152 protein-coding genes (1 of these 152 running past the window's edge) are annotated in these 184556 nt (G+C 45.2%); 77 read left to right on the top strand and 75 right to left on the bottom strand.

Going from position 1 to position 184556, the window contains the following annotated elements; translation table 11 throughout:
• Window positions 1-1198: 1198 nt before the first annotated feature.
• Window positions 1199-2209 (bottom strand): sugar-binding protein, encoded by a 1011-nt coding sequence (locus tag HG547_RS05190; RefSeq protein WP_169547199.1) that lies wholly within the window; start codon window positions 2207-2209, stop codon window positions 1199-1201.
• Window positions 2210-2627: 418 nt separating this feature from the next.
• Between HG547_RS05190 and HG547_RS05185 the strand changes: the two genes are divergently transcribed.
• From HG547_RS05185 to HG547_RS05175, 3 genes are all read left to right on the top strand, one after another.
• Window positions 2628-3281, top strand: a complete 654-nt coding sequence (locus HG547_RS05185) for an oxygen-insensitive NAD(P)H-dependent nitroreductase NfsB (RefSeq protein ID WP_047535396.1) — start codon at window positions 2628-2630, stop codon at window positions 3279-3281.
• A 308-nt stretch (window positions 3282-3589) separates the two neighbouring features.
• Window positions 3590-4234 carry a DNA-J related domain-containing protein gene (locus HG547_RS05180; protein ID WP_069454357.1) on the top strand — a complete coding sequence of 215 codons (645 nt, stop codon included), beginning with the start codon at window positions 3590-3592 and terminating at the stop codon, window positions 4232-4234.
• Window positions 4235-4490: 256 nt separating this feature from the next.
• Window positions 4491-5243 carry a thiol:disulfide interchange protein DsbA/DsbL gene (locus tag HG547_RS05175; protein ID WP_169547198.1) on the top strand — a complete coding sequence of 251 codons (753 nt, stop codon included), beginning with the start codon at window positions 4491-4493 and terminating at the stop codon, window positions 5241-5243.
• A 72-nt stretch (window positions 5244-5315) separates the two neighbouring features.
• On the opposite strand, the gene HG547_RS05170 is transcribed toward HG547_RS05175, so the two are convergent.
• From HG547_RS05170 to hemG, 3 genes are all read right to left on the bottom strand, one after another.
• On the bottom strand, window positions 5316-6323 hold the full coding sequence (locus tag HG547_RS05170) for a DUF4382 domain-containing protein (RefSeq protein WP_169547197.1): 1008 nt from the start codon (window positions 6321-6323) through the stop codon (window positions 5316-5318).
• 236 nt (window positions 6324-6559) lie between these two features.
• A complete protein-coding gene (locus tag HG547_RS05165) occupies window positions 6560-7087 on the bottom strand; it encodes a cytochrome b/b6 domain-containing protein (RefSeq protein WP_037426111.1) in 528 nt (175 codons plus the stop codon).
• A gap of 43 nt (window positions 7088-7130) precedes the next feature.
• On the bottom strand, window positions 7131-7652 hold the full coding sequence (gene hemG / locus HG547_RS05160) for a menaquinone-dependent protoporphyrinogen IX dehydrogenase (protein WP_037421655.1): 522 nt from the start codon (window positions 7650-7652) through the stop codon (window positions 7131-7133).
• A 511-nt stretch (window positions 7653-8163) separates the two neighbouring features.
• On the opposite strand from hemG, the gene HG547_RS05155 reads away from it, so the two are divergent.
• Entirely contained in the window at window positions 8164-9003 is an 840-nt protein-coding gene (locus HG547_RS05155) for a TIGR03899 family protein (protein ID WP_037426109.1), read from the top strand.
• 20 nt (window positions 9004-9023) lie between these two features.
• Here the strand turns inward: HG547_RS05155 and cysC are convergent, their stop codons facing one another.
• From cysC to cobA, 5 genes are all read right to left on the bottom strand, one after another.
• A complete protein-coding gene (gene cysC / locus HG547_RS05150) occupies window positions 9024-9641 on the bottom strand; it encodes an adenylyl-sulfate kinase (RefSeq protein WP_037421649.1) in 618 nt (205 codons plus the stop codon).
• 43 nt (window positions 9642-9684) lie between these two features.
• Window positions 9685-11409 (bottom strand): SLC13 family permease, encoded by a 1725-nt coding sequence (locus HG547_RS05145; RefSeq protein WP_069454355.1) that lies wholly within the window; start codon window positions 11407-11409, stop codon window positions 9685-9687.
• Window positions 11410-11412: 3 nt separating this feature from the next.
• Window positions 11413-12855: a sulfate adenylyltransferase subunit CysN gene (gene cysN, locus HG547_RS05140; protein ID WP_169547196.1), complete on the bottom strand. Its 1443-nt coding sequence runs from the start codon at window positions 12853-12855 to the stop codon at window positions 11413-11415.
• Window positions 12856-12986: 131 nt separating this feature from the next.
• Window positions 12987-13895, bottom strand: a complete 909-nt coding sequence (cysD, locus tag HG547_RS05135; protein ID WP_169547195.1) for a sulfate adenylyltransferase subunit CysD — start codon at window positions 13893-13895, stop codon at window positions 12987-12989.
• Between the two features lie 81 nt (window positions 13896-13976).
• Window positions 13977-14807 carry a uroporphyrinogen-III C-methyltransferase gene (gene cobA / locus HG547_RS05130; protein WP_169547194.1) on the bottom strand — a complete coding sequence of 277 codons (831 nt, stop codon included), beginning with the start codon at window positions 14805-14807 and terminating at the stop codon, window positions 13977-13979.
• Window positions 14808-15229: 422 nt separating this feature from the next.
• On the opposite strand from cobA, the gene HG547_RS05125 reads away from it, so the two are divergent.
• Window positions 15230-16114 carry a phospholipase A gene (locus tag HG547_RS05125; protein ID WP_169547193.1) on the top strand — a complete coding sequence of 295 codons (885 nt, stop codon included), beginning with the start codon at window positions 15230-15232 and terminating at the stop codon, window positions 16112-16114.
• Window positions 16115-16289: 175 nt separating this feature from the next.
• Window positions 16290-17837, top strand: coding sequence for a S41 family peptidase (locus HG547_RS05120; RefSeq protein ID WP_047532775.1), 1548 nt, complete (start codon window positions 16290-16292; stop codon window positions 17835-17837).
• Between the two features lie 329 nt (window positions 17838-18166).
• Here the strand turns inward: HG547_RS05120 and HG547_RS05115 are convergent, their stop codons facing one another.
• From HG547_RS05115 to HG547_RS05090, 6 genes are all read right to left on the bottom strand, one after another.
• The gene (locus HG547_RS05115; protein ID WP_169547192.1) at window positions 18167-19903 is read right to left on the bottom strand and encodes a hypothetical protein; all 1737 of its coding nucleotides are present in this window, start codon (window positions 19901-19903) and stop codon (window positions 18167-18169) included.
• 257 nt (window positions 19904-20160) lie between these two features.
• Window positions 20161-20877 (bottom strand): 2OG-Fe(II) oxygenase family protein, encoded by a 717-nt coding sequence (locus HG547_RS05110; protein WP_169547206.1) that lies wholly within the window; start codon window positions 20875-20877, stop codon window positions 20161-20163.
• 84 nt (window positions 20878-20961) lie between these two features.
• A complete protein-coding gene (gene mtgA / locus HG547_RS05105) occupies window positions 20962-21738 on the bottom strand; it encodes a monofunctional biosynthetic peptidoglycan transglycosylase (RefSeq protein ID WP_169547191.1) in 777 nt (258 codons plus the stop codon).
• A gap of 674 nt (window positions 21739-22412) precedes the next feature.
• Window positions 22413-23210 (bottom strand): phosphoadenylyl-sulfate reductase, encoded by a 798-nt coding sequence (locus tag HG547_RS05100; RefSeq protein ID WP_169547190.1) that lies wholly within the window; start codon window positions 23208-23210, stop codon window positions 22413-22415.
• Window positions 23203-24900, bottom strand: a complete 1698-nt coding sequence (cysI, locus tag HG547_RS05095) for an assimilatory sulfite reductase (NADPH) hemoprotein subunit (protein WP_169547189.1) — start codon at window positions 24898-24900, stop codon at window positions 23203-23205. Before cysI ends, HG547_RS05100 begins: the two co-directional genes overlap by 8 nt.
• A gap of 74 nt (window positions 24901-24974) precedes the next feature.
• Window positions 24975-26795: an assimilatory sulfite reductase (NADPH) flavoprotein subunit gene (locus tag HG547_RS05090; RefSeq protein ID WP_169547188.1), complete on the bottom strand. Its 1821-nt coding sequence runs from the start codon at window positions 26793-26795 to the stop codon at window positions 24975-24977.
• A gap of 416 nt (window positions 26796-27211) precedes the next feature.
• Between HG547_RS05090 and HG547_RS05085 the strand changes: the two genes are divergently transcribed.
• From HG547_RS05085 to HG547_RS05075, 3 genes are all read left to right on the top strand, one after another.
• Window positions 27212-28738: a Re/Si-specific NAD(P)(+) transhydrogenase subunit alpha gene (locus HG547_RS05085; RefSeq protein ID WP_169547187.1), complete on the top strand. Its 1527-nt coding sequence runs from the start codon at window positions 27212-27214 to the stop codon at window positions 28736-28738.
• Window positions 28739-28749: 11 nt separating this feature from the next.
• Window positions 28750-30234, top strand: coding sequence for a Re/Si-specific NAD(P)(+) transhydrogenase subunit beta (gene pntB, locus HG547_RS05080; protein ID WP_037421695.1), 1485 nt, complete (start codon window positions 28750-28752; stop codon window positions 30232-30234).
• Window positions 30235-30389: 155 nt separating this feature from the next.
• The gene (locus HG547_RS05075; protein WP_169547186.1) at window positions 30390-30785 is read left to right on the top strand and encodes a hypothetical protein; all 396 of its coding nucleotides are present in this window, start codon (window positions 30390-30392) and stop codon (window positions 30783-30785) included.
• Window positions 30786-30863: 78 nt separating this feature from the next.
• Here HG547_RS05075 and HG547_RS05070 read toward each other — a convergent pair whose 3' ends face one another.
• From HG547_RS05070 to hldE, 3 genes are all read right to left on the bottom strand, one after another.
• Window positions 30864-31343, bottom strand: a complete 480-nt coding sequence (locus HG547_RS05070; RefSeq protein WP_037421701.1) for a TetR family transcriptional regulator — start codon at window positions 31341-31343, stop codon at window positions 30864-30866.
• Between the two features lie 153 nt (window positions 31344-31496).
• Window positions 31497-32324, bottom strand: coding sequence for a hypothetical protein (locus HG547_RS05065; RefSeq protein ID WP_169547185.1), 828 nt, complete (start codon window positions 32322-32324; stop codon window positions 31497-31499).
• On the bottom strand, window positions 32321-33751 hold the full coding sequence (gene hldE, locus HG547_RS05060; protein ID WP_069454345.1) for a bifunctional D-glycero-beta-D-manno-heptose-7-phosphate kinase/D-glycero-beta-D-manno-heptose 1-phosphate adenylyltransferase HldE: 1431 nt from the start codon (window positions 33749-33751) through the stop codon (window positions 32321-32323). Before hldE ends, HG547_RS05065 begins: the two co-directional genes overlap by 4 nt.
• Window positions 33752-33853: 102 nt before the next feature.
• On the opposite strand from hldE, the gene HG547_RS05055 reads away from it, so the two are divergent.
• Complete coding sequence (locus HG547_RS05055; RefSeq protein ID WP_037421862.1) at window positions 33854-34780, top strand: LpxL/LpxP family Kdo(2)-lipid IV(A) lauroyl/palmitoleoyl acyltransferase; 927 nt, start codon at window positions 33854-33856, stop codon at window positions 34778-34780.
• Between the two features lie 152 nt (window positions 34781-34932).
• Here the strand turns inward: HG547_RS05055 and HG547_RS05050 are convergent, their stop codons facing one another.
• The gene (locus tag HG547_RS05050; protein WP_037421709.1) at window positions 34933-36657 is read right to left on the bottom strand and encodes a potassium/proton antiporter; all 1725 of its coding nucleotides are present in this window, start codon (window positions 36655-36657) and stop codon (window positions 34933-34935) included.
• Window positions 36658-37277: 620 nt separating this feature from the next.
• On the opposite strand from HG547_RS05050, the gene HG547_RS05045 reads away from it, so the two are divergent.
• The 3 genes from HG547_RS05045 to HG547_RS05035 all read left to right on the top strand — a co-directional run bounded on the left by HG547_RS05045 (window position 37278) and on the right by HG547_RS05035 (window position 42394).
• Entirely contained in the window at window positions 37278-39563 is a 2286-nt protein-coding gene (locus HG547_RS05045; protein ID WP_169547184.1) for a nitric-oxide reductase large subunit, read from the top strand.
• Window positions 39564-39751: 188 nt separating this feature from the next.
• Window positions 39752-41308 carry a nitric oxide reductase transcriptional regulator NorR gene (norR, locus tag HG547_RS05040; RefSeq protein WP_169547183.1) on the top strand — a complete coding sequence of 519 codons (1557 nt, stop codon included), beginning with the start codon at window positions 39752-39754 and terminating at the stop codon, window positions 41306-41308.
• Window positions 41309-41479: 171 nt separating this feature from the next.
• A complete protein-coding gene (locus HG547_RS05035; RefSeq protein WP_037421718.1) occupies window positions 41480-42394 on the top strand; it encodes a L,D-transpeptidase family protein in 915 nt (304 codons plus the stop codon).
• Window positions 42395-42486: 92 nt separating this feature from the next.
• On the opposite strand, the gene HG547_RS05030 is transcribed toward HG547_RS05035, so the two are convergent.
• On the bottom strand, window positions 42487-43314 hold the full coding sequence (locus HG547_RS05030; RefSeq protein ID WP_037421721.1) for a M14 family metallocarboxypeptidase: 828 nt from the start codon (window positions 43312-43314) through the stop codon (window positions 42487-42489).
• Window positions 43315-43473: 159 nt separating this feature from the next.
• Here HG547_RS05030 and HG547_RS05025 point away from each other — a divergent pair, with 159 nt between their 5' ends.
• On the top strand, window positions 43474-44889 hold the full coding sequence (locus tag HG547_RS05025; RefSeq protein WP_169547182.1) for a pitrilysin family protein: 1416 nt from the start codon (window positions 43474-43476) through the stop codon (window positions 44887-44889).
• Between the two features lie 26 nt (window positions 44890-44915).
• The gene (locus HG547_RS05020) at window positions 44916-46394 is read left to right on the top strand and encodes an insulinase family protein (RefSeq protein WP_169547205.1); all 1479 of its coding nucleotides are present in this window, start codon (window positions 44916-44918) and stop codon (window positions 46392-46394) included.
• Between the two features lie 5 nt (window positions 46395-46399).
• Here the strand turns inward: HG547_RS05020 and HG547_RS05015 are convergent, their stop codons facing one another.
• On the bottom strand, window positions 46400-47251 hold the full coding sequence (locus tag HG547_RS05015) for a polymer-forming cytoskeletal protein (RefSeq protein WP_169547181.1): 852 nt from the start codon (window positions 47249-47251) through the stop codon (window positions 46400-46402).
• 205 nt (window positions 47252-47456) lie between these two features.
• Between HG547_RS05015 and zapE the strand changes: the two genes are divergently transcribed.
• Window positions 47457-48662, top strand: coding sequence for a cell division protein ZapE (gene zapE, locus HG547_RS05010; RefSeq protein WP_169547180.1), 1206 nt, complete (start codon window positions 47457-47459; stop codon window positions 48660-48662).
• 51 nt (window positions 48663-48713) lie between these two features.
• Here the strand turns inward: zapE and HG547_RS05005 are convergent, their stop codons facing one another.
• Window positions 48714-49706 carry a LysR family transcriptional regulator gene (locus HG547_RS05005; protein ID WP_169547179.1) on the bottom strand — a complete coding sequence of 331 codons (993 nt, stop codon included), beginning with the start codon at window positions 49704-49706 and terminating at the stop codon, window positions 48714-48716.
• A gap of 136 nt (window positions 49707-49842) precedes the next feature.
• Here HG547_RS05005 and HG547_RS05000 point away from each other — a divergent pair, with 136 nt between their 5' ends.
• Window positions 49843-50802 (top strand): sodium-dependent bicarbonate transport family permease, encoded by a 960-nt coding sequence (locus tag HG547_RS05000; protein WP_169547178.1) that lies wholly within the window; start codon window positions 49843-49845, stop codon window positions 50800-50802.
• Window positions 50803-50848: 46 nt separating this feature from the next.
• On the opposite strand, the gene HG547_RS04995 is transcribed toward HG547_RS05000, so the two are convergent.
• Both HG547_RS04995 and glnE read right to left on the bottom strand, forming a co-directional pair.
• Entirely contained in the window at window positions 50849-51820 is a 972-nt protein-coding gene (locus HG547_RS04995; RefSeq protein ID WP_169547177.1) for a sensor domain-containing diguanylate cyclase, read from the bottom strand.
• 57 nt (window positions 51821-51877) lie between these two features.
• The gene (glnE, locus tag HG547_RS04990; protein ID WP_169547176.1) at window positions 51878-54742 is read right to left on the bottom strand and encodes a bifunctional [glutamate--ammonia ligase]-adenylyl-L-tyrosine phosphorylase/[glutamate--ammonia-ligase] adenylyltransferase; all 2865 of its coding nucleotides are present in this window, start codon (window positions 54740-54742) and stop codon (window positions 51878-51880) included.
• Window positions 54743-54996: 254 nt separating this feature from the next.
• On the opposite strand from glnE, the gene HG547_RS04985 reads away from it, so the two are divergent.
• The 8 genes from HG547_RS04985 to HG547_RS04950 all read left to right on the top strand — a co-directional run bounded on the left by HG547_RS04985 (window position 54997) and on the right by HG547_RS04950 (window position 62031).
• A complete protein-coding gene (locus HG547_RS04985; protein WP_169547175.1) occupies window positions 54997-55986 on the top strand; it encodes a hypothetical protein in 990 nt (329 codons plus the stop codon).
• A gap of 15 nt (window positions 55987-56001) precedes the next feature.
• Window positions 56002-56901: a DUF350 domain-containing protein gene (locus HG547_RS04980; RefSeq protein ID WP_169547174.1), complete on the top strand. Its 900-nt coding sequence runs from the start codon at window positions 56002-56004 to the stop codon at window positions 56899-56901.
• 4 nt (window positions 56902-56905) lie between these two features.
• On the top strand, window positions 56906-58630 hold the full coding sequence (locus HG547_RS04975) for a polyamine aminopropyltransferase (protein WP_169547173.1): 1725 nt from the start codon (window positions 56906-56908) through the stop codon (window positions 58628-58630).
• A 78-nt stretch (window positions 58631-58708) separates the two neighbouring features.
• Entirely contained in the window at window positions 58709-59122 is a 414-nt protein-coding gene (locus HG547_RS04970) for a DUF2170 family protein (protein WP_007645549.1), read from the top strand.
• A gap of 11 nt (window positions 59123-59133) precedes the next feature.
• Window positions 59134-59823 carry a PspA/IM30 family protein gene (locus HG547_RS04965; RefSeq protein WP_037421761.1) on the top strand — a complete coding sequence of 230 codons (690 nt, stop codon included), beginning with the start codon at window positions 59134-59136 and terminating at the stop codon, window positions 59821-59823.
• Between the two features lie 146 nt (window positions 59824-59969).
• Window positions 59970-60623, top strand: a complete 654-nt coding sequence (locus tag HG547_RS04960; protein WP_037421764.1) for a hypothetical protein — start codon at window positions 59970-59972, stop codon at window positions 60621-60623.
• A gap of 107 nt (window positions 60624-60730) precedes the next feature.
• Window positions 60731-61060, top strand: a complete 330-nt coding sequence (locus HG547_RS04955; protein WP_037421772.1) for a hypothetical protein — start codon at window positions 60731-60733, stop codon at window positions 61058-61060.
• Window positions 61061-61206: 146 nt separating this feature from the next.
• Window positions 61207-62031, top strand: coding sequence for an ion transporter (locus HG547_RS04950; protein WP_169547172.1), 825 nt, complete (start codon window positions 61207-61209; stop codon window positions 62029-62031).
• 52 nt (window positions 62032-62083) lie between these two features.
• On the opposite strand, the gene HG547_RS04945 is transcribed toward HG547_RS04950, so the two are convergent.
• Window positions 62084-63595, bottom strand: coding sequence for a CYTH and CHAD domain-containing protein (locus HG547_RS04945; protein WP_169547171.1), 1512 nt, complete (start codon window positions 63593-63595; stop codon window positions 62084-62086).
• Between the two features lie 231 nt (window positions 63596-63826).
• Between HG547_RS04945 and HG547_RS04940 the strand changes: the two genes are divergently transcribed.
• From HG547_RS04940 to HG547_RS04915, 6 genes are all read left to right on the top strand, one after another.
• Window positions 63827-64507 carry a TIGR00153 family protein gene (locus HG547_RS04940; RefSeq protein WP_037421779.1) on the top strand — a complete coding sequence of 227 codons (681 nt, stop codon included), beginning with the start codon at window positions 63827-63829 and terminating at the stop codon, window positions 64505-64507.
• A 25-nt stretch (window positions 64508-64532) separates the two neighbouring features.
• Entirely contained in the window at window positions 64533-65822 is a 1290-nt protein-coding gene (locus tag HG547_RS04935) for an inorganic phosphate transporter (RefSeq protein ID WP_080612413.1), read from the top strand.
• Between the two features lie 195 nt (window positions 65823-66017).
• Entirely contained in the window at window positions 66018-66566 is a 549-nt protein-coding gene (locus HG547_RS04930) for a TIGR04211 family SH3 domain-containing protein (protein WP_037431483.1), read from the top strand.
• 257 nt (window positions 66567-66823) lie between these two features.
• Window positions 66824-70018 carry a bifunctional proline dehydrogenase/L-glutamate gamma-semialdehyde dehydrogenase PutA gene (gene putA / locus HG547_RS04925; RefSeq protein WP_211164546.1) on the top strand — a complete coding sequence of 1065 codons (3195 nt, stop codon included), beginning with the start codon at window positions 66824-66826 and terminating at the stop codon, window positions 70016-70018.
• A 249-nt stretch (window positions 70019-70267) separates the two neighbouring features.
• Complete coding sequence (locus HG547_RS04920; protein ID WP_037421785.1) at window positions 70268-71002, top strand: DUF599 domain-containing protein; 735 nt, start codon at window positions 70268-70270, stop codon at window positions 71000-71002.
• Window positions 71003-71096: 94 nt separating this feature from the next.
• Window positions 71097-71276, top strand: a complete 180-nt coding sequence (locus HG547_RS04915; RefSeq protein ID WP_011623867.1) for a helix-turn-helix domain-containing protein — start codon at window positions 71097-71099, stop codon at window positions 71274-71276.
• Between the two features lie 51 nt (window positions 71277-71327).
• Here HG547_RS04915 and cyaB read toward each other — a convergent pair whose 3' ends face one another.
• The 3 genes from cyaB to cydD are packed head-to-tail and all read right to left on the bottom strand — an operon-like array spanning window position 71328 to window position 75668.
• A complete protein-coding gene (gene cyaB / locus HG547_RS04910; RefSeq protein WP_169547169.1) occupies window positions 71328-71927 on the bottom strand; it encodes a class IV adenylate cyclase in 600 nt (199 codons plus the stop codon).
• Window positions 71928-71979: 52 nt separating this feature from the next.
• Window positions 71980-73731: a cysteine/glutathione ABC transporter ATP-binding protein/permease CydC gene (cydC, locus tag HG547_RS04905; RefSeq protein ID WP_169547168.1), complete on the bottom strand. Its 1752-nt coding sequence runs from the start codon at window positions 73729-73731 to the stop codon at window positions 71980-71982.
• The gene (gene cydD, locus HG547_RS04900) at window positions 73728-75668 is read right to left on the bottom strand and encodes a cysteine/glutathione ABC transporter permease/ATP-binding protein CydD (protein WP_169547167.1); all 1941 of its coding nucleotides are present in this window, start codon (window positions 75666-75668) and stop codon (window positions 73728-73730) included. The genes cydC and cydD overlap by 4 nt, the downstream gene beginning before the upstream one ends.
• A 400-nt stretch (window positions 75669-76068) precedes the next feature.
• Between cydD and HG547_RS04895 the strand changes: the two genes are divergently transcribed.
• The gene (locus HG547_RS04895) at window positions 76069-76587 is read left to right on the top strand and encodes a type II secretion system protein (protein ID WP_047533654.1); all 519 of its coding nucleotides are present in this window, start codon (window positions 76069-76071) and stop codon (window positions 76585-76587) included.
• An 83-nt stretch (window positions 76588-76670) separates the two neighbouring features.
• On the opposite strand, the gene HG547_RS04890 is transcribed toward HG547_RS04895, so the two are convergent.
• The gene (locus HG547_RS04890; protein ID WP_037421804.1) at window positions 76671-77720 is read right to left on the bottom strand and encodes a DUF3626 domain-containing protein; all 1050 of its coding nucleotides are present in this window, start codon (window positions 77718-77720) and stop codon (window positions 76671-76673) included.
• Between the two features lie 407 nt (window positions 77721-78127).
• On the opposite strand from HG547_RS04890, the gene HG547_RS04885 reads away from it, so the two are divergent.
• Window positions 78128-79744, top strand: a complete 1617-nt coding sequence (locus tag HG547_RS04885) for a DEAD/DEAH box helicase (RefSeq protein ID WP_037427805.1) — start codon at window positions 78128-78130, stop codon at window positions 79742-79744.
• Between the two features lie 127 nt (window positions 79745-79871).
• On the opposite strand, the gene HG547_RS04880 is transcribed toward HG547_RS04885, so the two are convergent.
• Window positions 79872-81572 (bottom strand): methyl-accepting chemotaxis protein, encoded by a 1701-nt coding sequence (locus tag HG547_RS04880; RefSeq protein ID WP_169547166.1) that lies wholly within the window; start codon window positions 81570-81572, stop codon window positions 79872-79874.
• A gap of 300 nt (window positions 81573-81872) precedes the next feature.
• Here HG547_RS04880 and HG547_RS04875 point away from each other — a divergent pair, with 300 nt between their 5' ends.
• The 4 genes from HG547_RS04875 (at window position 81873) to HG547_RS04860 (ending at window position 86171) form a co-directional block, all read left to right on the top strand.
• A complete protein-coding gene (locus tag HG547_RS04875; protein WP_169547165.1) occupies window positions 81873-83120 on the top strand; it encodes a cysteine desulfurase in 1248 nt (415 codons plus the stop codon).
• A gap of 51 nt (window positions 83121-83171) precedes the next feature.
• Window positions 83172-83615: a SufE family protein gene (locus HG547_RS04870; protein ID WP_169547164.1), complete on the top strand. Its 444-nt coding sequence runs from the start codon at window positions 83172-83174 to the stop codon at window positions 83613-83615.
• Window positions 83616-83725: 110 nt separating this feature from the next.
• The gene (locus HG547_RS04865; RefSeq protein WP_169547163.1) at window positions 83726-84916 is read left to right on the top strand and encodes a membrane dipeptidase; all 1191 of its coding nucleotides are present in this window, start codon (window positions 83726-83728) and stop codon (window positions 84914-84916) included.
• Window positions 84917-84998: 82 nt separating this feature from the next.
• Window positions 84999-86171 (top strand): AAA family ATPase, encoded by a 1173-nt coding sequence (locus HG547_RS04860; protein ID WP_169547162.1) that lies wholly within the window; start codon window positions 84999-85001, stop codon window positions 86169-86171.
• A gap of 3 nt (window positions 86172-86174) precedes the next feature.
• Here the strand turns inward: HG547_RS04860 and HG547_RS04855 are convergent, their stop codons facing one another.
• Window positions 86175-86495 (bottom strand): cupin domain-containing protein, encoded by a 321-nt coding sequence (locus HG547_RS04855; RefSeq protein WP_055647738.1) that lies wholly within the window; start codon window positions 86493-86495, stop codon window positions 86175-86177.
• Between the two features lie 137 nt (window positions 86496-86632).
• Here HG547_RS04855 and HG547_RS04850 point away from each other — a divergent pair, with 137 nt between their 5' ends.
• Entirely contained in the window at window positions 86633-88918 is a 2286-nt protein-coding gene (locus HG547_RS04850; RefSeq protein WP_169547161.1) for a toxin-antitoxin system YwqK family antitoxin, read from the top strand.
• A gap of 65 nt (window positions 88919-88983) precedes the next feature.
• Here HG547_RS04850 and HG547_RS04845 read toward each other — a convergent pair whose 3' ends face one another.
• Together HG547_RS04845 and HG547_RS04840 are read right to left on the bottom strand one after the other, a co-directional pair.
• Entirely contained in the window at window positions 88984-89358 is a 375-nt protein-coding gene (locus HG547_RS04845) for a PH domain-containing protein (RefSeq protein WP_037421824.1), read from the bottom strand.
• A 143-nt stretch (window positions 89359-89501) separates the two neighbouring features.
• The gene (locus HG547_RS04840) at window positions 89502-91418 is read right to left on the bottom strand and encodes a U32 family peptidase (RefSeq protein ID WP_169547160.1); all 1917 of its coding nucleotides are present in this window, start codon (window positions 91416-91418) and stop codon (window positions 89502-89504) included.
• 187 nt (window positions 91419-91605) lie between these two features.
• Here HG547_RS04840 and rluA point away from each other — a divergent pair, with 187 nt between their 5' ends.
• Both rluA and asnC read left to right on the top strand, forming a co-directional pair.
• Window positions 91606-92283: a bifunctional tRNA pseudouridine(32) synthase/23S rRNA pseudouridine(746) synthase RluA gene (gene rluA, locus HG547_RS04835; RefSeq protein WP_169547159.1), complete on the top strand. Its 678-nt coding sequence runs from the start codon at window positions 91606-91608 to the stop codon at window positions 92281-92283.
• A gap of 95 nt (window positions 92284-92378) precedes the next feature.
• The gene (gene asnC / locus HG547_RS04830; RefSeq protein ID WP_011073571.1) at window positions 92379-92840 is read left to right on the top strand and encodes a transcriptional regulator AsnC; all 462 of its coding nucleotides are present in this window, start codon (window positions 92379-92381) and stop codon (window positions 92838-92840) included.
• 84 nt (window positions 92841-92924) lie between these two features.
• Here asnC and HG547_RS04825 read toward each other — a convergent pair whose 3' ends face one another.
• From HG547_RS04825 to HG547_RS04780, 10 genes are all read right to left on the bottom strand, one after another.
• On the bottom strand, window positions 92925-96701 hold the full coding sequence (locus HG547_RS04825) for a S8 family serine peptidase (protein WP_169547158.1): 3777 nt from the start codon (window positions 96699-96701) through the stop codon (window positions 92925-92927).
• A gap of 835 nt (window positions 96702-97536) precedes the next feature.
• The gene (locus HG547_RS04820; protein WP_011715945.1) at window positions 97537-98307 is read right to left on the bottom strand and encodes an ABC transporter permease; all 771 of its coding nucleotides are present in this window, start codon (window positions 98305-98307) and stop codon (window positions 97537-97539) included.
• Window positions 98304-99242 (bottom strand): ABC transporter ATP-binding protein, encoded by a 939-nt coding sequence (locus HG547_RS04815; protein ID WP_169547157.1) that lies wholly within the window; start codon window positions 99240-99242, stop codon window positions 98304-98306. Before HG547_RS04815 ends, HG547_RS04820 begins: the two co-directional genes overlap by 4 nt.
• Window positions 99243-99495: 253 nt before the next feature.
• Complete coding sequence (hpt, locus tag HG547_RS04810; protein ID WP_037421839.1) at window positions 99496-100026, bottom strand: hypoxanthine phosphoribosyltransferase; 531 nt, start codon at window positions 100024-100026, stop codon at window positions 99496-99498.
• Window positions 100027-100033: 7 nt separating this feature from the next.
• On the bottom strand, window positions 100034-100693 hold the full coding sequence (locus HG547_RS04805; RefSeq protein WP_047539467.1) for a flavin prenyltransferase UbiX: 660 nt from the start codon (window positions 100691-100693) through the stop codon (window positions 100034-100036).
• 1 nt (window position 100694) lies between these two features.
• Window positions 100695-102092 carry a UDP-N-acetylmuramate:L-alanyl-gamma-D-glutamyl-meso-diaminopimelate ligase gene (mpl, locus tag HG547_RS04800; protein ID WP_169547156.1) on the bottom strand — a complete coding sequence of 466 codons (1398 nt, stop codon included), beginning with the start codon at window positions 102090-102092 and terminating at the stop codon, window positions 100695-100697.
• 168 nt (window positions 102093-102260) lie between these two features.
• Complete coding sequence (locus tag HG547_RS04795; protein WP_088586728.1) at window positions 102261-102896, bottom strand: hypothetical protein; 636 nt, start codon at window positions 102894-102896, stop codon at window positions 102261-102263.
• A gap of 176 nt (window positions 102897-103072) precedes the next feature.
• Window positions 103073-103936, bottom strand: a complete 864-nt coding sequence (locus HG547_RS04790; RefSeq protein ID WP_169547155.1) for a sterol desaturase family protein — start codon at window positions 103934-103936, stop codon at window positions 103073-103075.
• A 52-nt stretch (window positions 103937-103988) separates the two neighbouring features.
• Complete coding sequence (locus HG547_RS04785; RefSeq protein WP_169547154.1) at window positions 103989-105020, bottom strand: DUF2804 domain-containing protein; 1032 nt, start codon at window positions 105018-105020, stop codon at window positions 103989-103991.
• A 242-nt stretch (window positions 105021-105262) separates the two neighbouring features.
• Window positions 105263-105823, bottom strand: a complete 561-nt coding sequence (locus HG547_RS04780) for a porin family protein (protein ID WP_169547153.1) — start codon at window positions 105821-105823, stop codon at window positions 105263-105265.
• Window positions 105824-105960: 137 nt separating this feature from the next.
• Between HG547_RS04780 and HG547_RS04775 the strand changes: the two genes are divergently transcribed.
• The 4 genes from HG547_RS04775 (at window position 105961) to HG547_RS04760 (ending at window position 109082) form a co-directional block, all read left to right on the top strand.
• Window positions 105961-106527, top strand: coding sequence for a YajG family lipoprotein (locus HG547_RS04775; RefSeq protein WP_037421857.1), 567 nt, complete (start codon window positions 105961-105963; stop codon window positions 106525-106527).
• Between the two features lie 33 nt (window positions 106528-106560).
• Window positions 106561-107148, top strand: a complete 588-nt coding sequence (locus HG547_RS04770) for a peptidylprolyl isomerase (protein ID WP_011073582.1) — start codon at window positions 106561-106563, stop codon at window positions 107146-107148.
• A gap of 70 nt (window positions 107149-107218) precedes the next feature.
• Window positions 107219-107539 carry a hypothetical protein gene (locus HG547_RS04765; RefSeq protein WP_037421860.1) on the top strand — a complete coding sequence of 107 codons (321 nt, stop codon included), beginning with the start codon at window positions 107219-107221 and terminating at the stop codon, window positions 107537-107539.
• Between the two features lie 157 nt (window positions 107540-107696).
• A complete protein-coding gene (locus HG547_RS04760; RefSeq protein WP_169547152.1) occupies window positions 107697-109082 on the top strand; it encodes an MFS transporter in 1386 nt (461 codons plus the stop codon).
• A 96-nt stretch (window positions 109083-109178) separates the two neighbouring features.
• On the opposite strand, the gene HG547_RS04755 is transcribed toward HG547_RS04760, so the two are convergent.
• A complete protein-coding gene (locus HG547_RS04755) occupies window positions 109179-109664 on the bottom strand; it encodes a YajQ family cyclic di-GMP-binding protein (protein ID WP_011073585.1) in 486 nt (161 codons plus the stop codon).
• Between the two features lie 162 nt (window positions 109665-109826).
• Between HG547_RS04755 and HG547_RS04750 the strand changes: the two genes are divergently transcribed.
• The 4 genes from HG547_RS04750 (at window position 109827) to HG547_RS04735 (ending at window position 113118) form a co-directional block, all read left to right on the top strand.
• Window positions 109827-110189: a VanZ family protein gene (locus tag HG547_RS04750; RefSeq protein WP_037422291.1), complete on the top strand. Its 363-nt coding sequence runs from the start codon at window positions 109827-109829 to the stop codon at window positions 110187-110189.
• Complete coding sequence (locus HG547_RS04745) at window positions 110189-111172, top strand: 2-dehydropantoate 2-reductase (protein ID WP_169547151.1); 984 nt, start codon at window positions 110189-110191, stop codon at window positions 111170-111172. Before HG547_RS04750 ends, HG547_RS04745 begins: the two co-directional genes overlap by 1 nt.
• 294 nt (window positions 111173-111466) lie before the next feature.
• Entirely contained in the window at window positions 111467-111805 is a 339-nt protein-coding gene (locus tag HG547_RS04740) for a P-II family nitrogen regulator (RefSeq protein WP_037422289.1), read from the top strand.
• Entirely contained in the window at window positions 111802-113118 is a 1317-nt protein-coding gene (locus HG547_RS04735) for an ammonium transporter (protein WP_169547150.1), read from the top strand. The genes HG547_RS04740 and HG547_RS04735 overlap by 4 nt, the downstream gene beginning before the upstream one ends.
• 59 nt (window positions 113119-113177) lie before the next feature.
• On the opposite strand, the gene HG547_RS04730 is transcribed toward HG547_RS04735, so the two are convergent.
• From HG547_RS04730 to HG547_RS04710, 5 genes are all read right to left on the bottom strand, one after another.
• A complete protein-coding gene (locus tag HG547_RS04730; RefSeq protein WP_169547149.1) occupies window positions 113178-114722 on the bottom strand; it encodes an EAL domain-containing protein in 1545 nt (514 codons plus the stop codon).
• An 87-nt stretch (window positions 114723-114809) separates the two neighbouring features.
• Window positions 114810-115682, bottom strand: a complete 873-nt coding sequence (locus tag HG547_RS04725) for a DMT family transporter (RefSeq protein WP_169547148.1) — start codon at window positions 115680-115682, stop codon at window positions 114810-114812.
• A gap of 192 nt (window positions 115683-115874) precedes the next feature.
• A complete protein-coding gene (locus HG547_RS04720; RefSeq protein WP_169547147.1) occupies window positions 115875-117098 on the bottom strand; it encodes a DUF819 family protein in 1224 nt (407 codons plus the stop codon).
• A 16-nt stretch (window positions 117099-117114) separates the two neighbouring features.
• Window positions 117115-117999, bottom strand: coding sequence for a LysR family transcriptional regulator (locus HG547_RS04715; protein ID WP_099457515.1), 885 nt, complete (start codon window positions 117997-117999; stop codon window positions 117115-117117).
• 114 nt (window positions 118000-118113) lie between these two features.
• On the bottom strand, window positions 118114-119142 hold the full coding sequence (locus tag HG547_RS04710) for a porin (protein WP_248278693.1): 1029 nt from the start codon (window positions 119140-119142) through the stop codon (window positions 118114-118116).
• Window positions 119143-119370: 228 nt separating this feature from the next.
• Here HG547_RS04710 and HG547_RS04705 point away from each other — a divergent pair, with 228 nt between their 5' ends.
• Complete coding sequence (locus HG547_RS04705; protein WP_047539441.1) at window positions 119371-121140, top strand: flavocytochrome c; 1770 nt, start codon at window positions 119371-119373, stop codon at window positions 121138-121140.
• A 157-nt stretch (window positions 121141-121297) separates the two neighbouring features.
• Here the strand turns inward: HG547_RS04705 and kdsA are convergent, their stop codons facing one another.
• The 4 genes from kdsA to HG547_RS04685 form a co-directional block, all read right to left on the bottom strand.
• The gene (gene kdsA / locus HG547_RS04700) at window positions 121298-122146 is read right to left on the bottom strand and encodes a 3-deoxy-8-phosphooctulonate synthase (protein ID WP_037422272.1); all 849 of its coding nucleotides are present in this window, start codon (window positions 122144-122146) and stop codon (window positions 121298-121300) included.
• Between the two features lie 64 nt (window positions 122147-122210).
• Complete coding sequence (locus tag HG547_RS04695) at window positions 122211-123458, bottom strand: DUF819 family protein (protein WP_169547145.1); 1248 nt, start codon at window positions 123456-123458, stop codon at window positions 122211-122213.
• Window positions 123459-123600: 142 nt separating this feature from the next.
• The gene (locus tag HG547_RS04690) at window positions 123601-124389 is read right to left on the bottom strand and encodes a tetratricopeptide repeat protein (protein WP_169547144.1); all 789 of its coding nucleotides are present in this window, start codon (window positions 124387-124389) and stop codon (window positions 123601-123603) included.
• Window positions 124389-124784 carry a SirB2 family protein gene (locus tag HG547_RS04685; protein ID WP_037422264.1) on the bottom strand — a complete coding sequence of 132 codons (396 nt, stop codon included), beginning with the start codon at window positions 124782-124784 and terminating at the stop codon, window positions 124389-124391. The genes HG547_RS04690 and HG547_RS04685 overlap by 1 nt, the downstream gene beginning before the upstream one ends.
• A gap of 117 nt (window positions 124785-124901) precedes the next feature.
• On the opposite strand from HG547_RS04685, the gene HG547_RS04680 reads away from it, so the two are divergent.
• Entirely contained in the window at window positions 124902-125315 is a 414-nt protein-coding gene (locus HG547_RS04680) for a GNAT family N-acetyltransferase (protein WP_169547143.1), read from the top strand.
• A gap of 141 nt (window positions 125316-125456) precedes the next feature.
• Here HG547_RS04680 and prmC read toward each other — a convergent pair whose 3' ends face one another.
• Genes prmC through hemA form a run of 3 tightly spaced genes read right to left on the bottom strand, consistent with a single transcriptional unit; the run spans window position 125457 to window position 128676 of the window.
• Complete coding sequence (gene prmC / locus HG547_RS04675) at window positions 125457-126317, bottom strand: peptide chain release factor N(5)-glutamine methyltransferase (RefSeq protein ID WP_037427846.1); 861 nt, start codon at window positions 126315-126317, stop codon at window positions 125457-125459.
• A gap of 2 nt (window positions 126318-126319) precedes the next feature.
• A complete protein-coding gene (gene prfA, locus HG547_RS04670; protein ID WP_037422256.1) occupies window positions 126320-127411 on the bottom strand; it encodes a peptide chain release factor 1 in 1092 nt (363 codons plus the stop codon).
• 14 nt (window positions 127412-127425) lie between these two features.
• Window positions 127426-128676, bottom strand: coding sequence for a glutamyl-tRNA reductase (gene hemA / locus HG547_RS04665; protein WP_037422253.1), 1251 nt, complete (start codon window positions 128674-128676; stop codon window positions 127426-127428).
• A 254-nt stretch (window positions 128677-128930) separates the two neighbouring features.
• On the opposite strand from hemA, the gene lolB reads away from it, so the two are divergent.
• The 3 genes from lolB to HG547_RS04650 all read left to right on the top strand — a co-directional run bounded on the left by lolB (window position 128931) and on the right by HG547_RS04650 (window position 131492).
• Window positions 128931-129575, top strand: coding sequence for a lipoprotein insertase outer membrane protein LolB (lolB, locus tag HG547_RS04660; RefSeq protein WP_037422250.1), 645 nt, complete (start codon window positions 128931-128933; stop codon window positions 129573-129575).
• A 1-nt stretch (window position 129576) separates the two neighbouring features.
• A complete protein-coding gene (ispE, locus tag HG547_RS04655) occupies window positions 129577-130431 on the top strand; it encodes a 4-(cytidine 5'-diphospho)-2-C-methyl-D-erythritol kinase (protein ID WP_169547142.1) in 855 nt (284 codons plus the stop codon).
• A gap of 113 nt (window positions 130432-130544) precedes the next feature.
• The gene (locus HG547_RS04650; RefSeq protein WP_037422243.1) at window positions 130545-131492 is read left to right on the top strand and encodes a ribose-phosphate pyrophosphokinase; all 948 of its coding nucleotides are present in this window, start codon (window positions 130545-130547) and stop codon (window positions 131490-131492) included.
• Between the two features lie 173 nt (window positions 131493-131665).
• Here HG547_RS04650 and HG547_RS04645 read toward each other — a convergent pair whose 3' ends face one another.
• On the bottom strand, window positions 131666-133528 hold the full coding sequence (locus HG547_RS04645) for a methyl-accepting chemotaxis protein (protein WP_169547141.1): 1863 nt from the start codon (window positions 133526-133528) through the stop codon (window positions 131666-131668).
• Window positions 133529-133931: 403 nt separating this feature from the next.
• On the opposite strand from HG547_RS04645, the gene HG547_RS04640 reads away from it, so the two are divergent.
• Genes HG547_RS04640 through HG547_RS04630 form a run of 3 tightly spaced genes read left to right on the top strand, consistent with a single transcriptional unit; the run spans window position 133932 to window position 135996 of the window.
• Window positions 133932-134465, top strand: coding sequence for an RNA polymerase sigma factor (locus HG547_RS04640; RefSeq protein ID WP_169547140.1), 534 nt, complete (start codon window positions 133932-133934; stop codon window positions 134463-134465).
• The gene (locus HG547_RS04635) at window positions 134465-135043 is read left to right on the top strand and encodes an anti-sigma factor (protein ID WP_169547139.1); all 579 of its coding nucleotides are present in this window, start codon (window positions 134465-134467) and stop codon (window positions 135041-135043) included. Before HG547_RS04640 ends, HG547_RS04635 begins: the two co-directional genes overlap by 1 nt.
• Window positions 135040-135996 (top strand): DUF4097 family beta strand repeat-containing protein, encoded by a 957-nt coding sequence (locus HG547_RS04630; RefSeq protein ID WP_037422234.1) that lies wholly within the window; start codon window positions 135040-135042, stop codon window positions 135994-135996. Before HG547_RS04635 ends, HG547_RS04630 begins: the two co-directional genes overlap by 4 nt.
• 84 nt (window positions 135997-136080) lie before the next feature.
• On the opposite strand, the gene rsuA is transcribed toward HG547_RS04630, so the two are convergent.
• Window positions 136081-136770, bottom strand: a complete 690-nt coding sequence (gene rsuA / locus HG547_RS04625) for a 16S rRNA pseudouridine(516) synthase RsuA (protein WP_099457505.1) — start codon at window positions 136768-136770, stop codon at window positions 136081-136083.
• 345 nt (window positions 136771-137115) lie between these two features.
• Between rsuA and HG547_RS04620 the strand changes: the two genes are divergently transcribed.
• From HG547_RS04620 to HG547_RS04605, 4 genes are all read left to right on the top strand, one after another.
• A complete protein-coding gene (locus HG547_RS04620) occupies window positions 137116-139200 on the top strand; it encodes a M13-type metalloendopeptidase (protein ID WP_169547137.1) in 2085 nt (694 codons plus the stop codon).
• 212 nt (window positions 139201-139412) lie between these two features.
• Window positions 139413-140198, top strand: coding sequence for a RelA/SpoT domain-containing protein (locus tag HG547_RS04615; protein ID WP_169547136.1), 786 nt, complete (start codon window positions 139413-139415; stop codon window positions 140196-140198).
• A gap of 234 nt (window positions 140199-140432) precedes the next feature.
• Entirely contained in the window at window positions 140433-140840 is a 408-nt protein-coding gene (locus tag HG547_RS04610; protein WP_011623923.1) for an SMI1/KNR4 family protein, read from the top strand.
• A gap of 41 nt (window positions 140841-140881) precedes the next feature.
• Complete coding sequence (locus HG547_RS04605) at window positions 140882-141382, top strand: DUF4447 family protein (RefSeq protein WP_169547135.1); 501 nt, start codon at window positions 140882-140884, stop codon at window positions 141380-141382.
• A 70-nt stretch (window positions 141383-141452) separates the two neighbouring features.
• Here HG547_RS04605 and HG547_RS04600 read toward each other — a convergent pair whose 3' ends face one another.
• Both HG547_RS04600 and HG547_RS04595 read right to left on the bottom strand, forming a co-directional pair.
• On the bottom strand, window positions 141453-142082 hold the full coding sequence (locus tag HG547_RS04600) for a glutathione S-transferase family protein (protein WP_169547134.1): 630 nt from the start codon (window positions 142080-142082) through the stop codon (window positions 141453-141455).
• A 117-nt stretch (window positions 142083-142199) separates the two neighbouring features.
• Complete coding sequence (locus tag HG547_RS04595; protein WP_037422221.1) at window positions 142200-144785, bottom strand: TonB-dependent receptor; 2586 nt, start codon at window positions 144783-144785, stop codon at window positions 142200-142202.
• A gap of 203 nt (window positions 144786-144988) precedes the next feature.
• Between HG547_RS04595 and HG547_RS04590 the strand changes: the two genes are divergently transcribed.
• The 3 genes from HG547_RS04590 to HG547_RS04580 all read left to right on the top strand — a co-directional run bounded on the left by HG547_RS04590 (window position 144989) and on the right by HG547_RS04580 (window position 147493).
• Window positions 144989-145531 carry a PH domain-containing protein gene (locus tag HG547_RS04590; RefSeq protein ID WP_169547133.1) on the top strand — a complete coding sequence of 181 codons (543 nt, stop codon included), beginning with the start codon at window positions 144989-144991 and terminating at the stop codon, window positions 145529-145531.
• 83 nt (window positions 145532-145614) lie between these two features.
• Window positions 145615-146898: an Nramp family divalent metal transporter gene (locus HG547_RS04585; RefSeq protein ID WP_169547132.1), complete on the top strand. Its 1284-nt coding sequence runs from the start codon at window positions 145615-145617 to the stop codon at window positions 146896-146898.
• Window positions 146899-147028: 130 nt separating this feature from the next.
• Window positions 147029-147493 carry a DUF1456 family protein gene (locus HG547_RS04580; protein ID WP_037422212.1) on the top strand — a complete coding sequence of 155 codons (465 nt, stop codon included), beginning with the start codon at window positions 147029-147031 and terminating at the stop codon, window positions 147491-147493.
• A 125-nt stretch (window positions 147494-147618) separates the two neighbouring features.
• Here HG547_RS04580 and iadA read toward each other — a convergent pair whose 3' ends face one another.
• The 3 genes from iadA to HG547_RS04565 form a co-directional block, all read right to left on the bottom strand.
• The gene (gene iadA, locus HG547_RS04575; RefSeq protein WP_169547131.1) at window positions 147619-148788 is read right to left on the bottom strand and encodes a beta-aspartyl-peptidase; all 1170 of its coding nucleotides are present in this window, start codon (window positions 148786-148788) and stop codon (window positions 147619-147621) included.
• Window positions 148788-150233, bottom strand: a complete 1446-nt coding sequence (gene yfcC, locus HG547_RS04570) for a putative basic amino acid antiporter YfcC (protein WP_080612336.1) — start codon at window positions 150231-150233, stop codon at window positions 148788-148790. The genes iadA and yfcC overlap by 1 nt, the downstream gene beginning before the upstream one ends.
• A gap of 70 nt (window positions 150234-150303) precedes the next feature.
• On the bottom strand, window positions 150304-152910 hold the full coding sequence (locus HG547_RS04565) for a TonB-dependent receptor (RefSeq protein WP_169547130.1): 2607 nt from the start codon (window positions 152908-152910) through the stop codon (window positions 150304-150306).
• A 538-nt stretch (window positions 152911-153448) separates the two neighbouring features.
• On the opposite strand from HG547_RS04565, the gene HG547_RS04560 reads away from it, so the two are divergent.
• Entirely contained in the window at window positions 153449-155005 is a 1557-nt protein-coding gene (locus tag HG547_RS04560; protein ID WP_169547129.1) for a cyanophycinase, read from the top strand.
• A 250-nt stretch (window positions 155006-155255) separates the two neighbouring features.
• Window positions 155256-156944 carry an NAD-dependent malic enzyme gene (locus HG547_RS04555; protein ID WP_169547128.1) on the top strand — a complete coding sequence of 563 codons (1689 nt, stop codon included), beginning with the start codon at window positions 155256-155258 and terminating at the stop codon, window positions 156942-156944.
• A 66-nt stretch (window positions 156945-157010) separates the two neighbouring features.
• Here the strand turns inward: HG547_RS04555 and HG547_RS04550 are convergent, their stop codons facing one another.
• Both HG547_RS04550 and HG547_RS04545 read right to left on the bottom strand, forming a co-directional pair.
• Window positions 157011-157445, bottom strand: a complete 435-nt coding sequence (locus tag HG547_RS04550) for a DUF3069 domain-containing protein (protein WP_037422197.1) — start codon at window positions 157443-157445, stop codon at window positions 157011-157013.
• 23 nt (window positions 157446-157468) lie between these two features.
• Complete coding sequence (locus HG547_RS04545; protein ID WP_055647711.1) at window positions 157469-157996, bottom strand: phosphatase PAP2 family protein; 528 nt, start codon at window positions 157994-157996, stop codon at window positions 157469-157471.
• 114 nt (window positions 157997-158110) lie between these two features.
• On the opposite strand from HG547_RS04545, the gene HG547_RS04540 reads away from it, so the two are divergent.
• Window positions 158111-160051, top strand: coding sequence for a GGDEF domain-containing protein (locus HG547_RS04540; protein ID WP_169547204.1), 1941 nt, complete (start codon window positions 158111-158113; stop codon window positions 160049-160051).
• Here the strand turns inward: HG547_RS04540 and HG547_RS04535 are convergent.
• On the bottom strand, window positions 160041-160850 hold the full coding sequence (locus tag HG547_RS04535; protein WP_080612369.1) for a transporter substrate-binding domain-containing protein: 810 nt from the start codon (window positions 160848-160850) through the stop codon (window positions 160041-160043). The genes HG547_RS04540 and HG547_RS04535 overlap by 11 nt on opposite strands.
• 162 nt (window positions 160851-161012) lie before the next feature.
• On the opposite strand from HG547_RS04535, the gene queG reads away from it, so the two are divergent.
• On the top strand, window positions 161013-162194 hold the full coding sequence (gene queG, locus HG547_RS04530; protein ID WP_169547127.1) for a tRNA epoxyqueuosine(34) reductase QueG: 1182 nt from the start codon (window positions 161013-161015) through the stop codon (window positions 162192-162194).
• A gap of 17 nt (window positions 162195-162211) precedes the next feature.
• Here queG and HG547_RS04525 read toward each other — a convergent pair whose 3' ends face one another.
• Entirely contained in the window at window positions 162212-162991 is a 780-nt protein-coding gene (locus HG547_RS04525) for a TOBE domain-containing protein (RefSeq protein ID WP_169547126.1), read from the bottom strand.
• Window positions 162992-163193: 202 nt separating this feature from the next.
• On the opposite strand from HG547_RS04525, the gene modA reads away from it, so the two are divergent.
• The 10 genes from modA to HG547_RS04475 all read left to right on the top strand — a co-directional run bounded on the left by modA (window position 163194) and on the right by HG547_RS04475 (window position 177936).
• The gene (gene modA / locus HG547_RS04520) at window positions 163194-163979 is read left to right on the top strand and encodes a molybdate ABC transporter substrate-binding protein (protein ID WP_099457494.1); all 786 of its coding nucleotides are present in this window, start codon (window positions 163194-163196) and stop codon (window positions 163977-163979) included.
• Window positions 163979-164716 carry a molybdate ABC transporter permease subunit gene (gene modB / locus HG547_RS04515; RefSeq protein WP_099457493.1) on the top strand — a complete coding sequence of 246 codons (738 nt, stop codon included), beginning with the start codon at window positions 163979-163981 and terminating at the stop codon, window positions 164714-164716. The genes modA and modB overlap by 1 nt, the downstream gene beginning before the upstream one ends.
• Window positions 164710-165795 (top strand): molybdenum ABC transporter ATP-binding protein ModC, encoded by a 1086-nt coding sequence (modC, locus tag HG547_RS04510; protein ID WP_169547125.1) that lies wholly within the window; start codon window positions 164710-164712, stop codon window positions 165793-165795. Before modB ends, modC begins: the two co-directional genes overlap by 7 nt.
• Before the next feature lie 254 nt (window positions 165796-166049).
• Entirely contained in the window at window positions 166050-167387 is a 1338-nt protein-coding gene (locus HG547_RS04505) for a site-specific integrase (protein WP_169547124.1), read from the top strand.
• A 974-nt stretch (window positions 167388-168361) separates the two neighbouring features.
• Window positions 168362-169537, top strand: a complete 1176-nt coding sequence (locus tag HG547_RS04500; protein WP_169547123.1) for a hypothetical protein — start codon at window positions 168362-168364, stop codon at window positions 169535-169537.
• Between the two features lie 99 nt (window positions 169538-169636).
• Complete coding sequence (locus tag HG547_RS04495; protein ID WP_169547122.1) at window positions 169637-173425, top strand: RHS repeat protein; 3789 nt, start codon at window positions 169637-169639, stop codon at window positions 173423-173425.
• Between the two features lie 152 nt (window positions 173426-173577).
• Complete coding sequence (locus HG547_RS04490; protein ID WP_248278691.1) at window positions 173578-174756, top strand: RHS repeat-associated core domain-containing protein; 1179 nt, start codon at window positions 173578-173580, stop codon at window positions 174754-174756.
• Between the two features lie 516 nt (window positions 174757-175272).
• Window positions 175273-176103: a hypothetical protein gene (locus HG547_RS04485; RefSeq protein ID WP_169547120.1), complete on the top strand. Its 831-nt coding sequence runs from the start codon at window positions 175273-175275 to the stop codon at window positions 176101-176103.
• A gap of 14 nt (window positions 176104-176117) precedes the next feature.
• Window positions 176118-176435, top strand: a complete 318-nt coding sequence (locus tag HG547_RS04480) for a hypothetical protein (RefSeq protein WP_169547119.1) — start codon at window positions 176118-176120, stop codon at window positions 176433-176435.
• A 973-nt stretch (window positions 176436-177408) separates the two neighbouring features.
• Complete coding sequence (locus HG547_RS04475; RefSeq protein ID WP_169547118.1) at window positions 177409-177936, top strand: hypothetical protein; 528 nt, start codon at window positions 177409-177411, stop codon at window positions 177934-177936.
• 258 nt (window positions 177937-178194) lie between these two features.
• Here the strand turns inward: HG547_RS04475 and HG547_RS04470 are convergent, their stop codons facing one another.
• From HG547_RS04470 to HG547_RS04435, 8 genes are all read right to left on the bottom strand, one after another.
• Window positions 178195-178518 (bottom strand): hypothetical protein, encoded by a 324-nt coding sequence (locus HG547_RS04470; RefSeq protein ID WP_169547117.1) that lies wholly within the window; start codon window positions 178516-178518, stop codon window positions 178195-178197.
• 109 nt (window positions 178519-178627) lie between these two features.
• Window positions 178628-178963 (bottom strand): hypothetical protein, encoded by a 336-nt coding sequence (locus tag HG547_RS04465; RefSeq protein ID WP_169547116.1) that lies wholly within the window; start codon window positions 178961-178963, stop codon window positions 178628-178630.
• A gap of 52 nt (window positions 178964-179015) precedes the next feature.
• Window positions 179016-179333: a hypothetical protein gene (locus HG547_RS04460; RefSeq protein ID WP_169547115.1), complete on the bottom strand. Its 318-nt coding sequence runs from the start codon at window positions 179331-179333 to the stop codon at window positions 179016-179018.
• Between the two features lie 169 nt (window positions 179334-179502).
• Complete coding sequence (locus HG547_RS04455; protein WP_169547114.1) at window positions 179503-179841, bottom strand: hypothetical protein; 339 nt, start codon at window positions 179839-179841, stop codon at window positions 179503-179505.
• Window positions 179842-179886: 45 nt separating this feature from the next.
• Window positions 179887-180228: a hypothetical protein gene (locus HG547_RS04450; protein ID WP_169547113.1), complete on the bottom strand. Its 342-nt coding sequence runs from the start codon at window positions 180226-180228 to the stop codon at window positions 179887-179889.
• 412 nt (window positions 180229-180640) lie between these two features.
• On the bottom strand, window positions 180641-181033 hold the full coding sequence (locus tag HG547_RS04445) for a hypothetical protein (protein ID WP_248278690.1): 393 nt from the start codon (window positions 181031-181033) through the stop codon (window positions 180641-180643).
• Between the two features lie 464 nt (window positions 181034-181497).
• Window positions 181498-182502, bottom strand: a complete 1005-nt coding sequence (locus HG547_RS04440) for a hypothetical protein (protein ID WP_169547112.1) — start codon at window positions 182500-182502, stop codon at window positions 181498-181500.
• A gap of 13 nt (window positions 182503-182515) precedes the next feature.
• Window positions 182516-184556, bottom strand: the 3' portion of a protein-coding gene (locus HG547_RS04435; protein ID WP_169547111.1) for a DUF637 domain-containing protein. It continues 1601 nt past the right edge of the window; the window shows 2041 of its 3642 coding nt (coding positions 1602-3642); its start codon lies beyond the right edge, outside the window; the stop codon is at window positions 182516-182518.

Raw genomic sequence — 184556 nt, 5'->3', positions numbered from 1 at the left:
AGAGGGATCCCTCAATAACAGGCCGGATATATGGGTGCAATGAACTCTTCTCAAAATCGTTATCGAATGTCTTGCAAACCGGATGGGTCCATATATGCCAAAGAGCGGCCATGGGGCGGACGGTCGTCTCGCTAATCACCATGACTCACCCTTTTAGCATCCGTGTAGCTTGCAGGTTTTAAAGAAACACACAGCATGCTTTGGGACAAAAGCGAGCTAGATTCCAAGCTCTAATTCATGAGTTTCAGATTAAAATTTGTAATGAACTCATTGAAATCATTAATTGCCACCGAGCCAAACATCAACAAGTACGTATAAGGCACTAACCTGTGTGGCCAAACAAAATCGAAAATCTGGTAAAAAGACGGAAGATACAATCGTAAATTCCATCCTAACGCAACCACCCTCATGATAAAAGTTACCCAGCCCTCCAATGAAAACTGATCTCTTTGGGCTAAGCAACTCAAGAATCGTCTGAGGTTTAGAAAGGTTTAGATAACCCGATTTTAGTCTTATATTAATCAGCCAAACTTACCTATTAAGATTGGCATCATGAATGCAAATACGGCTAATGTAGTACCTATAATCAACAGTATTCGACATGAGGAAGCAATTTTATTTAAATCTCCATCATTTAGTTGATGATATTCCTCTTTTAATAAGAACATAATTACTTTATTTGAATTACTAAGGCTATTGTTGTAAATATAGCCAACTTTACCTAACGCTTCCCACTTTTCAGGATATTTACTTTCCAATAGTAACGACATTTTTTAAAGGAAATAAAATACCAAACAGTAATAGGAAAAAGGCATATAATACAAACTGTCCAAAGATATTGCATTGTAGTAGATCCGACCACCCATTTTAAATCAACAACATAATGCACTTTCAGTTTGCCTACAACTTGTAAAAGTTAACATTGTGAAAAAAGAACCATCAGCAGTCGCAAGGACAGCATCAGGGCAATAAATTACGCTAATCCCTTTAAAAAAGGGTGTATTTCAGACGAGGTATATTGTCCCTTAGTGTTTTGGAGAGGTTCGGCAATGATTGCTGTCGAAGTAATATACATTGTTGTCAGTTGCACTAAAAATGCTGGCAGCTTGCCGCAAAGTGCCGTCGTCGCTTTTCGAGATGTTCGCAGTAATCGCTCAGTTCTTGCAGAGTCCCCCTAAGTAATAGAGGCTCATTGACATTACATTCCTGCACGCTTTTCACAGGTATTGAAGTTCTGTGGAGAGCAAAATGTCACCGGTGTATAAATTATTTCTTGATACTTTTGTTTGGTGACAATTTTATATAAGGTCAAAATGGCCTGTCTGCCCATTTCATAGGGACTTTGACCAATGTTGATATGGGCAAGGCGGTCTTTCAACATAGTTAATTGCTCTGGAGAGGTATCAGTAATAATAACGACGACCTCCTTGTTGCTAATTTTTCCTTGGTATGGGGCAATCATCTCACGGTAAAGCGCTGCATCATTTTGAGCCCAACCACCAACAGCAATAAATGAGTCTGCTTTCACTGGCTTGCCTTTCATAACAGACTCCATTTGTTTAACCGCTTGACTAAGTTGGTCGAAATTAAACAAAGGTTCTCTCACTTCTGTCCAGCCCTGCTCGTTATTAAGTAATTTCCCAGGAGGAATATCGTATTTTTTTCCCGACAACGCAGAGCGAACCCCCATCAGTCTTAAATTCAAATTGGGAGAATCAGGGCGCCCAGATTGCATAATAAGCGTCCCTCCATTGGGCCGTAATTTTTTTAATTGTTCACCTAATGATTTACCCAATTCGAAATTGTCTGTACCGATATAGGCTGAGCGAAAATTCTTGGGGTCTTGGTTGATGGAAGCATCAAAATCTGAATCATAGGTGACAATTGGAATACCGGCTTCTTTAGCTCTTTTTAAGCTATTTTCGAAAAGATACTTAGATTGCGTAACCGCGACAGCAATCCCATCGATACCTTCATCAATCAGTTGGTTTATGACCTCGTCTTGCAATCTAACACTGCTTGATTCTGGCCCTCGATATACACATTCCACACCTTTTATTTCAGCGGCGGCATCTATACAGCCCGTTTTACTTTGATCAAAAAAAACACTATAAAATTTCGGCACAACAGCAAATTTCAGATCTTTTCCATAGCCAGAGGATGCGGGTAATAAACTGAAGGTAATAAACAACATAAGTAATCTTGTCACACGTCCTCCCAACAAATGAAACCGTCACTAAAGCTTCATAACAAAATGTAGCAAAGGAATAGCGTTAGCGACATGAGAGACAACGTTGTTATTAAGTATCATTGATCTACATCATGCATTCACAATGCTATTGTGCACAGCTAACTGCCAGAAAAAGATTAAAAGCACATATAAACAATAAAATAGAAACACATCACATTAGGTTCGATCGCGAATAGATTGTTTATTTTGACCGCTAAATATCCTCACTTAATACCTAGGGCGTATTGCGGCCCTAAGCATTTGCAGTGGCTGAACCAACCATCAGTTTCAAAAATATTTTGAAACTGATAGCCGTTTTGATCACATTGTTTTTTGCCTAAACCTGCTTAAAATGCTGAGGTTGATTTTGTATTCCTAGATGATTTGGAGCCGTTACATGAGTGATTTAAGTTTTCTCGCTAAAAAGCGTTACACCACTAAGGCCTTTGATCCAACCAAGACAATTCCTGCCGACAAGATTGCCGACATCAAGACCTTATTACAGTTCAGCCCATCATCAACCAACTCACAGCCTTGGCACTTTGTGCTTGCCGGTACGGCAGAAGGCAAAGCGTTGATCGCCCAAGCGACTGAGAACTACGCCTTTAATACCCAAAAAATTCTCAATGCTTCCCATGTGGTAGTACTGTGTACCCGTACTCAACTCGATGAAGCCCATTTACTGCAAGTGCTAGAGCAAGAGGCCAAAGATGGCCGTTTTGCCAATGAAGAAGCCAAACAAGGCCAACATAATGGTCGCTCTTTCTTTGCCAATATGCATAAATTTGAGCTAAAAGACGCCCAGCATTGGATGGAAAAACAAGTCTATTTAGCACTCGGCACCCTAATGTTAGGTGCCAGTGTGCTCGATATTGATGCTTGCCCGATCGAAGGTTTCGATGCGACTAAACTTAATCAAGTCTTAGGCTTACGAGAAAAAGGTCTGTGCGCTTCTGTGATTGTAGCCCTTGGTTATCGCTCTGAAGAAGACTTTAATGCTAAATTACCTAAGTCACGTTTAGCACAAGAAGTTATCTTTACTGAAATCTAAATCCTGACGCCGAAGCTAACCGTAAGTACCCTTGTTTTGCATAAGTGAACAAGGGTATTTTCGACCTCGTCCCATCACTCATCGTAAAAAAATTAACACCATTCCCGCCAGCAAAGCCTAAGCGCCCTTGAGGCAAATTGCTCTAAAATCCATCTTTGCCTACACTTTGCACTGTGGCATAGTGTACATCTAGCACGCTGTAATTAGCGGCCAATTTAAGGTAAAAACCTTAAAAATCTTATGGATAGATGTACACTCAGCTGAATCGCCACACTCGCTTGATAACAACTTAGGATGGGACTGTCAGTATGCTACTCGCAAAACCTTCACTCAGTGCAGAAGCTCAATCGGCAAAGCTTTCGACCACTAAGGGGGATAATCCGTTAATCTGGCCAGTGCTATCAGTGTTACAAGCTTCCAATCAAAGTTGGAAAATCCATCACCTCGCCACCGAATTACAGAGCAGAGGGCTTATCCATCCTTTAGATGAAAACCCGGGTAATGATTTATTTAAGCGTAACTTTCTACTGATGAATGCCCTGTTCGAACTGCAAGAAATGCTTCTTCCTAAGCAATGGTTACAAGTTAAAGCAATGGAAATCCAGATTTTCCGCCTCGTGCCATCAAATGTTAACTTATTGATAATGGAAGAGACTTCCCTGCGAGAATATTATCTTGACTGGAATAACTACGACACCAGCGAAAACGTGGTGAGAGAATTATTAGAGGCTTTCTGGAGCAGTTATAAGAGCTACATTGGCCTCAATGTAAATTTAATGCACAAAGGACATGCCCTAAGAGTTTTTGAGTTAGATGAAAGTGCAACCCCAAGAGATATCCGCAAACAATGGCGTCGTTTAGCCCTCAAATGGCATCCTGATAGACCCGAGGGTGATGCAGCCCGCTTTCGCGAAGTCTGCGAGGCTTGGCAATCCCTGCGGGATATTGCTTAGCGAATGTTGATATATCTGTGATCCCCTTTGCAGTCTTGCAAACTTCTAGGTCTAAACTCCCACGGGATCACAGATTTAGTTCAATATCGGCGCACTAATTCAGCGATAATTAAGCATTTCAAACTAACCTAAAACCATCTTCACGCTGGTATAACACAAGCGTAATTTCAAGATTGAATCAGCTTATCCATTACCATTAGGCACAACGCATAGCACTTAATGTACTGGATTCAATCTAACCGACTTTGAGGGTTCTATGATCAAACCAATCGCCTTGGCTGTCGCCTTAATCGTTGCACCATTCAGCAGCTTTGCAGCAAATTTTGTGGAAGGCACTCACTACACTCAAATTTCTGATAAAGCGCCGAGTAGTGAGCCTAAACTTACCGAGTTTTTCTCCTTCTATTGCCATAATTGCTTCAATATGGAAACCAATTATCTGCCTGATATCAAAGCTAACTTAAACAAGGGCATTGCATTTGATACTAAGCATGTCGACTTTATGAATAGTGCTTTAGGGACTGAAGTCATGCGTTCGCTGGCCGTCATCCAAGAACTGGATAATAAAGACGCTCTAACCCATGCCATGTTCGCCGCGATCCAAGGAGAAGAAGGCGCTAATGGTCACGACCACAGCGCCCCTGGACATAAGCACGAATCGCAAATCAATAGCCGTGACGACATAAAACAAGTCTTTGCTAAGTTCGGTATAGACGCGGCAAAGTACGACAAACTTGCCGACAGTAAAAGCACAGATGAAAAGCTAGCCCTTTGGCGTGCCCAGCAAAACCAATTCCGCGTTGAAAGCGTGCCAGCCTTTATTGTTAATGACAAATATGCAGTTAACTTAAGCAACATCAGAACCTTAGACGAACTGATTGGCTTAATTAACTATCTTGCCGTCGAAAAAGATGCACAGGCACCTAAAAGTTCTGGTGGTAGCCTAAACTGGTTATTCTTAGCCTTTGCCGCTGCCGTCGCTCTTGGCCGTCAAAAGCGCTTGAGTTAACGTTAAGCGTCCGTATAAATCGCTCAATAAAAAACCAGCATTTCTGCTGGTTTTTTTTATGTCTTTCATAGCCTACGGAAAGTTACGCTCAGCAACACCTTTAGCCGTTACACTCACCCCGAGTTCTGCTGCATGAATAAAGAAAGGGGCTTCCACATCATCGGCATTATTACTGACATCAGGATCATCATTTTGCGCTAAACAGGTATACCCTAAGTTGTAATCACCTGCGACCACAAAACCAAATTCATAATCGTGACCAATGACTTGACCATTTGTATCTGTGATTTCATTCACCCTAGCCGCAGCGATTGGTGCAACTTCAGTGGCAGTATCTGCATCAGTTCTGAAATCCTGCATTTGCTCAAGCGTGGTATTAGCTGGATACAGATAGACCGCTGGTGAAAACACCGAACCACCCGCTGCCACTTCACAACCTTGCATCACGGTGGTACCAATGGTGCCTTTAATCGCCCCCACTTCGGACTGATTAAATAATTGCACCGAGGTAGGCTTCAGAGTCCAGTAATCTTTATTTCCGTGGGGATCCTGTAAGCCTTTACTGAGATCAAATTCGGCGACAAAGCTATTTACGCCCGCCGCAATCGTAAATGCTTTATTGAAAAATAATCGTCCAGTATCACTCTCTTCAGCGCCGACACCACCGCAAGAACCATTGCTGTTCGTCGTTAAACCATACAGGGTGTCATTGAAGGTTTGCACATGGGAGCTTTCACTATTCGCTACAGTGCTGTTTTTCATGTAAAGGCACATTTGGTATTCGCCGACAGGGATCGATTGACCACTCACCAATGTTTCTACCGCACTGCCTTGAAAAGCTAATAAATCGACAAATTTGACGGCACCGTTAGGTGCGACATTGAATGAATAGCTACCCGTATCGTTCTTTAACACGACTTGTCTAAATGCAATAGTGACAGATTTTGCATCAGCGGGATTATCCGATACACCAAGGTTAAATGTCGCCATTTGTGGAACCGAGTCCTCGGAATCCGAGCCACCACAACCAAACAGTAAACCTGTCAACGCTATCGCTAGTGCACTTTTTTGAATATTCATAGGATACCTTCATTTAGCTTCCAAAAATTATTCTCAAAATCCTCATCCTCCCCAATCGCTTAAGTACACTGCTATCTGATATTGAAAACAGTGACTCAAACGTGTTTGGATGGACATGGAGAATTAAGTCTAGGAGTTGAGTGTGCAGTTTGTCGATGAACGTACGCTGAACATTTAAAACCAGCGATGATAACTAAAATAGAAAATGTATTCGTAGCAAACAATAGGAAACAAAGTTATTGCCTAATAAATTCAATAATATGTGTTGCGGCCAATATGATATGCAGTACTAAAAAGCCAATAAAAGCATCGGCACAAATTTGATGATAACCACGCCAAGTCATTGCCAGTGGTGTTCCTTGGTAAATAAACCATACAACGCCAGTTAATCCTGTCGCGACCAGCAGTATCATGCCAATCCCTTCGATACAACTAAACAAGCCTTTGCCACCGGCTACGGGGAGCTTGCCTTTAAAAAGGCCTTTAATATCCTGCACCAATTGTTCCCAATCGCCCACCAGCCAGGCAAAATACTGGTGCCATTTGCCTTGGAGGCTATTACGCAACAAAAATAAAATCCCTAACGCAGCACACACAAATCCTAGGTAAACATGCAGATAATCCCAAATGCTAGCATTAGCACGCAGGCTTCGACCGATAAAAATCCACGGACTGGTGCAGATGAGTAGACTTGCGGACAACACCAGCCAAACATGCAAACGCGCCAACAAAAAATCGAATATCAAGGTTAATTTGTTCGACATATAGGTTTACCCTCGACAATCAACGTGAGCCTCAACCGCTCGCTTAGGCTTGGTGGATTTGTAATCCAAACTCATGCACTTTTTGCCAGTCAGTGTATTCAACATTAGTAACAGGATCCGTGGGCCCCTTAGTTAACCACATGATAAAACGTATGATATTCCTATCAAATGCATTATATCCCTGATAATTCAAATTACCGCCAAACACTTGCAACAACTGAGGACGCCAAGTCGTTTTAGTTAAAAACGCCTGCATATAGGGATTAGTCTCAGGGGTATTTTTTTCAGGTTTACGGGCAACTAAACTCACAGAGAAAAATCCACCGACTTTTTGTGTCAGGATTTGCTGATGTTTCTGAATAAATTCATACAGCGCAGGATTATGTTTTCCGTGACGAATACTAGCGCCAATGATGATCTTATCGAAGGACTCCATCGCGGGGACGGCTTTTATATCAGCAATCACCACCGAATTACCTAACTCTTTGAGTTGCTGGGCTAACTGATTCGTGATCTTACGAGTTTGACCATGAACACTGGAGAAGATGATCAGAATTTTTTTCACTTAAGCCTCTATTATCTCAACAAAAATAAGAAAAAGCGGCCAGAAGAAAAACAAGTACGGCGGCCTTATGTTGACCTAAATATACCAATCAATATGATACTCAATGCCTCGCAATCCAGAAGGTAACCACAAGATAAACAATGCGCTTCTATGGATAGCGAGTCCGCTAGCGATATTTAGGTTTTCCACGCAAAAAGCAAACTGCCTATTACGATATTGCATACTAGGTGATTTAGTCATCTATTTACATGAAATAGATCACGGGCTTAGCGCCAAACCATCCCTCGATATTCGGTAATTCTAGCTTGCTCACAAAAATAAAAATCACCACTCTGAGGATCAAAATGTTACAAAATCAGCAATTCCAGCCCTAGTCTAGCAGGCGTGAATAAAAGCAAACCAACTCGGAGACTTAAAGCTAACAATCGACTAAGCTGGACACTTTTGGCAGAGCGGGTATTCTCCCTAATTTGCAATGTAAATTAGCAGACAAGTGATACAGGATTAAGGCATGAAGGATTCGGATATTTTAATGCTTGCGGATGAAGCCGCTCCCGCTGCGGAGGTCTCTGCCCGTAAAAAAGCCCTTTTACTTGGCCGTCAACTCGGCCTCGCCAGTGAGGAAGAATATCGCCCAGCCAATGCCTCGATTGCCGAACGCGCCCAGCATCGGCAGCGTAAACTCGCCAGCCAGTATCAGGCAAATGTTGAAACCATTTTCGCCCTCGCCTTAAGTTATACCTCTTCCGACATGACGGGGGTGGATCTCGATCCCGACTGGAGTCATCAATTTTTTCTGATGGCGGAGCAAATCCATAATCGAAAAATGCAGGACCTATGGGCACGTATTCTCTCTAGTGAAATCATCAACCCAGGAAACTTTAGCCTGCGCACCTTAGCGCTACTTAAGCAATTAACGCACAGAGAAGCGCAAATCCTCGAAAAAGCCCTAGGCATGGCAGCAAAAGTGAATAATGAGCAGCGCTTAAAACTCATTAGCGGCTATCGGCTCACGGGCGGGATTGGCCAATATTTTCGCAAGCATACCAACATCACCCTAGGTCTCTCGCAATTTGGTCTGCCCTACTCCAGTATTCTTACCCTAGTTGATGCGGGGATACTCCACAGCAGTGAGTTTGAAACGGGTTTACTCAATAGTAAAACCCCCATCCAACTCACTATGCCCGGTATTCAAATGAAGCTAACCCCTAAGAGCGGTAATTTGCTCTTTAGTTATTATCGATTAACACCTATTGGCGATGAACTAGCGCAGCTTGTGCTTCCTAAACAGGACCAAGAATACCTTAAAGCCCTTCAAGCCCTATTTGCCAAGGACTTTAAGATTGAATAACAAGCTGTTATAGACTGCTTCTATGCCAGCGCAGTGAGGCGATTTGGGCTAATAACATCGATTGCGGTTAAATAATCAATCAAAGCCCGAACTTGAGATGCTAAATCCCCTTTGCTGGTATCAATCGTCAACTCAGCGGAGAGCGGGGCCTCATAGGGTGATGAAATCCCAGTAAAATGTGCGATTTCGCCCTTGCGTGCTTTAACGTACAATCCCTTGGGATCACGCGCTTCACACACGCTAAGTGGCGTCGATACATGCACTTCGATAAATTGTCCAGCGGGGAATCTTGCACGTATGCTATCGCGCTCTTCTCGGGTGGGAGAGATAAAAGCTGATAACACCACCAAGCCCGCATCCACCATAAGTTTTGCTACCTCGCCAACACGGCGTAGGTTTTCATCCCTGTCGGCCACGCTAAAACCCAAATCTTTACATAGACCGTGGCGCACATTATCGCCATCGAGCAGATAGGTGTGAAAGCCCGCTTCAAATAATGCACGCTCAAGCGCACCTGCTAGGGTCGACTTACCTGCACCAGAAAGCCCAGTAAACCAAAGCAATACCGGATTCTGCCCCTTAAGTTTGGCTCTGGCTGCTTGGTCGACACTATGTTGATGCCACACTATATTGCTCATAAAAACTCCTCAAACCTTAATAAACCAACGACTAAAGGCATCGTTAAAACGGAAAGATGATCGGCACCATAAAAATCACAATCAGCGAATACAGTAGGGATAAGGGCAGCCCTAACCGTACAAAATCACTAAAACGATAGTTACCCGCATTAAACACCATCAAGTTGGTTTGATAACCATAGGGCGAAATAAAGCTAGCGCTAGCCCCAAACACCACAGCCATAATAAAGGGCCTTGGATCGACGCCATAATTCAGCGCCACCGCATAGGCGATAGGAAAAGCCAAGGCCGCGGCGGCGTTATTGGTGACCAGTTCAGTCAACAACAAGGTAACTAAATAAACCCCCACAAACGCCCCAAACACCCCGTAACCATTGATTGCGCCGAGTAAGCCTTGAGCGAGTCCCTCAGCAAGGCCTGTGCTCATCATCAGGTTCGCCAAACCCAAAGCGCTGCCCACAATCACGACTAACTCGAGCGGGAAACGGCGCTTAAGTTCAGATAAGGTTACGGCGCCAATGGCAAAGTAGCTGAGCAGCAATAGCACCAATCCTTTTGCCAAGGGTAAAATCCCCGCCAGACTCAGGCCAATCGTCAACACAAATCCGGCTAACACGATACGACTGCGTTTAGTGTCTAAACGCACATTCAAATCGAGTCCGCTGACGGCGGCAAATTCGGTACTTAGCTTAGCATTGGTGCTAAAACCATCCCCCGGCGTCAGCAGTAACACATCGCCCGGCTGCAATACGATATCGCCCAAGCCGCCCTTTAACGGATGATGGCCACGGCGAATCGCCATAACCGCCGCATCAAACTGCTCGCGAAAACGAGATTCCTTTAAGCTGCTGCCCACTAGGCTCGACGAAGGGGCCAATACCGCTTCGACTAGGTTTTGTCCCTTGGCCTGATGCTTACCAAACCAATCGAGGCCATCGAATTGATGCAACAGCTCCACCGACTCCACCGCGCCACTGAACCGCAGCACATCGTCCGCTTGCAATACTAACTGTGGCGGAACCGGACAAATACAAATACCGCTACGCTCAAGCTCGACTAAATAAAGCTTTTTTAGGGCTCTGAGCTTGTTGTCCACCACACTGCGACCGACTAAAGACGAGCCTTTAGCGACATGAGCCTCAAGTAAATAGGGCAGTGCTTCTTCGGTCGTTTCATCCCGTCTGTCGGGCAAGGTATTAGCCAGCATGATCAGTAGCGGAATGCCTAACAGTACAATCAACGCTGCAACAGGGGTAAACTCAAAGAAACCCAGCGCAGGTAAGCCCGCATTTTCCACAAACGAATTAACGATAAGGTTAGTGGAGGTACCAATCAGTGTGAGCGTTCCCCCAAGAATCGTCGCATAGTTAAGCGGCAGTAATAACTTAGCGGGCGCATGGGCCTGATTACGGCGCACTACCCCAATCAAAGATGCCACAACCGCAGTGTTATTGGTAAATGATGACAGCAGAGCCGTGGAAAATCCCAACTTTGCCATTGTCATCGCCAACGAGCTATTACCAATCACTTGGCTTAACTTTCCCAGCAATGAAGTCTTTTCCAGCGCTGTCGCCGCAAGCACCAATAACACTAATGTGACTAATCCCGTATTAGTAAAGCTAGTGAGCGCTGCGTCGAGCGTTACCATACCTAGGAGGTAACATATTAAAAAAGCAAATAAAAACAACACCGCAGGGTTTATGCGGCCAGCAATTAAGCCAGCCAACAACCCAAACAACACTATCGCCAATAGCCACAAGTCACTCACAAATTAGGCTCCAAGCTTTGAAATATCAATCGCTTGCCAGTGCGGGAAGTGTTTACGTACTAGCGCATTAAACTCCAGCTCAAAGGCACTAAATTGTGAAGACACTTGCTTGCTCACATGTTGACCTGATACCACCATCACCGCCGCCACAGTGGCATTGGATAAACGGTCAATCAGGATCATGCCGCCAGTATCACGTACCAGAGAATAGGCATCGAAAACGATATCTTCGGTCAGCTCTAAGGTCACGCGAGCGATGGCATTGAGCCCTAGTGTGTCGGCGCTGCTGCGCGCAAGTGTGTTCACATCAACCACATATTCTATGGTCGAGACTGAGGCTTGAGTCTTTTTACCCGCAACCTTGATGTCATATAACTGGCCGAGTTGTAGTGGTTTTTCATCCATCCACACGAGGTCAGCCACGATTTGGTTGGCAACCTGTGGCGCACTCTCTGGCAGAGCCAGTAAATCACCACGGGAAATATCGATTTCATCTTCTAAGGTGAGAGTGACGGCTTGCCCCGCCGTTGCCTCGGCCAAATCGCCATCGAAGGTCACGATACGCTCAACCTTGCTGCGTTTACCCGAAGGCAGCGCTACCACTTCATCACCCACCTTGATGACACCAGAGGCTAAAGTACCGGCAAAACCACGAAAATCCAGATTTGGACGCGACACATATTGCACCGGGAAGCGCACGGGTAAGGCACTCAGTTCACGTTGGGTATCAATGGTTTCTAACAATTCCAGTAATGTACCGCCCTGATACCAAGGGGTATGTAAACTTGGCTCGACCACGTTGTCGCCATTGAGTGCGGATAAGGGCACAAAGTGGATATCTAACTCACCAAAGCCTTTAACGAACTCACTGAAATCATTACGGATACGATTGAACACTTGCTCATCAAACCCGAGTAAATCCATCTTATTGACCGCGACCACAAAGTGGCGAATACCCAGCAAAGAGGCAATAAAGGCATGACGCTTGGTTTGGGTCTGCACGCCGTAACGCGTATCCACTAAGATCACCGCTAAGTCACAGGTTGAGGCGCCAGTCGCCATATTACGGGTGTACTGCTCATGACCTGGGGTGTCGGCGATAATGAACTTACGCTTATCACTTGAAAAATAACGATAAGCCACATCGATAGTGATGCCCTGCTCACGCTCAGCTTGCAGACCATCCACCAGCAAAGCTAAGTCGATTGCTTCGCCCGTTGTGCCCATCTTAGCGCTATCATTTTTTAAGCTAGCTAATTGATCTTCATAGATCTGCGCGCTGTCATGCAATAAACGGCCAATCAAGGTGCTCTTGCCATCGTCTACGCTGCCGCAGGTTAAAAAGCGCAACAAACCTTTATGTTGCTGCTGGGCTAGATATTCTTTTACCCCATGCTGGCTGATTTCTGCCGCCATACGATTAGTTTTCTTGACCGCTTTATCCATCTTTATCTCACTCTTATCTTGCTCAACTGTTCGTGAAGTCTGCTGGTACTTGGTTGATCTAAAAGCCTTCATCGGGACATTCACGAAATAGGTTTAATCTGTCTCTGAACCTTCGCTCGAAATGCCTTAGTTTAGAAATAACCTTGGCGTTTCTTCTGCTCCATCGATGCACTCTGGTCCGAGTCAATCAACCGCCCTTGGCGTTCGCTCGAGCGAGTTAGCAGCATTTCTTCGATGATTTTTTCGAGATTGTCCGCCTGCGAATGCATTGCCGCCGTTAATGGATAGCAACCTAAGGTTCTAAAACGCACCACCTCATGCTTAATGGTTTCACCTTCTTCGAGCTTCATGCGCTCATCGTCGGCCATAATCAACTGACCACCACGCTCAACCACAGGGCGCTCAGCCGCAAAATACAGGGGCACTAACTCAATGTTTTCTTGATAGATATATTGCCAAATATCGAGTTCAGTCCAATTCGATAATGGGAAGACACGAATACTTTCGCCCTTGTTCACAGCGCCGTTATAGGTGCGCCACAGTTCAGGGCGCTGATTCTTAGGATCCCATCTATGGTGACGGTCGCGGAACGAATACACTCGCTCCTTCGCGCGGGATTTTTCCTCATCACGACGCGCACCACCAAAAGCGGCATCAAAACCATATTGGTTTAATGCTTGCTTTAAGCCCTGGGTTTTCATGATGTCAGTATGTTTTGCACTGCCATGGTCGAAGGGGTTAATCCCTTGGGCAACGCCCTCTGGGTTAGTATGAGTTAATAATTCAAAGTCAAATTTTTTCGCCTGCGCATCACGAAAGGCGATCATCTCTTTGAATTTCCAGCCCGTATCCACATGCAGCAAGGGGAATGGGATCTTGCCGGGATAAAAAGCTTTACGCGCAAGATGTAACATCACCGAAGAATCTTTTCCGATGGAATACAACATGACTGGATTATCGAATTCGGCTGCGACTTCCCGAATGATCTGAATGCTTTCGGCTTCCAGTTGTTGTAAGTGGCTTAATTCACGCCCGGCCATACTCTTCTCCGTTTACCTAAAATGGGCTGCGACAGGCAGCTGGATTTAACTTAACTATTTCTAAAAAATGTTCTGATTTAACTAAATTTTTGCTGCAACTTTGGTCGTATTTAAAGCGTCAAGCGGCAGCAGGCCTTCGCCCTTGGGCTGAAACCAATTTAAGGTTTCGGACAACCCCACCACTTCGCCAATAATCATTAATGCGGGCATTTGCAACTGCGGATCAGCAGCAAGTTGTTCGAGTGAATCTAATTGCCCAATAAAACGTTGCTGCGACTGAGTGGTCGCCTTCGAGACGATGGCCACTGGTGTCTCTGGGCTACGACCTGCGTTGATTAACCCTTGACGGATAATGCCCGCGTTTAAAATCCCCATATATACAACTAAGGTATTGTTGGGATTAGCATAACCCTGCCAATCCATCGGACGGCTTTCTAACTGGCAATGGCCAGTAATAAACGTTACCCCTTGGGCATAATCCCTGTGGGTTAATGGAATACCCGCATATGCCGAAGTGCCGCTGGCGGCGGTAATCCCGGGAACCACTTCAAATTCGACGCCCGCTTCGACTAAGGTTTGTAACTCTTCACCACCGCGACCAAAAATAAACGGATCGCCGCCCTTCAGGCGTACCACGTTTTTACGGGTATAGGCTTTCGTCACCAGTAACTGATTAATTTCATCTTGCGCCGCGCTATGCTTGCCTGCACGCTTACCGACGGCAATTTTTTCAGCATCTTTAGGAATCAAATCGAGGACATCTTGGCTGACGAGCGCATCGTATAACACCGCATCGGCTGACTTTAGAATGCGCCACGCTTTAAGGGTTAATAACTCCACATCGCCGGGGCCCGCACCAACCAGCCAGACTTTGCCCTTAGCGCTTTGGCCTGGTAAAGATAAAACTTCCATCACATTCCCCGATATGAGATCAATGTGTAGCAATATAGCGCCAGTTATATTCCATAATAAATATAAAATCATTAATTGTTATATCAAAAAGAAATAACAAAAGAATTTGAATTAAGCCAGTTAACTATAAACGAGGTTGGCAAAAGCACCATACTGACTAAAATAAGTTAATTATCTGAAATAACTAAATAAAACATGATAACAGGACAAATATGAATGCAACCTAAACTTGCATCACCTCACATAACAGCACTATGTTATTGCTAAAAAATCTACTCAGTCAGCGCGTTAACGCATAAGAAGAAATGCAGTTTCACTCAAGTTAAGTAGTACAAGTGACAGTATTTCTCACAAAAGATCCACAGACTAATGTTAAGCTCGGTAAATAAAGATAAAGCAAACAGACACATCAAGGAGAGTCGATGTCCCCATTTTATCAAGGTATCGCATTAATCGGACTGCTAACTTGTGCAGGGTTACAGGCAGAGGAATCTTTAATCAAAGATCGCGTTAAGGATGAATTAGCGACTTCAGAGCGTCCATTTGTAATAACGCCGCATAAAGTCAATTACATTTTACCCGCGACCTATAATCCCGAGCCGAATATGAAACCCTATGCAGGGGAGGCCACCGGAACAAACTATGAACTCGATGAAATGGAAGCTAAGTTTCAGATAAGCTTTAAGTTTCCAATTTGGTACAATGTCTTTGGTGATAATGGTCACCTATTTTTTGCCTATACTAATCAATCCTATTGGCAGGTATACAATAAGGAAATATCTTCACCCTTTCGTGAAACAAACCACGAACCCGAAATCTTTATGCTATTCAATAATGATTGGAAAATTGGCGGTGTGACAAACTCGTTTTGGGGATTGGGCGCTGTCCACCAATCTAATGGTAAAGCAGGTTTATTATCCCGTAGTTGGAACCGCATCTATGGCACGATGATCTTTGATGCTGGCCCACTGGCGTTTTCAACTAAGGTGTGGTGGCGCATTCCTGAGGATGAAAAAACAGACATCCACCAAGCCCGTGGCGATGATAATCCCAATATTGATGAGTATATTGGCAATGCCGAATTTGTTGGCGTGTATGGGATTGATGAACATAGATTCACTCTCACCGTTAAAACTAACTTTAAAGATATTGACCGAGGTTCAGCAGAGATCACTTGGAGCTATCCCATCATAGGTAACTTACGCCTTTATACTCAATACTTTAATGGCTACGGTGAAAGCCTGATCGACTATAACCATCATAATCAACGTATTGGGATCGGTGTATCGCTCAACGATATTCTCTAGGACGTGACACAGCACAAAAAACAGCCATAATTCTACGCTGACACAAACAAACTGCTGCTAAATTGCTCAAGTGCGAGCAACCTAAGGGAGCTTAATGATGATTTTTATTGCCAACAGCGGCATTTACATCGATAGTCGCACACCTTTTTAGCAGTAAGGGTCATCATGGAGGAATATGAGTTTTAGCTATCGAACGGTAATAACTTTGCTGAGCATGATTATTTGCGCGAGCCTTATCAGGCTCGCGTTTTTTGCTATTCCTGAAAAAGAACAACCCACGTTAACGACAAAAGATATTCGCCAAGATCTCTATATTCTGCTCAATCAAATTGAACAACACTCCGCATTTTATGCGTTGGATCCACAACATAATGACAACCAACTCGAACGACTTGCTGGACTGATGACTGAGCAATACCAAGATCTTGTTCCTACAGAACGGTTCGCAGCGGAGCTTACAAAACTGCTTAACGCCTTAAAAGATCCTGGTGCTCAAGTTGCGAAGGTTGACAATAGTAGCGCCGACTTACCCTTAACACTGAGACCCGTCAACGAACAATGGCTTGCCTTAGACCATAAAAATAATCCTATTAGTGCCGAGTATCCTTTTATCACCCATATTGATGGCATCCCCTTAAGTAAGTGGATTTCAGCCAGCCAAGCCTATCTGTCAGAGCCTGCAAAAAATAGCCAAGAAATGCAGCTGATTTGGCTTAAACGACTCAACCTACTGCGGGAAGACTTAGGCTTAAGCATCAAACCTTATGTGATTATTAGTTTGATAAATGATGATTTGCAGACAACGCAGGTCACTATTGCTCTGCCTCCCCCTTCTAAAACGATAGTTAAACCGATTGAAGACGACACAGAGATAAGCTTTGAACGCCTACTCACTCAACTTGATGACTTAGGGCCGACTACGGTCTCAAAACCTGACTATTCACTAGAACAGATAAATCCAACCACGGCTCGACTCAAAATAGATGACCTCTATGCTTTTGAACTCGATAAAATACAACAAGAAGAATTACGTAAAGGTATGGAGCAGCCATTACTGATTGTCGATCTCAGGCAAGCGAAGGGATTTAGTCCTAAGTTACTGACCATGCTCTCGCGTTATCAGGATATGCCCGCCATGGACATACCACCTCATTCAGCGGTCGAAAAAATCATGGGGTTTGCCCATTATCGACGCTCGCCAGAACTTAGAAACGATTATTTAAAACCGTTGAATTTTAAACCGCTTGATGAACTTGAACTAAGCCCTGCGCGACTTAACGTGTTGACACGGCGGCTACCAACTATCGATAAAAGCCGGTTTAGTCCTTGGTTTGTTCGCACCAAACCTGAAGTCCTCACCGAAGGCAATAATCGTCTTGCACTACTTGTCAGTCCCTTGTGTAAGCAAGAATGCGAGTGGATCGCCTACCGGACTAAAGCATGGTCGAGAGTGAATTTAATCGGCGAAAAAACCTCTGGGGATTTTGCCAGACAATATCAATTTACCTTGCCAAATAGTGACTTAGAGATTCGATTTAGTAGCTCTCTCACCTATGATGCTAAAGGCGAGTTGCTGTCGGGAAAAGGCACTGAGCCCGATATTTGGTTACCACAAAACAATGATATTGAATGGCAAGGACTCGTGAGTTTAGTTAAATCAGCCAAACCCAAAGCCGTAGATCCAACTAACGGTCGACAAACCAAATTAGCCCAATCTCATTAGGGCGTGTTGACGTTTCGAGATTAAATTTTGTTCGTTCTGGTAAGTTCGTGCTCGCGAAACGAGGAATGATGTGTAGTTATTCTACTCAAATGACGAGCGGCTCTTATGACAGAAAGTAAGAGCAAGGACTTGCCAGACGAACCCTTCGGGCAGCATTTGGCTGGCTTTTCTGCCGCGTTATCGTCCGTTTATGTAGAATAACTACACAGTACGGACTTTGCCTTGCATAAAAGCTAGCCTAATTGCTGCAAAAATAACCATGAGACGTCAACACGCCCTAGTAAAAAGCCAGCAATTTGCTGGCTTTAAAATGCGGTGGAGTGATAAGTTTATTTCTTATCGCTTGCCTTTGAGTTCATCACAGAGCCAAAAACCAGACCTTGTTTATTCACATCAAAGCTCATTTGCACGCGCATATTATAGTCTTTCAATGCTTGCAGCTCTTCAGGCACTGGTTCACCAGTCATTTCTAACAGCGTCAGCACTGGGGTAAACATCTTACCGTAGTCGGCTGACATGCTGTAAAGGCCATTGGCTGATGGTTTTTCGCTCGCCAGTTTATTGGCTAACGCTAAACCTTTATCGCCAGAGTAAACCACTAAGTGTTGTCCCTTAATCGCCAACATCGGTTTGATATTAAGTTCTGGCGGCAACATTAATAGTGGAGATAAATCAGTGGGTTCACCATTATCCGCGACTTGCAGTTCAGCCAACATAGGGGCAAAAGGCTTAACCATGTTGAATAACATTGAAGGATTATCAGCGGTTAAACTGATTAAGGCATCTAAACTTTCGAGTTTAGGCTCTTGATCCTGTGAACTCATCTTATAGTCGAGTAATGACACACTCAGGCCTTTAACACCATTAGCCATGCCGGTAAACATACCCAACATCGCAGGGCTTTGCTGGCTTAATTCAGCCTGTAGCTCGGCTAGAGGCGCGCAGGTCAACTGTGGCTTTTGCAGATCATCCCAAATCGCGGTGAGCGAAGGCGCTACTTCATTAACATCAATCCCAAGGCCCATCGAGAAAATAGTGCTGTTAATATCCGCTAAATGGATTGGAATAAAGCCGCGCATTTTTTGTAATGCCGTTAAAATTGCTTGGTTTTTGCTTTCAATCACAAAAGAAGCCGCCATATGGCTTTCTTTTTCAGTCGACGTGAATGCGGTTAAACCTCCCACTGTGCGCGGCCAGTTAGCCGCAATCGCGGTTAACTCAGTGCGACATTCTGGTGTACGGATTTGCGCTAACGGATCTTCACCTTGGCTTTCTTCTGCTAAGAACTTGGTGAGCTGTTTAGCTAACATATTGCCATCTTGAGAGGTTATCGCTTTAACAATCTCAACATGGTTGATAAAGCTGATGCTATCGTCCATAAAACCATGGGTTTTAATGATCTCTTGCAACATGCCAGATGCGGCTAAAGATTGGGCGGGTTTCTTCAATCCTAAAGCCATTTCCAATACTTCAGGCTCGATAGAGGAAGCCGAGAATGTGACCGTTAAAATGCCATCTTTATGGGCAAATAATAGGTCAGCTTTATCAGTTGAACCTTCTTCGGCAAACGAATAAGCACGGTAGTCAATCCCTGCTAAAGTACGCTTTTCGTGGGTATAACCACTTTCTTGTTCGGCTTTATCCAGTACAGCCCAGAATGCATCAATTTGATTAATATCTGTTTTAAGAACAGGCACTACACCTAAGGTATAAAAATAAGGCTTGATCTCATTCGGTAAACCGAAAGTCTTAAGCAATGCGGTAGGATCTTTCATTCCATCCATATATTGCTTGTAAATACTCACAAAAAACTTAGCCATTGGGCTATCCAAATCGCCTAACTGAGCTAAGGAATCAGTTGAATATTGCTGGTAATTGCTAGAAATCGATTGCAGGTAGTTTTTCAGTGGAAACGGCTTTAACTGGCCAGTAAACACAGGGGTATCGGCTGGAATATAATCTAGCAAAGGATTGGCTGAAGCACTCGAGCTACTTCCGTGTTGAGTGTACCAATAAGCACCCGCCCCCGCTGCAATAATTGCCGCAGCAATAACAATCTTTTTCATCTAAAACTCCATTTAATTACCGTCAAAGTGACAAAAATAATACCGAAAGCACTTACCTTCGGCATTTAAATACTGACCTATTGTCATTCCTTATTACATCAACATTGCAAAATCAAAAGCTTATTATAACTAATCTTGAGAACGGATAAGCTAAGAAATAACGAATAGCAAATAAGAACTCATTAATATGCAAAAATCCGCGATAATCTACCATTAAAACGTCTTTGACGCTAATCGCGGCATGTGTCAGAAGCTTCCTATTTACTGGGCGCAATCGTTCGAAACCATCCTGTTACAGAAAAGCGTGGTCGTTTTGCAAACGGCGCGACAAATGAAACAGAGTGAGGATGGTGGACATCGAATAATGCCAAATTATTAAAGGTTGGCACCCAGGTATCAGTCAGCACACCTTTAGGAGTATAAAACTGCAGCAGACCACCCCAATCAGGATGCCATTCTGGAGTAAAGCCAAAAACAAAAGCAACTTTACGACCCTCACTTTCCACAACATCATTATGTCTTGTTAAGAAATTCCCCTGAATATAACGACTCGCCTGCAGTGAGGCATAACAAATACCTTCAATACCCGTAATCGTTTGAATAAATTTAAACATGTCAGGGCTGTTAATAAAACGATGTAGCGATGTAAGTAATTCAGGTGAAGGCTTTCCATCTAAGCCTCCTACGAGATGACTTCCATATAAAAAACCAATCCCATTTGCAGCATTGTGTAATATTTTTTGCTGTAAATCTTTTTGAGCTTCAATCGGTAATTGGCGTATTTGTTGATCCGACACTCTCATTGGCTTATTGTCGACAAACATTGCATTATCAAAACTCACTTCACTATCAAGTGTGTTAGCAATGACAGCTGCGGTTTCATTCTGCCAGACGTGTTGAATATTGATTTTTGCATCTCTAGCATATTCTTCACGCAGTGAAGCCATATCTCGCTCAAAATTAAACTCAAACATCATTTATTCCTTGGCTCATTCGAACGCCTAATACTCATCAAAGATGCATAATTACAATTTAACAACAAAACCACAATCGTAAATTTATTGTGCCTCGTTAACTTTTTTGAGCGTTACATTACCTAACTGACGCATTTGCTTGCGGATCCATGCGGAACGTTGCTCAACATAGGAGGAAGGTGGTGAGACTTTATAACGCCAAGGATTAGGTAAAACTGCAGCCAATAATGAAGCCTCATAGCGGGTTAATTTCGCTGCACTCTTGCCAAAATAATGTTTAGATGCCGCTTCAGCGCCATATATCCCCGGGCCAAATTCAACAATATTAAGGTACACCTCCAAAATTCGTGCCTTATCCCAAATCAGTTCCATTAACAGGGTAAACCAAGCTTCAATTCCCTTACGAATAAAACTACGGCTCGACCACATAAAAAGGTTTTTTGCCGTTTGTTGACTTAAGGTACTGGCTCCGCGAACCTTTTTTCCCTTTTGATTGTATTCGATGGCCGAACTAATCGCGTCTAAATCAAAACCACTGTGACCAGCAAACTTTTGATCTTCTGCGGCAATCACTGCTAATTGTAGCTCAGGGGAAACTTGCTCAAGCGAGCGCCATTGATGCCTAACCTCAGTAATCGGTGCAGGCGGAAACAACGCACGCTCTATTCGCCAACTCCACATAGGAGGATCAATAAAACGAAGTAGCACAACACTTAAAATAGAGGCGAAAAATAAGCCCAAAACCAATTTGGCTAACCAAGTAAATACACGCTTAACACCAGACATCTTAGGCTTTGGAGTTGGAAGATTAACTTGGGGACGATTGACATGATCGCGCATGGCATACAAGGGGGCGGTCATTTAATTATCCTCATCAATCGCACCATTCAGACTTACTGATAGTCTAAGGGATTTACTACTTACAAGAGAATAGTAAAGTGTAAACCGATGATAGTAAGTCATAAACAACACAAAACCGAACTGAATTAATGAAGTAAAACAATTAATGGTGTGAAAAACTGGATTCAACCTCGGCAGCTTTGACTACAGCTGACCGAGGTGAAAATGACTGATTAACAAGCGCTAGCAAGCCAATCAAACTGCTGGATACTCGCGGCAGCGAGTAAGGTCTCTTGGAATATCTACCGTTTTCCGTCTCGTTATATCGCTACACAGCAAACTAAGCCCATAAATAGCGATATTCAACAACTTAACTTGGCAAAATACCGACTAATCCGTATCTGCGCAGTAAACTCCCTCAAAACCATCTACGGGAACTTTGAAATATAGCTCAGAACATTCTAATGTGCATAACTCTGTGAGTAAAAATGTACAATTTTTTTGACTATCACAAAGTCACATTAGCTAACCATATGAAAATAAACTTTATCTCATTTTGATGACGCCACAATGACAGGCAAAATATTCTAATGGCTAAACCACTTTAAAAATAAGCAAAAAGCAATAGTCGGAACATAACATAAAAAATGCCACAGGAAATACTGTGGCATTTTTCTATAGAATCAAACAATTGGCTATATTTCGTAATGCAAACCGCACTCACGTTTTAAGCCATTAAAGCGCGTTTCTTCCTCTGTCATCCCTAATTCTAAGGGTTTGCTCGAATGAGTATCCCCAACAGAAACATAACCTTGTTCCCATAAAGGATGATAAGGCAAGTCAAATTGCGTCAGATACAGATGCACATCTTTATTCGACCATTCGATAATCGGCAGCAACTTGAAGCGAGAACCATGGATAGCCAATATCGGTAACTCTTCGCGAGTGCTCGACTGGCTGCGGCGTAGTCCAGCAAACCAAGTTCCAACTTCAAGCTCGGCCAAGGCGCGCTGCATTGGCTCCACCTTATTCAGCCGATTATAACGTTCAAGACCCTCTACCCCTTGTTCCCACAATTGGCCAAAGCGCGCCTCCTGCCATGCCGAGGTAATAGGTGCTTGGTAAACCTTAAGATTTAAGGATAAACGCTCGGTAAGCTGGTCAATAAACTGATACGTCTCGGGAAATAAATAGCCAGTATCCGTTAAGATCACCGGAATATCCGATTGCACCTGACTCACCATATGCAGCATCACCGCCGCTTGGATCCCAAAACTGGATGACAGCGCGTGATTACCGGGCAAATAGGCTAAGCCCCAGAGCACTCGCTCTTGAGCCGTCAAGCCAGCTAAGAAACGATTAATGCGTTCAAGTTCTGCTTGCTGAACGCTCTTAGGCGCCGTTAGCAGCGCCGTCAATTCGCTGCTACTTACCACACTCTGCAACGCGTTCGGTAAGCCGGAACCCGTCACCCCAGAATCAAGATCAACCATGAAAATCCTTAGCGGCATCAATAACCGCCTTCACCACGCCCACGCGGACAGTGAAGTTACCAAAGGTTTCACCTGCATTTCGCTCAATCGCGTAGCGGGCAAATAATCCATCCAATTCAGCAAGAATTTCAGCCTCTTGGATATTCTCTCTGTACATCTTATTCAGTCGAGTGCCTTCAAAATTCGCCCCGAGATACAGGTTGTAGCGACCCGGCGCCTTACCCACTAAGCCAATTTCGGCGGCAAATGGGCGGGCGCAACCGTTTGGACAGCCGGTCATGCGCACCACAATGGCTTGATCGCTAATGCCATTTTTAGCCTGCAGCGCATCGATATGGTCGATAAACTCAGGGAAATAACGCTCAGCTTCCGCCATCGCCAATGGGCAGGTTGGCAAGGCCACACAGGCAATCGAATGACCGCGTGTTTGAGTCAGCACTTGGCCGAGTAAACCATATTTACGGGCAAGCCCTTCGATGGTCGCTTTATCCTCAGGCGCCACACCCGCGATAATCATATTCTGGTTTGAGGTCATACGGAAATCACCCTTGTGGATCTTAGCGATTTCACGCATGCCGGTTTGCAAACTTTTGCCAGGCATATCTTTAATACGGCCGCTTTCGATAAACAGGGTTAAATGCCATTTACCATCCACACCTTCGACCCAGCCGTAACGATCGCCGCGATCGCCAATCACTACATCGCGCTTAGGCTCAAATTTAACGCCGGCACGGGCTTCCACTTCGGCTTTAAACTTCTCATAGCCATGGTCAACGATGGTGTATTTCAGGCGTGAACGCTTACGGTTGGTACGATTACCCCAGTCACGCTGCACCGTCATCACAGCTTCGGCAAACTTCATCACATCTTCGGTTTTAATAAAACCAAAGTCATCGGCTAAGCGTGGGAAGGTTTCTACCTCTCCGTGGGTCGAGCCCATGCCGCCACCGGCGGTCAGGTTAAAACCGACTAATTCGCCATTTTCAGCCACGGCAATAAAGCCTAAATCGTTAGTGTATACATCAACATCGTTATCCGGCGGTACGGCAACGGCCATTTTAAATTTACGTGGCAAGTAGGTTTTGCCGTATACAGGTTCAACGGTTTCGTCTTCTGTGGTCAGTAACTTCTCTTCATCTAACCAAATCTCGGCGTAGGCACGAGTGTGCGGCAGCAGGTGATCAGACAGCTTTTTCGCGACTTCATAGGCCTGCGCATGCAGTTTAGATTCGACCGGATTCGGGTTACACATCACGTTACGGTTAACGTCACCACAGGCGGCGATAGAGTCGAGTGCCTCACGGTCCAAACCTTGAATAATGGTCTTAAGATTACGCTTTGGAATACCGTGGTATTGGAAGGTTTGACGGGTCGTCAAACGAATACTGTTCGAGCTGGTGAGCGTCGAAGCAATTTTGTCTACGCCTAACCATTGCTGCGGAGAACAAATACCGCCGGGTACACGGGCGCGCAACATAAAACTATATAAAGGTTCGAGTTTTTGCTCTTTACGTTCGTTACGTAAATCGCGGTCATCCTGCTGGTAGAAGCCATGAAATTTGATCAGCTGCTGATCGCCGTCACTGAAACTGCCAGTCACAGAAGAATCTAAACCTTCTTTGATGGTCCCTCGCAGGTAATCACTGTCGGTCTTTAGGTATTCGTTTAACGCTAATTTTTGCTCACTCATGGCAACTGCCTCTTAAAATTCGGTCGGCGGCAGTATCTCCGTGGATACTGCTCTCTATCTTTGGGATCGATTAATTAGTACACGTCTTTTTGGTAACGTTTATGACTGCGCAGGGTCTCGAAATATTCTTCCGCCGCCTCGCTCGACAGTCCGCCAAACTCCACCGCAACCGCTAATAAGGCTTGGTGTACGTCTTTAGCCATACGCTCGGCATCACCACAAATATAAAGATGCGCGCCGTTTTGCAGCCATTGCCACAGGGCTTGCCCCTGCTCTTTAATGCGGTGCTGCACGTAAATCTTATGGGCTTGATCCCGTGAAAATGCCACATCGATACGGGTTAAATCGCCGTTTTTCAGATACTGTTGCCACTCAGTTTGATACAGGAAGTCCTGCTCAAAATGCGGGTTGCCGAAGAATAACCAGTTATCGCCCTCAGCGCCTTGTGCCACGCGCTCCTGCATAAAGGCGCGAAACGGCGCAACCCCGGTGCCAGGACCAATCATGATGACCGGCGTTTGTGGATCTTCAGGTAAACGGAAATGCTTATTCGGTTCAACATACACTTTTACTTCGGCGCCTTCCTGCGCCGAGGCTAAGAAGTGAGAAGCACCGCCAAAACGCGTTTGCCCTTGATGTTCATCTTCCACCAATGCCACGGTTAAATGCACTTCCGTATCAACCTCACTCTGGCTCGAGGCGATGGAGTAGAGTCTTGGCGTTAATGGGCGTAATAATTCCACTAACTTGTTTGCATCGAGATTAGCGTCAGGCTTGAGCTTGTAATTAGCCACTAAGTCTGCAAACTGATGATGTAAGATAAACTGACGAACCTGCTCTTTATCTTCGCTAATAGCAAGTAGCTCAGGACTTGCGGACAACTCGGCCCAAGTTTTGACTAAACCAGGATACAACTGCGTCAGTTCTTTCTTCTCGATCAAGGCTTGCTTGAGGCTGATTGACTCATTAGCGACAGTCACCTTGGCATCGGCCGCTAACCCTAAGCCCGCCAAAATCTCATCGACTAAAGTTTCGCTATTGCTAAACCACACCCCAAGCGCATCACCGACTTCATAGCGTAAGCCTGATTCACCTAAATCAATTTCAACGTGGCGCACATCTCTGTCTGAACCGCGTCCGGTGATCTTTTGGCTCACCAACACTTCGGCACTGTAAGGGTTTTGCTTAGTAAATTCGCCCTCGCTGGCAACTTGCGCCGAAGTTGAATTAATTTCATTCAGTGCCACCACATTAGCCGTGGTTTGAATGAGTGGCTTAACCGCAGTAAGCACATCGGCGTGCCACTGTCCGGCCGCAGCCTCATAGTCCACATCACACTCAACCAACGGCAATAAGGCTTTAGCGCCTAATGCCGAAAGCCGCGCATCAAAGTCTTTACCAGTTTGGCAGAAGAACTCATAGCTCGAATCACCCAAAGCCAACACTGAGTAATGTAAGTTGTTTAATTGAGGTGCGCGTTTTGATGCTAAAAACTTATGTAATTCAATCGCATCATCCGGCGCTTCACCTTCACCATGGGTACTAACCACCAGCAATAACAAAGTTTCTTGCTTGAGCTGGCGCACATTGTATTCACCCATGGAGGCTAAATTCACGCTATAGCCCTGTGCTTTAGCCTTTTCGGCCAAGGCTTTGGCAATGCCACGACCATTGCCTGTTTGGCTGCCATAGAGAATGGTTACAGTCTGCGCTGCCTGTGTATCAGACACTGGCACTAGCTGGGCTTGATTCCCTCCCGCATTGGCTGTTGCGGCTAAATAACCACTCACCCAAGCAAGTTGCACGGCATTTAATTCCGCGGTGAGTTGTTTCAGCTTATCGACCTGTGATTGCGACAGGGGTGAAGCCAGTGATGAAAGTTCTTTTAACAACATGAAACGGCCCTATGACAGTGTAATGCTCAGCAGAGTAACGTGGTTTTAGAAAAGCAAAAAAGAATAATATTTGATTTTTAATTCCATTTTGGAATATACAAAGTGCAAAAATTAAGCTACAAAAGTGTGCACTGGTTAAAACTTTTTGATACGACCAGTGCAGAAACCACTAGCTTGAGCAATATGCGCTTGTGTCAAACCAAAGTATTGCCACAATGGTGAGGAGCCTGCTGTACAGTGACCTTTGTTGCTCGCTAAGAAGTTTGTTTTAATGCACAAATTTCATACCAAGATTGAATGCGCTAACTGCCAAAATTGAATACACGAGTTCATTCTTACGCGACCTAGCCCTACCTAGGTTTAGCTCAGAGGAAGCACTCAGGCGGAACGATTATATAAACCACCAGGGAGTAATCATGCAGATTGGAATACCGAGAGAGAGTCTCGTCGGTGAGACTCGGGTCGCCGCGACCCCTGCCACCGTCGAACAGCTTAAAAAGCTCGGCTTTGAAGTTGTTGTTGAGGCCAATGCTGGCTTACTGTCTAGCTTTGACGATGCCGCTTTTGAAGCCGCAGGCGCGAAGATCACGATAGAGGTTTGGCAAGCGGATCTGATTTTTAAAGTCAATGCACCGACCGATGCTGAAATTGCGCAAATTAAAGAAGGCGCGACCTTAATCAGCTTTATCTGGCCCGCTCAAAATGCTGAGTTGGTCGAGAAACTGTCTAAACGCAACATCAATGTGATGGCGATGGACATGGTGCCACGTATTTCCCGTGCCCAATCCCTCGATGCTCTCTCCTCTATGGCCAATATCGGCGGTTATCGCGCCGTTGTTGAAGCAGCGCACCACTTTGGCCGTTTCTTTACTGGGCAAATTACCGCAGCGGGCAAAGTGCCACCTGCCAAAGTGCTAGTGATTGGTGCCGGTGTAGCCGGTCTTGCGGCCATTGGTACCGCAGGTTCTTTAGGTGCCATCGTTCGCGCCTTCGACACGCGCTTAGAAGTGGCCGAGCAAATCGAATCCATGGGTGGCCAGTTCCTTAAGCTGGACTTCACCAATGAAGATGGCAGCTCATCGGACGGTTACGCAAAAACCATGTCAGATGAGTTTATCGCCGCTGAAATGGCATTGTTTGCCGAACAAGCCAAAGAAGTCGATATCATCATCACCACCGCGCTGATCCCAGGGCGACCAGCGCCTAAGCTCATCACCAAAGCCATGGTCGATAGCATGAAAAGCGGCTCTGTGATTGTCGATATGGCAGCACAAGCGGGCGGTAACTGTGAGTACACCCAGCCAGGCGAGCTATTCGTTACCGAGAATGGCGTAAAAGTCATCGGCTTTACCGATCTTCCCGGCCGCTTGCCCGCGCAATCGTCTCAACTTTACGGCACTAACTTAGTCAACCTGATGAAGTTAATGTGTAAAGAGAAAAACGGTATTGCCAGCATCAACTTCGATGATGTGGTCATGCGCAATATGACTGTGGTGAAAGAAGGCCAAGTCACCTTCCCGCCGCCACCCATTTCGGTGTCAGCAGCCCCAGCGAAACCTACCGCTAAGGTGGAAGTGAAATCCGCTCAAGCCAAAGCGCCTTCAAAACTCAAGTATATTCTCGCCGCCCTTGGCGCTGCCGGCTTTGCCGCCGTAGCCTCAGTCGCACCAGCCGAGTTTTTATCCCACTTTACGGTATTTATCCTGTCCTGCGTGGTGGGCTATTACGTGGTGTGGAACGTGTCCCACTCACTGCATACGCCTTTGATGTCTGTGACTAACGCAATTTCAGGCATTATCGTGGTCGGCGCTTTGCTGCAAATTGGTCAAGGCTCAACCTTGGTCACTGTGCTGGCGTTTATCGCCGTGCTGATCGCCAGTATTAACATCTTCGGCGGTTTTACCGTCACTCAGCGCATGCTGAAGATGTTCCGTAAGGATTAAGGGGGTATAACGTGTCTCAAGGACTGGTAACAGCAGCTTACATCATTGCCGCCGTGCTTTTTATCTTCAGTCTCGCTGGATTGTCGAAACAAGAAACGGCCAAACACGGCAATTTATTTGGTATTACAGGTATGGCCATCGCCCTACTGGCGACCATTTTTAATCCAGACACCAGCGGTGTCGCCTGGATTATTGTCGCCATGGTGATTGGTGGTGCCATCGGCGTGCGTTTAGCACTGAAAGTCGAAATGACGGAAATGCCTGAGCTCGTCGCGGTGCTCCACAGTTTTGTGGGTATGGCCGCGGTGTTAGTGGGCTTTAACAGCTTTATCGACTTACACCCAGAACAAGTATCACAAGTGGTTGTGGCCGTGGGCGGGGATATGAACTCCACTCTCGCAGCCGTGCAGAATGCGCTGAGCGAAGCGGCAAAAGCGGCTGAAAACGCGCATATGACTGGCGCTATGCTCAACATTCACTTAGTGGAAGTCTTCCTCGGGATCTTTATCGGCGCGGTAACCTTTACCGGTTCTATCGTCGCATTTGGTAAATTACGCGGATTAATTTCATCTAAACCGTTGATGTTGCCACATCGCCATAAGCTAAACCTCGCTGCGGTATTGGTATCACTTGGCCTGTTAGTGTACTTCGTGCAAACCGGTGGCACTATGCCAGCCCTACTGTTGATGACACTTATTGCCTTCGCCTTTGGCTGGCACTTAGTGGCTTCTATCGGTGGTGCGGATATGCCGGTTGTGGTTTCAATGCTGAACTCCTACTCAGGTTGGGCAGCGGCAGCAGCGGGCTTTATGTTGTCAAACGATCTGCTGATCGTGACAGGTGCGCTCGTGGGCTCATCGGGTGCGATTCTGTCTTACATCATGTGTAAGGCGATGAACCGCTCGTTTATTTCGGTTATCGCAGGTGGATTTGGTACCGATGGTGTGGCCTCCTCTGGTGATGAAGAAATGGGCGAATACCGCGAAACCAACGCCGAAGATGTGGCGGATATGCTGAAAAATGCCTCTTCCGTTATCATCACCCCTGGCTATGGTATGGCAGTGGCACAGGCGCAATATCCTGTGGCTGAAATCACCCAAAAACTGCGTGACCGCGGCGTAAAAGTGCGCTTTGGTATTCATCCGGTAGCAGGTCGTTTACCTGGCCATATGAACGTACTCTTGGCCGAAGCTAAAGTTCCCTACGATATCGTGCTTGAAATGGACGAAATCAACGAAGACTTTAGCGATACAGACGTAGTGCTGGTGATTGGCGCGAACGACACAGTCAACCCTGCGGCGATGGAAGACCCGGGCAGCCCAATTGCGGGCATGCCAGTGCTCGAAGTATGGAAAGCGCAAAACGTGATTGGCTTTAAACGCTCAATGAACACGGGTTATGCGGGTGTACAAAACCCTCTGTTCTTCAAAGACAATACCCAAATGTTGTTCGGCGATGCTAAGGCCAGTGTTGAAGCGATTTTAAAAGCGCTGTAATCCGTTTAAGCACTGAATCACTCGATACAAAACTCAAAGGGAGCCGTTGGCTCCCTTTGCTTTTTAGAGGGTTTTATTGCGCTAGGCTTCACATACTTTTAAGCCTGCTCAGCTAGTCTCTGCGCAGTTTATCGCTTCAGGTAAAAGGAGATATCATGCTGCTTGGATTATTTATGCTGTCGGCAATATTAATCAAAACGTCGTTATTAGGGCTGGGTTGGATATCAATTGGTATCGGCGTTGGGGGTTATCTTTTTTGCCGTTTTTACCACATTAATCTTGCGGACCTACTGGTCAAAAAATTTAGACGGCTTTTTATCAGTGGGGCGATATTACATCTGCTGCTGTATCTAGGCCTTATTGTAAAACTCTTCCTGATCGATAGCCTAGAGGATATTCCGGCCTTTTTAATCAGTCATTTGGTATTCCACCATGCACTCTGCGCACTCATTGCAGCCGCCCTTACCTTTATGGCGATTGGCGTTTACCTTAGCCAGCAAAAGCTAAAGCTAAAGCTAGCGGATACTGCTCCACCTTCACTCCTTAACTGACACCTTAAAAGCTAAAAGTCTCGCCCCTAAAAGCCAAAAGGAGCCACAAGGCTCCTTTTGATAGCAATTCATTTTTGATTATGCCGCTTTAGCAATATCAAAATTAGATAACAACATCACAGCTGTACGGCCGAGTAAATGATTGATGGTACGATCGCCCACTAATCCTAATTCTGCAATGGCTTGCTGACGTGCAGTGCTTACCGCTCTAAACAGAGTGATTTCATTATTGGTGCCGCCGCAAAGGCTGAAGAATAATCTTAACACTGCGCGGTAATGCTCTTCTTGCATCGCTTGCATCCAAGAGGTTTCTAGCGCTTCTTGGCTAGAGAAGTCGAGCGCAGCAACAAAAAGATTGCCAATACGGCTGTCTAAGCGAATTAAAAAGTCGTTCTTCCGCGGAAAGTGGTGACTAATACCTGTGCGGCTAATCCCCGTTGCTTCAGATAACGTGGTATAAGACATAGTCTCAAAGCCAATAGTCAAAATTTGTCTTAACGCTTCATCCATAATCTGATTGATGGTTTGCTCAGTCTGTACTCGCGAGCGCTTAGCCATAATAAAGTCTCCCACTGTTCTTTTTGTGGGATAGAGCTTACCAAAGCCTTTCAGGGATTACTGCTGTTTAAAAACGTGAAACAAGTGTATTTCACTTTTGTTCAGCTAGGGTTCAGTTTTAAACGGAGGATTTCATCGCTTTTATTTACATATTTATAACATTGAATTTTGTACTAACCAGTCGTGTGCTTTTTGTTCCCCCATTAACAATGTTAGGGTAGGCGTTAAATAACGCCCAAGATCGGATTTACGCCAAAACAGGTATTCTGGCAGGGGTTGTAGCACGGTATCACTAAAAGTTCGTTGTATTAAACTCGAATATTCACGCAAAACCTGCGGTTCAATTTGTACCATTTGAGGATAAAAATCGGCTACAAAATCACGATAGTGAGTATATTGAACGATTTGAGTGACCTGATATTTATTTAACACCTGTATCATCATTGGTGTCGTCCAGTGTGACATATATTGCGAACTTGTAAGCGCCGCTAGGTTGCGCCGATGATACTGCTGCCAAGCTAAATCAAAATTGCCTTTAGCATTGGCAATACACCAGATGAGATACAGATCCGCTAACCATTCATGCTGATAAGGTGTTAATTCCTTAGGTAATAAACTCCCCTGCAACGCCAAGTTTTCAAGGTGGCCTAGTTCATGCCAAAGGGTTAATTGTGCTTGTTCTTTTAGATCTAATTGGTAGGTAATACCATCAATATTGGCCAGTTGGATCTCTGGTGTTTCTTGCTCATTGACGAGTATTAGGCCGGAGAAATGACTATCTTCAACAGGTAATACCATGGCACTGCGAAGCCCAAGCTCTGTTTTAAACTGAGCCTCGCTGTGGGGGAGCTGTTCACGAACCTGAGGTGGAAATGTTGCCAGACACAGACTCAATTGCGCTAAAGGACAAAGTAACGCCTGCTTATCGGCAATAGGCACCCAAGTTAAGCTTGATATCAGAGTCAGTGCAATTAAACTCACTGTTTTGCCATGATATTTTGGATAATCGCCGTAGTAGAGATGCCGTCTTCAAATCCCAACACTTGCACTTGGCCGCCCGCAGCAATGACCTCGGCGCCACCCGCAATATCTTCAACCTTATAATCACCACCTTTCACTAAAAGATCCGGTAGTAATCTGGCGATGATCCGTTGTGGTGTATCTTCACTAAAAGGCACCACCCAATCGACGGCTGCTAATCCTGCCAACACCGCCATACGTCTATCCACTTGATTAACTGGGCGACCTTCGCCTTTTAAGCGTTTGACTGAGGCATCGTCATTCACTGCCACGATCAATCTGTCGCCTAAGGCTTTGGCTTGCTTGAGGTAACTGACGTGCCCCGCGTGCAGAATATCGAAGCAACCGTTGGTCATCACCACTCTCTCGCCACGTAATTTGGCTTGTTCTAGAGCGTAAGCAAGTTGATCTTCACTCACCACCCCAAAACCAGACTCACCGTGATGCAGTGCTAGGGCCTCAATCAACTCAATACGAGAAACCGTAGAAGTACCCAGTTTACCCACTACAACGCCAGCGGCAGTATTGGCAATCGCACAGGCTTGCGGTAACTCAGCACCCGCGGCTAAAGACGTTGCTAAAGCTGAAATCACAGTATCACCAGCGCCTGTTACGTCATACACCTCACGGGCGACTGTTGGGATGTGTAATTCAGGGGCATTGGCCGTCACTAAAGTCATGCCCTTTTCAGAGCGGGTGACTAAGATAGCGTCGAACTGGTACTTGTTCAGTAATCCGCGAGCCTTTTCGAGTAGATCTGCTTCAGAGGTTACCGCGCCAACCACGGCCTCAAATTCACTCATATTCGGTGTGATGAGCGAGGCGCCATGGTAACGGCTAAAATCGGAACCCTTAGGGTCAACCAGTACTTTTACGCCTTTGGAACGAGCCAGCGCGATAAAATCCTGCGGCTTATCGATAGCACCCTTCGCATAATCTGATAGCACGACCACATCGACCGAATCGAGTAAGGCCTCAGACTGCTTAAGTAAGCGCGCACTGTCCTGCTTATCGAAGGACTCTTCAAAGTCGAGGCGAATAAGCTGTTGATTGCGCGATAACACCCTAAGCTTGGTAATGGTCGGTTTATCGGCAATTTTCAACCATTGTGGTTCAACCCCAAGTGCTTGTACGCCAAGCGTTAACGCTTTAGCCGTATCATCCTCACCGACTAAGCCCGCCAATTGCACTTGGCCACCTAAGGTCGCAATATTTAGCGCCACGTTAGCCGCCCCGCCCGGTCTATCTTCGACTTGGTTAATCTTCACCACGGGCACTGGCGCCTCGGGGGAAATACGTCCCGTAGGCCCAACCCAGTAGCGATCTAACATCACATCGCCGACGACTAACACTTTGGCTTTTTCAAATGCTGGCAGAGAAACCTTCATAGCGCTCTTATCAGTTGCAGAAATTAAACCGTGATTGTACCTAATTTTCAGCAAAAGATGAGTTAGAATAAGCAGTAATTTTCAAAAGTAGTGAGTATTTTTGTGGTCGAGAAAGCTGAATTTTCATCATCTTTATATCATCCGAAACACTGGCCCATGTGGTTTGGGGTGTTAGTGATGCGGATTACCCAAGTGTTGCCTCTATCATGGCAGATGAAATTAGGCAAAGGCATGGGTCGATTAGTCAAGGCACTTGCGGCCAGTCGAACCCATACCGCGCGCCGAAATTTAACCCTCTGCTTCCCGGATATGCCAGAGGCCGAGCGAGAAGCGCTCCTCACCCGTAACTTTGAAGAAACGGGTAAAGCGATTTTCGATACCATCAATGCCTGGTGGTGGTCCGATGAAAAAATCCAACAACATATGCAGATCACTGGCAAAGAGTACGTTCAAGACACCTTAAATGCTGGTCATGGCGTCATCCTGTTTGCAGTACATTGCCTACCGCTGGAAATGGGCGCGCGTATTTTTGGTCAATTCCAACCCGGTGTTGGGGTGTACCGCCCACATAACAATCCCGTGATGGAATACCTGCAAGTGAAAGGTCGATTACGTTCGAATAAAGCCTTAGTGCCGAAACGCGATCTACGCCAGATGGTGCGTTGTTTACGTAACCCCGATGTGATTTGGTATACCGCTGACCAAGACTTTGGCCGCTCCAGTGCTGTGTTTATTCCCTTCTATGCCGTGCCCGATGCCGCCACTATTACTGGCGCAACCACGCTGGCAAAGTTAGGTAAGGCCAAGGTATTACCCTTCTTTGTTGAGCGCACAGAAGGAGATACGGGCTACCGGATTGAAATCATGCCTCCATTAGATAATTTCCCAGGTGAAGACGAAGTCGCCGATGCCATCCGTGGTAACAAAATTATTGAACAGATTATCGATAAAAATCGTGCTCAATATATGTGGCTCCATCGCCGCTTTAAGACGCGCCCGGATCCAACGGATAAGTCCTTATATAAGTAAGCTTTTGGTTAATCACATCGAGATAATCGCTTAAAAGAGAATACAAAATGCCAAGCAATCGCTTGGCATTTTGTTTATATCTTTCTGCCTAAGGCATCTTGTAGGGCTCTAAGCGCTTAAACATGGTAGTTAAGCACAACACTTAAACCAGATTAAGCCTCCGCCGGTAAGCGAATACCCACATTGGTGACTTTGCCTTCATAGAGTCCCGCAACGACCCAATGGAGTGATTGCCATTGAAACTGGTCCCCAAGTACTGGATGCGCACCTAGCTCTAAAGCAACTAAATCAGCTACAGTCATGCCGCCGGTTTCATCGTCTAATGTTAAGCCATAGATAGGTGCAAGATCCGCCAATTTAACCTCGGTATCGATAAAGAAGTCACCAAAGAAACGTGGAACCTCCTTGGTTTCAGGGGCTTGGCTAAAGAGGTTACTCAATGCTTCAAGGCTCTTTTCCTGCCCGAGTACGCACAGAATATCACCCGCCTCTAAGCACGTACTTCCCGAAGGATGCAATAACCTATTATTGCGAAATACTGCCGCAATACGAGTACCATCGGGCATTGCTAAGCGTTTTAGCGGTTCACCAATACACCACTTACTTTCACTCAAACGATAGACAAACACTTCCCATTCGCTGCTCGGGTAAATTTCAACCCCCGAACGCGAAACGGGCAAAGGCTTTGGGGGCAATTCTACCTTTGCTAAGCGTGCAGCCGTAGTGAGTGACGCCCCTTGGACTAGCAGAGAGACTAACACCACAAAAAAGGCCAAGTTAAAATACAATTGTGCCCCAGGAAGCCCAGCCATCATTGGGAATACCGCTAAAATAATCGGCACGGCACCACGAAGCCCGACCCAAGAGATAAACCAGCGGTCACGGCTGCTAAAACTCTTAAAGGGCAGCAAACTTAGCCATACCGCTAAAGGTCTGGCAAACAGGATCATCCCAAAGGCCAGTGCTAAGCCCGGCAGCCAAATATCTAATAGATCCGAGGGGGTTAGGAGTAGTCCCAAGACGAGAAACATGCCGATTTGACTCACCCAAGTCATTCCATCCAATACGTTTAATATCGCATGACGTCCACGAGTTGGCTTATTACCGAGGAATAGGCCAACTAAGTAAATCGACAGAATGCCACTGCCACCTAGCTTGTTCGATGCAGCGTAAATAATAAGGCCGCCACTGAGCACGAGAATCGAATATAGACCTTCAGCGAGTTGACTTAAGTTCACCAATTTCCATAGCAGCCAGCCACCACCCAAGCCTAATAAAATTCCCAGCCCAAATTGTTTAATAAAGCTAATCAGCATAAAGCTTGCAGAGAGCTCGGCATCGACATTGCCGAGAATGGCAATCAAGGTGACAGTTAAAAATACCGCCATAGGGTCGTTACTACCCGATTCGATTTCCAGCGTTGCTCCAACCCGCTCATTAAGGCTGCGTCCCTTTAACAGTGAGAATACCGCCGCCGCATCGGTAGAGCCGACAATCGCTCCCACAAGCAAACCTTGTAGCCAATGTAAGTCAAATAGCCACGCAGCCATAATGCCTGTGATACTGGTGGTGATCGCCACCCCAAAGGTTGCCAAGGATAACGCAGGCCACAGTGCGACCCTGAAGCTCGCGACCCGAGTGCGCATACCGCCATCGAGCAAAATAATGGCTAAGGCTAAGTTACTGACAAGATAAGCGGTTGAATAATCATCGAAGAGAATACCGCCGGGACCATCTTCACCAGCAAGAATACCTACGGCGAGGAAAATTAATAAGATAGGAATCCCAAGACGGGATGACATGGGACTAAGCAAAACACTCACGGCAGTAAGTAAGGCACCGATCAGAAAAAAACTATTGATGGAATCTGCATCCACACATGCCTCCTTAAATGCTGCTGGCTCAGCTAAACGATAGCAAAAACACCTAGATTAAAAATGACTCAATTAAAAATTTCAGTGTTTCTATACTAGCATAAAAAATGCAGATTATTGGAGTTTTAAATATTAAATTTCAATCATCTACACTAAAATAATCATCAACAGCAACTTTAGGCTAATTTTCAGATAAAAACACATAAAAAGACAAATACAACCAGAACATCAAACCATAAGCATAAATAAAATAAAGCTTATATTTATCAAGTTCTTTAAAAAATAAATCCGACACAAACTTTCCATTTTTAATCAAAAAAATATCGGTAACCATCTAAAAAGACACTATATCGATAAAAACACACACCTAACTATATTTATCGCCGCAATACCTTGAAAGACCACATTAAATTGAATAGTTCATTGTGTTATCAACATTGGCCCACCAATGACTGTCATAAAGACAATTAATGTCATTGTGACAAACTTTATTGCTATCAAAAAGACACTGCTAAGAATTTAAATTAATTTTTTTTCCTTTATTTTCAATAACAAAAATACTTGGCACATATTGCGCAATAGCAAATTACAGGTATCAAAATGACGTTGGATTAAGGGGATTTATGAGCAAACAAAAACTCACCGCTATCGCACTATTATTAGTGTTGATTGCCTCATTTACTGTACTACTGAGCGTAGGCAGTGAAATTTATCGAGAAAAACCACCCATTCCCAGTGCATTTGTCGATGTGAATGGCCAAGTTATCTTTAGTGAAAATGATATAGAACAAGGTCAATTAGTATGGCGATCAATGGGCGGCCATCAACTCGGTTCGATTTGGGGACATGGCTCCTATGTCGCCCCCGATTGGACCGCAGACTGGTTACACATAGAAGCCCAAGCTTGGCTCGACCTGCGCGCCAAGCAACAATATCAAACGCCTTTCGAGCAACTAGGTTCCCAAGAAAAAGCGGGGCTTGAACAAGCATTAAGGGATGATTTACGCCATAACAGTGTTGAACAACAGATCGATGGCACTCAGCTTATTAGGCTATCGACCACACGAGTAGAAGCAATTCGCACGGTTAATCAACACTATTTATCCTTGTTTGGTGATGACCCTAAACTCAGTTCACTACGCGAACAATACGCCATGAAAGAGGGCACAGTGCCCGATGTTACACGCCGTGAACAACTTAATGCGTTCCTGTTTTGGGGGGCTTGGGCTGCCATCACTGAACGCCCAGATGCACCCTATACATACACTAATAACTGGCCGTTCGATCCTCAATTAGGCAATACTCCCACCTCGGATAATATTGTCTGGTCGATACTCAGTATCGTGACCCTGATAGCGGGTATTGGTGGATTGCTATGGCACCATGCCAGCGGTAAGCACGAAAGTCTGCCTAAGCCGTCGGAACAAGACCCGCTGTTTTTCACTAAACCAACCGCTTCACAAAAAGCCGTCGGCAAATACTTCATTACGGCGATAGGTCTCTTTTTACTGCAAATTTTACTCGGAGGTATTACCGCTCACTATGCGGTAGAAGGCCAAGAGTTTTATGGTTTACCTATTGCGGAAATACTCCCCTATTCAGTAACGCGTACTTGGCACACCCAATTAGCCGTATTTTGGATCGCCACGGCTTGGTTAGGTACAGGACTGTATATTGCTCCTGCATTATCGGGCCATGAACCCAAATATCAACGAATAGGCGTTAACGTACTCTGGGTAGCCTTAGTGGTGGTTGTGCTCGGTTCAATGGCGGGCGAATGGATTGGGGTACAGCAGTATTTTGATCTCGATATGAACTTTCTCTTTGGCCATCAAGGATATGAATACATAGATCTGGGTCGAGTATGGCAAATCTTACTCCTCGTTGGATTATTGATTTGGCTCGCCCTAGTCACCGCCGCCATCAAACCCGCCCTCAAAGTTCAAGGCGAGATGCGCCCTGTTATTTGGGTACTCTATGCCTCCTGCGTCGCAATTGGTTTGTTCTATGGCGCCGGCCTCTTTATGGGCAAACACTCCAACTTAGCGATTGCAGAATACTGGCGTTGGTGGGTAGTACATCTGTGGGTTGAGGGCTTCTTCGAAACCTTTGCGACTGCCGTTATCGCCTTAATGCTGGTACGTTTGGGCTTAATCCGTGGCCGTAGCGCCAACGGTGCGGTCTTGTTTACAACAGTAATCTTCTTAACCGGTGGTTTAATCGGCACTTTACACCACCTCTATTTTACTGGCACACCAACCTCGGTTATCGCCTGGGGCGCAATTTTCTCGGCCTTAGAAGTGGTGCCTTTAGCCATCATAGGTTTTGAAGCAATGGAAACCTACCGCTTGCGTAAAGCCAGTCCATGGATGCAGCGTTATCACTGGGCGATTATGTTCTTTGTGGCTACCGCGTTTTGGAACTTGGTCGGTGCCGGTATGCTGGGCTTCTTAATCAATCCACCAATCTCGCTCTATTACATTCAAGGGTTAAATACCACTGCCACCCACGGTCACGCTGCCTTTATGGGGGTTTATGGCATGCTCGGCATGGGACTAATGCTTTTCTGTCTGCGCGGTCTAACTGGCAATATGCAGTGGAATGACAAAATGCTCAAAGGCGCCTTCTGGAGCCTCAATATTGGCCTAGCGGCTATGGTGTTTATGTCACTATTACCTGTAGGGATTACGCAGTTTTTTGCGGTCATCGACCATGGCTATTGGTATGCGCGCTCACCAGAGGTCATTCATAGTCCGCTGGTTGAAAGACTGGTATGGATGCGTATGTTTGGGGATATCATCTTCAGTATCGGCGGATTATTGATGGGCACCTTCTTATTTGACTTAATTAGAAAGGCCCTGAATAAACCTGCAAAGTTACAAGGGGAGCAATTACTACCAGACCACTAACACGAGACTAAATAACGGTTAGTCCCATACCAAGGTGCCATTGCTGGCACCTTGGTTGCCTAATCTCTAGCAGCTACGTTACGGAGAGTCATTCCTGCATGCATTTTGCTGTTAGTCGTGTTTAAACTACATGTGTCAATATAACAATCAATGGTATAAATCAGGGTAATCTAGCTGCTGGAGTTTTTATGGCCCTTAGTCAAACCGATCTTACCCGTATCGCCCTCGATATCACCTCAGGTTTAGCCCATAGAGACCGATTCTCACGGCTGCTCAACACCGTTAGAGAAAACTTACACTGTGATGCCGCTGCGCTACTCACGTTTCATGGTCAGTATTTTACCCCACTCGCCATCGATGGTTTGAATGATGACGTACTAGGCAGACGTTTTATCCTTAATGAGCACCCAAGGCTTGAGGCTATTGCCCGTGCGGGGGATATAGTGCGCTTCCCAGCTGACAGCGAACTTGCAGACCCTTACGATGGTTTAATCCCCAATCAAACAGGCGCATTAAAAGTGCATGCCTGTATTGGACTACCGTTATTTGCCGATGAACAGCTTATCGGGGCCGTAACTATCGATGCCTTTAATCCTCTGCAATTTGATCAATTCAGCAATGCCGAGCTACGCAGTTTAAGTGCCATTGCCGCAGCATCTTTAAGCAATGCTTTACTGGTTGAAAAACTTGAACGTATGGCCCTAAACAGCCATTCAACCCATGCACAAGAAAATAGCCCTAACCTGAGTCAGAATGCCGAAATCATTGGCCATTCGCCCTTAATGCAAAGTTTAAACCGAGAGATTGAAGTCGTAGCCCATAGCGATCTGAATGTGCTGATCTTGGGCGAGACTGGTACAGGCAAGGAGTTAGTCGCCCAGGCGATACATCAAAAATCTGCAAGATCCAGTAAACCATTGGTCTATCTAAATTGTGCAGCACTCCCCGAATCGGTTGCCGAAAGCGAACTCTTTGGTCATATCAAAGGTGCGTTTACAGGTGCAATTAGCCATCGCAGTGGCAAATTTGAAATGGCCGACAAAGGGACACTCTTTCTAGACGAGATTGGCGAACTGCCCCTCACACTCCAGGCCAAGTTATTGCGGGTCTTACAATATGGCGACATACAAAAGGTAGGTGATGATCGCAGCCTAAAAGTCGATGTCCGCATCATAGCCGCAACCAATAAAGATCTTAAAACAGAAGTGCTTGCAGGTCGTTTTAGGGCAGACCTTTACCATAGGTTAAGTGTATTTCCGATACTGGTTCCGCCCTTACGGGAGCGCGAACAGGACATCACACTTCTGAGTGGATTCTTTGCTGAACGCTACAGGCAAAAACTCGGGATGAAACAACTTAATTTCAGCAACAGTAGCCTACTCTTGCTCAATCAATATACTTGGCCGGGTAATGTACGCGAACTAGAACACGCTATCCATAGGGCGACGGTTCTAGCACGCGTAACCGCACGGGACGGCTGCTGCACCATTGCGCCACAACATTTCGATTTACCTGTTACACTTAACACCTCAAAAATGAGTTCATTGGCAATTACGCCGTTGAGCAATGCAACGCAAATCCAGCAAGAGTTTGTTAGCTTATCCCTAGCAACCGACACATTTCAGCGCAACTACATCAAACAAGTCTTTACCACACATACTGGCAATTGGGCTGCCACGGCAAGGACATTAGGAGTTGACCCAGGTAATCTGCATCGGCTCGCAAAACGTTTAAAGCTAAAATAAGCAATAAATACGCTTTATGAACCATATTTCAGTTGAAATAATATCCAAAATAAGGAAGGATGCGAGCTTCGCGCGCCAGTGCATTGTGTATTACAATTTGCCGCCCGATTTTGGGAAGAAACTGCCGCGTAAAACAGGTTATTTTATTAACAGGAATCGTAGTATCCGCTTATGAGTATGCTTCGCACCACAGCTTTATTATTGACTTTGGTTTTTCCAAGTCTCTCCGCTTTAGCAACGGAATACCCTTTACCGTCTTCTAAGAGCCGGTTAGTTGGCGAGAACCTGTATTACACAGTGCCAGAGGGTAAACATACCCTCGAAGATATTGCCGCTCAGTTCCAACTCGGCCTAAGCAACTTGCTGGAAGCAAACCCTGGTGTTGATCCGTTTCTTCCAAAGCCAGGCAGTAAATTGTTAATTCCTAAACAATTAATTCTGCCCAATGCGCCACGTGAAGGCATAGTTATCAACGTTGCTGAAATGCGTCTGTATTACTATCCAAAAGGCAAAAATACCGTGGAAGTTCTACCTATCGGTATTGGCCAAATTGGTAAAGACACGCCAGAAAACTGGGTAACCAGCGTGCAACGTAAACGTGCTAACCCGACATGGACACCAACGCCACGCATTCGTAAAGAATATGCGGCAAGGGGCGAAATTCTGCCAGCGGTATGGCCAGCAGGTCCAGATAACCCAATGGGGCTCTATGCACTCTACATTGGTAACTTGTATGCCATCCATGGTACCAACGCAAGCTTCGGTATTGGTTTACGTGTTAGCCAAGGCTGCGTGCGTTTACGTCACGATGACATTGAACATCTGTTCAAAACCGTGCCAGTTGGAACACGTGTACAATTTGTTAACCAACCGATTAAAGCGACCGAAGAGCCAGATGGAAAGCGTTATTTAGCCGTGCATCAGCCGCTATCACGCACTATTGCTGAGTTTGAGTCAAACGAACCTGTGGCAATTGCTTTACCAAAAGACATCGCTAAGTTTATTGCCAAAGCTGATACCGACTCCAGCGTGATCAAAAAGCTACTGGACGAGCGCACAGGCGTACCGACAATTATTAATCAATAGTTGTATGGCTAGTACGCAGTTAACGCTGCTTACTCTATAAAAATACCCGCCTTGGCGGGTATTTTTATATTGGTTGCAATCAAGCTTTATAATCAATCACATAAAGGCGCGCATAGCGCTAAGAAGTGGGTCATTGCCGCGCTATTTGCTAACACCCGTTGATCAAAGTTTTGCAACGCTGGCGTTTCGGTACAGGCGCCAACACGCGCGCCACTGCGCACTAAACATGCCTCAAACGAGGTATCGAAATGGTTGAAAATCAAGCCATCTTTAACCGGGCAACCATCAATCTCACCATCAACAGCAATGGGGAAATATCCTGCCAGCGTATCGCGTAAATCGAGACTAAAACGCCCTGGCACTTGGCTTGGCTCAAAAGAATAAACATAAGCTTCATGACTTAAGACGTCTTCATGGCAGGTTAAAATACCATCACGACTCGCCGCAATCAGTAATTGTGCGTGTTCTAACAGTAATTTACCTTCAACTGAGGTGCTCTCATTTGCCTTAGGTTTTCCGTTTTCAAATACAAAGCCTCGGTTAGGGTTTTCACCAAATTTGTTAAATCGGTGGCCGCGTTTAAACCCCGTTGGATTCACCAAGGGCAAAATACTTAAGTTTACCCGTTCGAATAATTCGACTGATGCTTCACTTAAAAAGTGCAGTAATCCCCAAGGACCTGCTGACTCTTCACCGTGAAATCCAGCGCTGATCAATAATGAAGGTAAGCCAGATTTCGCGGCAGGTGACTGATACAGACTGACACTGTATTTACCCACGTCACCGAGTTTTTTCTCAACCATCCCCAAACGGGACATTTCCTGCTCAAGCTGTAGATAAAAATTATCGATATCAGTGCTTTCACAGTTAAAAATATCGCTTTTCCACTGAAAGGATTCGAACGGAGATCTGCTTACCATATCTTGTACTTATGCCAGAAAAAGAACTGTGCCATCATAGCAGCTCTTTACAAAAACTGAATGCTATTCAACTGATTTAGATGAAATCCGACGAGTGTCTGACGCGCCAACACCACCACTGCGTTATGCCATCAATCGGAAATTGAGATGGGATGCCAAATGAACACACACACCCGCCTTGGACTTGCTATATTGGTGATGCTGCTTAGTCCAGCGCTCAAGGCACAATGTCAAATCGAAGGCGCTGCAACGCTATATCAATTAGAATCACGCATCGAAACTTACTCCCTCGCCAATGGCCTTACCGTACACTTATTGCCCCTTGAGGATAAACACACCCTCACCATTGCCAGCCAATTTACTGTGGGGGCGCGCAACGAGACTAAGGGGCAAACGGGATACGCGCATTTGTTCGAGCATATGTTATTCAAGGGCAGTGAACAGGCACCCGGCGACACCTATGCACAACAGCTAAGTGCCTTAGGCGCCCGCTTTAATGCCAGCACCCACTTCGATTACACCAATTACTATGTCACTCTGCCGAGCCAAGCCCTCGCCTTGGGCTTGTTCCTCGAGGCCGATCGTTTTATTCGCCCCAATTTGACCGAAACCACAGTGAAAAATCAGCAAGAAACCGTGCTCCAAGAGATGGCGCAGACCATAGATAATCAACCCTATGTGCGTAGTGCGATGGAATTTCTGCTAGCACAGGTTAAAGATACGCCCTATGGCCACGGTATTATCGGTAGCCGTGAGGATATTACTCAGGCAAGTCCCGAGCGGTTAATCGCCTTTCATAGCGCCCATTATCGTCCCGATGCGATGCAGCTATCTCTGGTCGGTAAACTTCCCTCCGACGTCAAGTCGCTTATAGCACAACACTTTAGTGCTTGGCCCACGCCTAATCAGCCGATTGCAAAATTTGACGAGCTAAAAATCAACCCTAAGCCCGTGCATGCGGAGCTCATCGATGAACGTGGCCCTTGGCCCGGCTTACTGCTTGCGTGGCATACGGTAGGTAAAAATCATCCCGATGCTGCCGCTATACGCCTGCTCGAAGGCTATTTATTTCAAAATACTCGCAGCGCCCTCGCACAAATCAGCCTGCACGATCCGGCACAAATGCTGAGTTATTCACTGCCCTTTGAGCTAGAAAATCATGGCATAACCAATCTGGTATTAGTGCCAAGGGCAAAAACCTCCCTTAATGCGCTAACCGACATGGTCTTAGCGTTAATTAAGCAAACCCAACAAACTCGCATAAGTGATGCAACGCTTTGTCAGCTCAAGCAAACCTGGTTAAACCAGCGTTTAGGGCAGCTCGACAACACTCAATCCCTAGCCACCTTACTATCCGCCACCGACAAACAGGATCAAGCCCATCCCTTAACGGCGCAATGGGAAAGGATTAACGCAGTAACCACAGCGGATATCCAGCGCGTTGCCCTGCAATACTTTACTCCCAATATGGTCAGGGTTGATCTGTTACCGCCTTGGTATATCCGCTTTGGAAAAACCTTACTCGAATGGTTACCCACAGGTGTTAGCGATGATTTAGAGGATGCAGTGCTATGATGAAAACATTCAGATACAACTGCTTAATGCCAACATCAAGATTATCTAACGCGCTGCAAACCATGAGTATTGGGCTTATTGCAGTCATACTTGGCGCCTGTCAGCAGATGCCGCTTAGCTTTACCCCAACTCAAGCGCCCAGTTTGGCAAACTTTGATACCCAACCCAACCTACCTCAAGTCGGGAATATTTATCTTCCCAATGAGCAACCTTTTATTGATGTCACCCCCAATGGCGTCACCCTACCTTACCAGTTACAGCGTACGACTAGCGCGACTCAAAACCTTAGTAACAGAATGAGCCTAGTAGCAATTAGCCCCACTATACCCTTTGATAATCCTGATATTTTACAAGTCGCCTTTCAGGAAAAAGCTCGTAGCCTAGCGCTGACCCAAGCCGATGCTTGCCTTGAAACCTTCGAAACTCGAGTCACGCTGCATAGCATTAATATCAGCTTAACGTGCCCCGCATCAGCTAATCATCTCTACCAGTTACTGATACAGTTTTGGCAGCCCGATGCATTTAGTGAAACGGCGGCAATCGATATCGATAATATTCGCCGTCAATTGAAGCTTAATAAGCATTTAAATGCCTTTAGTGGCGCCGAAATCGATAAAGTCTGGCGGGACAAACTCCTAGGGACAGCACATCCCTACAACAAGAACATCAACAATCAGGCCTTGTTTGACTCACTTAGCCTAAGCGAACTGTCGCGGCTACAGCAGAACACCTTTGCTCAGGCAAACTGGCAGTTATTTTTACCTAATCATGCGCAAACCGAGTTTGATATTAAGCAGAGCCTCAGCCAGTGGCCAACTCGCATAAATACGGACTCTCCATCACACCTCATCAACACTCAACAGCCACCACAATCCCGCACGCTGTATTTGATTGATGCACCGGGTAGTGTGCAAACACAAGTGCGAATAGGGTATGCCCTCGACGATAAGCATTTATCATCGCAGGATATGCCGTTAGCTTGCCGCAGCTTAGCCGCACTCTTAGGACGCAGTTTTTCCGGACGACTCTATTACGATTTGCGAGAAAAGCGCGGTTTGACCTACGGGATCTATGGTCAGTGCGCCAATGCACCACTCTCCACTAGCATCAAGTTTTATGGCAGCACGGCAATAGAACATACGGGCGCCTTTGTGGTGGGGATCTTAGATCATTTGAAACTGCTGGCTTCAACGCCTGCAAGCGAAGGGGAATTAGCCGCCCTAAAAACCTATCTGATTGGCGAAGCCTTGTTAACGCAAGATAATCCTAACCTGAGCGAAAGCCAATTTATTCATCAACAGGTGCTTGGATTAGCTCCACAATCAATACAAGCCATAAACCTTAAACTGCAGGCGCTATCGCCCAATCAGTTGATGCAATTAGCACAACAAACGTTTTATGGTGAACCTCTAATCATTTTACGGGGAGATGTCGCCAAGATCTCGGCGGATCTCTCAGCTAAGCTGCCGGGATGGCAACTAGAGGAGGTCAAGGTGAATGATTGATATCGTTATAATTTATCCTTAGGAACATCACTCGCGTTGCCTTGCTGTAACATTTGGGCATGGCCTTGTTCCATTTGCGCTAAGTCTTCCATGGCAGCGCCCGAGTCGATATTCGTATGGGCTTGATGATGTTCAGCACTGCTGGTCTCGACCTTATCCGAGGTTATCAATGCAGCATTTTGCGACTCGTTATCGGTAGCGGCCATAACGCTATTTGGCGCTAAAGAGTCATCTTTTACTGGCGATAACAACATAGACTCAGTTGTCACTGACGGACTCGGCTCAGTACTCACTGACGTTGAAGCCGCTTGACCAAGGGTTGTGAACCATGAAGTCAACGGTGTTGGTGCCATCATTCCAGCAACCGCGATGAGCGCAACTGCGGCAGCGCCATAGGACAACCATTTATGTACTCCCTGCCGAGGATCTTTAGGCTCGCTGGCATATAAGGCGTTAACGTGAGCGGTTTTCGCATTGGAAGCAATAACGTCTGGCGCTAAGGTCTGAAGTAAATCGGGCAAATGATCCAATTCAGTATTTTTTAGGCGCTGACCGATAAATTGTCCGCCCTCATAAATCTCTAATTGATGGCTCAACACTTCGCCTTCAACGACACCAGAACTCATAATCACTAACTTATTACAACGCACTTTGCCACGAAAAACCCCGCAAACTCTCAGTTCATCACAACTCACGTCACCCGTGATCTCACCGCCAAACTCGATTTTAATCAGTCCAGCACCGCGGATCTTACCTGTTAATGCCCCCGAAACGAATGCCGTGCCCGCCAGTTGCATCTCACCTTCAATTGCGGTTGAGGCACTGATAAATGTGGCACTATGGCCTTTGCTACCCATAGGTTTAGTTCCAGATCATTATTTTTGTGAAAAAGATGTTAAGTTAAAAATTCTCAATAATAAAGCATTGGATTCCTTTGATATTTAACTAGGCTGTGTTTTAGACAAGATTTTAGCCCTGCAACAATCTATGTTAGGCTGAAGACGATTGGGCTGATATCCCACCCCATATTGGTCCTAGCACCGCCTAAAATTGACTCAATTTATGACAAATTCCATGACCTTCAACCCGTTGTCACCGTCAACCCAAAACCAAACACCATTAGCCATTTATCAAGCTAAAATCGGGTTCGAGTTGATTGAAGATCCCGCGCAGGCGCAGGCAGTACTCGCCTTAGATAAGTTGTATCAGCAGATTATTGGTAGAACAGACGCTCAGCCACTCAAAGGATTATATCTATGGGGCGATGTCGGGCGCGGTAAAACCTTTCTGATGGATTTGTTCTTTGATGCCCTGCCACAGCAAGGAAAACTGAGATTGCACTTTCACCGCTTTATGGCGCGAGTGCACCAGGCCTTAAAGGAACATGCAGGGCAGCGCGATCCCCTAAAACTGATCGCAAAAAATTTAGCAAAGGAGTGTAAGGTACTCTGCTTCGATGAGTTTTTTGTCTCAGATATTGGCGATGCCATGATCCTCGCCGGATTGTTTGAAACCTTGTTTGCCCAAGGAGTCGTACTGGTTGCCACATCCAACATACCCATCGAACGCTTATATGAAAATGGCCTCGCAAGGCACAGATTTTTACCCTGCATCGCTCTGCTTCAAACCCATACCCAAATGCTGCATCTGAATGGCGAGCAAGACCACAGGTTGCACGCCTTGAATCACGAACCGTCGGCAGAGGCCATTGCCGCCACTTCAAAGCATATTGGGCTGACTGGCACACTGGATTTTGATGGTATTTTTACCACACTCACTCAAGGCGCAAACACTGTTCAAGCGAATACGCTACGAGTCTGTCAGCGTGATATCCCCGTCGTGCGCGCCACTGCTGAAGACCAACTCCCCTCCGTTGCTTGGTTCGACTTTTATGCCCTGTGTGATGGCCCGCGCTCACAACTCGATTACATCGAAATTGCCTGTCGATTTAAGATCGTAATGCTGAGCGGTGTTCCCAAACTGGGCGGCGAAGTAAAAAGCTGGATCCGCGCCCGTGGCACTGAGGATGGCACTGGTGCAAACCAAGCGGCCACTACGGGAGAGCGGCAACTCTCTTACGCCGCCAACGATGATCCTGCTCGGCGTTTTATCAGCCTTATCGATGAGTTATATGATCAAGATGTCAGTTTATATTTAAGCTGTGACGTCCCACTGATGGACCTCTACCAAGGCGGCGCCCTCAGTTTTGAGTTTCGACGCACCTATAGTCGGCTAATCGAAATGAGCCACAGCACAAAACAATCCTGAACCCTCAACACGCCCGAAGAAGCGGCAGCGGTCAACCTCTGCCGTAACCCTTTACCGAGACAAACTTTCAGGCGCAAAGATAGCACTTAACTGCTGGATATCCGCCGCAACCCACTCTGGTTCGATACACTCGGCAAGATGGGTCGCCATAAACGCCACAAGCTGCATTGCGGCATAGGGCAAACGCTTGTCCCGACGGCCAACAAGATACCAATTACTCTGCAGCGGAAATCCGTTCACTGACAAGATTGCGGGTTTTTCGCGCCCTTCCTGCAAAGTGTGCGCTGAAATTACCGATAAGCCTAAGCCTGATGCCACGCTCAAGCGGATCGCTTCGTTACTCTCAATTTGCATCGTTTCACTCAAGGCGATCCCTTGAGCGCTACACCAAGATTCAAACATCAGCCGAGTTGCCGAGCCGGGCTCGCGGATAATAAAACGCTCTTGCTTCAACTCACTAAAGCGAACTTGTTGACGGCCAACCGCCCAATGATCCTTAGGCGCAATAAGCTGCAGCGGATTTTTAATGATCCTCGCCGATAACACTTGCTCACCACTGGGTGGATGACTGAAGAGATATAAATCATCTTCTTGGCGCTCAAATCGTCCCAAAATATGCGCGCGGTTACCGATATTTAAGGTCACTTTGACCTGCGGGAATTGCCGATAAAACGCCCCCAAAATCCGTGGTACCACATATTTTGCCGTAGTCACTAAACCGATATTGATATGGCCAATGCTGCCACCTCTGGCTTGCTGGATAAAGGCATCGAAATCTTCAAAGCGGCTCAATGTGTCGCAGGCGGCTCGGTAAAGCTCTTGCCCTATTAAGGTTGGCGACATACGGCCATCAATACTGTTCAGCAAAGGTTCGCCCAAAATATCCGCTAACTTTTTAAGTTGCAGTGACACTGTGGGCTGAGTAAGGTGCAGGGTGCGAGCCGCCGCCGAAATATTGCCCAATCGAACCACCTGCACATAAACCTCAAGTAACCGAAAACTCAAATGCCGTAGTTTTAATTGACCTTGAGAAGATTTATCCATAGATAATTATCTATACCTAATTAGCAAATAATTTATTTTTCAATATATCGAATTAGGTTCAGAATCTCCAGCGTTCAATGGTTTTCAAATAAAATGATAGCCTTAAAATATTAATGCCTTTATTAATGAGATACTTATGCCAGATATTGTCATTGCATTTTTCGCCTTAGGTTTGCTCGCAGGCTTAGTCAAATCAGACCTTAAAGTACCACCCGCCATTTACGAAACCCTGTCCATTTTGTTAATGCTGACCTTAGGGTTAAAGGGCGGAATGGCACTGCATGGTCATACTCAACACTTAGTGATCACTGAACTCGTTGCTGTTGTTGCACTGGGTTTGATCATCCCATTAGTACTTTACCCTGTGCTCACGCGCTTAGTTCGGCTCGGACGCACGGATGCTATCAGTATCGCAGCCCATTATGGATCGGTCAGCGCAGGCACATTTGCCGTTGTTATCGCCATGGTGGAAAAATCAGGGATGATATTAAGACCGGAAACCACCTTATATTTGGTGTTACTCGAACTCCCAGCGATTGTGGTTATGCTCTGGTTACACCGATATTTAAGCGCTAAACAGCCGCGAGAAGCTACAGCGCCTAATACTCAGCAATCGAGCATACTGCATGAGGCCTTGACCAGCCGCGGCGTAATACTCCTAGTGGGTGGAGTCGTCATCGGTTGGCTTTATGGTCCGACAGGGCTTGCACCCATTAGTCCTGTATTACTAGGTGGTTTTAAAACGCTACTGGCCTTGTTTTTACTGGAGATGGGATTAGTCACAGCGAAAGTCTGTTTACCACTCCCATTGCAGCAGTGGCGCTTATTAGTGTTTGCCGCCGTCACACCTTTTGTCTTGGCATGGTGTGGGATTGGAGTGGGGTTATGGCTCGAGTTACCTGCCGGAAGCATCTTAGTGCTTGCAGGTTTAAGTGCCAGTGCCTCTTATATTGCCGCACCCGCCGCCATACGAGCCGCCATTCCCGAAGCGAATATCGGACTCGCTATGTTAGCATCCCTCGGGATTACCTTTCCGGTGAACGTGTTAATCGGTTTACCCTTGTACCAACACTGGATAATGCAAATTACCGGATAACAATTTGTCATAAGGGAGACTCAGGTCTCCCTTTTTATATCCGCCATTAAGGGTTATTTGAATGATGTTCGGCTTTATCTTGATACATTGCCCTATCGGCAGCATCGAGTAAATCCTCAAGATTGATATCCGAATCAGGCGACCAATGGGCGATACCTATACTGGTTTTTAAGGAGTTTTGCTGTGGATGTTGTTGATTATATTGGTCAAGTAATAATTGAAATCGTTTAATGGCAAAGCCAACGGTATCGGGCTGCACTAAACTTAATAGCACCACAAACTCATCACCACCTAATCTCGCGATTACATCGGATTCCCGAAATGCCGCCATTAAAATATGGGCAAAATCATAAAGTACCTGATCGCCCTTGCGATGGCCAAAACGGTCATTGACCTCTTTAAAAAAATCCAGATCAAAAAAGACTAACGCTGCCTGAGAATCCATGCGTCGACAACTAGCAAGAGATTGATAAGCAAGGAGTTCAAATCCTCTCCGATTAGAAATCATCGTTAAAGGATCTAAAGTATTCTGTGCAATAGACAACAACTCAGCCTCAACCATCTGCCCCAAATCCGTTAAGGTTTCGATATCATCTTCGCTAAATTCCCTCGGCTCATTATCAATTAAGCACAACGTCCCCACCCGATATTCGCTATGAATAGTCAAAGGATAACCAGCATAAAAACGAATATGGGGAGACTGAGTGACTAAAGGATTATCGTGAAAACGGGGATCCGTTAAGGCATCGTTAACGATAAAAATACCATCGTGATTAATGGCGTGGGCGCAAAACGACACATCCCTTGATGTCTCCGTCACCGCTAATCCTTGCCGGGATTTAAACCATTGACGATTTGCATCAACTAAGGTCACCACGCAAATCGGCAGAGCAAAGATCCGCCGAGTCAGCCGAGTGATCCTGTCAAATCTTTCCTCGGCATCGGTATCGAGTATATTCAATGCCCTTAAGGTGGCTAAACGTTGCAACTCATTCTCAGGGATAGGAGGTAATTGCATAGCTCGCTCCAACTCTATATCAAGCATCGACTCACTACTTGATTCACTTGTTTTTACTTACTCAAGTATCGTCTGATAAATGGCGAGTATCCGCTCCGCATGAGCAGCTACATCGGCGTAAGCCAACTTCCCTGATTTTTGCTGTAGAGTTAGGCGATGATTTTCATCCCTTAACCAACAATAACTTTGGGTTAAATGTTGAGCGCTCATCAGTGGCAAGAGCTCAAGCTCAGCCAACACACCGAAGATACGCACATTATCTGACCAAATTGACAACTCAGGGTACTCATGGGCATTGGCGAGCACTAAGTATTGTGCAATAAACTCAATATCCGCAATCCCGCCAGGACTCTGTTTTAAATCAAACTCACCTTCGGCAACCTTAAGCAAATGGTCGCGCATCTTCTGCCGCATCTCACGAACCGCTTTTTTAAGCTCGTCTTTGTCCCTTGGCTGCTCTAAGACTGAAGCGCGGATTTGGCTAAACTTGACAGCCAAGCTATTATCACCAAACACAAAACGTGAACGCACTAACGCTTGATGTTCCCATGTCCACGCCTCTTGGGTTTGATATTCACTAAAGCGGGCGATCTCACTCACCATAAGACCCGATGCTCCCGAAGGACGCAGGCGCATATCAACTTCATACAGCTCACCCGAGGTCGTTCGAGTCGAAAATAAGTGCAGAATACGTTGAGCAAGTTTAAGGTAAAAATGACCGACTTCAATCGGTCTATCACCATTGGTTAGGCTATTGCTCATATTTTCCGGCGCTTCATACAGAAAAACCAAATCCAAATCTGAGCCATAACCCAGCTCAATACCACCTAACTTGCCGTAACCAATCACCGCAAAGCCCGTGTCGCTGCTTTCCGCTAGATAACTCGGCACGCCATGGCGCACCGCTATCTGCTGCCATGCCTGCATCACCACTTGTTCGATAATAGCTTCAGCCAAAAAAGTCAAATGGTCACTCACCTGCATCACAGGCAATACACCGGTGACATCCGCAGCGGCAATTTTAAGTTGTTGCGACAGCTTAAACTGGCGCAGCGCCTCCATTTGCTGCTCCATATCATCCTCTGGTACCCGCAGCAAATACTGGCGCAGTTCACTCGGATAATCATCCAGCGAAGTTGTATCGTATAGATGCGCTGGGTCGATAAGCTCATCAAGCAGCATAGGAAACTTTGCAAGTTGCACCGCAATCCAAGGACTTGCGCAGCACAGACTCACCAGTTGCTGACGGGCGCCGGGGTTTTCGCACAGTAACTCAAGGTAGGTAGTACGCGTTAAAATTTGCTCAAGCACTTTAGACACGGGCTCAAAAGCCGCTGAAGGGCTAGGTTGATTAAGCAGCTCGTCGAGCAACCTTGGCATTAATTTATCAAGAGTTTCACGTCCACGCGGGCCAATCGAGCGTTTCGTCACGGTTTCACGCCAACGACTCAGTAAAGGCCAGAGTTTTTCGTCATCAACCTGCTGCTCGGCTAACAAGTTGATTGCGTGATCATCCTGCTGCACGTTCCACAACTGCGCCGTCCAATGCTCGGCTTTTTCTTCGCCTTCTTCGCCGCCAACGGTAGCCTTAAAGTGACGATGAATTTTCGCCATCGCCGCCTCGATATGGGTACGAAGATCCGTTTCATTAGCTATCTCGAGCACATAACAAAGCCTCTCCCAATCGAGAGGATTATTCGGCAAGGTTTGCGTTTGTTTATCATCAATCGCTTGCAAAAGATTCTCGACACGGCGCAGCAATAAATAACTGTGTTTTAGCTCATCGACCGCCAGATATTCAAACTGCCCAAGGCTATAAAGGGTGTCCATAGCGCCAAACAGACTTTGCTGACGCAGCGAGGGTTCACGACCACCACGGATCAACTGGAAGCTTTGTACAACGAACTCCACCTCACGAATCCCTCCCGCACCGAGCTTAATATTGTCGGTTAACTGACGACGGCGGACTTCTTGAGCGATAAGTTGTTTCATTTTGCGCAGGGATTCAATCGCCGAAAAATCGATATAACGGCGATAAACAAAAGGGCGCAACAAACTGTGTAGCTCGTCGGAAAAATGATTCCAAGGCCCGAGCGAGCGGGCTTTAACCATGGCATAGCGCTCCCAATCACGCCCTTGCTCTTGGTAATAATCCTCAAGACCACTAAAGCTCACGACTAAAGGCCCGCTCTCGCCATAAGGGCGCAGGCGCATATCGACGCGGAATACAAAACCATCAACGGTAATTTGGTCGAGTAAATTAACGAGCCTCTGTCCCATTCGGATGAAAAACTGTTGATTATCAAGACTACGACGACCACCAACTGTTTCACCATGTTCTGGGAAAGTAAAAATCAGATCGATATCAGAAGAGAAGTTCAGCTCTCGGCCACCGAGTTTTCCCATACCCAAAATTAACAGCGGTTGAGGATTACCCACCTTATCCATTGGTGTCCCATATTGCGCGCACATCTCTTTATAAAGCCAATCCCTTGCGCCAATAACTAACGCCTCTGCGAGCGCAGAAAGATCGAGCAAAGACTCCTCTAAGCTGGCGTAATCTAAAAAGTCTCGCCATGCTAACCGCACCATTTGATAATTACGGAATCGACGCAATAGGCGTTTTGCCATGTCTTCGGTAGTGGCGCTAGTTAATAGCTCGCGTAACTGGGCATCAAACAATTTTCGTTCGACTTGCTGCAAATCATCGGCAAACAGGGTGTTGATCCATTCAGGAGAACGAGTTAACTGCACCGCGATATAATCGCTTAATCCTAAAACGTTTTTTAGTTCCTGCTGCTGCGCAGGCGTTAAATTTGCCAGTCCTTCTGACCATACTTCAGCGAGACGTGCCCAATGGCGCTCTGCGGCTTGAGTGATGAGGGGAGACAATGACTTATTACTGTCTTTTTGTACGGCCATAATAATCCCTAACAAATTTAAACATCGACATATTATGTCACAAATGATATAGAATGAAATCGCATCAGGTTTAACAAAGTTGCTATGCCTTAACGCGTGTTTCTATAAATGGCAAAACTTAAGTTCCCTCAAGAGAGCAACCCCTCTTTCTTGGCTGTTTAGGGTACTATAACCTGTGAGGCAAACATATTGGGCAAGTTGATTATTATTGTCCGCCCATATTTGAGTTTTATTTCAGCACTTTTGGAGAAAACATGGCAGGAATGCTAATGCGTGTTCTCACGTCGATGCTCATTTTGGCCGCGACCTTATCGCTAACGGGTTGTGGCGATGATCGGCCGGAGAAAATAGAGAAGTATCAACAACTCACAGAGCAGCGTCTCACAACCCTCAATACCATGCTTGATGACAGTCAGGTGCGTAATGCTAATCTGCTCAAGCAATATAGCAGCTTGCTAAAACAGCAAAAGCCCGATTTGGCGCCATTAGTGGATGAATTAGCCAAGGATGCAACCGCCGAAGGGCCCATGTATGCCTCGCTCAAACGCCGCTTAGCTGATGCCAAAAATTCGGCCAACTTTACCGATCTCGATCAACAATTAGCCGAGGTTGAGAATCTCTATCAAGCAGCCGATCCTAGCCTGTATAACGACATGCTATCCGATCCGGTGAACGTGATCGCAGATATGTCAGAGGGTAAGCTTGCCCGTGTCAATGCCATCAGCCGTGAAGCGGCGGCCCTTGCCAATAATGCCGAGGACTATGGCCCTGGTAGTCAACTAGTGGGTAACCCAGCTTATGGAAGTTGGCAGACTGACTCTAGTGGCATGTCTTTCTGGGCTTGGTACGGCATGTATTCCATGTTCTCCAACATTTTTCAGCGTCCAATCTACTACGACCGCTGGTCAGGTAACCGTGGATATAGTTATTACAACGACGTTGGCAGATATCGCTACACCTCGCCAAAACAGGTAGAAGCTCAAGCTAGAGTCTTTGCAGAAACGAAAAAACGTTTCGATTCTCAAGGAAAGCGCTTCGATAGCCCCTATGCAAAATCACGTACAGGCTCAACCGCGCTCTCCCGCGAGAGCACTAGCGCCCCCAAAGCAAATACTGCTGGTTCGAGCTCAGCAAATAAGTCGAGCGCGCAATCGGGCAGTAAATTCCGCTCAAATTATTCTAAAGACAGCAGTTTCCGTAATTCCAGCAACCGCACGACCCGCAGTGTGCGCCGAGGCAAGTAACGTAAAGGATCTCCCATGACACTATTTCAGGATTTCGGTATCACACCAGAGCTAGTCACCATACTCGCAATCGACCTCACGATTGCGGTTATCCTATTAACGTTAATGCGTTATTTACAAGGATGGAGCGTAAGAGTAAATAGCAGTAAAGAACTGGCTGAACGCGATAACTTTGCCTTTGGGATCAGCACTGCTGGCGCAGTTGCTGCGTTAGGCATAGTGCTCACAGGCGCCATCACAGGTGCCGCAGCGCCCTCCTATTTAACCGAAGCGATAGGCATGAGTGCCTATGGTTTATTTGGCCTAATACTGATTAAATTCGGTCGCTTTCTACACGATAAAATCGCGTTAAACGAACTCGATAAAAACCAGCAAATTGTTAAAGGTAACGTTTCTGTCGCCATTGTGGATGCCAGTGTTGCTATCGCCACCGCAATCATTATTCGCGCGGTGCTGTTATGGGCTGAAGATTTAACAATCGACACTTTTATTGCCATCTTTAGCGCATTTGCGATTTCACAACTCATGCTGGTGCTTCTCACCCGCTTACGTGAAAAACGTTTCGCAAGTCGTAACCAAGATTCATCAATGCAACAGGCACTCGCTCAAGGTCATACCGCTGTTGCTATTCGCCACGCCGGATTTATGATCGCCATGGCACTCAGCTTTAATGCCGCGAGTCATTTTATCCTTTTCAATCCAAAGGCCTACGTCACTAACATCATTGGTTGGTTGGTGTTTTCAATCATTATGTTAGTCGTGCTGACACTGTTGTTGTTTGTAATTAAAAAGCTGGTTTTAGCACGGATCAATTTAGCGGATGAAGTCGAAAGACAGCACAATATTGGTATCGCTGCCGTGGAAATGGCCATCAGTATTGCAATCGCACTTATCCTCACGGCCCTAATGGCGTAAACGCATGCTCGAGTCACAATTAACCACTTCGGCGGCTAAACCTAGCCGCCTAGGCTGGTTCGATGATGTCCTATTACTGGGCATAATGGCCGTGCTCGCTGGGTGCGGTCTTATCTACGAATATCTATTATCCCACTATGCAGGCCGGATCTTAGGCGCACTTGAGGCTGCTATCTATACCATGATCGGTCTGATGATCGTCTCAATGGGGCTTGGTGCCTTTGCCGCACGTAAAATTAAGGATGCGTTTACCGGCTTTGTGGTGCTCGAACTCACCGTCGCGCTGTGTGGCTCACTCGCGATTTTGATCACCGCTGCAGTGATAGGTTTTGGCCAACAATTGCCGATGCTCATCGCCAGCACATTGGGCTTGCCGCCGGATCAACTGCCCGAAGGTGGGATGATAGGCACGCTACAAAAGCTTAGCGAATATCTACCTTATTTTTGGGGCGTGCTACTGGGCTTGATGATCGGGATGGAAATCCCACTGATCGCCAGGGTAAGACAATCCCTTTCAGATGAACACCTACTCCACAATGCGGGCACAATTTACGGCGCAGATTATATTGGCGCAGGAGTTGGCGCAGCTATTTGGGTCGGCTTTATGCTGGCTATCGATATTCAGCTAGCAGCAGCACTCACCGCCAGCTTTAACTTGCTAGCAGGGTTTGTGTTTATCTGGCGCTTTTGGCCGAAAATCCAAAGACCTAAATTACTGTTAGCGGGCCACTTAGTCGTCACTGGCGTATTGCTGCTACTCGCCATTCAAGGGCCAAGCTGGGAGCAACAGTTCAACAATCTGCTTTACAAAGATAAGGTGGTCTATGCCAAGGCAACGCGTTTTCAACAGTTGACCTTTACAGAGCGCCTACGCGGCAATGGTCTTCCCCCCGTATATGCCTTGTATATCAATGGTCGTTTACAGTTTTCGAGTAGCGATGAACACATTTACCATGCGTTTTTAGTTCATCCAACCCTTGCGGCTAGCGCTCGTCATAACAAGGTATTAATCATTGGCGGCGGTGATGGGCTGGGCCTAAAACAAGTATTGCGCTGGGAACCTGAACAAGTAACCCTACTCGACCTTGATGCGGCATTGGTGCAACTGTTTAAATCCCCCGATTCTGATATGCCTGCGCGTTTAAGCCAAGCCCTGCTATCACTCAATGGCAATGCGTTTAACGATCCTCGAGTAACGGTCATCCACGATGATGCTTTTAATGGAGTAGATAAACTGATTGCGAAAGGGGATAAATATGATGCGATTATTGTGGATTTACCCGATCCCAGCCATCCAGATCTGAATAAGCTTTACTCGGATTATTTCTATCGAAAACTTAAGGAACTAATGAGCAGTGATGGCGCTCTGACAGTACAGTCAACGTCACCCTATCATGCGCAAAAAGCCTTTATTTCAGTAGCAAAAACCTTGGCATTAGCGGGATTTGATGTAAAACAATATCACCACAATGTCCCTAGTTTTGGCGAATGGGGTTGGAGTATTGCCACCTTAAATGGCAAAGATGCTCAACATCGTTTGGCACAGCTGACAGAGCTGCCTATTGTGGATGACTGGCTAACCTTAGGTTTAATTAAAGGCGCGTTTGAATTTCCTGCCAATTTTTATCAGGATGCGACCAATATTAAGCCCAATGAACTGGGGTCATTACAGTTGTACCATTATCATCAACAGGCTTGGTCCGAAACCCAAGGACTGGATCTTTTTTAACGGATGAAGATAGTGCTTGACATATTATGTCTCAGTGCTATCTTTGAACACAGACATAATATGTCAATAAGGACAAATATGAATATCCATACTCTTGCTAATCACCTCAACAGCCTTGGCAATAATAGCCAGACCGGCTTCCAATTCGATTGCTATCCAATTGATGGTGAAGTCGAAGTGTTGCAAGTGAATGTGGTCGGCCGTGAAGAAATCCCGGTATTCGTATCGGTTACGGATAACCAAATTCTCTGCATCAGTTACCTGTGGGGCGAAAATGAAGTAAACCAAGAACGTCGCAGTGAAATGTTTGAAACCATGCTCGAATTGAACATTCCAATGCCACTGTCAGCTTTTGCCAAGATTGATGACAAATACGTGGTTTACGGTGCACTGTCTCTGCAATCTAGCATGCTCGAAATCGAGCAAGAGCTAGCAGTATTATCCGATAACTGTTTAGAAGTTATCGATGAAATGGTCGACTATCTGAAATAAGGAGCCACAACATGGGCATTCTGAATAAAATTTTAACAGCGTTTCGCGGTGGTGCCACCGAAGTTGGCCAAAGCATCGTAGACGCAAACTCGACACGAATTTTCGAACAGGAAATCCGCGATGCCGAGAAACATTTAACCAACGCCAAGCGCGAACTGACCGATGTCATGGCCAAAGAAATGCAAGCCAGCCGCGAAGTTGACCGCTTAAAGCGTTCGATTGCTGAGCACGAAGGCTATGTCGCCCAAGCGTTAGACAAAGGCAATGAAGCCTTAGCGATTGAAGTGGCGGAAAAAATTGCCCAATTGGAGCAAGAACTATCTGAGCAGCAGACCGCCAATGACAGCTTCAGCGCCCATGCGGTACGCTTAAAAGATTTGGTGAAGAAAACCGAGCGTCAACTGTCTGATTATCAACGTCAGTTAAGCATGGTAAAAACCACCGAAAGCGTGCAAAAAGCCACAGCAACGATTACCGACTCTTTCGCATCAAGCAACTCTAAATTACTGAATGCAAAAGACTCTTTAGAACGTATCAAAGCGCGTCAGCAGCAGTTTGATGACAGATTAAAAGCAGCTGAAGCCTTAGCCGAAGAAGGCAGTGATAAATCATTGCAGGCTAAGTTAGCTGAAGCGGGCATTGGTGAGCAAAAATCCAATGCTAACGCTGTGCTCGAACGTATCAAGGCACGTAAAAGCTAATTAAGATTGACCAAACGCCGAGCACTGATGGGACCATCACCCCCTATTGTGCTCGGCTTTTTTGTTTTAGGTATACCAACATTCACCCAAGTCTAAGCTAACTCATGGGTTAGTTCAGAACATTGGCGCACAGCTTAGGAGCGAATATGGGATTTTTTAACAGTATTTTTGGTAAAAAGGCGCCACCAGCGCGCGAACTCAATCATCCCTCCGCGCTCAAGATCGGTGACATGATCTCCATCGACAATAGTTTTGCACTGCCACCACAATTGCGCGGCCAACAACTCAAAGTCGAAGCCGTTAATACCTACGAATTTGAACGTAAACAACAAACCGAATGGGTACTCAAAGGGCATGGTAGTGACACCTTGTTTTTAAGCATCGAAGAAGACGATGAAACTTACCTTGCTTTTTCCCTTAAAATTACCCGCTCCCAGGTTGAGCAAATATTCGACCTAGAGCAATTTAGCACCCTGTTCGATGAGCCTGGACACGCCGAGCTCACCACCCAAGAGTTATCGCCAGATGTAGCAGAACAACTCGAACAATGGTTGGGCAAGCAATACCACCAAGTGAGTTTTGCACTCTTTGGCTACTTTCACCGTGAAGATTATCGAGGACTTAAACCGCCGCAGGATGCCAATGGCGCCAGCGGTGAACCCTTCGAATATTATTTGCTGCTCGATGATGACGAAAGCCGCGCAGTAGAAGTTGAAGTGTATGAGGGTGGCGATACCGATGTGGTACTGACCTTATACCGCCCCTTGTCAGATATTCGCGACTACTGGCCCGGTCAGTAAAATTTGGCAAAAGATAAAGTGCGTGACTCGCACTTTATCGCTTAAGCCATTACAATCCCCATTGAATTGGCTCGTAATATACGGTTGATAGCAACAGGTAAAACCCAATGAGTAAAATGAAACACCCTCTTCCAGAGCAATGGCAGAAGAACCAAGATGCTGCAAAGGCAACTCAAGTGGCTTTCGACCTCGATGAAAAGTTTCAATATTCTATTCGTAAAGCGGCGCTCGATGCGGGCGTTAGCCCTTCCGATCAGATCAGAACGATTTTGGGCTTAAGTGTTTCAAAACGTCCGACTCGCCCCCGTTTAACCGTGTCACTTAACGCCGACGATTATGTACAACTTGCTGAAAAATACGGCCTAAGTGCTGATGCCCAGCTTGAAATTAAACGTAGAGTACTCGAAGATCTCGTGCGCTTTGTCGCAAAGGACTAATAATTTCAGCGTTAATCCTGCACAAAAATCGGCGTCAAATGGCCTGACTGGACTAACTCGGGCGATTTATCACAAAGTTAATTTACTCATAGCGTAAACTCTTTTACCTTAAACATTCGCCTTAAAACACAGGGATCATGTTAGGCATGACAGATAAAACCTCTTGGTCACTCCGCGCCGTTGGTAATCCCTCACCCATCGAAGTTGCAATGATGCTGCTATCGCTGCTATCGGTGATCATAGTGCTAGTGATGACCTTTGGCCGTCTCGATACAGAAACCTATCGATTACTCTTTTTCATCGATACCACGATTTGCATGATTTTTATGGTCAACTTTTTTGCTGGCCTATTACGCTCGCGGAATAAACTCTTTTACCTACGCCATCATTGGATCGATTTCATCGCCAGTATTCCTGCTATTGAGACGCTACGCATTGCACGGGTCTTCCAAATCCTGCGGGTGATCCGTTTAATCCGTATGAGCCGCTCCTTCCTTATCCCATTGATAAAACAACGTAAACAAGCCACCCTTGCCAGTTTACTGGTGGCGATGGTGACCATTTTAACCTTCGCTTCAATTATCATTTTGATTGTCGAAAGCGGCACTGAAGGCGCGAATATCCAAACCGCCGAGCAGGCTATTTGGTGGGCATTAGTGACCATTTCGACCGTAGGTTACGGCGACTTTTATCCCGTCAGCACCGCGGGGCATATTGTGGGTGGCATAGTGATCGTTAGTGGTGTGAGTTTTTTCGGGGTAATTTCGGGGTATATGGCTTCTGTGTTTGTTGCACCAGATGAAAGCGAACGACAGGAGCGCCAAGATGCCCATAAGGCAGAAATCAAGTCAGAACTTGAACTAGCGCTTGCTAGAATGGAAGAAACCCAGCGGCAAATGGAGCAAAATCAGGCACAGATGCTGGCCAAAATTGCTGAGTTAAAACAAGCATTAGAAGCCCAAAAAAATTAGGAAGGCACTGCCTTCCTAAGCTTAGTTTAATATGGCTATTCCAACAGGCCGTTTACCAATAGGTCGTTTGCTCAATCGCGTTTTGTCTCGATGCCTCCATCGCAAAAAGTAAGCTTTGCTGCTTGTCCTCAAGCCAATCGGTTAAATCGACACTAAGTGATTTGGCCGCAAGTGTTAATTGTCGATAACAGGCTAAGGTTCTAATCCCTAACACTAAATCCTGCCATGGCGCCCTAAAGGCATCACGGGATTTTGCCTCATATAAAAGCCCATACGCTTGCCCTATTTGAATACTCTCATCCAGTAACGCGGCACACTGCAAATAATCCTCGGCGGTCATTGTCTTATCGCTAGGCATGGCAGCTAAAATCGCCTGCCATGAAGCTTCCTGAGCATGATCAGCATGGTGGGATAATCCAAGCTCTGCGGGCAGTTCGATATTCCCCGCGCTGAGAGCCAATAGGATCTCGACAATCGCTAACTGCAATTGACCGTATTCAACTCTTTGCCAGAGTAAATTTAACCGCTCTGAGATATCCATGGCTTCAAATTGCAGCTGTAGTTGTTGCATCAAAGCTTGACGGGCGTCGTGCCGAGTTAATAAGCCTTTTTGACTACCGAGCAAGGCTGCTAAGGCCTGTGCCTCTTCAATAAACGTTAGTTGTGATTCAATAAGATTAAATTGCTGCATCAAAGTAGCATTAGCGAGACCAAACTGGCTCAGAGTCATCCGTAATAAACGAATACAAGCACGCATCCGCCACCATAGGGCTATCTGAGCTTCGTTATCTTGTTCATCAGCTATCATCGCCTCAAGCAATTGCCAACGTTCAAGTGCCGTTTCAAGTAACACTTGGCAGGTCGCCGTTAAATCCTGTTGATGGGGTTGATGTAGATTCAAATCTTCAGGCACAGGCAGAGGCAAAAACTCCAGCGCACTTAAGGCTAACGGCTTAGATTGCCCCGCGAGTCGATAGCCCCGCTGCGCCTTACTGGCTTTGCCTAAACGTACTGGAACAGTATCAGCCACTTCCGTTGCTAATACTAATAGTGCATTAGCATCTCCACTTAACAGCTCAAATTCCAGTTCACAGAGCGCCTCGTGCTTGCCATTGGCGGTAATTTCGCCAGTGTCTAAGGCGACCTCCACTAGGCTAGTTCCCACAGTTACATGCCAAGCTCGGCGATAAAAATCGGTATGGAACACGCAACCAAGCTCAGTTTGTACAGCGGTTAGATTGGCATTTAAGGGCCAAATGTTTGCCGGAAATAGGCTTAAATCAGGGCTATCAGCTTGAATAGTGACATTATATTCGGGGCGTGAATGGATCCCTCCAATCACTTGCCCTGCTGTTTTGATGGTTTGTTCTTTGTGTCCATCATAGCCACGAACCCGCAATCCCATGTCCCATTGACGCAATTGCAATGTGGGTGTGTCAAAGTAACCGTTGGTTAAACGACGTGTGCCTTGCGGAGCAGCATTTTCTAAGCTATCTAGCTTATTTATCAGGGTTTCTAGAAATTTAGGTAGGAAAAACAGTTTTAATTCAATCTCAGCATTCATTACTGCACCGCTCATTTTGTCATCAAATATTCATTCACGCGTCATTTTTAGTTCATAATGTCACAAATGTGTCATAAAAATCCCGTAGGATTTGGTTTTGAAGTTGGTATATAACCCGTTAGAATAAAGCTGTGATTTTTTCTCAAAAAACACAGTTTCAATACGCGGACGCATAGGGTAACATGCGCCCGCTTTTTCCAATCATGGAACAATCTAAATAGGTAAACGGCAATGCCAGTAAACTCTATTTTGGGCGTGTTTGCAAAATCGCCAATTAAGCCTCTTCAAGAGCACATGGACAAAGTCTACGATTGCGCATCGTTACTGGTCCCCTTTTTCGAAGCCACCATCACAGGTAACTGGGATGCAGCAGTTCAACTACGTAAACAAATTAGTTTAGCGGAAAAGCAAGGGGACTCACTCAAACGTGAAATTCGCCTCACTCTGCCAAGCGGTTTGTTTATGCCTGTTGAGCGTACAGATCTATTGGAACTACTGACACAACAAGACAAAATCGCTAACAAAGCAAAAGATATCTCTGGTCGTGTAATCGGCCGTCAATTGCTTATCCCTCAGGTCATGCAAGTCCCCTTTATCGCATACTTACAACGTTGTATCGACGCTGTTGGTCTTGCAAAAGAAGTCATTAACGAACTCGAAGATTTGCTCGAAGCAGGTTTCCGTGGTCGTGAAGTCGACTTAGTGGCCAAAATGATCAACGAACTCGATATCATCGAAGAAGATACTGACGATTTACAAATTCAACTTCGCCGTCAATTATTCGCTTTGGAATCAGAATTGAATCCTGTCGATGTGATGTTCCTCTATAAAACGATTGAATGGGTCGGCGGTCTTGCAGATCTGGCCGAACGCGTCGGTTCGCGTCTTGAGCTTATGCTTGCTCGCGTTTAATAAATAAGGTTATCAAGGTATCAATATGGTTGATGCAGGTATGGAGGTGGCTAACGTATTAGCCACTAATGGGCCGTGGCTTATTGCCATTGCGGCTGCGTTTGGTTTTCTAATGGCGTGGGGCATTGGTGCAAACGATGTGGCCAATGCGATGGGAACCTCTGTTGGTTCTAACGCCATTACGATTAAACAAGCGATTATTATCGCTATGATCTTCGAATTTGCAGGTGCTTTTTTGGCCGGCGGCGAAGTGACCAGTACAATCCGTAACGGTATTATTGATTCAAGTTATTTTACCCAAACCCCTGAATTGCTGGTATATGGCATGATTGGCTCATTGTTAGCTGCGGGGATTTGGTTAGTCGTGGCATCGGCATTAGGCTGGCCAGTATCAACGACTCACTCAATTGTAGGCGCGATTATCGGCTTCGCGGCTGTAGGCGTTGGCACTGAGTCTGTCGCTTGGGAAAAAGTAGGCGGTATTGTTGGTTCTTGGGTTATTACACCAGCAATCTCTGGCTTTATGGCGTTCATTCTGTTCCAAAGCACTCAAAAACTGATTTTCAACACCGATAACCCACTTGCTAATGCTAAACGCTATGTACCTTTCTACATGGCGTTCGCAGGCTTTATGATGTCATTAGTCACGATCCTCAAAGGATTGTCACACGTTGGCATTCATTTAAAAGGTGCCGAAGCTTATATCCTGGCGGGCGTAATAGCATTGGTCGTTGGTATCATAGGTAAAGTGTTTATTTCTCGTCTAAAAATGGATGAGAAAGCAAGCCACAAAACCATGTACGCTAACGTCGAAAAAGTGTTTGCGATCCTGATGGTTTTAACCGCTTGTTGTATGGCATTCGCCCACGGTTCAAACGATGTTGCAAATGCGATTGGTCCTTTAGCTGCGGTGGTATCTGTAGTTAATAGTGGTGGCCAAATTGCATCTAAATCACCGTTAGTATGGTGGATCCTACCTTTAGGTGCTGTCGGTATCGTTATGGGTTTGGCGATTTTCGGTCAGCGCGTAATGCAAACCATTGGTAAAAATATTACTCACTTAACCCCAAGTCGCGGTTTTGCTGCCGAATTAGCCGCAGCCTCTACCGTAGTGATTGCTTCTGGTACTGGTTTACCTATCTCTACCACACAAACGTTAGTCGGTGCGGTATTAGGTGTGGGTATGGCCCGTGGTATTGCGGCAATCAATATTGGTGTGGTGCGTAACATTGTTGTGTCTTGGGTGGTTACTTTACCTGCGGGTGCAGGTCTATCGATCATCTTCTTCTATATGATTAAAGGCATCTTTAACTAAGAAGCACATGACGACTATGGCAAGCTCGCCGTAGAAATGCACTAAACACAGAGGAATTGCTAGCATGGATGCGGCAAAGTTGAGGGAAGTCTATGACTTCCCTCTTGCATTGCAGGCCTCAAATCCCTAGCATGTGGTCACTATTTCGTTGATGAGAATACAAAAGTGTTAAGAATGCTGACTCTGGTGGGAATGATGTTACTCTCCCCTAACCTGCTGGCCGAAGGCCAACCCCGCTATATCTCGGATAACGTGTTTCTTTATATTCTCAACGGCCCAGGTACTGATTATCGTATTTTGGGTTCGATTGAAGCGGGACAACCCGTTACGTTACTTGGCGAAACTCAGGGCGATTATTCAAAAATAATCGACCATAAAGGTCGTGAAGGTTGGGTGCCAACCAACTTAATCAGTTCAACGCCTAGTTTTCGTGAGCAAGTTTCAACACTCACTAATGAGTTAAACGAAACCAAAGCCAAGCTTGCAGAAGTCTTAAGTTCGACGAATAACCATTCCGATGAAGTGGATGAACTCAAAGCTAAGCTAAGCGAAGCCGAAGCTATGCTGAACAAAACCACTCAAGAGCGTGATAACCTCAAAGTAGCGGTTGATCGTAGTGCCCAAGAGGCACAATTTGCGTTATGGCGTGAGGGCGGACTGATTGCCGCCGCAGGTTTAGTGGTTGGGGTAATTTTGGTATATCTGCCAAGACCACAACGCCGCAACAAGAAGCGTTGGATGTAAATTTTTACGCAAATAATCTGAAAGTCAAAGCTAAAGCCAGTGTTTTCAAACACTGGCTTTTTGTCAATCAAGCGTTACAACTAACGCTTAACAAGCCAATCAAACAATCCTCACATTCTTTCACGCTATAGTGTTGTCCGTCACATTTTGGTTGTATAATCTGCGCGCGCAAAGCTTCATATTGTATACAAAATATCAAATGCGTTTCGCGCCCCCCATTTTTGTTTCAACAATAGAGCCGAAAACAACTGGCCAAGATGGAAGCGATTACTATGTTCAAAGCGAGTGAAGTGCTGGCAGGCCGCTACGATTCTGCCAATCTCGACGAACTGTTCAAAGCCGTCACCGACAACTACATTGTCGATGAAGAACAATACTTGTCAGAGCTAATCAAACTAGTACCCTCCAGTGATGAAGCCATCGAGCGCGTCACTCGTCGTGCCCACGAACTGGTAAACAAAGTTCGTCAATTTGAGAAAAAAGGCTTAATGGTTGGCATCGATGCCTTCCTGCAGCAATACAGCTTAGAGACTCAGGAAGGCATCATCCTGATGTGTTTAGCCGAAGCCCTGCTGCGTATTCCCGATGCGGCCACCGCCGACGCCTTGATTGAAGATAAACTTTCAGGTGCTAAGTGGGATGAACACTTAAGCAAAAGCGATTCGGTGCTCGTTAACGCCTCCACTTGGGGTCTAATGCTCACGGGTAAAATTGTTAGCTTAGATAAAAAAATCGATGGTAGCCCGAGTAGCCTATTAGGCCGTTTAGTCAATCGTTTAGGTGAGCCTGTGATCCGCCAAGCCATGATGGCGGCGATGAAGATTATGGGTAAGCAGTTCGTTCTCGGCCGCACCATGAAAGAAGCGCTCAAGAACAGCGAAGACAAGCGTAAATTAGGTTACACCCACTCCTACGATATGCTGGGTGAAGCCGCGCTAACGCGTAAAGATGCCGAAAAATACTTTACAGATTATGCCAATGCGATTACCGAGTTAGGCGCGCAAAGCTATAACGAAAACGAATCACCACGCCCAACGATTTCTATCAAACTGTCGGCATTGCACCCACGTTACGAAGTCGCTAACGAAGACCGTGTATTGACCGAGCTGTACGACACTGTTATTCGCCTGATTAAACTCGCGCGCGGGTTAAATATCGGTATTTCTATCGACGCCGAAGAAGTTGACCGTCTCGAGCTGTCATTAAAGCTGTTCCAAAAACTGTTTAACTCTGACGCCACTAAAGGCTGGGGATTACTCGGTATCGTGGTGCAAGCTTACTCTAAGCGTGCCCTGCCAGTACTGGTATGGTTAACCCGCCTAGCGAAAGAGCAAGGCGACGAAATCCCCGTTCGCTTAGTGAAAGGCGCCTACTGGGATAGCGAGCTGAAATGGGCACAACAAGCTGGCGAAGCTGCTTACCCACTCTACACCCGCAAAGCCGGTACCGACGTATCTTACTTAGCCTGTGCGCGTTACCTGTTATCCGACGCCACCCGCGGCGCGATTTACCCTCAATTTGCCAGCCACAACGCGCAAACCGTTGCCGCGATTTCCGATATGGCGGGCGATCGTAACCACGAATTCCAACGCCTACACGGTATGGGACAAGAGCTGTACGACACTATTCTGTCGGAAGCTGGCGCGAAAGCGGTACGTATCTATGCCCCAATCGGTGCCCATAAGGATCTGCTGCCCTACTTAGTGCGTCGCCTGCTGGAAAACGGTGCTAACACCTCGTTCGTACACAAGCTAGTCGATCCGAAAACCCCTATCGAGTCTTTAGTGGTTCACCCACTGAAAACCCTGACAGGCTACAAAACCCTGGCTAACAACAAAATCGTTTTACCTACCGACATCTTCGGTAGCGATCGCAAAAATTCCAAGGGACTCAATATGAACATCATTTCAGAAGCAGAGCCATTCTTCGCGGCCTTAGACAAATTCAAATCGACGCAGTGGCAAGCGGGCCCTCTGGTTAATGGTCAAACCTTAACTGGCGAGCACAAAACCGTGGTTAGCCCATTCGATACCACTCAAACCGTGGGCCAAGTGGCCTTTGCCGACAAAGCGGCTATCGAACAAGCCGTGTCTTCTGCTCATGCAGCTTTCGCCTCTTGGACCCGTACGCCTGTTGAAGTGCGCGCCTCGGCACTGCAAAAGCTGGCGGATCTGTTAGAAGAAAACCGCGAAGAGCTGATTGCACTCTGTACCCGTGAAGCAGGTAAGAGCATTCAAGACGGTATCGACGAAGTGCGTGAAGCCGTAGACTTCTGCCGCTACTACGCGGTGCAAGTTAAAAAGCTGATGTCAAAACCTGAACTGCTCCCAGGCCCAACGGGCGAGTTAAACGAACTCTTCCTCCAAGGTCGCGGTGTGTTCGTGTGTATCAGCCCATGGAACTTCCCATTAGCGATCTTCTTAGGCCAAGTATCGGCAGCCCTCGCTGCGGGTAACACTGTGGTCGCAAAACCCGCTGAACAGACGTCTATCATTGGTTACCGCGCAGTGCAGTTAGCACACCAAGCGGGTATTCCAACGGACGTGCTGCAATATCTACCTGGCACTGGCGCTACCGTAGGTAACGCACTGACAGCTGACGAGCGCATCGGTGGCGTATGCTTTACCGGTTCAACGGGCACAGCCAAACTCATCAACCGCACACTGGCAAACCGTGAAGGCGCAATCATTCCATTAATCGCCGAAACCGGTGGTCAAAACGCTATGGTGGTTGACTCTACTTCTCAGCCAGAACAAGTGGTTAACGATGTAGTTTCTTCATCTTTCACCAGCGCGGGTCAACGCTGCTCGGCGCTGCGTGTACTCTTCCTACAGGAAGATATTGCCGACCGCGTTATCGATGTTCTGCAAGGTGCGATGGATGAGTTAGTGATTGGCAACCCAAGTTCAGTGAAAACCGACGTAGGCCCAGTTATCGATGCGACCGCGAAGGCTAACCTTGACGCCCATATCGACCATATCAAGCAAGTTGGCAAGCTGATCAAGCAAATGCCATTGCCTGCTGGTACTGAGAATGGCCACTTTGTGTCGCCGACTGCCGTTGAAATCGACTCAATCAAAGTGCTTGAAAAAGAACACTTTGGTCCAATCCTGCACGTGATCCGTTACAAGGCATCTGAACTTGCCCATGTGATCGATGAAATCAACAGCACAGGTTTTGGATTAACCTTAGGTATCCACAGCCGTAACGAAGGCCATGCCCTAGAAGTCGCTGACAAGGTTAACGTAGGTAATGTGTACATCAACCGTAACCAAATCGGCGCAGTCGTTGGCGTACAACCTTTCGGCGGTCAAGGTCTGTCAGGTACTGGCCCTAAAGCCGGTGGTCCACACTACTTAACTCGCTTTGTGACTGAAAAGACTCGCACTAATAACATCACCGCTATCGGTGGTAACGCGACCCTGTTGTCACTGGGTGATAGCGAAGAATAAGCCCTCTCACCTGTGAGAGTTGAACAAAAGCCAGACTCAGTCTGGCTTTTTTATTGGTTTTTCCAGATAAAATTTGTGAGTTGTAGCCTGCAAAATATTAATAAAGAGTGATCCAAATCAAATTGTTAAAAGTATGCATTTCAAAGCAATTGCGAGGGATTGTGCGCCATCGTGAAAAACCCGCATAATCTATAATCTGCTCCTAAACAGGCTGAAATTTAACGTGTTCAACAACGAACTAAGGCAACTATGACATTCTCGCTATTAGATATTTCTGCATTGACGTGGTTTATCGTTTCTTGGGCTGGCTATACCGCCTTTGCCCGACGTAAGGCGAAGGATACCGACTGTATTGCCCGTGGCCTGCATAAGCACAGGATCTACTGGATGCTTGAGTTGATGACCCGAGGAGTGCGGGTAGGCGATGCGGCGTTATTAGCGAACCTTGAACGCAATATTGCCTTTTTTGCCTCGACCACGCTATTCGTGCTCGCAGGGGTACTAACCCTATTTGCGCAGGTTGAACGCCTTGAGGCCGTGATTGCCACTATTCCCTATGCGACGCCACCAAATCATTCATTGGTACAAGTTAAATTAGCGTTATTAGTGGTCATTTTTGTGATGGCGTTTTTCCAATTTACCTGGTCGATGCGCCAATACGGCTTTGTGAACGTGATGATAGGCGCAGGCCCGATGGATAGCGAAGGCGCCAATGACAACCTTAAAGCGTACGCAAGACAAATGGCAACGGTGCAAGACCAAGCCGCCCATTCCTATAACTATGGCCTGCGGGCTTACTACTTTTCGATGGCCGTGCTCTGCTGGTTCGTGCACCCTATCCTATTTATTTTGGCTAGCCTGTTTGTGGTGGTCACCCTGTATCGCCGCGAATTTAAATCCCGCGCAGTTATGGCCATTACCGCTGCGAAGGCACATTTAGGAACAGAATACCAAGCGCGAGAAACTCAGCGTCAATCCAAGTAGTCGTCATTTAGCCTGAGACTGCGCCAGTAAAGCGCAGTCTAATTCTTGTTCTATACTCATTGGGTTAATCACCAATCAATAATGGGAGTGAACCATGAGTGATAATCTGTTAACAGTGGATGAAGTGTGCAAGTTGCTGGATAAGAGCCCAGCGACGATTAAACGCTATGCGCGGGAAAACTTGCTCAGCAGCGTGAAAGACGGTGAAGAATTGCGATTCCCCGAAGAAGAGGTCAAACGTTACTTAGCCTTTTCGCAGCGCTTAGGAAGATAAGCCGCCGCGCCTTTTATCGATTCATCCCCAAATGGACTTGGGATGCCTCGCTTATCCTTGTATAGCCATCTGTAACTGTTTGTAAGATAAGAGTTCTCGCTGTGATTCCTCTAGCCCAAGTTCTGCGGCTAAGGCTAGGAGCTGCGCCTCATAGATTGGCAGCTTAGCTTCATCATTAGTCATAATAGCAAGCTCGGCAAAGTCTCCTAAACCTTCGAGCCAATCAAGCGTTAAATGAAATTCCCCGAGAAAATACACGCTGCGGCGTTTTTTAATCTCAAGCACACATTGATAGCCTAAAGTCCGCAGCATACTTTTGGCCTTGTTGGCATCCGTGATATTGACCGCTTCACAACGGTCTTTCTCGGGCCCTTTTACAATCCACAGCATGATGCCAGAGGGCTGCATCTCGCGAATACACAGGCTTTTATGCTCAGCAGCTAAGGATGCTATAGGTGAATCAAAATAGCAGTCATGCTCAAGATTATCCTCGAGCATCACCTCGGGGGATTTGGCGCTTAGACGTGCCCAAAAGGCTTCACGGTCTGTAAGTCGATACTTAAGCTCTACCTCAAACTTGCCGTTAAAATGGGCGTTAATTTGCGGAGCTAATTCTTTTGGTGCAATGTCTGCTGGCATTGGGTTACTCATATAAAGGCTTCACTCCTGCTGCACGTATTTCTCACCCATTCGACATCCAGCCTCAAGCTAAGCGACGATAGAGCGCCTGATAGGCGGGACAAGTTTGAAGTAACTGCTGATGATCGCCCGATGCCACAATTTGCCCCTCAGCCATAAGGTGAATTTGGTCCATCTTGGCCATCGCCGTTAATCTGTGGCTAATCATTAGCAAGGTTTTATCTTTCGCAAATTCAAATAATAAGCTTAGGATTTCCCGCTCGGTGCGCTTATCTAAGCCCTCGGTTGGCTCATCTAACAGTAACAAAGGCGCATCACGCAGCAATGCCCTTGCTACCCCAATACGGCGCTGCTCGCCGCCCGATAACTGCCGGCCGCCCTCACCAATCCACATATCGAGAGGCTTGTCGCCTTTAAGTAATTCGCCTAAACCAACCTGTTGTAAGACTTGGATAAAACGCTCGTCATTGGCGGTACGTTTTTGACCTTCAGGCACAGGCAAGGCAATAGCAAGGTTCTCCCGCAGCGTGCCCGCGTACAGGTAAATCCGCTGGCTCACGACTGTCATCGCCGATCTTAAGGCGCCCTCGCTATAGTCACTTAATTGATGACCATCGAGGTAAATCTGACCGCTTTGCGCCTGCCACTCTCGGGTAATTAAGGACAATAAACTGGATTTACCGCAGCCAGTCGCGCCCAATAACGCCACCTTTTGGCCCGGTTTTACGTCGAGGGATAAGCCCTGAAGCACAGGCTGGCTTTCGCTATAACTAAATTGGATATCGCGGATCAGCAATCCACCAAAGGTCGCCTTAAGATCTGTATCTGTACTAAAACGAATATCGCTTTCTTGGTCGGTGATTTCGTTAATACGCGTTGCCGCCAGCACACAACCGGACAAATGTTGGAAGGCGCCCGCAATCGGCATCATCATTTCCACACAGGCCATAGTGGCAAACACCATCAAGGCGAACATCGGGCCAGGAGGCACAGCATCGCCCACGCCATTGGCGGCTAAAAATAGCATCATGATGAGTGCCGAGCCCGTCGCCAGGATCAGCATGGCTTGGCTTAAGGCGGTGATATTCGCCATCGCCCCTTGGCTAGCAAATAACGCCTGCTCGGCCTCATCGAGCTTGTGTCTGTATCTGGCGTTTGCACCAAATAAACTCAGCTCCGCTTGGCCTTGTAATATATCGAGTAACTGCACTCGATATTGGCGTTTAGTCTCCAGCATATTGCGGCTAGGCGCATGCCCGAGACGATAAAACAACAGTGGTAGCAGCAGCCAAATCACCACTAAAAACAGGCATAAACTTAAGGCTAGCTTGGCATCAAACCATGCAAGGAATAGATATAACAACGCCGTCATCAGCAAGGAAGCCGCCATCGGCGTCAACAATCGTAAATACAGATGGTCGAGCGTATCTATATCCGCCACGAGGCGATTGAGCATATCCGCACGGCGCAAACCTTGCAGATTTTTAGCGCTGAGTGGGAAGAGTTTTCGCCAGGCCCAAACTCTGAGTTCAGTCAGTAATTTAAAGGTCGCCTCATGGGTCGCGAGACGCTCACCGTAACGACTGGCTGTACGGGCAATAGATAAGAATCGCACGCCCCCGGCGGGAGTAAAAAAGTTAAAGGATTGGGAGCCGATAACCGTTAATCCCGCCACCGCCGTCGCCGATAAAAACCAACCCGACAACGACAATAAGCCAATCCCCGCCATCAAAGTGGTAAGGGTAAGCACCAGCCCAATAACCATCATTAACCATTGATGGGAGAACAGTCGAATAAAGGGAATTAACACTTTCATTGTGCCGCTCCTTCAGTTGAATCGGATGCTGGCATCAAATCGTTCGGCGTATCAACACGGCTTTGCGGCTCAACAGCGCCTAACTCAATATCTGCCACCGATTCGATATTTTCATGCAAAATGGTTTGGAATAAACCCGCCTGCATAGAAAGAGTCGCAAAGTCGCCTCGCTGGACAATCAATCCCTTATCTAAGACTAAGATCGACTGCATCCGATCGAGCTGATCTAATCGATGGGTCACCATAATGCACATCTTGCCCGCCATCGCACGGTTCAAGGTGAGCGTTAATAGTTGCTCGCTAACACTGTCTAAACTCGCGGAGGGTTCATCAAGGATAAACACCTGCGACGCCTGTGCTAGCGCCCGCGCCAGAGCTATACGTTGTGCCTGCCCGACCGATAGGGTTGATGATTGTTCACCGATAGCCGTCGCTAAACCAAGGGGTTGCATGCGCACAAATTCATGGATATTGGCTTGCTCTAGCAAGTGCCACACCTGCTCGTCTGTAATATTAGGATTGGCTAGGGCTACGTTTTCCCGCACTGTGCCATGGAATAACTGTGGCTCCTGTCCAAGCCACGCTAATTGGCGCCGCCAATAGACAAGATCAATGCTGGAGAGCTCAACACAATTAACCAGTAACTTGCCTTGATAGGGTAAAAATCCTAATAGCGCGTTGAGTAAACTGGTTTTGCCTGCGCCACTTGGGCCAACTAAGGCTAAATGTTCCCCCTGTTTCAGCTCAAAACTGATGGGCCCTAATAAGCGGCTGCCATCAACGCTAAAGACCTCAAGTTCTTCAGCTATCAGGCTTTCAATCTTCTCAAGTCTGGTATCACCAACGACTGAGTCTGTTGGCTGAGGCTCGGGATGCTCAAGCAGAGTCATTAAAGCCTGCGCGGCACCAATCGCCTGCGCTTTGGCATGGTAGTGAGTGCCCATATCCCTTAACGGCTGATAAAACTCCGGCGCTAAAATAAGGATAAACAAACCGACAAACAGGCTAAAAGGTAAACCTTCATTCGTATTAGGCCCAATTTGAGCGTGCGCGCCATAGTAGCCAAAATCGAGGTGACCTAAGTAACTAAAACCAAAGTAAACCGCTAATACAGCAATCGACACCGCCGCAAAAAACTCCAGTACCGCCGAGCTTAAAAAGGCCATGCGCAGCACCGACATGGTTCGGCTGCGAAACTCCTCCGATGCCTTTTCAATCACCTTCAGCTCAGCATCGCCTCGATTGAATAGCTTTAAGGTCGCAAGCCCTTTTAATCTATCCATAAAGTGGCCACTTAATCTGGCTAACGCATTGAAGTTTTTACGATTGGCATCAGCAGCGCCCATACCGACAAGGATCATAAACAGCGGGATAAGTGGCGCGGTTAATAGCAAAATCAGCGCCGCCGCCCAGTTGATGGGAAACACGGCGATGAGGATCAATAAGGGGATCACGCCAGCAAGCGTCATTTGCGGTAAATAACGAGCATAAAAGTCTTGTAAATCTTCAACTTGCTCTAACACTATGCTTGCCCAACTGCCAGCGGGTTTGCCTTTAATAAACGCAGGGCCGAGCCGAGTTAATTTATCCATTACCGCACTGCGAATCTGTTGGCGTAAACGTTTACCCGCTTCAAAACTGGCACGCTCGCGGCCATAGGCAAGTATTGCTCGCAATAACATTAAGCCAATCAAGGCCATAAAATGCGGCAGATAATCACTCGCGCTGATAACAGTCTGAGCGCTATCGGCGCCTAATCCGAGCAATCCATTACCAATAATCACACCATCGAGGAGAGTGGCAATTAAATAAGCCTGCACGATCAATGCAATAGCACTTAATATTCCACACCAGACCGAAAGTTTAAGAAACCAGCCACAGGCCTTTTTTTGCGACTTGAGCCAAACAAGAAGGGACTTTTCTAACGACTTATCCATGGTGCTCCAACAAAACCAACACTGCAGTAAATTGTAGAAATCGATCTAACGCTTACCAATCAATGCCAAGGACTTGCAATAAGCGAAAAGCTTCGATAGGGACGCAGTATCGCAGGCATCCCCAACAGATGAAACCTTGGACGTATCTTTTGCTAAAAGATTCACGAAAATGCGATGATGATCAATAAATTCAGATTTAGCTCACACAGATAAATACTTCACGCCTATAAACACTTATCTAGAACCACGTATTCGCACTCTCACATATCATCAAACTTAAAAATCTTTGTTGATTAGGGATAACCCTATTTAACGAGGATAAAGACTAAAATATTAGCTAACTGGTCATTAGCGAAATTGTTGGATAAGATAGGAATAATTTTCAAGGAGTTAGATAGCAATGACAAACAAACATTCCGGTTTCACGTTAATAGAACTTGTTGTTGTGATTATTATTTTGGGCATTTTGGCTGTAGTGGCTGCCCCCAAATTTGTTAATTTACAGTCTGATGCGTACAAAAGTCAGTTGTCGGGTGCATTGGCATCAATGAAGTCTGCGGTCACCTTATTCAAGGCAAAATCAGAAATCGCCAACACAGGTACGACTAATCGTGTGGTTTTCGATGGTATTCGGGGCGAGAATTACCAACCTTGGGCCGCAAGCAGTAGTGGCACAGCACCTAGTGCGGGCTACACAACACCACCTGAAATTTTTAATGCCGCAGGCTTAAGCGTGAATGATTGGTCCTACCGTATTTATACATCCAACGGCACCTATCAAGTCATTGCAACCCCAAAGCAAAAGTTAAATCTGGCGACCCCTACTCAAGCAGAGGTATCTTCAACCAATTGTTATATAGACTATAAATGGGAGACAACAGGTGTTCCGACCTATACTAAGGTTGACACAAGTTGCTAATGACTGAGGCTTGTTGACGTTTTGGGCCCAATCAAAACGCCAATAGTGCGCAAGTCGCCATATTTAGTGACCCTATTTCCGCGCTAAGGCTGAATACCACCGTATTTGACCAACACATGCCAAAGTAGCTTGAGTTCATGGGCTACTTGAGCACGATTACCTCGATCTCGCCAGTGTTGTGGTGAATGATATAAATCCCGTGCAGCAACCCCAATGGCATAAGCATCGACGCTGTCGTCAATCGCAATACGTTCGGCCAGAGATGGCATAGTGGGTCCACGGAAATCGCTAGGGATCTGTGCCGTATGCAGGCTAAAACCATTATGGTATTGCAGCTCAATATCGTAACGGTCGCACAACTTAGTTAACGTTGCCCCGATTTCAGTCCCTTTAAAACTCGGATCGGCCACCAGCATGGCAATATCTTCATCGAGTGACACGTCACCGTGAATTTGCGCTTCGATATAATGATCAAGATTTGTCGACATCGGGCGTTCAAAGCGGGCAAGCAATGACGAATTAAGCTGATGCGCCAAATAATGGATCACATTTAGAGGCTTAAAGTCCGCTTTACCCAAGGCATAGTGGCGCTCAAAACTCTCGGTCAGCAGTGCCGCTAGCACATCATCAAAACAAGATAATGTCCCCTTTTCCTTAGGATTACGGTAAGAATCAAGGTAAGTAAAGGTCGAACGCGTGAGCAATTGTGAGTGGGTGAGCAGATAACAACTGCCAAAACGCGGGGCGGGGCCATCCTGCCACATACCTAAATCTAAAGCGCCATACTTAGGGCGGGATTTGGTTCCTTTATACACATCGCCAAACAGCTGATTTTCCCAATGATCCCTTGGTCCTCCAAGCTCAGGCGATAACTGCCCATTGGAAATATGGGTCTCGAACTGACTACGGTATTGCCCATCACGTAGAAGCCCTTCAGCGACTGTTAGACCTCGGCTGTCGATTCTGTCGGGATGGAAATGCAGTGCAACGCGGCCACACTGAAATAATTGCTTGAGTGCTAACTGCATCTCCTGCATGGGAATATTCGACATCTGCTGCACGTTTTTAATCACAGCCACGGCCTGCTCACTTCGCCCACGTGCTAGGCGTTCAATATGCTGTATTGCTGTCATAATCCACCCGCCATGAGGCGTTAATATTCCTGAGCAGAACTATCTTAAGAATGCAATGGTGCAGAATTCAACCTGCAAACGGAAAAACATTCCGCGAATCTTTACATATCCCGTTTATGAATATGTCTGGCCAACACTTTGGCAACCTATTGAGGAATCTTGTTAATTTTACCCCAAGTTGAACTACTTATAAGCAATCAAATTAACATAAACGTGATCTTTCGCTAAATACTGAACAAGATACTGATAGGTCGATAAATTAGCCACTAATGAAATAGGATTTTTATGCCTTTATACAACAAAATGCTTTCAGTCGTAGCACTGAGGCCCCTGTTAATGTAAGCTGCACGCCCGCCGTTCAGGCTATACCAAAGCAACGATGCGATGTTGCCACAAGAGATCCATTAATGAGTTTTTCCGCCTTAGGTTTATCCGCACCACTCCAAAAAGCCGTATCCGAACAGGGCTATGACACGCCATCTCCCATCCAAGCGCAGGCAATTCCAGCTGTACTAACGGGCAAAGACGTCATGGCTGCGGCCCAAACGGGAACAGGAAAAACCGCAGGTTTTACGCTGCCATTACTGGAATTACTCGCTAAAGGCCAAAAAGCCAAGTCAGGACAAACTCGCGCCTTAGTCTTAACTCCTACGAGGGAACTGGCGGCACAAGTTGGCGAAAGTGTTGAAACCTATGGTAAATATCTACCACTGCGTTCAGCTGTGGTCTTTGGTGGCGTGCCTATCAACCCGCAAATCAATAAATTACGTCATGGTGTTGATGTGTTAGTTGCCACACCAGGGCGACTATTAGATCTTGTGCAACAAAATGCGGTGAAGTTTAATCAACTTGAGATCTTAGTGCTCGACGAAGCGGATCGTATGTTGGATATGGGCTTTATCCGTGATATCAAAAAAATCCTTGCACTCTTACCTGCTAAGCGACAAAACCTGATGTTTTCAGCCACCTTCTCCGATGAGATCCGTGAGCTTGCAAAAGGGTTAGTCAATCATCCGGTTGAGATTTCCGTCACGCCGCGCAATGCCGCCGCAACGACGGTTAAACAATGGATTTGCCCCGTTGATAAAACGCAAAAATCAGCCCTGCTGATCCAACTCATCAAACAGGAAAACTGGCAGCAAGTGTTAGTGTTTTCGCGTACTAAACATGGCGCAAACCGACTCGCGAAGAGCCTTATCCAAGCCGATATTAGCGCTGCCGCGATCCACGGTAATAAAAGCCAAGGTGCGCGCACCAAAGCCCTCGCCGACTTTAAGAGCGGTGAAGTTCGCGTATTGGTTGCGACCGATATTGCCGCCCGCGGTTTAGATATCGATCAGTTACCGCAAGTTGTTAACTTTGATTTACCTAACGTGCCTGAAGATTATGTGCATCGCATTGGCCGTACCGGCCGTGCTGGCGCCACAGGCCAAGCCGTTTCATTAGTCAGCAGCGAAGAAATTAAACTGCTTAAAGATATTGAGCGATTAATTAACCGCGTGCTCGAGCGCCAAGAAGTTGCAGGTTTTGGCCCAGTGCATGCGCTGCCCGAAACAACGCTCACTCCCCAAGGTAAAAATCATAAAGTAAAAGCCGTGGCAAGCCAGCGTAAACACCGCAGTGCAGGAAAACCTGCCCCACGATCTGGTTCTGGCCGTGATGCGTCTCAAACATCAAGCGTTCGAGATGGCAGCCACGATAAGCACAGCACGCCATCACGCAACAGCAATGAACATCATAAGACCGAGGCAGCAGTTGCACGCTCGCCAAAACCAAAGAGTAAGCATCCTCAGCGCGATGGCGGCACAACTAACAGTGCAACGGCGGGGAACAATGCAAAAGCGAAACCGCATTCAGGTGCACAGCAACGTAGCCATGCAGAACGAAGCGACAAATCAAACAATGATGGACGCCGCCAAGAGCAGCCCAAAGGCCGCCATCCACACAGTACAAAACCGGCTTCTAATGAGCCGAAACAGCACTCACATCGCGCAGATAACCGCCCGAATCGTGTTAAGCCTTAATCGCGTTAAGTCATAGTCGCGATAAGCTTCAGCCAGTTATCCTAAAATACACAATAAAAATGCCCAGAGCCTAAGCGCTGGGCATTTTTATTTTACTAAACAAATTGATAGCGATAGTGCTAAATCCCTAGACTGTGCGCACCTTAAATTGCAGCATCGCTTCACGTAATGAATTTGCCTGTTGGGAGAGTGACTCACTGGCTTTAGCCGTTTCAAAAGCGCTGCTAAGCACAGACTCACCTGAATCCCGTATGGTATTGATCCGTTCACTAATATCCTCAGCCGTGACAGCTTGCTCCTCACTCGCGGTAGCCACTTGCGCATTAGCCTGCGATAACTGGGTTAAGGCATCCGAAATCTCAAACAAGTTTTGTTTGATTTGATTGACTAATAGAGAGGAGTCTTTGATTTGTAATTCATTTTTACCAAATGAATCCACAGCTGATTTCGCATCAAGCACTAAAGTTTGAATAAGTTCACTGATTTCCTGTGTAGCCGTTTGGCTACGAGTTGCCAATGCACGAACCTCGTCGGCAACCACGGCAAACCCTCGACCTTGCTCACCCGCTCTTGCCGCCTCAATCGAGGCATTTAAGGCTAACAAATTGGTCTGGCCTGCAATCGCATCAACTACAGACACAAAATTTAAAATTTTACCCGTACTGGCCTGTAACTGTTGGATCAGTTGACTGGATTGCTGAGCGCTAGCCACTAATTGCTGAGCAATTTTCTCACTCGCGTCAACAACGGCACAGCTTTCTTTCACTCGGCTTTCCGCTTGTCCTGATGAGTAGGATGCACTCTCGGCGCTGCTAGCAACTTCAGTAATTGTCGCCGCCATTTGGGTCATGGAGGTGGCAACTTGATCTGTATCTTCCTGCTGACTAAGTATCGCTTTACGGTTATTTTCAGCTACAGCATTAAGCTCTGTAACCATAGATGCGATTTCTTCACTGCGACCAATCACTTGCCCAACGGTTTTACTGAGGGTTAGGGCCATTTGATTCATACTAATAGTCAGCTCGCCCAGTTCATCTTTCGATTCTACTGTTAATTCTCGGCTAAAGTTTCCCGACTCCATCATGGCTGCTGCATTACGCAGGCGCATAATCGAACGTACTATGTACTGACTAAAGGCGATTCCGATAACTAAACCTAAAATCAAAGCGATAGAAGAAATGACTATTAAGCCGTAAATGGCGTCTTGCTCTTCGTTCTCGGTAACAGTGACTGCTGTTTGTGTCATTTGCTCTAAACGCAACGCAAACTGGCTTAGCTGGGTATTAAATTCACCTTGGGTTTGTTCAAGTTCATTCACCTGTTGCACCAATGCCGCAGGATTAGTGCGTTGCTGGATTGCGGCAACCACGGTGGCAAGCTTTAGATCGTAATCTCGATAAACTCGAATAATATTGGTAATTTCTTGGGTTAACTGTTGTGTTTTATCTCGTAACTCTGAAGATTGGGGATATGCTAGCGCCTCATTGAGCATGGTTTGGGTGGACATCAACTCATTATTAATCCGCTCTTTATGTTGAATCACTTCACCAATAAAGCCGTCAATTAATCGCTCCTGCGCTGAAACGGGTATCTCAGAGGCTCTGAAAGCCTTCTCAAGGCTAATCGAACTCTCAAGCTGCAAGATAGTAACTTCATTCGATAATTTCACTAATGGTATGTTTTCTAATGCAATTGTGTGAATTTCATCGGCAACCCGCTTCATTTTAAGCAAGCTAAATCCTGCTAATAACAGAATCAGTAGCAGCATAATGCCGATTAAACTGCCCATTTTATATCTGATCTGCAAATCTCTTAAGAAGCCAAGCATAAGGATGCTACTCCAACTGCCAATGTCTTATTTGTCTTTATTTAGCATAGTCGGAGTTTTTCGCTTTGCAGTGACGAGCAAGCATGACTAAACAAAAATAGTGGCAATCTGCAAACTTAACGTTTGAGTCTACGACTTAAGCATAAGGAGAAATTTGAGACTGAATCTTGGTTAAGCTAAACCGCCATAATAAGAGAGTGGGAAAATAAGCGTTGGGATGCCATAAACGCCTGTGAAAACTTGCATTTGACGGGAAGATATCCGAAGATCCCAACGCCTTTTTATTGCGTTAAGCCCTAGATGACACACTCAACCCCGACCGACACGCTATTGCCCGATAGCCATAGCCAAATCCGCGCGCAATTTCCCACCCTCTCGCAAATGTTGGGCGATTATCCCCTGTGTTATCTCGATACCGCGGCCACCAGCCAAAAGCCGCAGTGTGTGTTAGAGGCAATGGCACAATATTACCAATACGACAATGCCAATGTGCACCGCGCAGCGCACCAGTTATCGGCGCGAGCCACTTCTTGCTACGAGAAGGTGCGCGATCAATTGCAGGTATTTATCAATGCCAAACGCCGTGAAGAAATCATTTTCACCCACGGTACCACTGAGTCCATCAACTTAGTCGCGTTTGGCTTAACGCCACAACTTAAATCTGGCGATCTGATTTTGATCGACAGCGCCGCCCACCACGCCAACATTGTTCCGTGGCAGGAATTGGCAAAACGCACGGGCGCTATCATTAAACCTATTCCGCTGACTCAAGATTGCCGACTTGATCTAAATGCCTACCAAGCCTTGCTCGAACTGAAACCCAAGGTTGTCGCCCTGTGCCATGTATCCAACGCCTTAGGTACGGTAAATCCGGTGGTGGAGTTAGTTCGCCAAGCAAAAGCCCAGGGGGCACTCACCTTAGTCGATGGCGCGCAGGCCGTGGCACATTTAAGTGTTGATATGGCCGCCATCGATTGTGATTTTTATGTGTTTTCTGGCCACAAGATGTACGGCCCGACAGGCATTGGCGTGCTTTATGGCCGTTTCGAGATACTCGATACCCTTACACCGCTACTTACGGGCGGCGAAATGATCAAACGCGTTAGCTTTGATGGCACCGAATTTGGCAGCTTGCCTAATCGCTTAGAGGCTGGCACACCGCCGATCAGTGCAGTGATTGGCCTTGGCGCCGCTCTCCGCTTTTTGCAACAACACCTCACGCCAGAGGTTAAAGCCCATGAAGCTGAACTGCTTCAGTATTTGCAAAACCAACTACGCGCCCTTGGCGATGTGCATCTGTATGGCGCGCATCGCGATAATATTGGCACAGTCGCTTTTAACCTTGCCGATGAACATCATCAGGATGTGGGCATTTTATTAGATCAACAAGGCGTTGCAGTTCGCTGCGGCCATCACTGCGCCATGCCCTTAATGCAAACCCTTAACCTTAAAGGCTGTTGCCGCGCCTCAATTGGTATCTACACCAATAAAACCGATATCGACCGCTTTATTGCCGCCTTGGCCTCAGTTAAAGAATTGCTACTCTAAGGTTTATCCTTAAAGCCATAAGCAAAACAGATAAAAAGAGGATAGTTCCCCATGACATTGCCAATCATGCCTCCAGCAACCGATTTTGCTTATCAGGTTGAGGATGCAGCGACATTACTAGCACGGTTTGAGCAGGCACCAAACTGGCAGGAAAGATATCGCCAAATCATGTTGTTAGGTAAAGTATTACCGAGCTTAACCAATGAGCTTCGCCTTGAGTCTGCTCAAGTGAAGGGCTGCGAGAGTGATGCCTGGCTGTACCATATTGAGCAAGACGGTAAGCATTATTTTCTGGCCGATAGTGATGCGCGCATCGTGAAGGGGTTAATCGGTTTACTATTGAGTGCCTGTCACGGCAAACAGAGCGACGAAATACTCGCCTTCGACCCTTCCGCCTATTTCAAACAATTAGGACTAGAGGGCCAATTAAGTCCCTCACGAACCAACGGCTTACATGCCTTAGCTAAGGCAATAATTGATGCGGTAAAACCCTAAATCAATCTGCGGGTTAAATCGACAAAAGAGGGATTTAATCAAAGACTTCTATGCTTTAACAGGGTATAAAGAAGTACAAATGAGCTTAATCTAAAGGAGAGTGCACGTCCATGAAGGCTATCAATCACCGTCGCCGAACGCTGCTCAAAGGCCTCAGTGCAGTTACTGGATTGAGCGCCGCCAGTGCATTAAGCCCTTTTGCCAGTTTCTCTAGTCTTGCCGCGCCCCTCCCGCCACGTGCACGGCGCTTATATATCGATGGTTTATCCTTTTTGCCCGATGATTTAGCCGATGTTCGCGCCTCAGGCCTCGATGCCTTTCTGTGTGATATCTCCGCCATTGAAACCATTGAACAAGCCGACGGCACCTTAAACTACAAGCGAACCTACAAAGCCTGCCTGGACAGCATCCAGCAAGCAGCAAAACGGGTGAGCGAGCATCCCGATATCCTCTTACAAGGCTTAACAGGACGCGATATCCAGCTTGCGAGGGAGAGCAATCGCACGGCAGTTTTCTTTCAAATCCAAGGTGCGGACTGTGTTGAAGATGATAGTGATGCCAACCAATGGGCCCGTGTCGATGAGTTTCATCGCCAAGGCCTACGCGCACTGCAACTCACTCACCATTATGGCAATACCTTTGCGGGCGGAGCGCTAGATAACGATGCCAATGGCGGACTCAATAAACCGCTGACGAATCATGGGCGAGCGCTTATCGCAAAACTCAACCAAGCCAATATATTAATCGATGTGAGCCACTCAAGCGCCCAGACCGCGTTAGATGTGGCTAAACTGAGCCGCGCGCCAATCGTTCAAAGCCATGGCGCGACGCGCGGGATCGTTAAACATGCCCGTTGTAGCCCAGATGAAGTGATCCGTGCTATTGCTAATTCAGGTGGTGTTTTTGGTGTCTTTATGATGAGCTTTTGGCTCACCAATAAGGCCGTCCCAACGATCAATGACTATATTCGTCAGTTAGAATATGTTGCACGTATAGGTGGAGTTGATTGTGTGGCCATCGCCAACGATTTTCCGCTCAGAGGCCAAGAAAATCTGTTAGCCCTGAATAACGATAATGCCCAAGGCATTAAAGAATACCAAGATTGGTGGTACAGCCTAAGGGCCAAAAAAGTATTAGGCTTTGATGCTGAGCCAAGGCATGTAGTGATCCCTGAGTTAAACCATATCGAACGCATGAGTCGGATTGATGATGCCCTAGCCAAGGCCCGATTTAAATCGACCGACCGCGACCGCTTTATGGGCGGCAACTGGCAACGAGTGTTAAATCAAGTATTAATCTAAATCCATCACCGCATAACTGGTACTTAGATAACAGCTCCAAGACAGCTTACTCGAGGATGATGGGAAACCTAACAGGATAACTATGCTAACCACACTTGCCATCTCTAACTACCGCACCTTAAGGGAAGTCGTCTTACTCCTGGGCCGACTTAATGTCGTCACTGGCGCTAACGGTAGTGGCAAATCTAATTTATACAAAGCATTACGTCTATTAGCGCAAACGGCGCAGGGTGGCGTAGTCAATGCTTTAGCACAAGAGGGCGGCTTAGATTCCTGTTTTTGGGCTGGACCTGAGAATCTGACCAAGGGCATGTTAGCAGGTGATACCCCCATCGAAGCGACCGTAAGGCAAGCGCCAAAACGCCTAAAGCTAGGCTTTGCGGGCGAAGATTTTAGTTATCTGATTGAACTTGGCCTGCCCAAACCCGACTCGACGACCCTCTTTGGCTTAGATCCCCAAATCAAACGAGAGGCGATTTGGAATGGTGCAAAATACCGTCCAGCAAGCGTCTTAGTCGAGCGTCGCGGCCCTATGGTGAAAAGTCGCAGCCAAGATGGCCAAGGCTGGATTACCCTAAGCGCACACCTGCAAACCGGTGACAGTATGTTTACCGAACTTGCTGATCCAGAACGCAGCCCTGAAGTGTTAACGCTAAGGGATAGCATTCGTGCTTGGCGTTTTTATGATCATTTTAGAACCGATGCCGAGGCTCCGGCCCGCCGCCCTCAACTTGGTACAGCAACGCCCGTGCTACACCATGATGGCCGGGATCTTCCCTCTGCTATACAAACTATTTTTGAAATTGGCGATAAGAGCGCTTTTGACCATGCGGTGAGCGATGCCTTTCCGGGAGCGAAGGTTCGTATCACGCCTCAAGCGGGCGGGATCCTACAACTTGAATTTCATCAGCAAGGTTTATTAAGACCACTGCATGCGAGCGAGTTATCCGATGGCACACTGAGATATTTACTGTTAATTGCCGCCCTGTTGACTCCAAGACCACCGGAACTCATGGTGTTAAACGAACCCGAAACAAGCCTGCATCCTGATTTATTACACGCATTAGCGAGACTTATCGCTAAGGCGTCCGAGGTATGTCAATTATGGGTAGTGTCACACGCTAATCGATTAATCAATGCCTTAAGTCAGTTTGAGGAATGTAATACTTTGGCTCTGGATAAAACCCTAGGGCAAACTCAAATCTTAGGTCAGGATTTGCTCAATACACCCAGTTGGCAATGGCAAAACAGCTAGACCTCACGCATCATAAAATACCGCCAGCCATAGGGTTTCGCCCTGTATACAAGTCGAAGCGACGCGGTGTTTTTCATGGGGCGCGATGGTGAGATAATCTCCTGGTTTAAGTGTTAACAATCTACCTTGCTCAAATTCGAGTTGCGCCTCTCCTTTGAGCAACATCACCCATTCATATTGTGTTTGATCGTACCAATCACCCTCAGGGGTTGAATGGCCTTTGGAGATAATGCGCTCAATCTTCACATTGCCATTTCCGGCAAGGGTTTCAAACACTTCTTGTGAAAGATCACTTGGGAGTGACTGATAAAAATTTTGTAGCATCATGAATCCAGATCTCGACTTAAGGGCAAGATAATCTATTGAGAAACCAAAGTATAACCCGTTATCATAGGCCTATTTGACTTAAGAAATTTACCAGATAAGTTAGTTGTATCATATGGATTTGGAGATGTTGACCTATGTCGTTGTTGAACGCATTTAAAGCAAAGTTGTTTAATACCAAAGAAAAACGCGGCGTCCAGCAAGACATTCCATCTCAAGCAGCTCGGCCGCAAGCCACTCAAGCAGCCTCCTCGTTTAAGCCTTATTTTAGCCTTGCCATCCAGGCCACTCCGGCGCAAGCCAATCGAGTGGATACTCAGGCAGCGATAAATCGATATTATTTTGATAACCCGCAAACCATTGAACTCCTTGGCTGGGAACATAAACATGAGTACTGTACTTTTCACGATACTCAGTTTGACAGCATTGAGGTCAATGGACCTGAGCAATATTTTTATCTAGGCAAAGATAAAACCTGCAGCCTGCTCCCTCATCCCAATAATGCCAAGCAAACACTATGGCAAGTGGAGCTTCATAATCTGCAAGATTTAGTGACTTGCCATTTTATTATCGACTCAGCCCATACCGTTCAAGGCGATATGCAAGATTTCTCCAGCCTCACAGGGAAATTGCAGCGTACTTTACATCAAATTCATACCGAGCAAGGGCGCTCGCTGCTGAGGATAATCACCCTATCCCCTAACATCACTCAGGCGGTAGATTGCAATTACTTTGGTGAGCGCAACGGGATAACGCGCCAGCTCAATGCCTTAGGTGTACTGCAATTTGAGGGGCATTTCGTTAATGACCAACAACTTGGCCGCCAAACTTGGTACGACCATGAAGGAAAAATCAATCAAGTCGAAGAACGCCAGCTCGATGGTATGTTACTCACCTACTACCATAGTAATGGTCAGATAAGGGAAACCGCAGAAAAGGATAGCGAAGGCAATTATATCAATCAGTTAAAACGCTATTATGAATCTGGCAATCTATGGCTGACGCGCCCAATGGTGGCAAATCACATCCACGGAATTGAGTATATGTACTATGAGGATGGCAAGCTGCAAGCCGAATTAACCCATGATATGGGTAAGCCTGTTAACGAGCTTTGGTATCATCCCAATGGCAATCTGAAGCAAGAAGTCCACTTCAATCAGGTGGGCAAACGCATTGAAACTTACTATGAAGACGGCCAACTCGCTTGGCGAGTACAACTCAATTCACAGGGGGTAAATGAAGGCCTACGTCAAGAATGGCACCCCAATGGCGTACTCGCCAAGCAGCTCAATTTTAGTAACGGTATCGCCCATGGCAACAGTGAACAATGGTATCCCAATGGGCAGTTAGAACAGTGCATTCCCTTTGAAAATGGCCATGAACAGGGCCTTGCCACTTGGTACCATGAAAATGGCCAACTCGCCCTTGAAATCTACCTTGAAAAGGGCTTAAGAGAAGGATTATTTCGCAGTTACTATGAGAGCGGAGTCCTATCTGCCGAAGGTCAATATCGACATAATCTCTCGATCGCGCCTTTTATTGAATACTATGAAAACCAACAAATTCAAATGTATTTGCCCCATACCCAAGGCAATCGTGATGGCACAGCGCGCTGGTTTTATGAAGACGGCACTATCCGCACTATTACAGAATATGTCGTTCGAGAGGGACAGGGTTATCTCAAACAAAGTAGCGCCTACAACAAGCAGGGCATCCTTGAATCCTTTGAGAGCCACTCAAATACTCGCTGCGGCTATAATCTTGAGAATAATCAAAGGCAATACTATCAAGAAGGCACTCCTGATACTCGGATAGAATACTATCAAGATGGGACAATTCGTTGGTTGTTAACTCGCCTAGAAGGAGAACGATACAGCTCAAAATCCTTTTCTGAACAAGGCAAACTCATCGAAACGGGTTTTATCACCTATATCGATGGTGATTACCTTGATGTCGGCCATTGGCAACGATTTACGCCTCAAGGGCAACTGTATCGTGAAGCGTGGCTCAGCGACGATGGTAAGCTCAATGAAAGCCGCCATTATTTTGATGGCGCAGAGGATACACAGGAACAAACTGCAACAATTCAAGCTGGTGCTGATAAAACTCACTTGAATCTTACAGAAGTGACTTCAACTGGAGCAGACACCGCAACCTGGCAGCAAGCAAAACAACCCGCTCCTATCCTCTCTTATCATTTAAAATTTGACCCAGATAGCCAACTCTACGCCATGAAGCGCTATCACCCCAACAGCCAAATCGCTGAGGAGGGTAACCTACACTTCCAAGGAGAAGAGCAATTTTGGGTCGGCATCCATAATCAATATGATGAGCAAGGTCGAATCACACTATCAGAAACTTACACTATGAGCGGCAAACCGATAGAACAGTCTAACGACATAAACTACCGAGTATTAAATTGATTGGATATAAGCAAGCACACCTGCTTGCTTATAATATCTTGATATAAAAGTATTAAATCAAAAGACTACAGTGCGAAAGTGGCGATAGTCTTTTGGATCCCGACCACATCGGTGCCGCGCTTAAGCTCTTTTACCAGTGGCTCACTTCGACCTGAAATCCAAATTCTTAGCTCGGCATCCATATCGAAATGGCCTGTAGTTTCCACTTCAAAATGGGTGATGGATTTATAGGGCACGGAGTGATAGCTGGTCTTTTGGCCCGTGAGCCCTTGCTTATCAATTAAGATCAAGCGCTTATTGGTAAATACAAACAGATCACGGACCACTTTATAGGCCAGCTTTAATTCTTCCTGAATCCCCATGATTGGGCGCAGCTCTTCGGCCAGCTCCTGTAAATTCACCTCAGAAGCATTTCCGAGCAACCCATCTAATAGTCCCATGCTGACATCCTTTATTATTAAAATTTTTCAATAAAGTATCCTTTCAGTAACCCATAGGCAACAATGAGAAAGCTGAGCAGCTGAAAAACAATAAAAAAAGGGAGCATTGAATGCTCAATGCTCCCTTACTATGAAGGCGTTAATTAAAGCGCTTTTTGGCCGCGAACCTGACGGTTTTCACCGACAACCAGCATCTCGCACTTAGGGCAATCAAATACTAACTTAAGTACATCGTTACCGATTTCGAGCACCATAGGATCGGCCTTAATTCCCGGCACTTCCTTAGGACAAAGATTAAAGTTAAATCTCAGGCAGTGCTTAGTCACCATCAAAGGCACGTCTTCAGTCACGCCGTTTTTCTCGTAGGTATCCTGAATTTCAATCACGCCATGGCGTTGATAAAAATCTTTGGCCTTTTCGTTTGCCACGTTACCCAAGTAACTTAAGTGTTTGAATGGATACACAGCATCTTGGTTATATTTCCAAGGTTTTGGCCGTTGGTAGCCCTCTACACGGGCAAGTTCTAATGCCGCTACCGCATCACGGCGCAGGCCGTTAAGGGTTGAAGCAGGCAGGAACCAAGGATGAGCAGTTTCGATACTAATCTGGCGCGCCGTAAAATCGGTACTGCCAAGCTTCGATAATTGTGTACGAATCGTCTGCAAGGTTTTTTCAGCGTCGGTGGCGGGCGTCTTTTCAACTTCCAACTCAACCGTAGCACTGAGGCCGTAGATATCGGTTAAAGTCAGCGCTACGCCCCTGGCGGTATCGGTTAAACGCATATCTACGCCGATAATTCGCTTGGCCGACTCTTTCGCTAACAAGGCTTCAAATGCCTGATTATGGTTACGGTATAAAGTCATACCAACACGTAAATCCCGTGGAACTTGTAACACATGCAGCTTATGGCCTTCGGCGCGGTTTACCCGTAAACCTTGCAACTTGTCGTCGGACTGCTTTGCCATCGCATAATTGGGTGGAAAATACGCTAACCCATCACCGTTATTAAATTCGTGGGTTGAACTGACTTGAATAAAATCCTTACCAAGAGCGACCACTTTACCCACATCTTGGCCAATATATTTTGGCGAGCGAAAATCTTTAATCCCTTGGCTACGCTCATGGACAAAATAGTCGGTGCTGCCACGATTAAAGGTTTTTTCGGGATCTGGGGTAAAAGTATGCTCAGTACGGCCATGGGATGAAGCCACAAACTCAGGGCGACGCGCCATAATGGCATCGAGTTTTTGGCGATAATGAGCAGTCACGTTTTTTACATAACTTAAATCTTTTAAACGCCCCTCGATTTTGAACGAACGCACGCCAGCATCTATCAGGGCTTCGAGGTTATCGGTTTGATTATTATCTTTTAATGAGAGTAAGTGTTCGTTTTGTGCTAACACATCCCCTTGGCGAGTCTTTAGATTGCCCGGCAAACGACACATTTGCGAACATTCACCGCGGTTAGCACTGCGATTACTAAAAGCATGGCTTAAGTTACATAATCCACTGTAGGCCACACACAGGGCGCCGTGGATAAAGAACTCAATCTGCATATTGGTATGAGCCGCAACCTCACGGATTTGGCTTAAGCCCAGCTCGCGCGCCAATACCACCTGCGAGAATCCCACTTGCTCTAAGAAGGCAACTTTTTCGGGATTACGGTTGTCCATTTGCGTACTAGCATGCAGCGCAATCGGCGGCAGGTTAAGTTGCAATACGCCCATGTCCTGCACAATCAGTGCATCGGCGCCCGCGTTATACACATCCCAAATCAGTTTTTCTGCGGTTTCGAGCTCATCGTCCATCAGAATCGTATTGAGGGCGACAAACACTTGAGCATGATACTTGTGTGCAAAAGCACATAGGCGAGCGATATCTTCCACACTGTTACCCGCCGTCGCACGCGCCCCAAATGCTGGACCACCGATATAAACCGCATCGGCACCATGGCGAATGGCTTCAATACCATAATCGGCATTTTTTGCTGGCGCCAATAACTCTAGACGGTTATTAACGTGAGAAAGTGTCTCAGGGGTGTAAATCTCTGGCTGGCTCATACTTCACAGGCTCAAAATGAACAATAACGAAAAAGGTGACGAGTATAACAAAAACTCAAATCCAGCTCTATCTGCAAATCATTTTTCGCTGGATTAAAGCGAGGCGAACTCAGGAGGAGAGACAACAAACTTGCACCCCAGAGCCTAGCGGAGTATCTTTGCCGCGCATTATTGAATAGGCGCGATTATGACTGATTTTATTTACCAACCACCAACAACTCCCTGGCTCGATGTGCTTTACCAAGATAAAGACATTATCGTCGTCAACAAGCCTTCGGGGTTGTTATCAGTGCCTGGTCGCGATCCCGCCCATTACGACAGTGTGTACGCCCGAGTAAAAGCTGAGCATCCGCATTGCCAAATCGTCCATCGCCTTGATATGGCGACCTCAGGTGTAGTAGTGGTTGCGCTCATTCGTAGCGCCGAACGCGAATTAAAACGCCAGTTTCATGATAGAGAAACCAGCAAAACCTATCTCGCCAGAGTCGCCGGTCATGTCAAAAACGATACAGGTAGCGTAGATTATCCGCTGATCTGCGACTGGCCCAATCGCCCAAAACAGAAAGTTGACCACGACATTGGCAAGCCATCATTGACCCATTTTGAAGTGTTAAGCCGCGCCAAGCGCTCGACGCTGGTTAAACTCAAGCCGATTACTGGGCGCTCACACCAACTCAGAGTGCATATGATGGCACTTGGGCATCCGATCCTAGGCGATGGCTTTTACGCCGATCCACTGGCCAAATCCTTAGCACCGCGATTATTACTCCACGCCGCAGAGCTTACGATCAAACACCCATATACGGGTGAACCTATGACATTCAGCGCTAATGCCTCCTTTTGCGAACCGGAAGGTGAGCAATGATCACTAAAAACAATTAAAAAACGCAAAAGCAGTAGCCATTCCCTATAAAAAAACGTAACTTTATGACAATTCATTATGTTATAGAGAGTTTATTTATGGAAACCGCATTTCAGCGTGATCAGCTAGATAACCATATCCTCGAAGCCTTAATGCAAGACGCGCGCACACCTTTTGCCGAACTTGCCAAACGTTTCGGCGTGAGTGCGGGTACCATTCATGTGCGTGTCGAGAAAATGAAACAAGCGGGGATTATCACGGGTGCCCAGATCACCATCAATCCCAAGGCACTGGGTTACGATGTCTGCTGTTTTATCGGAATTAATCTCAAAAGTGCTGGCGACTACCCCGCCGCCATCGCCAAGCTAAACGCCCTAGAAGAAGTGGTTGAAGCCTACTATACCACTGGCAACTACAGCATTTTTGTCAAAGTCATGTGCCAATCCATCGATGGCCTGCAACATGTGCTGATTAACCGCATCCAATCAATCGACGAAATTCAATCGACTGAAACCCTGATCAGCCTGCAAAACCCTATCACAAGAGCGGTGAAGCCATAAAAAAACATCGCTCAAAGAGCGATGTTTTCTAGACTAAACAATAGAATAGAACTATCAAATATCAATAGTTCTACCCTTGCCTCATTACTTAATTTTACGACGTAACCACACAGCTGGTAGCATTAACAAACTTAACCAACCAAGTGAACCACCATCTTCAGGCTGGTTTTCAACCATCACAGAGACTGTCTTAGTATCCATGTTGCCATGGCTATCTGAAACAGTCAGTTCAAATGACAGTGTTTCACCTTCAGGCGGTACTGACGGAGCAGTGAAGCTAATGTCACTGGCGGTAGCATTGAATGTAGCTACAGCACCCGCTGTTTGAACCCATTTATAGGTTAAAGCATCGTTATTAGCATCTGACGATCCTTTACCAGAAATCGCCACTGTTGCACCTTCCTTCACTTTCGTTGGGGCAGAAATATCTGCCACAGGAGCAACTTGGATAACACCAAATTGACGCTGCATTTCAACAGTATCATCGCCTAACGTATTCGATAGATTGATAGCGAAGAATTCACCAGACTTACGAGGGATGAGATCAAAGCCAACGGACAAGATTTCACTCGAACCAGCCGGCTGAGTCACTGACCATTTAATATTGGTATCAGTTAATACCCCATCATGACTAATATTCTTAATTTCATGACCTTGAGATAACAGTGCTTCTAACGAATACACTTTATCTTCGGAGGTTAAGTTAGGCTCAATATCAAAGCTAATGTGGCTCGCTTCTCCCGCAACCATAGTACTGGAAAGATCTGTAGAAACAGTCACATCGTCTTTACGTGTTAACTTGAATGGAATCTGCTTTATCACACTACCATCGCTTGCAAGTGCAGCTAAGATACCTGCGGTACTTTGTTTAGTATTCCAATCAAAAGTAATGCTTACCTCACCGTCTGACTCTGACACTTTCGTCATTACCGAGTCACTGAGTGAATCCGCATCAAACATAACTGATGATATTTCGACTAATACATCATCTACCGCGCCAGGAGCTGAAGCTGTATAGCCATCAACAACCACATAGTATTGACCCGCAGGCAAATCTGTAAACGATACAACTTCATCTGAATTTGGACCAGCACTTGAACCTATCTTAACGAAAGAAGAGTTCAGAATGCGTAGATCGACATCAGGCGCGGTCTCAGAAGAAATTTTGAACTGAACATTCGGCAAATCTTCTGGGAAAGTCACAGCAATATAATCTAAATCACCATCAGGAACCTTAAGAGTACTAGGTTCGATCAAATCGGTTGCCTTGTCGTAGACATTGATAGACATACCGGTTTGTCCTTTAACGACATAACCACTGTACGTCATGCTACCTTGTGTACGTCCAGCTTCAAGGTTAATGCTATCAGGTAAGTTATTACCTTCAGCTTTAACTGCCACAGGTAGCTTAACCTCGGGTAAGTTGTCCGCCACCAATTTAATGTTGGCGAAATTCCAACCTTCATCAGCCGCAGATACATCAGCAGTGATAGTTAACTCTTTAGTTTCACCCGCAGCTAACGTAAATTCAGCAGGCGATACAGCAAGCGCAAAACCATCAACCATACCTACTGCAGAGGCTTTCCAACTGCCTGCAACGGTTGCTTTAACAACACGGGTCCAAGTGCACTTATCAACACAAGCAGCATTTGCCATTGTCGGTAAGTTAATAGCTTCAGGTTTACCACCAACCATAGGGTCTGCTTTTAGGTAGTTAACATAAGACTCATCCATAACCAAACCAGTCTTAGCTGCAGCTTCTAAATTGGCAAAACCTGCGCCCATATCAAAGAAATCTGAAGGTGTTTTACCATCTTCTTTCAGCGTATTTTGGTTTGCAGTTAACATTAATGCAGATTGAATTTCTGCTGGTGTCCATGTTGGATGAATTTTAGCAAGCAGGGTTAATGCACCAGCAATATGCGGACTCGCCATGGAGGTTCCGCTTAAGAAACCGAAATTGCTAGGATCAGGGTTTTCTTTAAAGCCAGCAGATTGTGAATCGGCATAAGCGGCAAATATGTTCACACCTGGTGCCGCGATTGATGGTGCAATCACGTTAGGTACAGACTTGTTAGGTCCACGAGAAGTAAACTCTGCCGCAATGCGAGCTAGCTTATCATCATGTATAACTTCAGAACCAGAAATAATCGCGGTGTGGCCTTCACCACTAGCTAACCAAGCACGTAATTTATCGCCTTGAGCTGCATTAATATTAATCGCTGGCAATACATGCGCATCAGCAACCACACTATCAGCACCACCAGTGACGTTTGCCAGTACCAGAGCTGCTGCCCCACCAGCTTTTACGTTACGGCCTTTATCAACACGTGCAATTTCACCACGGTCACACACAACAATAGTGTCCGCAGCAAAAGTATTAGCAGGGAAAGGTTTTAAACATTGTGCAGGATCTGCGCCTGGATCATTAGCGTTTGTAAAATCACCTGCATACACAATTTTGCCACTATAGGCACCAGTCATTGCCTTACCAGTTAGTGTCCCTGGAGCAGCCGTATCACCACCAGTAAAGCCACTAAGTGTTTTATCAGAAAAATCGCGGTCATGAGTGTAAGCGGCAACAGTTGTAATCCAAGGAGCATCACCTGGTGAACCAACTGTACCGGCATCTGGACCATCGTTACCCGCCGAAGTTGCTACATGAATACCGGCTTTACGAGCAGATAAAAATGCTAATGCATCCGCATCTTGCCAAGGGTTACTAGAACCACCACCAATGGAATAGTTTAATACGTCTATGCCATTTTCGATGGCATGCTCAACAGCAAGCACAGTCAAAGAGGGTAAGCAACCTGCAAAATTGATCTTATCTTTCTCGCCAGGTAAACAAACTTGATATGAAACAATGTTGGCATGTGGAGCAACACCTGATACCTGCTCAAATACTACGCCAGAGTCTTTACCATCAACATCTGGAACATTTTGATTAACTAGCACGTTACCCGCTGTTGTACTTGCAGTATGCGAACCATGCCCGTTGTGGTCTTCACCATTGGCAGGTACAGTAACATCATAATCAAGATACAATTTGGTCACAGCTGGCCAACTGTGAACCCCAATTAATTTATCATTACATAATTCAGGGAAGTCGGCTTTACAGTCACCAGAGTAGTTATTTTCACCCCAAGGGTTAGTGTGATCATAACCATCACCGCCTTTGTCAGCAAAGGAAGGATGGTCTATGTTAACGCCAGTATCAATGATACCAACGATCATACCTTCACCCTTTGTCGCTACACCCGTCGCATCACCACTCCAAATAGTAGGAGCCTTAATGATATTTGGACCAGAATCGGTTTGAACATAACGTAACGTTTCACGCTGGATATGAACTACACCAGCCACTTTAGCTAATTTAATCGCGTCGTTTTGTGACATTTCAACAACCAAGCCGTTATAAGCCAAGGCTGTTCTTTGTTGAACATTTAATTCACCGACAACTGATTTCGCCTTCGCAATAAAACTATCTTGCTGGTTAGTAAGATATTGGCGGTATGATTTAACTGCTGCACTCTTTACATCTAGTTTGCGAACTTGATTTTTTTCAGGGCTGGTGGCTTTAAAGCCTTCCACGCCCCCCTCGTACAGGGCGACAGGGCTATCAGCTAAACGAATAAAGTAACGATATTTACCAGGAGCCAAATCTGCTTCAGGAGTGAAGACTGCTTGGTTAGTCCCGACAACCGCAGCAATTGGTTTTGAGTGTTGAACTGGAATTTGCTCTAGAACATTAGATGGTTTGGAGACTGTAACATTGGCAACGCTATGGGGGATATTACCTGCGGAAGCTCCCATCGATAATAGTGCGGCAGATACTGCTAGCGCAATTTTATTCTTCATTTGCTGTTTCCTTGTCAAATATACAACTGATTTTATTATGTTTTTATAATAACTAACATTTCATCGAACTAAGCAATAGAAGCAAGGTTGTAGAAAACTCTACAAACATTAGGGCCATTATCGCCAACTTTGAAACAATAGTTAAAAACATTTTTAACACATAAGAACCACAACGACAACAAAACGAACACATTAAGAATTAATTACGTATCTATAGGTGCTTTTTTCAAGCCAAATGGCCTATAAGCTTATTTTTCTAGACCGAAATAACAGTAATTGACCCCATAAGTTAATAAATTTTAGAACTTATCCAATATCAACAAAACCTTTACTCTTTAGATAGTTAACACAGCACAGAATAGATAAAACAAAATAAAAACAGAACCTTAAAGAAAACTAGTTCTTAAAAGATATCCCATTTCCTATGTAGTCTTTCATTACGACTCAATTGTTCAATGCCTCCAGAATATCCATCATAAAAGCCATCAATTAATAACTGTGAAGATTTGGCGACGTATTGCGAGTAAGAGAAAACAACATTTAAACCGTATGGCAAATTGTTTATAGGCATGTTGAGTTTGCTATAAGGACAAGAACTTATTCCGATAAAATTAAACCTATGGGTATAGCTAACGGGCTCAGACAATACAGTTGTTAGGGCAGAATTTGAAAATCACAACGATAAAATTCCTAATAAAAGATAATAAAATCCCCAACGAGTAAGAGAAGATAACGAAATACAACACTAGCTTAACCACGCCCAAGTCTTAGCAACTATTAACACATTGATATCAAGACTTGGGCTTTAGCTCATTTGACTAATACATGACATTAGCTACGAACGCAGCCCAATACCTCTTGAAATAAGGTAATACGCAACCCCCCAAAGTACAGCGCAAAAACCTACCATAATGCCAATAGAAAGCGGAATGCTGATATCGGCAAAACCTAAGAAACCGTAACGGAAGACGTTGATCATATAGACCACAGGATTCAGTGCCGACACGCCTTGCCAAAAGGATGGCAGTAACGACAGAGAATAAAATACGCCACCAAGGTAAGTTAATGGCGTGAGCACAAACGTCGGGATGATGCTGATATCATCGAAACTCTTGGCAAATACCGCATTAATTAATCCCCCTAAGGAGAACAGCACTGAGGTTAAAAATACCGTCATAACTACAAGGCCCGCATGGTGCAAGCTGATGTCGACAAAGAACATGGCAACTAGCGTGACGATTAAACCAACGCATAAGCCCCGAGCGACACCGCCACCCACATAGCCTGCAATCATCACATAGTGAGGCACGGGTGCGACCATTAACTCCTCGAGATTGCGCTGAAATTTCGCGCTATAGAAAGAGCTCGCCACATTCGAATAGGAGTTAGTAATCACCGACATCATGATTAAACCTGGCGCGATAAACTCCATATAAGATACGCCACCCATATCGCCAATGCGGCTACCGACCAAGTTACCGAAAATCAAAAAATACAAGGTCATAGTGATCGCTGGCGGAACTAAAGTCTGGATCCAGATCCGAGTAAAACGATTGATTTCCTTGGTTAATATGCTTTTGAAGGCGATAAAATACAGCTGTTTCATGCCTTAGCTCCTTGGGTTTTCTTCACTAACTCCACAAACAATTCTTCTAATCGATTGGACTTATTGCGCATCGACAACACTTCCACATTGGCCGCGGTTAATTGGGTAAACACATCGTTGAGATTGTGCTCCTTTGCCACATCGACCTCTAAGGTATGCGGATCGGTTAAACGGCACACCATGCCATCGAGTGTTGGCGCGACATTGATATCGCGGCGAAGGTCGAGGATAAAGGTTTCAAGATTCAGCTTACTCAGCAAGGCCTTCATGCTAGTACACTCCACCAGCACGCCCTTATCGATAATGCCGATATTGCGGCACAACATTTCAGCTTCTTCAAGATAGTGGGTGGTCAGTATGATCGTCACGCCCTGCTGATTAATTTGCTTGAGGAATTCCCACATTGAACGTCGTAGCTCAATATCGACCCCCGCAGTTGGCTCATCTAAGATCAGTAACTTAGGTTCGTGCATCAGGGCGCGGGCAATCATTAACCGCCGCTTCATCCCCCCCGACAAGGTGCGAGACTGACTATTACGCTTCTCCCACAAATCCAGCTGGCTTAAGTATTTTTGGGCTCTCTCAAGAGCCACGGCCTTAGGTACGCCATAATAACCCGCCTGATTCACCACAATTTGCAGCACAGTTTCAAACTGGTTGAAGTTAAATTCCTGTGGCACTAAACCTATGCACAGCTTGGCTTCCTCGAGTTGCTTATCGATATCAAAATCAAAAACCTGCACAGAGCCAGCAGTTTTCTGCACTAAGGAGCTGATAATCCCAATGGTAGTCGACTTACCCGCGCCGTTAGGGCCTAACAGTGCAAAAAAGTCTCCCTGTTCAACGGTAAGGCTAATGCCCTTTACCGCTTCTACACCGCCTTTGTAGGTTTTTTTTAGCCCCTCGAGTACGAGAGCATGGGCATGCTTGGCCATAGTGCTACCTGATCCTGAAAGAATAAACGAAATACTAAAATGGTGACGAAAACAGCAATTGCAATACGCTAAGCTGTATAAAAACGAATTATGACTCTAATTGATTGAAAAAATAGTTATTAATTTATTAAAAATAACTAATAGATCTCCACACACATAGGTCAGTTACACCAAATCGCATTCGTGTGACCAACTTTCTACACAAAACAAAACTCCCGCCTAGGCGGGAGTTTGAGTCATAACGCATCTGAGCTTATTCGAGCGGCACCACTTTGGCGATATAAGGTAAGTTGCGATATTGCTCAGCATAATCGATGCCGTAACCCACAATAAACTCATCTGGGATAGTAAAACCGATAAAGTCGACTTTGACATCCACTTCGCGGCGCTCGGGTTTATCCAACAGAGTGCACAGGGCTAAGCTCTTTGGCTCACGCAATAACAGCATTTCGCGCACTTTGTTTAAGGTGTTACCCGAGTCAATTAAGTCTTCCACAATCAACACGTCGCGGCCCGCGATATCCGATTGCACATCCTTCAGCACTTTCACATCCCGTGAGCTGGTCATGGAATTGCCATAACTCGAAACCGACATAAAATCGATTTCAACATGGCCTTTAATACGGCGGCACAGATCAGCCATAAATACGACTGAGCCTTTTAATAATCCCACCATCAGCAAACGCTCGCTGTTGGCATAGTGGGCATTGATTTGCTCGGCCATTTGATCCAATTTTTGGCTAATCTCTTCAGCGGAGATCATCACTTCGGTGGTGTGTTTCATATCAGTCTCAATTGTCGATGTCAGTAGGGGAGTGTTTGTCATAACCCCAACGACTCGTTAATGCATGGTCAACGCCCAAATGATCGAGGATTCGAGCGACCATGAAGTCTACCAGATCTTCAACCGATTTGGGATTGTGATAAAAGCCAGGCGCCGCAGGCATAATAGTGACACCTAAGCGCGATAGGTTGAGCATATGCTCTAAGTGTATGGCATTAAAGGGAGTTTCCCGCGGAACGAGGATCAGTTGACCACGTTCTTTTAACACCACATCTGCCGCGCGCTCGAGCAAATTATTGCTCATTCCCGTCGCAACAGCTGCCAGTGTCCCAGTCGAGCAAGGACAGATCACCATTTGTTTGGGTGCTGCACTGCCTGAGGCTGGCGGCGAAAACCACTCATCCTTGCCTAATACCACTAACTCGCCAGATAAAGTTGCATTCTTTTCTGCAAGCACCTCTAACAATTGCGCCTTGGCTTTATCGCTGTTAGCACTGAGTTGCAAGCCATGTTCAGTCGCCAGCACCACCCGAGCAGCGCTTGAGATCATTAAAAAAACTTGGTAGCCCGAGGCTAATAAGCATTCTAATAACTTCAAACCATAGGGCGCACCCGAGGCTCCTGTCCAGGCTAAGCTAATGGCTTTCTCAGATTTGGCATAGGCCATATTAGTCCGCCTGCTGAACAAACTGTGGGCTAACTTCAAGCGCCACCAACAGCTTTTTATGTAAGCCGCCAAAACCACCGTTACTCATCACCACGATAGTGTCACCCGCTTTTGCCGAGGCTGCCACTTTAGCGACAACATCATCAATTTGATGTAGGACAGTCACAGGGATCACCGCTGCTTCCATCGCCTCTTTCATATTCCAATCGATAGTATCGGCTTGATATAAAAAGGCTTCGTCCGCTTGCAGCATTGAATGGGCCAAAGTGTCTTTATGCACTCCACTCTTCATCGTGTTCGAGCGAGGTTCTAATACGATAGTGATTTTGCTTTGACCGACCTTGGCACGCATGCCCTTAATAGTGGTCGCAATCGCCGTTGGATGGTGGGCAAAATCATCGTATACGCTGACGCCGTGGACAGTGCCCAACAACTCTAGGCGACGTTTCGGCGGTACAAAGCGGGTTAATGCATCAATCGCAGCACTCGGTTTAACCCCAACATGGCGCGCGGCTGCGATGGCCATTACTGCATTTTCGATATTGTGCTGACCAATCAGCGTCCATTCGAGCACGCCTTGTGATTCGCCATCGAAGAAGACTTCAAACTCATGGCAATCATCACTTAAGGCCTTAGCATGCCAACCTTTCGTCGCATCAGTGGTATGGAAGGTCTCTTGTTCGCTCCAGCAGCCCATCTCAATGGTTTGCTTTACCGCGTGGGAATCGGTAGGCCAAATCACTTTGCCTTGTCCTGGCACGGTTCGGATCAAATGATGGAACTGTTTTTGGATCGCCGCTAAATCGGCAAAAATATCAGCATGGTCAAATTCGAGGTTATTAATCACCAGCGTACGGGGATGATAATGCACAAATTTAGAACGCTTATCGAAGAAGGCGCTGTCGTATTCATCGGCTTCGACCACAAAAAATGCCGATTCCCCTAAACGGGCCGACACGCCAAAGTTTTGTGGCACGCCGCCAATCAAGAAACCGGGTTGATAACCACAGTCCTCTAAGATCCACGCCAGCATGCTTGAAGTGGAGGTTTTTCCATGGGTACCAGATACGGCTAATACCCAACGCTCAGGCAGAATATGATCGGCTAAAAACTGTGGTCCAGAGGTGTAAGGGATCCCAAGGTTTAATACCGCTTCGACACAAGGATTACCTCGGCTCATGGCATTACCAATCACCACAAGATCGGGATAACTGCCCGCTTCACCTAACTGACTTGGATCAAAACCTTGAATGAGTTCAATACCTTGCTCTTCAAGCTGCGTACTCATCGGTGGATAGACGTTGGCATCCGAGCCTGTCACTCTGTGCCCTTTTGCCCTAGCCAAGAGTGCAAGACCACCCATGAAGGTTCCACAAATTCCTAAAATATGTACGTGCATACCGCTCGCTCTGATGTTTTTGAATTCAAGGCTATTCTAATCCATAGCACAGCAGATTGGCAGGTTAGGATCTCGGAAAAGCCACATCTTCGGCAAAGATCCTGAGAACGGAATAAATTTTAACAATTGGCTGAAGTTTAACTAACAGAATTATGCCACTAGGCTCACTTATCCGCGCAAGCTGGCATAGAGCTTGGGATATTGACTGCGGTGACGATTAAAGAGGAATTGACGTAGGGCTTCTCGCTCTTCGGCTTCGGCCTGAAATCTGACAATCGCCAGTCCCTCTTCATGGCGGATAGGCTCGATTTTAACCCGCATGGTTTCACCATCGGGCAACTGTAATTGCAGTTCTTGGCTATCGACCAACTGTTCAAACTGTTGTGACGATTTAGCACGAATCGCCATGCCAGAACTCGATAAAGACACCACAGACCATTGTTCGCCCTGATCTTGGTCGAAGATCCACACATCTTCAGGCTGAGTCAAACGCCAACTCCGCTCAGCCCCTTTCGCGTCTAACACTTCAGGCACCCCAAGAGTTGGCTGTAATTGGCCAAAATCATCGAGGCGCATCTCAAGGGGAAACCAGAGTTTATAGGAGCCGACTTCAGCCAATAGGGTCAGCTTGGCCTTACCCAATAGCGAGGCGAGCGCCTGTGGCACCTCGGTTTTGACCGTTAATACATGGTTAACCAAAGGCTCAGGATGAGCGTCCTCAGTGCTATGGGTTATGCGATTGGGGGAAAATAGCTCTCTAAAACAAGCTAATTCCTCTAAGGTTAAATGCGGCTCATCAACCATACGACAACCTACTCAGATGAATCACTTGTACAAAAAATTACCACTAAAGCGTGATTCTGTATATTTTTTCAGCGATTAATTTGCAAAAAAAGAAAAGTAGGCTAGCAAGGTTAAGATCTGACTCCAATTACCCATTTGAACTATTTGAAGATGGATGATTCCTGAATTTAAGCAACTCACTTATCTTTTTGCTGACTGGCAGGAGGGGCGAATAACAGCTTAAGCCGCTCTGAAAAGCTCAGCCCCTTAGTCGTGACATCACTAAACATATCGCGCCATTCGCTAAAGGTCACTTTGATTGGATTAAAACTGTTGACGGGTTTAGTGATGCCATAAATCACGGTTTCCTCTTCGGGCACAAAGGTACCGAAGAGTTTGTCCCAAATAATTAAAATGCCAGCATAATTTTTATCGATATATTGCGGATTACGCCCATGGTGCACCCTGTGATGGGAAGGTGTATTAAACAGCCATTCTAATGGGCCGAGCTTTCTTACTGCTTGAGTATGCACAAAAAACTGTAATCCCAAATTCAGCAGCACCACAAATACCACCCAATTAGGATCAAAACCCAAGATCACCAGCGGTAACCAAAACACCCACATTCCCGCAAAGGGATACATCAAGCTTTGCCGAAACGCTGTGCTAAAATTCATATTCTCCGAACTGTGGTGCACCACATGGGCCGCCCACATCCAACGTATCCTGTGACTCGCCCGATGGAACCAGTAATAGCAAAAATCTTGGGCAATCATCAGCAGCACAAAGCTGAATGGCCCCATTTGAATATCGAATAATTTCCAACCAAATACCGCAAGATACAATTTAGCGATCAGCAAACCCGCCAAAATATCCATTCCTTGGTGCATGGCGGCAAGGCTAAAATTACACAACACTTCCTTTGGATAGTAACGGGCGCTAACGGGCTGTTTTTGTCTTCTGTCACCGAAATACCATTCCAGCAAAATGCAGACAAAAAACAGTGGAGCCAATACCAGTAACAGCACTTCGGGATGATTAATTAACGCAGCGATATCCATATACCTTTATCCTATTGTTATTATTGTATTAAAGCGTAAATCTGCCCATAGTCTACCAGCGAGCGTAATGATCCTCGGTTAATCCCAATAGATTGTTGAGTTGGAATTTCCGCCCCTGATTGTCAATGATAAAACCGCTAAAAAGCCCCAGATATTGACGGAAGTTACTCTTCAGCAAGATAAAATTGCGTTTCTCACTGCGGCAATTTCTCGCGGTAAACTCTAAATCGACGCGGCCATCGTGACTATGAATACGCCAGAGATCTGTTCCCTGCTGGCCATGACGGTCAAATTCAAATTGTACTGGTCCGAGTAAATGCCGCTCACCATTGATCCAAAACACATTTTCATTAGCACCAGTTTCATTCACGCCCGCAGCAAGATTTAATCCAACCACTCCGTCGTCAATTTGCGCACTCAGCGATGCCCAACGCCAACTGGTATCTCGGCGCATAAAGCCCGCGGAAAAATCATAGCCTGCGAGGGCGAAATTCAATGGCTGCGGTTCATGGTCTATGGTGAGTTGTCCTTTGACCGATAAACCATTGTGTTTTTGGGTATAGGTCCAGCCGTTGTATCCCGTGGGGCTACACATGGCCATAGGTAAACTTAAAGGCAATGCATGTAAGGTTAAATCGGCTTGAATGCTTTTAGTATCAATGACTAAATGCCAACTCCCCTCTTGGATTTTAAAGGTTATGCGCTTACCTTTGCCGCCAATGGTTGCCGTGCCATTGGCTGGAGAAGGCGTCATCCGGTAGCCAAACCCAAGGGGTTTTAGCCAGTCCTGCTGAGTTAACCTATTGTTTTTAATATCGTATAAATAACAAAATCCACTGCCAAGGTAGGCGATATCCGCGAGCGCAACACCAATAATATAACGGGGCGTAACGATAGAAATAAATTGGAACTGCTTATAGTCAAACCGTTTCGCCCAAGCCGATGCGGGCTTATCCATAGTATCGAAATAGGCAAAATCCGCTAAACCTAAGCGACTGACTATACCGTCGAAATGACCAAAATGTGGCTGACCTTTGGCATTGATCAAACTGTCGGGGGCGATTTGGGTGATAATCCTAGACATAACTTCGCCTTTGCTTTTGCACTCGAGGGAGCATTTATGCTCTCTTATTTAATGTTGAATTTTTACTCTAACCTGTCATTCATTGCATTAAAAGAGTGCAAGCTCAAATTGTTGTGATTTTGTTGCCGAGAGGAGTTCGGTTTAGTTTCCCCAAAAAGCCATTAAAAAAGCGCCCAAAGGCGCTTAGTTGAGACAAACCCACTTAATCAAATATTGACGAATCCAGTGGAACACCTTAGCCGTTAAAAACGATAGCTGATACCAAAGTTTACCCCTTGTAACTCTAGCTCTTTCATCGGCACATATTGGTATTCGAGATTTAGCCCAAAGCCAGAGCGAAAACGATATTGCCAACCGATAGCGCCGTAAAAGCCCACATCGTCCGAATCCATCTCCTGCTTTTCAAACTCATAACTCACTTTAGTGTAGGCTGCACCAAGTTTGGCATACAGACTATTACCACGAGACAGAGCATACTCACCGTAAGCAGTGGCTCTCACGCCTTGGTAATCTAAGTCTTTTATATCACTGATCGCACTAACAAGCGCACTCGCCACGCCACCAGAGCCCGCAAAATAACCCACTTCAAATCCAAAATGCTCGTTGAGCATATAGCGGTAATACAAGTCGCCAGTAAATGTATCACCCGCATCATATTTACCGCTTTTAGTTTCAAACTCTTGGGTACCATAGCCTAAGCTGCCGCCTAACACATGGGGTGAATCGGTGGCATTGGCATTACCAGCAAAACCAGCACATAAAGCGAGAAATAACACGCAAACATTTATTTTTAAGTACTTCATATTGTTAATATTCCATTATTATAAGGTAGTCATATCATAGCCCCCAACCCTGTACAAAAACTGAACACCTATGCATTGTGGCAACAGAGATGATTTCTGGTATGCTGTAACCACTTTTTACTAGCATGAGATTCCACATGAAACGGTTATTATTGACGCTGACTTTTCCTTTACTTTTTGTAGGCTGCGCGAGCCAAAATCCGACTCATATGGCATTTAGTCCACAGGTTCCAGATATTAGCCAACAGACTTCAAGACCGCTGCAAATCTCACTAGACACAATCGACACTCGTAACGCCGAATACGTTGCGCGTTTTATGGAAGAAGGCACCAAAACCCGTTTAGTCGGCCCAAGCGAGCCCCCTAAATTATTGCTCGACGAAGTATTTCGTAACGGTTTCACTCAAGCGGGATACCAAATCGATCCCAGTGCAACCAACTCTGTTCAAATTCAATTAGAAGAATTACAGATGGATGTCACCAAAAAGACCTTTGGCTACGAAGCCAAACACAGCGTCCGTATCGCAGTCCAAGCACGTAATTCTAATCAAGAATTGGTCAAACGCTATAAAGCCAAGGGGGTCTTAAAAGGCCCATTAACTCCTGACTTTGCCACCTTAGAAATGGATATGAATAAGCTCCTCGGTCAACTCACAGGGGAGATTCTAAATGACCCAGAGTTAAACCAGTTTCTACAACAATAATTGCGCAAGTTTATAATGATTAAGGAAAGAATGATGTTTCGTTGGATATCCGCACTTTTAGTTCTCTGTGCAAGTTATAGCAGCTGGGCGGCAATCGACATTCAACCCGATAGCTTGTATCCACAGGTCGAGTTTGATACGAGTTTAGGTAAGATTGTCGTCGAACTCGATAGAACTCGCGCGCCGATTACGGTTGATAACTTCCTCACCTATGTGGTCAAAGGCGAGTACAACAACACGATTTTCCATCGCGTGATCAGTGACTTTGTGGTGCAAGGCGGTGGGCTGAATCCACAATTAGAAGAGTTGCCAGCGGGCAAGCCGATAGTCAACGAGTCGGGTAATGGTTTATCAAATAGCATGGGCACCATCGCCATGGCGCGCGATAATGAGCCCCATTCTGCCACCCGTCAGTTTTATTTTAATGTTGCGGACAATACAAAGCTTGACCCATCAAAACGTCGTTGGGGATATGCGGTATTTGGTGAAGTGATCGAAGGAAAGCAAGTCCTCGAAGCCATGGCTGTGGTAGAGACCACTACTAATGCCAAACTGAATTGGCCCGATGTGCCAGTAACACCTATCATATTGAAAACAGCTAAATTACTCCCCAAAAAATAATCGAAAAAAATTTGAGCAAAAGCCCTAATCCTGCATCTATACTGTACAAGCAGAAAGAAAGGAGGCAAGGGTGACGATTGAAGAATTTATCGATAATAAAGCGCCCCAACTTGCAGTATATGGGAAAGCGTTTTTGAGTGATGAACTCGATTTCTGCGAGATCCAGCTCTATTTATGGGACACACTTGAAGAATGGCAACAACTCATTCCAACAAGTGAAGCGCAAACAGAAATGGAAACCGTGTTTTGGCACTTGCTCCATAGCTTTAGTAAGTGGCCAGACTGGATGATCCGCGGCAATCAGTACCTGTGTCAGCAGTTGCATGCGTGCTGTGACTTCCTCTGTTTGGGAGGCCAAATGCCCTCGGGTTGTATCGGTATCCGACCTTGAACAATCCCTTCTTAAAAGACTCAGCTTGCTGAGTCTTTTTTATTTTCAGCCCTTTCGGACAGAAACCCAGCGAGCATAAAAAGGATACGCATTAATCCTTGAATCCCACCGCATCTTCCCCGTAAGCTAGGTGGACTCGACTCCTCGGCAAAAATTTATGTTCGTAACCGGTTTTATTCAACGTACACTCGATGCGCTCAGCGTCTATTATCACAAGCGGGTTTTAATCCTATTATTGTTAGGTTTTTCCGCAGGTCTACCGTACATGTTAGTTTTTTCAACGTTATCCTTTTGGTTGCGTGAAGCCGGCGTTGATCGCACAGCTATCGGTTATTTCAGCTGGATTACATTAGCCTATGGCCTTAAATGGGCTTGGTCGCCCTTGGTGGACAGATTATCTCTGCCCATACTGACGCGCTTTTTAGGCCGGCGGAGAAGTTGGATGCTGTTCGCCCAGCTGTTGCTAGTCGGCGCCATTTTGGGGATGTCCTTTAGTGATCCGCTCAAGGATCTCGAACGCTTGGCACTATTTGCATTAATGATTGCCTTTGCGTCTGCCACCCAAGATATTGTGATTGATGCCTTTCGGATTGAATCTGCCCCAGAAAAAATGCAAGCCGCCTTAGCCGCCGCCTATCAAGTAGGTTACCGCGGCGCCATGATAGTCGCCACCGCAGGCGCGCTGACCATCGCAGCTTGGGTTGAGCCAGGTAATACCGAATATAACTTAATCGCTTGGCAAACTTCCTATTTAGTCATGGCTGGACTGATGTTTATTGGGGTTTTGACTACGCTTTTTAGCCGTGAGCCCAAAGTCGATACCCGCACCGCCGATGCCACTGAATTAGCCTTAAAACAACGCTTAAGCGCCACTTACCCAAGAATCATCGCCGCAGGCATGTCATGGGTATACACAGCCTGTATTTTACCCTTTATCGACTTTTTCAAACGCTATGGCTACAGTGCTATCCTCATCCTATTGCTGATTTCTTGCTACCGGATCTCGGATATTGTGATGGGTATTATGGCAAACGTGTTTTATGTGGATATGGGATTCACTAAGGAAGAAGTTGCCTATTTAAGTAAAATCTATGGCCTGATCATGACCTTAGTCGGCGCAGCCTTTGGCGGAGTCCTGTTAGCCCGCTTTGGTACCATGAAGATATTATTTCTTGGTGCGCTGTTGGTTGCTGTCACTAATTTGCTCTTTGCTTGGCAGGCGTTAATTGGCTATAACGTGCCATTTTTAACCTTTGCCATTTCCGTAGACAACTTTAGCGCAGGAATCGCTACTGTTGCCTTTATGGCCTATCTATCGAGTCTCACGAGTAATGGCTACAGTGCGACGCAATATGCCTTACTGTCTTCGATTATGGTACTGTTCCCTAAGTTTATTGCGGGTTTCTCGGGCGCCTATGTCGATGCCTATGGTTATGTGAACTTCTTTGTCGCAGCCAGCGTGATAGGCTTTCCTGTGTTGTTACTTATTCATTTAGTGAATAAATACGCCCCCCACGTCAGTAACAAACCAGACCAAGAATAATCAGATATAAAAAAGCCCCAAACCATAAAGGTTTGGGGCTTACTGTATTTTCCACGCTTAAGTTAGCTTAACGCGAACTCAAGCCAATTTTCATGATTAATCGCGGAAGTTATTGAACTGGAAAGGCTGACCAAGATCTGCTTGACGCACTAACGCCATCACAGCTTGTAAATCATCACGGGCTTTGCCCGTCACACGCACCGTGTCGCCTTGGATCTGCGATTGCACTTTAATTTTACTATCTTTGACCATCTTAACGATTTTCTTGGCGATATCCGTCTCGATGCCCTGCTTAAAGCGTACTTTCAGGGAGAAAGTCTTGCCACTGTGAACTGACTTTTCGTCGACATCCATAGTCGAAGGCTCAACATTACGCTTGCTCAATTGAGTACGTAAAATATCCACTAACTGTTTGCACTGGAAATCGTCTTCTGCGGTGAGTGTCACCACATGATCTTTGTAATCGATGCTGGCATCTTTACCACGAAAATCAAATCGGCCGCTGAGTTCACGGCGAGAGTTTTCGACCGCGTTACGTAACTCAACCTCGTCAACTTCAGACACAATATCAAATGAAGGCATAGTTGCCGCCCCTTAGGTGATTGTAAATGCCCATAGTTTACCGACTCCCTCCCCCAAGTTGAAGGTTAACTTTGTCCCAGCAAGATAAAACTCGGCTTAGGGATGACTTTGGCGACACATTTTCCTATTATGGCGTCACACTAAGATTATCAAATTGTATTTGTGATAACTAAACACACCCTATTCAAACTGGCTTTAGCCGTAGCCTTTGTCGTGATCAGTTATCTGGTGTTCTCCAGACCAACCTATTCGCAAAGCATCCCCCATATCGATAAAGTAGGCCATCTTGGAAGCTTTTTCTGCCTCTCGTATCTGACCTATCTCGCCTTTCGTCCGAAGTGGTATTGGCTCTCACTGGTACTTGCAACTTACGCGATGTTAATTGAGATTGTGCAATCCCGCCTACCCTATCGCAGCGCTTCAATAGGTGATGTGTTAGCTGATTTTGCGGGTATTGCCTTGTTTTATTTTTGTCTTTGGGCCTATCGAAAATATGTTAGTGCCGCACAACTCAAGGAAGAATAATGTTAGGCCAAGATGTGCCATTAGCTATAGAGTCTCAAGCCACTAATATCGCGATTTTAGGCGCAGGTGCTGTAGGGCAATTGATTTGCCATCAATTGTCTTCGGCGGGATTAGCGGTAGGCTTAATTGCACGGGACTCCTCGGTATCAAACCTTGAAGCAACTGATTGGCAAGACTTGGTATTTAGCCCTTTGTCCCCAAGCGATGCCGTTACTGACTCTGTGTCCTATCGAGTCCCGCTGCTTAGCGCCGACAAAGCCCACTTACAGCAAGTACAACTGTTGATTGTGTGCGTAAAAGCTTATCAAGTCATTGATGCAATAGGTCCTTTACTCAACAAGTTATCGCCACAATGTCATATCCTATTATTACATAATGGTATGGGGCCACACCTCGCGCTCGCACCAATGTTAAATGGCCGCGGCCTAAGCTTAGGCACGACCTCGCAGGGCATATTACGTCAGTCATGTTGGCAAGTTAAGCAAACCGGCCAAGGCTTAACCCAGTTGGGTCACTTTACCGGCCCGGCGTTACCACAAACGCTGCGAGATAACCTATTACATGCCATCCCAAACAGTGAGTGGGTTGAGGCGATTATCCCCTGTCTTTGGCAAAAACTGGCCGTAAACGCCGCAATCAATCCTCTTACGGCGCTGCATCAATGCCCCAACGGCGCTTTGGCTCAAGCTGAGTTTAGTGACACCATTGCTAGTATCCTAGATGAATTAGTCGACGTTGCCGCACATGATGGAATTGAGCTCGACAGGCACTTCTTAGAGGAGCGCGTCTATCGAGTGATTGAACTCACTGCCGCAAACTTCTCATCGATGCACCAAGATGTTGCAAACCACAGACTCACCGAGATAGACCAAATTAATGGCTATATTTGTGACCGCGCCAACGCGCACAGTTTAAGTGCAGCAACTAATGCCAAGATGGTCAGCGCTATTAAACAGCTTTCGGCAATAACGTTACCACGATAATCATATATTCAATTGATTTTAAATAGATTTAATATAAGCCTGCCGTAGAAAATCATTCTCGATAATACTTAACAGTGTTTAAATGCACCCTAATTGGCTTTTTTACATTTAACGCACCAAGGGCGCGCACCAAGTCAGGGCGCGCTCATCTATTTTTGCACTATTTTGCAGCAAAAATAAGATTTATTTGGGTGCACCACATTATTAACATAATGATAATAAAACGTTTATTGTTGTGGCCTAATTCCTGCTATATCCAACGAACTGATGCCTGATGTTCGTTGGAGAATAAAGTTGAAACTCATCACCGCAATTATTAAACCTTTCAAAATTGATGATGTACGTGAAGCGCTCACTCAACTGGGCGTCCACGGCATGACAGTGACTGAAGTGAGGGGTTTTGGCCGGCAAAAGGGGCACACAGAGCTCTATCGCGGCGCCGAATATGCTGTCGACTTTCTTCCCAAAATGAAGCTTGAAATCGCGATCCACTCAGAGCTTGAAGAAGCTGTAATCGAAGCCATCATCCAAGCCGCTCGCACAGGCAAAGTCGGTGACGGTAAAATTTTTGTCACTCCGCTCGAGCAAGTGATCCGCGTTCGCACCTCTGAAGAAGGGAGCGATGCCATATGATCAATCCAAAATCTAAGTGCAGTTATCAAGCGTTACTTATCCTCATCGCGAGTAGCTTTACCGCTCCAGTATTCGCCGATGAGGCGCAGTTGAGCGGTGCCAACACCGCATGGATTTTAAGTTCATCAGCCTTAGTATTACTGATGACGCTCCCAGGACTGGCATTATTTTACGGTGGACTGGTGCGTAGCAAAAACGTGCTCTCCATTTTAATGCAGTGTTTTTCGATTGCTGCTATTGCCTCAATACTCTGGTTTGTCGTGGGTTACTCCATCGCCTTCGATACAGGCAATGGTTTTATCGGTGGGCTAAATAAAGCATTTTTAGCCAGCATTGGTCGTGAGAGTATGAGCGGTGACATTCCCGAACCTTTGTTTATGCTATTCCAAATGACCTTTGCCATTATCACGCCAGCGCTGATTATCGGCGGCTTTGCTGAGCGAATGAAATTTTCTGCGGTACTCATATTCTCAAGCACTTGGCTGCTGTTAGTCTATGCACCTATCACCCACTGGGTATGGGGTGGCGGCTGGTTAGCTGAGCTTGGGCTCTATGACTTTGCCGGCGGCACAGTCGTACACATTACCGCAGGGGTAGCGGCACTGGTTGCGGCAAAAGTACTTGGCCCACGCAGGGGATTTTTAAACTCAGCGATTATGCCCCACAACTTGACCATGACTGTCACAGGTGCGGGCATGCTGTGGGTGGGCTGGTTTGGCTTTAATGGCGGCAGCGCCTTAGGCGCCAATGGTACAGCGGCAATGGCAATACTCGCGACCCATTTGGCGGCGTCGATGGGTGCCATCACTTGGGCTGGGATTGAATGGTATAAATTTGGTAAAGCCAGCGCACTTGGTATCGTTACAGGTATGGTGGCGGGTTTGGGAACAATCACGCCTGCATCGGGTTATGTTGGCCCAGCAGGAGCCTTAGTGATTGGTTTTCTTGGCGGGGTGGTCTGTTTCTTTTCAACGGTTTACATTAAACAAAAATTGAAGATTGACGACTCTCTCGATGTATTTCCTGTCCATGGTGTAGGCGGCATCCTCGGTACGTTGCTCGCTGGCGTTTTTAGTTCGACTCAACTTGGGATCTTCAGCGGCTATGGTTTTGCCACTGTTAACGACACTATGCTTGACCAACTCGGCGTCCAAATGATTGGTATCGCGGCGACCTTTAGTTATACCGCAGTAGTGACTTGGCTCTTGTTTATCGTTATTAGCAAACTCCTTGGAGGACTGCGTGTCAGCAGTGAGCAAGAAGTGAATGGGCTCGATCTTTCTGAACATGAAGAAACGGGTTACAGCCTGTAAGCACATCAACCTCTACGCAAAACCTATAACCGTCAGGATACCTATCCTGACGGTTGTTGTTAGTTGCGTTTCTTCAGCCAAAGGGCAAGCTCATCTAATTTCATCGGTTTAGCGAATAAATATCCTTGCAGAAAATGCACATCACGACTGATTAAATAATCCGCCTGTTCCTGTGTTTCTACCCCTTCTGCTACAGCGACATAATTCATTTTATGGCAGAGTTCGATAATAGTATCGAGCACATGGGAAGTGACCGAATCTTGGCCTATGGTATCGATAAAGCACTTATCTATTTTAAGGTAGTCCAAGGTAAAGGTTTGCAGCAGCGATAAGGTTGTCTGTCCGGTGCCAAAATCATCAATAGCGACTAAAATGCCAAGCTCACGCAATGCTGTAATTCGCTCGCACATATCCGCCGTTAATAGCTGCCGCTCGGTAATCTCAATCAAAGGTTGAACACCAATTTGAGAAAAAGCATCCTTTAAATAGCGAAATTTAGCTTCAATATCACTTTGAATAAAATGCTCAGGTGCTACGTTAAAGCCAATTCGAAACCCTGGCTGCACGGAAAACAAACTAAAATCGGCTAAAGCGCGTTCAAAAATATAATTAGTTAGCGGCACGATCAGTTGGCTCTGCTCCGCGATGGGAATAAATAGATCTGGCCGCACCAAGCCCATTTGCGGATGTAGCCACCGTACTAATGCCTCAACCCCTTTAGCCTTACCGTCTTCAGTACAAATAATAGGTTGGTATACAAGGAAAAATTCTTTATTTTCGATCCCGCTTCTAATATCGTCGGCCAGTGAATAGCGGTTTTTTTTACGCCAAAGATGTAAACCGACTAACCAAGTAAATGCCAAAAAAACGGGGAGCGATAGCCCAAAAGATATCCAGAAAAAGTACCAAAAAAACGCTTGCGAGACCTCAAGTAGGATCACCAATTCCGAATTATCAGCCTTTACGGCAACAACTTTCCCATCACCAAACTGTGGCACAGTCGGTAATGTCGCGCCCTTCAACCCCAATACCACATTCAGCACAGGACGAGGAAACACCTCTGGCTGAATAAAGCTGTCGATAAAATATTGCCCTTCAATAATCACAACCGCTCCACTCGTTTGGTTGACCTGCGTAGCAATAACAATGATGGCAGGGACACCTAAACGCGCAGGCGTTTCAGGAACAATAAAATAAGTAGGCTCTTTTAGGGTCGGTTCAGGTAAGAGTGTGTTCAGTGGAAAATCAATTTCACCATTTGTGGATGAACAATAAAAACCATAAGCATTAAAAAGCAGTACACCACGATAATAGGGCTTAAACTTCATATACTCATTCAGGTCACTACAATCACCTTGACTAAGAGTGTTGGCATACTGACCAATTGACTCAGACTGGCTTAATAAATCCTCAAGCCGTTTGAGATTAAACTCACCAACTTCATGCACCTTTTTCTCAACCAAATAACTCGTCACCATAAAACTGGATGCGATAGCCAAGACAACAGGAACAGACAACATAATGAATAAATGCTTGCCTGAAAGATCGTACTGAGAGATGAATAAGCGTAAAAGTGACGACAGGCTGTTAATACGATTCTGCATCCGGAATCCTTATCTTGTTGCCATTATAGCGATTTATCTTGGTTAAACATTGCGTTGCATATGATAAATATAAAACAGCTCAAATACTCATCCCCACATCACGAGTATGGCAGCAACCGCAATGAGTGCTAGACCAAGCATTTCTTTTATTTTTACGCGTTCCTTTAACCAGAATGCTGAAATCAACATCATAAAAAAGATTTCCACTTGGCCTAAGGTTTTCACATAAGGGACAGTTTGTAACGACATCGCACTGAACCAACCAATAGATCCAAAACAACTTGTAGTACTGGTCAGCAAGGTTAACTTAGGCCGTTGTAACAGGCCGATTAATGTTTCTTTATCCTTTAAAACCAAGTAACTGGCTAGCACGATTGTTTGCAGGCTAATCACCAACAACAACACCCAAGCCGCACTATGAGGAAAACCGACATCTAACCTCAAACTAGCTTCTCGCACCCAAAGCGAAGTCAGCGCAAAGGCGCTGCCACTGGCAATGCCCAGTATGACGGTACTAAGGGAGAGCTGCCTAAGCCCTTGTTTAGCACTCAGCAAAAATACAGCGATACCGCCGAAGATAACCCCAACCCAGCCGAGTAAGGATAAATGGGTTCCAAAGAACAATGTTCCTAAGATTGCCGCGACTATTGCCTCACTCTTAGCAAGCCCGGCACCAATAGCAAAGTTTTGCTGCTGGAATAGCTTAACCATCAGGCCGGTTGCAAGGATCTGCATCATGGATGCGCCGATAATAAAGCTGAAAAATTCCGCCGTAAAATGTGGTAAGCCGACATTATTCCAAAGATATAATAGTGCAAGATACAAGGCCGCAATTGGGCCTGCCCAAATAAACCGCGCTAAGGTGACGCCCGCGACCTTAACCTCTTTACTCAGTTGGCTCTGAAAGGCATTGCGCCACGCCTGCATAAACGCAGCGAGCAAGGTAAACAAAATCCACATAAACCTATTTCCACCAAAGCATGTTCTCTTGCTTCGACGCAAAAGATAAGACAAGCATCATACCCCACATGGAAACATTAGACACGACACAAAGACTGATAAATGCCTTTGAGATCATACGCTAGTATGGTCATCGATTAAATAATCGCTATAAAAACGAATAGAAAATATACATAATAATTTGAATATTAATTATGGATGTATAAATTGCATGAAAGAACCAATAATTGATGCAATAAATGACGCCCATGTATAACCCAACACAGCCATTAAAACCGCGATAGATCCTAATTTAGGATGAAAAGCACTCGCGACAACAGGTGCTGAAGCTGCGCCCCCAATATTACACTGACTTGCAATAGCAAAATACAATATGGGAAGTTTAAAATACAAACAAAATAATAGTAGAATAATTATATGAGTAAAAAACCAAATCAACCCAATAATAAAATAGTAGAATATGGATTGAAATGAAGCAAACTCAATATTCAATCCAATATTCATAATCATAAAGTACAGCAAAAAAAATGAAACAAACCTGACTTGTTTAACAAACACATGTCTTGCATAGGTCATCGAGAGTAAAATACCTAAAAGTGTTGACAAAATCATAGACCAAAAGAAACTTGATCCTAGGTTATAATGCAATAAATAAGGAAAACGATTGTTCACTGTTTGGGATAAAAATTCGGAGACCGAATGACAAAACAAAAAAATAAATAATGAAAAAGAAATGAGTAACATACAGCCAATAAAATGCTTTTTGCCATCTAACCTTGTTATATCATCTTCAATAAAAACAGGTAAATTGTTCAAATCAGCATCCAATATTCTATCAATCGCTTTTTGTTTTTTAGCCAAAAACAACAAAATAGCCATCCATACGCCAGAAAAAACCACATTTATCGTCATCATTACTGCAAAAATGGCCTCGCCAACTTGATGAATTTCTTTGACTACAAGTTGGTTTGCTGTACCACCCAACCAGTTCGCCATTAATGTTGCCATGCCACGCCATGCTGCATCGCTACCTTGCCATAAAAGCTCTTCTGGAAATAATTTAGAGCCAATCCATAAACTAATTGGCCCTCCAATACAAACACCAACAGTTCCGATGAAAAACATCAATAAAATCTTTCCACCGACTGACTTTAATGTAATAAAATCCGTACTCACAATTAGCAAAAATAAACTAAATGGAATTAAGTGCGCTTTAAAATAGTCATCAACACTTGACCTACTTGCATCTACCACATTAAAAAAACTAAATACAGCAGGTAAGGTATAGCAAATAAACATGACAGGGAAAACACTATAAAAGCGTTTAAAAAAAAGACAAGATGAAGAGTTTGAATATAACACAACGACAAGAAGTGAGATTAAAAAAATAACGATTCCACATTCTGAAGAAATCATTTATTTCACCCACTTTCTAACTAGCATTATTTAAAAAATTCAAAAAAATATTAGACTGTAATGAAAGCTCATCAGACTCTCGCTGGATTGACCAGTAAGTGCGTTTATAATCCCATCCTTTCAAATCGATCAAACATAACTCCCCCCGCTCTAACTCTTCTTTTATAGCCACATAGGGTAAAACACTCAAACCTATACCCGTTCCAATTGCACGTTTAATCGCCCCAATAGTAGACATACAAATGTCATTTCTGACATAAACGTTTAAACTTTTTAACAATTGAACAGCCCTAATATGTGACAGAGAGGACTCATGGTCAAAAACCCACAATTGTTCACTTAAAATATGACTAGAACATTCTTGCTTTGCTACAGGATGTGAGCACCCACTTACAATGCAAAGCTTATCTTGCATCCATTGCTCGCATATTAGATTTCTACTTGCAGGCTTGGCATCAATGAAACCTAAGTCGATTTCTTTTTCTGATACCATTTTTTCAATCACCAGACTATTCTCTATTATGAGTTTAATTTTTACGTCTGGATATTTATCTTTAAATAATGGGATCTTTCTGGATAAAACATAGTTACCAACCGTTTTACTGCTACCGATCACTAAACAACCTTTAACCCCATCCTCAGCAAAATTAAAAAGCTTCTCTAATTCATTTCCCTTACTAAGCATTTCATTAGCATAAGGCAGAATAATTTTTCCATGGGCATTTAGCTCCAAGCCACCACCAGCTCTTTCAAACAGTCGACATCCTAGCGAGTTCTCTAATTCTTTCAGAGCCATACTCACTGCAGGAGTTGACATGTGCATCAGTTTTGCCGCTTTTGAGATCTGCCTCTCGGTACAGATAGCCTTAAAGATCATTAACTGCCTTAACGTAATGCGCATCTACATCCCCAATAAACTCCAGTTGGAACAAGATAAATGAAAGATACATTTTTTAACATGACTGATATCTAATTTTAATAAAGCGGTCTATTAGACCGCTTTATTTGATATGTTCTAAAAAAGGTATCTTGTTGAAAAAGAAATCAAAGTATCGTCAAACTCATTATTACCTTTTGAATCTGAGTACTCGCCTTCAAAGTAGCTTACTGCTGCACCAAATGTTAATTCCTTCATCAGATTGTAATCGACACCAATTGAATATTGACTCGCATCACTATTATTTAATGTTTTAAGATCTGCACCAGCATTTTTGGTAATTTTCCCCAGACCGGCATCATCTTTAAGATACTGAAATTTTAAATCATATTTATTAACAGGAATACTCATACTTAATAAATATGAATTTCCTTTAACATTTTCATAGATACTGGATTTAGAATACTGATATATCGCCCCCAGTTTTATAGATGAAATAGTAACACCAGCTACAACTCTTGTTGCCTCTAACAAATTTAGTCCATCAGCATAGGCGAGAGAAAGATAACTATTTCCTTTTTTAAATGAAGGATCACCATATACTACACTAACAGCATAATTGTTTTGATTGTCAGCAAGCATTTGATTTTTTTGATTAAAATCATCATCGAAAGCATATGTAATGCCAAGAGACATGCCTGCAACTTTTGCAGTATTGATCGTGACTAAATCACCTAACCGGTCATTACCTGCAATAATCATATTCATATCACTTGATGTAATATTGAATAGATCGACTTTACCTTCTGAAGTTTTGAATACAGTATCATTTCGCCCAAAAACGACACTACCATATTTAACCTTAAAGCCTAAATATGAGTTACGCGGTTTAAAAATATTTGTATCATCATTATCAAAACTTTCAACTCCGGCTTCGAACTTATATATCAAACTAAAATCTTCATGCACATCATAATCACCTTTAATCCCAAGGTATGAGGCAAAATTCTCAAGTGAAAAACCATTAACCTTTTCATTACCAGAAATACCATGACTAGAGTTTGATACACCAAGCCACAATCTCCCATAAAAATCTAAGGGCTCAGATAAAGCTTGATTAGAACAAAGTAATAAAGCAACAGGCACAAAACAATTGGTATATTTCATAAATTTCATCCTTTAACATAAAAACGTAACTATGCTAATTCTATGTTAAAGATTCCGTTTGAACTTTAATCACACCTCTAATATAAAAATGATTAATTAAAAATTATTTAAAACAATTTCAATTTTATTTAACCACAATAATTTATTGCGCAACATCACCATTTAGCAATTAATAAAAAAATATCATAAGTGAAGATTACCTCAATAAAACTATAATTGGAGAATTATATGAAGTTAACACTTTTAAGTTTTGTCTTGTGCTCAATCTTTTCTACAGCATCTTGGGCTGCAAATGACAAAAATGATCTGGCCTCTTTTCATAAAGAAATGGGAGGATGCAAGAGCTGCCACACTCAACCTGGCAAAGTATCTGACAGTGAAACTTATGAAAATCAGCAATGTAAATCATGTCATGGTGAATACAGTGCTTTGGCTAATCCTAAACTAAAGCTAGATCCTCACGCATCACATTTAGGTGATATTAACTGTACAAGCTGCCATAAAGGTCATGAAAAACCCAAATTATACTGTAATGAGTGCCACTCATTTAAAGGGCTTGAGATGCCTTTTAATAGTGCACAATCTAAAGAACCATGGGATAAAGGTTGGGACAATGATGCAATCAGCAAGGCGATTGCAGCTGGTCCAAAAGAAACGACGGATGTCATTGTTGTCGGAGCGGGAAGCGCAGGGTTTAATGCTGCTATCGCAGCGAAAAAAGCAGGAGCGCAAGTAGTATTACTCGAAAAAGGCCCATTTAGTGGTGGTAACTCTATGCTTGCAGCTGGCGGTTACAATGCAGTAGGAACTGCTCAGCAAAAAGAACATAAAGTGGATGATAAAATTGAATGGTTTGTTGAAGACACAATGAAAGGTGGTCGCTATGCCAATGATCCAAAGTTAGTCCAAATATTAGCTGAGCAATCTGCTGATGGTATTAAATGGTTAGAATCTTTAGGTGCAAACATGGATGACTTAAAACGCTCAGGTGGCGCAAGAGTTGACCGCACCCATAGACCCACAGGAGGTTTAAGCGTTGGTCCACATATCATTGATGTATTGAGAAAAGCTTCAGTAAAAGAAGGGGTCGATACTCGGCTTAATTCTAAAGTTGTCAAACTTGTGATTGATGAAGACCAAAAAATTGTCGGCGTAGTCGTCCATGGAAAACATTCTGGCCACTATATGATTGCTGCTAAATCAGTTGTTCTAGCAACCGGTGGATATGGTTTTAATAAGGAAATGGTCGCATTTTATCGTCCAACGTTTAAAGGGATGACTAGTTCTAATAACATTACTTCCACTGGTGATGGTATTGAGCTTGCCAAAGCAATCGGAGCGAGTATGACCGATATTGATTGGGTACAAGCTCATCCAACTGTGGGAAAAGATAGCCGCATTTTAATCTCCGAAACTGTTCGAGGGGTAGGTGCAATTATGGTTAATAAAGATGGTAATCGTTTTGTCAGTGAATTAACGACTCGCGATAAAGCATCCGATGCCATTCTTAAACAGCCTGAACAATATGCTTGGTTAGTCTTTGATAATGAGCTTTATAAAAAAGCTAAAATGGTTCAGGGATATGACCATTTAGATATGCTTGAAAAAGCAAATACAGTTTCTGAACTTGCTAAAATTACAGGCATGAAAGAAAGCTCATTAGAAAAAACGGTTTCAAACTACAATCGTTATTTTAAACAAGGTAAGGATGAAGAGTTTGCTCGCGAACAAATGCCATTGCCACTAGAAAAGGCGCCTTTTTATGCCGTAAAAGTGGCTCCTGGTATCCACCATACTATGGGTGGTGTCGCCATTGATACCAAAGCTGAAGTGCTCGATATTCAAAGTAAACCGTTAGTCGGCTTGTTTGCTGCTGGCGAAGTCACAGGTGGTGTACATGGGTATAATCGCTTAGGTGGCAATGCCGTTGCAGACACTGTGATTTTTGGAAAAATTGCAGGCACTAATGCGGCAAAACATGCGTTAGAAACTAAGTAACTCAAGCTCAGATGTACTAGCTCAGAGAGGCGTGGGAATCGCCTCTCGTCACATCTCATCGCAAGCTTTATTCATCATGATTATTGGCAATCAATTTATTGCCAGACTTCAAAAGCTCCCCAGCTATTTTTGAGAGGTTAATTTAACCTCTCTTTTTTTACTTGCTGGTATCAATTGGCTCGAAGGATTTGACTAAATCATCCATCGCTTTCATCTGCTTCAGATAATTTTCTAACTGGTGCAAAGGTAACGCACATGGACCATCACACTTAGCGTTATCTGGATCTGGGTGAGCTTCGATAAACAGACCTGCTAAGCCTAATGCCATGCCACTACGGGCTAATTCAGTCGCCTGAGCACGACGGCCTCCCGCTGAATCAGCACGGCCACCTGGGCGTTGCAATGCATGGGTGGCGTCGAAAATCACCGGATAACCCGATTGCTTCATCTCGTCCATACCCAGCATATCTACTACTAAGTTGTTGTAACCGAAGCATGAACCACGTTCACACAAGATAATTTCATCATTACCCGCTTCATTAAACTTAGTGATGATATGGCGCATTTCATGGGGGGCTAAAAACTGCGGCTTTTTCACGTTAATGATAGCGCCCGTTTTCGCCATCGCGACAACAAGGTCTGTTTGGCGCGCTAAGAAAGCTGGTAATTGAATAATATCAACCACTTCAGCTACAGGCGCACATTGGTAAGGCTCATGCACATCGGTAATGAGTGGCAGATTGAAGGTCTTTTTGATTTCTTCAAAAATCTTTAAGCCTTCTTCCATGCCTGGACCACGGTAAGAGTTGACAGAAGAGCGATTAGCCTTATCGAACGATGCCTTGAAAACATAGGGAATCCCTAGTTTTTGAGTCACTTCGGCATAGGTTTCAGCAATCGACATCGCGAGATCGCGAGACTCAAGCACATTCATGCCACCGAATAGCACAAAAGGTTTATCGTTTGCAATTTCGATTGAACCTAACTTTATGATTTTATTACTCATCGCAACATCTCTCTCAAATACTAGACTCTGTCCAGCGGAAAACTGAATATTGGCACTAGAGCGACTATACCGCAACTAGCTGTAAAATTTGGCCACAAATCCAAGCCATATACGTTCCTAACACATAACCAAATACGGCCAACAGCACCCCGACGGGAGCTAATGCAGGGTGAAACGCAGCAGCCACAACGGGCGCTGATGCCGCGCCGCCCACGTTAGCCTGACTACCTACCGCCATATAAAATAATGGCGCTTTAATTAGCTTAGCAATCAATAACATAAAGCTGGCGTGTACAATCATCCAAATAATACCCACTAAAAAATATAATGGTGTATCAAGGACTTTGCTTACATCCATATGCAAACCAATGGTCGCCACTAGAATATACAGGAAAGCCGATGCAACCTTAGATGCCCCCGCTGCCTCCAAATGGCGCAAAGGACTAAAAGACATAGCTAAACCTATGGTGGTCACAATCACCACTAACCAGAAGAACTTCGAGGTAAAACTGTAGTCCTCGGTCCAAGGATAATTGGCCTCAAAATACGGGCCGAGGAAATCGGCAGCAATATGGGCTACGCCCGTAATACCAAAACCAACTGCCACGATTAGCATAAGATCACGTAGACTTGGAATGCGCGCATTTTCAGCGTGATACTGCTCAACTTTGTTCTTTAAAGTTTCAATCGCCGTCGTATCCGCACCGGTTTTAGCATCGATTTCCTTGGCCTTTGACGCCATAAACAACAATACCGCCATCCAAATATTGGCCACAATTACATCAACTGTCACCATCACGGAGAAGATATTGCCACCGACTTCATAAATTTCTTTCATCGCCGCTTGGTTAGCACCGCCGCCAATCCAGCTACCCGCAAGGGTCGTCATACCGCGCCACACCGCATCAGAGCCATCAACACCAATCAGCGATGGCTCGATCAATGACACCAGGAGTAAAGCAATCGGGCCGCCGATGACAATACCGATGGTTCCCGTTAAAAACATGATCACAGCCTTGGGCCCAAGTCCTAAGATGGCTTTTAAATCCACACTTAAAATCAACAACACCAAACAGGCGGGTAATAAATAGCGAGAAGCTACAGGATAAAGCTGTGATGTATGGCCATCAATCACCCCAAAGGTGTTTAGCAATGAAGGCAAGAAATAGCAGAGTAATAACGCTGGGATGAAACGGTAAAACTTTTGCCAAAATGGATGACTGCTCGTACTGGTATAAAACACAAATCCCAGAATCGTCGCTAAAATCCCCAGCGCTACCGCGTCATTGGTAACTAATGCCGTACTTGCCATGTGTATTCTCCCTGTTTGGTACAGTTGTTATTGTATTTATGCTAAAAACTGCCGTTTGCAGTTAGTGGGCAAACTTCCCATTCGCCCGGTTTGTTATTGTTTTAGAAAAACAAGAAGAGCCTGTAAGGCTCTCCTTTAAGATTTAATGATAGATTTCAGCGTGTTCACTGAGTTCTTTGAGCTGCATCTTAACGATTTCGATAACAGGATCGTGTGGGCTGTTATCGACAAAATGTTGTAGATCGGCCGCAGCAACATTAATGCATCCAAGTTGCTGCGCAATAAAAGCGCGCTCGCGGTTCAAATGCACATCATCGGGATGCCACTGAAGCAACAAGTTACAACACTCCATCGCCGCCTCAAATTGATGGGAAACGATACAACCCGCCTTAAGCTCATGCAGCATGCGCGAAATCAGCTTCTTTACCGACGCCGCCTTTAAGTAACTTGGCTTAAGTTCAGCCGCATTACCCAACTCACCGCGCACTAACACATGCAGATGGTGTTTCGTCAGCTCTTTGCCCGTCAGCGGATCGTGATAACGAACAACGCCACCAACGTTACTGCGAAGCACGGTATTACCCGGTAATAGCAGTGCCTCGAGCTCTAAATCGAGCTGCTTGGCCAGTAGCATCAATACCGTTGCCAGCGTGGTGCTATTACCCTGTTTAGTGATAAGACAAGTGCCCAAGTCCGCCGCTTCGGTGCTGAAGTAGTTGTCGCGAACACAGAACCCTAAATCCTGATAAAACCAACGAAACAAAGCCTTTAAGCGTTGCTGTTGATCTACCAGATAATGACTTAATACGGCTCCAGCCAATTCAAACCAAGCCCATTTCGCCGCTTCGAGGTTTGAAAAGCCAAGGTGAGCACCTACATCCAATGCCGACTCGGGCAAAGAAATGCCATCTTGCAGAGTGTATTTACCCATTAACCCAATAATACCGCTTGTTTAAAATGCGCCAATTTAGCCGCGTAAACCAACCAACCTATAGCGCCGAGAAAGGCGAATACTTTGAAAAGTTTGTTTCTGTTGGCTTTTATTGCAATTACACCCAAGGCAATATAAGCAACGACAGCGCCAATCTTTTCGGTCAACCAAGGATCCACAAAGGGATATTGCTTGATCATAAAGCACAAAGTTAAACCAGAAAGTAGCAAGAAAGTGTCAATCACATGGGGAGCGACTTTAAAGACCTTCTTGCCCATCAGTGCTGACTGACGTAAATGCAACACAAAACGAACGACAAAAAACAGCACACTCACGGCAATTAAGGTTAAGTGCAGGTGCTTAACAGCAGGATAAAGACTGTAAAAAGTTTCCATTGTGATACTTATGGCCAGTGACAAAGGCGCTAGTTTACCCTAATCATAACGCCAGACCAATGCCTAACACTCGAGATTCACAGACGGGCCCCGTCGCACACTTTGCAGGAAACCATGATGAATTTAATGATAATTGACGATGAGTCCACCGAGTTTGCCGACACGGTAAAGCAAAAAATCGTCGAATTTAATCAGCAGCACTGGCAAACGCTGCAACGCCAAAACCTAGGCTTAAAGTTGCAGGATGAGCAAGGCACCTTACTTGCGGGCTTAAGCGGCAAGACCTTCGGCAATTGGTTCTTAATCGACTATCTGTGGGTGGATGAAGCATTACGTCAACAACATATCGGCTCACGCTTATTACTCGAGGCTGAAAGCAAAGCCAAACAACGCGGCTGCCAATTTGTTCTGCTCGATACCTTAGATTTTCAAGCAAAACCTTTCTATGAGCGCCACGGATATCGTGTGCAGTGGGTACAGCAAGCCTATCCCGAAACCGGCAGTAAATTCTTTATGGTTAAGGTGCTGTAGCTTCTTAAAGATAAAATGTGATTTTAAGACGTCTTATCATGAGCTTATAAAGACTAATAATCTCAACAGATACATAGACAACAACGCCATTGACGGGTAATCAATGGCGTTTTTTGGCACTCAGCAGGATTGGAGCAAATATTAAATTCCAATCAACCCCATCCACTTACCCATAGTGCATCTATCGTTGCTACCAAAATCCCGCACGGTAGCGACATTTTGGTAACCTAGCTCTGTGAGTTTTGCCCTGAGTTTAACTGCTTGTTCAAAACCATGCTCAAGCAATATATAACCATTGGGCTTTAAATAATCTCGAGCAGTTTTTGCAATGTAGTAAAGATCAGCAAACCCTTCATCGGCGGCGGTGAGCGCACTTTGTGGCTCAAAACGCACATCACCTTGATGTAAATGCTCGTCAGCCTCATCGATATAGGGCGGATTAGAAACAATTAAATCAAAGTCACGGGAAGTGATAGCGCTAAACCAATCGCTTTGTAGTATCTCAACCTGTTCAAGTTTCAGATTAGTGCGATTCGCCTTTGCCAGCGCGACCGCATCTTCCACTTTATCCACCGCGGTAATTTGCCACTCGGCGCGTTCAGAAGCCAAAGCCAGTGCAATCGCGCCGGTTCCCGTTCCCAGATCGAGCACTTTTGCATGACTTTCAAGGGGTAGGTTGAGGGCGGATTCGACGAGGATCTCAGTATCAGGACGAGGGATCAAGGTCGTATCATTCACAATAAAGGGCAGTGACCAAAACTCACGCTCGCCAACAATGTGAGCCACAGGTACGCCTTGCTGACGCCGTTGCACCATTTGCTGGAAGCGTTTCCACTGTTCTACGCTCAAGGCTTTTTCAGGCCAAGTGTACAGATAAGCACGATTCTTATTGAGGCAATACAATAATAAAACCTCTGCATCCAAATGGGCGGATTCAGAGGTTGAAGCTAGCTGTACATAGGCCCATTGCAGAGCCTCGGCGATACAGGATTGATCAGCCAAAATTACCCCTGCTCATCAGCGAGTGCGGCTAATAAATCTGCCTGATGTTCTTGCATCAGCGGTCCTAAAATCGCATCCAAGTCACCCTCCATCACTTCGTTTAAGCGATATAGGGTTAAGTTAATACGATGTTCACTCACGCGGCCCTGCGGGAAGTTATAGGTACGAATCCGCTCAGAACGGTCACCACTGGCGACCAGACTACGGCGAGTAGACTCTTCAGCGCTGCGGCGTTTTTCATCTTCTACGGCTTGGATACGCGCCGCTAACACGCTCATTGCTTGTGCGCGGTTTTTATGTTGCGAGCGTTGATCCTGACATTCCACCACAATCCCAGTTGGAATATGGGTAATACGAATGGCGGAATCGGTTTTGTTAACGTGCTGACCACCCGCGCCCGATGAGCGGAAAGTATCGACCTTAAGATCGGCAGGATTAATGGAAATCGCCTCAGCTTCAGGCACTTCGTGCATCACCACCACAGTTACGGCAGAGGTGTGAACCCGGCCTTGTGACTCGGTTTCAGGTACACGTTGAACGCGGTGACCACCGGATTCAAATTTAAGTTTACCGTAGGCGCCTTCACCACTGACTTTAACGATGATTTCTTTAAAACCGCCATGCTCACCTTCGTTCGAGCTCATAATCTCGAGCTGCCAACGGTTGGCTTCAGCATAACGGCTATACATACGGAATAAGTCACCCGCGAAGATCGCCGCTTCGTCGCCACCCGCACCGGCACGAATTTCGATAAAGGCGTTAGTGTCGTCGTTAGGATCTTTTGGTAGTAACAGAATTTGCAGTTCGGCTTCGAGACGTTCAAGTTCAGCTTTAGCAGCCTTGATTTCTTCCTGCGCCATTTCGCGCATTTCAGCGTCATCTTCTTCCAGCATTTCCTTAGCAGACTCGAGATCCGCCTGTGCCTGCTGGTAGGCTTTAAAGCCTGCAACTACTTCTTCTAACTGAGAATATTCTTTAGATAACGCACGAAAACGATCCTGATCGGCAATGACAGACGCATCACCAAGCAAAGCTAAGACTTCTTCGTTGCGCTCGAGCAAGCCTTCCAGCTTGCGGATAACGGATTCCTTCATTTAACTCGCTAACCTTAGTTTTTATCTAATCCGAGCGCTGTTCTTAACTGACCTAATGTATTCAAATCCCCCTGACGGCTCGCCACCGTGAGGGCTTGGGTGGGTGCGTGAATGAGTCTATTGGTCAGGCGATTGGCTAGTTCAATCAATACCTGCTCAGTGTCGCCCCCCTGCGCTAATTTATTCAGGGCGCGTTCCACTAACTCATCCTTTATCGCCATGCTCTGGCTGCGATACTCGCGAATACTATCGACCGACTCTAAAGAACGCACCCACTCCATAAAGAGGTGAGATTGTTCTTCAGTAATTAATTCAGCTTGCTCGGCGGCCTCCTTTCGGGAAGCCTTATTCTGTTCAATAATGCTATGCAGGTCGTCCACTGTATACAGAAACGCATCGTCCAAATCGGCGACTTCCGGCTCAATATCCCGGGGAACTGCTATATCAACCAATAACATAGGTTGATGGCGACGCTGCTTTAGCGCTTTTTCTACCATGCCTTTACCAAGGATTGGTAGCGGGCTGGCGGTAGAGGATATCACGATATCGGCTTTAGGGAGAAAATCTGGTATCTGTGCCAGCGTAATAGCCGTAGCATTGAACTCTTCACACATGCTTTGAGCGCGCTCTAAAGTACGGTTTGCCACCACCATAGAGGCAACACCGTTATCTTTAAGATGCTTAGCTACTAGCTCTATCGTTTCACCCGCACCGATTAACAGTACCTTAGTGGTCGACAGCGAAGAGAAGATATGTTTTGCCATGCTCACGGCCGCAAAAGCGACCGATACAGCAGCGGCACCGATTTCGGTTTCGGTACGCACTTTTTTAGCAACAGAGAAAGTATTTTGGAACAAGCGGTCAATAGTTAAGGCGACAGTGCCGGCTTCTTTGGCTTTGACAAAGGCTTGTTTAACTTGACCAAGAATCTGCGGCTCACCCAGGATCAACGAGTCAAGACCCGAAGCAACGCGCATCAAATGCCTCACCGCCTCTTGTCCGTGATAATTGTAGAGGCAGGGCGCGACATCTTTATGCTCTAGGCCATGAAATTCTTCAAGCCATTCAATGATATCGGCCTCATCGCCATTGTTACAATACAACTCAGTGCGATTGCAGGTCGAGACGATAACGGCTTCACCGGAGCGCGTACGACTGGCCAGACTCTTCATGGCATCATGAATTGTGTCTGGAGAGAAGGCGACTTTCTCACGCAGGTCTACCGTGGCTGTTTTATGGTTAATACCGATTGCTACAAGGCTCATCTGACTCTTTTCTAGATTCTTGGCGTCTATCTTAATAAGGGCATTCTACTGAATTGGCCCAACTAAAAACAGAATACGCTTAACAAAACCGAATAAAGGTCTAACTTCTTACCTAAATTTTCTATCAATGATAGACAATTACCGATTAGCACGACTGAAGTTATCCCAAGTGACTGCCAATGGAAATTTTACAAATGGCATTGGTATTCTTTCCAAGCCCTCGTATCATAAGGACTTTGGTATATCAGTTATAGATGAATAATTTGAAGCGCTTCACAAAATCCATTTTCTCTTGTATCGCCTTGAGCGGACTATTGTTTTTAGGCGGCTGTGAAACACTGCCGCCTATGACCGATCTCAGCCCTATTACGGTCGATAATGCAGCCCAAGCTAAAGCGTGGGAGCTACAGGGTAAACTAGCTATCCGCACACCTGAAGATAAGCTCAGTGCCAATCTCTATTGGCGCCACAGCGAGGAACGCGACGAGCTCACGCTCACGACGATGTTAGGTACTACAGTATTGACTTTGGAGGCGACGCCTCACTCGGCTCACCTACATATTGATGGCAAAGATTTTCGTGATAATAACGCCCAAGCCTTACTTGAACGCGTCAGTGGCTGGTCCATCCCGATTAACGATTTGCCCCTGTGGATCACAGGGCAAGTTGGCAGTTTAGATCGCGTTATCGCCGTTGATAGTACAGGTCAAACTAAGCAACTGCAAAATGTGCAAACGCCACCGCCTTGGTTAGTCACATTTTTAAGCTGGCAATCCCAAAGTGGCGCTAAGGTGCCTTACCAATTAACGCTCGAACGCGGTGATTTACAGCTCAAGCTTCAGCTCAATCAATGGCAAGCCTTAGGTAAACCCTCAATACTGCTCGGAGAAAAACCTTAGCATGTCCCAAGAGATTTCACGCAATTGGCCAGCTCCCGCCAAACTCAATCTGTTTTTGCATATCAACGGACGCCGCAGTGACGGTTACCATGAGTTGCAAACCCTGTTTCAATTTGTTGACTGTTGCGATCAACTCGACTTTCGAGTGACTGACACTCCTGAACTGATTTTGCACTCGGACATGTCAAACGTTGTCGCGGATAGCGATAACTTAATTCTGCGAGCCGCAAAATCACTGCAACAATCTACAGGTTATCGTGGCGGTGCTGAAATCTGGCTCGATAAACGTCTGCCCATGGGCGGCGGTTTAGGCGGTGGCTCCTCGGATGCAGCCACCACGCTTGTCGCCTTGAATCAGTTATGGAATACCCAATTGTCTCATGATGAATTAGCGGCAATTGGATTAAAACTCGGTGCCGATATCCCTGTTTTTATTCATGGTTTCGCTGCATTTGCCGAGGGAGTTGGAGAGCGTTTACAGACGGTTAATCCCGCTGAATTATGGTATTTAATCATTGCCCCTGACGCCCATGTTTCCACCGCAGCAGTATTCCAAGATCCGCAGCTGCCGCGTAATACGCCTAAGCTTGGCATTGACACTTTACTGAGCCAATCTTGGAGAAATGATTGCCAAGAACTGGTCGTATCTAAATACCCTCAAGTTGCCAAGGCCTTAGGCTGGCTGCTAGAATATGCGCCGTCGAGAATGACCGGAACGGGCGCATGCGTGTTTGGGGAGTTTTCGTCGCAGCAGCAAGCTCTCGCAGCCTTGGCGAAATTACCGTCTGATATGCAAGGATTTGTTGCAAAAGGGATGAATATTTCGCCGCTCATAGTGCGACTCAATCGTCCATAAACTACTTTCTTCTAGAGCAACTTTTTTCACGATAGCCCACGGGTCCGCTCCCGTCCCCGCATCGTCGTTGCTCTAGCCACTAAAATATAAAGCAAACGCCTGAGGTTCATACAGTGCCCGACATCAAGCTCTTTGCTGGGAATGCCACCCCCAGTCTCGCTAAGAAGATAGCCGATCGTCTATTTTGTAAACTCGGAGACGCAGTGGTTGGTCGTTTCAGCGATGGTGAAATCAGTGTCCAAATCAACGAAAATGTACGTGGTGCCGATGTGTTTATCATCCAATCCACCTGCGCGCCGACTAACGATAACCTCATGGAACTGATCGTGATGGTTGATGCGCTACGCCGTGCATCTGCTGGTCGTATCACTGCTGTTATTCCTTACTTTGGTTATGCTCGTCAAGACCGTCGCGTCCGCAGCGCACGTGTACCTATTACGGCAAAAGTGGTTGCTGACTTCCTGTCTAGCGTCGGTGTTGACCGCGTTTTAACCTGTGATTTACACGCTGAGCAGATCCAAGGCTTCTTCGACGTTCCTGTTGATAACGTATTTGGTAGCCCAGTGCTATTAGAAGACATGGTTGCGAAGAAGTTAGATAACCCTGTGGTTGTCTCTCCTGACATCGGTGGCGTGGTTCGTGCTCGCGCAGTGGCAAAACTGTTAGACGATTCTGATTTGGCCATTATCGATAAACGTCGTCCACAGGCAAACGTTGCACAAGTGATGCACATTATTGGCGATGTTCAAGGCCGTGACTGCATTATCGTTGACGATATGATCGACACAGGCGGCACTCTGTGTAAAGCGGCTGAAGCCTTGAAAGAACATGGTGCAAACCGCGTATTTGCTTACGCAACTCACCCAGTGTTCTCTGGCAAAGCGGCTGAAAATATCACCAACTCAGTGATCGATGAAGTGATCGTCACAGATACCGTACCTTTAAGCCCTGAAATGCTGAAAGTGGCGAAAGTGACTCAACTGACGATGTCGGCGGTATTGGCGGAAGCCATTCGCCGCGTTAGCAACGAAGAGTCTATCTCTGCAATGTTCAGCCACTAATCGCTAAACGTTGTATAAAAAAACGCACCTTCAGGTGCGTTTTTTATTTGCGCGTTTTAGCTTTGGTCTTAGTTTACATTTTAGGATTGAATCGACTTCTGCCTTATCCATCCACAAACGCGCCTCAAAATGCTATAGCAACGCCCCCCAAGGTGCGTCTCAAGCATAATCGTTTAGATCTTAAAATGGCTCACAGCACTCACCAAATACTCGGCTCGGGTTCTTAACTCGTCCGATGCCGAAGCATTAGCATCGGCTGCATGGGAAGATTGCTCCGCAATATCGCGGATGACCACAACATTCTTATTCACTTCAGCAGCCACCATACTTTGCTCTTCAATTGCAGCAGCAATCTGCGTACTCATATCCATAATGTTTCGAACGTCATTATTGATAAGCTTTAGTAATTCTCCCGCTGCTGCGGCCTGCTCAGCACTCTCTGCACCTTGTTTTTGGCTCGCATCCATTAATTGCACAATAGAACGGGTTCGACTTTGCAAGGTTTGAATAATATTAGCAATCTCCTGTGTCGATGTCTGAGTTCGCATCGCTAGACTACGCACCTCATCAGCCACAACAGCAAATCCACGCCCCTGCTCTCCAGCACGCGCCGCTTCAATCGCAGCATTCAATGCGAGTAAGTTGGTTTGCTCAGCAATGCCGCGGATCACATCAAGCACACTACCAATGGTTTCGCTATCGCGCTCAAGCTCGTCCACCACTGAAGCACTCGTATTAATTTGCTCAGATAACTGTCTAATTTTAAGAATCGTCTGCTCTACCTCAGTTTGCCCCAACTGAGCGTTATCATGGGTTTTACCCGCTTTGAGTGCCGCAAGCTCGGTCGTTTTAGCGATTTCATCAATGGTGGCGCCCATTTCGGTAATCGCGGTAGCCACCATATCGGTTTCGTTAAGTTGCTGCGCAACACCTTCAGAAGCAAGCATGGCATTCTCTGAGACACTCTTACTTGAGGTGTTAATAGTAGAGACAGAGTCAATAACCTGCTCGATAAGCTGCTGGAAACTGCCCACCATGCTATTGAAATGCTGTGCAATTTCGCCTAACTCATCTTGCGTTGATGCATCGCATCTTAGGGTTAAGTTTTTACTCACTTCGATGCGTGAAATAACCTGTGTAATGCGCGCAACGGGATTAATAATGCTACGGATTATTAAGTAAGTAATTATGCCGAGGATTAATGCAATCATCAGAAAGACAGCGATTCCAATATTCCTGCTGCTCTTTTCTGTATCTTCGATAGATTTGAGAGCAAGTTTATGCAGCTCATCAGCGCTAGATTCTGTTAATTTATTCGCGGCGATTAACTGTGCCATCGTGCCCTGTTTTTCATCTAAACCCAGTTGCTGCTCTTTACTAACGAGGCTTTTAAAGTCTTTTTGATATTGTTCGATCAATGCAACAATTTTATTTTGCGCATCAATATCTAAACTTGATGCCCTTAAGCTGCTATTAAACAAAGCAATATTGGCATCGAAGGTCTCGACATAGCTCATTTCGCGGCGCAACATAAAATCTTTTTCATTGCGTCTAAGCTGCAACATGGCAACTTGCAAAGAAAGTTGATCGTATTCCTTCAGCATGGATTCCACATTATGCACCGCAGTTCTTAAGGTGCCATAGAGACCTGTTTTGGGTGTTAAGCCAATTTCTTGTTGCAGTTGAACAACCTCATTAAAGGCCTGTTGATATTGATTTAAATTGCGGTCAAAACTTTCGAGGGAAGTAATAGGTACATCGTATTTTTTAAAGATTTTTTCAAGCTTAGGAATCATGTCATCAATTGAGGCATGAACTTGTTTATGTTTTTCAACATATTGAATATCTTTACGGCCAAAAAAGTCCTTTTCATTTTTACGCAGTAACAACACATCACGCTCAAGTTCGAGCACGTTTTGCGCCGCGTGGGAGAGTTCCGACTCAACTGAATTTGTATAAAGCTGCAATCCAAACATGGCTATCAAAGCCGTTACAGATACGGCAGCACTGAGTAACAATTTCGAGCGGATTAACATAAAAAGCCCCTAATAAATAACATCTCTTAAAAAGATAGTTGGGAGTCACGTCTTTTACAGTAAATATAGCCTTGACATAAAAAGTTCATCTTTCATTTATTGTTTTATCCGCTTCGGAACTTTCTCCATTTTTCGATTTACATTGACAGCCAAGTATAGTGGCAACTATGAAAGTATAATCTGTGATTTTACTTTCATAGAGTTATCATTCAGAATACCAACTGGTATAAAACCTGTAAGTTCATAAACTTAACTCTAAATTTTTGCCGCTAATTTTACTATAAAACTCGAACAAGTGATGCTAAATGAACTGATAAAAAATTTATTTTTATCGGATACAAACCTTTTGTGCTTTTCAGAGCGTCCAATCTATAAACATTCACTCAGATGACAGGAAAAGGCTGTGACGGCAGGGAGACTCCCACTCAACAATGCAATGTCAGAATTTGACCTCATCACCTTGGCTAGCCAAGGTAATAGAGCCGCATTTAAGCAGCTGTATTTACACCATCATCCAAGGATATATGCCCTATCACTGCGATTATCTGGCCAAGCCTCGCAGGCGGAAGAAATCACCCAGGAGTGCTTTATTCTGGTCTGGCAGAAATTGCCGCAGTTTAGGGGAGAGAGCCAGTTTTCCACATGGTTACACAGTATCTGTGTGAATCAGGCACTGAGCTTTATCCGTAAGCAAAGGTCGTTTTGGGCGCGTTTTATCCCGATGGAGAGTGACGATGAACATTCAAGCGCAGATGAGCATTATCAAGGGTTAGACAAATTGATCCTCAAACTGCCAGAGCGGGCGCGTATCGTGTTTGTGCTCTGCGCCATTGAAGGTTATCAACATGAAGAAATTGCCCAATTACTTGGTATTGCCGTGGGAACCAGTAAGACCCAGTACCACAGAGCCAAGCAATTACTACAGGAGATGCTGTAATGTCCTTATCTAACGATCCCCGCGAGGCCAAACTCCAGCAATTGATTGATGATGCCCCTAAAGCCTTAACCCCCGAACGGGATCTTTGGCAAGGCATCGAAAAACGTATGGATAAGCCATTGGCGTCGCAAACGGCGAGTCGCCAAACGCCGCGACTGCAAGGTGCGCAATGGGCGATTGCCGCAGCGGTGGTGCTGGCAGTGTTCTTCGGGTTCTACACTCAAGCGCCGATAAAAACGTCGCTCCCTGAACAAATCGCTAGCCAATCGGCGGATGATGAGCAAGCGCTGCACACGCTGCTTAACCAAATTGCCCAGACACATCAAGCCCAAGTGACGAGCCTCGAACAAACCCCAACGCTTGTCGCGTGGCAAACCAGTCGCTTTGGCGCGCCGCTAGAGCAAGGCTTAGCGGAATTACGCCGCGCAGGCGAACAGATCTATCAAGCATTGCTGGCTAATCCAACCGACAAACAACTTTGGCAACTCTGGCTTTGGGTGCAACAACGTGAACTCGATTTACTACAGCAAGGCCAAAACCTTCCAATTCAAAACTCAACACAAGGAAATAGCATATGAGCCATTTTACCCTCACGAAAACCAGTCTATTAGTGTCAACACTTTACCTTGGCCTTATGGGCAGCGTGTTCGCCGCTGAAAGTGTGGATAAGCAGTTACCCATTAGCAGCGATACTCTGCTGCAAATCAAAATCCAACGGGGCGACGTGCAAATTCAAAGCTGGGATAAAAATGAAGTCAGCGTGACCGGCACTTTGGATGAGCTAAGCGAAGGTTTTGTCTTTGAGCAGAAAGGTAACAACCTGAATATCGAAGATAAAATGCCACGCCACTATAACGGCAGTGACAACAATGGCTCAAAGCTTACCATTAAAGTACCTAAAACCGTTAAGCTCAATGCCGATACGATTTCAGCTAATCTACAAATCAGCCAGACTCAAGGCGAGCTTGAACTCAATACCGTTAGTGGCAATATCAGCGCCGATAATTTGGGGGGTAATCCGACGCTACACACTGTCTCAGGCGATATCACCACCAAAGGATTAACAGGTAAAGTGATGTTAGATACAGTTTCTGGCGAGATTAAAGATTCTGAAAGCAAAGGCGAAATTAAATACCGCTTAGTCAGTGGCGATCTCAGCAGCCAAACCTTAGCCGACAAAGTCAACGTCGAGCAGGTTTCAGGCGAAATTAATGGCGACTTTAAAACCGTTAAAGAAGTTAATGTACGTACCGTTAGCGGCGACACCCAAGTGTCGCTAGCCAAAGCCTTTAATAAAGCCAATCTTGAAAGTGTCAGTGGCGATATGACTTTAAGCTTTGCCGATGTGCCCGATGCTAGCTTCGAGCTCAATGGCGGCCCGGGCGGCAAAATCAAAAACGGCTTGAGCCAAGATGTGCCACAAAGACAAAAATACGTGCCGAATGAATCCTTAAGCTTCCAAACGGGTGCTGGTAGCGCCAGTGTGAAGATGGACACTATTAGCGGAAATCTGATCCTGAAAAAACAATAGCCTTATCAGAAAACGCGAATTAGCGATAAAAATAGCAATAAAAATGCCGCTCATCAGGAGCGGCATTTTTTTAGCCAAATGGTGTTAAATCGAGGCGATTTCTTCGCTCGTCAGATAGCGCCATTCGCCAAGGGCAAGTTCGGAATCTAATTCAATTCTGCCAATACTTTCACGATGCAAGCCAACCACATGGTTGCCCACTGCGGCAAACATTCGCTTTACTTGATGATACTTACCCTCGGTAATGGTTAAACGCACCAACTGTGGATCAATGATTTCAAGCACCGCGGGTTTTGTCAGGCCATCTTCGTTTCTGAGCTCCACTCCAGCGGCAAAGACGCCAATCAGACTCTCATCCACAGGCTCGGCTAACGTCACTAAATAACGCTTGCCACAGTCTTTTTTGGGCGAGGTGATCCGATGCGACCATTGACCATCACTGGTGATAAGCACCAAGCCTGTCGTATCGGCATCTAAACGGCCTGCAATGTGTAATGTTTCAGGCTTTTCGATATCCAGCAAACTCAATACCGATGGATAGGCTTCATCTATGGTCGAGCAAATCGTATCAACGGGTTTATTGAGCATAAGATAACGCTCACCAACGAGGGAAATAGGCTCGCCGTCGAGGCATACTTGCATCCCCTCAAGCACTTTAAAGCCTGAGTCTTTGACCACAACGCCGTCACAGGTAATCTCACCACGGTGTAAGGCTTTTTTAGCTAGGGAACGTGTAAGTGAGGTACTTTCACAGATAAATTTGTCTAAACGCACTTGATGACTCAACTTCAATAAATGAAAACTGACGTATTATGAGCCCAATCAATAAAAGGACAAAGCCTAAACTAAAACGACATCAGTGCGTCGGCGTAAATAAAATAAGTACCTACTAACTCGGTAATGCTTGCATACGGTATGTTTGCTGCTTTTTAGGTCAATTTAAGTTATGGTAATTTTTAGTTACAACTGCCAGATAATAAATCCATCTTTAAAAGTGTAATCACCTTGTTTCGATTCCCACTAAAGCATTAACATACGTTACATTGCGCCTGAAGCAATCCCATTTAGAACCCAAATAGCCCCTGATATGGGCACAATAACAAACTCGAAGGAAACGACATGAGAAAAGTACTCATTGGGGGACTGTGTGCCTCACTTATCGCGGGCCTTACTGCCTGTAATGATAAACCAGCACAAGTTAGCGCGCCCGAAACCGCTAAAACCGCTACAGCTGCCGCTGTTACTAAAGCATTGGGTTCTGGTATCGAATTTGAAAACTTTGATAAATCAGTACGTCCACAGGACGATTTCTATAAATATGTTAACGGTACTTGGCTAAAAAAATCTGAAATTCCAGCCGATCGCACCAGCATTGGAGCCTTCTACGATCTGCGTGAAAAATCCCGTGACGATGTCAAAGCGATTATCGAAGAAGTCGCAGCTACGCCAAACCTGGCCGAAGGCACTGACGAGCAAAAAGTGGCCGATCTTTATCGTTCATTTATGGACACTGCCACATTAAACAAACTAGGTGTAACGCCACTCAAAGGCGAGTTTGATGCCATCAACGCTTTAAAAGATAAAAATGAACTGGTTAAATACTTCGCCCATAGCCAGATCATGGGCGCAGGTACACCAATGGCGTTCTACATCGATATCGATGCAAAAAACTCTAGCCGTTACGCGACTCACCTGTATCAATACGGCCTAAGCCTGCCAGAAAAAGACTACTACTTTAACGAGTCAGAGCGTTTCGTTAATATTCGTAAAGCTTACCTTGCTCATATCGAAAAAATGTTCACGCTAGCAGGTCTTGCCAATCCAAAAGCCAGTGCTGAATCTATCCTCGCACTTGAAACCGCCATTGCCGCTAAACATTGGGATGTGGTTGAAACCCGCGATAGCACTAAATCCTATAACCTTTATCAAGTTAAAGATCTGCCAAGCTTAGCGCCAGATATCGACTGGACCGGCTACTTAGCGGCATTAGGTGCTGACAAACAAACCGATATTATCGTTAACCAACCAAGCTATATCCAAGGCCTGAACGAAGTCCTCAAAACGACCGATCTAGCAACTTGGAAAACCTACATGCAATGGCAAGTGCTGACCCACGCAGCGAGCAACTTGAGCGAAGACTTCGACAACGAAAACTTTGCCTTCTTCTCTAAAATCCTTAACGGCCAAGAAGAACAAGAGCCACGTTGGAAGCGCGGTGTTGCCGCAGTTAACGGCGTATTAGGTGAAGTGGTTGGTAAAGTCTACGTGAAGCGTCACTTCGCACCTGAAGCTAAAGAGCGTATGCAAGCACTGGTTGAAAACCTACGCGGTGCCTACGGCGACAGCATCAAAGATCTGACTTGGATGAGCGATACGACTAAACAAGCTGCGGCCGAAAAATTAGCGAAATTCAACCCGAAAATTGGTTATCCAAACAAGTGGGAAGATTACAGCAAGCTGACCATCAAAGCCGATGATTTGATGGGTAACGCGGTTCGCGCAAGCGAAGTTGAGCACGCTAAGTCGCTAGCTAAGTTAGGTGCACCAATCGATAAAGACGAGTGGCACATGACCCCACAAACGGTTAACGCCTACTACAACCCAACCATGAACGAAATCGTGTTCCCAGCGGCCATTCTGCAACCACCATTCTTCAACATGGAAGCGGATGACGCTGTCAACTACGGTGGTATCGGTGCAGTAATTGGTCACGAAATGGGCCATGGTTTCGACGACCAAGGTGCTAAGTTCGATGGCGATGGTAATATGCGTGACTGGTGGACAGCGAAAGACTTAGAAGAATTCTCTGCCCGTGGTAAGGCGCTGATTGCACAATACGATGGTTACTATGTGTTTGACGATCTGCACGTGAACGGCAGCCTGACCTTAGGTGAAAACATCGGTGACTTATCAGGCGTGACTATTGCTTACCGCGCGTACAAAAAGTCACTCAATGGCAAAGAAGCTCCGGTTATCGACGGCCTGACTGGCGACCAACGTTTCTTCATCGGCTTCACCCAAATTTGGCGTGCAAAAGCCAAAGAAGAAGCACTGCGTAACCGCGTAGCGACAGATCCACACTCACCTGCGGAATTCCGTGCACTGGGTGCACTGTCTAACATGCCAGAGTTTTACACCACCTATGATGTGAAACCAGGTGATGCAATGTATATCGCGCCAGAGAAACGCGTAAAAATTTGGTAATGCCAAATTAATTCAAAATTGTAGTTAACGCGACATTATCATGAAAGCGCAATGGCGCCGCTCACAATAGCGGTGCCATTTTTTTAGGTGCGAAAAATGTGAACCTAAGCCAAACATGAACAAGTCTTCATCATTGATTCAGCTTTAATTAAGCCACTCCAGCCTATGGTATTCCCGTGATGTGTATCACTCCCATAAGGAAGTAGGCCGTTATGAATAAGTTGTTTCGTACCTTTTTTATCTTTCTACTCTTATTATCGACCCGCACCGGTGTAGCCAATCCTCTAGATATCAATGACAGCAGAGCCGAACGTAGCAGCTATAGCGCAAGGCAAGCTCAAAGCCATGATCTGCAAGGGCTATATGCACTAAATACCCAAACCTTCGACACACCACGCCAATCTTTAAGCTGTTTAGATAAACTGTATTCAAATGCCCCTATTGCCCAAAATGAGCTAGGTAACTTATTGCAACGAGTCACTACGGATACACAGGCGCAGGTGATTTTGCCCGACGTAAAAAGCTATCAACGAGCCGCCGAGAAGGTCGCCAGCAAATTTAAGGGGGATGCAAGCCAGATCACCGACCTTGCCCGCGCCAGCATTGTCAGTAACAGCATCTCTGAGCTGATGCAAAGCTATTACGCCTTAAGCGAGCAAGCTCAGGTCGTAAAACAGAAAAACCGTTTCGCCGAGCCTAAAGCCTCAGGTTATCGCGACCTTAACTTACTGGTGCGTTTGCCCGAAAGCGGCATGATTGCCGAGGTCCAATTACACCTTAAGGATATTGCCGACATCAAAAGCGGCCCAGAACACAAGGTTTACGAACAGGTTCAACAAATTGAGGCGAACGCGATAAAACAGCACCGAGGGTTAAGTGAATTTGAAACCGCTCAAATCGCTAAGCTGCGCCAAGAGTCCCATAAGCTGTATCACAAAGCTTGGCTGAACTATAAACGCGTCGATGAAGGACTGCTGCTGACTAACTCAGTTGCTTAATCACCCGTTTGTTTAATCGCTTAACCGTTTAACGCTGTACCACTTCCACTGTTGCGCTGGCTATTTGTGAAAACAGATGCCAGCGCTTTTTTATGGCGTAACCCCAGACTCAACCCAAAGCGTCATCTCGCTAACAATCGATCTATGCCCACTATCGCTCACAGCCCTTCCCTCGCATCCAGCCTTGTTTCCCTATATAATCCCGCGCCATAAGGCGACCCTTAAGGACATTCCATGCACGACATTATTGAGCAACTCCAAGAACGCAGTGAAACCGTACCTGTGCCACTCGAGTTACCGACATTCGAGCAGTTAGTGGAGGTTGAGGAACAGATTTTGATCCCGCTGCCACGGGAATTAAAGGAATACCTACTCCATGCTAGTGATGTGATTTATGGTGCGATTGAGCCTGTGACTGCAGCCGATCCCTATTCACACACCTATTTACCCGAAGTCACCTGCTATGCTTGGTCAATAGGCTTGCCAAGGGACTTAATCGCCATCTGCCAATTGGGCGATGACTTTTACTGTATCGATCAGGATGGCCAAGTTCACTTCTGGCAAAATGGTGACTTTACCGATACCTATTGGGAATCCTTCTGGGAATGGGTCGAAGATATTTGGCTTAAAAACAAATACTGATTTTACCGAGATTTTATTTTTATCAACTTGAGAACCGCATTATGTCTAAAAATATTGGCTTGAACGCCATCGAAATGAGCTACTTACGCCAATCACTCAGCCTCAGTGCGGCTCAAGTTGGACAACTGACCAACCACAGCGAAGCCGATGTCTTAGCGTGGGAAAATGCTGAAACACAGGCCCCTGAACTGGCGCAGAAAAAGCTCTTAGATCTCGACGATATTATCGAGATGCAAGTGCTCAATACCACTGACGGCATCGAAGCCTTGTTTAAGAAAGAACCTAAACGTCACCTAGCCTTCGTGGTGTATCCAACCCAAGCCGTTTACACCCAATATAACCCTGAATTTTTAAGCTCGCTGCCGTTAACTGAGCTATACAACACCGCTGCATGGCGCATTAAAAAAGAATGCAAACTGGTGCTTGAAGTGGATGTCAGCCTAATCAATTTGGACGTAGAAGCCTATAAAGATTACCGTGAACAAAACGGACTAAGTGAGAGCCGTGAAAGCCGTGCGAAATGGGCGGCGACTCAGCTATAAACGCAAAATAACTTAATCAAAAGGGCAGAAGTGAATCTTCTGCCCTTTTGTTTTTAATGCCTAAATCAGATTAAGCCTGCGCCGCAGCAGCGACAGAATCCATTTTGGCCAACGCCGATTTACGCGAAGGACGCGCTGCAATTCTATCGCGATACGCCGCCAATTTAGGCGGGATCTGCTGCTCAAATAAAGTGCCCCACATCAGTGTATGCGCCAGCAGAATATCGGCAACCGATAAGGTGTCACCGAGTAAAAAGTCACTATCGGGCAGCATAGCTTCAGCCAAGGCCGCCGCCTTATCAAACTCCCACACAGCGCAAGGCATGATAGAAGGATGACGCTGCGCTTCCGGCAGTGCGAATTTATGCTTGCCTAGGGTCCATAGAGGCTGCTCGAGTTCGGTAATAATAAAGCTCACCCATTGATGATGCAGACCCGATGCCGCACTGCCCGCTTCAGGTAACAACTTGCCAAACTTCTCCGCCAGATACAGGCAAATAGCCGCAGACTCAGACAACACAAGATTATCATCGGTTAACACAGGCACTTTGCCACAGGGATTGAGCGTTAAGAAAGCGGCGCTACGGTGCTCGCCCTTATTCATATCCACAAACGAAAAGGCCCACTCGGCGCCTAACTCTTCTAGCACCCAGGCGACTCGTAATGCACGGCTGCGGGGCATGCCATATAAGGTGATCATATTAACGTCCTTTTAGTGATGACTGATTAACGAGAACGAAGATACACTGTGTCACGGCAGAGTAAAATACAAAAACGGCGCCGAAGCGCCGTTTCCAATGACTCTACCAATGACTAATTAGAAGTTCATGGTCAGTTTGGTATAGATATAACGTCCCATTGGGTTGTGTACAGAAATCACATAACCATAGAGGTCGGTATCGCCGTCACCAATCGCAAACGGTGGCTCTTCATCGAACACGTTGTTCACGCCTAATGTCAGCTTAAACATCTCGTTGAAACGGTAACTACCTGACATATCAACTAATAACTGTGCATCCACCATACGAGACTTGTTGGTTTCGAAGTCTAACACACCGTCAAAGTCGATATCTGGAGTATCTTCAAACTCACCGATATAACTCAGGTTTACGTTGGCCGCGAAGTTATCCATGGTCCAGTTCGTGGTGAGCAACCAACGATGTTGTGGGAACTTGTACTCGCCAGTGTAATCGAGACCGTCTTTTTCGAAGTTATGTAAGTAGCTGTACTCTAGGCCAAACTTCAAATCACCAAAGTTATCTAACTCAAGGCCATAGTGGGTTGACAGGTCAACACCCTGCACATCCTGCGAGCTTAAGTTGATAAAGCTTGAGTGAATAATGCTGATAGGACCTAAGGTTTGACCCACTTGCGGTGCTAAACGCTCACACACAGTACTGTTTTGATCGTTACAGTTTGCGGTGTAAATATCACCCAATGGCTGCTTATCGATCTTGTTATCTTGAGTAATGCTGTAAACATCGAATCCGATATCAAACTTCTGGCTTGGTGCCCAAATCATCCCCAAGTTCCATGTTTCTGACTCTTCGGCATCCAACTCAGAGTTACCTTGGAATTCAGTGTTATAGTCGAGCGCTTCACAATCCACACCATCGGCGGCGCAGCGATAAGTATCGATAAAGAAGCTACTTTCGCGAGATGGGCCTAAACCGATTTGTGCTAATGAAGGTGCACGGAAACCCGTTGACCAAGATCCACGGCTCGTCAGCTCATCGGTAATCCCCCATTGGAACGCCACTTTAGGGTTAGTGGTTGAACCAAAATCGCTGTAGTGGTCATAACGACCCGCAAGTTGAAGCTCAAAGTTATCCGTCACTGGAATAGAGAACTCCACATAACCCGCGTATTGGTCACGAGAGGCCGCCGCAGAAACCGCTTCGGTACCGAAAATCAGCCCACGTTGGAACTGTTCATCCGGCACGTCGCTCACGCTTTCTTCACGGTATTCTACACCCGCTGCCATCATAATATCGCGGTCCGCCAGCGTGAACGCTTGACCCGAAATGTTCGCCGCATATGAAGTCATGCTCGACAAACCTTGGCGGACAAGGCTAGTCGTGATGGCATCGATCACATCCTGCGAGTTCATCGTGCCACCAAAAGGATTGTAGCGGCCAGCATCGATCTCAGCTTGTAGATAATCGGTTCTGACCCAACCTTGGCTACGATCGCCAGTTTGCATCGATTCACTGCGGCCGCGTTGTACCGAGGCTTCCCAATCCCAAGTTTTGATAGTGCCACGTAACCCAGCAACTAAACGCAGGGTATCAGACTCAATATCCCAACGGCGTGCGCCCGCATCCACAGTACGGAAACGACCGATTTCAATATCTTTGCCCCAAGGATTATTAGGGTGGGTACCCGGTACAGTTAAGGCCGCATCTTCATCCAGAGGTGTGGGCGCACCACCCGCAATAGAGGAGTTATGTTGCGCCGCTAACTCGAGGAAAGCAGTTAAATCGTCATTGAAATGGTAATCGAATTGACCAATAGCCCCGATACGTTCAGCTTCAGGGATCACTAGGTTGTAAGGGCCGTAGTCGAATAGACAACTGCCGCTGGCTGTTGCGCGATCGGGCGGACAGGATGGGTCGATAGTCTTCACGCCATCAACATAAAAATAACCGGGGAAACCACGGGAAGAACGAAAATCCTCACCACCATAAGGACTTTGATCCGCTGTGCCAAAACGGCCTAAATCGGTCGCTGACAGCGTTTCGTTTTTAAAGTAATCAAGGATAATAGATGCACTGCCCTTTTCGGATTTGGTTCCCCAGACAACACTCGCAGTGGTTTCATCGTAACCCGTACCAGGGGTGTCGCCGTAACCTAAGTTAACCTCAATCCCTTCGATGTCTTTTTTCAAGACAATGTTGACTACGCCCGCAATCGCATCGGAACCGTAAATCGCCGACGCACCATCTTTCAGAATATCTATTCGCTCAATCGCTGAAACCGGAATGTTGTTAATGTCGACGAAGGAGTTAGTGATACCTTCAGCAAAAGCACTTGCCGCGACACGACGACCGTTGATCAATACCAGAGTGGCGTCAGGGCCTAAGCCACGTAAACTGATCGAGGCTCCGCCGTTTGCGGTCGAGTCTTGGCTGTTACCACGCGTAGAGAAAGCACCTGCACCGTTCGCAGGCATCCGCTCGAGTAACTGCTGCAGGTTGTCAAACCCCATGTTAGCAATATCTTCTTTGCCGATGGATTGTATCGGCGACGGTCCCTCAATATCGGTACGCTTAATACGAGAACCCGTCACTTCAATACGTTCAACTTTATCAGCACCATTTTCAGCTGCATAGCTAACATTCGGGGCAAACGCCATTGCGATCGCGATAGCACAAGCATTGGGTAGAATCTGAGGTCTTTTCATTTGCATTCCCTAACTTTAGTATTGTTGGAATTAATTTACTTTAATTCAACTTTTTATTAACAATATTCAAGGTAATGTGTTGTGAAACAAAGTCAATGGCCCACTGAAAAAAGTTAAACTTTTGTTACTAATAAAAACCATGTATTTTTCAGCACAAACATCTCAAGATAGTTAACAACTCACTGCATAAAATAGGGACGAAAATGCAAGAACAAACGATTCATGAAGCTGAATTTGAAGCCAACTTAGGCATGTATTGGTTACTCGCAGGGGCCGCTTACTTCACCCTAAGCATTGTAGGTATACCTTTGTTATTGCTTTGGTTTCCTCTTGGCTTATGGGGGACGCGTCGCTATATCAACAATATGAGCGCGCGTCTTACCAGCAAAAAACTTATTGTGCGTAGAGGCATATTAACCCGCACCGAAAATACCGTTCCCTTAGATAAAATCACCGATATCGCCTTAATCCAAGGTCCCATAATGCGCCTAATAGGATTACATAAACTCACAGTCGAAACTGCTGGACAATCGGGAACGGGTGCCTTAATTAGTCTAGTGGGCATAGTCGATGCCCCTAGTTTTAGAGCACAGATTTTGGAGCAGAAGGAGCGCTTGAGTGACAAGCATCCACAATCTGAAGCATTACCAGCTACAAACGATAATGCGCTACTCGGCCAGCTTGTCGAAATAACCGCCAGTTTAAAACGTATCGAAGGCTTACTCGCATCCAAACACGATGCTTAACAGTTAATTCGATCCAAATTTAGAATGTATGCATTAATATCAAACAGATAAATTTTCACCGATAAGGAAGTACGCACCACGCCATGGACAACTCTGAAGTTAAACCACTCTCCATCAATTGGACTGCACAGCTCGCCCTTGGCATAAAAGCCATGGGACCTGGAGTGTTGATGGCCGCCGCAGCGATTGGGGCTTCACATTTAGTATCATCCACTCGCGCCGGCGCAGAATTTGGTTGGCAATTGGCTTGGGTCATTCTTGGCGTAAATTTGCTGAAATACCCCTTCTTTGCCGCGGGTGCGCGCTACACCGCCGCCACGGGCGAAAGTTTGCTGCATGGATATCTTAAGCAAGGTCGGGGTTATCTATGGCTATTCACAGGCCTCAATGTGATAGCCTCCATCGCCAGTACCGCGGGAGTTTGCATGTTAACTGCCGCCATGCTCACCCAGTTTATCCCCTTACCTATTGATGTGTTGGCGCTGTTGGTGCTAATAAGCTCACTGTTGTTATTGATTTTAGGTCACTATTCATTGTTGGACAGGCTAACTAAGATCATCATGTTTACCCTGACACTCACCACATTAATCGCCGTCGCCTTGGCATTAGATCATGTAAAACCGCTAGCAAGCCAGTTTATATCCCCCTCTCCTTGGCAGTGGGCCCATGTAGGATTTTTAGTCGCCATGATGGGCTGGATGCCTGCACCGATTGAAGTCAGCGCATGGAATTCATTGTGGTTGCTGGAAAAACAAAAGACTTCACCGGTAACACCATCCCAAGCTCTGCTCGATTTTAACTTAGGCTATATCGTCACCGCCCTGCTGGCAGTGGTCTTTCTAGCCTTGGGCGCCCTGGTAATGCATGGCAGCGGCGAACATTTTTCTGAATCGGGTGCCCAATTTGCAAATCAGTTAATCAACTTATATAGCCAAGTCATGGGCGGTGAAAGCAGATATTTGATTGGCATAGTGGCATTTTTATGTATTTTCAGCACCACTGTCACCGTCATCGATGGCTATAGCCGAACCTTGAACATGGGCTGGCAACTGCTGTCATACTCGGCAGTCAGCGAAGCCCAATCGGACAAACGCCTGACGGGCATCATGCTCAGCGTAAGCGCATTAGGATTAATGCTCATCCTGTTTTTTAAGGGCGCACTGCTGCCATTACTGGAGTTTGTGATGATCTTGGCCTTTATGACCACTGTCGTCTTTGCATGGTTAAATTATCGCTTAATGACCAGCAGCCAACTCCCAGAAGCAGACCGCTACGGTACAAAGATGAAATGCCTCTCTTGGATAGGCTTAAGTTATTTACTTATTTTTGCCGTACTTTTTATTTACTGGTACTGGGTAAAGGCCTAGCAGGTGTTCAACACTAGCGTGATATTAATGATTAACACCACAAATACCGCTGAATCCTGCATCTTCAGGTTGTTTGGGTATATACTATCTGCTCTTAAACCAGACTGCGCAGCCGCGCCTAGAGATGACCATGATAAACAATGATATTTTGCGCCGTTTGCGCTTCGTATTCGATTTTAGCAACGCCAAAATGATTAAGATTTTTGCCAAAGTGGGTAGAGAAGTCTCCACCGAAGAGATGATTAACTTACTGCGCAAAGAAGAGGAAGAAGGTTATAAAGCCTGTAACGATACCACCCTATGTCAGTTTTTAGATGGTCTAATCATCGAAAAGCGTGGTCTACGTGAAGGTGCTGAAATTCCTAAACCTGTATCAAAATTAAACAATAACTTAATCTTCAAAAAATTACGTGTTGCCCTCGAAATGCGTGAGGAAGATATTGTGGCAACCCTAGCGCTCGCCGAAGTGCAAATGTCTAAATCTGAATTAAGTGCCCTGTTCCGCAACCCGGACCATAAAAACTTCAAAGCCTGTGGCGATCAGATCCTGCGCAACTTTATCCGTGGTCTCTCACTGAAATATCGCGGCGTGTAATCCAGCTAGTATCAATGCAAATCTTGCTAAGATTAGCCTGAAAATTAAAAATCCGAATAGCGATGATATTCGGATTTTTTTCTTCTAAAGCATCAATCTGACTCAAAGAATCATCTCAACACGCCCTAGCCAACCTCAAAGGTACCTAATTTAACGGCGATCCCATTATCCACTAACAGTTGTCCCTTGCCCCAAACTTTATTAATAGCAAGATCATTGTTTAATAAAACAAAATCAGCATCTTTATCGAGGGCAATCCCCCCTTTACGCTTTAATTTGAGAGTACGTGCCGCATTGGATGTCACTAATGGGAGGATTTGCTCTAGTGAAAAACCACTTTTAACCAGTGCCAACATGGCGTAAAACAAGCTGCTGACCTGCCCCACCTCAACCCCAATACATTCCCCCGCGTGATCAAATACGGGCAGGCTGGCGTTACCGTCGGAGCTTAAGCTTATTCGACTCGAATCAACCCCCTGCTCCAGTGCAAATTTAACCGCAGCGGTGACTGACACTTCGCCTTCATTTAAGAAATGTTGATTGGTCGATGTGGTAAAATCAATGACCCCACCTTTTTTAGCAAATTCAACCCCTTGTTCTAACAGCTGTTGTGAGCGATTGATATGCGTTGGATAGAACTGAGCCAAGGGAATATCTGATTGCTTGGCAACCTGATGTAATAATTGTAGCCCCGATGCGCCGTCCCCTACATGGACAAAGACAATGCCCGCTTTACCACTGAGCATTCCCCCCACTCGACTCTGCGCCGCCACCCGCGCAAGCTCTGCGGCAGTGAGCTGTGAACCGCGGTGATCAGCAATGGCGATCTCGCCAACCCCAATCACATTATCAATCATCATTAAATCTTGAGTGATATCGCCTGTAATGGTTTTAACGGGAAACTCGTAGGAGCCGGTGTAACAAAAAACGCTTAAGCCTTCATAGGTTAACGCTCGCGCCTTAATCACTAACTCATTTAAACTGCGGCTTACCGCATCCGTCCCAAGCGCGGCCACTAAGGTGGTCACTCCGGCAAGTGTGGCATCCGTTAATTGCATTTCAGGCGTTCGAGTATGATAGCCCCCCTCACCACCGCCACCAGTAATATGCACTAAAGGATCAACCAAACCAGGAATAAGGATACAGCCATCGGCATCAACTTCTTTGACCCAAGCCGCATTGGGTAATTTAATCCCTTTAGCAATTTGCAGTATGTTCGACCCACAAAATAGGACATCCTGTAGCCCCAGTAATTGTGGAGAGTAGACCAAGGCATTGCGAATTAAAGTTAACATCAGTGATATCCCATAAAAATTGCAAATAAAACCACCGCACTCGCCATAATCGTCAATAAGAGTTGAAAGCGCCAAATCAGCGCGAGCCATTGACCATAAGACAGCTTGGCGACACCTAAACAGCCCATGAGGGAGGCGGATGTAGGGATGACCAAATTGGTTAAACCATCCCCTAATTGAAAACATAACACCGCGATTTGTCGGCTAATTCCAGCAATATCAGCCAGCGGCGCCATAATAGGCATAGTCAGTGCTGCTTGTCCGGAACCAGATGCGACGAAAAAATTCATCACAGATTGAAACAGATACATCAGCAGTGCCGCAATAGCATCAGGTAAGGAGGCCAGCCATTGACCCGCATAATGCAGCACAGTATTCAAAATGGAAGGCTGCTGCGGATCATCTCCCCCCAGCAGTAACACCACCCCTTTGGCAAAACCGACTATCATGGCAGCCGGGAGTAATTCACTCGCCCCCCGTTGGAACGCCATTGAAATTTGGTTCAAACTGCGTTTGCGCCATAAAACGCTAATTAATCCAACCAATAAGGCTAAGGTAAAAAATTGGCTGGCAATTTGGGGAATATAATATCCCTTGGCTACCACCCCCCAAATAACCCACAGGATGACGCCAAACAAGCAAAGTAACACTATGATATCAAAGGAAGAGCATTGAGTGTTTAAGGTGCTTTGCTCAAGTTGCTCTGTTTTTATTAACAAAGGAGTACGATGTTTGTTGGCATAATGCAGAGTAAAAGCCAGTCCTACCGCGGTAAACAAACACCAAATAGCTATTCTAAGTCCCGCACCTGACATTAAAGGTACATCGGCAATCCCTTGGGCAATAGCTACGCTAAAAGGGTTCATCCAAGAGGTGGCAAAACCAATTTGGGTCGACAGATAAGTCACCATCACAACCGTTGCCGCACTGTAACCCAGAGCGTTAAATAGGGGTAATAAGACAATGCAAAATGCAATCGCTTCTTCACTCATGCCATAAACAGCGCCGCTCAGTGAGAAAATAACAAAAAGCAACGGGATTAATAATATTTGACTACGTTGTAATTGGTTTATCACGGCCATGATACAGGCGGTAATAGCCCCAGTTTCCATTACCACCCCAAAGGCGCCGCCCACAATAAGAATAAAAGCAACAACCCCAACGGCGGAGCCCATTCTGTCGCCCGATGTCATACCATCAAAGGCAAAGTTAACTAATCCCGTTTTATCGGTTGAGGAAAACAAACTCACATGGTGGGCAGTATCTTGAGCAATAAAAAATTGCTGTGGGTCAATTCGCTTAACGGTATTTCCCGCAGAGTCTATGACCTCCGTCATCGCGAACCACCCCGCGGGGACAAGGTAGCTGCTGATTGCTGCGAGTAACACAATAAAAAATAAGATAACAAAGGCGTCGGGCATTTGCCGCGCTAGGGGTGATTTCATTGAGGAATACCTTCATCAATAGGATGACAAAGGGCTGGCTTAATCGAGATTAAGCCAGCCCACAGACTGATTAAAACTTGAAGGTGTAACTCATATTCCAGCGACGGCCGAGCCAATCATGTACTGAACTGGCATAACCATTAGTGGGGGATGAAGCATAAGGCGGCTCCTCATCGGTTAAGTTACGCACTGACAACAACAAGCTATGGTGCTCACTTAGCTCATATCCCACGCTAGCGCTAAACGTCAGCCAGCTATCTACGGTTTCATTATCAAACTTAAAATCACCGTCACCTAATGAGCTGATATAGTGTCCTGCGATACTGACGCTCAAATCATTCAACTGCCAGTCAGTACCGAGATCAATCACGCTTTCAGGGCGAGCAATTTCAGAGGCGCCACTTAAACGACCGAGTAGATCCTCCTTCGGTGTAGAAGGAGTCAATTGCCGCTCAAAGGAGAAGGTTTCGGTACCCGCGAGATAAAAGCTAAACTCGCCGGCCGCATCGGTTTCAAGACGATAGTCCACTTTATAATCTAAACCATCGGTCGATTGGTTACCGACGTTAAAGTAACCCGTCCGTAAGAAGCTAATATCTCCTTGGCTATCCACAACACAACCAAAGTTGTCTCCTAATGCTGCGATACTATCGACAATATTTGCAGGATTTTTAATACAGGCATCTAAGGTGGTGTTAGCATCAATATCGACAATATCATCGTGATCATAACGCCAATAATCGACAGTAAATTGCAAATTGTCAGTAGCATTCCAAGACATTCCTATATTCAATGCCTCAGATTTTTCAGCCTCTAACCCTTTGTTACCAATGGTTTCTTGATCAAATTCTAGCTCTCCAAACTCAGCCCCCGCGACACCGCATAGACTATTGTAGGGTTCGTCAGCGCCGCAATTAATATATTGACTGCTAAGGGAGGTTCCCGCCCCAAGCTGGGAAAGCGATGGCGCCCTGAAACCTGTGCTCCATGAAGCCCTCAGCACCAATTCATCTATTGGGCGATAACGCAGCGATACTTTAGGATTCACATCGCCACCAAAATCACTGTAATGGTCGTAACGTAAAGCTGCGATCAGGTCCAAACTCTCAGTGAGTGGAAAATTAAACTCGCCATAGGCAGCATATTGGGTGCGGTCTGCTGCGGCATCACTTGCCCCTAAGCCGATAATCTCGTTATTGACCGCATTAACTGACGGTTTATCGAATATGTCCTCTTTACGGAATTCACCGCCAAATACTGAACTTACAGTACCAGCAGGTAAATTAAATAACTCGCCACTAATATTAAAATCGACAGAAAGCACCTCGGACTCACCCCGACGAACTCCGGGATCTCTTAGCGCCGCTAGCTCAGCCTCTGTATTATCACGACCTAAATTGAAGGGATTAAATTTCCCCATCGCTACAGCATCGTCCAATAAATTCGCATTCATATAACCAGATATGTTTTTGATTTCATTAGTCGACTTGCCGTAGCTCAGCGCACTTTCCCAGCTCCACTCCGCCAGTTCACCACGCAGGCCCGCAAGTAAACGGTAGCTTTGTGTATCGTATTCCTGAACTCGACGCTCAGGAAAGCGTGTTCTCACCGTGATAAAATCACTGACGCTGCCATCTTTAAGATCAATATCCTTCACATATTGCGGAATAAACGCCGCGTCACCAGCTACATCAACGGTATAGCCCGCAGGTGCTTCATATGCTGAGCCCGTATTTTTTTGATACATGCCCTCAGCAAATAGCTCTAAACCATTATCCAATCGATAAATATGATTGAAAGTCGCCCCCGCATTTTCGTAATCAGGCTGAATAGCCCGCTGGATCACATAGTCATAATTACAACGGGTGCCTGCCTTTTGGGTGTCGTTACCACACCAGGTTTCGGCATAATCGCTACCATCAATTGTCATGCGAGTATTCGATTCAAACGTGACGTTGACAGGTCTATCACTGTTAAAAATGGGGTTACGGGTTGCGTAATCTAATACTACAGTGGTATTGCTTTTCTCCGTTGCAAAACCGCCCGCGTAGGTCAGATTTTTACGGCTCGCATCATGATCCGAGGTATCGTCACCATATTGCGCGGTCAGCTCATGCCCAACAAAATCTTTACGTAAGATAAAGTTAATCACACCTGCAATCGCATCTGAGCCATAAATAGATGAGGCGCCGTCGGTTAATACATCAATGCGCTCAATCGCAGATAAGGGAATTGCGTTAACGTTAACAAAGGAGTCCGAGCCATTTGAAAATGAATCCACAGCAACCCGTCGACCATTGACGAGCACTAAGGTCGAGCTAGAGCCTAATCCACGCAAACTCACACCAGAGGCTCCCGCAGGAGCGCCATCTGCACCGCCTACACCGCCTGTTTCGGAGAAGGTTCCCGCACTCGAAGCCTGCGGTAAATCCTTGAGAAACTCACTGACCGATGCATAACCGCGTTTAGTGATCTCATCCTGACTAAAACTTTGTAAGGGATTTGCCCCTTCCATATCCACGCCCTTAAGGCGAGAACCAGTGACGGCAACCCGTTCAACCTCAGATTCTGTCGCGGGTTGATTTGGCGAACTTTTTTCTAATTCATTTGCAACTACAACTGCGATAGGTGACAAGGCCAAGCCAAAAATTGTGTATAAAAGTACTGAACTTCTCATGGTAAGCTCCCGAAAATCATCTTATTAGAATTTTGAGACGTGGCTTTGCTGTGCGTGAGTCAATACGCATGGCATTAGTTAATGTTTTACAGAAAGCCTTTCGTCTATCAAATCATTGATAGGGGAGTTAGACAGCAGAACAAAACTCCACTAAACACAAGCGTGTTCAGTAGGTTATTCGTCCCACCATTCGGACAGATACCACGTACGATAGTGATATCGTTGGAAAAGAGTTGCTGCAGAGTTCATGTTATAAAAAACAGTCTTTTGTTATTGACCTGTTAAGAGGCTATCCGTAACATAAGCTCCGAGTCAATACATGGCGCACACTTTTTTATTGAGTGCCACCATGAACCATCCATCATCAAAATACTTACTTTTTAGATCCAAGAAATTGCTAGCGTTTTGCTGTTTTTTTGGCGTCTTAGTTTCTCCCAACCTCAATGCGTTACCTATTTTACAACCCCAAAAACAAGCTCCTCAGCAGCTACAATTTGACCTGATGCTCGTTGGTGGAGGAATAAAGACCTGTAGTTCAATGTCACCTGAAAATTGCAAAATCAACACCGCATTTTCGCCAACCGCCAAACGTGACATTCGCTATGATTTCAGTCCATTATGGCTAGAGCGGGCTTTGGCTCACCCAAGCCTTGAGATGCTCACTCAAGCACAACAGACCAATCTACGTAATGCCAGCTTAGCCGCAGAAAAATACCCCGCGCTAATTCCCTTAAACGAATTAAAACAGAAGATTGGAAAATTCGATCCAGCGTTACTCAACTCATTGGATGATAAAACGTATTTTGCCCTACTCGATTTACTCGAAGGACAGCAGCAAGCGGATGGTTCAAGTAAACAAGAGCAAGTCATACTTGATGCCAGTCGTAGTTCACAGACTATTGAACTTTATCGAGTGTTTGTTCAACAAGCCTTAAAAAAGCGTCAACAAAGGCAACCGACTGCACAGCGGCCATTAATTGCTATCGTTACGGCATCGGCCAGAGATCCCTTTGAGAGTGCTCACTTTTATCTAAGTGTGTTTGAGCAAGCGGGCGCAGAGGTGATTTGGCTCCCCATTGACGCTGCTCTGCAAAAGGGAATTGCCACTGGTGAATGTAAAATGCTGCCATTGTTCCGTCAGCAACTCCAAGGAAACATTGATAAACAAAGGCTCTATCCTGCAAAGACTCAACGTCAACATGATTACTGCGATAATCCAAACACACTTTACAAGTTTCTTGAACAAATGGATGGATTGTTCCTCAACGGAGGCGATCAAAGTCTAACCCTAAAAGCCTGGCTAACGCCTGAGGGTCAACCAAGTGACGCCTTAACACTGGTTAAAAAGCGCTTTGCTCAGCAACAAATCGTTATCGGCGGCACCAGTGCAGGCACAGCAGTCATGACCCAACATAATATGATTACTGGTGGCACCAGCGAGGGGGCACTCACCTTTGGCACGTATGCCGCAAAGGCGCCAAGTGAACGTTGTGAACTCAATAATTGTGATGGTGCAATTCCAGCTACAGCAGTGACTTACCGACCTGAAGGGGGCCTAGGATTTTTCCCCTTTGGCATTCTCGATACCCACTTTACTGAACGGGATCGCCAGCTACGCTTGCTGATCTTGGCCGCAAATACTGGTACTGAGATGGCGTTTGGAATTGATGAAAACACAGCTTTACTGGTTGATACTAAATCACAAAAATTCACAGTTTCTGGGCAACATGGCGTATGGGTTATTGAACAAGTAAAGCAGAAAACCGCACACAGTTTTCACACTCAAATAAACGCTATATCCCATTATCTCACTAAGGGGTCAGTGCTCACTATGGACAAAGAGGGCAATAAAATTGCTGAATTAACAATAAGGAAAACTGCAGAAGCAGCCACCTCTAATTCACCCCAAGTAACTAAGCCAGTAGTGAATAATTTTACACAATGGGTGAAGAGTGCATGCTTAGATGAAGAACAAAACCAAGTCATGGTAAATAAAGCCAGATTAACGATTAAACCTATGCTAGATGATAGCTGCCAGCTAGCCCAAGGCGCTGTGGGATATCAATCCATCAATTTAGTGCTCGAAATACAGTGATTCTATTACGCAGCCTAGGCTGCGTTTTTGTTTCAATAACGCCGTTAAACAGCCATTTACTCGGCAAAAGCATTTACAACAATTTAACAGAAGCCTGTTTTAAACAGTAAGAATTGCCTGTGCTGCAAAAAAAGCCACAAATAGCGCACGACACAGGCAACAAAGATCACATTTCGTGATAACCTTACGTGACCTATAGCACGTCTCAAGCACGTACCGAACCACTTAAACAATAACTCAAAGGTTACCCATGGACGATAATAAACGCCCCCTCTATCTTCCGTTTGCAGGACCTGCCATTCTTGAAGCTCCCTTAATTAACAAGGGCAGTGCATTTTCGGAAGAAGAGCGTATTTTCTTTAACCTCGAAGGCCTAGTACCCTACGCCATTGAAACCATTGAAGAACAGGCTTCGCGCGCCTACGATCAGTTCAGAAGTTTCAATAACGATCTCGATAAGCACATCTATCTGCGCAACATTCAAGACACCAACGAAACCCTGTTTTATCGTTTAGTGCAAAACCACATCAGCGAAATGATGCCAATTATCTACACCCCGACGGTAGGTTTGGCCTGTGAGCGCTTCTCGAAAAACTATCGCCGTAACCGTGGTCTGTTCATCTCCTACCCGAATAAGGACAGAATCGACGACATCCTCAATAACTCGACTCGCCAAAAAGTAAAAATCATCGTTGTGACCGACGGTGAGCGCATCTTAGGCTTAGGCGACCAAGGTATTGGCGGCATGGGGATCCCGATTGGTAAATTGTCACTGTACACTAGCTGTGGTGGGATCAGCCCCGCATATACACTACCCATTACCTTAGACGTAGGTACCGATAATCCACAATTGCTGGAAGATCCTATGTACATGGGTTGGCGCCATCCACGTATTGGCGGCGAAGAGTATGCCGAGTTTATCGAAGCCTTTATGCAAGCCGTGCATGTACGTTGGCCAGATACACTGATCCAATTCGAAGATTTTGCCCAAAAGAATGCGATGCCAATCCTTGAGCGTTATAAAGATCGCTACTGCTGCTTTAACGATGACATTCAAGGCACCGCCGCCGTGACTGTAGGTTCGTTACTCGCCGCCTGTAAAGCCGCGGGCACTGAGCTGAACAAACAACGAGTTGCCTTTTTAGGTGCTGGTAGCGCTGGATGCGGTATTGCCGAAGCTATCGTTGCGCAAATGGTGTCTGAAGGGATCAGCGATGAGCAAGCCCGCAGCCAAGTCTGCATGGTTGACCGTTGGGGCCTGCTGCTCGACAACATGCCTAACCTGTTGCCATTCCAACAAAAATTGGCTCAAAAATGTGCCGATATCAGCAACTGGAATAACTTCAGTGATAATATTTCACTGCTCGATGTAGTCAATAACGCTAAGCCAACGGTTCTGATTGGCGTATCGGGCGCACCGGGTCTATTTACTGAAGAAATTGTGCGTGCAATGCATAGCCACTGCGAACGCCCAATTATCTTCCCACTGTCGAACCCCACCAGCCGTGTTGAAGCGACGCCAAAAGACATTCTGCACTGGACGTCAGGCCAAGCCTTAGTGGCAACGGGTAGCCCGTTCGAGCCTGTAGTTGTCGATGGCGAGACCTATGAAATCGCGCAATGTAACAACAGCTTTATCTTCCCAGGCATTGGTTTAGGTGTACTCGCCTCGGGAGCTCGCCATGTCTCCGATGCGATGTTAATGGCATCGAGCCGCGCGCTCGCCGAATGCTCACCGTTAGCCATTAATAGCTCAGGGCCACTCCTGCCAAAACTGGAAGATATTCACTCAGTGAGTAAGCATATTGCGTTCGCCGTCGGTAAAGTGGCGATTGAGCAAGGCCTATCCTTACCTGCGAGTGATGAGCTGCTGATGCAATCTATCGAAGATAATTTCTGGAAGCCAGAGTACCGCCGTTATAAGCGTACTTCGTTCTAATTTCAGACATTATTCCAATAAAAAGCCCGTCAATCGACGGGCTTTTTATTGGGTCAAACTCACAGCTTAAGGCGCCATCACCTGTTTAAAGCTATTGAGCATAGAGCGATCGGTGCGGGCCTTTTTCAACTTACGCAGGCTTTCTTTGAGCGACTCATCGGCCAAACGGGTAAATATCCCGTTGTATTCCTTCTCGTTAATCGCTTCGTCCGTATCCGCCTGCTCAGAAATCTCCTGTGCAACACGGCTGAGTTGCAACCAAGCGTTGGCAATATAGAAACCGTGAAACTCAGCCTGTGGCATTAAATTACGCGCACTGGCGGGTAACGCATCCCACGCTTGGCTAAATTTAGTTTCTCTGTCTTCTAACAGCTCGGCACATAAACCTTGATAGGCCGCTAATAGGCTCTCGGGCAATTTCGCCATAGGTAACACTTTATTGGCAACATTGTAAGAAATGCGCTCGGCAGTTTCGCGATACTCAACTGATACTTCAGCCATAATGACTCTCTTTTATAAACAACTTAAAATTGACCGCTAATATATAAACCATAAACCCCATTATGGGCTAACGGTGTCACTGTGATCCCTTTATAGGGCTCAGTAAAATACCAACCCGCCAGTGCGCCAATGGCAGCGCCGGCGAGGACATCTTCTAAATAGTGCTTATCGCTCTCGACTCGGGTATAACCCACATAAGTCGCAGCAAGATACGCCGGCAGACCATATTGCCAGCCATAACGCTGCTGAATAAACGTGGCTGCCATAAAACTATCCGAGGTGTGCCCGGATGGGAAAGAATCATCACCACTGCCATCGGGTCTATCCTTATTGACACCCAGCTTAAGCCCTTCGACTATGACTCGGCTCGAGACTGCTGCTTTAAGTAATTGCCACGAGCCTTCATTCCCCTCTTCATAGAATAGGGTCGCGCCCAAAGCCGTCGCCGGCAGGAGTAAATGAACCACATCGCCCGAGGTCTCGATATCATCCGAGTTTGCCCAACTCGCTCCCGTGAACAGTAACAGTGCGGCACAGAGTAATTTTTTCAAGGGTTTTCCTTATTGGGTGAGATCCAAGGCGACGTTTATACCTTGATAGCGGAATGAATGCAAAAATTGCCAATACACAATGTAAACAATTAGTGAAAAACTTATGTTAGGATAATAGTTAGCTATCTGTTTCAAAGTGAACAGGAAATCTATCTCTTGCGATATTGCCAACGATTCTTTGCCATAGCACTACTCCTCTTCACCGGGCAAGCATACCTAGCTTTAGCTGAAGAGCCGCCACAGGTCGAACAAATATTCAAATTATTTGATAGCGGCGAGACAATGTCCCGTGAAGCCATCGAGAAAAATATTGCTTTACTAGAGCAGTACATCTCAAGTGATGATATAGAACGTATTGAAAAACTTAACCAAATCAAGTGCTGGAGCCAACCTTCAGATGATGAAGGCCAAATAACTAACGCGCTTAATTATGCCGAGCAAATGCTCTCACATATTCCATCTACCGCTTCGGCCCATTTTATTACCGATATAACCCTTTGCCATGCTTGGTTTTTACAGCTAAGTGGTGATATTAGCGGAGCTATGGAAAGTTATAGTAAAGGCGTGAAAAGCGCATACGCGCATGAAGATATAAAACTCATTGCCGATGCCCGCAGTCTTCGTGGAGCACTACACTCCTATATTGGTGACTTTTCAGAGGCATTAGACGATCTTGTCACCGCCCAAGGGCTTTATGAATCATTAAATCTCACAGGCTGGGCCAATATAAACTTGACCGATATTGCCACCAGCTTTAGACGCTATGGCGACCCTGAAAGCGCAATAAAATACTATCAAAAACTCAAAGAGTTATATTTAAAAAATGGCAATATGGATCAAGTTGCTGGTGTAACTTCAGATATTGGACTCGCCCTAGATGAAATAGGGGAGCATGAGCAAGCAATAGAGAACTTTCGCTTTAGTTACCAATATTTTAAAGATCACAAGTACAAGCTTGTGGCTGCAATAAATGCAACGAATATAGCCTACAGTCTTATTCAATTAAACCGGTTACAGGAAGCGGAAAACTATTTAAAGGAGGCTGCACTCGACATTACAGAGAAAGAGCCCGGAGCTTATGGTTTTATGAAGCTTTTTATGGCAAAAATCCTTTCTCAACAAGCTCTTTACCCAGAGGCGCTAACTGAACTAGCCTCAGCCGAAAATGCTTTTCGGACCATGCATAATGACCGTGGTCTTATTCAACTGTTACAACTCAAGAGTGATATCTATGCTGCGATGGGGGACTTACAGCAAGCCTACTATACTCTGCAGCAATTTGTTGATCTAACGAAGAAAGTTGATAACAACTCCACGGCTCACCAGACAACTGAATTAAAAGTAAAATTTGATACCAGTAGGATCGAGTCTGAAAACAAGCGATTGATTGATAACCAAAAATTAAAAGAGCAAGAATTAGCCTTGCTCGAAAAAAATAAGTCACTACAGCTTATCATTCTGCTGTTGACGGGCTGTATTTTGGGCATAGTGTCGCTATTTGCCTATAAGCAAGTGCACAGAAACCGCCAACTACAAACCATCGCCTTAACCGATTATCTCACCCAATTGCCTAATCGCAGGCATATATATGCCCAAGCAGAACAGTATTTTCAGCAAGCGCTTAAACAGCAAATGCCTTTTTCGATCATCATCTTCGATGCCGATCATTTTAAAAAAATCAACGATAACTTCGGCCACGAAATTGGCGACCAAGCACTTTTAACCATAGCCCAGGCCTGCAAAGAATTTGCCGCGGACCGCAATCAAGTCGGCAGGATCGGCGGTGAGGAGTTTTTGATCTTATTACCCAATACCAGCGCTGAACGCGTTTGGGAGCTGGCCCATGAATTACAAAGCTTAATCAGCCGTTACGGCACCATTAATTTACCGGAAGAGTTAAAACTGACCGTCAGTGCAGGAGTTGCCACCTTATGTCCAGAGACAAAGCCTCAAGATGAAAGCTTTGCCCGTTTACTGAAACGGGCAGATAGCGCGCTGTACGAAGCCAAAAATGCCGGAAGAAACTGTGTTAAAGCTGCGGAACTTACCTGCTAGCTGAATTATTTTTACGCCAAAAAATCTGATTTTCGAGGGGGGGCTGCAGTGCGCCAAACCATTTTTGATAGACCTTTGCAAACTCCCCTGACTCTTTTAGCTTTTCTAACTCAACTTGCCAACGCTGCACAGTCTCGGCAGGTGTCCCCTTCGAGAAAGCAAGATAAAGATGGATTTCAGCGATAATATAAACAGGTTTAATAGCCGATTCCTTCGCCCCTACATCTTCAAGTATATGCTTTACCGCCAGATCAGCCTGACACCAGAATCGTATCCGCGAAAACAACAGCTGTTTAGCCGATTGCTGTGGAAAACTTGCCACTAAGAGGGCATTAACTCCCTGCTGTTGCAACAGTTGTGCCCCCACAGACTCTCGATACACACCAACAATTCCCGCCGTATTCACATCCAACAAGTGATTGATGCTGATAGGATCGTCCGCTCTGGTGTAAAGAGTAATGTTGCTAGTCGCGATGGGGCCAATAAAATCAAAATTGGCTTCCCGCTCATCGCTGATAGATGTCGCAAATAGCAGCACATTTGCCGTTGTACTCGCGATCGAATACGCCCGCGCCCAAGGCAATACTTCAATCTTTTCTTGCTGTCCAAGGCGAGCTTGCAGCATATTCACCAGTTCCACCCCAAAACCAGTGGGTACACCATCTTGCTCAAAACTCATAGGCGGCCAAGCTTCTGTGACTAAACGCACTGGAGCCACTATCGCAAAGCTTAGCCCTGAATAACCTAAGCTCACACCTAATAACAATCGATAGCAGTACTTGGAAATGGCGGATAACATAGGCAAGGCCGAAGGGGAGGTTAATCTTAATCATAGATCTAATTTACGCACAGAAGAAAGTAACAATTGCTGTTTGGCTTAAATGCCCTAAACACTAAACTCGTCCGTAGCGGCTTAAAACTGCTATCATTGAGCCATCTTATTAAGTTCAACGCAGCTTCCATGTCAACCACAGCAACCTCTCCCGCCAATATTCCCGATGCAGCCACCCTATCCCGCCTCGCTTTACAAATTAAAAACTGGGGAAAGGCGCTCGGTTTTGCCCAAATAGGGATTTGTGACACCGATTTAACAGCTGAAGAAGCTAAGTTGGAAACCTGGTTAGATAAAGGATATCACGGAGAAATGGCCTACATGGCCACTCATGGCATGATGCGCGCTCGCCCCCATGAGTTGCATCCAGGCACAGTTCGAGTGATTTCAGCACGGATGGATTATTTGCCACCGGAGGCGGGCTTTGCCACTAACTTAGCTTCACCGAATATGGGCTATATCTCGCGTTATGCGGGCGGCAGGGATTACCACAAACTCATCCGTGCCCGCTTAAAAAAGCTGGGTGATCAAATCAGTAGCGAGCTTGTCGCCTTGGGGTTTGATGCCGCCGACTTTAGGCCCTTTGTCGATTCGGCCCCAGTGCTGGAACGTCCACTCGCCGAAAAAGCCGGCATAGGTTGGACAGGTAAGCACTCACTTATCCTTAATCACGATGCCGGTAGCTGGTTCTTCCTTGGGGAATTGCTGATCAACCTGCCCTTACCCGTAGACATTCCTATCCAGGAAGACTGCAACACCTGCGTGGCCTGCATCACCTCCTGCCCGACAGGCGCTATCGTCGAGCCCTATACTGTGGATGCTCGGCGCTGTATTTCTTATCTGACAATCGAATTGCAGGGTGCCATTCCAGAAGAGTTTCGCCCTTTAATGAGCAATCGCATTTACGGTTGTGATGATTGTCAGTTGGTGTGCCCGGTCAATCGCGAAGCACCACTAACCCAGGAGAGTGATTTCCACATTCGGCCTAAGCTCAAACAGCCAGAACTGCTTACCTTATTCGCTTGGAGCGAAGCCGAGTTTCTCAAACAAACCGAAGGCAGCGCTATTCGCCGTATTGGTCATCAGCGCTGGCTACGCAATATCGCTGTAGCACTCGGCAATGCGCCGTGTTCGCCACAAATCATTGCCGCCCTCGAGCAACGTAAAGCCCAAGCGGATATCGATGATATGGTGAAAGAACATATCGATTGGGCCCTAGTGCGGCAACGTGCGGGCGGCTCACAAACCAATAACCGTAAAACAGAGCGACTGGTTAGGGTCATCCAAAAAGGCTTACCACGGGATGCCTAGCATCTTAGCTTAATGCCTTAATTCATACTGGCAACAATCACTTGTGTGGCATCAAAACAGGCAAAACAAGGCTCACCAACTTTGAGCGTTTGAATGTCGGCCAATGGCATCACCGAATAGATAATCTCTTTACCGCCAATCTCTATCGCTAACTCAGCCTTATCGGCAAGTTTAGTCACACTCAGTAAGTGCCCACTGACGCAATTTTGCCCCGCGCTCTGGCAAGCATCACGACTGGCCGTCACCGCGGGTGCCTTAAACAACAATAGAATCGATTGGTCCAAGGCTAACTGCAGACGCTCAAAACTGGCATGGGTCACTGAGATTTGGATCTGTTGCCCTCCCGCCAATGTCACCTTCAGGCTGTCATTCAAGCAGAGTGGCTCAATGCTGTGGATACGCCCCGTTAATTGGTTGCGAGCACTGGTTTTAAGGGAGAAATGCGCCATCACATCTAACAAACTGTGCATATCGACCGAATCATCCAGCAACGCCGACAGCGCCATTTCCTGCACCTGCGAGGTGATGGAATACACCTTAAGTAAACGCTCACCAAACTCGGTAAGTTTGGCGCCACCACCGCCCTTACCACCCTTTTCACTGCTGACGACGGGCTCGGGCATAGTGGTGTTCATCTCGTTTATTGCATCCCACGCGGCCTTATAGCTGATCCCCGCCAACTTAGCGCCCTGGCTGATAGACCCAGTATTAGCCACTTGGCGTAGCAAAGCTATCCGCCGAGGATTGGCGAAGGGTTTATCCCCCAAGGACAATGTCAATAGTGCGTGTAAGTCCATGTTCCTGCGCGCCTTAGCTTAAGTGAATGCTATTGTCCCCGATCAATCTTGAGATACCAATACGTACGGTCGGAATTCTCCGCCGAGGTATTAGCGTTTTCGCCAATAAACCGAGCCGAGATCACTAATTTACGCATCGGGACTTGAATGATCGATATATAGATTGGTATATAACGATCACTTTTTATCACGGAGGAACACCATGAGCTCGCTCAAACACTTTTTACGCTTTACCACAGCCTCAGTCGTTGGCTTAGCCCTCAGTTGCAGCATCAGCTTTGCCGCAGACCAAGAACAAGTGACGGTTTTTGCCGCCGCATCCCTCACGAATGCGCTTAATGAGATTGGCCAGCAGTACGAAAAGGAACATCAAACGAAAGTGATTTTCTCCTTCGCCTCCTCCTCAACGCTCGCCAAACAAATCGCTAATGGTGCGCCCGCCGATCTGTTTATCTCCGCCAACCAAAAATGGATGGATTACCTCGTCGAGGCCAAGGCGGTCAATGCCAATAGCCGCATTACCCTGTTAAAAAATACCTTAGTGCTGATTGCCGAAAAGAATAGCCCAGTAGACCAAGTCACCCTAAACAGCGATTGGGATATTAAGGCCGCGGTCAATGGCAGCCGCTTAGCGGTGGGCGACCCAGATCATGTCCCAGCCGGACAATACGCCAAGCAAGCGCTTGAAAACCTGAATCTTTGGAAAACCGCCCAGCCACTTCTTGCAAGAGCAAACAATGTGCGCGCCGCTTTAGCATTGGTAGAACAGGGCGAAGCACCCCTCGGTATCGTTTACTCGACCGATGCCAAAGTGGCACAAAAGATTAAAATTGTGGCAACCTTCCCCGCCACCAGCTATAGCCCGATTGAATATCCCAGCGCCTTAACAAAGCAGGAATCAACCGCCAGCGCTAAAGACTTTAATCAATACCTTCAAAGCTCAAGTGCAAAAGCAGTATTTGAAAAATATGGCTTTGGAGTGAACTAGTGCTGAGTGATGTTTTAGTAAGTGGCTCGCTGTTTAACGGGCCACTGCTCAGCGAATACGAAACCGCCGCGCTACTGCTGAGCCTCAAAGTCTCGGCGGTTGCCGTGCTCGCCAGTTTACCCTTAGGCATTTTATGCGCTTGGTTGCTGGCGCGCGTGGAGTTTCCCGGTAAGGCTATCTTCGACAGTCTCCTGCATCTCCCATTGGTGTTGCCGCCCGTGGTGGTGGGTTACCTGCTACTCATCAGTATGGGGCGTCAGGGCGTAATCGGGCAGTGGCTCTATAACTGGTTTGGGTTAAGTTTTAGCTTTAGCTGGCGCGGCGCGGCACTCGCCGCCGCTGTGGTCTCCTTTCCTTTAATGGTCAGAGCCATACGTCAATCCTTCGAAACCGTTGATATTCGCCTCGAACAGGCGGCGCGCACCTTGGGAAGCAGCCGCTGGCGGGTATTTTTGACCATCACCCTGCCGCTCACCTCGCCCGGAATAGTGTCGGGAATGATCATCGCCTTTGCCCGCAGCCTAGGGGAATTTGGCTCGACAATTACCTTCGTCTCTAATATTCCCGGCGAAACTCGCACCATTCCGCTGGCCATGTATTCCTTTATCGAAACACCGGGGGCGGAATATCAGGCAATGCGCCTATGTATCATCTCGATAGTAATAGCCCTGGCTTCTTTGCTCGCCTCCCAATGGCTCACGAAAAAAGCCCTCAAAAGAACGGCAAGCGTATGTTAAACATCAATATTGAAAAACAACTCGGCCAACTACAACTTAAGGTGAACACCCAGTTACCTTTACAGGGCGTCACCGCCGTATTCGGCCGCTCGGGAGCGGGCAAAACCTCCTTAGTGAATTTACTTGGCGGATTAACCACCCCGGATAAAGGCGAGATTAGCCTTGGCGACACACTATTGTTTAAACATAAAACTGTTAATCTCCCCCCTGAAAAACGCCGAATTGGCTATGTTTTTCAAGAAGCGAGGTTATTTCCCCATTACAGTGTGAAGGGCAATCTCACCTATGGAATGCGTCATAAAGCACCTGAATTGTTCGATAAAGTGGTCTCGTTACTGGGCATAGAAAAACTCTTAAGCCGCTATCCCATCACGCTTTCCGGCGGCGAAAAACAACGGGTCGCCATTGGCCGTGCCCTACTCACCTCGCCGCAAATGCTATTGATGGATGAGCCTTTAGCTTCCCTCGATTTACCCCGAAAACACGAATTGCTGCCTTACCTACAAACCCTAGCGCAGGAATTGAAGCTACCAATCGTCTATGTGAGCCACAGCTTGGATGAAATCCTACAACTTGCCGACCATATGTTGGTGTTGCATCAAGGAAAAATGATCGCCCAAGGACCGCTAACACAGGTATGGAATAGTGAACAAATGCGCCCCTGGGTACCATTGCAGGAATTAAGTTCACTGCTGAGCGCCAGAATCTCCGACAGACATCCTGATTATCCAATGACCAGACTGTTGATGGATGACGGCAATCAGCTCTGGGTCAGCGGCCAATTGCCCCCCACCCATAAACAGTTAAAGGTACGCATTCAAGCGAACCATGTTTCGGTTTGCACAGAGGAACCTAAAGGCTCGAGTATTCGTAACTTACTCAAAGGAAAAATAAAAGAGCTCTACCCCAGCGATAATGGCGAGCAAATTCAGCTAAAAATTGCACTAGGCAAAGAAGAACTGTGGGCCAACATCACCCCATGGGCTTGTGACGAGTTACAACTCGCTCCAGAAAAGGCTATCTATGCCCAAATCAAAGGCGTGACTATGACACAAATGGATATTGCCGAGTCCCACTAAGTTGCATGTTTGGAGCAAATTTAAGACACAAAAAAACCGACTCTAGGTCGGTTTGAGTCCCTTTGAAAGGGATGGTACCAGAGGACGGACTCGAACCGTCACGCTTTTAAGGGCGGCGGATTTTGAAAAGATAGTGTTTTATTTCTTATCAAAACTCAAATTTTTAGGTATTATTTTTCAGTAAGTTATCAAAAATTAGCTTGTGCTAATATCAACTTTGCAAATTCTTTGCAAAAACACCTCAGACACTGACCATGAGCAAACAACTCGAACGACACGATATCTCAGACGAATTATACGTCTATAAGCAGGACAATAGCGAGCGTTGGTACGCGCGGATTAAAGTTGCTGGCAAGTGGATTGCCAAAGCCACAAAGCAAAAGGAAAAAGAGAAAGCCATAGCCATGGCTCACCGCCTACAAATTGAAGTCGAATTCATGGCTAAACGTAACCTTCTCGTTAACTCGAAACGTTTTCGTGATGTGGCTGATAAAGCCATTCAAGTTATGGAGGATATAATCGAAAAGGATAAAGAAAAAGACAAAGACAAAGACAAAGACAAAGACAAAGACAAAGACAAATATAAACAGAAGCCAAAAAAGCACAAGCTAACAACCTACATTCAGGTACTTCGCAAGTACCATATCCCCTTTTTCGACCGCACTTACATCACCTCTATCGACAGTGACAAGCTGCGTGAATTTGATAAATGGCGAGCAGAGCAATTCGGCCGTGAGCCAGCAAAGTCGACGCTACTGAACCACAATGCAGCTATGCAGTTAGTGTTCAAAGAAGCTGTAGACCAGAAGTGGATGCTAGCCGCTCAAGTGCCATCCCTATCGACTAAAGGTGCTGAGTCACAGCGACGGGCGCACTTCACACCAGAAGAGTATGAAAAAGCCTTTGATGCCGTGGTTGCCTTGGAGGAAAACAGCCGTAAAGAAAAGACCAGACAAATCCGTGAATTGCTCATCGATTATATGGAATTTGCAGTCTACACAGGTATCAGGGCTGGTACTGAAATGGATAATTTAACGTGGGGCGATATCCGCTTCCAGACCAACGGCACTGCCGTTCATTTATTTATTACCGTCACCAAAGGCAAAACCATAAAGCATACTGGGACTCGTGAGATTGTGTGTCGTGAAGAGGTTCTGTCGAGCTTACAATCATTACGCGAACGATTCCCAAACAGGAAACCCAATGACAAGATCTTTCGATTAGCCGATGGCACTACAACCAATGAGCTGACGAAAACCTTTGAAAAGGCGCTAATCAGTGCAGGTTTAAAGAAATCCCCACATGGTGATAGGTCGCTTTACTCTTTACGCCACAGTTATATCACTTGGCAACTTTTAGCAGGGGTGAATATGGAAATCTTGGCTAAACAATGTGGTACTAGTGTTGCGATGATTGAAAAGCACTACAGCCATGTAATCCCTAAGATGTTCAGTAGGGAGTTGTCTGGTGTTGACCTCGGTGAAGTAACTGTCAAAAAGTCGATTAGAAACCGCAGTGATGGACTTCTTAAAATATTGAAAAATAGGTATAAAGAGTGGGAAGCACACTATAAAAAAGTTGGGTGTATCTAAACCACATCAGAATTTAACTTGGCCTCAATCACTTAACATTCATAGCTTACAAATTCAGGAGCTTGACATGGCACTATATAAACGCGAGTTTGGTGAAAGCTTTAATTTAGGCTTTAACCATTCCGAATTCCCTTGGTTGGTTAATAAGAGTTTTAACTGAAATTTGTAGATTAGATAATTTTAATGCTAAGCAACATAACTTAGCATGTAGGAATTTTCGTTTCTAACTTAATTTGTGGCAATTTCGAATTATAAACGAGAGCAACAGAGCGTTATCTAAGTTCTACAAAAGTATGAAAATTTATCTCTGCCACATTCTCATCTGGGAGTATTTTAGTCAGATCCGCACTTTTGGAAATATCGATTAACTTATATGATGGCTTTATTCGATGAGCAGATTTAGGGGACAAAACACCGAATAATGAGCAGATATAGGGAGCAAAGTACCGAATAAAAAGTGTTGTAAAATATGAGAAGCCTATATATTGTTTAGTTAATAAACATATCGTGTGTGTTACATTATTTAAGTAGCTTCGAAATATCGATTAGCTTATATAATTGCTTTATTCGATGAGCAGATTTAGGGAACGAAACACCGAATAATGAGCAGATATATGGAGCAAAGTACCGAATAAAAAGTGTTGTAAAAGTTGAGGCACCTATATATGGTTTAGCTTGTAAATGTATCGGATGCGCTACGTTGTTTATGTATTATCGAAATATCGATTAGCTTATATGATGGCTTTATTCGATGAGCAGACTTATGGAACAAGGCACCGAATAAAAAGTGTTGTAAAAGCTGAGGCGTCCATATATGGCTTAACTAGTAAATATATCGAATGTGTCTCATTATTTATGTAGCAAAAGACACCTAGCATAATATTACACCAATCAGAAATCAGAGTGTTGGTGGTGATGACATATTAACGTATAAGGATACGTTTCTACTCTACTTATTATCAAGGAGAATTACTATGCTTAATAAAAAAGTAAATTATAGATTAGCAATCGGCTTATCTATAGCAACATTAGTCCCTATAAAAACCTTTGCCTTTGTCGCACCAGATAACGCTAACCCGGTGAGAAGATTAAGTATTATATCTTACCAAACCCCACAGGAAAATGAAAATATTATATATTCGAATGGTAACATGCAATCCCCTCTTTTGGTAAAGTATGAGCTCAGATCTGGTTTTGTTAATCCCGTCATTACACTCAAAGAAAAATTTACGCAGAATCCATTCCCAATTGATAATTGGCAAGTGAGTTCAACAAAAAATAACTATGCAAAGTTTATTAATACTTCTTCCCCTTCCCCTTCCCCCAAAGTTACTTCTACCAGTAGTCAGGGGATCGGGATGCAAGCAACTCAAACTTTTTACGTGACCAATTCGTCAAAATCAAATGAATCTATAGAAGTATGTGTTGAGCTTACCGCCACTCAACTAAGTACCGATAGCCAAATAACACAAAGTACCTGTAGTTTTGATCGTTCAAATGAAGATTTTGTTACCATTTCAACCAGATCCCCAGTGATATATGACAGAACTGATTTTACTCTGAGTCAGGTTCACGATGGAGTTAGAGATAATGATGCAGGCTATTGGGGAGAAGTAGAAGCCAGATATTATGAATTAACCGTAAACGACAAGAATAACGTCTTCAATGTGGCGAATTCAGATGAGTTAGGTATTAGAGAGCCAAATGGAAGCGGACAGGTATGGGCTAACCCAACAAATAGTCCTATTGTTGTGGCAGAAGGTAAAACGTCATATTCGCTAGAATTTCTAAGTGACAATGCAACTGAGTATTTGTCCAATGATGCCAATGGAGAAACAAGCTTCACTTTAAACACACGTTCAAGCGCGGAACGCCCAATATTAAAAATTGCAGCCATTTGGGGAGATAACCTACGTTTATATACCGCAGCTAGATACGAAGAAAGATGCAACGGAGGAGGATGGTTGACTCAATCTTGTGAAAAGGTAGCAATCAATCCTTACACGAAGTACACCTGGCCCGCGGATGGTAATAGTCGAAGCAGAAAAAGTAAAAACATTGTTCTAGTTGATGGATATGGCAATGAGTACAGCTTTACCTTCACAATCGATGGGAACAACTGGTATTTTCAAAATCTGAGAGTCTGGTAACTCTCTATAAATAGGGAAAAGTCTAGCGCCTTTTCCCTAACGCATCACCACTTATTAAATATTGAATAACCATATAGCTAAGGTTTAGTGGAGCCAACAATGCCTAATATAGTTACAAATGCATCTAATTTTTCAGACTATATATCAACCGGTGTAGATCCTAGAACAGGGCTATATTCTTTTTCAATAAAAATAGCGAATTTCTTATCACATAAAACATCCGGAAGCTTATTTTCCTTAATGTTACACTACAGTGCTTCGAGCACTTATGACATGGGTTTTGGACGAGGTTGGGGCCTAGCCTTATCCCGATTTGATAGAGCAAGTAATACCTTATCCTTATCTAGCGGTCAAAACTTCAAAATAGAGTGGAATTTTGAAAAATCTGAATACGACATACCATATAGAAGACTTAAAGATATCAGGGTCTTTTATCTTAGCAATACAAGAGAAATCCAAATAGTTTACAAGGATGGTCGACAAGACTTCATCGACTACGATGAAGGAACTCTTAAACGCATGGTATCTCCTCAAGGGCTTGTCATTTATTTTGACTATGCAAGCAGTCCTTCAAGCCAGGAAAATGCGTTAACGACTATTAGGGATGGGATGGGAAGACAAATAAATATTGATTGGAGAAGCGAGCCATCCAAAGTTATCATTACCCATTCTGTAAATAATGCTGAATATCAAAAATTTTACTTTATCACAGGAGGTAATGGTAGCTATACACGGTTGACACAAGTTAACCTGCCTGACGATTCAACAATATCTATAGAGTACGAATTTTCCAGAATAAACAATTACGATCTTATAACAAAAGTAACTTACCCCAGTGGGATGGTAGAAAGCATATCCTATCTGAATGAAGGGCATTCTCTCCCTTCGGGTGCACCTATAGCCAAAGCACCATATGCAACAAGGTATGTCGTTGGTGTAGGTCAAAACCAACCAGATCAAGTCATTAATTATAACTATTCAGATAATAACTATCTGGGATTTGGAGGAGAAAATAATTTTATTCCCAATGAAGATCCATTGTTCAGCGCTACAGCTGATTACGTCTACTTCAGCGATGAGGTTATTAACGCAAGTCAATCCGTTAAACGTTATTACAATAAGTACCATCTCGAAATCCAAGTTGAATACCGAGAAAACGGTACGCTATATAAAAAGGAAGTAAACTCTTACTTCGCCAACCCCAATACCAATATTAACTCACAACCAGCTAATTATACCTACTTAAAAGAGAAGCAGATTACGTATTACGAGAACAGCACTGAAAAGACATATACCTTTGAGTATGACTACGATGAGTACGGGAACCAAACCTACAGCAAAGAGGCTAACGGAGACGTAATTAGAAGACAATTTTATCCAGCCTCAGGTGTAAATGGGCTATGCCCAAGAGAGCCAAATGGTTTTGTATCGTTTTTAAAAAATGAAACTTTCGAACCCGCAACAATAAGCAATGGCGAGCAAGTTCGGACTACGACAATGACATACAAGGCTTTACCTCGTATTGGAGGCGGAGAGTACGTTCTGATCAAAACCCAGACAGACAGGCTCAGTACTGTGATATACGAGTACTTCGAGGATGAAAGTGCACCTTTAACCTATGGGCGTATGAAAAAGCAAACCACAACAATTAATAACAACAATGTGGAAGTTGAAACCCAATATACCTTTTCTGACAACACACTAACCACAACGCAAACTACAACCACTCATGACAACAAAACACTGACATCTTCTTCAACCATTGCTTATACACATGGTAAAGTCGTTGAGGAAATTAGTCCTATAGGTGTTACTACAAACATTACTTATGACTCGCTAGATCGCGTCATCAGCCAAAGCACTGCATCAAGTACAGAGTACGCCGCAACCGTCAGATACGCATATCAGGTAGGCGACAATGTAAATAACGTAACGGTTACTGATGCAAAAGGAAATCAGATTGTCGAACACTATAACAATGCTGGAAAATTGATAAGAATTGAACAAACTGACGACGACGGCGTACTCAGATTGTTAAGCGAATCACAATACAATGCTTTTGGTCAACTTATAAGCCAAACACAAAAAGACTATCTGGGTGGTCACCCCCTGACATTGCTAACCCAATATCAATATAATGCAAGAGGGGAAGTCAGCCAAATAATTCATCCCGATGGAAGAGTAGAAACTAGCAATCAAAACTTGGTCACCCTCATCTCAAGCTTCTCGGTGTCCGGACTGATGAAAGAAGTAAGTACTTTTGATATAGCTGGTCAATTGTTGTCAAAAGAAACCCTGAATAGTAAAGACGAGCGCTTAGCCTTCTCTCAATACACTTATGATGGTTATGGCAACATGATAACCACGATTGACACCCATAATCACATAACCCGATATTCCTATGACGACGCTGACAGATTAATATCGGTCAGGCGTGTCATTGATCATATCAGCATAGATGTTACCACTTTTTATGCCGATTTTAGCAATGAAGCGCTACCCGTAGAGACCAAAGTCAACGATATCTCTCTAGGGAAAATAAGCTATGACGGCCTTTATCGAATCATCATGGAAAAAAGCACATCCGGTGTAAATGTCACAACCTATGAAGGTGCCGATACACTACCTACAAGTCAATCGACAGCGAAGGGAGATACCCTCAATTTCACCCATAACAAATATCTACAACAAATAACATCAACCAGTGTTATCGGGAACGCAGCATTGACCAGCATACAAAGCTATGACCCTGTCACAGGTGAACTCATAACTAATAGAAATGCAAATAGCTCTAATCAATATACCTTTTCACGGAATGGTAATCTAACTCAGGAGCAAGTAACCCTAAACGACGGTACATTGCGAATCAGTCAATATACATACTCTCCTGCGGGACGATTGTTGTCAGAACATGATTATTTCGGCAATACCACAGTCTATACTTACGATATTTATGGTCGTCCAAACAAAATATCGTCGACCTCAGGGGAGATTAACACCATAAGCACACTTCATTATGATCTCTATAGTCGTATACATCGCTATGAAACTCAACAGGGGGACGATTCAGTATCTGTACGCTTAACATTCAATGATATAGGCCTTGAAACGGAACGTCAGGTGTATTTCAACAACAGCCTAGCATTTACCCTCAAACAAGATTACAACACGGATCTGCAAATCCGCCGCAGGGAATACATTCAAGGCTCAGAAACCACAACTGAAACTATGTTGTATGACGGTTTCCATCGTTTGACAGATTATCAATGCACTGGTGTTAATGCACCCCGAGATGAATCTGGTCGTGCCTATAGACGCCAGCAGTTTAGCTATGATGTATATGGAAATATAACCCAAGCTGTCAGTTCCTTTAGTGACAATACCACAAATACTGCTGACTTTTACTACGACGACAGTGACCCCATGCGCTTGATTTCGGTGTCAAATTCACATCCAGATTACCCCAGCAACAAAATCCTAAGCTACGACATTGCCGGCAATTTACTCTTTGACGATAAAGAACGTCACTACACCTATAATGCATTGGGTCAGATGGAGTCAGTACATAGTAGCAATAACCAACTACTGTCTGAATACAAGTATGATGGCAATAGTCAGCTCGTTTCGCAAAAACAAGAGGATGTCCTGATCTATTTGTACTACCAAGGAGAATCTCTAGCTAACGAATTATCTGAAGAGGCGCATACCAGTTACCACAAACTACAAGGCGCTGTTACTGGTCGAACCTTGCAATCTGGAAATTCTTATCAACACCAATTCCTGCTTAAGAATGGTCAAGACAGCACGCTGGAGACCTGGACTAAGATACAGGAGAGGCAAGATCGTGCTATGGAGCTCAGAAACTATAGCCCTTACGGACTTGGCTAACAATAAAAGGGTAAGCCTCCACCACACACTTTTCTAACTTGTAAGAAGAACTGATTATGACAAATAACTCAAATAAACAGCGCTTTGCTCCGCTCGAATCTCAGAAGGTAGATTCTGCTCGTCGCCGCTTTTTAACTCACACCGGTTTAGCTATGACCGCTGCGTCCCTAGCAGTAAGGGTCCCGCCTGTAATAGCGCAATCGCCAGCGAGGCCAGCCTCAAGCAGCCGCTTGGCCCCCAACCCACTCGGATTTACCGGGCAGCGTTTAGACCCAGTGACGAGACTATATCACCTAGGCAATGGCCACCGGATATACAACCCCAGCATCATGCGTTTTCACGCTGCAGACAGTATGAGTCCCTTTGGAAAAGGTGGAGTAAATAGCTATGCCTATACCATGGGTGACCCCATTAACCTCAAAGACCCCAGTGGCCACTTTGCCATACTTAGCCTGATCATCGGGGCGATTGTCGGGGCGATTGCTGGCGCCGCGGTTTCAGCTGTCGCTGAAGGGATAAGCTCGGCAGTACAGGGTCGTACCTTTGATTGGAAACAGGTCGCCATTGGTGCAGGTATCGGATTTATCAGTGGCGGTTTTGGTGCCGTTGCTCAGGGAGGCAAAACCGTGGCCCAGGTAGGTCTTGCTGTAGCTGATAGCGTAGTTTCTGGCGCCGCAGACTTTGGGCTAAATGTCGCTACTGGAGCTTCCATCGAAGACGCAGGAAAAAGCGCAGGTGTGGGTGCCCTTATCGGTCTTGCCACCTTTGGTCTTGGCAAAGGAATAGGAAGAGGTGTAAGTAAGTCAAGGGGGAGCTCAACGTCATACGCTCTGTCTCAACTTCCACAGGAAGTCCAAATGGCATCGCTGGATACGCCAAGACTCAGCGCACTTACGAACCATAAGCAGAGGCTTTTCGACAATGAGCTGCTTCAATATCGACAAACGAGCCAAACGCATGCTCATATAAATCGAATAGGTGGTGCCGCAGACCTTACTCATCAGCTTTCACAGCCGGGTAGGCATAAGTTTGTATTAGGCCGCAATGACAGGCTGAACATAGGCACAATTAATGGCGTAAACCCTAAATCTCTGTCGCATCCGGTTCTTGCTCGTGGAATAGGTGAAGATGTTATATCTGCTGGCTATATAGGTCGTGACAGATTGGGAAACATTTATGTCACCAATCACTCTGGCCATTATCGTCCATCCTATGAATCTTTATCTCCTATGAAAGAAACTCTGGGAAGAATGGGCGTAAGAGTACGCAAGGTAAGGGCTGGAGAAAGGCGGCCTTGGTTTTTGTTTCTTCATGCAACTAAAATTCTTTAGCCTTTACGCGGCTTTTTGAAACGCTCATTTCATAAGCAGCTTCTAGGTGGGCGTTTGTAGGGATGAAAGGGTGGAACCATGCCATCTCAATCTTCTTCAACAACCATTATTATCTACTTGTGAAATAAAGCCAATCGAGTATACAAGGTTGGATATTAGGGGGAAATACCATACAATGAAAATATAAAGAACTTTGTTTTCCGATTTATATCATAAAAATAACTAAGACCATATTCACTCACAATAAACAGATAAAAATACAAACAACAAATAAAAAAACAAAAACACAAAACATAACACGTAGTAGATTGACTTTTACTATGAGTGCGGGTTACTTGTGTAACGAAACAGTTTCATTGATATATAAAAGCTAATGACAAGGAGTCTTAAAATGAAAAAAATCGTTTTTATATTGCTAATTTATTCCACATCTGCAACGGCATACTACCCTACTTATGTATCGAAAACTAACCATTTGGTAGAAATCAGCCAAAAAAATCTGGACAATGGAATAGTTTGGCCATTCTAAATGACGAAACCATAGTAAAACCAATTCACGATGAAACAAAAAATATCTTAATGTCTATAAACAGAAAGTTATTTATCGCGACTGATTCAGGTGCAAAAAAATTAATAAACAACATTCCAACATTAAAATATAAAGAACTGAAACATATTACGTTTAATGGACCAATTGAAACCAAAATTACTACGCAACACAATGGGATAGTATCTGCAGAAGTAAAAGGGTTTGCTCTTTCAGCGGAAGTTAAGTTTGACATGTTAGGTTTTACGCTATATGGAAAAGTAAAAACTTCAGAACTAAACTTCTCCGCAGATTACAACGTAATTAATGGGCAAGTTTATAACATTCGAGATAATGGTAAAATGCGCATCAATGTTGATATTGACGGAGATGGCATATTAAATAATCTAGCAGCTGAAGCTGGTGAGTATCTACTAGCTGTATTTAAACCTAATTTCTTTCAACAAAACTTAGACAGCTCAATCAGCAGTATTATTAACAACAACTATTATATAGCAGGAATCGAAAGTGTAGTCCCTGATAACACTTGGGTTATTAATGGTATCGACTTAGGTGTCGAAATAAAAAACATAATAAAAGGCACATCGTCCGGAAAATATCTATCATTAGCAATATCAGAAAACAACCATAAATATTACACTGGCTGGCTCTACCGAACGTACTATATGAATAAAGTTGAATTTGATATTTCAGGGAACTACAAAGTCGTATATGGTAATGAACCTGTTTATTCTACAGGATCTTGGATCAATCCCTGCGCTGGACCAGGCGGAGCTAATCATGGATGTTATGAACCTTAGAAAAGGAGTTTAATTTGAAAAAGCTAATTGCTACGACATTAATTTGTTTCGCTGTATCAGGGTGCTCTTCGCTAAATGAAGCCAAACTTGATACAAAATCCCCATCAAATTATATTGGAGAGAATGTAAAGGTAACAACTATATCCGATAAAACATTTGAATTTAAGGTTGAAGGCGCAACTGAACTTGCGATGTATGGAGAAGGTAAAACTATCAATATAGCAGATATAAAAAAGATAGAAGTGGAAGAATTTAGCCCACTTAAATCTTTTTCACTAGCAGGTGGACTATATATGCTAGGCGCAATAGTTTTAACGATAGCTGTTTTATAAGAGCATCCCCTACCTATCTTAGGTAGGGGATTTCGGTAATTTTCTATCTTTTGTATAAATTTCCAGAATGCAGCTCCCTTGATATAAACCCGAAAATGATGCGTTATTTACAACAGAGTTTTTACGAAATGACACAAACAACTTAATCCAATCTAATAATATCGCTATCATTTTTAGTCACATGGAATAAGATTTACTCCAATAACTCACGATCACTCGGCTTACCCTTTACAGGTTTCACCTCTAAAGAACGGAGCCCAACAAATGCTAACTGCCTCATAGCACATTTTAATCAGAAATTTTCTAATTAACGCTGCCAATTGAACTCAGAAATGTCCAAAATTGAGCGAGAGAATCAGACTTGCCTAGTCTGTTTCACACGCCGAACACTATCATTTTTCATGAGCTTCGGGTTAACAAAATTTTGCCCCTTTATGAGTTAGTGCTGTTGATCAATCTAAAATATTTATTTCGGTTTGCCATATATTTTCTAATTTCAGATGATCTGCAAGAATGAATCTAAAACGGTAGCCAGTATTAATTAGCCACTACACTTAAATATGCTGTTGAAAATGCAAATTTAAAGAAATAATGTTATTCACGCTAACATATAATCTTGATTTGAAAAAAGCAGCATTTTAATAACTGTTAACATGCATAAATCGTGTGTTTTCGAGCAGATTTAAGCTGTTTTCGAAGCTAGTTGCTAGATTATGTCGACAGTCTTCACTTATGCATACAGAACGCATAAAAAGTCAGATTTTGACTCATCTCAGACTTATAAATCAGTTGTGTGACATTTCTACATTACGAATTTTTATAATGCAAAGCTCTCAAAAAAATTTCTATACCAAGAGTGCGTTCAAGACAAATCGTATTACATAAATGAAGATAAACCTATAATTTTTTTATAGCTTTTCTAACCTTAACCAGGTAGGGTTATCAATTTACCATAAATTCTATATGTATCATTATGCCAAAACATTTTGCATCAATAATCTTAACAAGTAGCATTCTGATTATTGGTTGTTCTAGCAATACAGGGACTAAAGTTACCTTTTCAGATTCTACTCGCTTAATTTACCAAGGCAACAGCGCAGCTATGATGTCAATGATAGGAACTATGGGCATAGCTATAGGAGTAGCGATTGATGAAGGTATAGCCAAAGAAGTAGAGGCAAATTTAGAACCCCAAAATGGTAGTAAAGCAATTTTAACTAATTGTCTTAACTTTCAGTCAATACAACACCCAAATTCAATGCTTGAAGAAATTAATATAGAACAGGTTTTGCTCATTCCAAAAGATAATGGTTTTTACATCACCATCAATGGGGTAGCCAAAAGCGAGGGGGAACTAGTGACCTTTACAGAAGGAAAAAGGGAATGGGGGCAATCTGCCCAACTCACAACACTGAAAACTGACGCGAATCTTACTGTAACGTTATTAGATAGCGCATGTGAAGGACTTTGGCAAAGCCTTCTAAAAAACGTTACTAAGTAACCCTAGAACGTTTTCTTTGTCTGACCTGAGTAATAAAATCAGATATCTGATAACATTGCCATCATTTTTAAAGCAGAACTTAATATGTAACAACGAGTAAAGAACAAGCTGGAATAACTCGACTCATCATATAACTTAAACTACTATAAAGGCAGTCTTATTTACCTATTGATAGAAACTAATTATATTGCAATTAAAACTATTAATCACACTTATGATATTTAAAATAGGATGATTAACAATTAAATAGTACGTATACTAATGCACTGTATCAATATACACTGCATTTAACTTAGCTCTATCATCATAACACCCTCCAACCCAACCGGAAATCTTTCTATTAGAAGACGCTGCGGCAAGAACAGCAGAAAACATTTTATCACTATTTTTGAACTCATCAGATAAAATTATAAGTTGAGTGGTAATCGAACATCCTGTAGGATTACTATGATTTTGCTTAAGATAAATATCGACACGATTCTCTCTCACAAACACACCATCAATTTCAACCAGATTAATATTACCAACAGCCTTGACGTTGAACATAATTAAACAGCATAGAATAAGCAATATATACTTCATAGCGACACCAATATAAAACTCATAAACACCACTCAAGATGAGCAAATTGAAAGTTTGAAGATATTAAATAACCATATTAGAAATAAATCTAATTAAGCACTAAAAAGCACTAATTTTCTATTACTAATGTTTCAATGTCCTCACCATCTCCCCATCTATTACAGGCTCCAGAACCAATAATCGTGACCTTCTTCCCTGACAGATAGGCGGCTAGCACCATACTAAATTGGCTTTTCCCATAGGTAGTGTTTTCATCTTTTATCATCCAATATTTGTAGTGCCCCTGAGTACATGCGGGCATATCGCTACGCTCCCCCGATAAAACTACCCAATGCAATCCATCGCTTCGTACATTAATTTGTGTAATTAAGCCACTTTGTCCGCTTGCAAACACTCCTGATGAATAAATAACAAAAACAAATAAAATAGATATCACTATTTTCATGATCCACACCTAATTAATCAAATTAAAATTTATCATAAAACACTTTTATCAACTATGGTTCGAATATAGCTAAAGTAGTAGCGAAACCATTGGTATCTACAGCAGCATCATAAACAACATTAACAGTACTATCGCTTTTTTTCGCTGCCAGTAACAATGATAAAAAGCTTGACAATGAAATATCATCTCTTTTCACCGTAAAATGAGACACGCCGGATGGCATGGTCTGTAATTTAAAAATCAATGCCCCCTTCCATATATCATGAGTCCAATTACTGCTGTACAAGTTGATCTGAGCAACTTTCGCAGCATGCTCAGCTGAATAAACATTGAAACTAAATAGCATAAAAAATATTAAGAACAATTTCATAAAAATACCACTTTTAAAAAACTAAAAAACTTTAGAGTAAGTAAACACCAACGGTATCTCACAGAGGATTACGTTCATGAATGCAACCCACAAGTTCGACTATTACTATACTCCTTGTTAAGAGAGCAGATAATAAAAAACAACAAGAATATGTACTTTATATGACACCTTAACTCATAACAATGTAGCCAATATGGCAATGATTATTACCAGATGTCTTTTCTTGATTTGTGTAAATTGTAATATTTTTATTTGCAAGATTCGCAGCAATCAAGACAGATGAAAATGTTTGATAATTACTATCAGATTGATTTAAATAAGCCCATTGATGCTCATTCCCACATAATTTTGGAGAACCTTCCAACTCAATTCTTAAATCATAATTATTATGACCTGTAACGTGGATAGCTCGTACTTTACCATAAATCATTCCGTCCCATGCGATAGAACGAAAGGGGACTAGAGTAAAAAATAAGAAAATTGGTAGAAAATACATATGACTCTTCATATAACATCCTAAATTTTAAGATAAAGATCTACGAATTACATCATTTCAATAAACAATAACATGCCCTACGCTACTAAATGATGATCCTTCCCAGTGCGTTGTTCCACATGGCGGAATAATAAAAATATCTACTTCTCTGCCAGCCATATGTGCAGCAAGTAGCAAATTATAAAATGTTTTTTGCGTATTTGGATAAATTAAAATATCACCATCAGCTGTCGTTTTGCATTCACTTGGATTAGCAGAACTTGAAAGCTTAATTAACAACCAATCATCCGATACCGCATATAGCTTTGTAATTTTTGCCTTACCGGACCACCCCATCTGGGCACTACTGCAGCTAAAAGAGATAAACACCAACACTCCAAACAATAATTTACTCAACATTCTTTATTCCTTAGTAATACACAATTAAACATCAGTCACATTACTAACTGTTATTTATTCAACATCACATAACTAGGTAGTGGAGAATTAGTGTAGGTAGGAAGATTTAAACAACTCAGTGTACCACTTGAATCTGAATACATCATTGTTATGTCTTTATCATGCACTATCGAAGTAGTTATTATCGAAAGCCATAAACTACAAGTCACAGTATCAACGCCATTACTTCCATCAGTGCTGCAAATTCGCGTGTAGTCATTTCGCCAACTACCTTTTAAAATTAAATTTTTATTACTATCAACATAAGCATTTGTAACTTTCCCTGAACACCAAAAGGTATTCGAATTTGCAGTACCAGAGAAAAGCACTACATTCATTGATATATAAAGAACATTTAAAAATTTAGCGTTTATCATTTGAGTGAACCAATATACGTTGGTGCAGGAGCGTTACCATAAGTAGGTAAAGTTGCACAATCACCAGTACCTGAATAGTAAAAAATTGCCTTTTTATTATTATTTTGAGTAGATTGCAAAATCGAAACCCAAAGCGAACAAGTTACTGTATCAATATTATTCCAGGTGCCATTGGTATTACAGATAACAGTATAATCACCACGACCTGTATGGAGCACATTAACAGTGCCATTTCCATATATTAAAACCCGATGCACATCTACTTCACAATGGTAATCTGCATAACTACATAAAGAAAACAGTGAAAATAATATTAGAAAAATCATCCTGACCATATTACTTTTATGCCTTCTCATAATGCACCATTTATGTATTAATGATAAATTCATTTGATTGAACCGTAAAATCATGTCTAGTTGAATGAAACGATAAAAGTATCATACGTCTTATCGACGATGATTGACATATTTCACGCTTTGAACAAAGCATAACCAATTTAGATATCAAGATAATCAAATGCTAGTCTTAAGGTGTTAATCAACTTATTTCGCAACTGAGCGTTTCATCAAACAAAACAAATGCATATAATTCTATAAATGTGCCATAACTGCACAACCCAATATGTATAGTTACTAAATATTTCAAATATATTCTAGCTATCCATAATAACATAACTCTGCATCAATTTCTCGGCAAAGCTGATTCATTTAACCTCAAACAATTAGTTGATAGATTTGATAATCACGGCTTACATACCTGAGTAACTGAAAGCGAAATAACAAACTCCACATGCTTACACTTATATCACGAACACTTAACTGTGGTATTGTGGAGTTTGTAAACTTGAAGATTTTTATAACCGTTTAGCAAAAATAGCATGTGCGTCAAAATCTTGGGTGTACATTCGTGTAAGCGTTTTGGTTAACACCTCATCGGCCGCATCTTCAATCCGCTGTATCCCCGCCGTGGCGACATAGTCGCAAAATGCTGTGGAGACCTGTTCAAACAAAGTTGTTATATCGCCAAATGCCGGATGACTAAACTGCGGATTAGCCAACCCCCTGAGGTCTCGAAGCTTTAGCAGCATTAACGCTGTCAACGGTATGTATGACAGATGTCCATTGTGGAACTCAAAAAAACATTTTTTATCGCCGATAACTGCTTGTTCTACCTGATCATCGCAGAGGGTTTGCAGCATAGTACTGATGAATTCGATATCCTGTGTGTCCCAGTTATCTAAAAATGACGCATAGGGGAAAGGAGCCGTTTTTCGCAGTGTCACTTGCACTTCACTAGCAAAAGGCGGCTCGATATGTCCCAAATAACGGCCATACAGCAGCACCAAAAAATCGCCAATAAAACCATGGGAGCGAACAATCCAGCCCGAACGCCGCGCGGTTACATCAGCATGGTACAGCTCGTTCGCCTCTTGTTTAAGCCCAGCTAATAGCATCAGCACAAGCCGAAACACGCTGATTGTAGGCCACATAGCGTTTGCGATCCCGCCAGTTTTTTCTATCGATGAGCAATATTTATAGTAATCAATGGCGGTTGCAAAATAACCGTAAGCGAGCGAACACATCAGCGGCGTCACCTCAAGCCTGCCTGATTCTATATACGCAAGTTGCGCCACATCGGCGAAATAACATTCGGGTACGCCTAATTCGGAACCCAACAACTCCCAATGGCGAAAGTCCTCATCAAATTCGCGGTATGGCTGAATTCTCTTAAAACCTTCTGTAACCCCGCTGTCAGTATAAAGAGGTAGCAAATACTGGTTATACTCAAAGATATTTTTGGCATAATCGCGCATATGCTTACGACTGCGGCTGCGTTTATTGATAAATTTAACTAACATGGTGTGCATCCTTTTACTTAGCTGGCGTCAAGTGTACCGTAACTGTTCCGTACGTGCCTACCGGTGGCACCTTAATCGTGGCCAAAAATGGCTTTATTGGATAATCAGTAAGCACAATATCTTGTGCCATCTGTTGAGCGGTTGGCGTGATATCCTTACCAGCAATTTTCCCTTTTTGAGCATCTTGGAGCCAAACTCGACCACGGTTAGTTAAGTTCAGCGAATTGGGATTCGGGTGCTTACCTCTAACACTGGATTTGGCTTCAATTAACCATACAGTTTTATTAACATGGTCAATTGCCAGTAAGTCGGGACCATTGTTAGAACCATTACGAACGATATCTGTAAATTGTAAACCTGTAGCTTTGTTCATTACGTCTAAGGCTACATACTCACCTAAAAAACCATCATTTTTGCCATTTGGTGTCCAATGGCCTAGATCCATCGAGGCAATAAACTCTTTATTGCTTACGGTACTAAGATCTAACTTATTATGCGTTGCATCATATACATCAATCCGATTATTGGGTGATGCTGAACCACTGGAATGATTTATGTGTGAAGTAATTTTAGAGACAGTATCTGCTGTCAATACATCGTTACGTTTAAGCCAATCGAGCATCTCCTCCATTGACTTAAAGCCAGGAATAGCCTTCCCAATAATTGCACCAGCGGCTTGCTCTTGCAGCCAAGCACTTAATAGCTTTTGCCCATTTTCAGGATTTTTTTGCAGCTCAGTATAAATTTCATACAATTCATTTGCGGTTAAAGCTAAATCAATTGCTTTGAGCACCATCAATGCAATGGGGATCAGGAAAAACGCATTATTCTCTGCAGCATTTTCAGCAGATAATGCAGCTAAATCTACATCACTGCCAGCTATCAATGCTGACATACCACCCGCTAATTTGGCTAAGTCAACACCAGCTGCGCTAAACTCTGCTACACGAGCGTTGAAGTAATCCTGAGCAGCATCTGAAAGAAGAATGGCCTCAATCTGAGCGTTTGATAAACCAGCAGCTTTAAACCCTTCTACTAGTTGGGTGTGTTCTTTACCGAACTGTTCCAATTTCTGGGTTTTATAAATATCAGCAGTGGCTTCGCCAACAACTGCTCCACCGGCCCCTGTTATACAACTTTCTTTTGCATTACCAGTGGTTGTTCCTGCAGAACTTGAGGCTAAACCAAGCACACATCCACTGCCAGCATGAGCGAGATAACGCATTACGCTATTAATATCTCCGGCTTTATATGCCTTTCCTATAGAAGTGGCCATATACTTGCCGAGTGTATTAATACCTGTCGATTTTAAACTGGCAGTGAAACTATCACCAAAGTCCTCGACGCCGCCTCCTTGAATGACAGTAGAAATACCTGCTGTGACTGTGGCTCTAACAACAGCTTGAGTTGCTTGGTTGCCAAGCGATACAAGTGTATCGTTCGTCAATAACGACGCATCCGGATTCACTTTGCCAAAGAAATCGACACCGACATCGTTAATCAGTTCATTCACAACGCCAGCAGTAACCATTGATGTGGCAAGTGAACGGATATTATCTTCTGAGACTAAATGTTTAATTGTGCCGTCAATTCCCTTACCGCTCGCTAACGCTGTTGCTGCTTGCGTTGCTAAGGCAACAGCACCAGCTTGAAGGCTGACAGCTGGAATGCCTAAACCTGTTAATGCTGAACCAATTGTACCTGTGCCTATCGCTGTTGCACCTGTACCTGTAAGACCTATCGCTCCAGGTCCCATAGCAACCGCCATAGCAATTGCAATAATGGCCATTGCTGTGGGGCTTAAATTGCTGGTCTTTTTATGAATTCTCAGTTCTACAAGCTTTTGGTAAATCAGCTCAATATTTTCAGAATAATCAGGATCATTGTAGACATCATTCATCCAAGCCAAGTCGTCAGTTGTAGCCATTTGGGAAAGAACTTCTTGAAGTGACTGGTCTTCTTTTTGGACAATATCCAGTGTTATTCCATGTGTAGCATGGATTTTTACGCCACCAACGATCGCATTATAAACGGCTGTCTCTGTCTGGTTTTGG

It is taken from the genome of Shewanella sp. DNRA4, from assembly GCF_012843185.1.
GTDB classification, from domain to species: Bacteria; Pseudomonadota; Gammaproteobacteria; order Enterobacterales; family Shewanellaceae; genus Shewanella; species Shewanella xiamenensis.
Note: the sequence above shows the minus strand (reverse complement) of the source record. Positions and strands in the feature narration are given on the sequence as shown.

What these genes read in the sequence shown, in the direction of transcription:
- HG547_RS04615 (WP_169547136.1), top strand. Translation starts at nt 139,413, where the DNA reads ATGAATAAGTTGTTTCGTACCTTTTTTATCTTTCTACTCTTATTATCG.
- HG547_RS04980 (WP_169547174.1), top strand. Translation starts at nt 56,002, where the DNA reads ATGACACTATTTCAGGATTTCGGTATCACACCAGAGCTAGTCACCATA.
- HG547_RS04970 (WP_007645549.1), top strand. Translation starts at nt 58,709, where the DNA reads ATGAATATCCATACTCTTGCTAATCACCTCAACAGCCTTGGCAATAAT.
- HG547_RS04790 (WP_169547155.1), bottom strand. Translation starts at nt 103,936, where the DNA reads ATGGATATCGCTGCGTTAATTAATCATCCCGAAGTGCTGTTACTGGTA.
- HG547_RS04620 (WP_169547137.1), top strand. Translation starts at nt 137,116, where the DNA reads ATGAGAAAAGTACTCATTGGGGGACTGTGTGCCTCACTTATCGCGGGC.
- HG547_RS04940 (WP_037421779.1), top strand. Translation starts at nt 63,827, where the DNA reads ATGCCAGTAAACTCTATTTTGGGCGTGTTTGCAAAATCGCCAATTAAG.
- HG547_RS04945 (WP_169547171.1), bottom strand. Translation starts at nt 63,595, where the DNA reads ATGAATGCTGAGATTGAATTAAAACTGTTTTTCCTACCTAAATTTCTA.
- cysN (WP_169547196.1), bottom strand. Translation starts at nt 12,855, where the DNA reads ATGGATAAAGCGGTCAAGAAAACTAATCGTATGGCGGCAGAAATCAGC.
- HG547_RS04595 (WP_037422221.1), bottom strand. Translation starts at nt 144,785, where the DNA reads ATGAAAAGACCTCAGATTCTACCCAATGCTTGTGCTATCGCGATCGCA.
- modA (WP_099457494.1), top strand. Translation starts at nt 163,194, where the DNA reads ATGAGCTCGCTCAAACACTTTTTACGCTTTACCACAGCCTCAGTCGTT.
- HG547_RS04465 (WP_169547116.1), bottom strand. Translation starts at nt 178,963, where the DNA reads ATGAAAATAGTGATATCTATTTTATTTGTTTTTGTTATTTATTCATCA.
- iadA (WP_169547131.1), bottom strand. Translation starts at nt 148,788, where the DNA reads ATGTTAACTTTAATTCGCAATGCCTTGGTCTACTCTCCACAATTACTG.
- HG547_RS05015 (WP_169547181.1), bottom strand. Translation starts at nt 47,251, where the DNA reads ATGGGTAGCAAAGGCCATAGTGCCACATTTATCAGTGCCTCAACCGCA.
- HG547_RS04630 (WP_037422234.1), top strand. Translation starts at nt 135,040, where the DNA reads ATGAGCCATTTTACCCTCACGAAAACCAGTCTATTAGTGTCAACACTT.
- HG547_RS04865 (WP_169547163.1), top strand. Translation starts at nt 83,726, where the DNA reads ATGAAGGCTATCAATCACCGTCGCCGAACGCTGCTCAAAGGCCTCAGT.
- HG547_RS05155 (WP_037426109.1), top strand. Translation starts at nt 8,164, where the DNA reads ATGAAGGATTCGGATATTTTAATGCTTGCGGATGAAGCCGCTCCCGCT.
- hemA (WP_037422253.1), bottom strand. Translation starts at nt 128,676, where the DNA reads ATGAGCCTTGTAGCAATCGGTATTAACCATAAAACAGCCACGGTAGAC.
- HG547_RS04870 (WP_169547164.1), top strand. Translation starts at nt 83,172, where the DNA reads ATGACATTGCCAATCATGCCTCCAGCAACCGATTTTGCTTATCAGGTT.
- HG547_RS04760 (WP_169547152.1), top strand. Translation starts at nt 107,697, where the DNA reads ATGTTCGTAACCGGTTTTATTCAACGTACACTCGATGCGCTCAGCGTC.
- HG547_RS04705 (WP_047539441.1), top strand. Translation starts at nt 119,371, where the DNA reads ATGAAGTTAACACTTTTAAGTTTTGTCTTGTGCTCAATCTTTTCTACA.
- HG547_RS04495 (WP_169547122.1), top strand. Translation starts at nt 169,637, where the DNA reads ATGCCTAATATAGTTACAAATGCATCTAATTTTTCAGACTATATATCA.
- HG547_RS04880 (WP_169547166.1), bottom strand. Translation starts at nt 81,572, where the DNA reads ATGCTTGGCTTCTTAAGAGATTTGCAGATCAGATATAAAATGGGCAGT.
- prfA (WP_037422256.1), bottom strand. Translation starts at nt 127,411, where the DNA reads ATGAAGGAATCCGTTATCCGCAAGCTGGAAGGCTTGCTCGAGCGCAAC.
- HG547_RS04690 (WP_169547144.1), bottom strand. Translation starts at nt 124,389, where the DNA reads ATGGGTAAATACACTCTGCAAGATGGCATTTCTTTGCCCGAGTCGGCA.
- HG547_RS04960 (WP_037421764.1), top strand. Translation starts at nt 59,970, where the DNA reads ATGGGATTTTTTAACAGTATTTTTGGTAAAAAGGCGCCACCAGCGCGC.
- HG547_RS04985 (WP_169547175.1), top strand. Translation starts at nt 54,997, where the DNA reads ATGGCAGGAATGCTAATGCGTGTTCTCACGTCGATGCTCATTTTGGCC.
- kdsA (WP_037422272.1), bottom strand. Translation starts at nt 122,146, where the DNA reads ATGAGTAATAAAATCATAAAGTTAGGTTCAATCGAAATTGCAAACGAT.
- HG547_RS05045 (WP_169547184.1), top strand. Translation starts at nt 37,278, where the DNA reads ATGAGCAAACAAAAACTCACCGCTATCGCACTATTATTAGTGTTGATT.
- hpt (WP_037421839.1), bottom strand. Translation starts at nt 100,026, where the DNA reads ATGAAACACACCACCGAAGTGATGATCTCCGCTGAAGAGATTAGCCAA.
- HG547_RS04635 (WP_169547139.1), top strand. Translation starts at nt 134,465, where the DNA reads ATGTCCTTATCTAACGATCCCCGCGAGGCCAAACTCCAGCAATTGATT.
- HG547_RS04610 (WP_011623923.1), top strand. Translation starts at nt 140,433, where the DNA reads ATGCACGACATTATTGAGCAACTCCAAGAACGCAGTGAAACCGTACCT.
- HG547_RS04695 (WP_169547145.1), bottom strand. Translation starts at nt 123,458, where the DNA reads ATGGCAAGTACGGCATTAGTTACCAATGACGCGGTAGCGCTGGGGATT.
- HG547_RS04955 (WP_037421772.1), top strand. Translation starts at nt 60,731, where the DNA reads ATGAGTAAAATGAAACACCCTCTTCCAGAGCAATGGCAGAAGAACCAA.
- HG547_RS05100 (WP_169547190.1), bottom strand. Translation starts at nt 23,210, where the DNA reads ATGGTTGATCTTGATTCTGGGGTGACGGGTTCCGGCTTACCGAACGCG.
- HG547_RS04935 (WP_080612413.1), top strand. Translation starts at nt 64,533, where the DNA reads ATGGTTGATGCAGGTATGGAGGTGGCTAACGTATTAGCCACTAATGGG.
- HG547_RS05085 (WP_169547187.1), top strand. Translation starts at nt 27,212, where the DNA reads ATGCAGATTGGAATACCGAGAGAGAGTCTCGTCGGTGAGACTCGGGTC.
- HG547_RS05125 (WP_169547193.1), top strand. Translation starts at nt 15,230, where the DNA reads ATGTCCCCATTTTATCAAGGTATCGCATTAATCGGACTGCTAACTTGT.
- HG547_RS05120 (WP_047532775.1), top strand. Translation starts at nt 16,290, where the DNA reads ATGAGTTTTAGCTATCGAACGGTAATAACTTTGCTGAGCATGATTATT.
- HG547_RS04735 (WP_169547150.1), top strand. Translation starts at nt 111,802, where the DNA reads ATGATCAATCCAAAATCTAAGTGCAGTTATCAAGCGTTACTTATCCTC.
- HG547_RS05175 (WP_169547198.1), top strand. Translation starts at nt 4,491, where the DNA reads ATGATCAAACCAATCGCCTTGGCTGTCGCCTTAATCGTTGCACCATTC.
- HG547_RS04580 (WP_037422212.1), top strand. Translation starts at nt 147,029, where the DNA reads ATGATAAACAATGATATTTTGCGCCGTTTGCGCTTCGTATTCGATTTT.
- HG547_RS05185 (WP_047535396.1), top strand. Translation starts at nt 2,628, where the DNA reads ATGAGTGATTTAAGTTTTCTCGCTAAAAAGCGTTACACCACTAAGGCC.
- HG547_RS04725 (WP_169547148.1), bottom strand. Translation starts at nt 115,682, where the DNA reads ATGTGGATTTTGTTTACCTTGCTCGCTGCGTTTATGCAGGCGTGGCGC.
- HG547_RS04525 (WP_169547126.1), bottom strand. Translation starts at nt 162,991, where the DNA reads ATGGACTTACACGCACTATTGACATTGTCCTTGGGGGATAAACCCTTC.
- HG547_RS05020 (WP_169547205.1), top strand. Translation starts at nt 44,916, where the DNA reads ATGCCAACATCAAGATTATCTAACGCGCTGCAAACCATGAGTATTGGG.
- HG547_RS04855 (WP_055647738.1), bottom strand. Translation starts at nt 86,495, where the DNA reads ATGCTACAAAATTTTTATCAGTCACTCCCAAGTGATCTTTCACAAGAA.
- HG547_RS04490 (WP_248278691.1), top strand. Translation starts at nt 173,578, where the DNA reads ATGACCGCTGCGTCCCTAGCAGTAAGGGTCCCGCCTGTAATAGCGCAA.
- HG547_RS04455 (WP_169547114.1), bottom strand. Translation starts at nt 179,841, where the DNA reads ATGAAGAGTCATATGTATTTTCTACCAATTTTCTTATTTTTTACTCTA.
- HG547_RS04770 (WP_011073582.1), top strand. Translation starts at nt 106,561, where the DNA reads ATGTTTCGTTGGATATCCGCACTTTTAGTTCTCTGTGCAAGTTATAGC.
- HG547_RS04885 (WP_037427805.1), top strand. Translation starts at nt 78,128, where the DNA reads ATGAGTTTTTCCGCCTTAGGTTTATCCGCACCACTCCAAAAAGCCGTA.
- HG547_RS04975 (WP_169547173.1), top strand. Translation starts at nt 56,906, where the DNA reads ATGCTCGAGTCACAATTAACCACTTCGGCGGCTAAACCTAGCCGCCTA.
- mpl (WP_169547156.1), bottom strand. Translation starts at nt 102,092, where the DNA reads ATGCACGTACATATTTTAGGAATTTGTGGAACCTTCATGGGTGGTCTT.
- HG547_RS04730 (WP_169547149.1), bottom strand. Translation starts at nt 114,722, where the DNA reads ATGCAGAATCGTATTAACAGCCTGTCGTCACTTTTACGCTTATTCATC.
- HG547_RS04645 (WP_169547141.1), bottom strand. Translation starts at nt 133,528, where the DNA reads ATGTTAATCCGCTCGAAATTGTTACTCAGTGCTGCCGTATCTGTAACG.
- HG547_RS04825 (WP_169547158.1), bottom strand. Translation starts at nt 96,701, where the DNA reads ATGAAGAATAAAATTGCGCTAGCAGTATCTGCCGCACTATTATCGATG.
- HG547_RS04470 (WP_169547117.1), bottom strand. Translation starts at nt 178,518, where the DNA reads ATGAAGTATATATTGCTTATTCTATGCTGTTTAATTATGTTCAACGTC.
- asnC (WP_011073571.1), top strand. Translation starts at nt 92,379, where the DNA reads ATGGAAACCGCATTTCAGCGTGATCAGCTAGATAACCATATCCTCGAA.
- HG547_RS04605 (WP_169547135.1), top strand. Translation starts at nt 140,882, where the DNA reads ATGTCTAAAAATATTGGCTTGAACGCCATCGAAATGAGCTACTTACGC.
- HG547_RS05035 (WP_037421718.1), top strand. Translation starts at nt 41,480, where the DNA reads ATGAGTATGCTTCGCACCACAGCTTTATTATTGACTTTGGTTTTTCCA.
- HG547_RS04590 (WP_169547133.1), top strand. Translation starts at nt 144,989, where the DNA reads ATGCAAGAACAAACGATTCATGAAGCTGAATTTGAAGCCAACTTAGGC.
- yfcC (WP_080612336.1), bottom strand. Translation starts at nt 150,233, where the DNA reads ATGAAATCACCCCTAGCGCGGCAAATGCCCGACGCCTTTGTTATCTTA.
- HG547_RS04875 (WP_169547165.1), top strand. Translation starts at nt 81,873, where the DNA reads ATGACACACTCAACCCCGACCGACACGCTATTGCCCGATAGCCATAGC.
- HG547_RS04745 (WP_169547151.1), top strand. Translation starts at nt 110,189, where the DNA reads ATGTTAGGCCAAGATGTGCCATTAGCTATAGAGTCTCAAGCCACTAAT.
- HG547_RS04850 (WP_169547161.1), top strand. Translation starts at nt 86,633, where the DNA reads ATGTCGTTGTTGAACGCATTTAAAGCAAAGTTGTTTAATACCAAAGAA.
- HG547_RS04895 (WP_047533654.1), top strand. Translation starts at nt 76,069, where the DNA reads ATGACAAACAAACATTCCGGTTTCACGTTAATAGAACTTGTTGTTGTG.
- HG547_RS04915 (WP_011623867.1), top strand. Translation starts at nt 71,097, where the DNA reads ATGAGTGATAATCTGTTAACAGTGGATGAAGTGTGCAAGTTGCTGGAT.
- cyaB (WP_169547169.1), bottom strand. Translation starts at nt 71,927, where the DNA reads ATGAGTAACCCAATGCCAGCAGACATTGCACCAAAAGAATTAGCTCCG.
- putA (WP_211164546.1), top strand. Translation starts at nt 66,824, where the DNA reads ATGGAAGCGATTACTATGTTCAAAGCGAGTGAAGTGCTGGCAGGCCGC.
- HG547_RS04950 (WP_169547172.1), top strand. Translation starts at nt 61,207, where the DNA reads ATGACAGATAAAACCTCTTGGTCACTCCGCGCCGTTGGTAATCCCTCA.
- HG547_RS04565 (WP_169547130.1), bottom strand. Translation starts at nt 152,910, where the DNA reads ATGAGAAGTTCAGTACTTTTATACACAATTTTTGGCTTGGCCTTGTCA.
- HG547_RS04475 (WP_169547118.1), top strand. Translation starts at nt 177,409, where the DNA reads ATGCCAAAACATTTTGCATCAATAATCTTAACAAGTAGCATTCTGATT.
- mtgA (WP_169547191.1), bottom strand. Translation starts at nt 21,738, where the DNA reads ATGACCGCCCCCTTGTATGCCATGCGCGATCATGTCAATCGTCCCCAA.
- rluA (WP_169547159.1), top strand. Translation starts at nt 91,606, where the DNA reads ATGACTGATTTTATTTACCAACCACCAACAACTCCCTGGCTCGATGTG.
- cysD (WP_169547195.1), bottom strand. Translation starts at nt 13,895, where the DNA reads ATGGCCGGGCGTGAATTAAGCCACTTACAACAACTGGAAGCCGAAAGC.
- HG547_RS05005 (WP_169547179.1), bottom strand. Translation starts at nt 49,706, where the DNA reads ATGGATAAATCTTCTCAAGGTCAATTAAAACTACGGCATTTGAGTTTT.
- HG547_RS04680 (WP_169547143.1), top strand. Translation starts at nt 124,902, where the DNA reads ATGAATTTAATGATAATTGACGATGAGTCCACCGAGTTTGCCGACACG.
- ispE (WP_169547142.1), top strand. Translation starts at nt 129,577, where the DNA reads ATGTCCCAAGAGATTTCACGCAATTGGCCAGCTCCCGCCAAACTCAAT.
- HG547_RS04685 (WP_037422264.1), bottom strand. Translation starts at nt 124,784, where the DNA reads ATGGAAACTTTTTACAGTCTTTATCCTGCTGTTAAGCACCTGCACTTA.
- HG547_RS05170 (WP_169547197.1), bottom strand. Translation starts at nt 6,323, where the DNA reads ATGAATATTCAAAAAAGTGCACTAGCGATAGCGTTGACAGGTTTACTG.
- HG547_RS05165 (WP_037426111.1), bottom strand. Translation starts at nt 7,087, where the DNA reads ATGTCGAACAAATTAACCTTGATATTCGATTTTTTGTTGGCGCGTTTG.
- HG547_RS04840 (WP_169547160.1), bottom strand. Translation starts at nt 91,418, where the DNA reads ATGAGCCAGCCAGAGATTTACACCCCTGAGACACTTTCTCACGTTAAT.
- HG547_RS04600 (WP_169547134.1), bottom strand. Translation starts at nt 142,082, where the DNA reads ATGATCACCTTATATGGCATGCCCCGCAGCCGTGCATTACGAGTCGCC.
- cysC (WP_037421649.1), bottom strand. Translation starts at nt 9,641, where the DNA reads ATGAGCAATATAGTGTGGCATCAACATAGTGTCGACCAAGCAGCCAGA.
- HG547_RS04845 (WP_037421824.1), bottom strand. Translation starts at nt 89,358, where the DNA reads ATGGGACTATTAGATGGGTTGCTCGGAAATGCTTCTGAGGTGAATTTA.
- HG547_RS04815 (WP_169547157.1), bottom strand. Translation starts at nt 99,242, where the DNA reads ATGGCCAAGCATGCCCATGCTCTCGTACTCGAGGGGCTAAAAAAAACC.
- cydC (WP_169547168.1), bottom strand. Translation starts at nt 73,731, where the DNA reads ATGAAAGTGTTAATTCCCTTTATTCGACTGTTCTCCCATCAATGGTTA.
- HG547_RS04720 (WP_169547147.1), bottom strand. Translation starts at nt 117,098, where the DNA reads ATGATTTCTTCAGAATGTGGAATCGTTATTTTTTTAATCTCACTTCTT.
- HG547_RS04550 (WP_037422197.1), bottom strand. Translation starts at nt 157,445, where the DNA reads ATGGCTGAAGTATCAGTTGAGTATCGCGAAACTGCCGAGCGCATTTCT.
- norR (WP_169547183.1), top strand. Translation starts at nt 39,752, where the DNA reads ATGGCCCTTAGTCAAACCGATCTTACCCGTATCGCCCTCGATATCACC.
- HG547_RS04820 (WP_011715945.1), bottom strand. Translation starts at nt 98,307, where the DNA reads ATGAAACAGCTGTATTTTATCGCCTTCAAAAGCATATTAACCAAGGAA.
- cobA (WP_169547194.1), bottom strand. Translation starts at nt 14,807, where the DNA reads ATGGAAGTTTTATCTTTACCAGGCCAAAGCGCTAAGGGCAAAGTCTGG.
- HG547_RS04585 (WP_169547132.1), top strand. Translation starts at nt 145,615, where the DNA reads ATGGACAACTCTGAAGTTAAACCACTCTCCATCAATTGGACTGCACAG.
- HG547_RS04460 (WP_169547115.1), bottom strand. Translation starts at nt 179,333, where the DNA reads ATGAAATTGTTCTTAATATTTTTTATGCTATTTAGTTTCAATGTTTAT.
- HG547_RS04805 (WP_047539467.1), bottom strand. Translation starts at nt 100,693, where the DNA reads ATGGCCTATGCCAAATCTGAGAAAGCCATTAGCTTAGCCTGGACAGGA.
- HG547_RS04500 (WP_169547123.1), top strand. Translation starts at nt 168,362, where the DNA reads ATGCTTAATAAAAAAGTAAATTATAGATTAGCAATCGGCTTATCTATA.
- HG547_RS05110 (WP_169547206.1), bottom strand. Translation starts at nt 20,877, where the DNA reads ATGTTTGAGTTTAATTTTGAGCGAGATATGGCTTCACTGCGTGAAGAA.
- glnE (WP_169547176.1), bottom strand. Translation starts at nt 54,742, where the DNA reads ATGGCCGTACAAAAAGACAGTAATAAGTCATTGTCTCCCCTCATCACT.
- HG547_RS05025 (WP_169547182.1), top strand. Translation starts at nt 43,474, where the DNA reads ATGAACACACACACCCGCCTTGGACTTGCTATATTGGTGATGCTGCTT.
- HG547_RS04710 (WP_248278693.1), bottom strand. Translation starts at nt 119,142, where the DNA reads ATGAAATATACCAATTGTTTTGTGCCTGTTGCTTTATTACTTTGTTCT.
- HG547_RS05000 (WP_169547178.1), top strand. Translation starts at nt 49,843, where the DNA reads ATGCCAGATATTGTCATTGCATTTTTCGCCTTAGGTTTGCTCGCAGGC.
- HG547_RS04780 (WP_169547153.1), bottom strand. Translation starts at nt 105,823, where the DNA reads ATGAAGTACTTAAAAATAAATGTTTGCGTGTTATTTCTCGCTTTATGT.
- HG547_RS04775 (WP_037421857.1), top strand. Translation starts at nt 105,961, where the DNA reads ATGAAACGGTTATTATTGACGCTGACTTTTCCTTTACTTTTTGTAGGC.
- zapE (WP_169547180.1), top strand. Translation starts at nt 47,457, where the DNA reads ATGACAAATTCCATGACCTTCAACCCGTTGTCACCGTCAACCCAAAAC.
- lolB (WP_037422250.1), top strand. Translation starts at nt 128,931, where the DNA reads ATGAATAATTTGAAGCGCTTCACAAAATCCATTTTCTCTTGTATCGCC.
- HG547_RS04450 (WP_169547113.1), bottom strand. Translation starts at nt 180,228, where the DNA reads ATGTTGAGTAAATTATTGTTTGGAGTGTTGGTGTTTATCTCTTTTAGC.
- HG547_RS05090 (WP_169547188.1), bottom strand. Translation starts at nt 26,795, where the DNA reads ATGTTGTTAAAAGAACTTTCATCACTGGCTTCACCCCTGTCGCAATCA.
- cysI (WP_169547189.1), bottom strand. Translation starts at nt 24,900, where the DNA reads ATGAGTGAGCAAAAATTAGCGTTAAACGAATACCTAAAGACCGACAGT.
- HG547_RS04505 (WP_169547124.1), top strand. Translation starts at nt 166,050, where the DNA reads ATGAGCAAACAACTCGAACGACACGATATCTCAGACGAATTATACGTC.
- HG547_RS04560 (WP_169547129.1), top strand. Translation starts at nt 153,449, where the DNA reads ATGTCACCTGAAAATTGCAAAATCAACACCGCATTTTCGCCAACCGCC.
- HG547_RS05180 (WP_069454357.1), top strand. Translation starts at nt 3,590, where the DNA reads ATGCTACTCGCAAAACCTTCACTCAGTGCAGAAGCTCAATCGGCAAAG.
- HG547_RS04555 (WP_169547128.1), top strand. Translation starts at nt 155,256, where the DNA reads ATGGACGATAATAAACGCCCCCTCTATCTTCCGTTTGCAGGACCTGCC.
- HG547_RS04445 (WP_248278690.1), bottom strand. Translation starts at nt 181,033, where the DNA reads ATGAATTTATCATTAATACATAAATGGTGCATTATGAGAAGGCATAAA.
- HG547_RS04440 (WP_169547112.1), bottom strand. Translation starts at nt 182,502, where the DNA reads ATGTTAGTTAAATTTATCAATAAACGCAGCCGCAGTCGTAAGCATATG.
- HG547_RS04930 (WP_037431483.1), top strand. Translation starts at nt 66,018, where the DNA reads ATGTTACTCTCCCCTAACCTGCTGGCCGAAGGCCAACCCCGCTATATC.
- HG547_RS04890 (WP_037421804.1), bottom strand. Translation starts at nt 77,720, where the DNA reads ATGACAGCAATACAGCATATTGAACGCCTAGCACGTGGGCGAAGTGAG.
- HG547_RS04965 (WP_037421761.1), top strand. Translation starts at nt 59,134, where the DNA reads ATGGGCATTCTGAATAAAATTTTAACAGCGTTTCGCGGTGGTGCCACC.
- HG547_RS04920 (WP_037421785.1), top strand. Translation starts at nt 70,268, where the DNA reads ATGACATTCTCGCTATTAGATATTTCTGCATTGACGTGGTTTATCGTT.
- HG547_RS04715 (WP_099457515.1), bottom strand. Translation starts at nt 117,999, where the DNA reads ATGCGCATTACGTTAAGGCAGTTAATGATCTTTAAGGCTATCTGTACC.
- HG547_RS04755 (WP_011073585.1), bottom strand. Translation starts at nt 109,664, where the DNA reads ATGCCTTCATTTGATATTGTGTCTGAAGTTGACGAGGTTGAGTTACGT.
- queG (WP_169547127.1), top strand. Translation starts at nt 161,013, where the DNA reads ATGTCAACCACAGCAACCTCTCCCGCCAATATTCCCGATGCAGCCACC.
- cydD (WP_169547167.1), bottom strand. Translation starts at nt 75,668, where the DNA reads ATGGATAAGTCGTTAGAAAAGTCCCTTCTTGTTTGGCTCAAGTCGCAA.
- HG547_RS04795 (WP_088586728.1), bottom strand. Translation starts at nt 102,896, where the DNA reads ATGGTTGATGAGCCGCATTTAACCTTAGAGGAATTAGCTTGTTTTAGA.
- HG547_RS05030 (WP_037421721.1), bottom strand. Translation starts at nt 43,314, where the DNA reads ATGGTAAGCAGATCTCCGTTCGAATCCTTTCAGTGGAAAAGCGATATT.
- HG547_RS04995 (WP_169547177.1), bottom strand. Translation starts at nt 51,820, where the DNA reads ATGCAATTACCTCCTATCCCTGAGAATGAGTTGCAACGTTTAGCCACC.
- HG547_RS04535 (WP_080612369.1), bottom strand. Translation starts at nt 160,850, where the DNA reads ATGTTATCCGCCATTTCCAAGTACTGCTATCGATTGTTATTAGGTGTG.
- HG547_RS04860 (WP_169547162.1), top strand. Translation starts at nt 84,999, where the DNA reads ATGCTAACCACACTTGCCATCTCTAACTACCGCACCTTAAGGGAAGTC.
- HG547_RS05075 (WP_169547186.1), top strand. Translation starts at nt 30,390, where the DNA reads ATGCTGCTTGGATTATTTATGCTGTCGGCAATATTAATCAAAACGTCG.
- HG547_RS04785 (WP_169547154.1), bottom strand. Translation starts at nt 105,020, where the DNA reads ATGTCTAGGATTATCACCCAAATCGCCCCCGACAGTTTGATCAATGCC.
- HG547_RS05070 (WP_037421701.1), bottom strand. Translation starts at nt 31,343, where the DNA reads ATGGCTAAGCGCTCGCGAGTACAGACTGAGCAAACCATCAATCAGATT.
- HG547_RS05115 (WP_169547192.1), bottom strand. Translation starts at nt 19,903, where the DNA reads ATGAAAAAGATTGTTATTGCTGCGGCAATTATTGCAGCGGGGGCGGGT.
- modC (WP_169547125.1), top strand. Translation starts at nt 164,710, where the DNA reads ATGTTAAACATCAATATTGAAAAACAACTCGGCCAACTACAACTTAAG.
- hldE (WP_069454345.1), bottom strand. Translation starts at nt 33,751, where the DNA reads ATGAAGGTTTCTCTGCCAGCATTTGAAAAAGCCAAAGTGTTAGTCGTC.